Annotated in this window: 211 protein-coding genes, 9 tRNA genes, 1 other RNA gene and 2 pseudogenes (2 of these 223 only partly in view); 114 read left to right on the top strand and 109 right to left on the bottom strand. The window is 25.3% G+C overall.

Annotated features, from left to right (window positions below; genetic code table 11):
* From dnaE to H0H51_RS01555, 11 genes are all read left to right on the top strand, one after another.
* Positions 1–3,768 carry the 3' portion of a DNA polymerase III subunit alpha gene (gene dnaE / locus H0H51_RS01605; protein WP_185876600.1) on the top strand. The gene continues 552 nt to the left of window position 1, outside the view, so 3,768 of the gene's 4,320 nt are visible here — the last part of the coding sequence; its start codon lies beyond the left edge, outside the window; it ends in the stop codon at positions 3,766–3,768.
* Positions 3,769–3,924: 156 nt separating this feature from the next.
* Positions 3,925–5,709: an argininosuccinate synthase domain-containing protein gene (locus tag H0H51_RS01600; protein WP_185876599.1), complete on the top strand. Its 1,785-nt coding sequence runs from the start codon at positions 3,925–3,927 to the stop codon at positions 5,707–5,709.
* Complete coding sequence (gene argC / locus H0H51_RS01595; RefSeq protein WP_185876598.1) at positions 5,706–6,683, top strand: N-acetyl-gamma-glutamyl-phosphate reductase; 978 nt, start codon at positions 5,706–5,708, stop codon at positions 6,681–6,683. Before H0H51_RS01600 ends, argC begins: the two co-directional genes overlap by 4 nt.
* Before the next feature lie 12 nt (positions 6,684–6,695).
* On the top strand, positions 6,696–7,850 hold the full coding sequence (locus H0H51_RS01590) for an aspartate aminotransferase family protein (protein WP_185876597.1): 1,155 nt from the start codon (positions 6,696–6,698) through the stop codon (positions 7,848–7,850).
* Positions 7,840–8,940 carry a glutamine-hydrolyzing carbamoyl-phosphate synthase small subunit gene (gene carA / locus H0H51_RS01585; RefSeq protein WP_185876596.1) on the top strand — a complete coding sequence of 367 codons (1,101 nt, stop codon included), beginning with the start codon at positions 7,840–7,842 and terminating at the stop codon, positions 8,938–8,940. The genes H0H51_RS01590 and carA overlap by 11 nt, the downstream gene beginning before the upstream one ends.
* 27 nt (positions 8,941–8,967) lie before the next feature.
* Positions 8,968–12,231, top strand: coding sequence for a carbamoyl-phosphate synthase (glutamine-hydrolyzing) large subunit (gene carB / locus H0H51_RS01580; RefSeq protein ID WP_185876595.1), 3,264 nt, complete (start codon positions 8,968–8,970; stop codon positions 12,229–12,231).
* Positions 12,232–12,246: 15 nt separating this feature from the next.
* Positions 12,247–13,203, top strand: coding sequence for an N-acetylornithine carbamoyltransferase (locus H0H51_RS01575; RefSeq protein WP_185876594.1), 957 nt, complete (start codon positions 12,247–12,249; stop codon positions 13,201–13,203).
* Entirely contained in the window at positions 13,200–13,988 is a 789-nt protein-coding gene (argB, locus tag H0H51_RS01570; RefSeq protein WP_185876593.1) for an acetylglutamate kinase, read from the top strand. Before H0H51_RS01575 ends, argB begins: the two co-directional genes overlap by 4 nt.
* Positions 13,979–15,061 carry a M20 family metallo-hydrolase gene (locus H0H51_RS01565; RefSeq protein ID WP_185876592.1) on the top strand — a complete coding sequence of 361 codons (1,083 nt, stop codon included), beginning with the start codon at positions 13,979–13,981 and terminating at the stop codon, positions 15,059–15,061. The genes argB and H0H51_RS01565 overlap by 10 nt, the downstream gene beginning before the upstream one ends.
* Before the next feature lie 55 nt (positions 15,062–15,116).
* A complete protein-coding gene (trxA, locus tag H0H51_RS01560) occupies positions 15,117–15,443 on the top strand; it encodes a thioredoxin (protein ID WP_185876591.1) in 327 nt (108 codons plus the stop codon).
* An 11-nt stretch (positions 15,444–15,454) separates the two neighbouring features.
* A tRNA-Asp gene (locus H0H51_RS01555) sits at positions 15,455–15,528 on the top strand.
* Positions 15,529–15,563: 35 nt separating this feature from the next.
* Here the strand turns inward: H0H51_RS01555 and ribB are convergent.
* From ribB to H0H51_RS01540, 3 genes are read right to left on the bottom strand one after another with little or no spacing between them, the layout of a single operon-like run.
* On the bottom strand, positions 15,564–16,202 hold the full coding sequence (gene ribB / locus H0H51_RS01550) for a 3,4-dihydroxy-2-butanone-4-phosphate synthase (RefSeq protein WP_185876590.1): 639 nt from the start codon (positions 16,200–16,202) through the stop codon (positions 15,564–15,566).
* A gap of 27 nt (positions 16,203–16,229) precedes the next feature.
* Entirely contained in the window at positions 16,230–17,402 is a 1,173-nt protein-coding gene (locus H0H51_RS01545) for an LptF/LptG family permease (RefSeq protein WP_185876589.1), read from the bottom strand.
* A gap of 48 nt (positions 17,403–17,450) precedes the next feature.
* On the bottom strand, positions 17,451–19,280 hold the full coding sequence (locus H0H51_RS01540; RefSeq protein ID WP_185876588.1) for a DNA translocase FtsK 4TM domain-containing protein: 1,830 nt from the start codon (positions 19,278–19,280) through the stop codon (positions 17,451–17,453).
* A 195-nt stretch (positions 19,281–19,475) separates the two neighbouring features.
* On the opposite strand from H0H51_RS01540, the gene H0H51_RS01535 reads away from it, so the two are divergent.
* Both H0H51_RS01535 and nadD read left to right on the top strand, forming a co-directional pair.
* Complete coding sequence (locus H0H51_RS01535) at positions 19,476–20,618, top strand: porin (RefSeq protein ID WP_238784218.1); 1,143 nt, start codon at positions 19,476–19,478, stop codon at positions 20,616–20,618.
* Positions 20,619–20,702: 84 nt separating this feature from the next.
* A pseudogene (nadD, locus tag H0H51_RS01530) lies at positions 20,703–21,279 on the top strand (nicotinate (nicotinamide) nucleotide adenylyltransferase).
* A 9-nt stretch (positions 21,280–21,288) separates the two neighbouring features.
* On the opposite strand, the gene H0H51_RS01525 reads toward nadD, so the two are convergent.
* Positions 21,289–22,200 (bottom strand): 5'-3' exonuclease, encoded by a 912-nt coding sequence (locus H0H51_RS01525; protein WP_185876587.1) that lies wholly within the window; start codon positions 22,198–22,200, stop codon positions 21,289–21,291.
* Between the two features lie 75 nt (positions 22,201–22,275).
* Between H0H51_RS01525 and metG the strand changes: the two genes are divergently transcribed.
* Positions 22,276–23,964: a methionine--tRNA ligase gene (gene metG / locus H0H51_RS01520; RefSeq protein WP_185876586.1), complete on the top strand. Its 1,689-nt coding sequence runs from the start codon at positions 22,276–22,278 to the stop codon at positions 23,962–23,964.
* Positions 23,965–24,018: 54 nt separating this feature from the next.
* Here metG and H0H51_RS01515 read toward each other — a convergent pair.
* The 5 genes from H0H51_RS01515 to H0H51_RS03040 form a co-directional block, all read right to left on the bottom strand.
* Positions 24,019–24,104: transfer RNA gene (locus H0H51_RS01515), tRNA-Ser, on the bottom strand.
* Positions 24,105–24,140: 36 nt separating this feature from the next.
* A complete protein-coding gene (lysA, locus tag H0H51_RS01510; protein ID WP_185876585.1) occupies positions 24,141–25,382 on the bottom strand; it encodes a diaminopimelate decarboxylase in 1,242 nt (413 codons plus the stop codon).
* 38 nt (positions 25,383–25,420) lie between these two features.
* Positions 25,421–27,823, bottom strand: coding sequence for an endopeptidase La (lon, locus tag H0H51_RS01505; RefSeq protein WP_185877117.1), 2,403 nt, complete (start codon positions 27,821–27,823; stop codon positions 25,421–25,423).
* Positions 27,824–27,993: 170 nt separating this feature from the next.
* Positions 27,994–30,009: an NAD-dependent DNA ligase LigA gene (ligA, locus tag H0H51_RS01500; protein WP_185876584.1), complete on the bottom strand. Its 2,016-nt coding sequence runs from the start codon at positions 30,007–30,009 to the stop codon at positions 27,994–27,996.
* A gap of 446 nt (positions 30,010–30,455) precedes the next feature.
* Complete coding sequence (locus H0H51_RS03040) at positions 30,456–30,902, bottom strand: class I SAM-dependent methyltransferase (protein WP_238784217.1); 447 nt, start codon at positions 30,900–30,902, stop codon at positions 30,456–30,458.
* A gap of 121 nt (positions 30,903–31,023) precedes the next feature.
* Between H0H51_RS03040 and mnmE the strand changes: the two genes are divergently transcribed.
* The 5 genes from mnmE to rplI are packed head-to-tail and all read left to right on the top strand — an operon-like array spanning position 31,024 to position 35,164.
* Positions 31,024–32,421, top strand: a complete 1,398-nt coding sequence (gene mnmE, locus H0H51_RS01490) for a tRNA uridine-5-carboxymethylaminomethyl(34) synthesis GTPase MnmE (RefSeq protein WP_185877093.1) — start codon at positions 31,024–31,026, stop codon at positions 32,419–32,421.
* A 31-nt stretch (positions 32,422–32,452) separates the two neighbouring features.
* Positions 32,453–34,024, top strand: coding sequence for a glutamate--tRNA ligase (gltX, locus tag H0H51_RS01485; protein ID WP_185877092.1), 1,572 nt, complete (start codon positions 32,453–32,455; stop codon positions 34,022–34,024).
* 23 nt (positions 34,025–34,047) lie between these two features.
* A complete protein-coding gene (rpsF, locus tag H0H51_RS01480) occupies positions 34,048–34,395 on the top strand; it encodes a 30S ribosomal protein S6 (protein ID WP_185877091.1) in 348 nt (115 codons plus the stop codon).
* Complete coding sequence (rpsR, locus tag H0H51_RS01475) at positions 34,385–34,693, top strand: 30S ribosomal protein S18 (protein WP_185877090.1); 309 nt, start codon at positions 34,385–34,387, stop codon at positions 34,691–34,693. The genes rpsF and rpsR overlap by 11 nt, the downstream gene beginning before the upstream one ends.
* 18 nt (positions 34,694–34,711) lie before the next feature.
* The gene (rplI, locus tag H0H51_RS01470) at positions 34,712–35,164 is read left to right on the top strand and encodes a 50S ribosomal protein L9 (protein ID WP_185877089.1); all 453 of its coding nucleotides are present in this window, start codon (positions 34,712–34,714) and stop codon (positions 35,162–35,164) included.
* Here the strand turns inward: rplI and H0H51_RS01465 are convergent.
* Positions 35,150–36,502 carry an Nramp family divalent metal transporter gene (locus H0H51_RS01465; RefSeq protein ID WP_185877088.1) on the bottom strand — a complete coding sequence of 451 codons (1,353 nt, stop codon included), beginning with the start codon at positions 36,500–36,502 and terminating at the stop codon, positions 35,150–35,152. The genes rplI and H0H51_RS01465 overlap by 15 nt on opposite strands.
* 289 nt (positions 36,503–36,791) lie before the next feature.
* On the opposite strand from H0H51_RS01465, the gene H0H51_RS01460 reads away from it, so the two are divergent.
* The 10 genes from H0H51_RS01460 (at position 36,792) to mtaB (ending at position 47,592) form a co-directional block, all read left to right on the top strand.
* Positions 36,792–37,628 (top strand): prephenate dehydratase, encoded by an 837-nt coding sequence (locus H0H51_RS01460; protein WP_185877087.1) that lies wholly within the window; start codon positions 36,792–36,794, stop codon positions 37,626–37,628.
* Positions 37,629–37,665: 37 nt separating this feature from the next.
* Complete coding sequence (locus tag H0H51_RS01455; protein WP_185877086.1) at positions 37,666–38,826, top strand: pyridoxal phosphate-dependent aminotransferase; 1,161 nt, start codon at positions 37,666–37,668, stop codon at positions 38,824–38,826.
* A complete protein-coding gene (locus H0H51_RS01450; RefSeq protein ID WP_185877085.1) occupies positions 38,823–39,677 on the top strand; it encodes a prephenate dehydrogenase in 855 nt (284 codons plus the stop codon). Before H0H51_RS01455 ends, H0H51_RS01450 begins: the two co-directional genes overlap by 4 nt.
* Positions 39,678–39,679: 2 nt before the next feature.
* On the top strand, positions 39,680–40,756 hold the full coding sequence (locus H0H51_RS01445) for a bifunctional 3-deoxy-7-phosphoheptulonate synthase/chorismate mutase type II (protein WP_185877084.1): 1,077 nt from the start codon (positions 39,680–39,682) through the stop codon (positions 40,754–40,756).
* 54 nt (positions 40,757–40,810) lie between these two features.
* Positions 40,811–42,073, top strand: coding sequence for a methionine adenosyltransferase (gene metK, locus H0H51_RS01440; RefSeq protein WP_185877083.1), 1,263 nt, complete (start codon positions 40,811–40,813; stop codon positions 42,071–42,073).
* An 11-nt stretch (positions 42,074–42,084) separates the two neighbouring features.
* On the top strand, positions 42,085–42,897 hold the full coding sequence (locus tag H0H51_RS01435) for an enoyl-ACP reductase FabI (RefSeq protein ID WP_185877082.1): 813 nt from the start codon (positions 42,085–42,087) through the stop codon (positions 42,895–42,897).
* A 59-nt stretch (positions 42,898–42,956) separates the two neighbouring features.
* Complete coding sequence (rpe, locus tag H0H51_RS01430; RefSeq protein WP_185877081.1) at positions 42,957–43,616, top strand: ribulose-phosphate 3-epimerase; 660 nt, start codon at positions 42,957–42,959, stop codon at positions 43,614–43,616.
* A complete protein-coding gene (gene dnaG, locus H0H51_RS01425) occupies positions 43,606–45,471 on the top strand; it encodes a DNA primase (protein WP_185877080.1) in 1,866 nt (621 codons plus the stop codon). Before rpe ends, dnaG begins: the two co-directional genes overlap by 11 nt.
* A gap of 60 nt (positions 45,472–45,531) precedes the next feature.
* The gene (locus tag H0H51_RS01420; protein WP_185877079.1) at positions 45,532–46,161 is read left to right on the top strand and encodes a peroxiredoxin; all 630 of its coding nucleotides are present in this window, start codon (positions 45,532–45,534) and stop codon (positions 46,159–46,161) included.
* Between the two features lie 90 nt (positions 46,162–46,251).
* Entirely contained in the window at positions 46,252–47,592 is a 1,341-nt protein-coding gene (gene mtaB / locus H0H51_RS01415) for a tRNA (N(6)-L-threonylcarbamoyladenosine(37)-C(2))-methylthiotransferase MtaB (RefSeq protein WP_185877078.1), read from the top strand.
* A 13-nt stretch (positions 47,593–47,605) separates the two neighbouring features.
* Here the strand turns inward: mtaB and lipB are convergent, their stop codons facing one another.
* The gene (lipB, locus tag H0H51_RS01410) at positions 47,606–48,313 is read right to left on the bottom strand and encodes a lipoyl(octanoyl) transferase LipB (protein ID WP_185877116.1); all 708 of its coding nucleotides are present in this window, start codon (positions 48,311–48,313) and stop codon (positions 47,606–47,608) included.
* Between the two features lie 79 nt (positions 48,314–48,392).
* Here lipB and lysS point away from each other — a divergent pair, with 79 nt between their 5' ends.
* Positions 48,393–49,898: a lysine--tRNA ligase gene (gene lysS, locus H0H51_RS01405; RefSeq protein WP_185877077.1), complete on the top strand. Its 1,506-nt coding sequence runs from the start codon at positions 48,393–48,395 to the stop codon at positions 49,896–49,898.
* Between the two features lie 5 nt (positions 49,899–49,903).
* Here the strand turns inward: lysS and H0H51_RS01400 are convergent, their stop codons facing one another.
* Positions 49,904–50,872, bottom strand: coding sequence for an amidohydrolase family protein (locus H0H51_RS01400; RefSeq protein ID WP_185877076.1), 969 nt, complete (start codon positions 50,870–50,872; stop codon positions 49,904–49,906).
* Positions 50,873–50,896: 24 nt separating this feature from the next.
* Positions 50,897–51,517 (bottom strand): 16S rRNA (guanine(527)-N(7))-methyltransferase RsmG, encoded by a 621-nt coding sequence (rsmG, locus tag H0H51_RS01395; RefSeq protein WP_185877075.1) that lies wholly within the window; start codon positions 51,515–51,517, stop codon positions 50,897–50,899.
* A gap of 70 nt (positions 51,518–51,587) precedes the next feature.
* On the opposite strand from rsmG, the gene H0H51_RS01390 reads away from it, so the two are divergent.
* Positions 51,588–52,790: a pyridoxal phosphate-dependent aminotransferase gene (locus tag H0H51_RS01390; protein ID WP_185877074.1), complete on the top strand. Its 1,203-nt coding sequence runs from the start codon at positions 51,588–51,590 to the stop codon at positions 52,788–52,790.
* Positions 52,791–52,823: 33 nt separating this feature from the next.
* On the opposite strand, the gene H0H51_RS01385 is transcribed toward H0H51_RS01390, so the two are convergent.
* The 4 genes from H0H51_RS01385 to H0H51_RS01370 all read right to left on the bottom strand — a co-directional run bounded on the left by H0H51_RS01385 (position 52,824) and on the right by H0H51_RS01370 (position 55,579).
* Positions 52,824–52,898 (bottom strand) — tRNA-His (locus H0H51_RS01385).
* A 56-nt stretch (positions 52,899–52,954) separates the two neighbouring features.
* Positions 52,955–54,016 carry a diphosphomevalonate/mevalonate 3,5-bisphosphate decarboxylase family protein gene (locus tag H0H51_RS01380; protein WP_185877073.1) on the bottom strand — a complete coding sequence of 354 codons (1,062 nt, stop codon included), beginning with the start codon at positions 54,014–54,016 and terminating at the stop codon, positions 52,955–52,957.
* 16 nt (positions 54,017–54,032) lie between these two features.
* The gene (locus tag H0H51_RS01375) at positions 54,033–55,418 is read right to left on the bottom strand and encodes a dicarboxylate/amino acid:cation symporter (RefSeq protein WP_185877072.1); all 1,386 of its coding nucleotides are present in this window, start codon (positions 55,416–55,418) and stop codon (positions 54,033–54,035) included.
* Between the two features lie 90 nt (positions 55,419–55,508).
* Positions 55,509–55,579: transfer RNA gene (locus H0H51_RS01370), tRNA-Gln, on the bottom strand.
* 85 nt (positions 55,580–55,664) lie between these two features.
* Here H0H51_RS01370 and rpsP point away from each other — a divergent pair.
* Positions 55,665–56,003 carry a 30S ribosomal protein S16 gene (gene rpsP / locus H0H51_RS01365; protein WP_185877071.1) on the top strand — a complete coding sequence of 113 codons (339 nt, stop codon included), beginning with the start codon at positions 55,665–55,667 and terminating at the stop codon, positions 56,001–56,003.
* Positions 56,004–56,007: 4 nt separating this feature from the next.
* On the opposite strand, the gene truB is transcribed toward rpsP, so the two are convergent.
* From truB to trmD, 4 genes are all read right to left on the bottom strand, one after another.
* Positions 56,008–56,760: a tRNA pseudouridine(55) synthase TruB gene (truB, locus tag H0H51_RS01360; RefSeq protein WP_185877070.1), complete on the bottom strand. Its 753-nt coding sequence runs from the start codon at positions 56,758–56,760 to the stop codon at positions 56,008–56,010.
* Between the two features lie 11 nt (positions 56,761–56,771).
* Positions 56,772–57,569: an undecaprenyl-diphosphate phosphatase gene (locus tag H0H51_RS01355; RefSeq protein ID WP_185877069.1), complete on the bottom strand. Its 798-nt coding sequence runs from the start codon at positions 57,567–57,569 to the stop codon at positions 56,772–56,774.
* Between the two features lie 3 nt (positions 57,570–57,572).
* Positions 57,573–59,504 (bottom strand): DNA topoisomerase (ATP-hydrolyzing) subunit B, encoded by a 1,932-nt coding sequence (gene gyrB / locus H0H51_RS01350; RefSeq protein WP_185877068.1) that lies wholly within the window; start codon positions 59,502–59,504, stop codon positions 57,573–57,575.
* 399 nt (positions 59,505–59,903) lie between these two features.
* Complete coding sequence (gene trmD, locus H0H51_RS01345) at positions 59,904–60,575, bottom strand: tRNA (guanosine(37)-N1)-methyltransferase TrmD (protein WP_185877067.1); 672 nt, start codon at positions 60,573–60,575, stop codon at positions 59,904–59,906.
* A 90-nt stretch (positions 60,576–60,665) separates the two neighbouring features.
* Between trmD and der the strand changes: the two genes are divergently transcribed.
* The 3 genes from der to H0H51_RS01330 all read left to right on the top strand — a co-directional run bounded on the left by der (position 60,666) and on the right by H0H51_RS01330 (position 65,024).
* Positions 60,666–62,009 (top strand): ribosome biogenesis GTPase Der, encoded by a 1,344-nt coding sequence (gene der, locus H0H51_RS01340; protein WP_185877066.1) that lies wholly within the window; start codon positions 60,666–60,668, stop codon positions 62,007–62,009.
* Positions 62,010–62,047: 38 nt separating this feature from the next.
* Positions 62,048–62,656: a Holliday junction branch migration protein RuvA gene (ruvA, locus tag H0H51_RS01335; RefSeq protein WP_185877065.1), complete on the top strand. Its 609-nt coding sequence runs from the start codon at positions 62,048–62,050 to the stop codon at positions 62,654–62,656.
* A 91-nt stretch (positions 62,657–62,747) separates the two neighbouring features.
* The gene (locus tag H0H51_RS01330) at positions 62,748–65,024 is read left to right on the top strand and encodes an inorganic phosphate transporter (protein ID WP_185877064.1); all 2,277 of its coding nucleotides are present in this window, start codon (positions 62,748–62,750) and stop codon (positions 65,022–65,024) included.
* A gap of 67 nt (positions 65,025–65,091) precedes the next feature.
* On the opposite strand, the gene H0H51_RS01325 is transcribed toward H0H51_RS01330, so the two are convergent.
* Entirely contained in the window at positions 65,092–66,069 is a 978-nt protein-coding gene (locus H0H51_RS01325; protein ID WP_185877063.1) for a LuxE/PaaK family acyltransferase, read from the bottom strand.
* Positions 66,066–66,578 carry a CvpA family protein gene (locus H0H51_RS01320; RefSeq protein WP_185877062.1) on the bottom strand — a complete coding sequence of 171 codons (513 nt, stop codon included), beginning with the start codon at positions 66,576–66,578 and terminating at the stop codon, positions 66,066–66,068. Before H0H51_RS01320 ends, H0H51_RS01325 begins: the two co-directional genes overlap by 4 nt.
* Before the next feature lie 17 nt (positions 66,579–66,595).
* Here H0H51_RS01320 and H0H51_RS01315 point away from each other — a divergent pair, with 17 nt between their 5' ends.
* Together H0H51_RS01315 and pheS are read left to right on the top strand one after the other, a co-directional pair.
* Complete coding sequence (locus H0H51_RS01315; RefSeq protein ID WP_185877061.1) at positions 66,596–66,961, top strand: hypothetical protein; 366 nt, start codon at positions 66,596–66,598, stop codon at positions 66,959–66,961.
* 13 nt (positions 66,962–66,974) lie between these two features.
* Positions 66,975–67,970, top strand: a complete 996-nt coding sequence (gene pheS, locus H0H51_RS01310; RefSeq protein WP_185877060.1) for a phenylalanine--tRNA ligase subunit alpha — start codon at positions 66,975–66,977, stop codon at positions 67,968–67,970.
* Here pheS and rlmB read toward each other — a convergent pair.
* Both rlmB and H0H51_RS01300 read right to left on the bottom strand, forming a co-directional pair.
* A complete protein-coding gene (gene rlmB, locus H0H51_RS01305) occupies positions 67,954–68,715 on the bottom strand; it encodes a 23S rRNA (guanosine(2251)-2'-O)-methyltransferase RlmB (RefSeq protein ID WP_185877059.1) in 762 nt (253 codons plus the stop codon). The genes pheS and rlmB overlap by 17 nt on opposite strands.
* Before the next feature lie 368 nt (positions 68,716–69,083).
* Positions 69,084–69,368 carry a YtxH domain-containing protein gene (locus tag H0H51_RS01300; protein ID WP_185877058.1) on the bottom strand — a complete coding sequence of 95 codons (285 nt, stop codon included), beginning with the start codon at positions 69,366–69,368 and terminating at the stop codon, positions 69,084–69,086.
* 94 nt (positions 69,369–69,462) lie between these two features.
* Between H0H51_RS01300 and murB the strand changes: the two genes are divergently transcribed.
* Both murB and H0H51_RS01290 read left to right on the top strand, forming a co-directional pair.
* A complete protein-coding gene (gene murB / locus H0H51_RS01295; RefSeq protein WP_185877057.1) occupies positions 69,463–70,485 on the top strand; it encodes a UDP-N-acetylmuramate dehydrogenase in 1,023 nt (340 codons plus the stop codon).
* 96 nt (positions 70,486–70,581) lie between these two features.
* Positions 70,582–71,397, top strand: coding sequence for a purine-nucleoside phosphorylase (locus H0H51_RS01290; RefSeq protein ID WP_238784239.1), 816 nt, complete (start codon positions 70,582–70,584; stop codon positions 71,395–71,397).
* A 19-nt stretch (positions 71,398–71,416) separates the two neighbouring features.
* Here the strand turns inward: H0H51_RS01290 and H0H51_RS01285 are convergent, their stop codons facing one another.
* Positions 71,417–72,427, bottom strand: a complete 1,011-nt coding sequence (locus tag H0H51_RS01285) for an Mrp/NBP35 family ATP-binding protein (RefSeq protein ID WP_185877055.1) — start codon at positions 72,425–72,427, stop codon at positions 71,417–71,419.
* A gap of 196 nt (positions 72,428–72,623) precedes the next feature.
* On the opposite strand from H0H51_RS01285, the gene H0H51_RS01280 reads away from it, so the two are divergent.
* Together H0H51_RS01280 and pnuC are read left to right on the top strand one after the other, a co-directional pair.
* Positions 72,624–73,175: a 4'-phosphopantetheinyl transferase family protein gene (locus H0H51_RS01280; RefSeq protein ID WP_317168668.1), complete on the top strand. Its 552-nt coding sequence runs from the start codon at positions 72,624–72,626 to the stop codon at positions 73,173–73,175.
* A gap of 2 nt (positions 73,176–73,177) precedes the next feature.
* Entirely contained in the window at positions 73,178–73,819 is a 642-nt protein-coding gene (gene pnuC, locus H0H51_RS01275; RefSeq protein WP_317168667.1) for a nicotinamide riboside transporter PnuC, read from the top strand.
* A 7-nt stretch (positions 73,820–73,826) separates the two neighbouring features.
* Here the strand turns inward: pnuC and hisS are convergent, their stop codons facing one another.
* The 14 genes and pseudogenes from hisS to rsmH form a co-directional block, all read right to left on the bottom strand.
* On the bottom strand, positions 73,827–75,260 hold the full coding sequence (gene hisS / locus H0H51_RS01270; protein ID WP_185877053.1) for a histidine--tRNA ligase: 1,434 nt from the start codon (positions 75,258–75,260) through the stop codon (positions 73,827–73,829).
* Between the two features lie 20 nt (positions 75,261–75,280).
* On the bottom strand, positions 75,281–76,663 hold the full coding sequence (gene ftsZ, locus H0H51_RS01265; RefSeq protein WP_185877052.1) for a cell division protein FtsZ: 1,383 nt from the start codon (positions 76,661–76,663) through the stop codon (positions 75,281–75,283).
* Positions 76,664–76,675: 12 nt separating this feature from the next.
* Positions 76,676–78,055: a cell division protein FtsA gene (ftsA, locus tag H0H51_RS01260; RefSeq protein ID WP_185877051.1), complete on the bottom strand. Its 1,380-nt coding sequence runs from the start codon at positions 78,053–78,055 to the stop codon at positions 76,676–76,678.
* A gap of 4 nt (positions 78,056–78,059) precedes the next feature.
* On the bottom strand, positions 78,060–78,782 hold the full coding sequence (locus H0H51_RS01255; RefSeq protein WP_185877050.1) for a cell division protein FtsQ/DivIB: 723 nt from the start codon (positions 78,780–78,782) through the stop codon (positions 78,060–78,062).
* Positions 78,782–80,161 (bottom strand): UDP-N-acetylmuramate--L-alanine ligase, encoded by a 1,380-nt coding sequence (murC, locus tag H0H51_RS01250; RefSeq protein WP_185877049.1) that lies wholly within the window; start codon positions 80,159–80,161, stop codon positions 78,782–78,784. Before murC ends, H0H51_RS01255 begins: the two co-directional genes overlap by 1 nt.
* Positions 80,158–81,273: an undecaprenyldiphospho-muramoylpentapeptide beta-N-acetylglucosaminyltransferase gene (murG, locus tag H0H51_RS01245; protein WP_238784238.1), complete on the bottom strand. Its 1,116-nt coding sequence runs from the start codon at positions 81,271–81,273 to the stop codon at positions 80,158–80,160. The genes murC and murG overlap by 4 nt, the downstream gene beginning before the upstream one ends.
* Entirely contained in the window at positions 81,270–82,466 is a 1,197-nt protein-coding gene (locus tag H0H51_RS01240; RefSeq protein ID WP_185877048.1) for an FtsW/RodA/SpoVE family cell cycle protein, read from the bottom strand. Before H0H51_RS01240 ends, murG begins: the two co-directional genes overlap by 4 nt.
* Positions 82,450–83,313: pseudogene (gene murD / locus H0H51_RS03050) on the bottom strand (UDP-N-acetylmuramoyl-L-alanine--D-glutamate ligase); the annotation flags it as partial. The gene H0H51_RS01240 and the pseudogene murD, both read right to left, overlap by 17 nt.
* Positions 83,314–83,348: 35 nt before the next feature.
* Complete coding sequence (locus H0H51_RS03045; protein WP_262887183.1) at positions 83,349–83,825, bottom strand: Mur ligase family protein; 477 nt, start codon at positions 83,823–83,825, stop codon at positions 83,349–83,351.
* 2 nt (positions 83,826–83,827) lie between these two features.
* The gene (gene mraY / locus H0H51_RS01230) at positions 83,828–85,033 is read right to left on the bottom strand and encodes a phospho-N-acetylmuramoyl-pentapeptide-transferase (protein WP_238784237.1); all 1,206 of its coding nucleotides are present in this window, start codon (positions 85,031–85,033) and stop codon (positions 83,828–83,830) included.
* Positions 85,023–86,525 carry a UDP-N-acetylmuramoyl-L-alanyl-D-glutamate--2,6-diaminopimelate ligase gene (locus H0H51_RS01225; protein WP_185877047.1) on the bottom strand — a complete coding sequence of 501 codons (1,503 nt, stop codon included), beginning with the start codon at positions 86,523–86,525 and terminating at the stop codon, positions 85,023–85,025. The genes mraY and H0H51_RS01225 overlap by 11 nt, the downstream gene beginning before the upstream one ends.
* Positions 86,526–86,527: 2 nt before the next feature.
* Positions 86,528–88,504 carry a penicillin-binding protein gene (locus H0H51_RS01220; RefSeq protein WP_185877112.1) on the bottom strand — a complete coding sequence of 659 codons (1,977 nt, stop codon included), beginning with the start codon at positions 88,502–88,504 and terminating at the stop codon, positions 86,528–86,530.
* Between the two features lie 68 nt (positions 88,505–88,572).
* Entirely contained in the window at positions 88,573–88,902 is a 330-nt protein-coding gene (locus H0H51_RS01215) for an FtsL-like putative cell division protein (protein WP_185877046.1), read from the bottom strand.
* A gap of 27 nt (positions 88,903–88,929) precedes the next feature.
* Positions 88,930–89,835, bottom strand: coding sequence for a 16S rRNA (cytosine(1402)-N(4))-methyltransferase RsmH (rsmH, locus tag H0H51_RS01210; RefSeq protein ID WP_394798406.1), 906 nt, complete (start codon positions 89,833–89,835; stop codon positions 88,930–88,932).
* An 83-nt stretch (positions 89,836–89,918) separates the two neighbouring features.
* Here rsmH and tgt point away from each other — a divergent pair, with 83 nt between their 5' ends.
* Together tgt and H0H51_RS01200 are read left to right on the top strand one after the other, a co-directional pair.
* Positions 89,919–91,046, top strand: coding sequence for a tRNA guanosine(34) transglycosylase Tgt (gene tgt, locus H0H51_RS01205; protein WP_185877045.1), 1,128 nt, complete (start codon positions 89,919–89,921; stop codon positions 91,044–91,046).
* A 1-nt stretch (position 91,047) separates the two neighbouring features.
* On the top strand, positions 91,048–92,127 hold the full coding sequence (locus tag H0H51_RS01200) for an LptF/LptG family permease (protein ID WP_185877044.1): 1,080 nt from the start codon (positions 91,048–91,050) through the stop codon (positions 92,125–92,127).
* Between the two features lie 28 nt (positions 92,128–92,155).
* Here the strand turns inward: H0H51_RS01200 and H0H51_RS01195 are convergent, their stop codons facing one another.
* On the bottom strand, positions 92,156–93,703 hold the full coding sequence (locus H0H51_RS01195; RefSeq protein WP_185877043.1) for a Do family serine endopeptidase: 1,548 nt from the start codon (positions 93,701–93,703) through the stop codon (positions 92,156–92,158).
* A gap of 292 nt (positions 93,704–93,995) precedes the next feature.
* On the opposite strand from H0H51_RS01195, the gene dapF reads away from it, so the two are divergent.
* Together dapF and H0H51_RS01185 are read left to right on the top strand one after the other, a co-directional pair.
* The gene (dapF, locus tag H0H51_RS01190) at positions 93,996–94,811 is read left to right on the top strand and encodes a diaminopimelate epimerase (RefSeq protein ID WP_185877042.1); all 816 of its coding nucleotides are present in this window, start codon (positions 93,996–93,998) and stop codon (positions 94,809–94,811) included.
* A gap of 11 nt (positions 94,812–94,822) precedes the next feature.
* Positions 94,823–95,911 (top strand): zinc-binding metallopeptidase family protein, encoded by a 1,089-nt coding sequence (locus H0H51_RS01185; protein ID WP_185877041.1) that lies wholly within the window; start codon positions 94,823–94,825, stop codon positions 95,909–95,911.
* On the opposite strand, the gene H0H51_RS01180 is transcribed toward H0H51_RS01185, so the two are convergent.
* Positions 95,901–96,914 (bottom strand): redox-regulated ATPase YchF, encoded by a 1,014-nt coding sequence (locus H0H51_RS01180; RefSeq protein ID WP_185877040.1) that lies wholly within the window; start codon positions 96,912–96,914, stop codon positions 95,901–95,903. The genes H0H51_RS01185 and H0H51_RS01180 overlap by 11 nt on opposite strands.
* An 89-nt stretch (positions 96,915–97,003) precedes the next feature.
* Here H0H51_RS01180 and tatC point away from each other — a divergent pair, with 89 nt between their 5' ends.
* Positions 97,004–97,795, top strand: a complete 792-nt coding sequence (tatC, locus tag H0H51_RS01175) for a twin-arginine translocase subunit TatC (RefSeq protein ID WP_185877039.1) — start codon at positions 97,004–97,006, stop codon at positions 97,793–97,795.
* Between the two features lie 42 nt (positions 97,796–97,837).
* Here the strand turns inward: tatC and H0H51_RS01170 are convergent, their stop codons facing one another.
* Positions 97,838–99,193 carry an OmpA family protein gene (locus tag H0H51_RS01170; RefSeq protein WP_185877038.1) on the bottom strand — a complete coding sequence of 452 codons (1,356 nt, stop codon included), beginning with the start codon at positions 99,191–99,193 and terminating at the stop codon, positions 97,838–97,840.
* An 82-nt stretch (positions 99,194–99,275) separates the two neighbouring features.
* Complete coding sequence (gene smpB, locus H0H51_RS01165) at positions 99,276–99,722, bottom strand: SsrA-binding protein SmpB (protein ID WP_185877037.1); 447 nt, start codon at positions 99,720–99,722, stop codon at positions 99,276–99,278.
* A gap of 209 nt (positions 99,723–99,931) precedes the next feature.
* Between smpB and H0H51_RS01160 the strand changes: the two genes are divergently transcribed.
* The 4 genes from H0H51_RS01160 to H0H51_RS01145 all read left to right on the top strand — a co-directional run bounded on the left by H0H51_RS01160 (position 99,932) and on the right by H0H51_RS01145 (position 103,598).
* Positions 99,932–100,798 carry a transketolase gene (locus tag H0H51_RS01160; RefSeq protein WP_185877036.1) on the top strand — a complete coding sequence of 289 codons (867 nt, stop codon included), beginning with the start codon at positions 99,932–99,934 and terminating at the stop codon, positions 100,796–100,798.
* Between the two features lie 230 nt (positions 100,799–101,028).
* The gene (locus tag H0H51_RS01155) at positions 101,029–102,003 is read left to right on the top strand and encodes a transketolase family protein (protein ID WP_185877110.1); all 975 of its coding nucleotides are present in this window, start codon (positions 101,029–101,031) and stop codon (positions 102,001–102,003) included.
* Positions 102,004–102,005: 2 nt separating this feature from the next.
* Positions 102,006–102,338, top strand: a complete 333-nt coding sequence (locus H0H51_RS01150) for a nucleotide pyrophosphohydrolase (protein WP_185877035.1) — start codon at positions 102,006–102,008, stop codon at positions 102,336–102,338.
* Positions 102,339–102,341: 3 nt separating this feature from the next.
* Positions 102,342–103,598 (top strand): 3-phosphoshikimate 1-carboxyvinyltransferase, encoded by a 1,257-nt coding sequence (locus H0H51_RS01145; protein ID WP_185877034.1) that lies wholly within the window; start codon positions 102,342–102,344, stop codon positions 103,596–103,598.
* On the opposite strand, the gene H0H51_RS01140 is transcribed toward H0H51_RS01145, so the two are convergent.
* Positions 103,540–103,947 (bottom strand): C40 family peptidase, encoded by a 408-nt coding sequence (locus H0H51_RS01140; protein ID WP_185877033.1) that lies wholly within the window; start codon positions 103,945–103,947, stop codon positions 103,540–103,542. The genes H0H51_RS01145 and H0H51_RS01140 overlap by 59 nt on opposite strands.
* Positions 103,948–104,313: 366 nt before the next feature.
* On the opposite strand from H0H51_RS01140, the gene H0H51_RS01135 reads away from it, so the two are divergent.
* From H0H51_RS01135 to murI, 3 genes are all read left to right on the top strand, one after another.
* Positions 104,314–104,385: transfer RNA gene (locus tag H0H51_RS01135), tRNA-Glu, on the top strand.
* Positions 104,386–104,403: 18 nt separating this feature from the next.
* Positions 104,404–104,655, top strand: coding sequence for a 30S ribosomal protein S20 (gene rpsT, locus H0H51_RS01130; RefSeq protein WP_185877032.1), 252 nt, complete (start codon positions 104,404–104,406; stop codon positions 104,653–104,655).
* A gap of 152 nt (positions 104,656–104,807) precedes the next feature.
* Positions 104,808–105,611 carry a glutamate racemase gene (murI, locus tag H0H51_RS01125; RefSeq protein ID WP_185877031.1) on the top strand — a complete coding sequence of 268 codons (804 nt, stop codon included), beginning with the start codon at positions 104,808–104,810 and terminating at the stop codon, positions 105,609–105,611.
* Here murI and H0H51_RS01120 read toward each other — a convergent pair.
* From H0H51_RS01120 to H0H51_RS01080, 9 genes are all read right to left on the bottom strand, one after another.
* A complete protein-coding gene (locus H0H51_RS01120; protein WP_185877030.1) occupies positions 105,608–107,896 on the bottom strand; it encodes an NADP-dependent malic enzyme in 2,289 nt (762 codons plus the stop codon). The genes murI and H0H51_RS01120 overlap by 4 nt on opposite strands.
* Positions 107,897–107,942: 46 nt before the next feature.
* Positions 107,943–108,395 (bottom strand): cytochrome C oxidase Cbb3, encoded by a 453-nt coding sequence (locus H0H51_RS01115; protein ID WP_185877029.1) that lies wholly within the window; start codon positions 108,393–108,395, stop codon positions 107,943–107,945.
* A gap of 42 nt (positions 108,396–108,437) precedes the next feature.
* Positions 108,438–109,331, bottom strand: a complete 894-nt coding sequence (locus H0H51_RS01110; RefSeq protein WP_185877028.1) for a cbb3-type cytochrome c oxidase N-terminal domain-containing protein — start codon at positions 109,329–109,331, stop codon at positions 108,438–108,440.
* Positions 109,328–109,516 carry a cytochrome oxidase gene (locus H0H51_RS01105; RefSeq protein WP_185877027.1) on the bottom strand — a complete coding sequence of 63 codons (189 nt, stop codon included), beginning with the start codon at positions 109,514–109,516 and terminating at the stop codon, positions 109,328–109,330. The genes H0H51_RS01110 and H0H51_RS01105 overlap by 4 nt, the downstream gene beginning before the upstream one ends.
* 17 nt (positions 109,517–109,533) lie before the next feature.
* A complete protein-coding gene (ccoO, locus tag H0H51_RS01100) occupies positions 109,534–111,735 on the bottom strand; it encodes a cytochrome-c oxidase, cbb3-type subunit II (RefSeq protein ID WP_185877109.1) in 2,202 nt (733 codons plus the stop codon).
* Between the two features lie 2 nt (positions 111,736–111,737).
* On the bottom strand, positions 111,738–111,878 hold the full coding sequence (gene ccoS, locus H0H51_RS01095; protein WP_238784241.1) for a cbb3-type cytochrome oxidase assembly protein CcoS: 141 nt from the start codon (positions 111,876–111,878) through the stop codon (positions 111,738–111,740).
* A gap of 57 nt (positions 111,879–111,935) precedes the next feature.
* Positions 111,936–114,155 (bottom strand): heavy metal translocating P-type ATPase, encoded by a 2,220-nt coding sequence (locus H0H51_RS01090; RefSeq protein ID WP_185877025.1) that lies wholly within the window; start codon positions 114,153–114,155, stop codon positions 111,936–111,938.
* A gap of 110 nt (positions 114,156–114,265) precedes the next feature.
* Positions 114,266–114,670, bottom strand: coding sequence for a glycine cleavage system protein GcvH (gene gcvH / locus H0H51_RS01085; RefSeq protein WP_185877024.1), 405 nt, complete (start codon positions 114,668–114,670; stop codon positions 114,266–114,268).
* A 65-nt stretch (positions 114,671–114,735) separates the two neighbouring features.
* On the bottom strand, positions 114,736–115,425 hold the full coding sequence (locus H0H51_RS01080) for a glycoside hydrolase family 73 protein (protein ID WP_238784235.1): 690 nt from the start codon (positions 115,423–115,425) through the stop codon (positions 114,736–114,738).
* Between the two features lie 514 nt (positions 115,426–115,939).
* Between H0H51_RS01080 and H0H51_RS01075 the strand changes: the two genes are divergently transcribed.
* The 7 genes from H0H51_RS01075 to trpA are packed head-to-tail and all read left to right on the top strand — an operon-like array spanning position 115,940 to position 122,369.
* The gene (locus H0H51_RS01075) at positions 115,940–117,361 is read left to right on the top strand and encodes an anthranilate synthase component I family protein (protein WP_185877022.1); all 1,422 of its coding nucleotides are present in this window, start codon (positions 115,940–115,942) and stop codon (positions 117,359–117,361) included.
* A 9-nt stretch (positions 117,362–117,370) separates the two neighbouring features.
* Entirely contained in the window at positions 117,371–117,952 is a 582-nt protein-coding gene (locus tag H0H51_RS01070) for an anthranilate synthase component II (protein WP_185877021.1), read from the top strand.
* Positions 117,953–117,954: 2 nt separating this feature from the next.
* Positions 117,955–118,959, top strand: a complete 1,005-nt coding sequence (gene trpD, locus H0H51_RS01065; RefSeq protein ID WP_185877020.1) for an anthranilate phosphoribosyltransferase — start codon at positions 117,955–117,957, stop codon at positions 118,957–118,959.
* Entirely contained in the window at positions 118,956–119,771 is an 816-nt protein-coding gene (locus H0H51_RS01060; RefSeq protein WP_185877019.1) for an indole-3-glycerol phosphate synthase TrpC, read from the top strand. The genes trpD and H0H51_RS01060 overlap by 4 nt, the downstream gene beginning before the upstream one ends.
* A complete protein-coding gene (gene trpF, locus H0H51_RS03035) occupies positions 119,772–120,404 on the top strand; it encodes a phosphoribosylanthranilate isomerase (protein WP_185877018.1) in 633 nt (210 codons plus the stop codon).
* Positions 120,401–121,603, top strand: coding sequence for a tryptophan synthase subunit beta (trpB, locus tag H0H51_RS01050; protein WP_185877017.1), 1,203 nt, complete (start codon positions 120,401–120,403; stop codon positions 121,601–121,603). Before trpF ends, trpB begins: the two co-directional genes overlap by 4 nt.
* Positions 121,596–122,369 carry a tryptophan synthase subunit alpha gene (gene trpA / locus H0H51_RS01045; protein WP_185877016.1) on the top strand — a complete coding sequence of 258 codons (774 nt, stop codon included), beginning with the start codon at positions 121,596–121,598 and terminating at the stop codon, positions 122,367–122,369. Before trpB ends, trpA begins: the two co-directional genes overlap by 8 nt.
* Here the strand turns inward: trpA and H0H51_RS01040 are convergent.
* The 4 genes from H0H51_RS01040 to H0H51_RS01025 form a co-directional block, all read right to left on the bottom strand.
* Positions 122,356–123,012, bottom strand: coding sequence for a YggS family pyridoxal phosphate-dependent enzyme (locus H0H51_RS01040; protein WP_185877015.1), 657 nt, complete (start codon positions 123,010–123,012; stop codon positions 122,356–122,358). The two genes, trpA and H0H51_RS01040, sit on opposite strands and share 14 nt — an antisense overlap.
* A complete protein-coding gene (gene serC / locus H0H51_RS01035; RefSeq protein ID WP_185877014.1) occupies positions 123,009–124,076 on the bottom strand; it encodes a 3-phosphoserine/phosphohydroxythreonine transaminase in 1,068 nt (355 codons plus the stop codon). Before serC ends, H0H51_RS01040 begins: the two co-directional genes overlap by 4 nt.
* 70 nt (positions 124,077–124,146) lie before the next feature.
* On the bottom strand, positions 124,147–125,490 hold the full coding sequence (gene tilS / locus H0H51_RS01030; RefSeq protein ID WP_185877013.1) for a tRNA lysidine(34) synthetase TilS: 1,344 nt from the start codon (positions 125,488–125,490) through the stop codon (positions 124,147–124,149).
* Complete coding sequence (locus H0H51_RS01025; RefSeq protein ID WP_185877012.1) at positions 125,477–126,001, bottom strand: shikimate kinase; 525 nt, start codon at positions 125,999–126,001, stop codon at positions 125,477–125,479. Before H0H51_RS01025 ends, tilS begins: the two co-directional genes overlap by 14 nt.
* A gap of 76 nt (positions 126,002–126,077) precedes the next feature.
* Between H0H51_RS01025 and H0H51_RS01020 the strand changes: the two genes are divergently transcribed.
* Positions 126,078–126,150 (top strand) — tRNA-Lys (locus H0H51_RS01020).
* A 51-nt stretch (positions 126,151–126,201) separates the two neighbouring features.
* Here the strand turns inward: H0H51_RS01020 and H0H51_RS01015 are convergent.
* On the bottom strand, positions 126,202–126,963 hold the full coding sequence (locus tag H0H51_RS01015) for an exodeoxyribonuclease III (RefSeq protein WP_185877011.1): 762 nt from the start codon (positions 126,961–126,963) through the stop codon (positions 126,202–126,204).
* A gap of 171 nt (positions 126,964–127,134) precedes the next feature.
* On the opposite strand from H0H51_RS01015, the gene hisG reads away from it, so the two are divergent.
* The 8 genes from hisG to hisIE all read left to right on the top strand — a co-directional run bounded on the left by hisG (position 127,135) and on the right by hisIE (position 134,455).
* Positions 127,135–127,992, top strand: a complete 858-nt coding sequence (gene hisG, locus H0H51_RS01010; protein ID WP_185877108.1) for an ATP phosphoribosyltransferase — start codon at positions 127,135–127,137, stop codon at positions 127,990–127,992.
* A 17-nt stretch (positions 127,993–128,009) separates the two neighbouring features.
* On the top strand, positions 128,010–129,317 hold the full coding sequence (hisD, locus tag H0H51_RS01005) for a histidinol dehydrogenase (protein WP_185877010.1): 1,308 nt from the start codon (positions 128,010–128,012) through the stop codon (positions 129,315–129,317).
* Between the two features lie 11 nt (positions 129,318–129,328).
* Entirely contained in the window at positions 129,329–130,459 is a 1,131-nt protein-coding gene (hisC, locus tag H0H51_RS01000; RefSeq protein ID WP_185877009.1) for a histidinol-phosphate transaminase, read from the top strand.
* A 9-nt stretch (positions 130,460–130,468) separates the two neighbouring features.
* Positions 130,469–131,635: a bifunctional histidinol-phosphatase/imidazoleglycerol-phosphate dehydratase HisB gene (gene hisB / locus H0H51_RS00995; protein ID WP_185877008.1), complete on the top strand. Its 1,167-nt coding sequence runs from the start codon at positions 130,469–130,471 to the stop codon at positions 131,633–131,635.
* A gap of 24 nt (positions 131,636–131,659) precedes the next feature.
* Positions 131,660–132,256: an imidazole glycerol phosphate synthase subunit HisH gene (gene hisH / locus H0H51_RS00990; protein ID WP_185877007.1), complete on the top strand. Its 597-nt coding sequence runs from the start codon at positions 131,660–131,662 to the stop codon at positions 132,254–132,256.
* 2 nt (positions 132,257–132,258) lie between these two features.
* The gene (gene hisA / locus H0H51_RS00985) at positions 132,259–133,008 is read left to right on the top strand and encodes a 1-(5-phosphoribosyl)-5-[(5-phosphoribosylamino)methylideneamino]imidazole-4-carboxamide isomerase (protein ID WP_185877006.1); all 750 of its coding nucleotides are present in this window, start codon (positions 132,259–132,261) and stop codon (positions 133,006–133,008) included.
* 2 nt (positions 133,009–133,010) lie between these two features.
* Positions 133,011–133,766 (top strand): imidazole glycerol phosphate synthase subunit HisF, encoded by a 756-nt coding sequence (hisF, locus tag H0H51_RS00980; protein WP_185877005.1) that lies wholly within the window; start codon positions 133,011–133,013, stop codon positions 133,764–133,766.
* A 71-nt stretch (positions 133,767–133,837) separates the two neighbouring features.
* Positions 133,838–134,455 (top strand): bifunctional phosphoribosyl-AMP cyclohydrolase/phosphoribosyl-ATP diphosphatase HisIE, encoded by a 618-nt coding sequence (hisIE, locus tag H0H51_RS00975; protein WP_185877004.1) that lies wholly within the window; start codon positions 133,838–133,840, stop codon positions 134,453–134,455.
* 16 nt (positions 134,456–134,471) lie between these two features.
* Here hisIE and H0H51_RS00970 read toward each other — a convergent pair whose 3' ends face one another.
* Genes H0H51_RS00970 through rsmA form a run of 3 tightly spaced genes read right to left on the bottom strand, consistent with a single transcriptional unit; the run spans position 134,472 to position 136,727 of the window.
* Positions 134,472–135,089, bottom strand: coding sequence for a 7-carboxy-7-deazaguanine synthase QueE (locus H0H51_RS00970; protein WP_185877003.1), 618 nt, complete (start codon positions 135,087–135,089; stop codon positions 134,472–134,474).
* Positions 135,079–135,954 (bottom strand): bifunctional 5,10-methylenetetrahydrofolate dehydrogenase/5,10-methenyltetrahydrofolate cyclohydrolase, encoded by an 876-nt coding sequence (locus tag H0H51_RS00965; protein ID WP_185877002.1) that lies wholly within the window; start codon positions 135,952–135,954, stop codon positions 135,079–135,081. Before H0H51_RS00965 ends, H0H51_RS00970 begins: the two co-directional genes overlap by 11 nt.
* The gene (gene rsmA / locus H0H51_RS00960; RefSeq protein WP_185877001.1) at positions 135,951–136,727 is read right to left on the bottom strand and encodes a 16S rRNA (adenine(1518)-N(6)/adenine(1519)-N(6))-dimethyltransferase RsmA; all 777 of its coding nucleotides are present in this window, start codon (positions 136,725–136,727) and stop codon (positions 135,951–135,953) included. Before rsmA ends, H0H51_RS00965 begins: the two co-directional genes overlap by 4 nt.
* Before the next feature lie 80 nt (positions 136,728–136,807).
* Between rsmA and serS the strand changes: the two genes are divergently transcribed.
* Positions 136,808–138,097: a serine--tRNA ligase gene (gene serS, locus H0H51_RS00955; RefSeq protein WP_185877000.1), complete on the top strand. Its 1,290-nt coding sequence runs from the start codon at positions 136,808–136,810 to the stop codon at positions 138,095–138,097.
* A 29-nt stretch (positions 138,098–138,126) separates the two neighbouring features.
* Positions 138,127–139,089 (top strand): methylenetetrahydrofolate reductase [NAD(P)H], encoded by a 963-nt coding sequence (gene metF, locus H0H51_RS00950; RefSeq protein WP_185876999.1) that lies wholly within the window; start codon positions 138,127–138,129, stop codon positions 139,087–139,089.
* A 3-nt stretch (positions 139,090–139,092) separates the two neighbouring features.
* On the opposite strand, the gene H0H51_RS00945 is transcribed toward metF, so the two are convergent.
* Together H0H51_RS00945 and H0H51_RS00940 are read right to left on the bottom strand one after the other, a co-directional pair.
* On the bottom strand, positions 139,093–140,076 hold the full coding sequence (locus tag H0H51_RS00945) for a pyruvate dehydrogenase complex E1 component subunit beta (protein WP_185876998.1): 984 nt from the start codon (positions 140,074–140,076) through the stop codon (positions 139,093–139,095).
* Between the two features lie 91 nt (positions 140,077–140,167).
* A complete protein-coding gene (locus H0H51_RS00940; protein WP_185876997.1) occupies positions 140,168–140,875 on the bottom strand; it encodes a hypothetical protein in 708 nt (235 codons plus the stop codon).
* A 138-nt stretch (positions 140,876–141,013) separates the two neighbouring features.
* Between H0H51_RS00940 and H0H51_RS00935 the strand changes: the two genes are divergently transcribed.
* Positions 141,014–141,670, top strand: a complete 657-nt coding sequence (locus tag H0H51_RS00935) for a bifunctional nuclease family protein (protein ID WP_185876996.1) — start codon at positions 141,014–141,016, stop codon at positions 141,668–141,670.
* A 5-nt stretch (positions 141,671–141,675) separates the two neighbouring features.
* Here H0H51_RS00935 and H0H51_RS00930 read toward each other — a convergent pair whose 3' ends face one another.
* Positions 141,676–142,185, bottom strand: a complete 510-nt coding sequence (locus H0H51_RS00930; protein WP_185876995.1) for a dihydrofolate reductase — start codon at positions 142,183–142,185, stop codon at positions 141,676–141,678.
* Positions 142,186–142,214: 29 nt separating this feature from the next.
* Here H0H51_RS00930 and H0H51_RS00925 point away from each other — a divergent pair, with 29 nt between their 5' ends.
* Positions 142,215–144,878, top strand: coding sequence for a valine--tRNA ligase (locus H0H51_RS00925; RefSeq protein ID WP_185876994.1), 2,664 nt, complete (start codon positions 142,215–142,217; stop codon positions 144,876–144,878).
* On the opposite strand, the gene H0H51_RS00920 is transcribed toward H0H51_RS00925, so the two are convergent.
* From H0H51_RS00920 to ndk, 3 genes are read right to left on the bottom strand one after another with little or no spacing between them, the layout of a single operon-like run.
* Positions 144,879–145,631 carry a TPM domain-containing protein gene (locus tag H0H51_RS00920; protein WP_185876993.1) on the bottom strand — a complete coding sequence of 251 codons (753 nt, stop codon included), beginning with the start codon at positions 145,629–145,631 and terminating at the stop codon, positions 144,879–144,881.
* 23 nt (positions 145,632–145,654) lie between these two features.
* The gene (locus H0H51_RS00915; protein WP_185876992.1) at positions 145,655–146,251 is read right to left on the bottom strand and encodes a LemA family protein; all 597 of its coding nucleotides are present in this window, start codon (positions 146,249–146,251) and stop codon (positions 145,655–145,657) included.
* Positions 146,252–146,257: 6 nt separating this feature from the next.
* Entirely contained in the window at positions 146,258–146,698 is a 441-nt protein-coding gene (gene ndk, locus H0H51_RS00910) for a nucleoside-diphosphate kinase (RefSeq protein ID WP_185876991.1), read from the bottom strand.
* Between the two features lie 114 nt (positions 146,699–146,812).
* Here ndk and H0H51_RS00905 point away from each other — a divergent pair, with 114 nt between their 5' ends.
* The 11 genes from H0H51_RS00905 to rplT all read left to right on the top strand — a co-directional run bounded on the left by H0H51_RS00905 (position 146,813) and on the right by rplT (position 159,959).
* Positions 146,813–149,242, top strand: coding sequence for an alpha-ketoacid dehydrogenase subunit alpha/beta (locus H0H51_RS00905; protein ID WP_185876990.1), 2,430 nt, complete (start codon positions 146,813–146,815; stop codon positions 149,240–149,242).
* A 98-nt stretch (positions 149,243–149,340) separates the two neighbouring features.
* Complete coding sequence (locus tag H0H51_RS00900; RefSeq protein WP_185876989.1) at positions 149,341–150,402, top strand: branched-chain amino acid aminotransferase; 1,062 nt, start codon at positions 149,341–149,343, stop codon at positions 150,400–150,402.
* Positions 150,399–152,174 (top strand): arginine--tRNA ligase, encoded by a 1,776-nt coding sequence (gene argS, locus H0H51_RS00895; RefSeq protein WP_238784234.1) that lies wholly within the window; start codon positions 150,399–150,401, stop codon positions 152,172–152,174. Before H0H51_RS00900 ends, argS begins: the two co-directional genes overlap by 4 nt.
* A 10-nt stretch (positions 152,175–152,184) precedes the next feature.
* Entirely contained in the window at positions 152,185–153,540 is a 1,356-nt protein-coding gene (ffh, locus tag H0H51_RS00890; RefSeq protein ID WP_185876988.1) for a signal recognition particle protein, read from the top strand.
* A 120-nt stretch (positions 153,541–153,660) separates the two neighbouring features.
* Positions 153,661–155,265, top strand: a complete 1,605-nt coding sequence (locus H0H51_RS00885) for a glycerol-3-phosphate dehydrogenase/oxidase (RefSeq protein ID WP_185876987.1) — start codon at positions 153,661–153,663, stop codon at positions 155,263–155,265.
* A gap of 27 nt (positions 155,266–155,292) precedes the next feature.
* Positions 155,293–156,789, top strand: a complete 1,497-nt coding sequence (gene glpK / locus H0H51_RS00880) for a glycerol kinase GlpK (protein ID WP_185876986.1) — start codon at positions 155,293–155,295, stop codon at positions 156,787–156,789.
* A gap of 20 nt (positions 156,790–156,809) precedes the next feature.
* Entirely contained in the window at positions 156,810–157,553 is a 744-nt protein-coding gene (locus H0H51_RS00875) for an MIP/aquaporin family protein (RefSeq protein WP_185876985.1), read from the top strand.
* A gap of 25 nt (positions 157,554–157,578) precedes the next feature.
* On the top strand, positions 157,579–158,835 hold the full coding sequence (gene thrS, locus H0H51_RS00870) for a threonine--tRNA ligase (protein ID WP_185876984.1): 1,257 nt from the start codon (positions 157,579–157,581) through the stop codon (positions 158,833–158,835).
* Entirely contained in the window at positions 158,829–159,407 is a 579-nt protein-coding gene (infC, locus tag H0H51_RS00865) for a translation initiation factor IF-3 (RefSeq protein ID WP_185877106.1), read from the top strand. Before thrS ends, infC begins: the two co-directional genes overlap by 7 nt.
* Before the next feature lie 2 nt (positions 159,408–159,409).
* Positions 159,410–159,598 carry a 50S ribosomal protein L35 gene (rpmI, locus tag H0H51_RS00860; RefSeq protein ID WP_185876983.1) on the top strand — a complete coding sequence of 63 codons (189 nt, stop codon included), beginning with the start codon at positions 159,410–159,412 and terminating at the stop codon, positions 159,596–159,598.
* A 13-nt stretch (positions 159,599–159,611) separates the two neighbouring features.
* On the top strand, positions 159,612–159,959 hold the full coding sequence (gene rplT / locus H0H51_RS00855) for a 50S ribosomal protein L20 (protein ID WP_185876982.1): 348 nt from the start codon (positions 159,612–159,614) through the stop codon (positions 159,957–159,959).
* A 10-nt stretch (positions 159,960–159,969) separates the two neighbouring features.
* Here rplT and def read toward each other — a convergent pair whose 3' ends face one another.
* Together def and ruvX are read right to left on the bottom strand one after the other, a co-directional pair.
* Positions 159,970–160,494 carry a peptide deformylase gene (gene def / locus H0H51_RS00850; RefSeq protein ID WP_185876981.1) on the bottom strand — a complete coding sequence of 175 codons (525 nt, stop codon included), beginning with the start codon at positions 160,492–160,494 and terminating at the stop codon, positions 159,970–159,972.
* A 7-nt stretch (positions 160,495–160,501) separates the two neighbouring features.
* A complete protein-coding gene (ruvX, locus tag H0H51_RS00845; protein WP_185877105.1) occupies positions 160,502–160,918 on the bottom strand; it encodes a Holliday junction resolvase RuvX in 417 nt (138 codons plus the stop codon).
* A gap of 99 nt (positions 160,919–161,017) precedes the next feature.
* Between ruvX and H0H51_RS00840 the strand changes: the two genes are divergently transcribed.
* From H0H51_RS00840 to H0H51_RS00825, 4 genes are read left to right on the top strand one after another with little or no spacing between them, the layout of a single operon-like run.
* Entirely contained in the window at positions 161,018–161,845 is an 828-nt protein-coding gene (locus H0H51_RS00840) for a 2,3,4,5-tetrahydropyridine-2,6-dicarboxylate N-succinyltransferase (protein WP_185876980.1), read from the top strand.
* Between the two features lie 5 nt (positions 161,846–161,850).
* Entirely contained in the window at positions 161,851–162,423 is a 573-nt protein-coding gene (locus tag H0H51_RS00835; protein WP_185876979.1) for an L-threonylcarbamoyladenylate synthase, read from the top strand.
* Between the two features lie 8 nt (positions 162,424–162,431).
* Positions 162,432–163,856 carry a CCA tRNA nucleotidyltransferase gene (locus H0H51_RS00830; protein ID WP_185876978.1) on the top strand — a complete coding sequence of 475 codons (1,425 nt, stop codon included), beginning with the start codon at positions 162,432–162,434 and terminating at the stop codon, positions 163,854–163,856.
* 7 nt (positions 163,857–163,863) lie between these two features.
* On the top strand, positions 163,864–164,874 hold the full coding sequence (locus tag H0H51_RS00825) for a DHH family phosphoesterase (protein ID WP_185877104.1): 1,011 nt from the start codon (positions 163,864–163,866) through the stop codon (positions 164,872–164,874).
* Here H0H51_RS00825 and H0H51_RS00820 read toward each other — a convergent pair.
* Genes H0H51_RS00820 through H0H51_RS00810 form a run of 3 tightly spaced genes read right to left on the bottom strand, consistent with a single transcriptional unit; the run spans position 164,858 to position 167,353 of the window.
* Positions 164,858–165,418, bottom strand: coding sequence for a thioredoxin family protein (locus tag H0H51_RS00820; RefSeq protein ID WP_185876977.1), 561 nt, complete (start codon positions 165,416–165,418; stop codon positions 164,858–164,860). The two genes, H0H51_RS00825 and H0H51_RS00820, sit on opposite strands and share 17 nt — an antisense overlap.
* A 12-nt stretch (positions 165,419–165,430) precedes the next feature.
* The gene (locus H0H51_RS00815) at positions 165,431–166,234 is read right to left on the bottom strand and encodes a zinc ribbon domain-containing protein (RefSeq protein ID WP_185876976.1); all 804 of its coding nucleotides are present in this window, start codon (positions 166,232–166,234) and stop codon (positions 165,431–165,433) included.
* A 15-nt stretch (positions 166,235–166,249) separates the two neighbouring features.
* Positions 166,250–167,353 carry a Nif3-like dinuclear metal center hexameric protein gene (locus H0H51_RS00810; RefSeq protein WP_185876975.1) on the bottom strand — a complete coding sequence of 368 codons (1,104 nt, stop codon included), beginning with the start codon at positions 167,351–167,353 and terminating at the stop codon, positions 166,250–166,252.
* Between the two features lie 77 nt (positions 167,354–167,430).
* Between H0H51_RS00810 and lipA the strand changes: the two genes are divergently transcribed.
* On the top strand, positions 167,431–168,285 hold the full coding sequence (lipA, locus tag H0H51_RS00805; protein ID WP_185876974.1) for a lipoyl synthase: 855 nt from the start codon (positions 167,431–167,433) through the stop codon (positions 168,283–168,285).
* 4 nt (positions 168,286–168,289) lie between these two features.
* On the opposite strand, the gene H0H51_RS00800 is transcribed toward lipA, so the two are convergent.
* Positions 168,290–170,884: a UvrD-helicase domain-containing protein gene (locus tag H0H51_RS00800; protein WP_185876973.1), complete on the bottom strand. Its 2,595-nt coding sequence runs from the start codon at positions 170,882–170,884 to the stop codon at positions 168,290–168,292.
* 135 nt (positions 170,885–171,019) lie between these two features.
* On the opposite strand from H0H51_RS00800, the gene fbaA reads away from it, so the two are divergent.
* Together fbaA and accD are read left to right on the top strand one after the other, a co-directional pair.
* Positions 171,020–172,087, top strand: coding sequence for a class II fructose-bisphosphate aldolase (fbaA, locus tag H0H51_RS00795; RefSeq protein ID WP_185876972.1), 1,068 nt, complete (start codon positions 171,020–171,022; stop codon positions 172,085–172,087).
* Positions 172,088–172,096: 9 nt separating this feature from the next.
* Positions 172,097–172,936, top strand: coding sequence for an acetyl-CoA carboxylase, carboxyltransferase subunit beta (gene accD, locus H0H51_RS00790; RefSeq protein ID WP_185876971.1), 840 nt, complete (start codon positions 172,097–172,099; stop codon positions 172,934–172,936).
* Positions 172,937–172,942: 6 nt separating this feature from the next.
* On the opposite strand, the gene guaA is transcribed toward accD, so the two are convergent.
* From guaA to surE, 13 genes are all read right to left on the bottom strand, one after another.
* Positions 172,943–174,505 (bottom strand): glutamine-hydrolyzing GMP synthase, encoded by a 1,563-nt coding sequence (gene guaA / locus H0H51_RS00785; protein WP_185877103.1) that lies wholly within the window; start codon positions 174,503–174,505, stop codon positions 172,943–172,945.
* 20 nt (positions 174,506–174,525) lie between these two features.
* Positions 174,526–175,770, bottom strand: a complete 1,245-nt coding sequence (purD, locus tag H0H51_RS00780; protein ID WP_185876970.1) for a phosphoribosylamine--glycine ligase — start codon at positions 175,768–175,770, stop codon at positions 174,526–174,528.
* Positions 175,771–175,792: 22 nt separating this feature from the next.
* Entirely contained in the window at positions 175,793–177,325 is a 1,533-nt protein-coding gene (gene purH, locus H0H51_RS00775; RefSeq protein ID WP_185876969.1) for a bifunctional phosphoribosylaminoimidazolecarboxamide formyltransferase/IMP cyclohydrolase, read from the bottom strand.
* A gap of 45 nt (positions 177,326–177,370) precedes the next feature.
* Positions 177,371–177,937 (bottom strand): formyltransferase family protein, encoded by a 567-nt coding sequence (locus tag H0H51_RS00770; RefSeq protein WP_185876968.1) that lies wholly within the window; start codon positions 177,935–177,937, stop codon positions 177,371–177,373.
* A 16-nt stretch (positions 177,938–177,953) separates the two neighbouring features.
* Positions 177,954–178,934 (bottom strand): phosphoribosylformylglycinamidine cyclo-ligase, encoded by a 981-nt coding sequence (gene purM / locus H0H51_RS00765; protein ID WP_185876967.1) that lies wholly within the window; start codon positions 178,932–178,934, stop codon positions 177,954–177,956.
* Positions 178,931–180,376 carry an amidophosphoribosyltransferase gene (gene purF / locus H0H51_RS00760; protein ID WP_185877102.1) on the bottom strand — a complete coding sequence of 482 codons (1,446 nt, stop codon included), beginning with the start codon at positions 180,374–180,376 and terminating at the stop codon, positions 178,931–178,933. Before purF ends, purM begins: the two co-directional genes overlap by 4 nt.
* Positions 180,377–180,417: 41 nt before the next feature.
* Positions 180,418–181,161: a phosphoribosylaminoimidazolesuccinocarboxamide synthase gene (gene purC, locus H0H51_RS00755; protein WP_185876966.1), complete on the bottom strand. Its 744-nt coding sequence runs from the start codon at positions 181,159–181,161 to the stop codon at positions 180,418–180,420.
* A 9-nt stretch (positions 181,162–181,170) separates the two neighbouring features.
* The gene (gene purE, locus H0H51_RS00750; protein ID WP_185876965.1) at positions 181,171–181,653 is read right to left on the bottom strand and encodes a 5-(carboxyamino)imidazole ribonucleotide mutase; all 483 of its coding nucleotides are present in this window, start codon (positions 181,651–181,653) and stop codon (positions 181,171–181,173) included.
* A gap of 24 nt (positions 181,654–181,677) precedes the next feature.
* Positions 181,678–185,385 carry a phosphoribosylformylglycinamidine synthase gene (locus H0H51_RS00745; protein ID WP_185876964.1) on the bottom strand — a complete coding sequence of 1,236 codons (3,708 nt, stop codon included), beginning with the start codon at positions 185,383–185,385 and terminating at the stop codon, positions 181,678–181,680.
* 8 nt (positions 185,386–185,393) lie between these two features.
* Positions 185,394–186,830 (bottom strand): adenylosuccinate lyase, encoded by a 1,437-nt coding sequence (gene purB, locus H0H51_RS00740; protein WP_185876963.1) that lies wholly within the window; start codon positions 186,828–186,830, stop codon positions 185,394–185,396.
* A gap of 12 nt (positions 186,831–186,842) precedes the next feature.
* Positions 186,843–188,138, bottom strand: a complete 1,296-nt coding sequence (locus tag H0H51_RS00735; RefSeq protein ID WP_185876962.1) for an adenylosuccinate synthase — start codon at positions 188,136–188,138, stop codon at positions 186,843–186,845.
* Between the two features lie 77 nt (positions 188,139–188,215).
* Positions 188,216–189,193, bottom strand: a complete 978-nt coding sequence (gene ruvB / locus H0H51_RS00730; protein ID WP_185876961.1) for a Holliday junction branch migration DNA helicase RuvB — start codon at positions 189,191–189,193, stop codon at positions 188,216–188,218.
* Between the two features lie 10 nt (positions 189,194–189,203).
* Complete coding sequence (gene surE / locus H0H51_RS00725) at positions 189,204–190,022, bottom strand: 5'/3'-nucleotidase SurE (protein WP_185877101.1); 819 nt, start codon at positions 190,020–190,022, stop codon at positions 189,204–189,206.
* A 90-nt stretch (positions 190,023–190,112) separates the two neighbouring features.
* On the opposite strand from surE, the gene H0H51_RS00720 reads away from it, so the two are divergent.
* Positions 190,113–192,224, top strand: a complete 2,112-nt coding sequence (locus H0H51_RS00720) for a carboxy terminal-processing peptidase (protein ID WP_185876960.1) — start codon at positions 190,113–190,115, stop codon at positions 192,222–192,224.
* Here H0H51_RS00720 and gyrA read toward each other — a convergent pair.
* Positions 192,219–194,681 carry a DNA gyrase subunit A gene (gene gyrA / locus H0H51_RS00715; RefSeq protein ID WP_185876959.1) on the bottom strand — a complete coding sequence of 821 codons (2,463 nt, stop codon included), beginning with the start codon at positions 194,679–194,681 and terminating at the stop codon, positions 192,219–192,221. The two genes, H0H51_RS00720 and gyrA, sit on opposite strands and share 6 nt — an antisense overlap.
* A 57-nt stretch (positions 194,682–194,738) precedes the next feature.
* The gene (aroB, locus tag H0H51_RS00710; protein ID WP_185876958.1) at positions 194,739–195,818 is read right to left on the bottom strand and encodes a 3-dehydroquinate synthase; all 1,080 of its coding nucleotides are present in this window, start codon (positions 195,816–195,818) and stop codon (positions 194,739–194,741) included.
* Between the two features lie 293 nt (positions 195,819–196,111).
* Between aroB and H0H51_RS00705 the strand changes: the two genes are divergently transcribed.
* On the top strand, positions 196,112–196,759 hold the full coding sequence (locus tag H0H51_RS00705; protein WP_185877100.1) for a DedA family protein: 648 nt from the start codon (positions 196,112–196,114) through the stop codon (positions 196,757–196,759).
* Here the strand turns inward: H0H51_RS00705 and H0H51_RS00700 are convergent.
* Genes H0H51_RS00700 through H0H51_RS00690 form a run of 3 tightly spaced genes read right to left on the bottom strand, consistent with a single transcriptional unit; the run spans position 196,751 to position 198,799 of the window.
* The gene (locus H0H51_RS00700; RefSeq protein ID WP_185876957.1) at positions 196,751–197,197 is read right to left on the bottom strand and encodes a nucleoside deaminase; all 447 of its coding nucleotides are present in this window, start codon (positions 197,195–197,197) and stop codon (positions 196,751–196,753) included. The genes H0H51_RS00705 and H0H51_RS00700 overlap by 9 nt on opposite strands.
* Before the next feature lie 30 nt (positions 197,198–197,227).
* Positions 197,228–197,854, bottom strand: a complete 627-nt coding sequence (locus tag H0H51_RS00695) for a 50S ribosomal protein L25 (RefSeq protein ID WP_185876956.1) — start codon at positions 197,852–197,854, stop codon at positions 197,228–197,230.
* 6 nt (positions 197,855–197,860) lie between these two features.
* Positions 197,861–198,799, bottom strand: coding sequence for a ribose-phosphate diphosphokinase (locus H0H51_RS00690; RefSeq protein ID WP_185876955.1), 939 nt, complete (start codon positions 198,797–198,799; stop codon positions 197,861–197,863).
* An 81-nt stretch (positions 198,800–198,880) separates the two neighbouring features.
* Here H0H51_RS00690 and H0H51_RS00685 point away from each other — a divergent pair, with 81 nt between their 5' ends.
* The gene (locus H0H51_RS00685; RefSeq protein WP_185876954.1) at positions 198,881–199,675 is read left to right on the top strand and encodes a thymidylate synthase; all 795 of its coding nucleotides are present in this window, start codon (positions 198,881–198,883) and stop codon (positions 199,673–199,675) included.
* Between the two features lie 4 nt (positions 199,676–199,679).
* Here H0H51_RS00685 and thrC read toward each other — a convergent pair whose 3' ends face one another.
* Genes thrC through thrA form a run of 3 tightly spaced genes read right to left on the bottom strand, consistent with a single transcriptional unit; the run spans position 199,680 to position 204,414 of the window.
* Positions 199,680–201,008 carry a threonine synthase gene (thrC, locus tag H0H51_RS00680; RefSeq protein WP_185876953.1) on the bottom strand — a complete coding sequence of 443 codons (1,329 nt, stop codon included), beginning with the start codon at positions 201,006–201,008 and terminating at the stop codon, positions 199,680–199,682.
* Positions 201,009–201,014: 6 nt separating this feature from the next.
* On the bottom strand, positions 201,015–201,959 hold the full coding sequence (locus H0H51_RS00675; protein ID WP_185876952.1) for a homoserine kinase: 945 nt from the start codon (positions 201,957–201,959) through the stop codon (positions 201,015–201,017).
* Between the two features lie 4 nt (positions 201,960–201,963).
* Complete coding sequence (gene thrA / locus H0H51_RS00670; RefSeq protein WP_185876951.1) at positions 201,964–204,414, bottom strand: bifunctional aspartate kinase/homoserine dehydrogenase I; 2,451 nt, start codon at positions 204,412–204,414, stop codon at positions 201,964–201,966.
* A 370-nt stretch (positions 204,415–204,784) separates the two neighbouring features.
* Between thrA and H0H51_RS00665 the strand changes: the two genes are divergently transcribed.
* The gene (locus H0H51_RS00665) at positions 204,785–205,417 is read left to right on the top strand and encodes an urease subunit gamma (protein ID WP_185876950.1); all 633 of its coding nucleotides are present in this window, start codon (positions 204,785–204,787) and stop codon (positions 205,415–205,417) included.
* A complete protein-coding gene (ureC, locus tag H0H51_RS00660; protein ID WP_185876949.1) occupies positions 205,414–207,114 on the top strand; it encodes an urease subunit alpha in 1,701 nt (566 codons plus the stop codon). The genes H0H51_RS00665 and ureC overlap by 4 nt, the downstream gene beginning before the upstream one ends.
* Positions 207,115–207,162: 48 nt before the next feature.
* Here ureC and H0H51_RS00655 read toward each other — a convergent pair.
* Both H0H51_RS00655 and H0H51_RS00650 read right to left on the bottom strand, forming a co-directional pair.
* Positions 207,163–207,243: transfer RNA gene (locus H0H51_RS00655), tRNA-Leu, on the bottom strand.
* Complete coding sequence (locus H0H51_RS00650) at positions 207,197–207,550, bottom strand: deaminase (protein ID WP_238784240.1); 354 nt, start codon at positions 207,548–207,550, stop codon at positions 207,197–207,199. Before H0H51_RS00650 ends, H0H51_RS00655 begins: the two co-directional genes overlap by 47 nt.
* 131 nt (positions 207,551–207,681) lie before the next feature.
* Here H0H51_RS00650 and H0H51_RS00645 point away from each other — a divergent pair, with 131 nt between their 5' ends.
* A complete protein-coding gene (locus H0H51_RS00645) occupies positions 207,682–208,470 on the top strand; it encodes a TrmH family RNA methyltransferase (RefSeq protein WP_185876948.1) in 789 nt (262 codons plus the stop codon).
* Here H0H51_RS00645 and H0H51_RS00640 read toward each other — a convergent pair.
* Together H0H51_RS00640 and H0H51_RS00635 are read right to left on the bottom strand one after the other, a co-directional pair.
* On the bottom strand, positions 208,464–208,958 hold the full coding sequence (locus H0H51_RS00640) for a ribonuclease HI (RefSeq protein ID WP_185876947.1): 495 nt from the start codon (positions 208,956–208,958) through the stop codon (positions 208,464–208,466). The genes H0H51_RS00645 and H0H51_RS00640 overlap by 7 nt on opposite strands.
* Positions 208,959–208,983: 25 nt before the next feature.
* Positions 208,984–209,736: a lysophospholipid acyltransferase family protein gene (locus H0H51_RS00635; RefSeq protein WP_185876946.1), complete on the bottom strand. Its 753-nt coding sequence runs from the start codon at positions 209,734–209,736 to the stop codon at positions 208,984–208,986.
* 170 nt (positions 209,737–209,906) lie between these two features.
* Between H0H51_RS00635 and fbp the strand changes: the two genes are divergently transcribed.
* Genes fbp through H0H51_RS03060 form a run of 3 tightly spaced genes read left to right on the top strand, consistent with a single transcriptional unit; the run spans position 209,907 to position 211,326 of the window.
* Positions 209,907–210,920, top strand: a complete 1,014-nt coding sequence (fbp, locus tag H0H51_RS00630) for a class 1 fructose-bisphosphatase (protein ID WP_185876945.1) — start codon at positions 209,907–209,909, stop codon at positions 210,918–210,920.
* Positions 210,921–210,955: 35 nt separating this feature from the next.
* Complete coding sequence (locus tag H0H51_RS00625) at positions 210,956–211,144, top strand: hypothetical protein (RefSeq protein WP_185876944.1); 189 nt, start codon at positions 210,956–210,958, stop codon at positions 211,142–211,144.
* An 8-nt stretch (positions 211,145–211,152) separates the two neighbouring features.
* Positions 211,153–211,326, top strand: coding sequence for a hypothetical protein (locus tag H0H51_RS03060; RefSeq protein ID WP_394798405.1), 174 nt, complete (start codon positions 211,153–211,155; stop codon positions 211,324–211,326).
* Here H0H51_RS03060 and H0H51_RS00615 read toward each other — a convergent pair.
* Together H0H51_RS00615 and pyrF are read right to left on the bottom strand one after the other, a co-directional pair.
* Positions 211,317–211,892 (bottom strand): MarC family protein, encoded by a 576-nt coding sequence (locus H0H51_RS00615; RefSeq protein WP_185876943.1) that lies wholly within the window; start codon positions 211,890–211,892, stop codon positions 211,317–211,319. The two genes, H0H51_RS03060 and H0H51_RS00615, sit on opposite strands and share 10 nt — an antisense overlap.
* Before the next feature lie 205 nt (positions 211,893–212,097).
* Positions 212,098–213,459: an orotidine-5'-phosphate decarboxylase gene (pyrF, locus tag H0H51_RS00610; protein WP_185876942.1), complete on the bottom strand. Its 1,362-nt coding sequence runs from the start codon at positions 213,457–213,459 to the stop codon at positions 212,098–212,100.
* A 63-nt stretch (positions 213,460–213,522) separates the two neighbouring features.
* Here pyrF and H0H51_RS00605 point away from each other — a divergent pair, with 63 nt between their 5' ends.
* Positions 213,523–214,470, top strand: coding sequence for a dihydroorotate oxidase (locus H0H51_RS00605; RefSeq protein ID WP_185876941.1), 948 nt, complete (start codon positions 213,523–213,525; stop codon positions 214,468–214,470).
* Here H0H51_RS00605 and proS read toward each other — a convergent pair whose 3' ends face one another.
* Positions 214,471–215,943 carry a proline--tRNA ligase gene (gene proS / locus H0H51_RS00600; protein ID WP_185876940.1) on the bottom strand — a complete coding sequence of 491 codons (1,473 nt, stop codon included), beginning with the start codon at positions 215,941–215,943 and terminating at the stop codon, positions 214,471–214,473.
* A gap of 81 nt (positions 215,944–216,024) precedes the next feature.
* Between proS and rpmF the strand changes: the two genes are divergently transcribed.
* Genes rpmF through accC form a run of 3 tightly spaced genes read left to right on the top strand, consistent with a single transcriptional unit; the run spans position 216,025 to position 218,057 of the window.
* A complete protein-coding gene (rpmF, locus tag H0H51_RS00595; protein WP_185876939.1) occupies positions 216,025–216,216 on the top strand; it encodes a 50S ribosomal protein L32 in 192 nt (63 codons plus the stop codon).
* Positions 216,217–216,234: 18 nt separating this feature from the next.
* Positions 216,235–216,708 carry an acetyl-CoA carboxylase biotin carboxyl carrier protein gene (gene accB / locus H0H51_RS00590; RefSeq protein ID WP_185876938.1) on the top strand — a complete coding sequence of 158 codons (474 nt, stop codon included), beginning with the start codon at positions 216,235–216,237 and terminating at the stop codon, positions 216,706–216,708.
* A 5-nt stretch (positions 216,709–216,713) separates the two neighbouring features.
* On the top strand, positions 216,714–218,057 hold the full coding sequence (gene accC / locus H0H51_RS00585; RefSeq protein WP_185876937.1) for an acetyl-CoA carboxylase biotin carboxylase subunit: 1,344 nt from the start codon (positions 216,714–216,716) through the stop codon (positions 218,055–218,057).
* On the opposite strand, the gene prfA is transcribed toward accC, so the two are convergent.
* Both prfA and H0H51_RS00575 read right to left on the bottom strand, forming a co-directional pair.
* Positions 218,054–219,172, bottom strand: a complete 1,119-nt coding sequence (gene prfA, locus H0H51_RS00580) for a peptide chain release factor 1 (protein ID WP_185876936.1) — start codon at positions 219,170–219,172, stop codon at positions 218,054–218,056. The genes accC and prfA overlap by 4 nt on opposite strands.
* Before the next feature lie 47 nt (positions 219,173–219,219).
* Positions 219,220–219,615 (bottom strand): DUF4293 family protein, encoded by a 396-nt coding sequence (locus tag H0H51_RS00575; protein WP_185876935.1) that lies wholly within the window; start codon positions 219,613–219,615, stop codon positions 219,220–219,222.
* 169 nt (positions 219,616–219,784) lie between these two features.
* On the opposite strand from H0H51_RS00575, the gene rho reads away from it, so the two are divergent.
* The 3 genes from rho to H0H51_RS00560 all read left to right on the top strand — a co-directional run bounded on the left by rho (position 219,785) and on the right by H0H51_RS00560 (position 222,774).
* Entirely contained in the window at positions 219,785–221,371 is a 1,587-nt protein-coding gene (gene rho, locus H0H51_RS00570) for a transcription termination factor Rho (protein ID WP_185876934.1), read from the top strand.
* Between the two features lie 115 nt (positions 221,372–221,486).
* A tRNA-Met gene (locus tag H0H51_RS00565) sits at positions 221,487–221,559 on the top strand.
* Positions 221,560–221,676: 117 nt separating this feature from the next.
* Positions 221,677–222,774: a DNA recombination protein RmuC gene (locus tag H0H51_RS00560; RefSeq protein ID WP_238784233.1), complete on the top strand. Its 1,098-nt coding sequence runs from the start codon at positions 221,677–221,679 to the stop codon at positions 222,772–222,774.
* Between the two features lie 23 nt (positions 222,775–222,797).
* Here the strand turns inward: H0H51_RS00560 and H0H51_RS00555 are convergent.
* The 3 genes from H0H51_RS00555 to H0H51_RS00545 form a co-directional block, all read right to left on the bottom strand.
* Positions 222,798–222,884 (bottom strand) — tRNA-Ser (locus H0H51_RS00555).
* A 6-nt stretch (positions 222,885–222,890) separates the two neighbouring features.
* An RNA gene (gene rnpB / locus H0H51_RS00550) (RNase P RNA component class A) lies at positions 222,891–223,240 on the bottom strand.
* Positions 223,239–223,946 carry a YebC/PmpR family DNA-binding transcriptional regulator gene (locus H0H51_RS00545; RefSeq protein ID WP_185876932.1) on the bottom strand — a complete coding sequence of 236 codons (708 nt, stop codon included), beginning with the start codon at positions 223,944–223,946 and terminating at the stop codon, positions 223,239–223,241. Before H0H51_RS00545 ends, rnpB begins: the two co-directional genes overlap by 2 nt.
* Before the next feature lie 75 nt (positions 223,947–224,021).
* On the opposite strand from H0H51_RS00545, the gene rpmB reads away from it, so the two are divergent.
* The 5 genes from rpmB (at position 224,022) to htpG (ending at position 227,494) form a co-directional block, all read left to right on the top strand.
* Complete coding sequence (gene rpmB, locus H0H51_RS00540) at positions 224,022–224,261, top strand: 50S ribosomal protein L28 (protein WP_185876931.1); 240 nt, start codon at positions 224,022–224,024, stop codon at positions 224,259–224,261.
* Positions 224,254–224,436 (top strand): 50S ribosomal protein L33, encoded by a 183-nt coding sequence (gene rpmG, locus H0H51_RS00535; RefSeq protein WP_185876930.1) that lies wholly within the window; start codon positions 224,254–224,256, stop codon positions 224,434–224,436. Before rpmB ends, rpmG begins: the two co-directional genes overlap by 8 nt.
* A gap of 2 nt (positions 224,437–224,438) precedes the next feature.
* Positions 224,439–224,594: a DUF4295 family protein gene (locus H0H51_RS00530; RefSeq protein WP_185876929.1), complete on the top strand. Its 156-nt coding sequence runs from the start codon at positions 224,439–224,441 to the stop codon at positions 224,592–224,594.
* A 1-nt stretch (position 224,595) separates the two neighbouring features.
* The gene (ftsY, locus tag H0H51_RS00525) at positions 224,596–225,543 is read left to right on the top strand and encodes a signal recognition particle-docking protein FtsY (protein WP_394798404.1); all 948 of its coding nucleotides are present in this window, start codon (positions 224,596–224,598) and stop codon (positions 225,541–225,543) included.
* Between the two features lie 82 nt (positions 225,544–225,625).
* Positions 225,626–227,494: a molecular chaperone HtpG gene (htpG, locus tag H0H51_RS00520; protein WP_185876927.1), complete on the top strand. Its 1,869-nt coding sequence runs from the start codon at positions 225,626–225,628 to the stop codon at positions 227,492–227,494.
* A gap of 11 nt (positions 227,495–227,505) precedes the next feature.
* On the opposite strand, the gene H0H51_RS00515 is transcribed toward htpG, so the two are convergent.
* Together H0H51_RS00515 and H0H51_RS00510 are read right to left on the bottom strand one after the other, a co-directional pair.
* Entirely contained in the window at positions 227,506–228,279 is a 774-nt protein-coding gene (locus H0H51_RS00515) for a 3'-5' exonuclease (protein WP_185876926.1), read from the bottom strand.
* A gap of 9 nt (positions 228,280–228,288) precedes the next feature.
* Positions 228,289–228,990 (bottom strand): CDP-alcohol phosphatidyltransferase family protein, encoded by a 702-nt coding sequence (locus H0H51_RS00510; protein WP_185876925.1) that lies wholly within the window; start codon positions 228,988–228,990, stop codon positions 228,289–228,291.
* Between the two features lie 40 nt (positions 228,991–229,030).
* On the opposite strand from H0H51_RS00510, the gene ybeY reads away from it, so the two are divergent.
* Positions 229,031–229,447: an rRNA maturation RNase YbeY gene (ybeY, locus tag H0H51_RS00505; protein ID WP_185876924.1), complete on the top strand. Its 417-nt coding sequence runs from the start codon at positions 229,031–229,033 to the stop codon at positions 229,445–229,447.
* A gap of 11 nt (positions 229,448–229,458) precedes the next feature.
* A protein-coding gene (gene mnmG, locus H0H51_RS00500; protein ID WP_185876923.1) for a tRNA uridine-5-carboxymethylaminomethyl(34) synthesis enzyme MnmG crosses the window boundary here: on the top strand, positions 229,459–230,686 show its 5' portion. The gene runs 647 nt beyond the window's last position; the window shows 1,228 of its 1,875 coding nt (coding positions 1–1,228); the start codon lies at positions 229,459–229,461; its stop codon lies beyond the right edge, outside the window.

The raw sequence follows: 230,686 nt of genomic DNA, 5'->3' as shown, positions 1-230,686 counted from the left end.
TTATTACGAATTGGAGTTATTTCACATCGAGAAATAGGAGTTAAAGAAGACGTAATTTTAAAATTCAGAAATAAATTTCCTAAAAAAATTTCTTATTCTATAGTGGATTTTAAAATTACTGATCTTTTTTCTTTTCCTGAAAAAAAGAAGAGAATAAATTATAATTTTAAAAAAAAATATGAAGAATTAAAAGGAGAATTAAAAGAAAAATTGAAAAAAAAAAGATATTCTCATATTCATAATCATACCCATTTCTCTATTCTTTATTCTACTATTGATATACAATCAATGATTGATAGAGCTATTCTTTTTAATATGCCATCTGTAGGTATAACGGATTATGGAAATATGATGGGATCTTTTCATTTTTTAAATGCTATTCACTCTACCAATAAAAAATATTATCCTAAAAAATCAATTAAAGGAATCGTCGGTTGTGAAATTTTTATTTCAGAAAATTATTTACAGAATAAATTTACAAAAGACGAACCAGATAAACGATATCTACAAGTTCTTTTATCTAAAAATAAAAAAGGATATTATAATTTATCTAAGCTTTGTTCTCTTGGTTTTACAGAAGGTTTTTATGCTGGATTTCCTAGAATTGGTAAAAAATTAATCGAAAAATACAAAGAAAATTTAATTGCTCTTACTGGCGACCTTAATGCAGAAATTCCATATACTATTCTTAATCATGGAGAAAGAAAAGCAGAAAAAATTTTTTTATGGTGGAAAGATCTTTTTGGAGATGATTTTTATATAGAGTTATTACGTCATGGATTGGAAGAAGAAGATTATGTTAATAAAATTTTATTGAAATTTTCTCAAAGGTATCATGTGAAATATATAATACAAAATAATACTTTTTATTTAGATCAAAGAGAAGCAAATGCACATGATATTTTACTTTGTGTAAAAAAAGGAGCAAAGCAATCAACTCCTATAGGAAAAGGAATAGGGTATAGATTAGGTTTTCCTAACCATGAATTTTACTTTAAAGATTCAGAAAAAATGAAGGTAATATTTTCTGATGTTCCAGAAGCTTTTGATTTTTTAGAAGAATTAGTTAATAAAGTAGAATCTTATAATATATCGAATGAAATATTACTTCCTAAATTTCAAATTCCAAAATCTTTTGAAAATCCTATAGATAAAATAGATGGTGGAAATAGAGGAGAAAATCATTTTTTGAAAACTCTTACTTATGAAGGAGCTAAAAAACGTTATAAGAATCTTACTGAAGAAATTAAGGATAGAATTTCTTTTGAATTAAAAACAATAGAAAAAATTGGATATCCGGGTTATTTTCTTATCGTTCAAAATTTTATTCATCAGGCCAAAAAAATGAATATTTCAGTTGGACCTGGAAGAGGATCAGTAGCAGGATCCGTTGTTGCTTATTGTATAGGAATCACAAGTATAGATCCAATAAAATATAATCTTCTTTTCGAACGATTTTTAAATCCTGATAGGATTTCTTTACCAGATATTGATATTGATTTTGATGATAAAGGACGTGAAAAGATTATTGAATGGGTTGTTCAAAAATATGGAAAAAATCAAGTTGCACAAATTATAACATATTCTACTATGGGAGCTAAATCAGCTATTAGGGATACTGGACGTGTCTTGAATTTACCTTTAAGAGAAACAGATACTTTAGCAAAAATGGTTCCGAATATGTTTTCTTTAAAAACTATTTTATCAGAAAATTATTCCATAGATAAAACTAATGTTAACAAAGGAGATAAAAATAATATCTTAAAATTAAGAAGTATAGCGAGAAATAAAAACGATTTGAAAGGAAAAGTATTGCATCAAGCAAAGATTTTGGAAGGTACTATAAGGAGCACAGGAGTACATGCTTGTGGACTTATTATAAGTCCGTACAATATTAAAGAGTATATTCCCGTTTCTGTATCCAAAGAATCCGATTTATTACTTACACAATTTGATAATCATGTTGTAGAACATGTTGGATTACTAAAAATGGACTTTTTAGGTTTAAAAACTCTTACTATCATTAAAAATGCTATTAATCTTATAAAAAAAAGACACAAAAATATTAAAGATTTTTCTTTTTCTTTGAAAGACGAAAAAACTTATTCTCTTTTCCAAGAAGGAAAAACCGTAGCAATTTTTCAATATGAGTCTCCAGGAATGCAAAAATATTTGCGTCAATTAAAACCTGATAAGTTTAATGATTTAATAGCAATGAATGCATTATATAGGCCTGGACCTATGCAATACATTCCTAATTTTATATCTAGAAAACATGGAAAAGAAGCTATTACCTATGATTTACCAGAAATGGAAGAATTTTTAAAAGAAACTTATGGAATAACCGTATATCAAGAACAGGTAATGTTAATTGCTCAAAAAATAGCTAATTTTAGTAGAGGAGATGCGGATTTTCTTAGAATAGCTATGGGGAAAAAACAGAAAAAACTTCTGAATAAAATGAGGAACCAGTTTATTGAAACTGCTTTGAAAAAAGGGTATTCTCAAAAAATATTAGAAAAAATATGGAAAGATTGGGAATATTTTTCTTGTTATGCTTTCAATAAATCTCATGCTACATGTTATGCTTATATAGCTTTTCAAACTGCTTATTTAAAAGCTCATTTTCCACATGAATATATGGCTTCTGTGTTAAGCAGTAATATGCATGATATAAAACAGCTTACTTTTTTCATAGAAGAATGTAAAAAAAATAATATATCTGTTATTAATCCAGATATTAATGAAAGTGATTCTTTTTTTGAAGTTACAAATTCTAACCAAATTCGTTTTGGCCTTACAGGAATTAAAGGAGTTGGAAAAAATGCTGTAAGAGTTATTCTTAATGAAAGGAATAAAAATGGACCATACACTTCTATTTTTGATCTTGTAAAAAGAATTGATTTGCGTGTTGTGAATAAAAAAACTATGGAAAGTTTGATTTTATCTGGTTCATTAGATTGTTTTAATATAAATAAAAAACAATATTTTTATGTTAAGTCTAATGATAAATTAAGTATTTTAGAAAAAATTATTCGATTTGGATCAAAATTTCAAAAAGAAAAAAAAAATAATAGTATTAATAAAATAAATCAATCTATTATTAAAAAATGTAATAATAAAAAATTATCTGATAATAAAGAAATGTTAGGTATTTATACTACTTCTACACATTATCTAGATGATTATAGTCATGAAATAAAATATTTCACTAATCTACCTTTATTAGACAAGGCAAATAAAGAATTTACTAGTTTTGGAAATAGAATTCGTATATGTGGAATTCTATCTAGAATGGAAAAAAAAACATATATAAAAAGTGGAATAAAATATGGTATTTTTTTATTAGAAGATTATAATTCTTATAAAGATTTTTTAAGTTGTGGAAAAAAATATTTAAAATATGAACCTCTTCTATCAAAAAAAAGATTATTATATTTAATTGTCTTTATTAAAAATTTGAAATATAAAGAACAAAAAATAAATGTTCTACATATAGAAAATGTGAACAACGTACTCACTAAGTTAGTGCATCAATTGATAATAAACATTAATATTAATGATTTAAACAGTAGAATTATTAACAGTGTCGAAAAATTAATTTCTAGAAAAAATGGATATAAAAAATTGAGTGTTATTCTTTCTGATAAAGAAAGTAAAATCTTTCTAGATTTTGAATCTATAAAGTATGGGGTGAATATTAATTCTAATTTTTTAAAAAAGTTAGAAAAAATTAATGGATTACATTTTTTTTTAAACATCAATTAATGATAATCTATATAAAGACTTGTTTAAATTAAAAAGACTTTGTTAAATTTGTATGTTTGTTTTAAAAAGTTTAAGGTACATGTATGTATAACTTGTGTTTTTAAAACTTTAAATGAAAGTAATTTATTTTTTTCTTAGGCGTGGTTTCATAAAAAAATGAAAATTAAAGTTAGAGTATCTCATGAAAAAGATACGAAGTATGCATCCTTAATCTGTAAAAAAATTAAGGAATCTGCAAAAATAAGAGGGACTGGAATTGCGAAAAAAGATCCAGAATACATTAAATTAAAAATGATTCATGGAAATGCCGTAGTTGCTTTTTGTGATGAAAAATTAGCAGGATTTGGTTACCTGGAAACTTTTCAAAACGAAGAGTTTGTGGTTAATTCTGGTTTAATTGTTTTTCCTGAATTCAGAAAACAAGGATTAGCAAAGATTATTAAAATTGAAATATTCAAACTATCTAAAAAAAAATTCCCAAAATCTAAAATTTTTAGTATTACAACAAGTAATACGGTCATTAAAATAAATACTGAATTAGGATTCAAGCCTGTTTCTTTTAGCGAACTAACTCAGTCTGAAAAATTTTGGAAAGGATGTAAAAGTTGTGCAAATTTTGATGTATTAACCAGAAATAAAAGAAAAATGTGTTTATGCACAGGTCTTTTATATAATCCAAATGTTATTGTAAATAAGTATAAAAATGAAAAAAATAAAAATAAAGTAAATCATTATTTATCTTCAGGAGATAAAATTGTTTTAGCTTACAGTGGAGGTTTAGACACCTCTTATTGTTTAAAGTATCTCATTCAAAAAAAATACGAAGTTCATACAGTTATTATTAACACAGGAGGATTCAGAAAAAATGAATTAAAAAAAATTGAAGAAAGAGCTATAAGTATTGGAGCTCAATCACATAAAACAATAGACGCTATAGAAGAATATTATCAAAATTGCATAAAGTATCTTATATTCGGAAATATTCTTAAGAATAATACTTATCCTCTTTCTGTGAGTTCAGAAAGGATTTTTCAAGCCATTAAAATAGCACAATATGCAACTTTTATTCAAGCAAAAGCAATTGCACATGGAAGTACAGGAGCTGGAAATGATCAAATTAGATTTGATATTGCTTTCCAAATTATTTGTCCAGAAAAAATAACTCTTTCTCCTATAAGAGACAGAAAAGTTTCTAGAGAAGAAGAGATTGAATATTTGAAAACTCAAGGTGTATCTATTTCTTGGAATCAAGCGAAATACTCTATTAACAAGGGAATTTGGGGAACTAGTATAGGAGGAAAAGAAACACTCATATCTTCTAATGATTTTCCAGAAGATGCTTATCCAACAAAATTGAGAAGAAAAAAAAGTGAAACCTTAGAATTAGAATTTGAGAAGGGAGAATTAGTAAGTGTTAATAAACAAAAAGAAAAAGCTATAGAAAATATAATAAAAATAGAGAAAATAGCCTCAAAATTTGCGATAGGGAGAGGAATTCATATAGGAGATACAATTCTAGGAATTAAGGGAAGAGTTGCATTCGAAGCTTCAGCTGCAATTATTATTATAAAAGCTCATCATCTTTTAGAAAAACACATTCTTACAAAATGGCAACTTTATTGGAAAGAACAACTATCTAATTGGTATGGAATGTTACTTCATGAAGCTCAGTATTTAGATCCGGTGATGCGTGATATAGAAAAATTTTTAAAAAGTACACAAGAAAGATTGACGGGAACTGTGGATATAATTCTTTATCCTTATAGATTCCATTTAGCAGGGATAAAATCAAAATTTGATCTAATGAAATCGTCTTCCAAAATGGCTCAATATGGAGAAATGAATTATGCTTGGACAGCAGAAGATGTAAAAGGGTTTACAAAAATTTTGAGTAATCAAATGAAAATGTATCATAATTTAAATAAAAATAAAGAAGAATGATTGAAATAGGTATTATTGGAGGATCTGGATATACTGCAGGAGAATTAATTAGATTAATGATTCATCATCCAAAAGTTATAATAAAAAGCGTAGTTAGCAAAAGATATTTTGAAAAACCAATTCATTTCGTTCATCATGATTTATTAGGAGAAATAGGAAATATGAAATTTGATCGTGATTTGAATAAGGAAATTGATGTTGTATTTCTTTGTTCTGGGCATGGAAAATCTAGAAAAGAATTAAGTAATATATCGGAAAAAACAAAAGTTATTGATTTAAGTGAAGATTTCAGAATTATAAATAAATCCTCTTTTGGAAAGAGAAAATTTTTATATGGTCTTCCAGAACTACAAAAAGAAAAAATAAAAAAATCTGATAATATAGCCAATCCTGGATGTTTTTCCACAGCTATTATCCTATCTATTCTTCCATTAGCAAAAAATAAATTATTAAAAAGTAATATTCATATCAGTGCCATCACTGGTTCTACAGGATCCGGAATAAAGAAAAGCGATACAAATCATTTTAGTTGGAGAAATAATAATATTTCTGCTTATAAAATATTTCAACATCAACATTTACAGGAAGTAGAACAAACTATTCATCAAATTCAAAATAATTTTTGTTATCAAGTTTATTTTGTCCCTTATAGAGGGAATTTTTCAAGAGGAATTATAACTACTTTATATACTTTATCTACCCTTTCTTTAGAAGAAAATAAAGCTCTATACGAAGAGTATTATAAAACACATCCATTTGTAAATATTTCTGATATTAATATTGATCTTAAACAAGTAATCAATACTAATAAATGTATTTTGTTCCTTCTTAAGGAAAAAAATCAACTAATCGTTGTAGCTATTATAGATAATTTAATAAAGGGAGCTTCTGGTCAAGCTATACAAAATATGAATCTTATGTTTAATTTTAATGAAGTTTATGGTTTGAAAACGTTAAAGTCTATTCGTTTCTAAATAAAAATTAATATGAACTTATTTGAGGTTTATTCTCTTTTAAATATAGAATTGAACAAAGGAAAAGGTCCTTATTTATTTGATTCTTATGGAAATAAGTATTTAGATTTTTATGGGGGACATGCTGTTATTTCCATTGGACATTCACATCCACATTATGTGAAAACTCTAACTGATCAAATTCATAAAATCTCTTATTATTCTAATAGTGTTCATATTTCTCAAAAAAACAGGTTAGCTAACCTTCTTGGAGATATTTCAGGATATAAAAATTATTCTTTATTTATATGTAATTCAGGAACAGAATCCAATGAAAATGCATTAAAAATAGCTTCTTTTCATACAGGGAAAAAAAAGATAATAGCTTTTAAAGGTGCTTTTCATGGGAGAACAAGTGGAAGTGTATCGATTACAGATAATTATAAAATAACATCCCCTTTCGATTCTCAACATGAAACGATATTTATAGACTATAAAGATCTTAATTCTTTAGAAGAAAAATTAAAAAACAAAGATGTTTGTGCTTTAATTACTGAAGGTATACAAGGAATATCTGGAATTATAGATCCAGGTTTTAATTTTTTTTGTAAGGTTACAGATCTTTGTAAAAGATATGATACAATATTAATTATTGATGAAATTCAAAGTGGATATGGTAGAACAGGGAATTTTTTTTCTCATCAATTATATCCTATTATACAACCAGACTTAATTACCGTAGCTAAAGGAATGGGTAATGGTTTTCCCATAGGAGGTGTACTCATTCATCCTAAATTTAAACCATATTATGGAATGTTAGGATCTACTTTTGGAGGAAATCATTTAGCTTGTACAGCAGGAATTGCTGTGTTAGAAATTATTAAAAAAGAGAATTTAATTGAAAATGCAAAAAAAATGGGTAAAATATTATCAGAAAAATTGCATCTTATTCCCGAAATTAAAAAAATAAGGGGTAGAGGGCTTATGATTGGACTAGAATTTAACTTTCCTATTCATTATTTAAGAGATATTTTAATTTTAAAAGAAAAAGTATTTGTTGGAACATCAAATAATCCATATGTTTTACGATTATTACCTCCGTTAAATATTAACACAAATCATATCATGTTATTCCTTAAAAAATTAAGAAATTCCTTAGCATATTTAAATAAAAAAAATGGAAAATAATAAGATAAAAAAAGGAATTCTCATGCTAGAAGATGGAACAAAATATAAAGCTTATCATTTTGGAGCTCCACTATCCACTTCTGGAGAAGTGGTGTTTAATACTGCTATGACAGGTTATACAGAAAGTATAACGGATCCTTCTTATAAAGGACAAATTCTTACTTACACTTATCCTATAATAGGAAATTATGGTATTCCATCTTCTTCTTGTAAAGAATCCATTTGTAAATTCTATGAATCTGATAAAATTCAAATATCTGGACTTATTATTTCTTATTATTCAAATCGTCCTTATCATTGGAATATGAATTCATCGCTATCTGATTGGTTATTCAAAAATGGAGTTCCCGGATTATTTGGAGTAGATACTAGATTTATCGCAAAAAAAATTAGAAAAAAAGGAGGATCTATGTTAGGGAAAATTTTGATGGAAAATGAGGATATACCTTTTTATGATCCTAATCAAGAAAATTTATCTAAAAAAGTATCTGTTAACAAAAAAATAATATATGGTAATGGAAAATATAAAATATTACTCGTTGATTTCGGTTTAAAAAATAATATTTTACGTTGTCTGTTACGAAGAGATTGCACTATTATAAGAGTTCCATGGGATTATGATTTTACAAATGAGGAATATGATGGATTAATTCTTTCTAATGGACCTGGAAATCCTAAAATCTATAAAAAACCTATACATTATATCCGTTTAGCTATGAAAAAAGAACGTCCTATATTCGGAATATGTCTAGGAAATCAACTTTTAGGAATTGCATCAGGAGGAGATACTCATAAACTAAAATATTCACATAGAGGACATAATCATCCAGTTGTATTATTAAAAACAGGAAAAAGTTTTATTACATCACAAAATCATGGATACGTTCTAAACACTGATAATCTTTCAAAAGAATGGAAAATATTTTTTAAAAACCTGAATGATAATACTTGTGAAGGAATAATTCATGACCATAAACCTTTTTTTTCTGTACAATTTCATCCAGAAGCTTCAGGTGGGCCTATGGATACCGAATTTTTATTCGATTTTTTTATAAATTCAATTGTTAATAGCATAAAAAACAATAAATAATTATTGAAAGAATCTTCAAAAATTAGTATGAAAATAGACAAAGTACTTATCCTGGGATCAGGTGCATTAAAAATAGGAGAAGCTGGTGAATTTGATTATTCTGGGACCCAAGCATTAAAAGCCTTAAAAGAAGAAGGGGTATATACCATATTGATTAATCCAAATATTGCCACAGTTCAAACTTCAAAAGAAATTGTTGATAAAGTTTATTTTCTTCCTCTAACTTTTTTTTTCATTAAAAGTGTTATAGAAAAAGAAAAACCGAAAGGAATATTATTATCTTTTGGTGGTCAAACTGCATTAAATTGTGGAATTCATCTTTTTAGAGAAGGAATTATAAATAAGTATAAAATTAAAGTTTTAGGAACTCCTATTGAATCTATTATTCATAGTGAAGATAGAAATCTATTTAGAAATAGGTTAACCAAAATGAACATAAAAACAGCAAAAAGTTTTGTAGTCCATTCTGTAAATGATGCTGTATCCTGTTCTTTAGAAATAGGATTTCCTATTATTATTAGATCTGACTATGCACTTGGAGGTTTAGGGAGTATTTTTGCAAGAGATGCTAGTAATTTAAAAAAAATAGTAAGTAAAATTTTTTCTCATTCTTCCCAAATATTAATAGAAGAATCTTTGGAAGGATGGAAAGAAATAGAATACGAAATTGTTAGAGACAAATACGATAATTGTATTTCTGTATGCAATATGGAAAATTTTGATCCTATAGGAATTCATACAGGAGAAAGCATTGTGGTGGCTCCATCGCAAACATTAACAAATTCTGAATATTATAATCTAAGAAAATTGGCAATACGTATTGCTAAAAATTTTAATATAATTGGTGAGTGTAACGTTCAATTTGCATTGAATCCTAATTCAGAAGATTATCGTGTTATTGAAATCAATGCACGTCTTTCTCGTTCAAGTGCCCTTGCTTCAAAAGCAACTGGATATCCTCTAGCTTTTGTGGCTGCGAAATTATCCTTAGGATACGGGTTACATGAATTAAAAAATTCTGTAACCAAAAATACTTCTGCTTTTTTTGAACCTGCTTTGGATTATGTGGTATGTAAAATTCCCAGGTGGGATCTGAAAAAATTTTATGGTGTATCCAATAAAATTGGAAGTAGTATGAAAAGTGTAGGAGAAGTAATGTCTATTGGAGGATCCTTTGAAGAAGCTTTTCAAAAAGGAATTAGAATGTTAGATATAGGAAAGCAAGGATTTATTAATAATATAAATAAAAAAAAGTTAAGATCACATCTTTTTATAAAAGAATCTATAAAAGAACCTACAGATCAAAGAATTTTCTTTTTAGAGGAAGCTTTAGAAAGTGGTTTTTCTGTAAAAGAGATACATGAATTAACTAAAATAGACCCATGGTTTTTATACCAACTCGATAATATTTTCCAAACAAAAAAAAAGATAGATAGTTTTGATACTTGGAAGGATGTTCCATATGAATTATTACAAAAAGCTAAAAAAGATGGTTTTTCAGACATGCAGATAGCTAGTATCTTTTTTAACAAAAAAAATAATAATGATGAACTTAATAAAAATGATCAATATAAAAATCTTTTTGATTTAGAACAAAAAATAAGAGAATATAGAAAAGGAAAAAATATAGTTCCATATGTAAGACAGATTGATACTTTAGCTTCTGAATATCCTGCTTATACAAATTATTTATATTTGACATATCATGCTATTCAACATGATATTATTTATGAAAGAGATGATAAATCTGTGATTACATTAGGATCTGGAGTTTATAGAATTGGAAGTAGTGTAGAATTTGATTGGTGTTGCGTAAATGCATTAAATACAATTAAAAAAGAATCTTATAGATCAATAATGATCAATTATAATCCTGAAACAGTAAGCACAGATTTTGATATCTGTGATAGATTATATTTTGAAGAACTTACTTTAGAACGTGTATTAGATATTATTGAATTAGAAAAACCAAAAGGAACAATTGTATCAATGGGAGGACAAATACCAAATAATTTAGTTTTGAAACTTTATGAAAAAAAAGTAAAAATTCTAGGAACCTCTCCTATTTCTATAGATAAAGTAGAAGATAGATACAAATTTTCTAATTCTATGGATTATTTGAAAGTTGAACAGCCTAGATGGAAAGAATTATCAGATTTTGATACTATTTATCAGTTTGTTAAAGAAGTTGGTTTTCCAATTTTAGTAAGACCTTCATATGTTCTTTCTGGTGCAAATATGAATGTTATTTCTAATCAAGAAGAATTGAAAAATTATCTTAATGAGGAGATGTCTACAATATCTCCTGAACATCCATTGATTATTACAGAATTTATTAAAGAAGCAAAAGAGATTGAATTAGATGCTATTTCTCAAAATGGAGAAATTTTATATTATGCTATATCGGAACATGTAGAATTTGCAGGAGTTCATTCAGGAGATGCTACTTTGGTTTATCCTCCACATAACCTATATTTATCAACATTAAAAGAAATTATTTTCATATCAAAAAAAATATCTAAATATTTAAATATATCCGGTCCTTTTAATATTCAATTTTTATCTAAAGATAATAAAATAAAAGTCATTGAATGTAATTTAAGGGTTTCTAGAAGTTTTCCTTTTGTATCAAAAGTATCTCATTTTAATATGATTGAGTTAGCAACTCAAGTTATTCTCGGAAAGAAAAAAAGTAAAATAGAATCGGATTTTATGATCAAAAATTTCGTAGGAGTAAAAGCTTCTCAATTTTCTTTTTCTCGTTTACAAAATGCGGATCCTATTTTGGGAGTAGATATGACTTCTACGGGAGAAGTAGGATGCTTAGGGGATTCTTTTGATGAAGCACTTCTTAAGTCTATGATTTCTGTTGGTTATACTATTCCAAAAAAAAATATATTAATATCTGGAGGACCTATAGGATCAAAATTAGATCTTCTAGAAGCTATCAAGCTATTACATAAAAAAGGATATATATTATTTGCAACAAAAGGAACTAATAGTTTTTTATCTAATAATGGAGTTCCCTCTATAAAAGTTTATTGGCCAAATGTAAAAAAATATTCAAATGTTATTGAATTAATAAAAGATAGGAAATTAGATCTTATTATTAATATTCCTAAAAATTTAAGTAAATCAGAATTAGATAATGATTATACTATAAGACGTTATGCTGTAGATTTTAATATTCCTCTTTTAACTAATACCCGTTTGGCAAAAGCTTTTATACAAGCATTTTGTAATCTGTCAATGAAACAACTACTTATAAAAGATTGGAATGAATATAAATGAATAAAGAAAAAGTTTATGAAAAAATTTTTTAGTGTAGATGATGTTGTTAATGTATATGATCTTATTGAAAAAGCTCTTTTTTTAAAAAAAAAACCATATAATTTTCAAAATGTTGGAAAAAATAAAACTATTGGATTAGTTTTTTTTAATCCTAGTTTAAGAACTAGAATCAGTTGTCAAAAAGCTGCTTTTCACTTAGGATGCAATGTATGGGTATTAGATATTAATAAAGATTCTTGGAAAATTGAGATGAATGATGGAAATGTAATGAAAATAACACAAGAACATTTAAAAGAGGCTATTTCCGTTATGAGTATTTATTGTGATATTCTTGCAGTTAGAACTTTTCCTAGTTTATATGATAAAGAATCAGATTATAAAGAAGTTATTTTTAATAAAATACTAAACTATTCTAAAGTTCCAGTGGTAAATATGGAAAGTTCTACACTTCATCCTTTACAATCTTTGGCTGATATGATGACTATTGCGGAATATAGTTCCTTTTTTAAAAAGAAATGTAAAGTTGTATTAAGCTGGGCTCCTCATATTAAATCATTACCCCATTCTGTGGCTAATTCTTTTTCTCAATGGATATCCAAAATAGATCAAATTGATTTTACTATTGCATGTCCCGATAAATACGATCTTAATAAACAATTTTCTAAAGGAGCTTGTATTACACATCATCAAAATACGGCGTTTATAAATGCAGATTTCATCTATGCAAAAAATTGGAGTAGCTATTCAAATTATGGAAAAATACTATGTGAAAATAGTGATTGGATGATTACTGAAAATAAAATGAAATTAACTAATAATGCTAAGTTTATGCACTGTTTACCTGTGAGAAGAAATATTGTGGTAGAAGATGCTGTTTTAGACAGTGAATATTCTATTGTATTACAGCAAGCAGAGAATAGAATTTATGCTGCACAAGTAATTTTTTTGGAACTTATACAATCTCTATCATGAAAATTAACATAGTTAAAATTGGAGGAAATTTAATTAATGATAGAAATAATCTTCATACATCCTTAAAATATTTTTGCCAGTTAAAAGGAAATAAAGTTTTAATTCATGGAGGTGGAAAAAAAGCAGATTTTTTTTCAAGTAAATTGGGAATTCCTCAAAAATTGATACAAGGAAGAAGAGTAACAAATAAAGAGACTTTGGAGATAGTTATTATGACTTATGCAGGAATAATTAATAAAGATATCGTTGCTATATTGCAATCTTATCATTGTAATGCTTTTGGTTTATGTGGTGCAGATGGAAATTGTATTAAATCGTATCTGCGAGATAAAAAAAATATCGATTATGGATATGTGGGAGATATTAATAGAAAAAGTGTGAATACACATTTAATAAAATTTTTATTGGAAAATAATATTGTTCCTGTATTTTGTTCTATTACTCATGATGGAAATGGAAATTTACTTAATACAAATGCAGATACAATAGCATCTCATATAGCTATATCATTAGCAATGGAAAAAAATTGTAAAACTGAATTGCATTTTTGTTTTGAAAAAAAAGGGGTTTTACAAAACATGCAAGATTCTGAATCTTTTTTTCAAGAAATAAATTTTTCTTTATTTCAAAAAATGAAAAAAAATCATACCATAAAGAATGGTATGGTACCTAAACTAGAAAATGCTTTCTTTGCATTAAAGAATGGAGTTTCTAAGGTTAGCATAGGTTTACCCGATTATTTGAATGATGTGAATAATAAGAATAAGACTATTTTATGTCCATAGTTAATTTAAATTTTCTTAAAAAAGAAGCAGTAAATCTTCTTATAAAAATGGTAAATACACCTTCTATATCTAAAAAAGAAAATAAAGTTTCATTTATTATAGAAGATTATCTTAAAAAATATGGATTTAATGTAAAAAGGAAATTCAATAATATATGGGCTGAAAATAATAATTATTTAAAAAAAGAAAATACAAAAACTATACTATTAAATTCTCACCAAGATACTGTAAAACCAGGAAAGGGTTGGACAACAAATCCTTTTTCTGCTGTTTTAACTGATAATAAAAAATTGATAGGTTTAGGAAGTAATGATGCTGGAGCTTCTGTTGTTTCATTAATATCTACTTTTATATATTTAAGTAACTTATCTGAGTTACCTTATAGATTAATAATTGCAATTACTGCAGAGGAAGAAATATCCGGAATTTTAGGGGTTCGATCAGTTCTATCAAAATTTGGGAAAATAGATTTAGGAATTGTAGGTGAACCGACAAAAATGCAAATAGCTATTGCTGAGAAAGGACTAATGATATTAGAATGTATCGCTGAAGGAAAAACTGCACATTCTGCAAGGAATATAGGAATCAATGCTATTTATGTAGCGACAAAAGACGTGGAAACTTTACGAAAGTTATCTTTTGATAAAAAATCAGAATTATTAGGAAATACTACTTTAAATGTTACTCAGATACAAGGGGGAATACAACATAATATAATTCCTGATTTCTGTTCTTTTATTCTAGATATCAGAACTAACGAGTTATATAAAAATGAGGAGTTAATTGAGATTATACAAAAAAAAATTCGTTCTAAAATAAAACCTATTTCTCGTCATTTAAATTCTTCTTTTATAAATCCAATGCATCCCATTGTTTTAAAAGCAAAAAAAATGGGAATAAAAACTTATGGATCTCCTACTCTTTCTGATCAAAGTATTATGCCTTTTCCTACTATTAAAATGGGAGTTGGAGACAGTATTCGTTCTCATACTTCTGATGAGTATATTTTTATTTCGGAAATAATTAATGGAATAGATATTTACATATCTTTATTAAAAGATTTTTCCTTTTGAATTTAAAACAAAAAAGTTAAATTTGTTTTGTCCAAAAAAATAAGAGAATAAGAGTATGTTACAAGAAATAAACGATGAAAACTTTGAAAAGTTGGTTATTAATGAATCTGATAAACCTGTATTGGTAGATTTTTGGGCTCCATGGTGTGCTCCATGTCGATCGCTATCTGTTTTATTGGAAAACATATTTTCTGAATATCGAAATAAAGCATTTATATTTAAATTAAATGTAGATAATAATCCAAAATCTTCTTCAAAGTATGGGATACGAAGTATTCCTACCATGATTTTTTTCAAGAATGGAGAAAAAAAAAATATTCACGTTGGAATTTCCTCTGAAAAGGAAATAAAAAAAGAATTAGATTCTTTAATAAAAGAATAAATAGTTATTTAGGTCTGGTAGTTCAGTTGGTTAGAATACATGCCTGTCACGCATGGGGTCGCGGGTTCAAATCCCGTCCAGACCGTGTTTATATTTTTTATCATCATACACAAACGATCTTTATAATCTTTTTTTTATTCTGTATTGAATAAGATCTTTTATGGATATTATTTTCATATGAAATTTTTTGGAAATTTGTATGAGTTGAGGAAGTCGTGCCATAGATCCATTTTTATTTAGTATTTCTATCACTACACCTCCAGGTGGGGTATACCCAGCCATTCTGGTTATATCAATAGCCGCTTCTGTATGTCCAGGTCTTTCTAAAACTCCTCCTTTTTTTGCACGAAGAGGAAAAATATGGCCTGGTTTATTAAATTCTTCTGGAGTTACTTTTTTTACTAAAGCAAGAATGGTTTTTGCTCTATCTGAAACAGAAATACCAGTACTAACACCGTTTCCTCGTAAATCAACTGACACTGTAAAAGCAGTTTTTCTAGGATCCGTATTATTTTTGACCATCATTTGAAGTTTAAGTTGATCACATTTTTCTTCTGTTAAGGAAACACAAACAAGTCCTCTTCCATAAGTAAGAAGAAAGTTTACAATTTTAGGGGTTATTTTTTCAGCAGCTATTACAAAATCTCCTTCATTTTCACGATGTTTATCATCAACTATAATAATAATTTTTCCATTTTTAATATCTAGTATGGCTTCTTCAACACTATCTAAATTTTGATTTGAATCAACAAAAACCATATTTTATTGTAATTTTATTTGTTTTTTTTATTGAAAAAAAAAATCATCTCTCACAGTTTTATAAGTTATCCATATACCTATTGGAAGAAAAATAAAATTTGGAATCCATGCTCCTATCCATGGACATAGTTCATTTTTATAAACCTGATTCTGAGTAATAGTTAATAAAGTATAATAAAAAATAAATATAACTATCGCTATAAGAGTAGGATACCATATTCCTCCTTTCCTACTACTAATAATAGATCCTAACGGGGCTCCAATCAGAAACATAATAATGCATGCTACCGGAAATACAAATCTTTTTTGTAATTCTAATTCTAATTTTATTAGAGTATGAATATTTTTTTTCCATAATTTAGAATTATTTCTATTTTTTTTAAAATAATTAATTTTATTAATCAATGTCTTAATATTATAATAAGAAAAATCATCTAAATCTTTTATATTTTCATAATCATATGAAGGAATTTTATAATCTTGAATTACAGTCCCAAATTTTATAATTTTATAATAAGATTTTTCTTCATTTTTGTGAAAATCTTCACTATACAAAATTCCATTAATTAATTTAATTTGAATAAAACCAGGTTTTTTTTTATTTGGAATGAAAAAACCTTTGTTAGAAATAATAGTATGATTCAATAGATTTTTATCATAAAAAAAAATGAATATATTATTCAGTTGTTGATTATCTTCTAAATTTTCTACTTTTATGAATAGGTTTGGCAATAAATTTACGAAAATTCCTTCTCTTAATTTGAAAGAAGAAGAATGAGTTAATAATATTTTATAAGCTAACTTCTTAGTTTTATTTCTTACTTTTGGAATGACTAAATCTGAAAAAAAATATAATCCTGCTGATAAAATACATGTTATCCATAAAATAGGTTTCATAACTCTAAAAAAAGATATTCCTGAAGATTTTATAGCAAAAAGTTCTTGATTTTCTGAAAATTTACCGTATATTATGATGGAAGTTAATAATAATGAAACAGGTATAATTAATGGAATTATAGATATTCCAAAATAAAATATAAATTTTATTATTATAAAAATACTAATATTTTTTCCAATTAATTCATCCATTTGACTCCAAAAAAATTGGATTAAAAAAATAATAAATGTTATAAAAAAAACAATTAAAAAAGTAACTATAAACAAACGAATCATGTACTGATCAAGTTTTTTTATTAGCATGAATAATTAGTTTTTATAAAAATTTGATTGAATTATTGTTTTTATTAATCAATCAGGTTTCGGTAAAAAAAAGTATTCATTTTTTTTATATTTTTTATAAAAATTAACTATTTTTTCAATATCTGATAAGTCTATAAAAGGACATTGTAACCGTATCAATTCATTTTTATTAGAAAATAAAAAATCTCCTTTTCCTATTAATTGTTCTGCTCCAGAACAATCTAATATAGTTTTAGAATCTATCTTGGAGCTTACACGAAATGCAATTCTTGCAGTAAAATTGGATTTTATTAATCCTGTAATAACATCAACTGATGGACGTTGCGTTGCTATAATCATATGGATACCAACAGCACGAGCAATCTGTGCTAAACGGACTATATAGGTTTCTATTATTTTATTTTTACGGAAATAAAAATTTAAGTCTGCAAATTCATCTATAACTAATATTATATAAGGTATATGATATTTTTTATTGTGTTTTATATTGTATTCTTGAATATTCCTAACTTTATTTTTTTCTAATATAGAATATCTTTTATCCATTTCTTTACATAAAGAATTTAATATATCTTTTGCTTTTTCAAAATCTGTAATAATAGGGTCTATAGAATTAGGAATAGTAGCAAAATAAGATTTTGAGATTTTTCTATATATGGATAATTCTACTTTTTTTGGATCAATTAAAATAAATTTGATATTTTCTGGATTTTTTTTATATAATAAAAAAATAATCATCACATTTAATCCAACAGATTTTCCTTGTCCAGTAGCCCCTGCTATAAGTAAATGTGGCATTTGAGCTAAATCAATAAAAAAATTTTTATTAAACACGGTTTTTCCTAAAAGGATAGGAAGTTCCATTTTATGAATTTTTTTATTATTTTCTTCTGAAAATAGAATATCCTTCATATAAATGTAATCACGATTATGATTTGGAATTTCTATTCCGATAGATCCTTTTCCTGGAATAGGAGCTATAATTCTTATAGATCTAGCAGATATGTTTAATGCTATTTCATTTTTTAAATTCTTTATTTTTGATATTCGCGTTCCTACTTTAGGATAGACTTCATATAAAATGATAGTAGGACTTATAATGGCTTTTATTTTACATATTTCTATTTTATAATAGTTCAATATTTGTACTATTTTTTTTTTTTTAGAATCTATTTCTATATTATTTACAGGAGTAAAATCATTTTTTTTTTCAGCAGAAAAAAGAATAGAATGTAAAATTTTATTTTTTTTTTCATTATCACTACTAGAGTGAGTGATTTTATCATTATTGTGACTTTTTTTTTTAAATTTCAATAAAAATTTATTGTTGATTATGTTTTTAACAAAAAATTTGAAAAATTTTAGTATTAAACACTTACTTTTATTTTCATAAATTTGTATTTTTTTTATTATTTCATCTTTATTTTTAGTGCGAAAAATAATAAAAATGTAAAAAATAATACTCGTAAAAATAAGTATATATAATCCTATTTTTCCAAAAAAATGAATTAGTAAGTTTCCGATTTCAAATCCAAAAATTCCACTCAATATTCCTTGATTAGGAATAAAAAGATAAAAATTTACTGGTATCCATATACTAAAAAATATAAACTTGTATATTATTGATTTGTAGAAATTATTTAATAATCTTTTATTTAAAATAATTCTCAATCCAGTAATAAATAATATTATTGGAATAAATAAAGCACTAATTCCTATTCCACGATGAATGAAAAAATGAGATAGAATTGCTCCTGTTTTTCCAAGTAAATTTTCTGCTATTATTTCTTTATCAAAAAATTTTGATAATTGACTTTGATCATTTTTCCAATGAAAAAAAAAAGATAAAAAACTTAAAAACAAAAAAATTCCACTCATTAATAAAAAAAATCCGAAAAAAGTTTTACCTAATCTAGTTTCGTTTTTTCTTTTTTTTTTATCACTTTCTTTTTTGTAACTTCTTTGTACATTTTTATTTTATTAATTTGGTTATTTAGCATTCAATTTCTCTAGGTAAATTAAATCTTTTTGCTTACTTTATATGGATTTTCATACTAAAAAATTGATTATATTATGTATAAATTTAAAAAAATGAAAAAAACAAAAATAATTTCTTTTATTATTTTTTTAATGATTTTTTCATCTACTTACGCTGATGAACAAAATAATCAAAAGGAAAATAATCATCAATTGTTTGTAAATTTTAGGAGTGGAATTAATGCTACAGTGAAAAACGGAGTTTCTGATGGTTCTATTTTTTCGAACCACTTAAGTTTAGAACTTTCAGGAAAAGTAAATGATAAAGTATCTTATCATTTTTCCAACAGATTAAACAATTTCAAAGGAAAACCGAATAATTTAAATCTTGATTTAGCTTATTTGAAGTATAAATGGAATAAAAAAATATACTTGTTGTTTGGAAAGCAACCATTTTCTTTTGGAGGTATGGAATATTCCAACAATAGTATCTATGATCGTCCTTATAATTCCATAGATAAAATTGTATATAAAAATAATGATAATCCTATTGGACTTAATTTGATTTATCTTCCAATAAAAAATCATGAATTTCAACTACAAATTGTGAATGGAATTAAAAATCCCCATAATCCTAGGACAGAAGATCCAAATCAAAGAATAGATAGTCCAGCAGGATATTCTTTAAATTGGAATTGGAATTTATTTAAAGATAAAATGATTCAAAATAGGTGGTCATATTCTTTTTTCCAAGAAAATGAAAGAGAAAAATACTGGAAATATCTAGCTTTAGGTAGCAAATTCAATTTAAGTCCTTTTTCCATAGAAACTGATTATATATTAAGTGATGAAGATGTAGACAGAAATGGAAAAATGATAAATATTTTACGTTCAAATAATGCTGAATACAGTGACACAGCTCCAATTATATATGAAACTTATTTAGTGAAATTAAAATATAATTTTCTTCCAAAATGGAATATTGTTGCTAAAGGAACATATGAAATAGGAAGTTCTAAAAAAGATATAAATGGTATTTTAAAGGAAAATCAAATCTTTAAAAGAGAATCCAATTATTATGGAGGTATAGAGTTTGTTCCTATAAAAAATGATAATGTAAGTTTTCATTTATTGTGTAAAAATCAAGTCGTTGACTACGATTTAGGAAAAATAAAAATAGAAAAAGATAATAAATATTCTGTTATTTTAGGATTAATTTATCGAATCAAGATAATTTAATAAAATAAATAGAACTTCTTATTAAGTAAAGAAATAATGAAATAATAAATAGTGTGAAAATATCTGATTGTATTATTAGAACATATGATGAAAATAGGACTTTATTTTGGATCATTTAATCCAATACATTTGGGACATATAATTGTTGTTAATTATATAACAGAGTTTTTAGATGTAGATTCTATATGGTTTATTGTTTCTCCCCAAAATCCATTAAAAAAAAAATCTTTTAGATTATGAACACCGTATCGAAATGGTTAAAATAGCAATTCGAGGGTATAAAAAAATGGATGTTCTAGATATAGAAAGAGGAAATTATCCTTCTTATACAATTAATACATTATCTAATATAGAAAAAAAATATCCTAAAAATAAATTTTATATTGTATTAGGACAGGATACATTTTCCTCTTTGAGGAAGTGGAAAAACTATAAAACTATTTTGGATAAATATAATATTTTTGTTTATCCTAGATTAGGAAATTTTCGAAATCCGTTTTTAAAACGAAGTAACATAATTTTTTTGAAGACTGCTCCTATTATTGAGATATCTTCTTCTTTTATTAGAGGATCTATTCAAAAAGGAAAAAATATGGATCCTATGCTTAATAAAGAAGTTTTGAATTATATAATAAAATATAAGTTTTATGAGAGAAAATAAAATTATCCATTATAAAGTTTTATATTTATTATGGTAATACTTACGAACTACTTCTAGTAATCTTTTAAATTCAAGTTCTATAAATATTTTTTTAATGGAATTCCAATTTGGTCTTTTAATATAAAATTTTTTTTCATGAAAAGAAAAAAATGGGATATCAGTTATGATGGTAATTATTTTTTTAAATAAAAAACCTAAATCTTTATTTTTTTCAACGTTAATTTTAATCTTTCCACTAAGATCATGAGTAGAATTTAAAAATTTTTCAATACTTCCATATTTTTGAAGAAATTTTGTAGCGTTTTTTTGACCTATTCCTGGTAATCCAGGTATATTATCGGAAGGATCTCCCATCATACTCCACAAATCTATAATTTGTCTTGGATATATTAATCCATATTTCTTTTTAATTTCTTTTATTCCAAATATTTTCCTTTTCTTCCCTTTGAAAGGGGGAATATAAACTTTAATGTTTTTCGTAATTAGCTGAAAAAAATCTTTGTCTAAAGTAATTATATAGATTATATATCCTTTACTCTCTGCTTTTTTAGCTATTGTTCCGATAAAATCATCAGCTTCATACCCATTAGATGAATGAAAATAAGCAATTTGAAAAGTTTTTAAAATTTTTATAATATAAGGAATTGCTATATAAATTTCTTTTGGAGTTTTTTTTCTATGTGCTTTATACTTAAAGTATTCTTTTTTCCGAAAATAAATTTCTTTATTGTTATCAAAAATGATAGCCATATGAGATGGATTTTCATTATTTAATATTCTTATTAATAATGATATAAAATTTATAATGGGAGAAGTATTAATCCCTTTAGAAGTAAAAAGTGGTTTTTTTATATAAGTATAATAACTTTGATAAATAAGGGGATATGCATCTATTAAAAATAATTTTTTATTATTGTTCATATTTTATTTTGTTAAAGACTAAATGTTAATATTACACTATCTATCTTACTTATCTACTTATACAATAATAATAACATGAAAAAATCAAATAAATATTATACAGTTACTGCTGCTTTACCATATGCTAATGGACCAATTCATATAGGGCATTTATCGGGAGTTTATTTCCCTGCAGATATTTTTGTTCGTTATTTAAGAAGAAATGAAAAAAATGTGATCTTTATTTGTGGTTCAGATGAACATGGAGTTCCTATTGCAATACAAGCTAAAAAAGAAAAAAAAAAACCTCAAGAAATAGTTAATAAGTATCATAAAATGATTAAAGATTGTTTTATTGATTTTGGAATAATATTTGACAATTATTCGAGGACTTCATCAAAAATTCATTACAGAATCTCTACTTCTTTTTTTAAGAAACTTCATGTAAAAAAAAAAATATTTGAAAAAATATCAAATCAATATTATGATGAAAAAGCTAAACAATTTTTAGCGGATAGGTACATATCTGGAACATGTCCAAATTGTCAAGTTTTGGAAGCTTATGGAGATCAATGTGAGAATTGTGGAACTTCATTAAATCCTGAAGATTTAATAAATCCAAAATCTACACTAAGTGGTTGTATTCCAATTTTAAAAAAAACAAAACATTGGTATTTCCCTTTAGATAAATATCAAAAATTTTTAGAAAAATGGATTTTAACTGACCATAAAAAAGATTGGAAAATAAACGTATATGGACAAGTAAAATCTTGGTTAGATCAAGGATTACAACCACGTGCTATCACACGGGATTTAAATTGGGGGATTCCTATTCCTTATTCTTTGATGAAAGAAAGGGGAAAAGTTCTTTATGTATGGTTTGAAGCACCTATAGGATATATTTCATCGACCATAGAATGGGCAAAACAAAAAAAGGTGGATTGGAAACTTTACTGGAAATATAAAAAAACTAAGTTAATTCAGTTTATTGGTAAAGATAATATTGTTTTTCACTGCATTATTTTTCCAGCTATACTTAAAGCACATAATAGTGGATATATTTTACCAGATAAAGTATTAGCTAACGAATTTCTTCATTTAGAAAACAAAAAAATATCTACTTCCAAAAATTGGGCCGTATGGGGACATGAATATTTGAAAGATTTTCCGAATCAACAGGATTCACTTCGTTATATTCTTATTGCTAATATGCCAGAAAAAAAAGACAATAATTTTAACTGGAAAGATTTTCAAAGAAGAAATAATACAGAATTAGTTTCTATATTCGGAAATTTTGTAAATAGAAGTCTAACTCTAGTTAAAAAATATAATAATGGAATTGTTCCTAATCCAGGAATTTTCTCTACAAGAGAGAAAAAAATTTTAGATAAAATAAAAAATTATCCTCAATATATAGGAGATTTAATAGAGTCCTATAAATTTAAAGAATCTTTATCATGTTTTATGAGTTTAGCTAAACTAGGAAATAAATACTTAACAGAAGAAGAACCCTGGAAAAAAAAAGAAAAAAAACGTGTAGATACTATTATTTATATTTCTTTACAAATTGTTGGAATGTTAGCTCAATTAGCAGAACCTTTCCTTCCATACACTTCAGAAAAATTATTAAATATACTTCGTTTAAAAACTGTTTTTTGGAATCAGATAAAAGAAAAAACTTTATGCCCAGGACATTTATTGGGAGATTCTAAATTTTTATTTGAAAAAATAACTAATGAAAGTATTGAAAAACAATTCAAAAAGTTAAAAAAAATACAAAATTAAAAAATTTATAACTTTTATATCTAGATAGTAAATTAATTACAAATCATCAATCAGCGGAGAGAGAGGGATTCGAACCCCCGGAAGGAATAACCCTCAACGGTTTTCAAGACCGCCGCAATTAACCACTCTGCCATCTCTCCATTGTTGATATTTAGATTTCTTAAAAGTAAAATACTTTATATGTGTATTTCCACTATATTCCTTATAAGATCTTGCATTGTTTCTCTTTTTCTAATAAGAAAATCTTTTTCCTGAAAAATTAAAACTTCAGAAGGTCTATAACGAGAATTATAATTAGAGGACATAGAAAAACAGTAAGCTCCCGCATTTTTCATACATAAAATATCACCTTCACGAATTTCTTGAATTTTTCTATTTAATCCGAAAGTATCCGATTCACAAATATACCCTACTACTGTGTAAAATCGAAAACGACCATTTGGATTAGAAATATTTTCAATATAATGATAAGCATTATAAAACATAGGACGAAGAAAATGATTAAATCCTGAATCTACTCCAGCAAAAACGGTAGAAGTAGTATGTTTAATAACATTGACATTAACTAAAAAATATCCAGATTCACTAACCAGAAATTTACCTGGTTCAAAAATTAAATTAATTGGCTGTCTGCTCCCATAAGATTTACAAAAATCTTTAAATTCTTCCGTAAGATAATGATTTAAAACAGTAAGATCCGTTATTACATCATTTTTTTTATATGAAACTTTAAATCCACTTCCAAAATTAATATAGCTAATATCTGGAAAATCAATAGCTACTCGAAATAATATTTTTGCTCCTTCTAAAAAAGATTTGATATCTGATATATCAGAGCCAGTATGCATATGAAATCCTTCTATTTTAATGCCTGTATTTTTTAATATTCTTTTTATATGAGGAATTTGACAATAAGAAATTCCAAATTTAGAATCAATATGACCTACTGAAATTTTTGAATTTCCTCCTGCCATAATATGCGGATTAATTCTTATTCCTATAGAATAATTTGGATGACATTCTCCAAATTGTTCTAAAACTGATAGATTATCTAAGTTAATTCTAACTCCAAAATCAACAGCTTTTGTGATTTCTTGAAAAGAAACACAATTAGGAGTAAATATAATTTTTTTAGGATGAAATCCTGCTTTTAATCCTAATTCTACTTCTTGTATAGACACTGCATCCAATCCACTTCCTAACTTTTGAAAAAATTTTAATATATTTAGATTTGTATTAGCTTTACAAGCATAATTAATTATTAAATTTTCAATTCCACTGAAAGAATTTTTCATTTTTATATATTGTTTCTTCATTTTATATGAATCGTATATATAAAGTGGAGTTCCATATTTTTTTGTTAATTTAATTAAATATTCTTTATGAAATTGAAAATTTTTATCTCTTAATTCATTCATATACAATAAAATAAACAAAATTTATTCAAATAATTTATTTATAATAAAGACAGATGAATCACATCATTCATATTTCTAACATAATCAAATGTTAATCCTTTTAAATGTTCTGATTTAATATCATCTACATCTTTTTTATTTTCCTGTGAAAGAACGATTTCTTTAATATTTGCACGTTTAGCTGCTAAAATTTTTTCTTTGATTCCACCCACAGGAAGAACCTTTCCTCTTAAGGTTATTTCTCCTGTCATAGCCAAATGAGGTTTTAATTTTCTTTTTGTAAAAATTGAAACTAAAGAAGTTAACATTGTAATTCCTGCAGATGGTCCGTCTTTTGGAACAGCTCCTTCAGGAACATGAACATGTATATTTTTTTCATCAAACATGATAGGATCTATATTAAATTCTTTATAATTAGATTTAATATACTGTAAAGCAATCGTTGCAGATTCTTTCATTACTTCTCCTAAATTTCCAGTGATGCTTAAATTACCTTTTCCTTTAGATAAACTAGATTCAATATATAAAATATCTCCTCCAAAATTAGTCCATGCTAAACCTGTAACTACTCCCGGAACATTATTTCCTTCATAACGATCCGGATCATTTGGTATTCCGAGAATATTTTCTATTTTTTCAATACTTAAACGTTTCACATATTTTTTATTCATAGCAATATGTTTAGCTACATAACGTGCTAATTTTGCAATATGTTTTTCCAGTGTTCTTAAACCAGATTCTCTGGTATAACTTTCAATTATTTTTTCTATTTGTTTCGTTCCAAGTATTAAATCTGATTTTCTTAATCCATTTTCTTTTAGTTGTTTATTAAGTATATGTTTTTTTACGATTTGTGTTTTTTCTTCTACTGTATATCCATTCATTTCTATAACTTCCATTCTATCTACTAGAGCCGGTTGTATATGAGAAAGAGAATTTGCTGTAGCAAGAAATAGTACTTTTGATAAATCATAACCCATTTCCAAAAAATTATCATAAAAAGAAGTATTTTGTTCAGGATCTAAAACTTCTAACATAGCTGAAGAAGGATCTCCATTTGTTCCTAAACCTATTTTATCTATTTCGTCTATTACAAAAACAGGATTAGAAGTTCCTACTTTTCGTATAGACTGTAAAAGACGACCAGGCATCGCTCCTATATAAGTTCTTCTATGTCCGCGTATTTCAGATTCATCGTGTAATCCTCCTAAAGAAATACGTACATATTTTCTTTTCAATGCGGTAGCTATAGATCTTCCTAAGGAAGTTTTACCTACTCCAGGTGGTCCATAAAAACATAAAATAGGAGAACGCATATCGCCTCTTAGTTTTAAAACGGCTAAATATTCTATAATACGTTCTTTAACTTTTTCTAGTCCATAATGATCTCTATCTAATATTTTTTGTGCATATTCTAAATCAAAACTATCTTTTGAATACTTTCCCCAAGGGAGGTCGATCATTAATTCTAAATAATTTCTCTGTACTGTATATTCAGGCATTTGAGGATTAATTCTCTGCATTTTAAGTAATTCTCTATCAAATTGTTTTTTTGCTTCTTTTGGCCATTTTTTTCTAGATGCTTTCACGCGCATTTCATCAATTTCTTTTTCATAAGAAATATCTCCTAATTCTTCTTGTATAGCTTTAATTTGTTGATGTAAAAAATATTCTCTTTGTTGTTGATCCATATCACTTCGAACACGAGATTGAATATCATTTTTTAATTTAATTTGTTGATGTTCTACGTTTAAAAAACGTAATGTTTCCATAGCCCTCTTTTTTAAATCATCGTATTCCAATAACTTTTGCTTATCTCTAGTAGATAAATTCATATTTGCCGCTACAAAATTTATTAAAAAAGAAGGACTTTCTATATTTCTAATAGCAATACTCGCTTCTGATGGAATATTAGGATTGTCCTGAATAATTTTTATAGCAATTTCCTTTATTGATTCTACTAATGCAAGATATTCCTTATCCTTGCAGGAAGGTTTGTTTTCTTCTAATGCTATAATTTCTGCTTTGAAATATGGATCATTTTGAATAAATCGATTAACTCTAAATCTTCTTTTTCCCTGTAAAATAACAGTAGTGTTCCCATCAGGCATTTTTAATAGTTTCAATATTTTAGCAACTGTACCAACAGAATATAGGTCTTTTTCACTGAGGTTTTCTATCCCAGAATTTTTTTGTGTTAATACTCCAACTGTTTTATCAAATCCATAAGCATCTTGCAATAATTGAATAGAGCCACTTTTTCCTGCTATAATTGGAAAAACAATTCCGGAATACAAAACCATGTTTTTGACTGTTAAAATACATAATTGTTCAGGAACTTCGTCTTTAAGCAATTGATCCTCTTCGTCTTGACTCATTAGGGGGATAAACTCAGCTTCAGATTCGAATCCAGATTCTGTAAATATATTTTTTAATAACATAAAAAGAATAGATTTCTTACTTAAATGATGTATGAATATATGAATCCTGTGATGCATGAATTCATATCAAAATTACTCTCATCACTTAAGAACTTAAGAATTAAATATACTGTTTTCTATATGAAAAACAAAACCATCTTCATGGATAAGAGAATCATCTAAAATTTGATTTATTTCTTTTTTCTTTCTTCTTTTAAAAGGTTTAAAAAAACATTTTCTTCTAATATTTTTATATTATCATTTTCCATACTTTTTTTAAGCTTGGATCCAAAGTTTTTTCCAACTATTATAAAATTAATTTTACTGTTAACAGTATTGTAGACATTCCCTCCTAGTTCTTCTACTATTTTTTTTGCTCTATAACGAGTCATTGAATATATTTTTCCTGTAAAAACAAAAGATTTTCCTTTAAAAAAAGAAGAGGATTGATTATTTTTGTTAGTATCTTTAGAAAAAGACAATCCATATTTCATTAAAGTCATAATTTCATGTTTATTTTCATCATCTGAAAAATAAGAAATTATACTTTCTGCAATTTCCTTTCCCACTCCTGGAATGGAAATCAAATATTGATAATTTGCATGCATTAAAGAATTAATATCTAAAAAATGTTCGGATAATTTATTTGAAATAAATTCTCCTACATGAGGAATTCCTAGAGCATAAAGAACTTTATTAAAATGATTATCATATTTTGATTTTTTAATATTTCCAATAATATTATCAGCTAATTTAGCTTGAATTCTATTTATTTGAATAAGTTCCTCTTTTTTCAATTCGTATAAATTATAAAAATTATATAGTAACCCCTTTTTATATAATTTTTCTATCATTTCATGTCCAATTTTTTGAATGTTCATAGCCTTTTCACTAACAAAGTGTTTTATCTTTTCTATTCTTTGAGAAGAGCAATTTTTATTTATACAGTATAATAATTCTTTTCTTCTTCTTAAAGAAGAGTTACATGATGGACAATTTTTTAAAAAAAAAACAGGAAATGATTGATTCGATCTTTTTTCCTTATTTATGTCTGTTATTTTAGGAATAACATTACCTGCTTTTTCTAATAGAAGTGAATCTCCATGATGGAGATCTATTTTTTGGATAAATTTTCTATTATAGAGAGATACTCTTTTAATTGTACTTCCAGAAATAAGTATAGGATTTACATTAGCCACAGGAGTAACAATTCCAGTTCTTCCAACTTGGAATGTTACACTTAATAATTTTGTTTCAGATAATTTTTCTGGTCTAAATTTGTAAGCAATAGCCCACCGTGGATATTTACTAGTAAATCCTAAAATGGATTGTTTTTTATATTCATTGACTTTAATGACTATTCCATCTATATGATATGGGAATTTTTCATTTTTAAGATCATTTATCGAATGAAAAACTTCTTCTATATTTTTACAAAAACGTGCTTCTGGAATTCGAAATCCCCATTCTTTTATATATTTTAGAGATTCATATTGCGTATCAAAAGGGAATTTTTTTCCTTCAACATTGAATGCAATACAGAACAAATTTCTTTGACGTACTTCCTCTTTGTTGTGAATCTTAAGTGTTCCACTAGCCGTATTTCTTGGATTATTATAAGGAGGTTTTCCATTTATCACTCGTTTTTTATTTATTTCTAAAAAATTCTTTTTGGTAAGAAAAATTTCTCCGCGTATTTCAAGATATGAAGGATAATTATTCCCTATTAGTTTTAAAGGAATATATTTTATGGTTTTGATATTTTCCGTGACATTTTCTCCCTTTTTTCCATTACCGCGAGTAATTGCTTTTATTAAAAAACCGTTTTTATAAATTAAGTTAATAGATACTCCATCATATTTAGGTTCACATACGAAGGATAAAGGATGGGTTAATTTCCTAATTTTTTTCCACCAATTTATTAACTCTTCTTTAGAATAAGTATTTTGAAGAGAATACATTCTATATTTATGATAAGATGAATCTATAGAAAAATGTTTATGGATTTCTGTTCCAACTTTTAATGTTGGAGAATCTGGACTATAAAATTCAGGATACTTTTTTTCCAAAAAAAATAATTTCTCTAATTTTTTATCAAAATGATAATCGGATATATCAGAAATATCCGAATTATAATATTTATGATTAAAATAAGATAATTCTTTTCTTAGATTGGATATTTTTTTTTCTATTTCTTTTTTATTCATTTAATTTTATATTGCGTAATATACTGCACGAATCATTCTAAAAAAACCTCGAAAATCTTTTCTGATTTCTATATTTAAAAATCCTATTTTTTTTAGAAATTTTACAATATCTAGATAGATAAATTGGTTTATTTCGAAATAAACATAAATTATTCCAGTCAATTTTTTTTTTATCCAAAAAGAAATTTTTCTGTAGAAAATTAGTGGATCATCATCTGGTACAAATAAAGCTTGAAAAGGTTCATATTGAATAATGTTTGGATGTAGTAATTTTTTTTCAGATAGTCTAATATAAGGAGGATTGCTTATGACTATATTAATAGGATATTTATTTTTTCTTGAAACAGAAATAGAGTCTTCTAAAATATTAATTTTTTGAAATGTAATTTTTACATTATGTAGTTTTGCATTATTACTGGCTATATCAATAGATTTTTGACAAAAATCTATTGCGTGAATTTGTCCAATATCAGGATTTTTTTTTTTAAGGCAATACTAATACATCCACTTCCTGTTCCAATATCGAATATTTGAACATTTTTTGTATTTTTGTTGTTTTGCAAAACCCAATATACAAGTTCTTCTGTTTCTGGTCTTGGAATAAATACTTTCTCGTTAACTAAAAATTCCATATTAAAAAAATATGATTTTCCAATAACATATTGGATTGGCCTATTTTTTTTTAATTCCCACAATTTTTTTATCAAAGTTTCGTAAACTAAAAAATTAATTTTTTCCTTTCTACTTAATTGTAATAAAATAGTTGTTTTGTCACATTTAAAAATATGGGTCATTAGTAAAAAAAAAATGCTTTCTATTTCTTTTGGATCATCATATGAATTTTTAAGAGTTTTTTTAAAAAAAAAATAAAACTTATCAAAACTTCTTTTCATAACTTGGATTAGTTGAAATTATTTTGAATAAAAAATACTTTTATTTTTAATAAAAATTACTATACTAACTAATGATCTAGTTTATATTTTTAAGTGTTGTTTTTTATTTTTATTCTATAAAATGTTAGATTTAAACGACGATACCATTGTTGCTTTAGCAACTCCTATTGGTACTAGTGCAATTTCTGTTATTCGAATTTCCGGAAAAAATTCCATATCGATTGTTGAAAATATATTTATTCCTGTTAAACAGGGAAAAAAATTGAAAAATCAATCTACACATACTATCCATTTAGGATATCTTGTAGAAGAAGATAAAGATTTATTAGATCAAGTATTAATTTCCATTTTTAAATCTCCTTTTTCTTATACAGGAGAAAATATGATAGAAATTTCTTGTCATGGATCTTATTATATCCAACAAAAAATTTTACAATTATTAATTAGAAAAGGAACACGTTTAGCTCGTCCTGGAGAATTTACATTTCGTGCTTTCTTAAATAATAAAATAGATTTATCACAAGCCGAAGCTATAGCTGATTTAATTTTATCTGAAAATAAAGTACACCATGGAATTTCTTTACAACAAATAAAAGGAAAATTATCTGATAATATTAAAAATTTAAGTAAAGAATTATTAAACTTCGTTTCTTTGTTGGAACTTGAATTAGATTTTTCTGAAGATAATTTAATGTTTTCCAATCGAAAAGAACTTATTTTATTTTTAAAAAAATTGGGAAATACTTTAAAAGATTTAATTGAATCTTTTTCATTAGGTAATGCTATTAAAAAAGGGATAAACGTAGTGATCGTTGGAGAATCCAATGTAGGAAAATCTACTTTTTTTAATCAAGTAATTCAAGAGGATCGTTCTATAATATCCCATATGAAAGGAACAACTAGAGATTGTATAGAAGGAGAGATTGTTTTAAATGGAATTCTTTTTCATTTTTTTGATACAGCAGGGATGAGGAATACATTAAATCCAATAGAAGTTATTGGAATTAAAAAGGCAATTAAAAAAATGAAAGAATCTCAAGTAATATTATATATTTTTGATTCTTCAAAAAAGAAGAAAAATAAAAAAATCGTTAATGATATTAAAAATATTAAAAAAAAATACCCATTAAAAGATCTATTTGTGATAGCGAATAAATCAGATTTATCATGTTGTTTACATAATTTTGATAAAATTAAATCAAAAACTGATTTTTTATTTGAAATTTCTGCAAAAAATCAGAAAGAAGTAAAAAAAATATTGGATACTTTGAGTAAGTTATTCTTTGATAGGTTAAAAAAGAAAAAAATAATTATTACCCAAAATAGGCATTATGAATCTTTAAAACTTTCGTTAAAAGAAGTTTTGTTGGCTTATGATGCTTTAAAAAAAGAATTATCAGAAGATTTAGTTTCAATCCATATTAGAGAAGCATTACGTTATTTAGGAGAAATAACGGGAGAAATAACAAATGAAGATATATTAAAAAATATTTTTTCTAAATTTTGCATTGGTAAATAATATATTTAGATTCAATAATTATTTTTATTCTATGTTAAATAATTTTGTAAGAGTTCGTTTTGCCCCTAGTCCTACAGGTCCACTTCATTTAGGTGGAGTTAGAACTGCATTATATAATTATCTCTTTGCTAAGAAACATGGAGGAACATTTATTCTTAGAATAGAAGATACTGATCAAAAAAGATTTATTCCCAATTCTGAATCATATATTATTGAAACATTGAAATGGTGTAAAATAGAACCTGATGAAGGTGTAGGATATGGAGGAGATTATTTTCCTTATTATCAATCTAAAAGACATAATATTTATCATTATTATATTGATAAATTATTAAAAAATGGAGATGCTTATTATGCTTTTGATACAGATTCAGATCTTAATAAAAAAAGGAAAGAATATAACGATCGTGGACTAACTTTTTCTTATAATTATCAAAATAGAATGAGCTTGAAAAATTCTTTAAATATGACGGAAAAAGAGTTGTATGATCAGTTAAAACATTCTTCTTATGTTGTCAGATTTAAAGTAAAACCTGGAGAAAAATTCAATATATATGATCTTATTCATGGAAATATTATTGTAAACACAGACTATTTAGATGATAAAATTTTGTTAAAATCAGATGGAATAGCTACTTATCATTTAGCTAATACAATAGATGATCATTTAATGAAAATCACTCATGTTTTGAGAGGAGAAGAATGGCTTTCATCTATGTCTTTTCATATATTGTTGTATAAATCTTTTGGTTGGATACCTCCTAATTTTGCACATTTACCTTTAATTTTAAGAAAAGATGGGAAAGGAAAAATAAGCAAAAGAAACGTAGATAATAAAATTTCAGATTTTCCTATATTTCCTATTCAATGGAAGGTTCCAAATACTAAAACTATTATTCCAGGATATAGAGAGTTAGGTTATTTTCCGGAAGCATTTGTGAATATGTTAGCTTTTTTAGGATGGAACCCCGGAACGAAAAATGAAATTTTTTCTTTACAAGAATTAATAAATTCTTTTTCTTTAGAAAAAGTTACTAAGTCTAGTGCTTATTTTGATATAAAGAAAGCGAATTGGTTTAATAAAAAATATTTGAATAAAAATAAAGAAAAAATTTTTTTAGCTCTTTTAAAAGAATTAAATAAACGTTCACTGAAATACAAAAAAAACTTTATATGGAAGATTATTGATATGATAATTGATCGAATAAATTTTATTCATGAAATATGGGAACATTCCTTTTATTTTTTCATTTCTCCTAGTTATTATGATATTAATTTTTTCAAAAAAATATGTAATGAAAAATCTCTTTTACAATTAGAGAGGTTAAAAATATTATTAACTAATATAAGTCCATTTACATATAAAAATTTGAAATATTTTTTCTTTAAAAAACAAGAAACAAATAAAAATAAATATGAAGTTATGCAACTACTTCGTTTTTCTTTAGTTGGTATTTTAAAAGGAATTGATGTTTTCATTATTATTGAGATTTTAGGAAAAAAAGAAAGTAAACAACGTATAGATAACTTAATATCTAAAATTAAAGAAAAAATCAGAACGTTTTTTTTGAAAAAAGAACATAAAAATATAGATTTACATTAGTTTAATTAGTTAAATTAATTAATGTGCTTAAACATTACGAAAATATCATGATAATCACACCTATATTATCTGATGATCAAGCAAAGGAAACAGCAAAAGAATATGAAGATTATCTGATTAAAAAAAAAGGAAAAATTATTTATCAGGAACACTGGGGGCTGAAAAAACTGGCTTATCCTATTCAAAAAAAACAAAGTGGTTGTTATCATTTGTTTGAATTTTTATTAAAATCTGATTTGGTATCTGATTTAGAATTGAGATTAAGACAAGATGAACGCATATTACGTTTCTTAACTGTTAAATTAAATAAATTTGGAATAAAATATGCAGAAAGAAGAAGAAATAAATTTTCGAAAAAAAATGAAAAGTAATCAACTAGAGGAATATAATCAAAATACAAAAAAACAAGATAGCGATTTAAGATATTTATCTCCTATTAAAATAGAAACAAAAGTAGATAAAAAATATTGTTATTTTGAAAAAAGAAATATCAAATATATAGATTATAAAGATCCTACATTCTTAATTAAATTTTTGAATGCGCAAGGAAAAATATTACCAAGACGCATTACAGGTTCTTTGCAAAAGAATCAAAATAAATTAAATGCAGCTATTAAAAGATGTAGACAAATCGGACTTTTACCTTTTGTAACAGATGATCTAAGATAAAATAAAGGATAGGATAAAATGAAAATAATTTTAAAAAAAGATATAGAAAATTTAGGTTTTCAATATGATGAATTAGATGTTAAACCTGGTTATGCTAGAAATTATTTAATCCCTAAAGGATATGCTATTTTAGCATTACCTGGAATTGTAAAAAATACGCTCGAAATATTGAAACAAAGATCTAGAAAAAAAAGTTTTTTAATTGAAAAATCGAAAGAAATAGAAAATAAATTAAAAAAATTAACTGTTAAAATACCGGTTAAAGTTGGAAAAGGTGGAAAAATATTTGGTTCTATTAATAGTCAAAAACTTGTGAATATATTGAATGAAAAGGGAATTTCTATAGATAAGAAATTTATTAGAATCCCTGGGAATAAATCTATTAAAACAATAGGAAAACATCAAGTAAGTATAAGATTACATCATCAACGTGTATTTATGTTTACTTTTGAAGTATTAGCCTCTTCCTAAAAAAAAATTATTGAAAATATCATATAATAATAACAAATTTAGAAAAATAATTATAATTGTAATTAACCAAGACGATATTTTCAAAATTGGACCATTTACAAATATTCCCATTTTATCTAAATCTCCTGTAAAACATACTAATGGAATAATAGCAAAAATTAGTTGTATTGATAAAATTATTTGACTTATTATTAATAATTCTGCTGTTCCTTTTTCTCCATAAATAATAGATGCTATCATAGCTGGAACAATAGCAATTAGTCTTGTTATTAGTCTTCTTATCCAAGGTTTTAATCTAATATTTAAAAAACCTTCCATAACTATTTGTCCAGCTAAGGTTCCAGTTAATGTAGAATTTTGTCCAGAGGCAAGCAAGGCTAGAGCAAAAAAAACTCCAGCAAGACTAGATCCTAATATGGGAGTTAAAAGTTTGTGTGCTTGCATAATATCTGCTACCTCTGTATGTCCAGATTTATGAAAAGTGGCTGCAGATATAATTAATATAGCTGCGTTAATAAAAAACGCTAAAGATAAAGATAAAGTACTATCTATGGTTGCATATTTTATAGCCATTTTTTTTCCTTCATCAGTACGTGGATAATCTCTAGTTTGTATAATACTTGAATGAAGGTATAGATTATGAGGCATAACTGTAGCACCTAATATTCCGATAGATATATAAAAAGAATGTGAATTTTTAATGATTTCTAAATCAGGAATAATTCCTCTTAATATAGGTAAAATATCTGGTTTTGAACTAATTATTTCGAAAGTAAAACAAATTAAAATTGTAAATATCAAAGCAGCCACCACACCTTCAATATATCTAAATCCTTTGGATTGAAAAAACAAAATTATTAAAACATCAATAACTGTGATTAACACTCCCCATGTGATAGGTAGTCCAAAAAGTAGTTTTAATGCTAACACTGATCCAATTATCTCGGCTAAATCACAAGCAGATATGGCTATTTCACATAAAATCCATAATACAAAATTAATAAAAGGTGGATAATGATCTCTGCATGCTTGGGCTAAATCCCTTTCACAAACAATTCCTAATTTTAAAGCTAAATGTTGTAATATAATAGCGAAAAAATTGGATATAAAAATAACGGATAAAAGCATATAACCAAATTTTGAACCTCCAGCTATATCTGTAGCCCAATTTCCTGGATCCATATATCCTACAGCAATTAATAATCCTGGTCCAGTGAAAGCAAAAACTTTTTTCCATATTCCTTTTTTTTGAGGAACAGAAACGGAAGAAAAAACCTCTGAAAGGGAAGCTTTGTTGTTATTATTCCTCCATCCTGTAGATGATTTATTTTTTATCATATAAAATAATAGAATATGAAAATAAAAATATAAAGTTAACCGTTTTAATCTTTTTTTTTTGATTCATAATTTTAACCTATTTTTTATTTTTACTTTAGTCATTTCACCTAATCTAAATATAACTAATGCAATATTGTAACTATGAAATTTATAAATTTTTATTTTTTCATAGAAAAAAAGATATAAATTGCATTAAATAGAATAATATATTATATTTGTTCTAATTTTTCCGCATAATCAATAATGAAACTTTCTGATTTCACAAGTGATTCAAATTTTCTTTAGTTTCATGAAAAAAATAGCGATACAAGGAGTTAAAGGATGTTTTCATCATGAGGCTGTTTCTAGATATTTCAAAGGATGTAATTATAAGTTGATAGAATGTTCTTCTTTTAGGAAATTAGCTTCTTACGTTGCGAAATCTAGTGTAGACATTGGAGTTATGGCTATAGAAAATAGTATAGCGGGGACAATATTAACCAATTATAGTCTTTTGTCTGAATATGATTTAAAGATAGTAGGAGAGATTTATATTCCTATAAAACATCATTTAATGGCTTATCCAGGACAAAATATAGAAGGTATTAAAGAAATTTATTCTCATCCTATGGCTATTTTGCAATGTGAATTATTTATAGATGCACATCCTTATATAAGAATATTTGAATATTCAGATACAGCTGCTGCTGCCAAATATATTTCTAAATGTAAGAAAAAGGGGATAGCAGCTATAGCATCTGAAAATGCTGCTAAAGAATATGGATTAGAAATTCTTTCTAAGAATATACAGACTATAAAAAGTAATTTTACGAGATTTTTTATTATTAAAAATTATTGTAAACAAAAAAATATTTCTTTTAATAAAGCTTCATTAAGATTAAAAATTCTACATGCTACTGGAAGTTTGTCTCAAATATTGAAATTTATATCTAGTCTTGGAATAAATATGACAAAAATACAGTCTATTCCTATAATACAAAGACCTTGGGAATATTCCTTTTATGTGGATATTATATTTAACAATATAAAATCTTATGAAAAGATGAAAAAACATATTCAAAAAATACCTTGTCTTCATAAATTATCTATTATGGGAGAATACAAAAATGGTAGAATTAAATCTTGAATAATTATTCATTGTATAATAAATAATCAATAATCTAATGATTGTAGTTTCAAAAAAAATGCATAAAATATCGGAATACTTTTTTTCAGAAAAAATGAAGGAGATTAACCACCTTAAAGAAAAAGGAATAGAAATTATTAATTTGGGAATTGGAAATCCAGACTTACTTCCTCCAAAAAAAGTTATAAGTAAAATGAAAAAAGCATCAGAGCTGAATTATGCAAATACTTATCAAAGTTATATTGGAATAGAGAAGCTTCGTAAAGCTATTTCTGATTGGTATGAAAAAAAATATCGAGTTAATGTAAATCCGAAAAATGAAATTTTGCCATTAATGGGTTCTAAAGAAGGAATTATGCATATAAGCATGTCTTATTTAAATAAAGGAGATAAAGTATTAATACCAAATCCTGGATATCCTACTTATTCATCTATATCAAATCTTTTAGAAGTAGGAATTATTTATTATAATCTTTATGAAAATGAAAATTGGGTTCCTAACATTCATTTATTGGAAAAAATAAATGATCTTAAAAAGATCAAAATTATGTGGATTAATTATCCTCATATGCCAACTGGAGCAAAAATCACTTTGGAGAAGTTAGAAGAAATTGTTTTTTTTGCAAAAAAAAATTGTATTTTACTTGTTCATGATAATCCTTATAGTTTTATATTAAACAATGAACGTCCATTAAGTATTTTTAATGTAAAAGGTTCTAAAGATATAGCTCTAGAATTAAACTCGTTAAGTAAAAGTTACAATATGCCAGGGTGGCGTGTAGGAATGGTCATAGGAAAAAAGGAATTTATTAAAAACATATTAAAAGTAAAAAGTCAAATGGACTCTGGAATGTATTATCCCATTCAAATTGGAGCTATAGAGGCTATGAACCACAATTCAGAATGGTTTAATGAAATTAATATAAAATATTCCAAACGAAGAAAAATAGTATGGGAAATATGTGATTATCTAAATTTGAAATATACAAAAAAAAATTCTGGAATATTTGTTTGGTCAAAAATAACTGGATTAGAAAAAGATGATTCTGTATGGTCGGATAATTTTCTGAAAAAATATCACATATTTGTTACTCCAGGAAGAGTTTTTGGAAATAATGGAAAAGGATATTTAAGATTTTCTATTTGTTGTCCAACAGAATTATTAGAACAAGCAAAAAATAGAGTTTTTTCATCATGAATATTGGAATTATAGGATTAGGATTAATTGGAGGATCTATTGGTTTAGGTTTGAGAAAATCAAACTTTGTAAAGAAATTTTTTGGAGCAGATTTAAATCAAAATAATGCTTCATATGCGATTAAAACCGGAATAGTAGACGAAGTAATCTCTTTGAAAGATTTAATTGTTAAATCTTCAGTAATTATTTTATCTATACCGGTAGACGAAATAAAAAAAATACTTCCAACAATCTTGGATAAAGCTAATGAGGATACAGTAATTTTAGATACTGGATCTACTAAATATGATATTTGCAATAAAGTCTCTTCTCATCCAAAAAGAAATCGATTTGTAGCAACACATCCTATTGCAGGAATTGAACATTCTGGCCCTACTTCAGCATATCCTAATCTTTTTTATAAAAAAAATTGCGTTATTTGTGATTATGAATTGAGCGATACAGATGCAATCTCTGTTGTAAAACGAATTTATTCTATTATGAAAATGCGAATTATTTTTATGAACTCTAAAAAACATGATTTATATATTTCTTATATTTCTCATTTACCTCATGTTGTTTCCTTTACTTTAGCTAATACAGTTTTAAAAAAATTTCAAAATGAAGAAAAAATATTTGATAATATGATGGGGAGTGGATTGAGTTCTACTACACGTTTAGCAAAAAGTAAATCTGAAACGTGGTTGCCTATTTTTATTTCTAATAGAGAAAATATAATTAAATCTATGGAATTTTATATTGATTATTTAGAAAGATTTCGTAATTATTTAATAAATAAAAAATTTCATAAAATAGATCAGTATATAAAAAAGGCTAACAAAATAAAAAATATGTGTAAAATAAATGTATAGTAATGGAAAAAATCAATAATAGCATAGATAGATCCTGGATTGATAAATTTAAAAAACCTTTAATTATATCTGGTCCTTGTAGTGCAGAAAGCGAAAAACAAATAATAGAAACAGCTAAAAGATTAGATACTTCTTCTGTTCAAATATTTAGAGCGGGAATTTGGAAGCCTAGAACAAAACCCAATAATTTTGAAGGAATTGGTGAAAAAGGGCTTGAATGGCTTCGTAAAGTTAAAAAAAATACTGGATTAATGATAGCTACGGAAGTAGCTAATGAAGAACATGTTAAGCTAGCTATATCTTTTGAAGTTGATGTCCTTTGGATAGGCGCTAGAAGTACTGCTAGTCCTTTCACTATTCAGAATATAGCAGATGCTTTGGAAAAAGCAAATGATAAAATTGTTTTAGTAAAAAATCCAATTCATCCTGATGTAGAATTATGGATAGGAGCCTTAGAACGACTTTTGGGTAGAGGGATTAAAAAACTGGGCGTAATACATCGTGGATTTTATACTTACAAAAATTCTAAATACCGTAATCAACCTAATTGGAGCACTTTATTAAGTTTCAGAAATATTCTTCCCAGAATACCTATTATATGTGATCCTTCACATATTTGTGGAAATAAAGAAGGAATTTTTGATATAGCAAAGAAAGCTTATTATTTTCAACATGAAGGATTAATGATAGAAAGCCATTACGATCCTGATAACGCTTGGAGTGATTCTCAACAACAAATAACACCAGAAGAGCTTTTAATAATGTTAAGTAAATTAACAAATATTAAAGATAAATTTTCTAAAAAAAGTCAAATAAATTTAGACTATTTCAGAATTATCATTGATGAAATAGACGAAAATATTATTTCTCTTTTATCAGAAAGAATGAATACTTCAAAGAAATTAGGGGCTCTAAAAAAATCTTTAGATATAGATATTATTCAACCAAACAGATGGAATTCTATTATGAATAAATCTATTTTTTTAGGAAAAAAATTAGGACTCGATGAAAAGTTTCTTAAAGAACTTTTTAAAGTTTTACATCAGGAATCTATTAAAATTCAAAATCAAATCAGATAAAATAATTTATTTAATAAATTAACTTAAACTTAAATAACTCAGTCACTAAAAAAAATGGCTTATTTATTTACCAGTGAATCTGTTTCGGAAGGACATCCTGACAAAATTTCAGATCAAATATCTGACTCTATATTAGATCATTTCTTGGCTTATGATCCAAATGCAAAAGTAGCCATAGAAACCTTAGTAACCACAGGTCAGATTATTATAACTGGAGAAGTTAATTCTAAAACTTGGGTGAATGTTCAAAGAATATCACGTGATGTTCTTAGAAAAATAGGATATACCAAAAATGAATATAGATTTAATGCGGATTCTTGTGGAATTATCTCTTCTATTCAAGAACAGTCTTTAGATTTATTAGAAGGAATTGTTAGATCAAAAAAAGAAGATCAAGGATCTGGTGATCAAGGAATTGTTTTTGGATATGCAGTAAAAGAAACTGAGAATTATATGCCTTTAACATTGGAAATTTCACATCATATCTTAAAAGAACTTTCATTCATTCGAAATGAAGGGGAAAAAATGACTTACTTACGTCCAGATGCAAAATCACAAGTAACTTTAGAATATTCTGAAAATAACGTTCCGTTACATGTTCACACTATTGTAATTTCAACTCAACATGATGAATTTGACACAAAAGAAAAAATGCAAAAGCGTATTATACAAGATGTTATTAATATTCTGATTCCAAGAGTAAAAAAAAATATGAAATTTAAAAATATAAAGGATTTATTCACAAATAGAACAAAATATTACATTAATCCTACAGGAAAATTTGTTACTGGAGGTCCCCATGGGGATACTGGATTGACTGGAAGAAAAATTATCGTAGATACTTATGGAGGAAGAGGATCTCATGGAGGAGGCGCGTTTTCTGGAAAAGATCCATCCAAAATGGATAGATCTGGAGCTTATGCAGCTAGACATATAGCTAAAAATCTTGTTGCAGCAGGAGTTTCAGATGAATTGTTGATACAGATATCTTATGCAGCAGGAATTTCCGAACCAATTGGTATTTTTGTTAATACTTACGGAAAGTCCAAAATAAATAATAAAATAATAGTATCTAATATTAATAAAATTTTTGATTTACGTCCTTATGCTATAGAAAAAAGATTAAAATTACGTAAACCAATATATATAGAAACATCTGTATATGGACATATGGGAAAAGATCCAAAAAAAGTATACAAATCTTTTTTAGATATGAAAGGAAATAAAAAAAAACATAAAGTGGAACTTTTTACTTGGGAAAAGTTAGATTATTTATCTTTAATAAAGGAAATTTTTAATATAAAATTAAAAAAATAAGTATTTTATTTATGTCTTATGACAAATCTTACAATTTATTAAAAGGAAAAAAAGGAATTATTTTTGGAGCTTTTGATGAAAATTCTATTGCATGGAAAGTTGCAGAACGTGCTTATAAAGAAAAAGCTTCTTTTGTATTAACCAACACACCAGCTTCTTTAAGAGTTGGTAAAATCCAAGAATTATCTAAAAAGACAAATTCTATAGTTATTTCAGCAGATGCTACCTCAATATGCGATCTTAATATTTTATTTGAAAAAACATTAGATCATTTTGGAGGTAAAATAGATTTTTTATTGCATTCTATAGCCATGTCTATTAATATACGAAAAAAATTAGCATATCCTTCTTTAAATTATGAATTTTTAAGAAAAGGATGGGAAATATCTGCTGTATCTTATCATAAGATAATGCAAACTGCTTGGAATAAAAAGGCGATGAATAGGTGGGGGTCTATTGTAGCTATAACGTATATTGCTTCTCAACGAAGTTTTCCATTTTATGGAGATATGTCTGACTATAAGTCTTATTTAGAAAGTATTACACGAAATTTTGGATATTATTGGGGAGTCAAAGAAAAAGTTAGAGTTAATACAGTATCACAATCTCCTAGTGTCACTAGATCAGCAAAATCTATAGAAGGATTTGATAAATTTCTAGTTTTTTCAGAAAAAATGTCTCCACTAGGAAATGCTACTGCGGAAGATTGCGCTAATTATATAATTACGTTATTTTCAGATCTAACAAGAAAAGTAACCATGCAAAATCTTTATCATGACGGAGGTTTTTCAAATACTGGAATTCATGAATCCACACTAATATGATTTCATAAAATCACTAAAATTTACTAATATTATTTTTTTTGAATTGAAATATTTTTAGTATGAGAAAAATTTTAGCTCCATCTTTACTTTCAGCTGATTTAGCTTTTTTACATCGTGATATAAAAATGTTAAACGAAAGTGAATCAGATTGGTTTCATATTGATATCATGGATTCCTCTTTTGTTCCTAATATTTCTTTTGGATCCTTATTTGTTAAACATGTAAAAAAATATGCAAAAAAACCTCTTGATGTTCATTTAATGATACTACAACCAGAAAAATATATTGAACAATATAAAAATTCTGGAGCAGATCATTTACATATTCATTATGAGGCTTGTATTCATCTTAATAGGACTATTTCTGCTATTAAAAAATGTGATATGAAAGTAGGTGTAGCTATTAATCCACATACTCCAATATTTCTTTTGAAAGATGTTATTAAAGACATAGATTTTGTTTTATTAATGAGTGTTAATCCTGGTTATAGTGGACAAAAATTTATTAGACAAACATATCAAAAATTAGAAGAGACTAAGGATTTAATTTTAAAAAAAAATTCTTCCACTCTTATAGAAGTAGATGGTGGAATTAATTTAGAGAATGCTTCTGTTTTATTTAATAATGGAGCAGATATATTAGTATCTGGGACCACTATTTTTTCTAGTTCTTTTCCAAAAAAAATTATTCACAAAATGAAGTTTTGTAATGATTTCTAAAGAAACTATCAATAAAATACTTTCTGTTTCTTGCATAGAAGATATTATTGGAAATTTCATAGAACTAAAAAAAAGTGGAGTAAATTATAGAGGACTTAGTCCATTTTCTAATGAAAAAACTCCTTCTTTTATAGTTTCTCCAAAAAAAAAAATATGGAAAGATTTCAGTTCTGGAAAAGGTGGAAACATTATTACTTTCCTGATGGAACATGAACATTTCACTTACGTAGAATCATTATTTTATCTTGCTAAAAGATATTCCATTAAAATAAATTATAATAGTTCAATAAAGAAAATTTTCAAAATAAATCATGAAGAACATGAAAAATTGTATACAATACAGGATTATGCGAAACGTTTTTTTATAAATCAACTCTTTTTTACTAGAGAAGGGATGAAAAATGGACTGAATTACTTGATTAAAAAAAGAGGGTTTAACATAAAAGTAATTCATAGGTTTGAATTAGGATACGCTTCTTTTTCTTGGGGATCGTTTACGAAAAAAGCTTTAGAAAAAGGATTTAAAATTAGAGATTTGAAAAAATCAGGGCTAACTATTTATAAAAAATATTCAAATAATTTTTTTGATTGTTTTCGTAAACGCGTTATGTTTCCAATACATAATTTGTCAGGAAAAGTGATAGGTTTTGGTGGTAGAAATATTGAATTTTCAATTTCTACAAAATATAAATATATCAATTCGTCAGAAAGCGACCTATTTCAAAAGAGCAAAATTTTATATGGTTTATTTCAAGCTAAAAGAAACATACTAAAAGAAGATCTTTGTTATTTAGTAGAAGGATATACAGATGTTATTTCTTTACATCAATCTGGGATAAAAAATGTAGTTTCTTCTTCTGGAATTTCACTAACTGTCGAACAGATATTGTTAATTAAAAAATTTACAAAAAACATAGTACTTTTTTATGATGGAGATAGTTCAGGAATTAAAGCCTCTTTAAAAGGAATAAATTTGATTCTAGAACAGGATATGAATCTTCGTATATTGTTTATTTCTGACGGAGAAGATCCAGATTCTATATCTAAAAAATACTCTATTTCTCAACTAAAAAATTTTATAGCAAAAAGAAGTTATAATTTTATTTCTTTTAAAGAAAAAATATATTCTAAATTATATAAAAATGATCCTATTAAAAAATCATATTTTATTTTAAATATTTTGAACAGTATTTCGAAAATATCTAATCTTCTTCAAAGAGAACTCTATTTACAAGAAGCATCGAATATTTTAGATATTCGTCAAGAAATTCTAATTCATGAATTGGAAAAAATAAATAAAAGAAATAAATTAAAAATCATTAGTTTTCAGAGAACTAAGAAAAGTGTAATAGAAAATAAAAAAATTCAAAACCCTCTTTTTATTATTGAAGAAAAATTGATTCAATTAATTTTAAATCATGGGAATAAAATAATAAAAAAAGAAAAACATAATACAACTGTGTTCAAAGAGATATTACATGTTTTCAAACATTGGAATATACGTTTTTCTTTGAATAAAAATCAAGAGATTTTTGATGGAATCTGTTCACAAAAAAATGAAAATAAAACGGATTATTTATTATCAAATAATAAAAAAAATATTTATTCATTGTCTAAATTGTCTAAATGGGATAAAAAAGGAATAAAAGTTACTGATCCAGAGGATAAAATGAATCAATATATAATTGATCTTTTATTAAGATATAAATCTTTATATATTTCAAAATTAATTAGAAAAGAAATTTCTAATTACCGGTTAAATAAAAATAATGATAGAGAATATTTTCTCAAAAAAATTATATATTTAACAAATATAAAAAATAAACTTTACAAAAAGTTACATAGAAATGTGTAATTTCTATCTTTAACAAGATCCCAAAATTTTATTTTGGTAAATAAAAAAAATTTTGAATAAATGAAAACATTAATTTCAAAAAAAGCACCTGACTTTAATTCCAGTGCGGTATTAAATGGGAAAAATATTGTACAAAATTTTTCTTTAGAACAATTTTTTGGTAAAAAATATGTTTTACTTTTTTTTTATCCTAAAGATTTCACTTTTGTCTGTCCAACAGAAATTTATGCATTTCAAGAGAAAATTAAGGAATTTGAGAATAGAAATGTGCAAATTATTGCTGTATCTACAGATACAGAACAATCTCATTGGGCTTGGTTACAAATTCCAAAAGAAAAAGGAGGGATAAATGGAGTGACCTATCCTATCGTTTCCGATATTAATAAAACTATATCATATGATTATGGAGTTTTATCTGGAGATTTCGTTTTCGATAAAAATGAAGGATTGAAAGTTAATGGAGAATTAATTGCTTATAGAGGATTATTTTTAATAGATAAAAAAGGAATCATACGGCATCTTTTAATTAATGATTTTCCTTTAGGTAGAAATATAAATGAATCTATTCGTATGGTAGATGCTATCCAACATTATGAAAAAAGTGGAGAGGTATGTCCAGCAAATTGGAAAAAAGGGAAAAAAGCTATGAAAGCTAATCATAGTGGAATTATCGATTATTTTTCATCTTGATAAAATTGAAAATCGTAAAATGTAAATTTTCTTGAATTGAGATATAATATTCTATTTTTTAAAAAAATTAATGGAAATTAAAGAAATAAAATGGCAAAAAAAAAAGTTGCATTTTATACGATGGGGTGTAAACTTAATTACGCAGAAACCTCTACTATAGCAAGAATGTTTTCTAACTCATATTATCAACATGTTTCTTTCAAAAGTTATGCAGATATTTATATAATTAACAGTTGTTCTGTTACAAAAAAGGCAGAACTTGAATTCAAGTATCTTGTCCGTTCTGCTATGAATAAAAATGCAAAATCTTTTATTATAGCAATAGGGTGTTATGCTCAATTAAATTCTAAGAAAGTTTCTTCTATTTTTGGAGTAGATCTTGTTTTAGGTTCTAAAGAAAAATTTAAAATCATAGATTATATTAATAATGAAAAATTAATATCTAAAAAACATTATCCTAAAATTATTTCAGATACAGAAAAAAAAGATTTTTATTTTCCATCATTTTCTTTTGGAGATAGGACTCGTTCTTTCTTTAAAATCCAAGATGGATGTGATTATAAATGTAGTTATTGTGTTATTCCTATGTCAAGAGGGGTATCTCGTTCTGAGAGTATGGAAAATGTATTAAAAAATATTAAATCCCTTTTTAAAAAAGGTGTAAAAGAAATCGTGTTAACAGGTGTTAATATTGGAGATTATGGAAAAATATATGGAAAAAATAACCGTTTATATACGTTTTTTGACTTAATACAAGCTATAGACAAAATCGAAGAAAAAGGAAGAATACGATTATCTTCTATTGAACCTAATTTATTGAAAAATGAATATATCGAATTTTTTTCCAAAAGCAAACATTTTGTTCCTCATTTTCATATCCCTTTACAATCTGGTAGTAATGAAATTTTGAGAAAAATGCGTAGACGTTATAATCGAGAAATTTATCAAGAAAAAGTTAAAAAAATACAATGTCTTATTCCAGATGCTTATATAGGTTCAGATGTTATTGTTGGTTTTCCTGGAGAAACATACAAGCATTTTTTAGAAACTTATAATTTTTTGAAAAAATTAGAAATTTCATCTTTGCATATATTTACTTATTCTCCTCGTCCAAATACAAGATCCATTATAATGCAAGAACATGTATCTAAAACAATACAATGGAAACGAAATAAAATTTTAAGAAATCTTTCGCAAAAAAAATATCGTTTTTTTTGCGAAAGTCAGATTAACAAAAAAAAAACCGTTTTATTCGAAAACAGTTCTGTAAATAAAGAATATTTGTATGGATACACAGAAAATTATATTAGAACTAAAATTCCGATAAATTCATATAATTTATTGTTGTATAGAAATACATTACAAAATGTTTTAATCAAAGAAATAGATAAAGATGGAGTTCTAATAGTAGAACCCATAAATAAACTATAAATAATTTTTTTGTTTATGTAACAGAAACAAATTCTACATTAAATATTTCTTGAAAAGATTTTTTTACCATTTTTTTTACTTCTTTTAAAGAAAGATCTCTTTTTTTCAATTCTTTTTTAAGAGAAGTAACTTCCTGATTAGAAATTCCACAAGGAATAATATAATCAAAATATCGTAAGTCTGTATTTACATTTAAAGAAAATCCATGCATGGTAACCCAACGACTTATTCTAATTCCTATTGAACATATTTTTCTTGATTTTCCATTTTTGTTATGAAACCATACTCCTGTTTTTCCTTTTTTTCGTTCTCCCTTAATTTCATAATTTTTCCATAAAAAATGAATAATAACTTCCTCTAAAAGACGAAGGTATTTATGTATATCTGTGAAAAAACAGTCCATATTTAAAATGGGATATCCTACCAATTGTCCAGGACCATGATAAGTTATATCACCACCTCTATCTGTTTGATAAAACGTGGCATTTATTTTTTTTAAGAAATCCAATGTTACTAATAAATGTTTATCTTTTTTTCCATTTTTTCCTATAGTATATACATGAGGATGTTCTACAAACAAAAAATAACCAGCTTTTTTAAAAGAAAAATTATTCATTTTTTTTTGATAAATAATATTATCAAATAATCTTTTTTGATATTTCCAAGTCTCTCCATATTCTTTTTTTCCTAAATCTTCAAAAAAAAGTACTTTTTTTTTCATATGTTTCTTATTTTTATTAAAAAAAACAAATGTACCTTCCTTTTTTTTCATTTTTGGTACTTTTGACATAAATTATTTTATGCTTCATTTATCAGAACAACAAATCATACGCAGGAAAAAATTAGATAAACTTAAATTATTAGGAATCAATCCTTATCCATCAGAAGAATACATTATTACTGGTTCTATTTTGGATATAAAAAAAAATTTTTTAGAAAAAGAAATTATTAGCATAGCAGGACGTTTAATGCGTTTTCGTTTTTTAGGAAAAGCTTCTTTCGGAGAAATTAAAGATCATACAGATTGTATACAAATATACTTTTCTGAAAAGAACTTATTTTCGGAAAAAATGGGAATAAAGGATACTTATAATATTTTTTTAAAAAAACTCATAGATATAGGAGATATTATTGGAATAACAGGTTTTTTATTTAAAACAAAAATGAATGAAATTACTATACGTGCTCATAAATTAACTTTATTATCCAAATCTATACGACCGTTACCCCAAGTGAAAGTAGATAAAAAAAATAATAAAATATATGACGCTTTTTCCAATACAGAACAACGTTACCGTATGCGTTACGTAGATCTTATAGTTAATGATCATGTAAAAAATATTTTTCTAACAAGAACTCGTATTATACAAAAAATAAGGAACTATTTAGATGATAAAGGTTACTTAGAAGTAGATACTCCTGTTTTACAATCTATACCTGGAGGTGCTATAGCTCGTCCTTTTGAAACTTATCACAATACGTTAGGAATCCCATTATATTTACGTATAGCTAATGAACTTTATTTAAAAAGACTTATTATTGGAGGATTTCACGGAGTTTATGAATTCTCTAAAAATTTTAGAAATGAGGGAATGGATAGAATCCATAATCCAGAATTTACTGTTTTAGAACTTTATATCGCTTATAAAGACTATTATTGGATGATGGATTTCACAGAAAAATTGATGAAGTGTATTTGGAAAGAATTTCAAAAAGAAGAAGAACATAATATTAATTTTAAAACTCCTTTTCCCCGTATCCCTATATTAGATTCTATTAAAAAATATACAGGATTTGATTTAGAAAAAATTAAGGAAGAAGATTTAAGAAAAGTATGTCATAAATTAAACATAGAAGAAAATAGAAATATGAGTAAAGCTAAATTGATTGAACATATTTTTGAAGTAAAATGCGAAAAAAATTATAATGATCCCACATTCATTATTGATTATCCAATAGAAATGAGTCCTTTAACTAAAAGACATCGTCATAAAAAAGATTTATCAGAACGTTTTGAACTCATTATTAATGGACAGGAAATTGCTAACGCTTATTCAGAATTGAATGATCCTATAGATCAACTTAGTCGTTTACGAGAACAAATGAGACTATCTGGAAATAATGAAAAAAATGAATCACTATCAATTGACCAAGATTTTATACGTGCTTTAGAGTTCGGAATGCCTCCTACTGCAGGAATTGGAATTGGAATAGATCGTTTAGTAATGTTGTTAACGAAAAAATCTTCTATTCAAGAAGTTTTGTTTTTTCCACAAATGCGTCCGGAGAAAAATGGTAAGAAATAATTAATTTAAATATTTTTATCTAATCCTAATACTTTTAACCCATTTGTTGTAGCAATTTTTACCAAATGATCTATATTATAGTAATGACAAGCTTCTAACATAACACGTAATTCTATCCATAAGTCACCGTCAGAAAAAGGTTTATAAATGTCACATATGTTATCCGTTCCAAACGCTACTATAATCCCTTCAGGAACCATTTCGTCCACTGGAGTGATAGAATTATGACTAATTGTTAAATGTTCACGTCTTGGATGGTCAATCCAAGCAATAGGACAAGAAATTACCATTAAATCAGCTTTCTTCATTAATTGATATGTTTTATAACGATAATCTCTAGAATGTGCGGCTAAAGAAACACTATGTATGGCAACCACTTTTCCTTGCATTCCATGCTCAATTGTTTTTCTTGCTAATTTTTCGGTTTCTTTTTCTTCGTAAGTATTCAATTGATCAACATGTACATGTACTATTTTTCCTTTTTTTTTAGCTGTTCTTAATAAGAAATCTAAATGTTCATCTTCTTTTCCATAATCTTTAGCAGGTAATCCTCCTATAATATCTACAAATTCTAACGATTTATCGAACCAATATTTTGACTTATCGTTAAGAACTCCTTTTAGGACTTGATTAGCAAAAAGAATATAAATGGAATTTCCATAATTATTTTTCAATTTTTGTGCTGCTTTCAAAGCACGATCTTCAATGATTTCATCTACGTCAATGAAAGTACACAACGCTTGTGTTCCCTGAATTAAAAAATATTCTAAAGCTTTTTCCATTCTCATATAAATATCTTCTTTTGTAGCTAAACGTTTCATTTCATCTATCAGATACCATTTTTTTTTTAGTGGAGAATAAGAATATTTAAAATTTTTTTTTGTTAAAGTATAAGCTCTATCTAAATGAGCATGAGCATTTACCCATCCTCCTTTTTCTTGTATTTTTTCTATGAAAATTTTTTTAGGATTCATAATCTTTTTATTTTTATTTTTATCTTAGATATTGGAAATCCAAATCACTTTTTTAGTAAAAAAAAATGGTTCTTGAAAATAATGATTTAAAGAATATACTATTGCATGAGGAAATTTTTTTATTTCTTCAGAAATATCTCCTCCTTTTAGATAAAAAGATCCATTTTTAATTTTTGAGTTAGATTTGTATTTAAATTTATTTTTTATCCAATTGTGGATATTATCTATTTTAGATACTGCTCTAGTAACTACAAAATCAAATTTACTTTCTAGTTTTTCTGCACGAATACAAATAGGATATGCATTTTTTATATCAAGACAATGTATAATTGTTTTTAAAATTTGAATCTTTTTTTGAATAGAATCAACTAATATAAATTTTGTATGAGGAAAAATTATGGATAAAGGAATTCCCGGAAATCCTCCACCTGTACCTAAATCCATTACATATGATCCAGGAAAAAAAGAAAATACTTTAGCTATTCCTAAACAAAAAAGAACATGTTGTTGATAAAAATCATAGAATGTATTTCTAGAAATTAGATTTACATATGTATTCCAATATGCATATAAGTCTTTTAAGGAAGATAATTTATGGATTTGTTCACTTAACAGATTTGGAAAATATTTTTCAACTAATTTCATAATTATTATGGATAAATAAATTTATAACCAAATTTATTTAGATTTGTGATCATTTCAAATTCTAATATCTATGGAAAATAGATTACTATCTCAACGTTTACAAAATATATCTTTTTCGCAAACCATAGCTATGGCAGCTAAAGCTAGAGAATTAAAAAAAAGAGGTTACGATATTATTAATTTAAGTTTAGGTGAACCTGATTTTTCTCCTCCTAACTTTATTTTAAATGCCGCTAAAAAAGCTATAGATGAAGGTTATCATTACTATACTCCTGTATCTGGATACCTGGACCTTAGAAAGGTAATATGTGAAAAGTTTTACCGTGATAACCATTTAAAATATACACCTTCTCAAATTGTAGTTTCTACTGGAGCGAAACAAGCTATTATGAACCTTCTTTTATCTTTATTAAATAAAAATGATGAAGTTATTATTCCTGCTCCTTATTGGGTCAGTTATTATCAAATGGTAAGACTTTGTGAATCTTATCCTGTAGTAATTCCGACAACTATGGAAAATAATTTTAAGATTCATCCAGAACAATTAGAAAGAGCAATAACATCTAAAACTAAACTATTTATTTTCAGTACTCCTTGCAATCCTACAGGAAGTATTTATTCTTATCAAGAATTAAAAGATTTATCAAATATCTTTAAAAAACATCCAGAGGTTATGATTCTTTCTGATGAGATTTATGAGTACATTTCTTATTCTAAAGAACCTGTCACTAGCATTGCTATATTTCCTGATATTTATAATCAAGTTATTACATTAAATGGTATTTCTAAAGCATTTTCAATGACTGGATGGAGAATTGGATATATAGGTGCTCCAGAATGGATTTCTAAATCTTGTGATAAAATACAGGGACAAATGACCTCTTGTGCTAATTCTATTGCACAGAGGGCAGCTATTTGTGCATTAAAATCTAATCCAAGTGAAATAGAATATATGATTAAAAAGTTTAAGAAAAGAAGAGATTTGGTTTTAAATATGATTAAAAAAATTGATGGATTCCAATTAAATAATAAACCAGATGGTGCTTTTTACGTTTTTCCAAAAATTTCATTTTTTTTTGGGAAAAAATTACACGGAAAAATTATTAAAAATGCAGATGATTTTTCTGAATTATTGCTGAATAAAGCTAGGGTTGCCACTGTAAGTGGAAGTGCTTTTGGAAATGATGAATGTTTGCGAATTTCTTACGCTTCTTCCGAAGATAAAATTATAGAAGCCTTTAAAAGAATAAAAAAGACCTTAACCTTGATCTAGATAAAAAAGTTCATAAAACAACAAAACAATAAGGGTGGGCGACCGGATTCGAACCGGCGACCCTCAGAACCACAATCTGATGCTCTAAACCAACTGAGCTACGTCCACCATTAATGTTATTAAATAATTAAACTTAAAAAGTTAAAAAACCAAATATAACTAAATTAATAACAAAAACTTTCTATAATTTTTTTACAAAAAGAAAAAAGATCACTGTATATCCATTTTTTAATGAATTTTTTTTCTTCAAAAGGGTATAAAAGATGTATATTCGCACCTGCGTCTAGTGTAAAATAGATATTTTTTTTATTTTGCATTCTAAAATCCCATACAGAATGAATAATCTTAATAGTGTTTGGTTTCATCAACAAAAAATAAGGATTAGATGTCATAATCATAGCATGAAGAGTTAAAGCTTCATGTTCTACTAATTCTCCAAATTCTTGGAAATCTCCTATTTTTAATATAGATATAAGACGATCCATATTTTTATTGGCACATTTAAACCTTTCTCTAGAATATGGGTTTTCATTCATTAACTGATGTCCTTTTGAACTTAAAATACTTTTAGGTTTTTCATCTACTATTAAAATAGTATCTTCTATTTTTCTAAAAATAGAATGTACCATATATGGATATGGTATAGCATAAAAATTATTGCTACCTTTTATAGATTTATGATACCCCCAAACAACAAGTCCAGAATAAATAGATCTACAAGCACTTCCAGAACCCAACCTGGCTAAAAAAGAAGCTTTTTTGAAGAAAAAATCTTTTTTTATTAAAGAAGAAACTAATCTTTTTTCCATTTCCATAATACATAATGCTAAAGAACTCATAGAAGATGCAGAAGAAGCTATTCCACTGCTATGTGGAAAAGTATTATAGGTTTCTATAATAAAGTTATAGTCCTTCAAAAAAGAGCAATAAAATAAAATATTACGAAAAAATTCAACAGTTTTTGGGAGGAAACTAGTTTTTTCCTTTCCAGAAAAAAAAATTCTTATTGATAAGTTTCCTTTTTTTTTTTTTATATAATAAATCAATCGTGTTACAGTATATACACCTTTCAAAGAAAGGCTAATAGAAGAATTCAATGGGATTTGAATTTTTTTTTTATGTTTTCCCCAATATTTAATTAAAGCAATATTAGAATGACTTCTTTTCGTAATTATTCCATTTGAAATAACTGCAGAACACTTATTTTTTTTTCTATAAAAAAACAATTTATTTTACTTTGTTTTACTTTGATTGATTATTATTAATATAATCTAACATTTTTTTATCATCTAATTCTCCTTCAGAACGAGCAATAACGCAACTGGCTAATCCATTTCCTATTACATTTACAGTTGTTCTAGCCATATCCATTAATTCATCTATACCTACAATAGCTAATATTGGCCAGGTTGGCAATCCAAAAGAAGCAACAGTCGCTAAAAGAATAACTAAAGAAGCTCTAGGTACTCCTGCAACTCCTTTACTAGTTAAAATTAAAGTTAAACCTATAAAGATTTGTTGACTAAAGCTTAAAGGAATACCAGATGCTTGTGCCACAAAAACAGTAGCCAAAGATAAATAAAGAGTAGTTCCATCTAGATTGAAACTATAACCTGTAGGAATTACAAAAGCAACAATTTTTCTTGGAACTCCTAATTTTTCTAAATTTTCCATAAGAAGAGGTAAAGCCGATTCTGAACTTGTAGTAGCAAACGCTAATGATACAGGTTCTGTCAATGCTCTTACAAAACCTTTTAAAGGAACTTTTATCCATAACAAAATAGGAAATAAAACAACCATTAAAAATACAATCAAAGCAATATAAAGGGTTAATAACAATTGAAGTAAATTATATAAAATATCCAACCCCATATGTCCTACTGTATAAGCTATGGCAGAACCTACTCCTATAGGAGCAAAATACATGATAATTTTAGTGAATTTAAACATAATATCCGAAAGACTCTCTGCAAATAGTAATACAGGTGCCCTCTTTTTTTCTTCTAAAAATACCATTGCTACTCCAAAAACAACGGAAAATACTACTATAGGCAACACATCTCCATGATATATAGATTTTATAAAATTTTCTGGAAATACATGAAGAATTGTCTCTTGCCAAGATTTACTTTCTACTTTCGGTAATTGTTGTACTGTAATTCCAGAAGGAATCACAATTCCTACTCCTGCTTGGGATACATTAATAGCAATAAGTCCAATAAATAAAGCTAAAGTTGTAACTACTTCGAAATATAGTAATGATTTCCACCCCATACTTCCTAACTGTTTAATGTTAGAATGACTTGCTATTCCGACTACTAAAGTCGAAAATAATATGGGAGCAATAATGGTTTTTATCAATCTCAAAAATATTTGGGATAAAAATCTTAGTTCTACAGCAATTTTAGGTAGATCTAATCCCATTTCTATTCCTATGATTATGGATAATAAAATCCAAGTAGTTAAATCTTTTTTCAAGAAAGCGTATAATACAAAAATAGATATAACAAAGCATCTCAGTATGCAAAGTGTAAATTTATCTAACCCAAAAAAAGATTTGGATAAATGGACTAATACATAAGCCAATGTACTTAAAAAAGCTATTAATAAAACTTTTTCTTTTTTCATAACTTATTTTGTAAAATTCAATACATCTATAATGTAGATATCTGTAGATATCAAAAATACGATTAAAAAAACTATTGAATTGGCAAGTAACAGACCCGTAGGGACTCGAACCCCAACTAACAGAACCAAAATCTGCTGTGCTACCGTTACACAACGGGTCTATATCATTTGTAAATATATACCATTTTTTTCAAAAACATTAACAATTAATTATTAAATTAAGGTTTTTTATAAAATCATAAAATTATGTCTGTGAAAATACGTTTAAAAAGAATAGGAAGAAAACATAAACCTATTTACCATATAGTTGTATCTGATTCTCGTTCTCCTAGAGATGGAAAGTTTATTGAAAAATTAGGAACTTATAATCCTCACATAGATCCTCCTTCAATTGTGTTGAAAATGGAGAATTCTGTTTCATGGTTAATGAGAGGAGCTCAACCCACTGATACAGTAAGATCTATTTTTTCTAAAAACGGTGTATTACTTAAAAAACATTTGTTAGAAGGAGTAAAAAAAGGTGCTTTAACTATTGAAGAATGTCAAAAAAAATTTGATACATGGTACAAAAAATATAAAATTTAACTTTTTATTTGGTGCAATAACATGGAAATCCCAGTTCTTTTGAAGAAAAGAATTTGAAAATAGAATTAGAACTTTCTTTTATAGAAAAATTTCCTATACTTTCTCTCCTTAAAGAAAGAAGATAAGCTCCAGTTTTTAATTTTTTACCAAAATCATTAGCAACGGATCTAATGTAAGTGCCTCTTCCACATTCTATAAAAAATTTTATGTATGGTATTCCTATTTTTAGGATATGAAAATTATAAATTGTAACACACCTTGGTTTTATTGAAATTATTTTTTTCCCTTTTCTAGCATATTCATAATATTTTTTTCCTTTTTTTTTTAATGCAGAAAAATAAGGAGGAAACTGATTAATTTTTCCTATAAATTTTTCAGATGTTTTTTTAATAATTCTAGGGGTAATATGGTGCAAAGTGGAAGAAAAATTATACTCCCTTGTTTCTGAATCAAAGGATGAAGTTTCACAGCCTAATTTGATTATACCCGTATAGGTTTTTTTATAATCTTGAATTTCATATGCCTTTTTAGTATATTCTCCTGTGAGAATAATTAATAAACCTGTAGCAAGAGGATCTAACGTTCCTGCATGTCCTATTTTTAAATTTATTTTTTTCTTCTTCTTATAATAATAAGAATTTGTATTCATAAGAATAGAAATTTTCATTTTTTTTACAACGTCAAAAGACGTCCATCCCCATGGTTTATCTATTAAAAAAATTTTTCCGTTTTGATATTGAAATAAGTCTTTAATCAAAATACAAAATATTATATAATTTTAGTTGGTTTAATTAAATAATGAATAACAAGAAAAAAAATCCCCGTGATAATTCTATAATATCCGAATAGTTTGAAACTATTGTTTTTTAAGTATCCCATAAATCGTTTAATAATTATTATACTGGTAAAAAAAGAGGCTATATTTCCTAATAATAATAATTCTATTTCTTTAAATGTGAAAGAATCTAACTGAAAATAATAATCAAACAATTTTTTACATGTAGCAACTATAATAATTGGTATAGATAAAAAAAAAGAGAACTCTATAGCTTCTTTTCTATTAATATTTTGCAACATACAAGAAATAATAGTTGTCGCACTCCTAGATACCCCTGGTATTAAAGCTATACATTGAAATAATCCAATAATAAAAGCTTCATAGTAAGTAATTTTACTCTTTTTATCAGAGTTATTTTTTTTATAAAAATTTTCTGATTCCAAAATAATTAATCCTCCTATAAAAAGAGATAAATAAACAAAAATTGGATTTCCTAATAAAAAATTTATTTTTTTTGAACAAAAAAAACCTAAAATTCCTATAGGAAAACTAGATATGAAAATTTTACGGTAAAAATTCCATTTTTGGAAAAAAATCTTTTTTTTATACAAAAAAATAATGGATAATACTGCTCCAAACTGAACAGATACAAGAAATAAATTCATTATTTTATCTTCTAATATTCCCATAACGGAAGCTGCAATAATCATATGTCCTGTGGAAGAAACAGGAAAAAATTCTGTCATTCCTTCAATAATCCCTAACATAATTGATTGAATATAATTCATGATTTATATATTAACTTTTGCATATATTGCATTTTTTTCTATGAAATCTCTACGTGGAGGGACTTCATCTCCCATAAGTATGGAGAATATTTTGTCTGCTTCTAAATAATTTTCAATATTAATTTTTCGTAAAGTTCTTTTTTTTGGATTCATAGTAGTATCCCAAAGTTGTTCTGCATTCATTTCTCCTAACCCTTTGTAACGTTGTATCATTACAGATTTTCTTCCTCCTAATTGATTTAAAATTTTTTCTCTTTCTTGATCACTCCAAGCATATTGATAATGATTTCCTTTTCGTATTAAATAAAGTGGAGGCGTCGCAATGTAAATATATCCTTTTTCTATTAAGAGTCTCATATAACGAAAGAATAGTGTTAAAATTAAAGTAGAAATATGACTTCCATCTGTATCTGCATCTGTCATAATAATAATTTTATTGTATCTCAATTTATTTATATTTAAAATTTCTTTATTTTCTTCTGTTTCTATGAAAACTCCTAAAGAAGTAAAAATATTTTTTATTTCTTCATTTTCAAATATTTTGTATTGTATAGCTTTTTCAACATTTAGTATTTTTCCTCGCAAAGGTAAAATAGCTTGAAAATTTCTATCTCTCCCTTGTTTAGCAGTTCCTCCCGCCGAATCTCCTTCAACTAAGTAAATTTCACAATGTTCTGGATTATTTAAAGAACAATCAGCTAATTTTCCCGGTAAGATACTATTATTATTAATTGGAGTCTTTTTTTGTATTAATTCACGAGCTTTTTTAGCAGCTTGACGTGCTTTAGCTGATAATATGATTTTATCAATAATTTTTTTTCTGTCAATAGGATGTTCTTCTAAATAACTGTCCAACGTTTCTCCTACAATTTTATCTACAACTCCTCCTACCTCATGATTACTCAATTTTGTTTTTGTTTGTCCTTCAAATTGAGGTTCCATTACTCTAACTGATAAAATAGCTGTAATTCCTTCTCTAAAATCGTCTCCAGTTAACTCTAATTTATCTTTAGATAATAAAGTTCCATAACTATCTATATATTTTTTCAGTGTTCTTGTTATTGCTCTTCTAAATCCAGAAATATGAGTACCTCCTTCATAAGTATTAATATTATTTACGTAAGAATAAATTCTCTCTTTGAAAGATGTATTATATTGCATTGCAACTTCCACAATGGTAGTGTCTTTTTCCCCTTCAATGAAAATAATATTCTTTATCAAAGATTCTTGATTTTTATCTAAAATAGGAAGATATTCTTTCAATCCATTTTCAGAAAAAAAATATTCTTCAATATTCTTTCTTTCGTCTTTTAAAAATAAATGCAAACCTTTATTTAAAAAGGATAACTCTTTTAAACGATTAGCTATAATTTCATAATTATATGTAATAGAATGAAAAATAGAAGAATCAGCGAGGTAATAAATTTTTGTTCCTTGCATATCAGTTTTACCTAAAAATTTTACAGGAGAAATAGCCTTTCCTTTAAAATATTCTTGTTGATAAATTTTTTTATCACGATAAATTGTAACTATAAGTTTTTGAGATAAAGCATTGACACAAGAAATTCCTACACCATGTAGTCCTCCTGAAACTTTATAAGAATTTTTATCAAATTTTCCTCCTGCTCCAATTTTAGTCATAACAACTTCAAGAGCAGATTTTCCTTCTTTTTTGTGAATATCTATCGGAATTCCACGACCATTATCAAATACAGTGATAAATCCATTTTTATGAATTGTTACCCATATTTTATTGCAAAATCCGGCTAAAGATTCATCTACTGAGTTATCTACTACCTCATAGACTAAATGATGTAAACCTCTATTTCCTACATCTCCAATATACATTGAGGGTCTAACCCGGATATGTTCTATTCCTTCAAGAGACTGAATACTATCTGCTGTATAATTATTTTCAATATTTTTTGTACTCATATGTTATGATAACATTAATCATTAATGTTGTGTAATTTTTTAGTTTAGTATAGTTTTAATTTTAATCTTTATTTTATCAATCATGAAATAAATATAAAATAAAAAAAATGTTTTTTTATTGAAAATTTTGGATAAAAATTAATTATAGTTGTTAAAAAAAAGTGATAAATTTGCTTATTCTTCTTCGTAGTATTTGTTACAAGTGTTACAAGATTGTATTATTGTTAGATTGTTAATAAATGCAATGAAACTTAAACATAAAAATTCGTTTATGTCCGGAATTTAGCTCTATGCTATTCTATCATAAATTAAAAACTATTCAAAAAATTTAATTTAAATAAAAAATCTCTATTGAGATTACGTTATTTAAGCAAATAAAATTTTTTAATAATTTTGTTCTTAAAAATTTGTATTTCTCTTATTAAGTTCCATAGTTTTTTTATAAAACCAATCTTTTATTTTTTTGTGATGTCCAGATAAAAGAACTTCTGGAACAGCCCATCCTTTATACAAAGATGGACGTGTATAAATAGGTGGTGCTATTAAAGATTCTTTTTGATAAAAAGAATCCGTAATAATGGAATTTTGATTTTTTATAACTCCAGGCAATAATCTAACTACAGATTCTACTACTACAGCAGCAGCTAATTCTCCTCCAGATAAAATATATTTTCCAATAGAAATTTCTTTAGAAATCAAATGATCTCTTATTCTCTGATCGATTCCTTTGTATCGGCCACAAAGAATAATGATATTTTTTTTTTCAGACAGAATTTTTGCATATTCTTGTGAAAAAATATTTCCTTCAGGAGTCATAAAAATTATTTCATCATAATGTCGTTTTGATAATAATTTCGAAAAACACTGATAAACGGGCTCTATTCGAATAACCATTCCCGATCCACCTCCATAAGGATAATCATCTATTTTCTTTTTTTTTCCTAAACCATATTGACGTAAGTCGTGAACATGAATATCAACCAATTTTTTATTAATCGCATTTCTAATTATGGAATTAGAAAAAGGACTATGTAGAATTTCAGGAACTACACTAACAATATCTATATGCATAATATTTTTGGTAATATACACTTTGACTAATAATCTAGGAATGAATCCTAATGAAAAAATTTTACCTTTGTGAATAATTTATGTTAAAAAATGAATTGTACTGTATCTATAGTAGGACGTCCAAATGTAGGAAAATCGACTTTGTTTAATCGTCTTGTGGGAAAGAGAAAAGCTATTGTTCATACTACAAGCGGAGTAACAAGAGATCGGATTATTGGAAATTCAGAATGGAACGGATTTAAATTCTCTGTAGTGGATACAGGTGGTTTTAATTTTTCAAAATTAAAAAATGACATTCTTGAAAGAGAAATAAACAACCAAATTTTAATAGCTATAAAAGAATCTGATGTTGTTTTATTTTTAGTAGATATAACAATAGGTCTTTTGGAAGAAGAGAGAGAAATTGCTAAGATACTAAAAAAATTTCACAAAACAATTTTATTAGTAGTTAATAAAGTAGATAATTTAAAAAAGTCTATATATTACAATAATATTGATTTTTTTCATTTAGGATTTGGATATTATCATTATATATCAGCTATAAATGGTAGTGGAACTGGAGAGTTATTAGATAAACTAATAGAAATATTAAAAAATAAATTTTCTATAAAAAACGAAAATACCAAAAAAAAAGAATTTCTTCCTCGTTTTTCGGTAATAGGACGTCCAAATGTAGGAAAATCGACTTTAATTAACTCTTTTTTAGAGAAGAATCATCATATAGTAACTACTATTTCCGGAACTACTAGAGATAGTCTAGATGTTTTTTATAAAAAATTAGGATATGAATGTATTTTAGTCGATACTCCTGGAGTAAGAAAAAAGTCAAAAATAAAAGAAAACGTTGAGTTTTATTCTTCCATGAGAACAATGAAAACAATAAGAAATACTGATATATGTCTTCTAATGGTGGATGCGTCCAGGGGATGGGAAAAACAGGATATGAATATTTTTAGATTGGTAAAAAAAAATAATAAGGGAATTATAATTCTTATTAATAAATGGGATTTATTTTATGATAACAATTCTTGTGCTCATATTCAAAAAAACTACGAATTATTAATTCGAAAGAAAATATCTCCATTTAATAATGTTCCTATTCTTTTTATATCCGCTAAAAACAAATATGGAATACATCATATTATTTCTATGGCTGATCATATTTTTAAATCACGTAAGAATAGATTAAAAACAAATGTTTTAAACAAAATTATGTTACCAATCTTTAAAAAAAATCCTCCTCATTCTAAAAAAAAATTAATAACAATAAAATATTGCACTCAACTTCCATCATCATATACACCCATATTTATTTTTTTCTCTAATTTTCCTCAATATATAAAAGAATCTTATAAAAGATTTGTTGAAAATAAAATACGTTATCATTTTGATTTTAAAGGAATACCAATACAAATTTTCTTTAGAAAAAAATAATTTTTCGGAATTTATTATTTATTTGTTTTGATGAGATCGTGATAACGCATTTAAAAGGAAAATTAGTAGAGAAAAATAAATCCTATTTAATAATAGATTGCCATGGTGTAGGATATTATATTAATATTTCATTATATACTTACTTTTCATTAGAAAATAAAGGAAAATATATATGTATATACACCTATCTTTTTATAAAAGAAAATCAACATGTTTTATATGGATTTTTTGAAAAAAAAGAAAGAGAAATATTTTCTTATTTGATATCTGTAAATGGAATAGGTCCAAGTTCTGCTATTACTTTATTATCTCACCTTACTCCATCTGAAATAGAAGAGTCCATATATAAAGAGAACATAAAAGCATTTAATGATGTAAAAGGAATTGGAAAAAAAATATCTCAAAGAATTGTTATTGAATTGAAAGATAAATTCACTAAAAAAATAGGTGATAATAAAAATAAAAATGTAATTTTTTTAGGAAAAACACCTTCTTTCATCAAGAAAGAGGCTCTAAATGCTTTAAATGTACTCGGGTTTTCATCTATAGAATCTGAAAAAGTATTGGATGATATTTTAAATAAACATCCAAAATCAGAAGAACTCACCGTAGAAAATCTCATTAAAGAATCTTTAAAAAAATTGTGAAATTATAACTTACTTATACTAATAAAATAAATCTAATACCAAATTATACTCTTTTATTTGTGAATTCAATAATACTTCAACACTTCTTATTATGAAATTTTTTTATTCATCAATTATAGCGGTTATTTTTCTTTTATCCATATTTGATTTAATTGTTGGATTAATTAATGATGCAGTTAATTTTCTAAATTCTGCTATTGGATCTAAAGTGGCTTCTAGAAAAACAATAATGATTTTTGCTAGTTTAGGAATTTTATTAGGAGCTTTCTTATCCAGTGGAATGATGGAAGTAGCAAGAAAAGGTGTTTTTGATCCTTCTTATTTTTATTTTTCAGATATCATTTTCATATTTTTATCGGTTATGATATCAGATATTATTTTACTAGATATTTTTAATACTTTAGGATTACCTACTTCTACTACAGTATCTATGGTTTTCTGTTTATTGGGTGGAGCTTTCAGTATAGCTATGATTAAAATTAGTTCTCCATCAAGTAATGAACCTTTTCATCATTTAAATTTATATATCAAAACAGAAAAAACATTAACAATTAGTATTGGTATTTTCTTATCTATTATAATTTCTTTTATTTCTGGAGCTTTTATTCACTATTTTATTCGTTTTTTATTGAGCTTTGACTATAAAGATAAATTAAAATATGCAGGAATAATATGGACGGCTATTTCGTTGAGTTGTATGACCTATTTTCTGATTGTAAAAGGATTGTATAGTACTTTTGAAGGCTCTACTAATGATCATTTAACAGTGTTTTCTCTATTTATTATAAATTTTATAAAATGGATTCATAATAATTTTTTTATTTTTTTTATTACGTTATTTTTAATATGGCTAATTTTAGCGAAAATATTTGTTTTTTTAGGATACAATATTCTAAAATTTGTTGTATTATATGGAACTTTTTCTTTAGCTATGGCTTTTGCTGGAAATGATTTAGTAAACTTTATAGGCGTTCCTATAGCTGGTATACAATCATATAAAATATGGAAAGAAGCAGGGAGTCCTCCTGCTGAAAAATTCAATATGAAAAGTTTATCTGGAAATGTACAAGTTCCATCATTAATCTTAGTTTTCTCAGGAATTATTATGATATTAACTCTTTGGTTTTCCAAAAAAACAAAAAATATTACTAGTACAGAAATTAACTTAAGTAGACAAAATGAAGGACCTGAAAAGTTTTTATCCAATTCTTTTTCTAGAGGAATTGTGAGATTTTTTTTACTTTTTGGTAATTATTTTTTTCAATTTATTCCAAAAAGGATTTTAGTTAAAATAGAAAAAAATTTTAAGCAAAAAAAAGAAAAAAATGTAGCTTTTGATTTAGTGAGAGCTTCTGCTAATTTGACTATATCTAGCATATTAATCTCTATAGCAACAGTTCAAAAGTTACCATTATCTACTACTTTTGTCACTTTTATGGTATCAATGGGAACTTCTCTTTCAGATAGAGCATGGGATAGAGAAAGTGCTGTTTATCGAATTTCAGGAGTTTTGAAAGTCATAAGAGGATGGTTTCTAACAGGATTAATGGCTTTTACAATAGCGGGAATAACAGCTTCATTTTTATACTTTTTTAAAGCATGGGCTTTATATTCTTTTTTATTTTTAATTATATTTGTTTTTTATAAAAGTTATAAAACTTATCATAAAAAAATAAAAGAAGAAAAACCATTTTTAGATATTATAGAAAATCTTACTTTAGAAAATACATTAAATAAATCTTTTGATATTATCAACCAAATATTTGAATATATAGAGGAAATTTATAAAAACAGCATAGAAGGAATTACTCAAGAAAATTTAAAAACTCTTCAACACAGTAGAAGCACTTTTTTAAAAGTAAAAAAAAAATTTTTAAACATACAAAGTACTTTAATACAAGTAATTAAAAAAACAAAGAACAGTAATTCTACTGTTGGAATCTTTTATTTACATATATACAACAAAACTAAAGAGATTATAGAATCTTCTGATATTATTACTAATCATACATTATTTCATGTAAAAAATAGCCACAAACCTTTAAAATATCAGCAAAAAAAGAATTTAATAACTCTAGAAAATTTAATGATTGAACATTTTTATATTGTCAGAAAAATAACAACAGATAGAAATTATAAAAAAATTCAATTTCCTTGTGAAGTACAAAATAAAATATTAAAGAAAATAGAGGAACAAATGAATCAACAAGTCATGGGAATTACTTATAAAAAATATGGGGAAAAAAATACATTTTTAATGATGGATCTTCTTTTACAGTCAAAAAAAATAGCAGAAAGTGTAGAAGAAATTATTTTATTGTTGTATAATAAGAATAATAAATCATTGAAAATGATACATCATTTGTAGATTTTTAGAATATTTAATTCTATTACAATAGAATATAAAAAAATATTTTTTTGTATTTATTATTTTATTACATAATAGTCATTACGTTACATCCTCGTATGTCTGAAAAATCCATTCTTCCTAATACTTCAAATTCTTTATCATTAATTTTTTTTCCTAAATCTTCAGTAGCAATAAAAGGACAAGATAAATAATTAGACAAATTTATAATATCAATACCTCCAATTTTATTGTTATCTATATGAATAAAAGGATCTTTCGTATCTCTGATATATATTTTCATCCAAGGAGGACATCGAAAAATTCCATCTTTTTTTGAATATGCTTGAGAAAGTAATTCTGTCATTCCATATTCCGAATGAATTTCATTAACAATGAATGATTTTTTCAATATATCATGTAATTCTTCTCTAATTATTTCTTTTTTTACTCCTTTCATCCCTCCTGTTTCCATAATAATTACGTTTTTTTTATATTCATTTTTCTCCTCCATTTTTTCTATAAAATCTAATAGACAAGAACTAAGTCCAAAAAGTAAAATATTTTTTTTGTCAGGAAAAATAATGTTTTTTTCCTTACAGTGGGAAGACAAAAAACGGCTTCCATTTTGAACGGTTTTATGTATCAAATATTTTATCATATAAATCAAAGAAGAATCTTTTCTATCATAGGGGAATAATCCTATGAATTTAAATTTTTTTATAGAACCATAGAAAAATTCAAATCCATTTATAATGCTTTCATTATAAATACTTAAATCTGATATATAATGCTTACTTTTAATTCCTGTTGTTCCACTGCTAGTAAAAATAATGTTTGGAATAATTTTATTTCTATTACTTAAAATACGGTGCGTTTTAAAAAAAGAGATAGGTAAATAGGGAATTTCAGTAATATCTTTTATTTTCGTTGGATCAATTTTCAATAATTGAAGATAATTTCTATAAATCTGATTATTTATTACCTGATAGTGAAATATATCTAATGTTAGATTTTTAAATTCATTGTTTGATCTTATAGAGAAAATTTTTTTTTTAAAATTCATTTTGAAAATGAACTTTGAAAATAAAAATATAATTCTTTTAATTTATTTAATAGATGTCCTTTTTTAGAAAAAAAAAATTGAAACTCTTTTTCAAACGAATTTTGAAAAAAACTAAAAGGAATTATATTTATTTTTTTATTTGTTTCTTTTAGAAAGAAAAGAAACATTGAAATTACGAAAAGATATTTAATTATGCCTAGTATTCCTCCAAAAAAATTATTAACAGGCGTCATCCATGTAATTGTTATAATATATTCTATAATTTTTTTAATCAAAAAAGATAAAAAAATTATGGAAAAAAAAGAAATAATTAAAGAAGAAAATTCAAAAAAATTTGAATTTTTATTTATCATATTAATTTTTTTAACAAAGTTAAATATAAAAATTCCTCTGTAAATAAAAATAAAAAATATCATAAATATAAATAATTGAGATATTAAACCTTTTTTATAACCATGATATCCTCCATATAATACTAAAATAATGATAATTATATCTAATGTTAACATAATAATTAATTAAAAAAATGAAAAAAAAATCTTTGCATCAATTTCATACTGATTGGAATAAAGTAATTCTATACATAAAAAACAATTTTTACATAAAAGAAAAAATCGATATCATTGGAATTATTTATTTAATAGGAGTTCAAGAATTAGGTAAAGGTAAGAATGGATTTTTAAATAGAGAAGATAAAATAAATATTCTACATATCGCAATATGTAGAATATTAGAACCTTTTGGTTATTATTCTTATCTTGGAAAAGACAAAGAAGGATGGCCTCATTATATATTAAAATCAAAAATTCCATTTTTTAATAGAAATGAACAATTATTTTTAATTAAAAAAGCAATTATTCGTTATATGAATGAAGAAAATATTATTGAATGAATAGATTACTAATATGGATCAAAAAGAAATAATTAAGATAAAAAAATATATAAAATGTTTTCATATCAAAAAAAATGAGGATTTAGAAACATTTAAAATAAAATTTTTAGGAAAAAAAAAAGGAATTATAACAGTATTATTTAAAAATTTAAAAAAAATATCCATTCATGAAAGAAAAAATTATGGAAAAATCATTAATGAATTAAAAAAAGAAGTTCAAAATAAAATTTCTCATTATAAATCAATAAATGATATTAATAAAAATAAAAAGGTACTGAATTCTGATTATGATCCTACTTTTCCTGGAAAATCTATAGAAATAGGATCCATTCATCCATTATCCATAATAATAAATAGAATAATAGAAATCTTTATAAGAATTGGATTTATTCATGTAGACGGTCCTGAAATAGAAGATGACTGGCATAATTTTACGGCTTTAAACATTCCGGTTTCTCATCCATCTAGAGATATGCAGGATACTTTTTTTTTATGTAAAAGTCTAGATGTTTTATTGAGGACACATACCTCGTCTATACAAATACGATATATGAAAAATCATTGTCCACCTTTTCGTATTTTATCCATAGGTAAAGTGTATAGAAACGAAACTATTTCATCACATTCAAATTTTATGTTTCATCAAGCAGAAGGATTTTCTATAGATAGAAAAATTTCTTTTTCCGATTTAAAGCAAACTATTCATTATTTAATAACTTCTCTTTTCGGAAAAGAAAAAATTAGATTCCGTCCTTCTTATTTCCCTTTTACAGAGCCCAGTGCGGAAGTAGATATTCATTGCAACAATGAATGGTTAGAAATTATGGGTTGTGGAATGATAGATCCCGAAGTTTTAAAAAATGTAGGAATTGACCCGGAAATTTATTCTGGATTTGCTTTTGGAGTGGGAATAGAACGTTTGGCTTTGATAATTTATCAAATGAAAGATATTAGAACTTATTTCGATAATGATATTCGTTTTTTAAAACAATTTAAAAGCGAGTTTTAGATCGAAATTTCCTTTGTCGAAAAATTTCATATAAAATTATTCCACAAGCTACAGACACGTTTAAAGAAGAAATTTTTTTTATTACTGGAATTTTTACCTTTTCGCAAGAAATTTCCAAATAATTTTTGGAAATTCCTTTTTCTTCATTTCCTAATATTAAAGCTATTGGTCCTGAAAAATCAATATTATACCAATCTATATTGGATTTTTCCGTAGCGGAAACAATTTTTAATCCATAATTTTTTAGAAAAAGAAGAGTATTTTTAATATTTTTTTCTTGACAAATTGGAATCTTAAATAGAGCTCCTGAAGACGTTTTTAACGAATCAGATCCAATCATTGCTGTGGATTTTTTTGGAACAATAATAGCATTCGCTCCAACACATACAGAAGTACGTATTATAGATCCAAAATTTCTTACATCTGTAATTCTATCCAAAACTACTAGAAGTGGATTTATACCTTTTTCATAAAACATAGGTAACAAATCTTTTATATGATAAGTTTCTATGGGAGAAATAATAGCAAAAACACCTTGATGATTTTTATTTCTCAATTGAAAAAATTCTTGTTTTGTAACAGTTTGAATTGGAATATTTTTTTCTTTAGAAAGATGTCTTAATTTTTTGTAAGCATTTGATTCTTGAATCAAACCTTTCTGAAAAAATATTTTTTTAATACTTAGATTAGATCTAATAGCCTCTATTAACGGACGTATTCCATAAACAACTTCCAATTGTTTCATAATTAATGATTATTTCTAGTTTTATTTTTTCTTATTAAAAATTTTAAAAATAGATCTACTCAATAAACTTTTAATGAAAGATCTAGAAATATTTCTTGAGAAAAAGAAAACAAAAATAAAAATAAAAAAATATAAAACAGTTAGAATACTAAATCCTATAATATAATTTCCGAAATAAAAGGAAAGAAAGAAACATAAAGAAAGACTTCCCAAAAAAAAAATAATGATAGAAAATATTAACAAAAAAAAATTGAAAAAAACCTCTCCAATAATAGTGATAAAAAATTGAATAAATTCATTTTTTAAAACACACCATTTTTTATGAATAAAATTTTTAATGAAAATGAACATGAAAAAATAGATACCTTTTAAGTTCCTAATTCATCTTCTACTTTATCTTGTTTATCTTGATTTATTTTTTCTTTTTCGATTTTGTATTTTTTCCATTTATATCCAAAATTGGATTTAATCTGATCTACTTTTTCACCAAATTTTTTACTAATTTCCTGTAAATTATCTCTTAACTCTTCTGTTTTTTTTTCCAATATATTTTTTATTTTTTCCTCTTTTCTTGGAGTTAAAAGAATTCCCATGAATAAACCGGCTATAGTTCCTAAAATAACCCCCCAAAAAAAACTTCCCCCTTTTTTCATAAAAAAACAATTTTATATTTTTTGTATAGAATAAATTTAATCAATTTACAAACAAAATTATATTTTGTATACCTCGTAATGAAATATTTTTCTAATGTTAATCAACAAGAATTTTTCTCTTAAAAAATTTAATACATTTGGAATAAATGTCTATGCTCGTTATTTTGTAGAAGTAAAAAGCATGGAAGAAATTATAAAAGTTATTAATAGATATCCAAATATTCCAAAAGTTTTTTTAGGAAATGGGAGTAACATTCTTTTTTTAAAAAAATACTATCCAGGTATGGTAATAAAAATAGGAATAAAAGGAAAAAAAATAATACAGGAAAATGACCTTCAAGTTATTGTCCAAGCTTATTCTGGAGAAAATTGGAATGAATTTGTCATGTGGACCATAAAAAAAGGATTTCTAGGTTTAGAAAATTTATCATTTATTCCAGGTACAGTTGGAGCTGCTTCTATTCAAAATATAGGAGCATATGGATCAGAAATTAAAGATACTTTATTAAAAATACAAGCATACGAAATATATAACCAAAAAATAATAGAACTCACAAATAAAGAATGTCAATTAGGATATCGTTGTTCTCTTTTCAAAAATTATAATTACAAAAATAAATTTATAATTTTATCTGTTTTCTTTATCCTAAGAAAAAAATGTCAAAGATTGAATCTTTCTTATGTAGAAGTTAAAAAAGAATTAGAAAATATGAAAGTTAACAAACCTACTGTTAACGATTTAATAAATGCACTTTTTCATATAAGAAATCGAAAACTTCCTAATTTAAAAAAATTAGGAAATGCTGGTAGTTTTTTTTTAAATCCCATAGTAGATATTTCTTATTTTAAGAAAGTAAAATTCAAATATCCCACTATTGTCGGTTATAGTGTTTCTAATAGAAAAATAAAGTTATCTGCCAATTCATTAATTGAAAATACAGGATGGAAAGGTAAGAAAATTGGGAATGCAGGGGTGTATGAAAAACATCCTATAATTTTAGTAAACTATGGAGAAGCTAGTGGAATGGACATATTTTGTTTATCAAAACAAATAAGAAAAGACATAAAAGAAAAATTTAACATTCTATTATCAATAGAAGTAAATATTATACAATAATATTAATAAAATTAATTAATTGTCAATTTTAATAGAAAAAATAAAAAAGGAAAAATTATAAAAATATAATTTGATAAAAATTTTATGTCAATAATTATGACTTTAGAAAAATCAAAACAATACATACAAAATAAAATAAAAGAAAAACCTGATTTCGGAATATTATTATTAGAAAATCAGTTTGATAAACTAATAGAAGAAATTAAAAATCCTATATGCATTTTGTATGAAGAAATTCCAATTTTTTCAAAAAAGAAATTATACGGAAGATTCTTATTTGGAAAAATAGAAGATAAAAATGTAGTATTTCTAATAGAAAACTTTCATGAAAAAAAAAAGACAAATTATTTTCCTATTATTTTATGTAAAAAAATAGGAATCGAAAAATTAATATTAATTAATATTTCTGGAGGCGTTAATCAAAATTATAAAATGGGAGATGTCATGTTAATTAAAGACCATATAAATTTATTTCCAGAAACCCGTAATATAAATAATATTATAAAAAATAAATTTTTTGAAATTACAGAACCATATGATAAAAAAATGTTAGAAATTGCAGAAAATATAGCGATGAATCATAATATAATTATTCAAAAAGGAATTTTTGTTGCTTTTCCTTATTTCAATTATAAAACTTATTCAGAATATGCCATGATACGATCCATGGGAGGGGATAGTATTGGTGGAATGAATATAGTGACAGATGTAATCGCTGCCAGATGTATGAATCTACGAGTATTCTCTATATCTATTATTGTCATGATGGGATTATCTACTAATAAAAGTTCTGATAAAATTATTATCAATAACGATTATTCAAATTATAAAAATCAATTTTTTCAAGAATCAGAAAAATCTATACCTCTTATAATATTAATAATTAAAGAGTTTATAAAATTTTGTTCATAGTTCATTAAAACGTAAAGTTTTATAATTGATTAATAATGTTTTTAGTGATATTCATAAAAATATTTTCTATTTTTTTATTTTTTAAAACTACAGGAATTCCATAATCTGAATATTCTCGTATTTCTTGTAACATAGGAACTTCTCCAAGAAAAAAAAGATTCATTTTTTCAGAAAAATTCTTGACTCCATCTTTACCAAAAAAATAATATTTTTTTTCCCCTAATATATAAGACATATTTTCAATAATTCCAATAATTGGAACATTTATAGGTTTCATACGAAACATTTCCACAGATCTATTCACATCAGATAATGCTATTTTTTGAGATGTACTAACTATAACAATTCCTTTTAACGAAATTTCTTGTAAAAGAGATAAATGGATATCACCTGTTCCTGGAGGTAAATCCACTATTAAAAAATCTAATTCTCCCCAATCAGTTTCATGAATAAATTGCCTCAAAACTTTAGTAACCATAGGACCTCTCCAAACAATAGCTTGTTCATCTTTCAAAAAAAAGCTTATAGACAAAATTTTAACTCCAAAACTAATGATAGGATTAATCATCTTATTTTCATTATTATAGATTTTTTCACTAAAATCTTTTTTATTAAGATTAAACATTAATGGAATAGAAGGACCATATATATCAGCATCCAATAATCCAACATGAAACCCCATTTTTTCTAAGGAAACGGTTAAATTAGTTGCTATTGTAGATTTACCAACACCTCCTTTTCCAGAAGCAACAGCTATTATATTTTTTATCATAGGTTTCCTATTGAAATTTTCTTTTAATTTTCTTTCTATTTTTATATATACTGGATTTAGTACATTTTCTTTTTTCATAGAAAGATTAATTTCTCTGATTAATTTGTTTTTAAAATGCATAGAAGGATGATCTAATCTTAAATAGATTATTATTTTATGACTAAAAATGTCTATTTTTTTTAGAATACCAGATTCAATAATATTATTATTACCGAAAGCAATAACGTTTTTTAATGCATTTTCAATTTTTTTTTTCACACTAATATTAGATGTTTGTACGGTTAAGAATAAATAAAAATAACCTATCACAATAATAGTACAAAAAAAAATAACTAGATTTGAAAATATATTCTAAAATAAGAACATGAATTTATATTCCTATTATAAGTTCAATAAAATTCATACAAAAATTCTAATATTTAAATACAATAAATGGAAATTTCTTTTAGAAAATATGGAGAATATAATTCTTTCTAAGAAAGAAAGAATGTTTTTTTTATCTTTATCTATAAAAAGAAAAAAAGAATTTTTAGGGATTCGTTATGCATTAAGATATATAGGAATGAATATAAGAATTTTTTACAATGAAAAAAGAAAACCCTTCCTTTTTCCTGAAAAAAAACATATCTCCTTAAGTCATTCTTTCGGAAAAATTGCTATAGCAATAAGCTCTTATCAGATAGGAATAGACATAGAAAAATTAAGAAAAGATAATAAAATAGTTAAAGTAAAAAATAAATTTCTTAGAAAAGATGAATCTATTTTTATTAAAAAAAATTATGAAAAAGATTATTTACATGTTATATGGGGAATTAAAGAAAGTTTATATAAATTAGAAGGAGGAATTCACCACAGTTTTTTAAATCGTTATAAAGTTTCTCCTTTTATACTTGAAAAGAAATCTTGCATATCATGTTGGATAATGAAAAAAACCTGTAGTCAAAGGTTTTACGCTTTTTATAGAAAAATAGAAAATTTTTACTTAGTTTATATCATAGATAAATGAACATGATAATGATAAATGAGAACATCAATATTCTTTTATCCCCTTATCATCATAATAAGGGAAATATTATTCTCATTTTAGAATCTACTGCTGTAATACTTACAATATTAAGTATTTTTTTTGCCCAAAGAAATAATATATTGGTATATCCAATAGGAATAGTAAGTACTATAATATATAGTTATTTAACCTTTGTTTCTTCTCTTTATGGAGATTTTATTATTAATCTATATTATACAATAATGAGTTTTTATGGATGGTTTATTTGGTTGTATAAAAAAGATCAAAAAAATAAAAAAATGCCCATTTCTATCACTTTTTGTAGTAAAAAAGATTATTTTCGTACATTTTTTTTATTATTTTTTACATGTATTTTCAGTATGATACTTTATTTTTTTTATGGAAAACTTAAAAACTATTCCGATTGGATGGATATATTAACAACGGGAATTTTTTTTTCTGGTATGTATCAAATGTCTATGAAAAAGGTAGAGAATTGGATATTTTGGATTATTGGAAATATGATTTCTGTTCCCCTTTATTTTTTTAAAGGTTTTATATTGACAGGAATTTTATTTATCATTTTAGTTATATTAGCTATAATGGGTTTTTTTATTTGGAAAAAAAAAGCACTAAAATTATAATTTTTTATTACATTAATTGATTTATAACATCATTGATATTATCGTATTCCTTTTCTGTTTTTTCTCTAAGATTTTTAACTTTTATTTTTCTTCTTTTTATTTCATTTTTTCCTATTATAATAGCAAATGGAATATTATTATCACTAGCATATTTAAATTGCTTCCCTATTTTAACAGCATGAGGATATAATTGAGTAGAAATTCCTTTTTCTCTTAAAAAATTTATCATTTGATATGCGTACAAAACTTCTTCATCTCCGAAATTAATAAACAAAATTTTTGATGGATAATTAGAGAAAAAAATAGTATCTAATAAACTTTCCTTTTCCATAGCTAAATAAACCCTATCTAAACCTAAAGAAATTCCCACTCCATAAATGTTTTTCATTCCAAACAAATTAGATAATTTATCATATCTTCCTCCACCACCAATAGAAATAGACCTTAAAGAAGTATTATTATTATGTAATGGAACAATTTCTAATATTGTTCCTGTATAATAATTCATTCCTCTAACTAAAGAAATATCCCATTCCAATTTTGTCTTTTTTAAAGAAATATCATTTATTTTATTGTAAATAAAACTAAGATCCTCGATTCCTTTTTTCCCTTTTTTGGAATCTTTAAAAGCCATAGTTAAATATTTTTTTTTTTCATAGAAATTTTTTTTCATGTCTAAAAAAAACTCTATTTTATCAAATGATTGAGAAGAAATTCCTTTACACAACATTTCTTTTTTAACCAAGTCTCGTCCAATTTTATTCCATTTGTCTAAAGATGTAATAAAATTTTTCCACAAATCATTTTTAATCCCTGAAATTTCGACTAGTCCTCCCAATATATCTCTATGATTAATATAAATAATAACAGGAAAATTAAGTTTTGAAAAAATTTTGTCACAAAGTTGAATTAATTCTATTTCTTCCCATAGAGAAGAGTTATAAGATGAAATTATATCTGCATCACATTGATAAAATTCTCTAAATCTTCCTTTTTGAGGTTTATCAGCACGCCATACAGGTTGTATTTGATATCTTTTAAAAGGAAATATTATTTCGTTCTTATGCATTACTACATAGCGCATAAAGGGAACTGTTAAGTCATATCGAAGTGCTTTATTAGTTACTTTTTGGAAAAAAATTTTTTTTATTAAATTATCATCAACTTCATCTAGAATTTTTTTATTATTGGTTTTTATTAAAAATTCTGAAATTTTTTTTTTTAAAACATTACCAGAATGAAGTAATTTAAATATCAAACAATCTCCTTCCTCTCCATATTTTCCTACAAGGGTAGAAATGTTTTCAAAAGAAGGAGTTTCTATTGAGTAGAATCCAAAAATTTCAAATATTTCCCGAATAGTTTTAATTAAATAATTTCTTTTATTCATCTCAATAAATGAAAAATCTCTGGTTCCTTTAGGAATATAAGGTGATTCCATTATTAATGATATTTTAAATGTTAAAAGTCATTGAATTTTTTACCTTTATTATTTTCTTTTTTATGAATACTTTTTTTTAACGTTTTTTCACTATCATTATTATATGAAATAGGAAAATCAAAGCTATCTTCTAGCATTAGATATTTTTTATTATTTTGTTTAGATTCTACAAAATTTGAATTAATAGATTGTTCAAAAACGTTTTCTTTTTGATTTAATGAAAAATTCTCTTTCTTATCAAAAGTTTTTTCTGAATATCTCAAATTATTTTTTTTCATAGGATAAAGATTTATTTCTTTTTTAGAAAAAGAACTAATTTCTTCCATTTTTTTTAATCTTTGTTCATAAGGTTCTTCTAGTTTATGAAAAATTTTTTTTTCCTCATGATTGATTGCTCTTTGAATTTCTGTAGGAAATCCTGTAGCTACTATAGTGACTGAAATACTTTCTTCTAAATTTTCGTCTTCTCCTATCCCCATAATAATATTAGCATTATTTCCTGCTTCAGCTTGTATATAATCACTGATAATTCCTATCTCATCTATAGTAATCTCTATTCTACCTGAAACAATTAATAATAGAACATTTTTCGCTCCAGTAATTTTATTGTCATTTAACAATGGAGAGTCTAAAGCTTGTATAACAGCTTCTTTTGCTCTATTTTCACCAACAGAAATAGCAGACCCCATAACAGCAGTTCCACTTTCTTTAAGTACGGTTCTAGTATCTCTTAAATCTATATTTTGTTTATAATGATGAGTAATAACCTCTGCAATCCCTTTAGCGGCAGTAGTTAAAACTTCGTCTGCTTTTGCAAATCCAGCTTTGAACCCTAAATTTCCATATAACTCTCTTAATTTGTCATTATTAATTACAATTAAAGAATCCACGTTTTTTCTTAACGATTCTATTCCTTTTTGAGCTTGTTGTAATCTCATTTTTCCCTCAAAATGAAATGGAATAGTAACAATTCCTACAGTTAGGATTCCTTTTTCTTTGGAAATTCCAGCAATAATTGGTGCAGCTCCTGTTCCTGTTCCTCCCCCCATTCCTGCTGTAATAAATGTCATTTTAGTATTAGAATCTAGAACACTTTTTATCTCTTCCAAACTTTCTAAAGCAGCTTTTTCTCCCACATCAGGATCGGCTCCAGCACCTAATCCTTCAGTGGTAGAAACTCCTAATTGAATTTTTACAGGAACTGGATTATTTTTTAAAGCTTGTGAATCTGTATTGCATGCTATAAAATCAACTCCAGTAATACCTTGTTCAAACATGTGACTTAAAGCATTACTACCTCCACCTCCGACTCCAATAACTTTTATCGCAGCTGATCGACTTTTCGTAAATCCAAATTGGATATTTTCTTTTTTTTTATTTTGTATAAAATCTTCTTTTTTCATTGTCATGATTTATTATTCTGTATCATTCAATATTTGACGAAATTTATCTGCCCAAATTTCAAGAAAAGATTTTGATTTTGTTTTATTTTTTTTATCAGAATGATCTGTATTATTATCTTCTGAATTTAATTTTTTATTTTTTTCATAAAATTTTTTAGAAATAAATTTTGATGAATAGGTTTCATCATAATATCTACGTCCCATATTTGTTGTTGTACAAATATATTTCTTTTTATCATCAATACCTTTAATAACTAAACCTATAGATGTTGCATATTCTGGATTACTTATTAAACCATTTTCTCCACCTGCAATATGTTCATTAGAATAACCTATGCGAACATCCATTCCAGTAATATATTCAGTTAAAGGACGAATATGTTTCAATTGAGATCCTCCACCTGTCATAACTAATCCAGCGATTAATCTTTTCTTTTGTTCTTCATTTCCATAATTTTTAATTTCTATATTAACTTTTTCTAAAATCTCGCATACTCTTTTATGTATAATCTTAGAAAGATGTTTTAAAGAAATTTCTTTAGGATCACGTCCTCTTAATCCAGGTATACAAACAATTTCTGTTTCTTTATTCTCTCCAGGCCATGCAGATCCAAATTTTATTTTTAATAATTCAGCTTGTCGTTCAATAATTAAACAATCTGTTTTAATATTATCAGTAATAACATTTCCTCCAAAAGGTATTACAGCCGTATGACGAATAACATTATCTTTAAATATGGCAATATCAGTGGTCCCTCCACCTATATCCACTAAAGCTACACCAGCTTCTCTTTCTTCTTTACTCAAAACAGCTTCAGCAGAAGCTAAAGGTTCTAATGTCATTCCGGATAAATTTAATCCTGCAGCTTTAACACATCTTCCAATATTACGAATAGAAGAAACTTGTCCTACAACTACATGAAAATTAGCTTCTAAACGACTTCCATACATTCCTATTGGTTCTTCTATTTCTGTTTGACTGTCTACTTTATATTCTTGTGGAAGAACATGAATAATTTCTTCCCCTGGCAACATCACTAGTTTATGAACTTGATCTATCAGTTTTTGTATATCTTTCTGATTAATTACATTTTCAAATCCTAATCTAGTAATATAATCATTATGTTGTAGACTTCTAATATGTTGTCCTGCTATTCCAACAATGACTTCTTTTATTTTTAAACCAGAACTATGTTCTGCTTCAGAAACTGCTTCTCGAATAGCTTCAATTGTTTGAGTTATATTGTTTACAACCCCCCTATGTACACCTATACTTTTAGATCTACCTATGCCTAGGATTTCAATTTTATTATATTCATTTCTCCTTCCTACCATAGCTACAATCTTTGTGGTTCCCACATCAAGACCTATAGCTATATCTTGATATTCCATAGATTCATCTTTTTTTTGCGACTATTTGTCCTTTATATTGCAAATCAATACTTTGATATTGATTAATATTCATATTATTTAAATACTGTTTATAAAATGCTTTTAATTTATTCAATTTATTTTTAAAATCTTTTACGTTTCCAAATATAATATAATGATCTCCTATTTTGGGAATTAAAAAAAATAAGTTATCGTCATTTTTTTTAATGCTAATAATCTGGTTTTTTAGAAGATCATCAGAATTTATAGCTTCTATTAAACAAACTAGGTACTTTTTTTCTTCTTTAGAAAAGAATCCTTTTGCTAAAATAACTTTTGAAGAATAAAAAGGAGAAAGCTCCAAATCTTCTGCATCTTTTGTCAAATAATATTCTTTATTTCTATTTTTTATTCTTAAAATGGGTTCCTTCTGAGAAATAAGAATATTTATAGTTCCATCTACGCTAATAAATACTTCAGATTTTTTTATAAAAGGATAATTGTCTAATTGTTTTTCCATTTTCAATATACATAATTGACCGATTTTTTTTTCATTTTTTTTCATTTTAGAAAATAAAATATTTTTAACAATTTCTTCATTTATAAAATAATTATTTGATGAAGGATCAACAATAATATTAAATTTTTTAATTTTTCTATTCTTATGTATTTTTTGAGAAAAATAAAAAAGAGGAATCATAAAAATTATATATAATAATAAAACAAGGATAAATGATTTATTTTTCATTACTTTTCCAAATCGTTTTTATATAACCATTTTTTTATAGGTGTGATTAAGGTATCTATATCACCAGCTCCTATTGTAAGAATAATATCAAAATGTTTTTTTTCTATTATTTTCAAAACATTTGATAAAGTAGATAACTCTTTTTTATTAGAGTCCATTTTTACTTTTTTTAATAAACTATTGGAATTAATTATTTCATTTAATAAAAACTCCCTAGCAGGATAAATATCTAATAGTATTAAAATATCAAGTTTCTCTAAACTTTTTGCAAAAGATTCTTCAAAAAATTTAGTTCTGCTAAATAAATGAGGTTGAAAAATTCCTAGTATCTTTTTACCTGGAAAACAATCTCTGACGGTTTTAATAAGAAAATTAATTTCTGTAGGATGATGAGCATAATCATCTATATATACTTTTCTTTTAGATTGATAATGAATATAATATCTTCTTTTTATTCCTTGAAATGAAAGTAGAGATTCTCTGACTTTTTCTTGATTGATTTTTAGATAATCAGATATAGATAATGCCGCTGTAACATTTTTTAGATTATGTATTCCAGGAATAGGTAATGGTAAAGATTTCCATGTTTCTGTAGGAGTATGAAAATCAAAATACCATTTATTCTCTTTTGTAAGAATATTATTTGAATAATAATTTGCTTTTTTTGTTATAGAATAATATATAGCATTTTTTAGTATTAAAGATTCTTCCTGTAAAAGAAAAACCTTTCTGTATGGTTTTTTTATCTTTTTTAAAAAAGATAAATAAGCTTTTCTTAAAACATACTTTTTTGGATAAATATCTACATGATCTTGATCAAAAGATGTAACACATGCAATATTAGGTGATAAGTGCAAAAAAGAACGATCAAATTCATCCGCTTCTACCAAAAAAAATTTGGATCCATTTAATATAATATTAGATTGATAATTTTCAGATATTCCTCCTAAAAAAGCAGTAATGCTAAATCCTGAATTATATAAAATATGTCCTAGTAAAGCACAAGTAGTTGTCTTTCCATGTGTCCCTCCTATAGCTATACAAATTCCATTTTTTGCAATTGAAGATAAAACTTTAGAACGTTTTTTTATATTTTTTCCATATTTTTTTAAATAAATCCATTGTTTATTATCATTTGGAATAGCTGGAGTATATACAATTAAACATTCCTTAGAATGAATCCATTCAGGCAACATTTTTATACAATCACGATAATTAATTGAAATTCCCTCTTCTTCTAACTTTTGGGTCAAATAAGTTTTATTCTTGTCATGTCCACAAACTTTTTTACCCATAAAATGGAAATATCTAGCAATGGAACTCATTCCTATTCCTCCTATTCCTAGGAAATAAAAAAAATTAATTTTATTAAAATTCATAAAATAATTTGTAAAATTTCATTAACAATATCATTTGTAGCTTTAGGTTTTCCCAATTGAAGGAGATTTTCACTCATTTTTTTTTTTATTATAGAATTATTAATCAACTTAATAGTTGAATTCACTAATTTTTTCTCTATTTCCTCATTTTTAATAATTAAAGCAGCTTTTTGTTCCTCCAATATTCTAGCATTTTTATTTTGATGATCATTTGAAGCCCAAGGATAAGGGATTAATATATGAGGTTTTCCTATTAAACACATTTCTGATATAGTTAAAGCACCAGCTCTAGATACAATAATATCCGCTGCAGAATAACATTCTGATATATTTTCAATAAAATCCATTAAAACAAAATTAGAATGATGAGATGCTTTATTCTTTTTGATTCTAAAAATATCAAGTTTTCCAACTTGCCAAATAAGCTGAATATCTAATTTTATTAATTTATTTAGTCCTTTTATCCAAGCATTATTCATACTGACAGAACCTTGACTACCTCCTATAGATAAAATAATAGGTCTTTCTATTCTTAACCCCAAATGTATACAAGATTTTTCCTTACTAGGCATCTTTTGTAAGATTTCAGATCTAACTGGATTTCCAGTGACTACGGTTTTTTCTTTTGGAAAAAACTTTTTTGTTTGTTCATAAGCAACACATATTTTATGAGCATAACGTGAAAATATTCTATTAGTTAACCCGGGAAATGAATTCTGTTCTTGAATAAGAATAGGTATTTTATTTTTTTTCGCAGCATATAAAGTGGGAAAGCTTACAAATCCACCTGTCCCAATAACTATATCTGGAGAAAACTCTTTAATTATTTTATTTGCTAAAAATAAACTATATATTAATTTTAAAGAAAATATAAAACCTTTTATGGAAAAAAAATTATTTTTTCCTCCTGAAGTACAAATTCCTTCAACGGAATATCCAAACTTAGGAAGTTCTCTCATTTCCATATGGTTTTTTGATCCAATAAACAAAATACTAGTTTTTGGAATCTGTTTTTTTAGTTCATCTGCTATAGCTATTCCAGGATAGATATGTCCACAAGTTCCTCCACATCCAATAATTATTCTAGGTAAAACATTATTATTGTTCATCATGAGTTAGTTACAATTTTATCAGTTGAATTTTTTTTTTCATATATAATTCGACTAACACTTAATATAATTCCAAAACTAAAAAAAGTAACCCACATAGAGGTTCCTCCAGCACTAATAAGTGGTAAAGTTTGTCCTGTTACTGGAAACAATCCTACAGCTATTCCCATATTAATTAATGCTTGATTAATAATAGGGAGTCCTACAGCAAGTACCAATAATGAACAAAAATGATTCTTTACTTTTGTAGCTATTATCATAATTCTGAGTAAAATTAAAAGATAAATGAATAAAAGAATCATTCCTCCAAAGGATCCATATTCTTCTATTATAATAGAATAAATAAAATCTGAAGAAGATTGTGGAAGAAAAGCTTTTAAAACGCTTTTACCAGGACCTCTTCCAAATTTATTTCCTAAAACAATAGCATTTTTAGATTGTTTCATTTGATAACTTTCTTCAGATCCATGATTAAAAAATTTTTCTATACGACTTTTCCATGTATAAACTCTGTTTGCAGGATTTTTATCCCCCCATTTTATAACGGAAAAAACATAAATTCCTGAAAATAAAATTCCCATTAATGAAATCATAATAATCCCTTTTAATGGATATCCTCCTATAAAAAGGAGGATTAAAACAGAAATAAAAACAATAATTGCAGTAGAACCATTGGCAGGAAAAATAAGTCCTACAATGAAAAATATTGGAAATAATAAAGGAAAAAAAGAATTAATGATACTGATATTTTCTTTATTTTTTTTAGCTAAATATCTAGCACAATAGATAAAAAGGACTAGTCCAGCAATACTAGAAGTTTGAAAAGATATATTAATAAAAGGAATATGCAACCAACGAGAAGCATTTACTCCGTCCAATTCTTTTTCCTGAATAATAGTAAATATTAATAATATAAATACTATAGGAATAGAAAATACAGACATACGGTAAAAGTATTTATAATCTATAAATTGAGTGAAAAAAAGAATACAAAAACCAACTAACAAAAAGAGAGCGTGTTTTAATAAATAACTAAAGGCTGTTGTATTCGTCTCTCCATATGTACTAACCAGGTTAGTACTAGCGGAATATACTGGTAGAAAAGAAAATACAGCTAGCAAGGATATAAAAGCCCATAAATATTTATCTCCTTTCAAATATTTGAAATATCTATTTCTTTCATCCTTTTTTTTCATAGAAAAGTTTTCTTACTTCTTTTTTAAATTTGTTTCCTTTTTCTTTATAATTTTTAAAAAGATCTAAACTGGAACAAGCAGGAGATAATAAAATGTTATCTCCAGAAGTAGACAATATATGAGCCATATATACAGCTTCTTGAATATTTTTTGTTTCCAGAATAATATCAATAATTTCTTTGAAAAAAGAAACAATTTTTTCATTTTGTTCACCTAAACAAATTATAGCCTTAACTTTTTTTTTAACTAAATGAACTAATTCTACATAGTTATTACCTTTATCTTTTCCGCCTGCTATCCATATAATGGGTTTATTTATATGTTTTAATGCATAAAAAACGGCATTAACATTTGTAGCTTTAGAATCATCAAAAAATTTAACTCCATTTATATGGAATATATTTTCCATACGATGTTTTATAGGTTTCAATTTTAAAATAATAGGTATTACCGATTTTTTATTTATATTAAATATTTCGGATATAATTAATGAAGCCATAATATTATAAATATTATGATCTCCCAATAGTGGAATATCTTTTATATTTAAAAAACATATTTCTTCGTTTTTTTGGTTTCTAATAAATATTTTGCTATTTTTTACATAAGCTCCAGCTCCATTTTTCAACTCTTTTTTTATAGAAAAAGGAATACATTTAGAGGAAATAATATATTTTTTTAATCCCTTTCTTATGATAGGATCATCATAGTTATAAATGAAAATATCTTCTTTTTTTTGTAAAGTTGCTATTCTAAATTTAGAATGCATATAATTTTCAATATTATTGTCATATCTATCTAAATGATCTCTTGTAATATTTAATAAAACTGCAATATTAGATCTAAAATTAGAACAATCATCTAGTTGAAAACTGCTTACTTCTAATACATAATTTTTTTTTTTTTTATAACTTCTCTAGAAAAACTACGTCCAATATTACCACCTATTCCTACATTAATTTTATTTTCTTTAAGAATTTTATAAATTATCGAACAAACGGTTGTTTTACCGTTGCTTCCTGTTATACTGATAATATAAGAAGATTGATCTAGATAACTTTTTCCAAACTCTAATTCAGATTGAACAGGAATATTCAAAAGATTAATTTTCTCTATAAAAGAGTTATTTCTAGTAATTCCAGGACTTTTTATTATTTTTGCAGCTTTTTTAGTTATTATATTTTTTGAATGACCTTTTTCTTCAAAAGGAATTTTATTTTTTATTAAAATTTTTTTGTATTTATTTAAAATAACTCCTGAATCGGATAAAAATATTTTTAATCCATTTTTTTTAGCTAGTAAAGCTGCTCCAATTCCACTTTCTCCTCCTCCTAATATTACCAATAGTTTTTTTTTCATTATTATTTTATTAATAAAATTACCGTTAATATGGAAAGAATTATTTGGATAATAATAAAACGAATGAAAATTTTATTCTCGTGATATCCTAATTTTTGAAAATGATGATGCAAAGGAGCCATAAGAAAAATTCTTTTACCTATTCCATATTTTTTTTTAGAAAATTTAAAATATAATACTTGTATTATTACAGAAATATTTTCCATAAAAAAAATTCCACATAAAATAGGTAATATTAATTCTTTTCTATTTATAATAGTTATAGTTGCTATAGCTCCACCTATAGTTAAACTACCAGTATCTCCCATAAAAATTTGGGCTGGATAAGTATTATACCAAAGAAAACTTATTAAGGAACCTATAAAAGCAAAAGAAAATATAATTATTTCCTCTAAATGAGGAATGTATATCAAATTGAAATTTGATGAAAATATTTTATTACTGGAAATAATAGAGATTAAAGATAAAGTAAAGAAAATAATAGAAGATATTCCTGCTGTCAATCCATCTATACCATCAGTTAAATTAGCTCCGTTAGATAAAAATGTAATAGTAAAAATTACCATAGGAATAAAAATAATCCATATATATTTTTTCCATTTTTTATTATATCGGTTTAAAATACAAGAATAGTCAAACTCATTTCCTTGATTAGATAAGGAAAACGGAAAAGTTGTTTTAATACTGTATTCTTTTTTCCTAAAAAATTTCGAATTTACTTTTTTAATAGATTCATTAGAATTTATATTCAGAAAATAAATATTATTTCCAATTAAAATACCTACTAAAATTTGTCCTAACACTTTTCCTGTTACACTAAGTCCTTTTTTATTATATTTTATTTTAATATAATCATCTAAGAATCCGATACAACCCATGCAAAATGTTGTCAAGACTAATATAAAAACATACTTATTCTTCAAAGAAGAAAATAGCATAGTAGAAATTAATGTGGATAATATCATTATAACTCCTCCCATTGTTGGAGTCCCTTCTTTTTCTCTTTGCCCAATAAGCCCGAGATCACGTATATGTTCTCTTATATTATTTTTTGCATTATTCCAATATATAAATTTTTTGTAAAAAATTAATGCTATGAAAAATGATAAAAAAAAGGAAACTACAGCTCTGAAAAAAACATAATTAATATTGATTAAAAGAAAACAAGAATTCAATGATTCAAATAAAAAATTATCATTATTTTTCACAAACTTTAGGTGATTTAGTTTTTAATAACTCTCTAACTATTTCCATGTCATTAAAAGGAAAACGTACTCCTTTTATTTCTTGATAAGTTTCATGTCCTTTTCCAAATAAAAGAATAATATCTTTTTTTTTTGCAATTTCAATTGCCATTTTAATAGCCTCTTTTCTATTTGAAATAGTTAAAATAGATTTTTTTCTCACATTAGAATATGATTTAAAATTTTTCATATCAACTAGTATTTTTTCTATTTCTTCATCTCTAGGATTATCAGACGTAAAAATAGGTACATCACACATATCATAAACAATTTTTCCCATTAAAGAACGTTTTTTTACATCTCTATTTCCTCCACAACCTATAACGCATATTAATTTTACATTATTATCTTTTATTTCTTGAATAGTATTTAAAACAGTTTTTAATCCATTTGGATTATGAGCATAATCTACAATAACACGGATTCCTGAATCTGATACAAATTGTTCAAATCTTCCTTTAATAGGTTTTATATTCTTAATGTTTTTCAGAATATCATTTTTTTTCTTACCTAATAAAATAGCTGTCGCATAACTTGCTAACAAGTTATAAACATTAAATGTTCCAATTAGATTAGTAAAAATTTTATTTCCATCAATAAGTATTAAACTTCCAAAAATATTTTTTTTTAATATTTTACACCTAAAATTTGCGGTTTTTCTAAATCCGTAAAAATAAATTTTTGACAAAATATTTTTTACAATTTTACATGAATTTTTATCGTCTGAATTGATTAATACAAAAGAATTATTATTAGTATTAGATAAATTGTCAAAAAAAAGTTTTTTAGTGTTTAAATAATGATTAAAAGATTTATGATAATCTAAATGATCATGTGTAATATTAGTAAAAATACCTCCTTGAAATAATAATCCTGAAATTCTTTTTTGATGAATTCCATGTGAACTTACTTCCATAAAAGCGTATTTACACCCTTTACGGATTGATAGATTTAAATATTTATTAATTTCAATAATATTCGGAGTGGTATGTTCTGTAGGATATATATTGGATAATATTTTTATTCCCATGGTGGAAATAAGAATATTTTTTTCCCCCATTTTAGAAAATAACTGATGAAGTATTGTTGCTATTGATGTTTTCCCATTTGTTCCCGTAATTCCTACTAGTTTAATATTTTTCGTAGGATTATCATAAAAATTGGAAGATATAATTCCTAAAGCATTGAGGGAATCTTTTACAAGAATATAAACAACATTTTTATGAAGATAGGAAGGTATTTTTTCACAAACAATACTGATTGCTCCATTTTTAATAGCTTTTGTTATGAATTTATGTCCATCTGTTATTTTTCCTTTTTTAGCGACGAAAATCATATTATTGATAATAACATTAGACCATATAGAAATTCCTTCTACATTTCGTCTAGAAATATCTTTTCCTATTATTTTTAAAATATTTACATTTTTCAATATATCTTCTAATTTCTTTACCATTCTTATTCTTCCAGTTTAAGAAATATAGTTTGATTCTTTTTTAATTTATTTCCCGGTTTAACAGATTGGTGAATAACTTTTCCTATTCCTTCATATTTAACGTTAAATCCCATATTTTCTAATGTAGGTATAACTTCCTTTCCAGGAATAGATATTACGTTAGGCATTGTCCATTTGTTAAAAAATAAATTTTTTGATTCTCTAACTTTTTTAAGCAAATCATTTTTATTTTTTCCTTTTTTAGGAAATTTTTTTTTCCCTATTTTTGGATAAAGATATTTTGCAATTTTATCAAATATAGGAGCTGCTACTTCAATTCCATAAAATCCTTTTTTTGGTTTAGAAATAACTACGATACAAGAATACTTTGGATTCTTAGCAGGAAAATACCCCACAAAAGAACTATTATAAGTAATAGATTCCTTTTTCAACCAATAATTTAATTGCGTCGTTCCAGTTTTTCCTGCATAAGGATATTCTGGATTATAAAATTTTTTTGCTGTTCCATTTTTTACAACGCCTTCTAACATTTTTCTAATTTCTATAATAGATGATTTTTCCGCTATAGAAGGATTTATTATAATAGGTTTAGTATATTTTTTTATACTTTTTCCATTTTTTTTTATCTCTCTTATAAATAAAGGTTTAATCATCTTTCCTTTGTTAGCTATAGCATTATAAAATGTAAGTATCTGTAAAGGAGTTAATTTAATATTATATCCGAAAGTCATCCATGGTAATGTTATACCATTCCAATTTTTTTTACTATTAGGTTTCGGAATGAAAGGAACGCTTTCTCCTGGAATATCTATTCCTATTTTTTTATCTAATTTCCATTTTTTTAAGTGTTTTATAAATTTTTCTGGATACTCTTTATAATTATCATAAACAATTCTTGCTATTCCTACATTAGAAGAAACTTCTAAAATTTTTTTTGGACTCATTTTTTCATATCCACTATAATGACTATCTCGTATTTCTTTACCTTTTAATTTCATCACACCACCTTTTGTATTAACCATCATATTATCTTCTATTTTTTTATCTTCTATAGCGGCAAGAATAGACACTGTTTTAAATGTAGAACCTGGTTCGCTTCCCTCCCACACTGCAAAATTTCTTACATCTTCATAAGTATTTTTCTTTGTTTTTTCTAAATTAATTATAGCAGGTATTTCTCCACTTTCAACATCCATAAGAATAACACATCCATGGTCCGCTTTGGATATATGTAATCCTTGAAGCAAAGCTTGATAAGCTATATCTTGTAAAGAGATATCTATAGTTGAATAAACATCTTTTCCATCTTCTGGATCTACTTCATTTTCTAATTTTAAAGGTTTCCATATTTTAGAACTTATTCGTTGTTCTAATCTTTTTCCGTTTTTTCCTTTTAAATATTCACTAAAAGCTCCTTCTAACCCTGCTTTACCTCTATGATCATCATATCCTAATGTTCTTCTTCCAATATTTCCTAATGTATGAATTCTACGTATTTTTTTTTCTACAATAAAACCTCCTTTAATTTGTCCTTCTTTGAAAATTGGAAAATTTCTTAATACTTTAAAGTGTGGATAATCTAAATTTTTAACCAATGAAAAATATCTATTTCCCTTATTTTTTTCTTCTTGAAATTTTTTATAAAAGAAATTTTTTGATTTTTTGAATAGTGATTCCAATGAATTACATAAAGAATGAATATTTTCTTGAAATAATTTTTCAGGTATGGATTTAAAATCAATATGAATATCATATTTTGTAACGGACATAACCAAAAGACTATTATCCGATGCATAAATGTTTCCACGTTTAGCTTCAATTAAATTAGTTCTAATTGTTTGCTCTATAACAGATTTCTTGTATTCTTCTGAAGAATTTTGAATGTAGAATAAATTGAAAGTTATTAATGTTGCAATAAAAATGAATAAAAAACCAATTAAGTAAGATTTATATAATAAAATATACCTTCTCCTTTTCATATTCATCATATTTTATTTTTTATTAAGTTTATTTTATTAGCACTCATAATTCATAACTTAATTGGATTTCATTTTTTTTTCTTTTCCAAAATTAATTTGTATGGTGGTTCTTCTAAATATTTTAATCTATTAACTAATTTTTTCTTTAGAAAAGAAGCTAACTGCATTTTCATACATTTACTGTGCAAATCTGCATATTCGGATTTTAACTCCTTAATTTCTTCACTAATTTTAGAAATTTTCCTGATTCTTCTATCCATTATATGTGAACTGGTAATACTTATCAAAGATAAAATAGTCATAAGAAAAATAAAATTCCAATTTCTATATGCGTTTTCTTTAATTAGAAATTCTCCTTTTAAGAAATCTTTGATTTGTTTTTTAAAATTTTTTTTCATTTTTATTCTATATTTTTAATTTCAATCTTAAGATTTTTCTGCTATTCTTAGTCTGGCACTTCTAGATCTTGGATTTTTTATAATTTCTTTAAACCTAGGTTTAATAACTTTTTTATGTATCATTTTAAATGGAGGAGTTTTAAAATTTATTTTATTTATTATAATTCCCTTCTTAAAAAAAGACTTAGTAATTCTATCTTCAATAGAATGATACGAAATTATAGCTATCCTTCCTCCTGGAAGGATAATTTTAGAAGATTCTAATAAAAAATCTTTTAAAATATTTATTTCATCATTCACTTCTATTCGTATTGATTGAAAAAGTCTGGAAAAAAATCTTTTCTTTTTCCTAAAAGATCCTCGAATAAAAAAAACATTATTTAAATCAAAAGTATTAAAAAATTTTTCTTGAAAACGTCTCTTAAGTATTTTTTCTACAATTTTTTTGGAATTTTTAAATTCTCCATACTCACGAAATATATGAAATAATTGCTTTTTTGAACATTCGTTAATAACATTTTTAGCAGAATAAGAAGACTCTTGATTCATTCTCATGTCTAAAGGACAGTTTAGTTGATTGGAAAATCCTCTTTTAGGATTATCCATTTGTAAAGATGAAATTCCTAAATCGACTAATATTCCTGATACTTTTTCAATATTTTTTTTATTTAAAATATCACGTATATAAACAAAATTATTATGAAATAAATGAAATCTTTTATCTTTGATAAGATTTCTTTTTATAGATTCTTTATCTTGATCTACAGCTATCAAAGTTCCATTTTTATTTAATTTTTTTAGAATTTCATAAGAATGTCCTCCTCCACCAAATGTTGCATCTATATAAATTCCGTTTTTATCTACTATTAAATTTTCTACACTTTCTTTTAAAAGAACTGGTTTATGATGATAAAAAATATCTTTATAATTCATTTTTTAAAAAATCTATTATAAAACATATATATAATGAAATTATTTACATCATAAAATATATTGCATATAATAAAATTTTTACAATGAAATTTCATTTAATTAAAACGGATACTTTTTCTAAAGCTAGATATGGAGTTTTAGAAACAGATCATGGAAAAATAGAGACACCGGTTTTTATGCCAGTTGCATCAAAAGGATATGTAAAAACAGTTCCTATTCATGATCTAGATAAAATATCAAAAATAATTCTTGGAAACACTTATCATTTATATTTTCGTCCTGGAATTAAAATATTTCAAAAAGTAGGAGGAATTCATTCTTTTATGAACTGGAAAAAACCTGTATTAACAGATAGTGGTGGTTTTCAAGTTTTTTCTATGAGAAAATTGAATAAGATTACAGAAAATGGAGTAAGATTTAAATCTATTACAAATGGATCCTACCATTTTTTCTCTCCTGAAAAATCCATGGAAATTCAACGTTTTATAGGAGGAGATATTATTACGGCTTTTGATGATTGTCCTCCTTTTCCTTGTAGTTATGAAGAAGCTAGAAAATCTGTAAATCGAACGTATTCTTGGCTTAAGAAATGTTTTTTTTATTTAAAAAATAATCCAGAAATATATAATTATAAGCAAAGTTTTTTTCCAATTATTCAAGGAAGTATTTATCCAGATTTAAGAAAATATTCTACGGAAAAAATATTTTCTTTATTAGAAGCTGAAGGATATGCTATAGGAGGACTAAGCTTAGGAGAAACAAAAGAAAATACACACAATATAATTAATTTACTAACAGATCTTCTGCCTAAAGAAAGACCTAGATATTTAATGGGAGTAGGAGATCCTGTTGATATTTTGGAAAGTATATCTCTTGGAATAGATATGTTCGATTGTGTTCTTCCCACAAGGAATGGACGTCATGGAATGTTATTTACATGGAAAGGTATTATAAATATAAGAAATAAAAAATGGGAAAAAGATTTTTCATCATTAGATGAATTTGGAAATTCTTATGTAGATCAATTATATAGTAAATCTTATTTGAGACATCTTTTTTTATCTAAAGAAAATTTAGCAAAAGAAATAATTTCCATACATAACTTATCTTTTTACTATAGTTTAATTAAAAAAGCAAAAATGAATATTATGAATAATAAATTTCTTTCTTGGAAAGAATCTATTATTCCTTTTTTAAAAAAACGTTTATGATATGAAAATTCTTGATCGTTATATTATTCGTAATCTTTTTCTTACTTTTATATTTATTACTGTTTCTATGCAATTTTTATCTGTAGTAATAGACGTATCTCAACGTATGTCTAGGTTGGAAGATAACCATGGATCTATCAAAGATGCTTTGATTTTTTATTATCCTTTTTGGGCTATATGGTTATCTAATACATTCTCTCCTATTTCTATTTTTTTATCTGTTATTTTTTTTACATCTAGATTAGAAAAAAATTTAGAAATCACAGCTATTATTTCAAATGGAATAAGCTTCAATAGATTGAGTTTTCCTTATTTAATATCAGCTTTAATAATAGGGATTATATCATTGATAATAAATTATTATTTTCTTCCTATTGCTAACAAGAAAAAAAATGAGTTTTATTATCAATATTTACTAAGTCCAAGATATAAAGAAAAATATGAAAATAATCAATCTGTAAGTATTCAAATATCAAAAAATGGATATATTTTCATGAAAAAATTTTTTAAAAAAAAAAATCTAGGAAAATATTTTGTCTATCAAAAATTTGATGATAACAATAAATTAATTTTTGTATTAAAATCTAAGTATATCTTTTGGGATAAAAAAAATAAAATATATATTCTATTTGATTATATAGAAACCACATTAAAAAATAATAATAATTTTAGGGGTGATTATAAAATCATTAAATTACCGATTGCTCCTAAAGAATTTTTACCGGAAGAATATGCGGCAGAAAATATGAATATTTCCGAACTAAGAAAATTTTTAAGTGTAGAAAAAAAAAATAAAAATATTAATATTTATTTAAATGAATATTATCAAAGAACAAGTTTACCTTTTTCTACTTTTATATTCACTATTTTAGGATTATCTTTATCTTCGAAAAGAAAAAAAAATGATATAGGAATTTTTATAGGAATTATGTTATCTATTTTTTATATTTTTTTTATAGAATTTTCAAAAATGTTTTCTATAAAAAATTTGATTCCTTCTTTTTTATCTATATGGATTCCGAATATCATTTTAGGAATAATTACTTTATTTTTTTACTTGTTTTGGGGGAATAATAAATAACAATTAGTAAATTTAAAATTAGTAAAAATTAAATTATTTCGAATTCTGACATAAATATTTGTCTGTTGTTTCTAATAAATTTTAGAACAACCCTTCCTGTATATTTATTTAGAATATGATCTACATCATCAGGTTTTTTTATTTTATTCCCATTTATGAATAAAATAATATCTCCTGCTTTTATTCCTATGGAATTTAAATATCCATTATCAATTTCTGTTATTAAAATACCGTAATCAATTCCGAAATTTTTTTTATATTTTTTATTCAGTTCTTTAAACGTTGCACCTAATAATTCAGATGGTTTAACTTCTTCTCTATTTCTTATTCTCGCTCTACCTTTAAGGTCTCTTAAAGTAACATCGAAGCTTTTTTCGTAACCATTTCTAATAATATTTATTTTTATTTTATCACCCGGATGTTTTACTCCCACAACAAATGATAAATCAGCAATATTTTGTATTTGTCTTCCATCTACTTTTTTTATGATATCTCCTTTTTTTAAACCTGCATCTCCAGCTCCACTTTTTTGAAAAACTTCTCCTATTAAAAAACCTTGTTGGGATTTTATTTTTTGATTTGTTTCTTTATTGTAATCCTTTAAATATTCTGCTTTAGAAAGATCCATTCCTCTAACTCCTAAATAAGCACGTTGTACTGATCCATATTTTCTTATATCTTGAATAACTTTTGCTACTAAATTAGAAGGAGCAGCAAAACTATATCCTATAAAATTTCCCGAGGATGAAGAAATAGCTGTATTAATTCCAATTAATTCTCCGTTAGTATTAATTAACGCTCCTCCACTATTTCCAGGATTCACAGCTGCATCTGTTTGAAAGAAAGATTCAATAGCTGATTGTGTTTCTTCTCTTAAGATCCCCAAACTTCTATTTTTTGCACTAATAATTCCTGCAGTAACAGTAGAATTTAAATCAAAAGGATTTCCTATTGCAAGAACCCACTCTCCTACCCGAACTTTATCGGAATCTGAAAAATATATAAAAGGTAAATTTCTATCATTTATTTTTAATAACGCAATATCAGTACTAGAATCTGCTCCTATTAATCTTGCTTTATAAGTTCTTTGATCATTTAGAGTTACTTCGATTTTTTCCGCGTCTTTTATAACATGATTGTTAGTTACAATATATCCATCAGGAGATATAATAACTCCTGAACCATGAATTCCGGGTAAATCATCATCATTATTGTTATCATTTTTTTGATGTTGATGATTTCTTCCTCTTCTAATTCCAGAACTATCTGGTCCAAAAAAGAAATCAAATGGATCCAATTGATTTTGGAAATTATATTTTCTAGAATAGTTCTTTACATTAACTACTGCATATATTGTTTTTTCTACAACTCTTGTAAAATCTGGTAATCCTGAAGAACTAACTATAGAAGCAGGATCTGATGAAGCCGATTTTGTTTTAACTAAAAAAGGCGCACTACTACCATGTTGAAAATTTAAATTATTCCTTTTGTTAATGTTGTATTGCTTGTAAGCAGCAACAGTTATAATTGAACTCATTATACTGCTAAGTACAATATAAAAAACTATTCTATTCATGTTCATAATTCTTTAAGTATAATAGTTTGAGTTTTTTGAGTATATTAAATATAATCAAAATAATTAAACAATAAAGTGATAATTTTAAAAGAAAAACAAATAATAAATATTTTTTTTTTCAATTATATGGAAACAGAATAAAATGTTTAGGAAATAAAAATGTAAAATTTATAAATTATTAATAAATAATGTTAACTTCGTTTTATTCATGTTGTTCACGTAAAATATATCTCTGATATCTCTGTATTAGAGTTTTATAACTGTAAACAATGAAAACGAATGAATAATGAATATGAAATTGAATTTTTTTAAGTACCAAGGAACAGGAAATGATTTTATACTCATAGACTCTAGATTTGAGAATAAAGAAATAGAAAAAAAACATTTTACTTTAAAAAAATTATGTGATAGAAATTTTGGTGTCGGAGCAGATGGAATTATTTTTATCAAAAATGATGAAAATAATTTTAGTGATTTTTATATGAAATATCATAATTCTGATGGAAAAGAAAGTACAATGTGTGGGAATGGAGGGAGATGTGCTGTATTTTTTGCTTATAGAAAACTAAAACTAGGAGGGGAGAGAAAAAAAGAAGAAGTTCATTATAGAGCAATAGATGGATTTCATCATGGAATAATAAATGATGATAACTTGATTTCAATTAGTTTAATTGATATTAAAAAAAACGAAATAGAAATACATCAAAAACATGTTTTTTTGAATACTGGATCTCCTCATCATATTTTGTTTGTGAAAAACATAAAAAAAATAGATGTATATCAAGAGGGAAAAAAAATAAGATTTCAAAATTCATATTTAAAAAATGGAGGAGTAAATGTTAATTTTGTAGAAATAGTTGAAAATGATACTGTCTTTGTAAGAACTTACGAAAGAGGAGTAGAAAACGAAACGTTATCTTGTGGAACAGGTGCAGTGGCTTCTGTTATTGCAGGATATGAAACCAATAGAATTTCTTCTAATAAAATTATGGTTAATACTATGGGAGGGAAATTATGGGTTTCATTAAAGGAAACAAAAAATGAATATAAAAATATTTACTTGACTGGACCCGTTCAATTTATATTTGAAGGATATGTTAAAATATAAAATAATTGAGAATGAAAAATAATTATTCAATTAGCAATGATTCCTTAAAATTTCTTAAGAAATATTTAAATGGAAGTTCTCCAACAGGAAATGAAAATGAAGGACAAAAAATATGGATAGATTATATAAATCCTTATGTGGAAAAAATTCAAACAGATTTATATGGAACAGCAGTAGGAATCATTAATCCTTCTTCTCCATATAAATTGGTTATTGAAGCTCATGTAGATGAAATATCTTGGTATGTGAATTATATAACAGATGATGGAATTATATATGTTTCTCGTAATGGAGGAGCTGATCATCAAATAGCTCCATCTAAAAAAGTATTAATACATACACAAAAAGGATTTGTTAATGGAATATTTGGATGGCCAGCTATTCATACAAGAAGATCTTCAGACGAAAAATCGCCCAATATGGATAACATATTTGTAGATATTGGTGTTTCTAGTAAAGCTGAAGCAATTAATTTAGGAGTTCATGTAGGTTGTATTATTACTTATCCAGATGATTTTTTTATCATGAATAATAATTATTTCGTAGCTAGAGCATTAGATAATAAAATAGGAGGATTTATAATAGCAGAAATAGCAAAATTAATAATGAATAATAATCTTCATTTTAAATTTGGATTATACATAGTGAATTCCGTACAAGAAGAAGTAGGATTAAGGGGGGCTAAAATGATTTCACAAACTATACGACCAAATATAGCTATTGTTACAGATGTTACACATGATACATCTAGTCCTATGATTGATAAAAAAATACAAGGAGATATTAAATGTGGATTAGGTCCTGTTGTTGGATATGCTCCTTCAATAAAAGAAAACATTAGAAATTTGATTATTAATACTTCCGAAAGGAATAAAATACCATTTCAACGTTTAGTTTCATCTAGATACACAGGAACGGATACAGATGCTTTTGCCTATTCAAATAAGGGGGTATCATCTGCTCTAATATCCGTGCCTTTACGGTATATGCATACTACAGTAGAAATGGTTCATAGAAAAGATGTGGAAAATACTATATCATTAATATTTTTTTCTTTGAAAGAAATTAACAATCATTATAAAAAACTTTTTATAAATTGAATCGAAAATGAATTATATCCCCATCTTGAATTAAAGAATTTTTTCCTGCTAAAAAAATTTTTCCTGCTTTTTTCGCTTTTTCTTCCGATTTATATTTTATAAAATCATTATAATGAATTATTTCTGCTCTTATAAATCCTTTTTTAAAATCTGTATGAATAACTGAAGATGCTTCATAAGCAGTACACAGACTAGGAATAGTCCAGGATCGGATTTCTTTTTTACTAACGGTGAAAAAACTTTGCAAGTTCAATAATTGATAGGCTTTTTTCAAAATTTGATCAATTTTATCTGAAGAACGATTTTTGATCAATGATAAAATAATCAAAATAGAACCTTCTGTTTTTACAATTTTTTTCAATTCTTTTATATATGTATTGATTTTTTCATTTGTAACCTCATCAGTATTACATACATAAAGAACAGGTTTAATAGTTAAAAGTTGTAAATCTTTTATATATTTTTTTTCATCTTTTACAAATGGATATGTCCTAATATTTTTTCCACTTCTTAGAAAAGAAAGAACACTTTCTAATGTATTTGTTATAGATTTATTTTTTTTTGTTTTAACATTTTTTAATCTATTTTCTATTGTTTCCAGATCTTTTAATTGTAATTCCATATCAATTATTTCTTTATCTCTGATAGGATTTATAGATCCTTCTACATGTGAAACGCTAACATCTTGAAATAAACGTATCATATGAATTATGACATTTGTTTCACGAATATGAGATAAAAATTTATTTCCTAACCCATCTCCTTTATGAGAACCTTTAATAATTCCAGCTATATCTACTATTTTTATTTCAGATGGAATAATTTTTATTGGATTAATGATTTTTTCCAATTCATATAATCTTTGGTCTGGAACCCTTGTCATTCCATAATTTGGTTCTATAGTACAAAAAGGAAAATTTTCTGATAAAACGTTTGAATTAGAAATAAAATTAAAAAATGTAGATTTTCCTGTGTTAGGAAGACCTATAATTCCACATTTCATTGAATTTATATTTTTATTTTTTTATTAAATAATGTTTAACGAATATTATAAAAAATTTAATTATCTATTTTAATTAATTTCAATTATGAATGAAAGAAAATAAAATTTCGTTTTTAGAGCATATTGAAGAATTAAGAAATCGTTTAATTCATTGTATCATTGCAATAATCATTGCAACGGTTGTATTAATGAATAATAAAAAAATCGTGTATGATTATATTATTTTTGCTCCGTCTAAAAAAGATTTTATTACTTATCGTATTCTTCATAAATTTACAAATCCTTTTTTTAAAGTTCATTCTATTTCTTTTTTACAAAAAAATTTAGAAATACAAAATAGACAAATATTTGGACAATTCAATGTTTATATATGGACCTGTTTTATAGGAGGAATTATTTTATCTTTTCCTTATACATTCTATGAGTTTTGGAAGTTTATCAAACCAGCTCTTTCAGATAAAGAAAAAAAATTTTCTATAAAAATATTTATAATAGTTCCTATTTTATTTATGTTAGGTATTCTTTTTGGTTATTTCGTATTATTTCCATTCTTAATTAATTTTGGATATTATTTCAGAATAAGTAATGTTCCTAAAAATATATTCGATTTGTCGGATTATATTTCTTTGATTGTTCATTCTTCTTTATCTATGGGAATAATGTTTTTATTTCCATTTTTTATATTTTTTCTTACTAAATTGGAATTAGTATCTCACCTTTTTTTAAAAAGATATAGAAAACATGCATTTCTAATAATGTTAGTGATCGCTTCTGCTATTACTCCTGGAGATATTCTTAGTACAATAATTGTTTTAATTCCATTATTAATTCTTTATCAAATTAGCATATGTGTTTCTTTTTCTATTTCTATAAAAAAATAAAAAAACCTCTTAAGATTGAGGTTTTTTTATTTTTTTGTTAATTTAATATTTCTTCATTACTATTTCAACAACACGTTTTCCTTTTTTATTTTTACTATTTTTTCCTCCATCCGTTAACCCTCTAGCTTCTAATTTATTAGGATCTATCCCTTTTTCAATTAGAGCTTTTAATACTGCATTTGCTCTTCTCATAGCCAGCATTTTATTATAACGAGGTTTACCATTAGAATCTGTATATCCATCTACATAAAATTTAGATTTAGGAAAATAATTGGTTATTACATCAGCAATGTCACCAATAATTCTCAGGTGAAGAGGTGTTAATGTAAATTTTTTTATTCCAAATGAAATAGGTCTAAAAAATATATCGGGGCATCCTTTGTTTTCTTTTTTCCCGAATTTTTTTGGGCAATCATCTTCATTATCTGGAATATTATCTTGATCTGTATCAGGACATCCTTTAAATTTTCTTAATCCTGTTTGATTTGGACATAAATCTTCTTGATCTAATACTTCATCATTATCGGAATCTTTATTAAGACTCTTATTATTATCATCGGAGTCTTTTTTATTATTATTTTTATTATCTTTTTTTTCTTTTTCTTTCTGGGTTTGACAACAAATTTTTTCTTCTACTCTTCCTCTTTTTTCTATTATTGGAAAGTAAGAATGGTCTTGAATTCCATAATACTCTTGACTTCTATCTATTTCTTCCTCCTGATTTTCGTTATTAATTTGTTCGTTTCCAAAACGGAAAACAAAACCTAAATTATGTTTCCAAAAATTAAGATAATCTTCTGCTCTACTTTCAAAAATATGATTGTAAGTAGTATTAAAATTTATTCCAAAATTGGGAGCCATCCATATATTCATTCCTACACCTCCATCTAATAATAGAAAATAATCTCTAGATGTTTGTAAATATTTTCCATCTTCAATTTTTAGTTCTCTCTCTATATATCCCTTAAATTTATGATAACCTGCTCCTACTCGTAAATAGGGATCAAATTTGTGATGAGGTAAAATGTAGTAGGTTACTCCATTACTTATCTTTACAAAAAGATCATTTTCTGATTTCCATCTTTTATTGTTTATCATTCCTAATGACGCATCAAAGTACAATCCCATATTTCTTTTAATACTATATTCTAGTTCTAAATTAGAAACAACAGGACTAATACTATTATGATCTTTTTCAAAAATCCCTTTAAAAGGAGATCTTATGGGATAATAATTAATGTCATATAATCCTAATTTAAGAAGCCATTTTCCTTTCTCTTCTTCTTCCTTCAAATTCTGGAAATAAGCAGAGGGATAATAGGAATAATAAGCATGAAGAGAAAAAAACGAAAAAAGAGTAAAAAATAGAGTAATAATAAAAAAGTTTGCGTTTTTCATAAAACTATAAATTTCATTTGTGTCATTATTGTTAATTTAATAAATAATATTTGATTTTGAAAATAAAAAAATACAATTTTTCTTAGGTTGGAGGTATTGTTTTGCTTCTCTCAATTTCTCTTATTGAATCCCTTTTTCTTAAAGATTCACGTTTATCGTATATTTTTTTTCCTTTAGCCAAAACTATTTTTAGTTTTGCATATCCTTTATTATTAATAAATAATTCAACAGGAATAATGGTTAATCCTTTATTTTTCAATTTTTTATTAATTTTTTTTAATTCTTTTTTTTTCAACAATAATTTTCTTTGTCTTCTACTTGAATGATTACAATTAGTCCCGAATTTATATTCGGATATATACATATTAATAGAGTATAATTCCCCATTAGTCATTTGACAAAAACTTTCCGAAAGACTAACTTTGTGTTGCCTAATAGATTTCATTTCTGTTCCAAGAAGTTGGATTCCAGCTATATAATACTCTAAAAAATGATACTGAAACTTAGCCTTCCTATTTAAAATGCTCATAAACATAAATAATTAATCATTACTTTTGTAATTGTAATTATAATTGTATAAATCAAAAACAATTAAATAAATAGTGCATTGGCATTTATAACAACTTAAATAATTAAAAAAACAAAAATAAATATAAAATATTACACTACACTTAATAAATACACTTCACAATTAATGATTAATGTTTTAATGAGTCTTTAATTAAAAGATAAAGAATAATGAATATACAATATTTAAAGAATTTATGTTCTCAGGTAAGAAGAGATATTTTACGTATGGTTCATAATGCAAAATCTGGGCATCCCGGAGGATCTTTAGGATGTACAGAATATTTTGTAGCATTATATCATGAAATAATGCATTATAATGCTACAAAATTTACTATGAATGGGAAAAATGAAGATTTATTTTTTTTATCTAATGGACATATTTCTCCTGTTTATTATAGTATATTGTCCCGTTCTGGATTTTTTCCAGTTAAAGAGTTATCTACTTTCAGAAAACTAAATTCACGTTTACAAGGACATCCTTCTGTTCATGATGGACTTCCAGGAATCCGTATTTCTTCTGGTTCTTTAGGACAAGGAATGTCTGTAGCTATTGGTGCTGCTTTATCCAAAAAATTAAATAAAGAATTTGATAGGATTATTTACAGTCTACATGGAGATGGGGAGTTAAATGAGGGACAAATTTGGGAATCAATATTATATGCAGGATCAAAAAATATAGATAACTACATAGCAACTGTTGATTACAATAGACAACAAATAGATGGAACAACAGACGAGGTTTTATCTCTCGGAAACTTAAGAAAAAAATTCGAATCTTTTAATTGGAAAGTTTTAGAGGAATTAGAAGGAAACAATATAGAAAAAGTTATTAATATTTTAAAAAACGCGAAAAATGAAATTGGTAAAGGAAAACCTATTTTAATTATTCTATATACCCAAATGGGGTATGGAGTAGATTTTATGGTAGGAGATAATACCTGGCATGGTAAATATCCTAACAAAAAAGAATTAGAAAAAGCTTTACTTCAACTTAAATTAAGTGAAAGTTCATTAGAAGATTATCCCATATCATAAATTTAGAACACAATATATTTTTCAATAAAATATGATTAAGAATATTATTGCAAAATTTTTGTTTGCATACATAATAATAGCATGTGTATTATGTTTATGTTTCATTCAAAAATAAGTTGTTATTATGATCACAATTATGATATAAACCACACAAAAATCGTAACGTGAATGATTATAAAAAAATTATAAATAAAAATTGAAAAATTAAAAAAGAATTATATGATATGAATATGAAACAGTATGAAAACAAAGGATTAAAAGAAACCAGAGCTGGATTTGGAGAAGCTTTAACTTTTTTGGGAGAAAAAAATACCAAAATAGTAGCCTTGTGTGCAGACCTGACTAGTTCTTTATTTATGAATCAATTTTCTAAAAAATTTCCCGAAAGATTTTTCCAAATCGGAATAGCAGAAGCTAATATGATGGGAATAGCAGCTGGACTGACCATTGGTGAATATATTCCATTCGCTGGAACATTTGCTAATTTTGCAACTTCTCGTGTATATGATCAAATACGCCAATCTATTGCTTATTCTCATAAAAATGTAAAAATATGCGCTTCTCATTCTGGACTTACTTTAGGTGAAGATGGTGCGACACATCAAAGTTTAGAAGATATTGGTATGATGAAGATGTTGCCTGGAATGACTGTTATTAATACGTGTGATTATAATCAAACTTATTCTGCAACTTTAGCCATAGCTGATTATTTTGGACCAGTATATTTACGTTTTGGACGTCCTGCCGTAGCTAATTTTACAGATAAAAATCAAGTTTTTGAAATTGGAAAAGCTGTTTTACTAACAAAAGGAAAAGATATTACTGTTGTCTGCACAGGACATTTAGTATGGGAAGTTTTAGAAGCCTCTAAAGTTTTGTATCAAAAAGAAGGAATAGAATGTGAAATCATTAATATTCACACAATAAAACCATTAGATGAAAAATCTATTATTAGATCTGTAAATAAAACAAAATGTATTTTAACTGCGGAAGAGCATAATTATTGGGGAGGGTTAGGAGAAAGTGTAGCAAGAATACTAACTACTAATAGATGTTTTGTTCAACAAAGCTTTATAGCTGTAGATGACATTTTTGGGGAAAGTGGGAAACCTATGGAACTTTTAAAAAAATATAATATTGATCGTAATGCTATTATTAAGAAAATAAAACTTTTAATAGGAAAAAAAGGAAAAAAGAAAAATTGAAATTGGAAATTAAAAATATACAAAAATTGGTTCATGATTGGATTTTAACTCATGGAGTTCGTTATTTTGATGTGTTAACCAATACCATTCTCTTATCAGAGGAAGTTGGTGAGGTTTCTAGAATTATTGCTAGACGTTATGGAGAACAATCTAGAAAAAATAATTTTCAGGAAAAAAATGAAGATCTTGGAGAAGAATTATCAGATGTATTATTTGTTGTAATTTGTTTAGCAAATCAAAATGGAATCAATTTAGAAGAATGTTTTCATAAGAAATTAAAGAAAAAAGAAATAAGGGACCATAAAAGACACCATAAAAATGAAAAATTAAAATAAAATATGTCTTCTTATATTAATCTTTATAAAAAAAATAATTCATTATCCGGTTTTATATCTATAACAGGATCAAAAAGTTTATCTAATCGTCTTTTAATTTTAAAAGCTATTTATAATGACAATATTCAGATTAAAAATCTTTCGAATTGTGAAGATACAAAAATATTAAAAAAAAGTTTAGAAAGTACATCTAATATAATAAACGTTCATCACGCAGGAACTGCTATGCGTTTTTTAACTTCTTATTTTGCTATACAAGAAGGAAAAGAAATCATATTAACAGGGTCAAATAGAATGAAAGAAAGACCTATACTTGGACTTGTAGAAGCTCTAAGAAAGTTGGGATCTAAAATCAATTTTTTAGAAAACAATGGATATCCACCAATAAAAATTTTTGGGAAAAAAATTTTAGGAGGAAATGTAGATATAAATGCAAAAATTAGTAGTCAATATATTACATCTTTAATGTTAGTAGCCAATAAATTCAAGACAGGACTTAGAATTTATTTAAAGGGACATATAACATCTATTCCATACATAAAAATGACTTTTGATTTGCTAACTATGATTGGAATAAAAGTTTCTTGGGAAAAAAATTTTATCCATATTTATCCAACTATAAATAAAGGAAAAAAAACTTTTTATATAGAATCAGATTGGAGTTCTGCATCTTATTATTACTCTATATCTGCAATCGCAAAAAATAGTAATATTACTTTATCCTCATATAATGAAGAAAGTTTACAAGGAGATAAAGAAATTGTCTCTATATATAAAAACAATTTTGGAGTATGCACTTCTTTTAATAAGAAAGGAGTAATTACTCTAAGAAAAAATTCTAATTTTTTTTATAAAAAATTTATTAATCTAAAATTAGATAAAACCCCAGATATTGCACAAACTATTGTTGTTACTTGTGCAATTCTTGGAATAAAATGCAGTTTAAAAGGATTGGAAACATTAAAAATTAAAGAAACAGATAGATTATTTGCATTAAGAGAAGAATTATTAAAATTTGGTATAATCACCAAGATTACAGATTCATGCTTAGAAATTATAGATTTTTACAAAAAAAAAATCAATACTTTTGTAAGGATAAAAACTTATCAAGATCATAGAATGGCAATGTCATTTTCTCCATTTGGATTATGTTCTCCTTTTTTACAAATAGAAGAACCAAATGTTGTAGAAAAATCATATCCTAATTTCTGGAACGATTTGAAATCATTGGGATTTTTGGTTGATTATTATGAGAAATAAATAAAATTCTTCTTGCCATAACAAATCTTTTATCCCAATATTTTTGATGTAAATGAGATATAATTACTCCATGAGATGTGGAAGCATGAATAAAAAATATTTGATTATAATTTACACCAATCACTAATCCTACATGGTTTATTTTATTTGAAATACTTCTTGTTCTTGTAGAAAAAAATAAAAGATCTCCTTTTTCTATTTTATTTTTTGGAATAAAAAAACCTATTTTAGATTGATGATAAGAAATTCTAGGTAAAGAGATTTTATAATGGGAAAAAATATTTTTTATTAGAGCAGAACAATCAATTCCCATTTTTGTTCTTCCTCCATATCTATATGGAGTAAACATGTAGTTTTTAGCTTTTTCCACGATACGTTCTTTTGTATTATGCCTAAATAATTTTTTCTTAACTATTTTAAAATAATCTTTTGAGGGAGCATAATCTTTATTGTATATTATTTTCTGTTTTCTTTTTCTGATAAATATTCTTTCATATTTTTTTCCCGAATTTCCATATAATGAAAAAAAAACAGAAAAAAAAACTATAAAAAAAGTGATTATAAAATTTATAATAAAAATTTTTTATAAAAAGAAACCAACAATTTATCAAATATAAACAAAATATTTACATTAAAAAAAATAAATTTAATTTGTATATTTTAATTATTAATTTCATCTGATTCTGAAATAACAGAGAAATAAAATCGTTATAAAGGCCCATTCGTCTATTGGTTAGGACGTCAGGTTTTCATCCTGGAAAGAGGGGTTCGATTCCCCTATGGGCTACTAAAATTTATTAATTTTATGGCCAATCATTTATCTTCCTTAAAGAGAATTAGGCAAAATTATACTAGACGATTACGTAATAAATACGTATATAAAAGCACAAAAACAGCCATTAAAAAATGGCTAAAAGAAAGAAAAAAAGAAAAATATCCCATGATAATTTCTATGATAGACAAATTATCTAAAAAAAATATTATACATGTAAATAAAGCATCCAGATTTAAGAAAAAATTAAGTAAAAAATTTAATTCTATAATTAATGATATGTAAAAATTTATGTATATTATTTTTTAATGTTTTTACGTGAAAAAATTGTTAAAACAATAATTATTTTAGTTTTTATCCTGATTTTTATTATTTAAGTTTTCATTAGTAATCTGTTGTGATTTTTAATGAATGTATTATGACTGTTATTACATAAAATGAAAATGAATTTATTATCTCCAATAGGAGTATTTGATTCCGGAATTGGAGGACTTCTTATAGCAAAAGAAATTGAAATACAAATGCCTAATGAAAATTTAATTTATTTTGGAGATACGATTAATATGCCTTATGGTGAAAAATCTAAAGATTTTATCGAAAAAAATTCTTTAAGGATAGCTTCTTTTCTTTACAAAAAGAAATGTAAAGCTTTGGTTATTGCGTGTAATTCAATAACGTCTAATGCATTAGATGTTATTGAAAAAAAATTCAATAAAAAAATATTAATATTCAATGTCATAGATCCCGTAGTAAAAAGTAAAATTTTTCTTTCTTCCAAAAGAATAGGAATAATTGCTACATCTGCTACTATACGTTCCAATTTTTATATAAAAAAAATAAAACAGAATTATAAGCATTTAGAAATAAATCAGATATCGACTTCTTTATTAGCTCCAATGATTGAAAAAGGATTGAAAATAAAAAAAAATATTATTCAAAATTACTTGAATAATTTTAAATCAATAGATACTTTATTATTGGCTTGTACTCATTATTTTTTTCTTAAAAAAGAAATAGAAAATTTTTATCATGGAAAAGTACATCTTATTGATGTACAAAAAATAGTAGTAAAAGAAATTAAAAAAAAATTATATAAAGAAAAATTATTACGGATTTTTCCTAACTGTAAGAAAATTAACCATATTTTTTATACATCTAATTTAAAAAAATCCACTTTTTTTGAAAAAAAAACTAGAACTCTTTTTGGAAAAAAAGCATTTATTAAGAAACATATTTTTTAATATTTTCTGATTTGCGCATCAATTACCGATAAAGTTGTTAAATTAACTATATCTTCTATACTAGATTGTATTGGTATAATTTGTGTGGGTTTTTTTATTCCTACCATTATAGGACCAATAGTTTGAATATTTCCTAATCCTTTGATAAATTTATAGGTTATACTACCTGATTCCAGATTCGGAAAAATAAAAATATTTGCTTTTTTTCTAACAAGCTTAGAAAGAGGAAATTTGCTAGCTAATAAAAATTCATTTAAAGCAAAATCTGGTTGTAATTCCCCATCTACTATTAGATTTGGATGATTTTTATGTAAAAAACTTACAGTTTTAAATATTTTAGAAGATATTTTTGAATTAGATGAAAAATTTTGGAGAGACAACATTGCTATATGCGGTTCAATATTGAATTTTTTAACTAAATGAGATACCATTAATACTATTTTAGTTAATTCTTCACTTGTTGGATTTTGGATAACTGCTATATCTGCTAAAAATAAGGGGCCACGTTTTGTCAATAAAAGCATCATTCCTGCTATTATTTGATTTTTTATAGAATTTTTTTTTCCAAAAATTTCTAACATAGGACGTAGACTTAATGAAAAATTTTTTGAGTATCCTGTAATGACTACATCAGCTTCTTTTTGGTCAACAATCATAGATCCAAAATAATCATTAGTATGCATATCCATTATAGAATTATATAAAGTTAAACCTTTTCTATTTCTTTTTTTCCAAAGAATTTTAGCAAAGTTTTTTACCTTATTTTCATTTTCTTTACTTTTTGGATCTATAATTATTGATTTAATATCAAGTTTATTTTCATTTATTAAATGTTTTATTTTATCTTTATTTCCTAAAACAATAGAATTTTCAATTATACCTTCTTCATAAAGAATTTGAATAGATTTCAGTACATTATATTCTTCTCCATTGCAGAAAACGACTCTTTTAGGATTTGTACGGGCTCTATTTTTAATCATTCTTAACATTTTGTCTTCATATTCCATTCTATCAAGTAGTTGTTCCTGATAAATATCCCAATCTAAAATTGGATTCCTTGCTACTCCAGAATCTATGGCAGCTTTGGCTACGGCTGGTGCAACACGAACAATTAAACGATTATCAAAAGGTTTCGGTATAATGTATTCCTTCCCAAAAGAAATATTTTTTTTATTATAAATAATATTTACTTGTTCCGGAACAGGTTCCTTTGCTAAGGAAGCGATAGCATATACAGCGGCTAATTTCATTTGATCATTAATAACACTAGCATGTACATCTAGTGCTCCTCTAAAAATATAAGGAAATCCTAGAACATTATTAACTTGATTTGGATAATCACTTCTTCCTGTAGCCATAATAACATCTGGACGTATTTTAACTGCTAAATTATAATCTATTTCTGGATCAGGATTAGCCATAGCAAATACAATAGGATCTCTAGCCATATTTTTCAACATATCAGAAGTTAATATTCCCCCTATAGATAATCCAATAAAAACATCTGCATTTTTAATTGCTTGGTCCAATTTTTGTATTGGATTACGAATACTAATAGCAAATTCTTTTTTTTCTTTATTTAAATCATTTCTTGAAAAATGCAACAATCCTTTGCTATCAAACATGAAAATATTTTCAGGATTAACCCCAAGTTTTTTATAAATTCTTGTGCAAGAAATAGCAGCAGCACCAGCTCCGTTTACTATCATTTTTATTTTAGAAATTTCTTTTTTAACATAAGTAATAGCATTTAATAATGCTGCTCCTGATATAATAGCAGTTCCATGTTGATCATCATGCATAACAGGAATATTTAATTCTTTTTTAAGTTTTTTTTCTATTTCAAAAGCTTCTGGAGATTTAATATCTTCTAAATTAATTCCTCCGAAAGTAGGAGAAATAGCTTTTACTATTTCTACAAATTTTTTAGGATCAGATTCATTTATTTCTATATCAAAAACGTCAATTCCAGAAAAAATTTTAAATAAAAAGGCTTTTCCTTCCATAACAGGTTTAGAAGCCAATGCTCCAATATTTCCAAGACCTAATACAGCTGATCCATTTGTAATAACTGCAACAAGATTTCCTTTGGACGTGTATTTATATACTTCTTGAGAAGAACGGGCTATTTCTTTACAAGGTTCTGCTACTCCAGGAGAGTATGCAAGAGATAAGTCTTTTTGACTTCTATATTTCTTTGTTGGAGTTATTTGTATTTTTCCAGAAGGAAATTTACTATGGTAATTTAAAGATTCTTCACGAAAAGAATTTATTTTTTTTTTCATTTTCTCATGCATATTAAATATAGTTAGTTAATTTATTGAAAATACATTATTTCCAATAAAAATCTTTTTCCAAAAAGTATTTTCTATCTGATTTCCACCTAATTATAAGCTTGTAATGTCCTTTTTTTAAAAATTTTTTTGGAATGAATAATATTTTTTTTGAATATTTAGATTTTTGGAAATATTTTGTAATATCCAAATTTTTAGAAGAAAATCTTAATAAAGTAAAAAATCCATAAATATCTTTACTGAAATACGGAAATACAATTCCAATTCCAGAGGATAAGATTATAATTTTTGTTCTTTTATTTTCAGGAAGCATTAATACATTTTTCTTTTCATTTATAATTTCTTGATATTTTATTTCTTCTTCATAATATTTATCTGATATAAGTTCACTTTTTGGATGAGGGAAAAAAAAAGTTATATAAATGACAAATCCCATAAAAAAAATCAACGATAAAATAATTCCAAAGCTCCAGTTGAATTTTAATTTCATAATTTCATATTATTTCTATAAATAAGTAATAAATTTGGAATATTATTCTTGTGTTTTTCTACTCCATTCTATTATCTTTTTTCCTTGAGGAGCTTTTCCTATTAAAGGTTTTTTAACCTTTTGATTAATAAAATAAACGTAACTGGAAATTTTTTCAATATCATTTCCTTTAATTTCTCCTGATTTTCCAAAATCACGCATAGTAGGATTGTTATTACTACCATTCCATATTATAGAAAAAATATTCTTAAATAAAGATTTTTCATATTTATTAATCCAATATTCATCCGTTAAATTAGGTCCTATATTTCCACTTCCATCCGACTTATGGCAAGTCGAACAATTTTCATTAAAAAGGATTTTTCCACTATTAATCAAGTTTTTTTTAAAATAAGAATTTTCTATAGTTGCTTGGGGGGAATTTTTTTCAAATATTTCTATTTCCTTTATTTGTTTTTTATAAGCTATATTATATTCTTTATAAGGATTTGAAAAATCTATAAATAAATAAGAAAGGAAATAAATCATTGAAAAAGCAATTGTAAAATAGAAAAGATGAATCCACCACATTGGTAATTTATTATCTAATTCTATAATTCCATCAAATCCATGATCTATTTTTTTAACCTCATTTTTTGAATTTTTAAAATCATGAAATATAAATTTGTAAAATCTATAAAAGTAATTTCCTTCATTTTCTTCAAGAATTTTTAATCTTTCCTTTTCTGTAAGAAATTGAATCTTTCTTTTAAAAATTAAGTGATTAATAGATTCTAAAATCCATAATAATACTGTAATTATAATAAAAAAAGAAATAATTATAGGATGAAAAAAATAAGACATGTAATTATAGCTTTTAAAAAAAACGTAAAACATGAATATTATAATAGATAAAAAAGAAGGAATTATAATAAAAGACGAAATTTTAGATCTCATAAATCTTTTTGTTTTTTTCTGTCATTCAATGGGAGAAAACTTATTTCTTCATAATATTTTTTTGGTTTTGAAAAAATAAAAAATAAAATCAAAGAAAAAAATAAAAAGAATAGAATCAACATAATAGACTGGAAAATTCCAATGTTTTTTTCTCCTTTAAAATAATGTTTTAAAAAACTAATCATATTTTTGAATCTTTTTTTTAAGATTTAATATCTGTTCCTAAACGTTGTAAATAAGCAATTATGGCTATAATTTCTCTTTTTTCTAAAGGAATAAATTTGTCTTTTTCTTTTTTTCTCTGCTGATCAATTCCAAATTTTAAATTTGGATATTCTTTGTAAATATCAGACACAATTTTATTTGCTTGACGATCCATATCTTTTTCTATATTTTTGACATATTCTAAAGTATATGGAACTCCTAATTTTATCATTGCTTTTATTTTTTTTTCTGTATTAGATCTATCTAATTTATTGAATATTAACCAAGGATATCTCGGCATAATAGATCCAGGTGAAGTTGATCTAGGATTATACATATGATTATAATGCCAAGAATTAGGATTTTTTCCTCCTTCTCTAGCTAAATCAGGACCTGTTCTTTTAGATCCCCAAAGAAATGGATGATCATACACAAATTCTCCAGCTTTAGAATATTCTCCATAACGAACCACTTCATCTCTAAATGGACGGACTTGTGCACTATGACAAGAATTACATCCTTCTCTAACAAATAAATCTCTTCCTTCCAATTCAAGAGCTTTGTAGGGTTTAACATTATGGATTGTGGGAACATTTGATTTAATAACTAAAGTAGGAATTATTTCTATCACTCCTCCAATAGCTACTACTATAAAAGCAAAAATTGTCAATTGTATTGGTTTTTTTTCCAACCAATTATGAAATGTTTCATTTTCATCTTTTTTATTTTCATAAAATGGATCACATTTAAATTTTTCATTATTAATTGAATTTCCTATTTGAATTGTTTTTAAAACATTAAAAATCATTAAAATAAAACCAATAAAATAAATTAATCCTCCTATAAATCTTATTTTATAAAATGGAATAATAGATATTACTGTATCTAAAAAATTTTTATAAACTAAAGTTCCATCCGGATAAAATTTTTTCCACATTGTGGATTGTAATATAGATCCAAAATACATTGGAAAAATGTAAAATATAATCCCTAAAACACCTAGCCAAAAATGGATATTGGCTAATAATTTAGAATATAATTTCGTATTCCATATTTTTTTGGTTAACCAGTATATAATTCCAAAAGCCATAAATCCATTCCATCCTAAAGTTCCTAGGTGAACATGGGCTATAATCCAATCAGTGAAATGTCCAATAGAATTTAAAGTTTTAGTAGCTAACATTGGTCCTTCAAATGTTGCCATTCCATAACAAGTAATTCCAACTACAAAGAATTTCAAAATAGGATCTTTTTTGACTTTGTTCCAATCCCCTCTTAATGTTAACAATCCATTTAACATTCCACCCCAAGAAGGAGCAATTAACATAATAGAAAAAATAGTTCCTAACATTTGAGCCCAATTAGGAAGAGATGTGTACATTAGATGATGAGGTCCTGCCCATATATATACAAAAATTAAAGACCAAAAATGTATAATAGAAAGTTTATAAGAAAATATAGGTTGATTAGAAGATTTTGGTACAAAATAATACATTAATCCTAATATTGGAGTTGTTAAGATAAATGCTACAGCATTATGTCCGTACCACCACTGCATCAAAGCATCTTGAACACCAGCATATATGGAATAACTTTTAAAAGACAAAAGAGATATAGGTAATTCAAGATTATTAAATAAATGTAACATAGCTACAGCAACCCATGTCCCTAATAAAAACCAAATACTAACATACAAATGTTTTATTCTTCTGTTTAAAATAGTCCCTATTACATTAATTCCATAAATAATCCATATAAGAAGGATCCATATATCTATTGGCCATTCATGTTCGGAATATTCTTTACTAGTATTTATTCCTAATAAAAAAGTAATCCAAGTAGAAAAAATAAATATTTGCCATCCCCAAAAATGAATCCAACTAAGAACATCACTAAAAATTCTTGTTTTTAGTAATCGTTGTAAAGCATAATAATAACCAGTAAAAATTATATTACCAACAAAAGCAAAAACAGTGGTATTAGTGTGTAACATTCTCCATCTTCCAAACCCCATGATTCCTTGAGAATCCTTAAGTTTATTACCAAAAATAAAATCAGGAATTTCTGGATGAAATAATAATAAAGCTATAAACAATCCAGCTATAAATCCAAAAAAAGCCCAAAAAATTGTAGCATATAAAAAAGCTTTTACAATTTTATTGTTATAATAATATAATGTATTTTCTAATTTTATTTTCATCATTAATCAGTTATATTTTCAATATCATTATCAATTAAAATCCTTATTTTTGGGGATTCTAAATCATCAAATTGTCCATTATAAAGGCTAATTAAAAAGATAATAAGGAAAAGTGCTCCTAAAAAAACACTAGATAATATCATAATAATTAATATACCCATAAAAACATAAAATTTTTGATAATTAGTTTATCAAGAAAACTAAAATATAAATTTTCTCGAAACTAAAAAAGTAGATATAATAGAAAAAAAAATAACAGAAAAAGAGCTCAAGGGCATTAAAATAGAAGCAATTAAAGGTTCTAAATTACCGGTAACAGCAAAATAAATTCCTATAACATTATAAAATAAACTAATTATAAAATTAATAACCACTAATTTTCTAGAAAATTTAGATATCTTCAGAAAGATAAAAATTTTATCTAAACAATCAGATTGCAAAAAAGCGTCACAATTAGGAAAAAATCCAATTGTATTTTCAGAAACAGAAACTCCTACTTCGCTTTGATTAAGGGCAGCACAATCATTGATTCCATCTCCAAACATCATTATTTTTTCTCCTTTATTTTGCAATTTTTTAACATAATTTAATTTATCCTCTGGGCTTTGATTAAAAAAGATCTTTCCAGTTTTAGGTAAAATAGATTTTAAATAATTTTTTTCTAATTCGTTTTGATCCCCTGAAAGGATAACAATTTTGTATTCATTCAGCATTTTAAATATTTTTTTTATATTTTTTCTGTAATAATTTCTAAATAAAAAATAGCCTATCAATTTTTTATTGATAGAAATAAATACTGCTGTTTTTTGATTATCATTTATTGTAACTCCCAAGTATTTTTTAGATCCAATTTTAACCGATTTATTTTTTATATTTCCTTCTAATCCTTTACCTTTAATTTCTTTAAAATTTTTCACAGTATAAAAATCATTTACAAATAATTCTGATAATATTTTTTGACTTAGAGGATGATTAGAATTCCTTAATAAGGATGCTATTATTTTTTTTTCTTCATATTTAATATTCCCTACAAAGAATATCTTTTCTTTATTAGGATCAGTTATGGTACCTGTTTTATCAAAAATTAAAGTTTCTATTGTAGAAATTCTTTCCATTGTAAATATATCTTTTATATAAAATTTTTTTTTGGAAAAAAATCGTATGATATTTCCAAATATCAACGGAGTAGAAAGAACTAAAGCACAAGGACAAGTAATAATTAATACTGAAAAAGTAGTTTGAAACATTTTCTGAATATCATCATTTAAATACCAGTATATTCCAGTTATTATTGAAATAGTTAAAATAATAGGAGTAAAAAATTGACTAAATTTAGTAGATATTGAATTTAGATAAAATAATTTTTTACGATAGTGAGAAGAATAATTGCTTTTTTTCCATAGTAAGCTTAGGTAACTGTGATCTACATTTTTAATTATTTTCAAAAGAATAGCTTCTCCTTTTTGTTTAGATCCAGCATAAATTTTATCCCCTATTTTTTTATTTATTAAATAAGACTCTCCCGTAATAAAACTATTATCTAGTACTGCCTCTCCCTTTATAAGAATAGAGTCAGAAGGGATAATATCTTCATTTCTAATTAAGATGATATCTCCTTTTTTCAAAGAAGAAAGAAAAACTTTTTTTTCTTTTTTATTATGAACTTTTGTTACCATAATTGGATAAAAAGATTTATAATTCTTATTGAAAGAAAGAATTTTGTTATGAGTATGAATTTGAAGTATTCTACTTATGATTATGAATAAAGAAAAACTGGAAATGCTATCAAAATAACCATAACCCAAATCAAAAAAAATTTCATAAAAACTCCATAAAAAAAGAACTAACATTCCAATAGAAATAGGAACATCTATATTTATGATATGTTTTTTCAGTCCAAGAAAAGCATATTTAACATGATCCAGAAGAGAAAATATTACAACTGGAAAAGATAAGATTAACATTAGATAACGAAAAAAATTTCTATTTTCTAAAAACCATGGTTCTTTATAAGCTCCGACATAGCCAGGAATAGCTAAAAGCATTATATTTCCGAAACAGAAAAAGGAAATAGCAAGTTTTCCTATTAACTTTTTGTCAAAAATATTTTTTTTTCCTTGTTTTTCTATTGATTCAAAGTTAATGGAAGGACAATACCCCATTTTATTGAGTAATTCAGCTAATTCACTTAGTTTTATATTAGAATTGTTAAATGTTATACAAATTTGTTTTCTAGAAAAATCAACAGTAGATTCTAAAATACTTTTGTGATATTTGGAGATGTTTTCTAATGTCAAAATGCAAGAACTACAATAAATAGAAGGAATTGTAAAACGAACAGTTGTGATATTATTATGATTAAAATCAATTATTTTTTCTGCAATTTCTTTTTTATCAAGAAAATGAAAATCATTTTTCATAATTATGATGAATCATTATTATAATAAATAAAATTTCAGTTAGAATTAATCTTTGAATTACAGAGAGAGAAATGTAATTTCTATTTAATTGGATATTTTAATAAGTTAAACTATATAGAATTTTGTGTGTACTGATTATATTCTTCTAAAGACATTAATTTATCATACTCTTCAATGAATAAAATTTCTATTTTTATCATCCAATTTTTTTCATAAGAATAATTATTAATAATTTCTGGTTTAGAGATTAGTTTTTCATTTATTTTAATAATAATCCCTGAAACAGGCATAAATAAATCGGAAACGGTTTTCACTGCTTCTATTGTTCCAAAAACAGCTTCTTTCTGAATTTTCTTTCCTATTATATTACTATCTATATCTAAGTAAACAATATCTCCTAATTCTTTCTGTGCAAAAGAAGTGATTCCAACATAAGCCATTTTACTTTTTTTATTTTGGACTTCAAACCCAACCCATTCATGATTTTTACTATACTTCAAATTATCTAGGCTCATAATAAAACTGATATTAATTACTTAATTTATTAATTTATTATATTACTTAAACTTAATTAATTAGTTTAATATATAATATTAATTTTTTTTCTGTATAGTTCTATTTTTTTCTTAATCATTAAAAAAATTTTGTAAAAAAAACGCATTTTTTTCATAAAAAATGATTCATTTTTTTTATCTTTTTTTTGCATCATAGATTCTAAGTATAAATTTATTTTTTCTTCTGTTCCATTAGGATTTTCCTCATCAAATTTCCATAACAAATATTTTTCTATTTGATTTATTAATAAATCTGCATAATTTAATGATGTAGCATAACCTGCTTGTTTAAGTCCTACAGCCCAAGATTGGTAATCATTTTTATGGAAATTAAATAATTTGGAATAACGTGGTTTTTGCAATAATTTTGAATGATCTTGAAAAGATTCTTTAACAGAACTATATTTTCTAAAACATTCTTTTGGAAGGTCATCATCATGATAGTAAACATCACCAATCCAACTTTTTCCACACTTTATTCCAAAGTGATTATTAGTAGCTTTAGACAATTGACTAGTTCCACTAGAAGATTCTACAATTCCTTGTCCTAATTTAATACTAGCTGGTATTCCAAATTTTTTCATTTCTTCAATAGCGAAAGGAGCATATTTTTTTACATATTCAATAACATTTTCCATTTCTTTTTCTTTTTTCATTTCTTTTAAATCTAAATTTTTTGATAGTAAAAAATATGGATTTATCAAAAACAATAACATGAAATAGAAATAATTTTTCATTATTTATTTTTTGTTTTTTGTTTGTTTATGTGGATAAAATTACATTTTTATTCTAAAAATTCAAAAATTAAAATTTTATTGCAATTTTAAGTAAAAATATATTATGAAAAATGTATTTTTTTCAAAAAAATCTTTCAATACGTAATTTTTTAAAATTCAAATCTAATTTTATTATCAATAGATTTTTAAGTTTAAAAAAACTGAAATATTGTAATTCAAAATTTTTCAATTTAAAGAATACAAGAAAAAATATTTTTTGTATTTTTTATTGTAACGTGTAACACATAATAATCTAAATTTTACATTTATTCCATATATACTGGATAATTAAAAATTTTATATATCTTTGCAATTTAAGGTAAATGTCATTTCTGAAATAAAGTAAATGGTATTAATTAATTGAGTAATAATTATTATAAATTTTATCTCAAAATATTTGCTAAGGCTTGTCTTTAGGACGGCCTTTTTTCATCATATTAAAATACCATAAACCATGTTTAAATTTAATTTTAGAACTATCCACAAAGAAATTTTATCTGATAGTACTACACCTATAGAATTATATTTAAAACTGAGAGATACTTTTCCAAATACAATGTTATTAGAATATTCTGACTATCAGAATAACAATAAGAATTACTATTCTATTCTTTGCATTAATCCAGTTTCTGAATTTATTCTGAACGAAAATAGATTGCAAATATTATATCCAAACTGTGTTTATAAACATATTTCTATATCCAACCAATTAGATGTAAAAATTCTTATTGAAGATTTTTTCAAAAAATTTGAGAATGATAATGATTTTAGTCCTTATTCTTCCTATTCCGGATTATATGGATACATTTCTTATGATAGCATTCAATACTTTGAAAATATTCAATTTTATGCTCCAATTAAAAAGATATATAATCTTCCCAAAATACGGTTTAGTTTTTATAGAAATTTGATTGTGTTCCATCATAATAAAAACAATATTCAATTAATTGAACATCGATTTGTTAATATTAAAAGAAAAACTAATATTAATAAGTTATTAAAACTTGTAAGAAAAAAGAACTTTTCCTTTTTTCCATTCAATCCTATAGGAGATCATTTTTCAAATGTAACAGATTTAGAATATAAAAAAATGGTTTCTAAAGGGATAAAAGCTTGTTTACGAGGTGATGTATTTCAAATAGTATTATCTCGTCAATATCAACAAAAATTTTTAGGAGATGAATTTAATGTATATCGTGCTTTACGTTTTATAAATCCTTCTCCATATCTTTTTTATTTTGACTATGGAAATTATAAATTATTTGGCGCTTCTCCGGAATCACAATTAATTATCAATAATCAAGTAGCTTATATTAATCCAATAGCAGGAACTATACGAAGATCAAAAAATGAGAAGAAAGATAAAAAATTATCTGAAAATCTTTCAAATAATCCTAAAGAAAATGCGGAACATATTATGTTAGTAGATTTAGCAAGAAATGATTTAAGTAAAAATTCTTATGACGTAAAAGTAGAAAAATTCAAAGAAATTCAGGTTTTTTCTCATGTACTTCATATGGTTTCTAAAGTATCAGGAAAACTGGAAAATAATACATCCGTTATAAAAGTATTTGGAGATACTTTTCCTGCAGGAACTTTATCAGGAGCTCCGAAATATAAAGCAATGGAATTGATAGATAAAATAGAAAATCAACATAGAGGAATATATGGTGGATCTATTGGATTTTTTGGATTAAATAATTCATGTATTAATACAGCCATAATTATCCGTTCTTTTATAAGTAAAAATAATAATCTTTTTTTTCAAGCCGGAGCAGGAGTTGTTTCTGATTCTAAAGAAAAAAAAGAATTAGAAGAAGTAAACAATAAACTTATGGCTTTATTTAAAGCTATAAATTTAGCTAAAAGTATATGATGTAATTTTATGAATAAAGAACAAATACTAATTTTAGATAATTATGATTCTTTTACTTATAATCTTGTTTATGTCGTAAAAAAATTAACAAAAACTTCCGTACGAGTATCCAGAAACAATGAAATAAAACTTTCTGAAATAGAACAATATAATAAAATTATTCTTTCTCCAGGTCCAGGAATTCCCGATGAAGCGAACATTTTGAAACCTTTGGTAAAAACTTTTGCTTCTACTAAAAACATTTTTGGAGTTTGTTTAGGTCAACAGGCTATAGGAGAAGTGTTTGGAGCTACTCTTCTAAATACAAAAAAAGTTTATCATGGAATATCTAGCTTTATTAAAATCATAGATCCAAAAGAAATTCTTTTTCATAAGTTACCTAAAAAAATTCAAGTTGGTCGTTATCATTCATGGATTATATCTCCGGATAACTTTCCTAAAGAACTCAAAATTACAGCTATTGGAGACAATGGAGAAATCATGGCTCTACGTCATAAATTTTATAATGTTCGAGGCGTACAATTTCACCCAGAATCTATTTTAACTCCATATGGAGAAAAAATTATAAGTAATTGGTTGAAAATAGAATAAAGATGAAAAGAATATTAGAAAATCTTTTTTTAGAAAAAACATTAACAAGAAAAGAAGCTAAAAATATTATTATAGAATTATCAAAAGGAAAAATTAACAAAACTCAAGCTATAGCTATAATAACTGTATATAACATGAGAAATCCTACTCTAGAAGAATTGATTGGATTTAGACAAGCTTTTATGGAATTATGTATAAAAATAAATTTTTCAGAATTTAATGCTATTGACATAGTAGGAACAGGTGGTGATAAAAAAAATACATTTAATATTTCAACTTTAGCATGTTTTATAGTAGCAGGAACTGGAGAAAAAGTAATTAAGCATGGAAGTTTTGGTTCATCATCAATAACTGGATCTTCTAATTTATTAAAAGGATTAGGATATCATTTTACAAATAATGAAGAAAAATTAAGAAATCAATTAGAAAAAGTTGGAATCTGTTACTTACACGCTCCTATGTTTCATCCAGTTTTAAACAGTTTTACTGAAGAAAGAAAAAGGTTAGGAATTAAAACTATTTTTAATATTTTAGGTCCAATTATAAATCCAGCTAATCCAAAAAATCAATTTTTAGGAGTAAATAACTTGGAAACTTCCAGAATATATTATTATATGTATCAAAATACAGATAATAACTATTCTATAGTTCATAGTTTAGATGGTTATGATGAAGTAACACTTACTAATGATACAAAATTTTATTCTTCAAGAGGTGAGCAATATTTTTCTGTTGAAAAATTATTAAGAATTTCAGGTAAATTTAAAAAAAAAATAAATCCTAATGAATTAAAAGGAGGAAAAAATACAGAAGAAAATATCCGTATCTTTATTAAGATTTTATCAGGAGAAGGAAGCTCAGTTCAAAACGAAGTTTCATTGATTAATGCTACATTTGCATTAAGCTTAATGAATAAAGATAGTCTTGAAAACAATTATGATAAAGCAAAACAATCTTTAAAAAGTGGAAAAGCAAAAAATATTCTTAAAAAATTATTGAGTTTATGAATCTTCTTGAAAGAATAGTTTTTTTCAAAAAAAAAGAAGTATATGAAAGAAAATTTTTAAATCCTGTAAATAAACTTGAAAAAACATTTTTCTTTGAAAGAAATCCTTTTTCATTAGTTAAAAAACTAAAGGAAAAAAAAAGTGGAATTATTTCAGAGTTTAAATTACGATCTCCATCTAAAGGAATTATAAATAAGTCATTATCATCAAAAATAATAGATAATCCAATTGTAATGGAAACAATAATAAAAGATTATGAATTATCAGGAGTAAGTGGAATATCTATACTTACAGATCAAAAATTTTTTTCTGGAAAAAATGAATTTATAAAAAAAGTACGTTCTTCAATATCTATTCCAATAATAAGAAAAGAATTTATCATAGATGAATATCAAATTTTAGAATCTAAAGCTATAGGAGCAGATGTTATTTTATTAATTGCTAATATTCTTACTAAAAATCAAATAAAAAATTTTTCTAGACTTGCAAAGAGTATTGGTTTAGAAATCATTTTAGAAATACATGATGAAGTTGAAACAGATAAAATAACTGAAAATTTAGATATCATAGGAATCAATAATCGAAACCTAAAAACTTTTAATTTAGATTTCAAAAATTGTTTAAAATTATCCAAAAAAATTCCTGAAGGATATACAAAAATTGCAGAAAGTGGAATTGATAATATTAATTATATTATTGAATTAAAAAAACAAGGATTTAAAGGTTTTTTAATAGGAGAATATTTTATGAAAAAGGAAAATCCTGGAAAAGCTTGCGAAATATTTGTGAAATCTTTATTATCATTTTCTTAAATGGAAAAAAAATTATTAAAAATAAAAATATGTGGAATGAAATTCCACATACAAAAAATTTCTGACTTGTATCCCGATTTTATGGGATTTATATTTTATCCTAAATCTCTTAGATTTGTTGGATATAATTTTTCTATACCCAAAAACATAATAGATAAAAAAATATTAAGGGTTGGAGTTTTTGTGAATGAATCAGAAGAAAATGTGCTGAGAATAAGTAAAAATAATGAATTAGATTTTATTCAATTACATGGAACAGAAAATTCTGTTTATTGTAAACAATTATTCAAAAAAAAATTAAGGATAATTAAATCTTTTAGAATAGATAATTTTTTCTCTTTTAAAAATACCATAGATTATATTCCTTTTTGTACTTATTTTTTATTTGATAGTAATACAATTAATTATGGGGGAAGTGGAAAAAAGTTTTGTTGGAAAAAACTTGAAGAGTATAATTTTAAAACTCCATTTTTTTTAAGTGGAGGAATTGGAATTAATGATTTTGAAAAAATTAAAAAATTCTTACATCCAAAAATATTTGGGATTGATCTAAACAGTAAATTTGAAATTTTTCCAGGAAGAAAAGATAATTTTTTACTTAATAAATTTATTAAAAAAATAAGAGAATCATGAAAAATAAATTTTTTGTCGATGATAATGGATATTATGGAGAATTCGGAGGTTCTTTTATTCCTGAAATGTTATATAACAATATAAAAGAATTACAGAAAAATTATAAAAATTTTATTAGAAGTGTTCAATTTCAAACATTATACAAAAAAATATTAAAAAATTATGTAGGTAGACCGACCCCTCTATTTTTTTGTAAAAAATATTCTAAAAAATATAAAACCAAAATTTTTTTTAAAAGAGAAGACTTAAATTATACAGGATCCCATAAAATTAATAATGCTATAGGTCAATCATTATTAGCAAAACAATTAAATAAAAAAACAATTATTGCAGAAACAGGTGCGGGACAACATGGAGTTGCTACAGCTACTGTTTGTGCATTAATGGATTTAAAATGTGTTATTTTCATGGGAGAAACAGATATAAATCGTCAATATACTAATGTTCTGAGAATGAAATCTCTTGGAGCTAAAGTTATTCCAGTCTGTAGTGGAGATAAGACATTAAAAGACGCAGTAAATGAAGCTATTCGTTACTGGATTAATCATCCAGAAAGTTATTATTTAATAGGATCTACAGTTGGTCCACATCCTTATCCTCAAATGGTTGCTGATATTCAATCTGTTATCAGTGAAGAAATTAAAATACAATTAAAAGAAATGTATGGATCTTGTTATCCTAATTATGTAATCGCTTGCATAGGAGGAGGTAGTAATGCTGCAGGATCTTTTTATCATTTCTTAGATAATGATTCTGTTAATCTTATAGCAGTAGAAGCTGCAGGACATGGAATAAAAACAAAAAAAACTGCCGCATCTATCCATTGTGGATCAAAAGGAATATTACATGGAAGTATGACTTTTTTATTGCAAAACGAAGATGGGCAAGTTATTCCTGCTTATTCTATATCTCCTGGATTAGACTATCCTGGAATAGGACCTATGTTTGCTAATCTTTTTATTAAAAAACGTGTTAAATTTTTATACTCTACAGATAAAGAAGCTTTAAGAGAAGGATATGAATTGATAAGATCTGAAGGAATTATTCCAGCTTTAGAAAGTGCTCATGCATTAGCTTCATTAAAAAAAATTTCTTTTAAAAAAGAAGATACTGTTGTTGTGATTTTATCAGGGAGAGGAGACAAGGATATTAATGTTTATGAAAAATTTTTAACAAAAAATCTATCTTACGATGAATAAAATAAATGATTTATTTAAAAGAAAGAATAGTAGAATATTATGCATTTATTTTACAGCTGGATTTCCAAAAATAAATAGTACAACAAAAATAATTAATACCTTACAAAATCTTCCTGTGGATTTAATAGAAGTAGGAATTCCTTATTCTGATCCTTTAGCAGATGGCACAGTCATTCAAAATAGTAATAAAATATCATTAAAAAATGGAATGAATCTTTCACTTTTATTTTCTCAAATAAAAGAATTAAAAAATAAAATGACGGTTCCTATTATTGTAATGGGATATTATAACCAACTTTACAAGTTTGGAGAAAAAAATTTCTTGGAAAATTGTAAAAAATCAGGAGTATCAGGATTAATTATTCCAGATCTTCCTGTTAACTTATTCATAAATAAATATCAAAATTTGTTTAAAAAATATTCATTATCAATGATATTCCTAGTTACTCCACAAACGGATTCTTCTAGAATCCTTTTTTTAAGTCAAATAACTAATGGATTTTTATATTTAGTCTCTTCTAATTCAACAACAGGAAAAATTGTCGATTTCTTTGGAAAAGAACAAATTTCTTTTTTTGAAAAAATTAAAAAATTACCTATAAGTACTCCGAAATTAATTGGTTTTGGAATAAAAGATAAGGAAACTTTTAATTTTTCATGTCAATATGCGAATGGAGGAATTATTGGAAGTTCTTTTATTCAATCATTAAATAAAAATAATTTAGAAGAAAGTATTAAAAAATACATAAAATCTATTGTAGATTAAATCTTTTTCCAAATAAAATAGTACCTAACCTTACAAGATTACTTCCATATTTTATTGCAATTTTATAATCTTGACTCATTCCCATAGAAAGTATATAATGGCCATATTTTTTCTTGTACTTTTTATATAAAGTATGTAAATACGAAAATTCATTATGTATTTTTAATAATTCTTTTTGAAAAGAAGCCATTCCCATTAATCCTACTATTTTAACATTATGCATTGAATTATAAGTTTCACTTTCTAATATTTTTTGAGACTCTTGATAATTCATTCCAGTCTTACTTTGTTCATTACAAATTTTTATTTGCAAAAGACAATTAACAATTTTATTATATTTAGAGGCAATATGATTTATTCTTTTAATTTGTTCTATTTTTTTAATACTATGAATTAAATGAATAAAAGGAATTATATATTTTAATTTATTATTTTGAATATTTCCTATCATATGCCAACGAATATCTTTCGGTAACGTTTCATATTTTTTAACCATTTCTTGAACATAATTTTCTCCGAAATCTCTATGTCCTAATTTATATAATTCTTCTATAGAAGAATTATCTTGATTTTTAGAAACTGCTACAATTTTTACATTTTTCGGAATCAATTTTTTTATATAAAAAAATCTTTTTTTTATCATGATGAAAATTTTCTTTCAAATTCTTTCATAACTTCAATCAAAAATTTAACACTCTTCAATGGAAGAGCGTTGTATATACTAGCTCTATAACCACCCAAGAATCTATGACCATCTAATCCTATAATATTTTCTTTTTTCCACATTTTATTAAATTCGTTTTTTAAATTCATATCTTTTAAAAAAAAGGATACATTCATATTAGAACGATCATCTTGATGTATTTTATTTTCAAAACAATTATTTTTATCAATTTCATTATACAATAACTTAGCTTTATACTCATTTTTTTTTTCTAAAACAGAAATACCTCCTTTTTTTTCTATCCATTCTAAAGTTAACATAGAAGTATAAATAGAAAAAACATTTGGAGTATTTAAAATACTTCCATTTTTAATATGAATTTTATAATTCATGTAAGAAGGAATTTTTCTTTTCATCTTTCCTAAGATATTTTTTTTAACTATAACAATAGTCATTCCAGCAGTACTGATATTTTTTTGAGCAGAAGCATAAATTAGACCAAACTGTTTAAAATCTAAATTTCTACTAAAAATATCAGAAGACATATCACAAACTATTGGAACAGATGTTTTAGGAAATATTTTCATTTGTGTTCCAATAATTGTATTGTTGGATGTACAATGAAAATAGTCTACATTATATGGAACTTCATAATTTTTTGATATGTATGTGTATTTTTTCTCTTTTCCAGAAAATAATATTTTAACCTTTCCAAATTTTTTTGCTTCTTTAATAGCATTATTAGCCCAAAATCCTGTATCCAAATAAGCTGCTACTTTTTTCATTAAATTATATGGTACCATTGAAAATTGTAATGTCGCTCCTCCTTGGAGAAACAAAATAGAATAATCGTCATTTAAATTCATCACACGTTTCACTAAATAAGTAGTTTTTTCAATTATTTCTAAAAAATCTATACTTCTATGAGAAATTTCAAGTAAAGATAATCCGGAATTATTGAAATCAATTATAGATTGAACTGATTTTCTAATAACTTCTTTTGGTAACACAGAAGGACCTGCATTGAAATTATGTACTTTCATAAATAGAATAACTAATTCTTTCCAAAATTAAAAAAAATACTAATTGGAATTATTAAGACTGGTTATGTAATTATATTTTTATTCCTAGTATTTTTTTTGTTTTTTCTGATATTTTAAATCTATTATCTAAACGATCTTTTATGACTAAAATGATATTTCCATCTCCATTGACTAATAACCATGTTTGTTCCTTTTCTAAAATAGAAAATTTTTTATCTTTATAATGTTTGCTTAATTTTTTTTTCCCATTCATGTTTAATGGGAAAAAAAAATCTCCATTTCTCCAAGTTCTTAATAATAATGGAAATATTATTTTATTAAAATCAACAAGAAACATTTTTTTTGCATCTTTTTTGTTAGGATTCAAAAAAAAACTTATACCAAATGGTAAGGAAGTTTGATCAATATTTTTGATGTCATAAATAAAAAATGATTTATTTTTATTTTCTAATAAAAATTTGTTATAAATTAAAATACAATCATTTCTATTTTTAATAATCTGATACTTTTTTGATAAAAGGTGTTTTCCTGATTGTGCATTAATTATATATTTTAAATTATCAACATTATTAAATCCATATGGAGAAAATAATTTAAATAAATAAAAAGATAAAGGATGTAACTTTTTTATTTTATCACATTTCATTTTCCATAAAAATGGATTTTCTTTTTTTATTATTGTAATTTCATGACATATTTTTTTTATTTTTTCTTCCAATAAATAATTTTCATCACAAAGGTGATTTATAGTTTTTTTAAATCCTTTATAGAATAAAGATGAAAAAGAAGAAAATTTAGATAAAAAAAAACGTATTTCATTTCTTAAATATTTAGTTTCTTTATTACTTTTGTCGGGTCTCCATTTTATATTTTTTGTTTTAGCGTAATGCATAATCTCTTTTTTTGTAAAATTAGAAAGAGGACGTAAAAATATTCCATTTTTTTCAGGAATCCCCAATAATCCTTTAATTCCGGTTCCTCTGCAAATATTTATGAAAAAAGTTTCTATAGAATCATTAAGATGATGTCCTAAAATAATATATTTATAAAAATTTTTTTTTGATAATTCAAAAAACCAATCATATCTAAGTTTTCTAGCAGCCATTTGAATAGATAATTTCTTTTTTTTAGAAAATTTTAAAGTGTCAAATTGTTTAATATGACATATGATATTTTTTTCTACACAAAAATTTTTCACAAAAAATTCATCTTTATAAGATTCTTCATTTCTTAATAAAAAATTACAATGAGCTGCTTCTAACTCAATAGAAGAAAAAACTTTAGAAAAACTAAGTAATAAATTAATTAAGACCATACTATCTAACCCTCCACTTAGAGCAACACATATCTTTGCTTTTTCATGCAGTAGAAAATGTTTTTTAAGTGTAAGAAAAAAATGATTACATGTTATCATTTTTTACAAAATTTATAATTTCTTTAGCTATATCATTTTTAGATTTTCCATTTATATTAATATTTTTATAAGATTTTTCATAAAAAAAAATTCTTTGTGATAAATGTTTCATGATAAACTGAAACAATTCATTTTTAGATAAATGGGCAATTAAAGGTCTCTTATTTTTTTCTAAGAACAATCTTTTGAATAAAGTATGACTATTTGCTTTTAAATAAAATGTCATTGAATACTTATTCAATAAATAAATATTATTATAAAAACAGGGAGTCCCTCCTCCAATAGATAAAATATACTGATCTTTATTTTTCAATAGATTTTCTAAAATAAGACGTTCTATATTCCTGAAGTAGAGTTCTCCTTTTTCCTTAAAAATGTTAAAAATGGAATTTTTTTCTTTTTTAACAATAATAAAATCTAAATCATAAAAATTCAAATTCATTTTTTCAGAAACTATTTTTCCTATAGTAGTTTTTCCACAACCCATATATCCTATCAAAGTGATTTTCATAAAAAAAAATTTTTTACGTATATATATAGTATATTTGATATTATGATTATTATGATATAAAGATTTTTTATAAAAAGACCTGGTAGCTCAGCTGGTAGAGCATTACACTTTTAATGTAAGGGTCCTGGGTTCGAATCCCAGTCAGGTCATTATAAATATATATTTTGAAATGTTATTTTTTATTAAATTAACCAATATTATTAATCAATCTCTAATACAGCAGGACAATGATCGGAAAATGTAACGTTTGGAAGTAAATAAGCATTTTTCATTTTTTTTTTTAAAGAAGAACTAACCATAATATAATCGATTCTCCAACCTTTATTATTTATTTTAGAATTATATCGATAACTCCACCAACTATAATTATGTGCTTCTCTAACGTAGTTTCTAAAACTATCTATAAATCCTAAATTTATAAAACAAGTCATCCATTTTCTCTCTTCTGGTAAGAATCCAGAAATTTTTTGATGTTTAACAGGGTCATAAATATCTATTTCATGATGACAAATATTATAATCTCCACAAATAATAAGATGGTTTAATTTTTTAAAAATTTTTTTTACGTATAAAAAAAATTTATTCATAAATAAAAATTTAAAATTTAATCTTTTTTCCATATTATTACCTGATGGTAAATAAAGATTAATTATTGATAAATTTTTTAAATCAATACGTAAAACTCTTCCTTCTTGATCAATAGAATTAAATCCTATTCCATATTCTACAAAAAGAGGTTTCCTCTTACATAGAATTCCTACACCACTATATCCTTTTCTTTTTGAAGAAAACCAATAATGATTATATCCTAGTTTATCTAGATGACTAGTATTTATTTGTTCTGGAAAAGCTTTTATTTCTTGCAAACATAAAATGTCAGGATTTTTTTTTTCAATCCAATCAAATAATCCTTTATTGATTCCAGATCTAATTCCATTTATATTATAACTAATAATTTTCATATTTTTTTAATTATGTTTTAATTATGTTGGTATTGTATTATTTAACATTGTAAAATATAAAATATTCAAAATAGTTTTTATATTTGTCGTAATGCATTAATTTAATCTTAATCTACAATGATAAAAGCTTACAAAAGTAAGCTTTTATCATTTTTTCCCTATAATGTTCTTATGGATAAACTGAAAATAGCTATTCAAAAGTCAGGTCGTCTTTATGAAGACTCTATAAAATTACTGAAAGATTGCAGTATTGAAGTTAATATTGGTATAGATAAATTGAAAACAACGGCTCTTAATTTTCCATTAGAAATTCTCTTTTTAAGAGATGATGATATCCCTCAATATTTAGAAGATGGAGTTGCTGATATCGGAATTATAGGAAAAAATGTTCTTTTGGAAAAGAGAAAAAAAATAAAAATTAAAGAAACTTTAGGATTTGGAAAATGTAGACTTTCTATAGCAGTTCCTAAATCTCTAGTTTATAATGATATAAAAGATTTAAATGGAAAAAGAATTGCAACAAGTTATCCTTTCCTAGTTAAGGAATTTTTCGAAAAAAGATATATCAATGCAGAAATTCATGAAATTTCTGGAGCAGTAGAAATCGCACCTGGAATAGGATTAGCTGATTGTATTTGCGATTTAGTTAGTAGTGGATCTACGCTATTTATGAATGGATTAAAAGAGGTAGAAACAGTTCTTCAATCTGAAGCAATTTTAGCCTCCCATTTATATTTAGGAATGCCCCAAAATTTAATTATGGATAAATTATTATTTAGAATTAGAGCTGTTAAAAAAGCAAAAAATAATAAATATATTCTATTAAATGTTCCTAATAATCGATTAAAAAAAATAATATCTTATCTTCCAGGAGTTAAAAGTACAGTTATTCTTCCTTTAGCTAATTCAGAATGGAGTTCTGTTCATTCAGTTGTTAACGAAAATAATTTTTGGGGAATTATAGAAAATTTAAAAGCGCTTGGAGTTCAAGATATATTGGTATTGCCAATAGAAAAAATTATACTATAAAAATTAAATAATTAAATATGGATAATATGATTCAAGTGTATATTCACCCAACATATAAAACATGTCAATCTTTTTTAAAAAGAACGTCCTATAAAGAGGATTCTAAATTAACAGATTCAATTTTCTCTATTATTAATGATGTAAAAAACTTTGGAAATGAAGCTGTAAGAAAATACACTAGAATATATGACCATGTTGATATAGATATTAAAAATATTCAAGTAACAGAAAAAGATTTCCAAAAAGCAAACACCAAAATTTCAAACGAATTAAAAAAATCCATAGAAATTGCATATAAGAATATAGAATGTTTTCATCGGAATCAAATTCATAAAGAATCAAAAATAGAAGTAATAAAAGGTGTTTCTTGTTGGAGAAAATCTATTCCGATAGAAAAAATCGGATTTTACATTCCTGGAGGATCTTCTCCTTTATTATCTACTGTATTGATGTTGGGAATACCTGGAAAATTAGCAGGATGCAAAAATATTATTTTATGTAGTCCTCCTAATAAAAATGGTGATATTCATCCATCTATTTTATATACTGCTAAATATATTGGGATATCACGTATTTATAAAATAGGAGGAGTTCAAGCTATCGCTGCTATGGCTTATGGAACAGACAGTATTCCTTCAGTGTATAAAATATTTGGACCTGGAAACTCTTATGTAACAATAGCTAAACAAATTGTATCCCAAAAAGGAATTGTATCTATAGACATGCCTGCTGGACCATCAGAAATTGTTATTATGGCTGATGATCAAGCTAATCCAGAATATGTTGCTTCCGATTTATTATCTCAATCTGAGCATGATCCAGAAAGTTATATTCTATTAGTTACAATAGATAATAAATCTTGGATAAGATCTGTAAAAAAAGAATTGAAAAAACAGTTTTTCCATATAAATGAAAAGAAAAATATTGTTAAAAAATCTTTAAAAAAAAGTAAAATAATTGTTTTATCATCTTTAAAAGAATGTATGAATTTAATAAACCAAATAGCTCCAGAACATTTAATTATCAATTGTCATAATTTATCCTATTGGAGTAAAAAAGTAATTAATGCTGGATCTGTGTTTCTGGGAAATTATTCTCCAGTTAGTGTTGGAGACTATGCTTCTGGAACAAATCATGTATTACCTACATATGGTTATGCTAAATCCTATAGTGGACTATCTATAGATAGTTTTATTAAAAAAGTAACTTTTCAAAAAATATCTAGAAAAGGATTACAAAATTTATCAGAATGTGTAAATATATTATCCTCTGAGGAAGGTTTAATAGCACATAAAAAATCTGTTAATATTCGATTAAATAAATGAACTATAAATCTATGAATGCTCATAATAATCGTTATAATAATGAAAAAAAAAAACGTTCTAACTTTGATTTAAACTCTTTAATAAGAAAAAATATTTTAAATATAGATCCTTATCTTTCCGCAAGAGGAGAACATAATAAAGATAAAGATTCTATTTTTTTAGATGCTAATGAAAATTCTTTTGGATCTCCTTTATCTTTTTTAAATTCTTATAATAGATATCCAGATCCTTTTCAAAAGGAATTGAAAAAAAAAATATCTGATTTAAAAAATATTTCGATATCAAAAATTTTCTTAGGAAATGGTAGCGACGAAATTATTGATTTAATTTACAGAATTTTTTCTCGTCCAGAAGTGGATCATGCTATTATTTTTCCTCCTACCTATGGAATGTATGAAGTAAGTGGAAAAACTCATGGAATAGATATAATTAAAATTCTTCTTACAGAAAAGTATCAATTGAATTTAAGAAAAATAGAAAATTCAATGAATGATAAATATAGTAAGATTATATTTATTTGTTCTCCAAATAATCCTACAGGAAATGATATAAAAAGAAAAGATATTAAATTTATTATAAAAAAATTTTCAGGAATTGTTGTTCTAGATGAAGCTTATATTGATTTTTCAAGTCAGAAATCCTTTTCAGATGAAATTGAAGATTTTCCAAATCTAATTATTTTACAAACACTGTCTAAATCTTGGGGATTAGCGGGATTAAGAATTGGAATAGCTATTGCTTCTGAAGAAATTATTAAATGGATGAATAAAATAAAACATCCATATAATATCAGCCTTAATTCTCAAAAAATAGCTATTAAAGCTCTTGAAAATAAAGATTTATTTTTTTATCATTTAAAAAATATTCTTTTAGAGAGAAAATATATGGAAGAATCATTAAAAAAAATTCCTATTGTAAAAAAAGTATATCCTAGTTCCGCTAATTTTTTGTTAATAAAAACAAAAACTAATATTTCATCATACAACCTATACCAATATTTAATGAAACAAAAAATTCTTGTTAGAGATCGTTCAAAAATTGTTTTATGCAATAATTGTTTAAGAATCACAATAGGAACCCATAAAGAAAATAAATATTTAATAAATAAAATTAACAAGTATCCTCAATTCAATCAAAAATAAAATACAATAATGAAAAAAGTATTATTCATTGATAGAGACGGAACTATAATACGAGAAATTCCTCCTACATATCAAATTGATACTATTGAAAAAATTTTTTTTTATCCAAAAGTAATATTCTATTTATCAAAAATAGTACAAGAGTTGAATTACAATTTAGTGATGGTTACCAACCAAGATGGTTTAGGTACAGATGCATTTCCTGAAAAAAAATTTTGGCCTATTCATAATCATATTTTAAATATTTTAAAAACAGAGGGAATTAACTTTTCTTCTGTTCATATAGATAAAACTTTTCCAGAAGAAAAAACTTCTACTAGAAAACCTGGAATAGGAATGTTAATTCCTTATTTAAAATCGGATTTATACAATATTTCTGAATCTTTTGTTATAGGGGATCGTTTAACTGATGTTCTTCTTGCTAAGAATATGGGATGTAAATCCATATGGATTAAAGAGAACAACAATTTTAAAAAGTTGACAAAAGAAGAAAATGATTATTTTATTACTTTAAAAAGTAAAGATTTGAAAGAAGTCATATCTTTAAAAACAAATAAATGGGAAAGAATTTATGATTATTTATCATCTTTACCTAATAAAAAATTAGTACATAGTCGTACTACTTTAGAAACAAAAGTTAAAATATCCATTTTTTTAAATGGAAAAGGACGGTCCAATATAAAAACAGGATTAGGATTTTTTGATCATCTTTTACAACAAATAGCATTTCACAGTTCTATAGATTTAAATATTCAAACAAAGGGAGACCTTTATATAGATGAACATCATACTATAGAAGATACTGGAATTGCTTTAGGTGAAATTTTTTCCCAATTATTAGAAAATAAAAAAGGAATAGAAAGATATGGATTTTATTTAATTCCTATGGATGATAGTTTATCTACAGTTGCATTAGATCTTGGAGGAAGAAGTCAATTAATTTGGAAAGTAAAATTTTTTAGAGAAAAAATAGGAAAAGTTCCTACGGAGATGTTTTATCATTTTTTCAAATCTTTTTCCCTATCTGCAAAATGCAATTTATATATTCATTCTAAAGGAAAAAATGAACATCATAAAATAGAATCTATTTTTAAGTGTTTTGCAAAATCTATTAAAATGGCGATGAAAAAAAATTATTCTAATAATAGAATACCTAGTTCTAAAGGTTTATTGTAGAGATAAAATTTTGAGTGAAAAATTATGAAGACAATTATTATAAAATATCCTGCTGGAAATGTTCAATCAGTTCTTTTTTCTTTGGAAAGAATAGGAATAAAAGCGAAAGTAACGGATTCTAAAGAATCTATTAAAAATGCGGAAAAAATTATTTTACCAGGAGTAGGAGAAGCTCATTTTGCTATGAAGTATTTAAAAGAAAGAAAATTAGATATACTTTTGTCCGAATTAGAGCAACCAGTGTTAGGAATATGTTTGGGAATGCAATTATTATGTAAACACTCAGAAGAAAGTGATACTACATGTATAGGAATTTTTGATTTATTGGTAAAAAAATTTCAATCGAAAGATAAAAAAAATAAGATTCCTCAAATAGGTTGGAATAATATCCATAATTTGAAGGGACCATTATTTAAAAATATTCCAGATGGAAGTTATCAATATTTTGTTCATAGTTATTACGCCCCTTTGGGGCAATACACAACTGCAAAAACAGAATATATACTTTCTTATAGTGCGGCTTTACAAAAGAAAAATTTTTATGCTGTTCAGTTTCATCCAGAAAAATCTTCTTATGTAGGACATAAAATATTAGAAAACTTTATAAAATTAAATGATTAGTAATGAGTAATGATATTATAATAGCCATAGATTTAATTGATGGAAAATGCGTTCGTTTAACGAGAGGTGATTTTAAAGAAAAAAAAATTTATAATAATGATCCATTAGAAGTCGCCTTTTTATTAGAGAATAATGGAATATCTAGGCTTCATTTAGTAGATTTAGATGGAGCAAGAAAAGGGAAAGTAGTACATTGGAAAATTTTAGAGAAAATAGCTAAACGAACTAATCTAGTTATAGATTTTGGGGGAGGTATTCATACTAAAGATGATGTTCGTTCTGTATTTGAAAGTGGAGGACATATAGCAACTGTAGGAAGTATTGCTGTTAAAAAACCAATTTTTTTAAAAGAATTGGTTCATATTTATGGAAAAGAAAAAATTTTATTAGGAGTGGATGTTAAAGATAATAAAATTGCGACTAACGGATGGACCCAATTTTTTGATATTCCATTTTTTGATTTTTTAGAAGAAAAAAAAAATCATGGGATAAAAAAAATTTTTTGTACAGATATATCTAAAGATGGAGTTTTAAATGGACCTTCTTTTTCTTTATATAAAGAAACTATTCAATATTTTCCAAGTATTGAATTTATAGCAAGTGGAGGAATTAGAAATATAGAAGATGTAGATAAGTTGTTTAAATTAGGTTGCAGGGGGGTTATCATTGGAAAAGCAATATATGAAAATAAAATATCATTATCAGAACTTAGTAATTGGATATTAAAAAAAAAGAATAATAACAATAATTAAATATGTTAACCAAACGTATTATTCCTTGTTTAGATATAAAAAATGGAAGAACAGTAAAAGGTATTAATTTTAAAAATCTAAAAGATGCTGGAGATCCAATTAAATTAGTTTGTTGGTATACGAAGCAAGGAGCGGATGAATTAATATTTTTAGATATTACAGCTACCAATGAAAAACGTAAAACATTAATTAGTTTGGTAAAAAGTATTTCTAGTCATATTAATATCCCTTTTACAGTTGGAGGTGGTATTCAAAAAGAAAAAGATGTTGAGCTATTATTAAATGCAGGTGCAGATAAAATATCTATTAACACTGCAGCTGTTAAAAAACCTAATCTTTTAGAAAGGTTATCAAAAAGATTTGGAAGTCAATGTATTGTATTAGCTATTGACACTAAATACGAAAATAATGAATGGTGGGTATATTTGAATGGAGGAAGAATCTCTACAAACATTAAAACTTTAGATTGGGCTAGAGAAGCTTCCAGTAGAGGAGTGGGAGAAATACTATTAACTTCAATGAATCATGATGGAACAAAAAGTGGATTTGCTTTAGATATTACTAGAAATATATCAGAAAATGTTTCTATTCCAGTTATTGCTTCTGGAGGTGCTGGAAAATTAGAAGATTTCTATAAAATTTTCCAAATTGGAAAGGCAGACGCAGCGTTAGCTGCAAGTATATTTCATTATAGGGAAATAGAAATTCCAAAATTGAAAAATTATTTAAACAATTTTCATATTCCAATGAGAAAATAAATATTAAGTATTAACGAATGAATGTAACGAATGTTTGGAAAACATAATATAATTATAATATTGAATTGTTAATGAAAAAAGAATGTTCTCTAGAAAAATCAGGAATCAATTTTTTAAGGAAAAAATTGATTCCTGCAATTATTCAAGATGAAAAAACAGGTAAAGTTTTAATGTTAGGCTATATGAATAAAGAAGCTTATCAGAAAAGTATTTCTGAAAAAAAAGTGACCTTTTATAGTAGATCCAAAAAAAGATTGTGGACTAAAGGTGAAATTAGTAATAATTATCTTTTTATTAAAAAAGTTTTAATAGATTGTGATAAAGATACTTTATTAATTAAAGTAGATCCAGTGGGTTCTGTTTGTCATACTGGATCAGATACTTGTTGGAAAGAAATTAATAGAAAAAATTTTTTATTCTTTTTAGAAGAAATAATTTTTGATAGAAAAATCCAAAAAAAAGAAAATTCTTATATATATCAATTATCAAAAAAAGGAATTAATAAAATATCTCAAAAATTAGGAGAAGAAGCTGTAGAATTAATTATAGAATCCAAAGATAATAATAAAAATTTATTTTTAAACGAATCTGCAGACTTACTTTTTCATTATCTTATTCTTTTACAAGAAAAAGGTTTTTTTATACGAGATGTTATTAAAATCCTAAAAAATAGACATATAACAATTTAATAAGTTGATTTTTAAATTAAGGAATATTTAGCATTTTATGAACTTGGAGCGATATTCTCCATTTTGGATTTTTTTTTATATATGAAATTATTTTTGGGAAAATTTTGGAGAAATTATTCCATTCAGGTTGTAAAAATAGAAAACATCTAGTTTTTTTAACATAAATAGATTGTTCTTCTGCAAAAAGAAAGTCTTTTTCATCGGAAATTACAATTTTTAATTCATTTATTTTTTTATAGTTTTCTTTTAAAGGAGGTTTTATTTTTTTTGGAGAAACGGTAATCCAATCTATATATTTTTTATCTATTGGATAAACTCCTGATGTTTCTATATGAGTATGATAACCTCTTTCTTTAAGAGTTTTTATTAAAGGATTTAAATTCCACATCATAGGTTCTCCTCCAGTAATGACAATATTTTTTACTGAAGAATCATTAATATCGTTAACGATTTTATTAATTGAAATAAAATCATTTTTTTTTATTTTCCAACTTTCTTTTGTGTCACACCAATTACATTTTACATTACAGCCTTCAAAACGAATAAAATATGCAGACATTCCATGATAAAAACCTTCTCCTTGAATAGAATAAAAAGATTCCTTTATAGGAAAATTAATTTCTTTAGTTTTCATTATTATTTAATGCAGCTATTAAAGTATTTTTTAATAACATAACTCTAGTCATAGGTCCGACTCCACCTGGAACAGGTGTTAAGTAAGATGCTTTTCCATAAACACTATGAAAATCAACATCTCCTAATATTTTATTTTCATCAATTTTACTAGTATTTATTCCTACATCTATAATAACTGATCCTTTTTTTATCATTTTTCCTTTAATAAATTTTGGAATTCCAACTGAAACTATGATTATGTCAGCGTTTTTTGTATAATTCTCTATATTAGGAGTATAACTATGAGTCAATGTAACTGTACTATTTCCAAAATTCATTTTTCTGCCCATTAGAATACTAATAGGAAATCCTACTATTCTACTTCTTCCAATTACTACGGTGTGTTTTCCAGAAATTTCAATTCTATTTCTTTCTAGAAGAGTTAATATTCCTAATGCAGTTGCAGGAAAAAATGATTTCATATTTAAAGACATTTTACCAAAATTTTCAGGATGAAATCCGTCTACATCTTTTTTTGGATTTATAGATAAAATTATTTTATCTTGATTGATATGTTTTTCAAGAGGCAACTGGACAATAAAACCATCTATTAATGGATTATTATTCATATTATGAATTTCTTTTAATAATCTATCTTCTAAACATTTTTCCGGTAAATGAACTAAAGAAGATTTTATCCCAATATTTTTGCATTCTTTAAGTTTATTATTTACATATCTTATGCTAGATTTATTAGTTCCTGTTAATATAATTCCAAGATGTGGAACTTTTCTATTTTTTTTTATAAAATTTTTCTCTATCTCGTTAGAAATTTCTTTTCTAATTTCTGTTGCTAATTGATTTCCATTTAATAACTTAGTCATATTTTAATTTCTATTTCTTTTGTTAATTGAAGGAATTCTTTTGCAGAAAGTTCTTCAGCTCTTTTATTCAAAAATGGTATTTTATAAAAATTGGGATTATGATTAAATAACTGTAAAGAATTTTTTAATTTCTTTCTTCTTTGATTAAAAGCTGTTTTTACACATTTAAATAATAAATTTTTGTTACAGGAAATAATATCTTTTTTTTTTCTTAAAATAAGAACTGCTGACTGTACATTTGGTACAGGAGTAAAAACTTTATTAGTAACAGTAAAAAGATATTTTATATCATAAAATGCTTGCATTAAAACTGATAAAATTCCGTAATTTTTTTCTTTTTTATTAGAAATAATTCGTTTTACAACTTCTTTTTGAAACATTCCAACACATTCTATTATGTGTTGATTATATTTTAATATATGAAACAATATTTTAGAAGAAATGCTATAAGGAAAATTGCCAATAATTGCGAACTTATGCAAGTTAAGTTCTTTTGGATTCCATTCTAAAAAATTTTTGTGAATAATTTTTTTATTAGAAATGGAGAATTTATTTTTCAAATAAAAAATTAATTCTTTGTCAATTTCTATTAAAAAAGTTTGATTGTGGCGATTTAATAGATATTGAGTTAACATTCCTAATCCAGGACCTATTTCTACTACTGTGGTATAGTCTTGAAAAGAAAGATTTTTTACAATTTTCTTAGCTACATTTTTATCTTTTAAGAAATATTGATCAAATTTTTTACAATCTTTAAAAAAAAACTTACACATTTTGTATGCAAATATAGAAAATTTTATTTGTATCTTGTATTATAAAAATTATTGCAATAATAAATATTTTACATTTTTTTATGCTTAGAACTTCTTTCATAAGAAAAAATAAAGAAAAAGTTTTGTTGGGGTTAAAAAAAAGAAATTTTGAGGAAATAAATCTTATAGATGAGATATTAATTTTAGATAAAAAAAAAAAAATAGTTCAAAAAGTATTGAACAAAATTTTAGAAAAAGAAAATAATCTTTCTAAAAAGATTGGTGAACTTATAAGTTATGATAGAAATGATAATAGAAATGATAGAAAAGTTTCTGCAGAAATAGAATTCTTAAAAGAAAGATCTATCCTTTTAAAAGGAGAAAAAAAAAATGTTAATGATAAATTAAAAAAAGTTACTCTTCTTTTAGAAGAAAAGTTAAAAAAAGTTCCTAATATTCCTGATGAGAAAGTAAAAAATAAATCTGAAAAAAATGATATTCTTTTTCAAGATGGAAATATTGATTGTAATATTAAAAATCCTCTTCCACATTGGGAACTATCCAAAAAATTTTCTTTATTTGATTCAAATTTGGGAACAAAAATCTGCGGAACAGGTTTTTCAGTTTTTATAGGAAAAGGTGCAAAATTACAAAGAAGTTTAATTCAATATTTTTTAGATAAAAATATACAAGCTTCCTACAAGGAATATAGTTTACCTTATTTAATAAATGAAAAATCTGGATATTATACAGGACAAATTCCGGATAAAGAAGATCAAATGTATTTTATAGAAAAAGATAATCTTTATTTAATTCCTACAGGGGAAATTCCTATTATGAATTGTTACAGAGATAAAATTTTTACATATAAAGATTTGCCTATTAGGGCGACGACTTATACTTCTTGTTTTCGAAGAGAAGCTGGTTCTTATGGATCAAAAGTGAGAGGATTAAATAGATTACATCAGTTTGAAAAAGTAGAAATTATTCAAATTTCTTCACGGAATTCATCTCCATTTTTGGATGAAATGATTTTACATGTCAAAAATATTTTAAAATCTTTAAATTTACCTTTTCGTATTATTCGTTTAAATGGATCTGATCTTGGATTTTCTTCTTCTATAACTTATGATTTTGAAGTTTATTCTATGGCACAAAAAAAATGGTTAGAAGTTAGTTCTGTTTCTAATTGCTCTGATTTTCAATCAAATAGATTAAATTTGAGGTATAGAGAAATTACAGGTGATGTGAAGTTTTGTCATACTCTTAATGGAAGTTCTTTATCTTTGCCAAGAATAATGGCTGCTTTATTAGAAAATAATCAAACTGAAGATAAGATTAATATTCCTAGAGTTTTAGTTCCTTATACTGAATTTGATCATATTAATTGAATAATCTTTATTTTTTATATTTTTTTTATATGAAAGTGATTGATCATATACTTCAGGCAAAAAAAACTTTATTTTCCTTTGAAATTTTGCCTCCTTTAAGAGGACATGATATCAAAGATATTTTTTCTACATTGGATCCTTTAATGGAATTTAATCCACCATTCATTGATGTAACCTATCACAGAGAAGAATTTATTTATGTAGAAAAAGATAATGGATTACTGCAAAGAAAAAAAATTTCAAGACGTCCAGGTACTGTAGGAATTTGTGCTGCTATTATGAATAAGTATGGAGTGGATGCAGTTCCACATCTTATTTGTGGAGGTTTTAATAAACAAATGACAGAAAATGCTTTAATAGACCTAAATTTTCTAGGAATAGATAATGTATTAGTTCTTAGGGGAGATCCTTTAAAATCTGAAAGTAATTTTTTTCCAAAAAAAGATGGACATCAGTATGCAGTAGACCTTGTTAAGCAGATTAAAGATTTGAATAGAGGAAAATATCTTGATAAAACTTTTATTGAACAACAAGAATTTCCATTATTTGATTTTTGTATTGGGGTAGCAGGATATCCTGAAAAACATTTAGAAGCTCCAAACATTGAAAGTGATTTATTTTTTTTAAAAAAAAAAGTGGAAAATGGTGCTGATTATATTGTGACTCAAATGTTTTTTGACAATAAAAAATATTTTTCTTTTGTTAAAAAATGTAGATCAGAAGGAATTTCCATTCCGATTATACCTGGAATAAAACCTATTTCTTCAAAAAAACAATTAAACAGTTTACCTTCTCGTTTTTATTTAAATATCCCTAATGAATTAGTGAAAGAGATTGAAAAAGCAAAAGATAAAAAAATTGTATCCGATATTGGAATTGATTGGGCAATCCATCAATCTAAAGAATTGAAGGATTCTGGAATAGAAATTATTCATTATTATACTATGGACAAACCAAAGGCTATAACGAAGATTGTTCAGGCTGTTTACTAATTATTAAATTAAATAAAGTGTTTCTTTTATAGCGGAAATTACTTTTTCTTCATTTGGATACCAATGTTTTATTAAATTTTGAGCATAAGGAGCAGGAGTATCTAATAATGTTATCCTATTAATAGGTGCATCAAGATAATCAAACGCTTTTTTTTGTATAACATATGAAATTTCGGAAGCAATAGAAGAAAAAGGCCATGATTCTTCTAAAATAACTAATCGATTTGTTTTTTTTACAGAAATAAGTATAGATTCATAATCTAATGGACGTAAAGTCCGTATGTCTATAACTTCCACACTAATATTTTCTTCATCCTCTAGTTTTTTTGCTATTTTCAAAGCTATTTTCATAATCTTTCCAAAAGAAACTAAACTAATATCGTTCCCTCTTTTTTTTATATCAGCCTTCCCAATAGGAATAATATATTCTTTTTCTGGAATCATCATTTTATCTCCATACATTTGTTCAGATTCCATAAAAATTACTGGATTATTGTCTCTTATTGCAGACTTTAAAAGTCCTTTAGCGTCATAAGGATTGCATGGTATTATTACTTTTAATCCAGGACAACTTGCATACCAACTTTCAAAAGATTGGGAATGTGTAGCTCCTAATTGTCCAGCTGATCCAGTAGGACCTCTGAAAACAATAGGAATATTCCATTGTCCTCCACTCATATAACGTATTTTTGATGCATTATTAACAATTTGATCCATAGCAACTAAAGAAAAGTTGAAAGTCATAAATTCAACAATGGGTCTACATCCATTCATTGCAGAACCTATTCCTATTCCAGAAAATCCTAGTTCCGATATAGGAGTATCAATAATTCTTTCCGGACCAAATTCATCTAACATTCCTTTAGAAGCTTTATAGGCTCCATTATATTGAGCAACTTCTTCTCCCATTAGGTAAACAGTATGATCTTTTCTCATTTCTTCACTCATAGCTTCTGCTATAACCTCACGAAAAGTTTTTTCTTTCATTTCATATGTTATTATGTGTATGTATTTATTTAGAAAAATAAAATTCTCGGAAAAGAGAGGATCCTCTCTTTTCCGAGAAAACTATAAGAAATTAATTATTTATTTTAGATTTAGATTTTTCTTCTTGTCTTTTCAAGTAAATCTCTTGTTTCAATTTCAATAAATTATTTTTATTTCTAATTTTTGATATTGTGCTTATTACTACTCCTAAAGAAGTTCCTTTATTTCTTATCTTTTCTGCTCTTTCCAATGCTAATTCTCTTTGGATATCTAGATTTTTCCTAGCTTCTAATTCTCCTTCCGTGCCAGGCATTTGTACTCTCATGAGTTTTTTGTTTTCCGCTATCTTATCCAAGATTTTATTTTGATCGCTCACAATTTCATGATATTCATCAAAAAATTCTTTATAACTATCTTGAATATTTTTTATTTGATTTTCAGTTATTTTGATTTCATTAGATAATTCTTCAGGATTTATTTTGTCTAAATCTTGATCTGATAAATTATTTTCCGCATAGAATTCTAGAGAATAATATGGAGAAAAATTAGAAGCAGTATGGAAAGTTTTTTCGGAATTATTAGTATTATCAGAATTATTAGAGGTATTATCTACAGAAGATACAAAAGTAGCTCTTGTAGCAGAGGGTGTATTGGAAATACCTCTAATAGCTCTCATAGAAACACTAGCGGGAAGGCTATATTCCTTGTTTTCAGCAGAAAAGATATCATCATTACAGGATAAAATAAATCCTGAGATAATAAAAATAGTTGGAATTAGGGCTTTTGCAGAAATATTCATAAATAAAAAAATTTAAATTTTCTAATAAATATATAAAAAAAATTATTACGTAGAACAAGAATTTTATATATATTATTAACCAAAAATTTATCATATTTGTTTTATGATAGTAACATTTATTTTATAATAAAATTTCCTATGGATCAATTTATTAGATTATCTATACGGGGGATATCCTTGAGCCAAATACAATCTGGAATATATGTTTTATTACTTGAAGAAGAATCTGGAAAAATAAAACTTCCAATTATCATAGAAAGTTTACAAGCTCAATCTATTGCTTCTGTTTTAGGTAAAAGGGAATCCTCTAGATCTTTTACTCATGATTTATTTCTTTCTCTTGCGAAAGGATTCCATATTAAATTAAAAGCAGTTGTAATATACAAGTTAGTTAATGGAATTTTTTTTTCTTATCTTATGTTTGAAAAAGAAAATTGTTTCGATTCTGAAGAAAAAGAAATAAGTAAAAAAGAAAGAATAGAGCATAAAATAAATTCTAAAACATCAGATGCTGTTGCTTTAGCCGTAAGGTTTAATGCTCCTATTTACACAACAAAAGAAGTTTTTGATAAAGCAGGTATTTACTTTGAAAATGGTTTTCCTCTTGAGAAAGATAATGATACCTATGAATTAGAAACAGAAAATGGAGGATTTTTTTTATTTAAAGAAAAGAGCGAAAAGGATTTAGAGGAAATGACGGAAAAAGATTTAAATGCTTTACTAAATCATGCAGTTATTAATGAATGTTACGAACTAGCTGCAAAAATTAAAAAAGAATTGGATAGAAGAGAATAAAAATATTATTTTCTCACAAATCTAATAAAACTATAACCATACAAATGTTGTTTGTTATTTTCGTAAATAAATTCATGTATTTTTTTCCATTTTTTAGAATCTATTTTTGGAAATTTTGCATCTCCAAAGAATTTTTTATGAACTAATGTTAACTCTATTATATGTGCTTTATCAATTATGGAAGTATATATTTTTTCCCCTCCTATGACGAAAATTCTTTTAAATTGTAATTTCTCTATTTGTTGAATAGACGAAAAAATTTTTATATTGTTTTTGTTTTTTACATTGTGTAATGATTTCATCAATTTTTTTTTATTTTTAGTTAATATGATGTTTGTCCTTCCAGGAAGTATTTTTCCAATAGATTCAAAAGTTTTTCTTCCCATCAATATTATCTCTCCCATAGTTAAATTTTTAAAACGTTTTAAATCATTAGGTAACTTCCACATAAGTTGGTTTTTGTTTCCTATAAATCCATTTTTTGAAACAGAAGCAATCAAAATAATTTTTGTCATTATTTCAATTTTTTTATAATTTTAAATTTATGGATATTCCGATAAAATATGATCCCCAATCTGTAGAAAAGAAAATATATCATTATTGGATGAAAGGAGATTACTTTTCATCATTTTGTCCAGATAATAGAATTCCTTACACTATAATTATGCCACCTCCAAACATCACTGGTATTCTGCATATAGGACACATGTTGAATAATACTATACAAGATGTTTTGATTAGATATGCTAGAATGAAAGGATATAATGCCTGTTGGATTCCAGGAACTGATCATGCATCTATTGCAACAGAAGCTAAAGTTGTACAACAATTAAAAAAACAAGGACTATCAAAATCTTCTTTGGGAAGAAAGAAGTTTCTATTTTATGTTTTGAAATGGGCAAAAAAACATAATAATATCATTTTTGATCAACTTAAAAAACTAGGATGTTCATGCGATTGGAATCGAACTCAATTTACAATGAACCAAAATTTATCTAAATCTGTATCAAAAATTTTTATAGAGTTATACGAAAATGGATATATATATAGAGATTATCATGTTGTAAATTGGGATCCAGAAGCTAAAACTACTCTATCAGATGAGGAAGTTATCTATAAAGAATGTGATGGTAAACTTTATTATTTGAAATATAAGGTAAAAGGAGAAAAAAATTACGTAACTGTAGCTACTACTCGTCCTGAAACTATATTTGGTGATGTAGCTATTTGTTTTCATCCACATGATTCACGTTTTTTTCATTTAAAAGGAAAATTTGCAAAAATTCCGATAATCAATAAATATATTCCCATTATACAGGATTCATATGTAGATCCAAATTTTGGAACAGGATGTTTAAAAATCACTCCAGCTCATGATGAAAATGATAAAAACATAGCGGATAAACATAAATTAAACATAATTAATATTCTTAACGAAGATGGTACTTTAAATAAAAATGGAGTTCATTATAAAGGTATTGACCGTTTTGAAGTAAGAAAAAAAATAATTAAAGAACTAAAACAATTAAAATCTTTGGTTAAGATAGAAAAATATAATCATAAAATAGGATTTTCAGAGAGAACATCTTCAATAGTGGAACAAAGATTATCTCTTCAATGGTTTTTAAAAATGAAAGAAATATCTATTCCTGCTATAGAAGCAGTTAAAAATGGAGAAATTAAATTTTATCCAAAAAAAATTAATAAAATTTATTTTAAATGGATGAATGAAATTCATGATTGGAATATATCTAGACAATTATGGTGGGGGCATCGTATACCTGCTTATTATTATGGGAAAAATCTTAATGATTTTGTTGTTGCAGAGAATTTAGAAAAAGCTTTAAAAAAAGCAAAAAAAAAGAGTTCTAATTCATGTTTAACTTATAATGATCTTTGGCAAGATGTAGATGTTTTAGATACTTGGTTTTCTTCTTGGATTTTTCCGATATCTGTTTTTGATGGAATTTGTCATCCCAATAACAAAGAAATTTGTTATTATTATCCAACTGAAAATATTGTTACAGGATCGGACATATTATTTTTTTGGGTGGCACGTATGATTATAGCTGGTTTTTTATTCCAAAAAAAGAAACCATTCAAAAGAGTTTTTTTTACAGGAATTATTAGGGATTCTAATAATCAAAAAATATCAAAATCATTGAATAATTCTCCAAATGCAATAGATTTAATTAATAAATATGGAGCGGATTCTGTTCGTATGGGGCTTTTATTAAAAGCTAGTGCGGGAAAAGATTTTAATTTTGAAGAAAAAACATGTTTACAAGGGAGAAATTTTTCTAATAAAGTTTGGAACGCTTTTCGTTTAATAAAAAGTTGGAAAATATATAAGAATCGAAAAACACCTAATTCTTCTTTACTTGCAATCAAATGGTTGAAAAATCGTTTTAATTATGTTTTTATGGTTTTCGAAAAAAACTTTCAAGAATATAAATTTGATGAATCATTAATGATTTTATATAAGTTTATTTGGTATGATTTTTGTTCTTTTTTTCTTGAAATTATCAAACCCATTAATAATAAATTTATTTCGAAAATAGAATATTCAAGTACTATTAAATATTTTGAAAATATATTAAAACTATTACATCCTTATATGCCTTTTTTATCAGAAAAAATTTGGAATTCTATTGAAAAGAGGAAAAAAGAGGAAGCTTTAATTATTTCTTCTTGGCCTAAGAAAAAATCTTATGACTCTACAATTTTGAATTCTTTTGAAAGAGTTACTAAAATAGTATCTAAAATACGTAGTATTAGAAATCAAAATAATATTCCTTATAAAAAAAGTCTCATATTATTTTCAGATGAAAAAGAAAAAAAATATAATTACAATTCTATTTTATTGAAATTAGCTAATCTAGAAAAAATAATTTCTGTTTTAAAAAAACCAAAAGAAATTTTTTCATTTTCTTTTTTTTTAGAAGAAAGTAAATTTTTCTTATCTGAGGGAAATGAAAGTTTTTATTCTAATTTGAATTTTTCAAACAATAGGATAATTATTGCTAATATTGAAAAAAAAATTAAACATTTTTATAATTCATTATCTATAATAAGAAAAAATCTATCTAATGAAAAATATATAACATCTGTTTCTAATACTATTCTTTTAAAGGAAAGAAAAAAAGAAAATGATACCTTAAAAAAAATAGAACAACTTGAAAAATATTTGAAAGATTTAAAAAATTGATTACCAATTTCCACTACTCCCCCCCCCTCCAAAATTTCCACCTCCTCCAAATCCATCAAAACTATCATCATCATTATCATCAAAATCATGATAATTTTTATTTCGGAATAATAAATTTGTTAAAAATAATGTATTTAATAGTGAAATATCCATTTTATTTCTTTTCATTTCTAAAAATGAAAAAATAAATAAGATACTTATAACTAAAAAAGTGAAAAAAATTCTCCAAATAGAAATATTTTTTCTTTTCTTTTTTTGTTGAAAATTATGATTCTTGACAGTTTGAAATATTTTTTGAATACAAGAATCTATAGCTTGATAATAAAGATTATCTTTTAACATAGGAGTTATTTCTTGAATAATTTTAGAGGAAGTAAAATCAGTTATGTAAGGTTCTATTCCATATCCATTTTGAATAGATATTTTTTTGTCATTGATAGATAATAATATAACTATCCCATTATGTTTTCCAGAATTTCCAATCTTCCATTTTTCCCCCCACTTAGAAGCTAAAAAATTGGGTGATTCGCCTTTAAGATCTTGAACTATAGGAATTATAATTTCTATTGATGTTTTTTTATAGTGATAAATAAGTTTTTCATTCAATTTTTCTATTTGTGTTTTGGATAACACTCCTGCATAATCTTGAACGGGATATATTTTTTTTGGTGCATCAGGTATATAAAATTGGCCTTTTACAAGACTTATATTATAAAAAGTAATCAGGATAATTAATTGAATAATCTTTCTCATTATTTTTGAATTTTCTGAAATTCTTATTTAGAAAAATCTATCAAAGGAGATTTCTCTGATTCTATTTGAGATTGAAAATATCCTTTTTCTTTAAATTTAGAAAAAAAGTTTGCTATAATAACTTTTGGAAACTGATTTCTATAAGAATTAAAAGAATTTACTTGATCATTAAACCTATTTCTTTCTACATTAATACGATTTTCTGTTCCCTCTAATTGATTTTGTAATTCATAAAAGTTTTTGGTAGATTTTAAGTCTGGATAATTTTCTACAATTAGAAGTAACCTTCTGACAGAACTATTTAAATTTTCTTGTGACTTTTGAAATTTATCAATTTGATTTTGATTTAAGTCATTTGGATCAATATGAACAGAAGTTGCTTTTGATCTAGCTTCTATTACTTGCATTAGTGTATTTCTTTCGAAATTGGCAGAACCTTTTACTGTGTTTACTAAATTTGGAATTAAATCTGCTCTTCGTTGATAAACGCTTTCTATTTGTCCCCATTGAGATTTAATATTTTCATTTAATTTTACTAAATTATTGTAAATATTGGTTATCCAAAATCCAATTGTAAATATTACAACAATAAAAGAGGTTATTAAATAACTTTTTTTCATAAATTTCTATAATTTTTTATGAAAAGAAAATTTTTTTAGCGGAAAAAAAAATTGACTTTCTCTAAAAGCGTTTTGATTACTATCAGATCCATGTATAGCATTCTCTTCCAAAGAAGAAGCATATAAATTTCGTATAGTTCCTTTTTTAGCATTAATTGGATTTGTATCTCCTATTAAAATTCTGAAATCTTTTACTGCATTTTCTTTTTTTAAAATCATAGATATAATTGGTCCAGAAGACATGAATTTTACTAAAGAATCAAAAAAATATTTTCCTTTATGCTCTTCATAGAAGAGATAAGTAGATTCCTTAGAAAGTTCTGTCATTTTAAATGCTATAATATAAAACCCTGCTTCTACTATTTTTGATAAAATAGACATACTATATCCCTTTTTAACTGCATCTGGTTTTATGATAGAAAGGGTAATTGTTCCAATTATACACATAATACATATATACAGAAAATATATGAAAAATTATAGATTTTTTTTGCCAAAAACAAATATAAAATTTAAAATTAAACAAAGAAATCAAACAAATATCAAAATTATAATTAATTTATGAAATACAATAATAATGATGATGAAGAAAATTCTTTTAATTCATTTGAAAGAATGGTTTTAAATGATTATAAATTAGCTATAATTAGTCGAGAAACCAGTCTTTTAGGAAGAAAAGAAGTTTTAAGCGGGAAAGCTAAGTTTGGTATATTTGGTGATGGTAAAGAGATTCCTCAATTGGCTATGGCAAAAGTTTTTAAAGCTGGAGATTTTAGGTCTGGATATTATAGAGATCAAACTTTTATGATGGCCATTGGAGTATTGACTGTAAGAAGTTTTTTTTCTCAATTATATGCTAATCCAAATTTAAAATATGAACCTGTTTCTTCTGGAAGAATGATGACATCTCATTTTGGGACAAGATTACTTAATTACGATGGAACTTGGAAAAATCTTATTAAAGAAAAAAATTCTATTGCAGACATTTCTTCTACTGCTGCACAAATGCCTAGATTATTGGGATTAGCTCAGGCGTCAAAAATTTATAAAAATTTAAAGAATCTAAAAAAAACACATAAAATATTTTCCAATAATGGAAATGAGGTTGCATTTGGAACTATTGGAAATGCAAGTGTTTCCGAAGGATTATTTTGGGAAACTTTAAATGCAGCATCTGTTTTGCAGATACCTATTATATTATCTATTTGGGATGATGAATATGGAATTTCCGTTCCTAATAAATATCAATTTTCAAAAAAAAATATTAGTGACCTTTTATGTGGTTTTCAAAGAAATAAAAAAGAGAAAGGAATAGAAATTATTCGTGTAGATGGATCCAATTATATAAATCTTACAAAAGCATATGTTTATGCTGATAAAATTGCTCGTTATGAACATATACCAGTAATTATACATGTGGTGAATTTAACACAACCACAAGGCCATTCAACATCTTCTTCACATGAGAGATATAAATCAAAAAAACGTTTAGAATGGGAAATCGATAATGATGGAATAAAAAAATTTAGGAATTGGATTTTGAATTTTAAATTTCAAAATAAAATCAAAAATTTAACCGATGTTTTATCTAAAATAGATATAGAGGCCAAAGAATATGTAAAAAATGAACAAGAAAAAGCTTGGAATTTATTTATAAAACCGATTTTCAACATTAAAAATGATGCTATAAATATTTTAAAAAAAATTCAAGAAAATATTTTTTATAGTTCTAATTCTAAAAAATGGATGAATGAATATATTGGAAAATATATTCAAGAATTACATGAAAAAACCCAAAACTATCCAACAAAAAAATTTGTTTTTAGTACAATACGAAAAATTTTGTATTTACTTCCTAAAGAAGAATCTAACTCTTTGAGAAAATGGTTTAAAAGTAAATATAATCAAGAACAAGAAAATTATTCTTCCCACTTATATAGTATTTCCGACAAATCCTCTGTAAGGATAACAGAAGTTTTTCCAGTATACAAAAATAATAATTCTGAAGTAGTAGATGGAAGAATTGTTTTAAGAGAAAACTTTGATAAGTTATTAGAACTATATCCTGATCTTTTAATCTTTGGAGAAGATGTAGGAAAAATAGGAGATGTTAACCAAGGATTAGAAGGATTACAAAAAAAATATGGAAATATTCGTATTTTTGATACTGGAATACGTGAATCTACTATTATTGGTCAAGGTATTGGTTTAGCGATGAGAGGTCTTCGACCCATAGTTGAAATTCAATATATAGATTACATCTTATATGCTTTACAAATTATGAGTGATGATCTTGCTTGTTTACAATATAGAACAAAAGGAGGACAAAAGTCTCCTGTAATTATTAGGAGTAGAGGACATCGATTAGAGGGAATGTGGCATTCAGGATCCCCAATGGGAGGAATTATTAATTATTTGAGAGGAATCTTAGTTTTAGTTCCGAGAAATATGGTAAAAGCTGCTGGCTTTTATAATACTTTGTTATATGGAGATGATCCTGCTTTGGTCATTGAGTGTTTAAATGGATATAGAATAAAAGAAAGATTACCTGATAATTTAGGTTTTTTTAGAACTCCTATTGGAATAGTGGATAAAACAAGGAATGGAAATGATATTACTATAGTTACTTATGGTTCTACATGGAGGATTGTAAATGAAGCAGCAGAAGAACTATCTAAAATTAATATAGATTCAGAAATAATTGATATTCAATCTTTATTACCTTTTGATTTACAAAAAGATATTGTTAAAAGTTTACAAAAAACTAACAGATTATTAATCATAGATGAAGATGTTCCAGGTGGTGCCTCCGCTTACATTTTACAAAAAATATTAGAAGAACAGAATGGATACTATTATTTAGAAACTCCTCCTGTTACGATTACAGCTAAAGAACATAGACCTCCTTACGGATCTGATGGAGATTATTTTTCTAAACCTTCTGTTGAAAATATTGTAGAGAAAGTATTGAAAATAATGGATAATGTTTAGAAACTCTTATTTTCATTGAAAATTTTATTAAAATAAAACAATCATTTATTTATTATATTTGTTTTATGCTAAAACTAAACTAATTCTTACTTTGTTTTATGAGAATAGAAAAAACCTTACAATCAAGAATTGGAGATATGGATTTTGATAATATTTCTTTTGGAAACCAATATTCAGATCATATGTTTTGTTCTGAATATAAAAATGGAGAATGGAAAAATTCTGTTATTAAACCTTTTGGAAATATAGTTTTTTCCCCAATTTGTCCGGTATTTCATTATGGACAAGCTGTTTTTGAAGGAATGAAAGCTTATAAAGATAAAAATGAAGAAGTTTTTTTTTTCCGTCCAAAAGAAAATTTTAAAAGAATAAATAAATCTGCTATTCGATTAGAAATGCCTCCCATTCCAAAGGACATTTTTATCAATGGACTTAGAGAGTTAATAGAAATAGATAAAAATTGGATTCCAAAAAATTATGGACAATCATTATATATTCGTCCTTTTTTAATTGCAAAAGATGGTGTTTTATCAGCTAGACCTTCTCAAGATTATATGTTTATAATAATATCGACCCCCGCAGATGCTTATTATAAACGTCCATTAAAAATTAAAATAGAAGAAAAATATAGTCGTTCTGCAATAGGAGGAGTTGGATTTACTAAAGCAGCTGGAAACTACGCTTCTTCTTTTTATCCTACTAGATTGGCTAATGAAGAAGGGTTTGATCAAATATTATGGACTGATTCTTCTACTCATACTATGATAGAAGAATCCGGAACAATGAATGTTTTTTTTTGGTTAAAAAATAAACTTTTAACTCCAAAAGCTAATGACAATATATTAAGTGGAATTACTTGTGATAGCATTATTTCTTTAGCTAAAAAACTAGGATTTCATGTGGAAAAAAGGGGTTTAAGTGTTTCAGAAATTGTAAAAGGATTAAAAACAGGAGAATTAAAAGAAGCTTTTGGTTGTGGGACAGCAGCTGTTATAAACTATTTTAAAATGATTAGCTATAAAGGGGACAATTTTTTTCTACCAGATATTCCAGAAAAGAAAAGGATATCCGTTTTTTTAAAAAAAGAATTGTTAAATATACAACATAATTTGTCGGAAGATCCTTTTGGGTGGAGAGTTAAACTAAAAAATTTTTCATGAAAAATGATTTCATGAAAAATTGTATGAATAACAATGACAATTTTCAATCTATAGAGGAGATAACAAAAAAATCTATACATTTTTTGTATAAAACGAAGTCTTGTCCTGAATTATGTTTTCAATACACTAAAAAAGAACATCCAGGAGATCTTACCCTTATTTTATTTTCTTTATCTAAAAAATTAAAAAAACCTACAGAAAAAATAGGAAATGATATAGGAAAATATGTTAAAAATCAGTTAGGAGAATTTGTTGAATTTTCTATTATTAAAGGATTTTTAAATTTTACTTTTAAAGATCGTTATTATATATATCTTCTAAAAAGGATGTTGAATACAAATTTTTATAATTTTAAACTTCCATCCAAAAAAATTATGGTTGAATATTCTTCTCCCAATACTAATAAACCTCTTCATTTAGGACATGTTAGAAATTGTTTGATTGGATCTTCTATATCTAAAATATTGAAGATGGTAGGACATGAAATAATAAGAATTCAAATGATTAACGATAGAGGGATTCATATATGTAAATCAATGGTTGCATGGAAAAAATATGGAAAAGGGGAAACCCCAGATAATACAAAAATGAAGGGAGATCACTTTGTAGGAAAATATTACAATTTATTTTACAAAATATATCGTGAAGATATTTATAAAAATTCTTCTAAAAAGGATCAAATTTCAATTTTAAGAGATGCTAGAAATTTATTGAAAAAATGGGAATCTGGAGATTTAACTACTGTAAATATTTGGAAGAAAATGAATCAATGGGTTTATAATGGATTTAAAGAAACTTATAAAAAGTTAGGAATAAATTTTGATGAAATAGAATATGAAAGTAATATATATCAAATTGGAAAAAAAATTATAAAGGAGGGACTCGAAAAAGGAATTTTTTTTCAGGAAAAAGATGGATCAATTTGGATTGATTTAGTTAAAGAAGGTTTTGATCAAAAACTTTTGTTACGATCTGATCAAACTTCAGTATATATAACTCAAGATATTGGAACTGCTGTGGAACGTTTTAGAAAATATAATATAGACCAATTAATTTATATTGTTGGAAAAGAGCAGGATTATCATTTTCAAATTCTTTTTAGAATATTAAAACGTTTAGGGTATAAATGGGTAAATAAACTTTCTCATTTATCTTATGAAATGGTATGCTTACCAAGTGGTAAAATGAAATCTAGAGAAGGAAATGTAGTAGATGCAGATAGTCTTATTCTAGAAATGTATTCTATTGCAAAAAAAAATTTTTTAAAAAAATCTCCAAAATTTGAAAAAAAATCTGCTGAAATCATAGGATTAGGAGCTATGAAATATTATTTTTTAAAAATAGATCCTAAAAAAAAAATTATTTTTTATCCTGAAAAATCTATAGATTTTAAGGGGAAAACAGGAACATACATTCAATATACTTATTCTAGAATTCGTTCTTTAGAACGAAATTTTTTGAATTTTTGTTTATTATTAAATTATCACTGGGATAATATTAAATTTAATATATATGAAAAAAATATGATTAAAATTCTTCAAAGATATCCATTGATTTTAAAAAAATCAGCAATGGAATTGAATCCTTCATTAATAGCAAATTATGTTTATGAAGTATCTAAAACTTTTAATCTTCTTTATCAAAATAAAAAATTAATAGATCCTTTTAATCTTATTCATAGTAATATTTGCATGAATATTATTCATATTACAGGAAATATTCTAAAATCAGGAATGAATTTACTAGGAATAGAGATGATTGATCGTATGTAAAATATATTTTATGTTCGAAAATTTACAGAATAAATTTCAAAAAGCTATTCAAATATTGAAAGGACACAATGCAATTACAGAAACTAACATTGCATACTCCATGAAAGAAATTGGAAAAGCATTAATTGATGCTGATGTAAATTATAAAATTGCTAAAGACTTTATTAAAAGGGTCAAAGAAAAATCTATCGGAAAAAAAGTAATTGGCTCATTAAATCCAAAGCAAGTTATTATAAAAATAGTATATGATGAATTAGTCGAACTTATGGAAAAAGGGAGTACAGAAATCAATTTATCTAAAAATCCTTCTGTTATTTTAGTTTGTGGATTACAAGGAAGTGGAAAAACTTCCTTTTCTTCTAAGCTTGCTTTTTTTTTAAGTAAAAAAAATAAAAAACCTTTATTAGTGGCTGCTGATATTCATAGGCCTGCAGCTGTGGATCAATTAGAATTGATTGGGAAGAAATCAAATATTCCTGTTTTTTCTATAAAAAAAAGTAAAGATGTTTTGTTTATAATAGATCAATCTTTTATTTATGCTTTAGAAAATAAAAAAGATGTAATTATTATTGATACAGCTGGTAGGTTATCTATTGATAATATTATGATGGAGGAAATAGTGAAAATTAATCAACATTCTAATCCAAGTGAGGTCTTGTTTGTTGTTGATTCTATGACAGGTCAAGATGCTATAAACACCGCAAAATCTTTTTCTAGTAAACTAAATTTAGACGGAATTGTAATAACTAAATTAGATGGAGATAGTAGAGGTGGAGTTGCTATTACAATGTCTAGCGTAGTTGGAAAACCTATTAAATTTATTAGTAATGGTGAAAAAATAGAAGATTTGGAAGTTTTTTATCCGGATAGAATAGCTAATCGAATTTTAGGGATGGGTGATATAGTATCCTTAGTTGAAAAAGTACAGGAACAGTTTGATGAAAAAACAACTAAAAAAATTTATCATAAAATTTCAAAGAATCGTTTTAATTTTAACGATTTTCTAGAGCAAATTCAACATATTAAAAAAATAGGAAATTTAAAAAATATTATTTCAATGATTCCTGGAATCAACAAATATATTAATGTTAATAATAACATTGATCAAAAATATTCATTTCAAAAAATGGAAGCAATTATTCAATCTATGACACCTTATGAAAGAGAAAATCCAAAGGTTCTTTCTAACATTAGAAGAAAAAAGAGGATATCTGAAGGATCTGGAATAACGTTAAATTATGTAAATATTTTTTTTAAACAATTTTATGAAATAAGTAAAATGATAAAAAAAATTAACACAAATTCAGAACAGGATATGGTGAAGAATTTTATATATAATATGATGAACAAAAAAAATAATACTTAATTTCAATTAAAATTTTCTTTTTTTGAAAATATTTTTATTTTTGTTCGTTAAAATATATTCAAAATTATACATTAAGAAATAATATTTTATCAGTTGGGATATTTGATTTATGATTAAAAAATGATGGAAGGTTTTTTAAATAGAAAAAATTTTTTAAATACATTAAAAAATGTAAACATTTGGGATATTATTATTATTGGAGGAGGATCTACAGGATTAGGAATTGCTTTAGATTCCTCTTCAAGAGGATATAAAACTCTTCTTTTAGAACAATCCGATTTTTCTAAAGGAACTTCAAGTAGAAGTACTAAATTAGTTCATGGAGGAATACGATATTTAGCCCAAGGAAATATTAAGTTAGTTTATGAAGCTTTGCAAGAAAGAGGATTTTTATTCAAAAATGCTCCTCATCTAGTTAAAAAACAAAAATTTATTATCCCAATTTTTAATTGGAGATTGGGAATTTTATATTGGATGGGATTAAAGATATACGAATGGATGTCTGGATCTCTAAGTTTTGGAAAATCTAAGTTCTTGTCCAAAAAAGAAGTAATTAATAATTTTCCTGAAATTGAAAATAAAAAACTAAAAGGAGGAATTTTATATTATGATGGACAATTTGATGATTCACGTTTAGCAATTAATTTAGCACAAACTTGTGTTAAAAAAGGAGGAATATTATTAAATTATTTTCAAGTAAAAAATCTTATTAAAAAAATTGGAAATAAAATATCTGGAGTTGTAGCTTATGATATTGAAACAAAAAAAGAATATTCGATTTATTCAAAAACTGTTATAAATGCTACTGGAGTTTTTTCTGATTCTATTTTAAAAATGGATGAATCGAAATGTCCAATTTTTATAAAGCCTAGTCAGGGGACACATATTGTATTAAATAAATCATTTTTTAGTAGTACAAATGCTATTGTAATTCCAAAAACTACGGATGGTAGAATTTTATTTTGTGTTCCATGGTATAATCATGTTTTGATAGGAACTACAGACACTTTTATAAAAAGAAGTGTTCTTGAACCAAAACCTTTAGAAGAAGAAATAGATTTTATTTTACAAACTTTTAGAAAATATTTTATTTCTAATCCAAAAAAAACTGATATACTCAGTGCTTTCTCCGGATTACGGCCTTTATTCGTAGAGCATTCATCATCTATTAAAACAAAAGATATTTCTAGATCTCATAAACTTATAATTAGTTCTTCCGGATTAATAAGCATTATAGGAGGAAAATGGACCACATATAGAAAAATGGCTGAAGATGCTGTTAATCAAGCTATTAAAGTAGGTAATTTAATTAAAATTCCTTCTTTTACAAAGAATATTAAAATTTATGGATCCAATTATCCATATGAAAGAAAAAATACTTTTTGGGAAAAATATGGAGAAGATGAATTTCATATAAAAAAATTAATTGAGGAAAATCCATTACTAAGTGCTCCTCTAATATCGAATTCTAATTCTAATAATAATTACTATTGTACGGAAGCGGAAGTTGTATGGATGGTTCGTTATGAAATGGCTAGAACAATTGAAGATGTTTTAGCGAGAAGGTTTCGTTTATTATTCTTGAACGCAAGGAAAGCTATAGATATAGCCCCAAGAGTAGCAGAATTAATGGCTAAAGAACTTTCTAGAGATGAAAAATGGAAAAAAACACAAATAGCTTCATTTAAAGAATTAGCTATGAGGTACTATTATTCGATTTTTTAATATTTTGTGTAACACCTTATCCACCATATGTTTATGAAAAAATATGTTCTGTCATTAGATCAGGGAACTACTAGTTCTAGAGCTATTGTTTTTGATAAGATTGGAAATATTATTTCTGTAGCCCAAAGAGAATTTACACAAATTTATCCTTACCCCGGATGGGTAGAACATAATGCAGAAGAAATATGGACTACACAAGCTTCTGTTGCTTTAGAAGCAATATTAAAAGCAAATTTAGAAGGTGAAAATATTATTTCAATAGGAATAACAAATCAACGAGAAACTACTGTAATTTGGGAAAGAAAAACAGGAGAACCTATTTTTAATGCTATTGTTTGGCAAGATAGACGTACATCTGGATATTGTGATTTTCTTAAAAAAGAAGGATTAACTGAAATAATCAGAAAAAAAACAGGATTAATCATAGATCCTTATTTTTCAGCAACAAAAATAAAATGGATATTGGACAATGTTCCTGGAGCTAGAAAAAAGGCAAATTCTGGACATTTAGCTTTTGGAACTATAGATTCGTGGTTAATATGGAATTTAACGGGTAAAAAAATTCATGTTACAGATGTTACCAATGCATCTAGAACTATGCTTTTTAATATTCATACTTTAACTTGGGACAAGGAATTAATTAATTTATTTAATATTCCGATAACAATGCTTCCGGAAGTTAAATCTTCAAGTGAAATTTTTGGTTATACTACAGGACATATCCTTTCTCATAAAATACCTATATCAGGTATTGCCGGAGATCAACAAGCATCACTTTTTGGTCAAATGTGCACTAAAATAGGAATGGTTAAAAATACATATGGAACAGGTTGTTTTATGTTAATGAATGTAGGAGAAAAACCTGTTGTTTCTCAAAATAACTTGATAACTACCATTGCTTGGAAGATTAAACATGAAGTTCGATATGCATTAGAAGGAAGTGTTTTCATTGCAGGAGCCGTTATTCAATGGTTGAGAGATGGATTAGGATTACTTTTATCTTCAAGTGAAGCAGAAACTTTAGCATCTTCAGTAGAAAATACAGAAGGAGTATATCTTGTTCCAGCTTTTTCCGGTTTAGGAGCTCCTCACTGGGATCAAAAAGCAAGAGGAACTATTGTTGGAATAACAAGAGGAACATCTTCGGCTCATTTTGTTCGTGCAGCCTTAGAAAGTATAGCATTTCAAAATATGGATGTTTTAAAAGCGATGGAAGCGGATTCAGGAATTTCTATAAAAGAATTACGTGTAGATGGAGGGGCAACAGTAAATAAGTTATTAATGCAATTTCAATCTGATATTTTAAATGTTAAAGTAGTTAAATCTAAAATATCTGAATTAACAGCTGCTGGAGCAGCTTATTTAGCTGGTTTAGCTGTAAATTATTGGACTGGTCTTGAAGATATTCAAAAAAAGTGGCAATTAGAACAAATTTTTGAACCTCAAGGAATGTCTAGTCGTTTAGAAAGAATTGAAGAGTGGAAAAAAGCCATTAGGACAACTCGTTCATGGTCTAATCAATAAAATTTAAAGTAAAAATAAAAATGACAAAAATATGTGCAGAAATTATAGGGACAATGATCCTGATATTTTTAGGAAATGGAGTAGTAGCAAATGTAATTTTATCGAAAACAAAAGGTCATAATAAAAATGGAGAATGGATAACTATTGCTATGGGATGGGCGTTAGCTGTTTTCATGGGAATAATTGTCTCTTCTCCTTACAGTGGCTCTCATTTAAATCCATGTGTTACAATAAGCTTCGCTATAGTTGGAAGATTTGATTGGAATATGGTTCCGTTTTATATTTTTTCTCAACTTATTGGAGCAATGCTAGGTTCTATATTGGTTTGGATTTTGTATAGAGATTATTTATTTGAAACTAAAGAAGAACATAAAATATTATCTGTTTTCGTTACAACTCCTTCCATAAAAAATTTTTTTTCTAATTTTTTAAGTGAAGTATTATCTACTTTTATTTTTATATTCGTTTCTTTATATCTTACTATGGAAGGAAATTTTTTTTTGAATGGAAAAAGCCATCCTATAGGATTAGGATCATTAGGAGCATTAATACCTTCCTTAGTCGTATTAGGGATTATTTTATCATTAGGAGGAAATACTGGTTCAGCAATTAATCCTGCACGTGATATAGGTCCAAGAATTATACATTCTATTCTTCCAATTCCTGGAAAAGGAAAAAGTAATTGGGATTATGCATTTATTCCTGTATTAGGTCCTATTTTTGGAAGCGTTATGGCTTCAGTATTATATTTATTTTTATCATGATAAAAAAACTTGTAACTTTTTTTTCATGGAGAAATCAGAAAAAGAAGATCCTAATATTTCAGACCATAGAAAAATAGGAAAAAAATTAAAATTTTTTGTTTTTTCGGATAGGGTAGGGAGTGGATTACCTTTATGGTTACCTAGAGGAGCTATTTTTAGAAAAAACTTAGAAGAATTTTTAACCAAAATTCAAAAAGAGTCTGGTTATGAAATGGTAATAACTCCTCATATTGGACACAAAAAACTATATATTAAAAGCGGACATTGGAAAAAATATGGAAAAGATAATTTTAAGCCTATTCAAACGCCTCGTAAAGAGGAAGAATTTTTATTAAAACCAATGAATTGTCCTCATCATTGTGAAATATATCGATCTCAAGAATGGTCTTACCGAGATCTTCCAAAACGTTTTTCTGAATTTGGAACGGTTTATCGTTATGAACAAAGTGGAGAACTTCATGGATTAAATAGAGTTAGATGTTTTACTCAAGATGATGCACATATTTTTTGTACTTATGATCAATTATTAGAAGAATTTAAAAAAGTTATTAATTTAATTTTTTATGTTTTTCGTTGTTTAGGATTTTTTGAATACTCGGTTAGAATATCTTTAAGAGATACAAAAAAAATAGATAGTTATATCGGATCAAAAAATAATTGGAATAAGGCAGAAGAAGCCATACTAAAAGTAGTTAAAGAAGAAAAAATAAAAGCTTTTATAAATTATGGAGAAGCGGCTTTTTATGGCCCGAAATTAGATTTTCTTATTAAGGATTCTTTGGGAAGAAATTGGCAATTAGGAACCATTCAGGTAGATTACAATCTACCTGATAGATTCGATTTGTATTACAAAGGAAAAAAAAATGAAAAATTACGTCCAGTTATAATTCATAGAGCTCCTTTTGGATCATTGGAACGAATTATTGCTATTATGATAGAACATACAAAAGGAAACATTCCTTCTTGGTTAGCTCCTGATCAAGCAATCATACTTCCTATAAGCAATAAATATATAATTTATTCAAAAAAAATTTTAAATTTGATGTTAGATAAAAATATTCGTGTTATTCTTGACGAAAGAGATGAAAAAGTTAATAAAAAAATTAAGGATTCTGAAGAAAATAAAATTCCTTATATGGTTATATTGGGAGAAAAAGAAGAGAAAAATAAGATGATATCATTAAGACGTCATGGATTAGGACATATAGGAACTTTTTATGTTTCTAAAGGAATAAAAGTTATTTTTGATGAAATAAATTTAAAAACTAAAAAACTATCATAAAAAAAAAATTTTCAAGAGGAAATAAAAAAAAGAGAACTTTTAGAACATTACCACAAAGAAAATCGGAACATCGAATTAATGAAAATATCGATTCAAAAAAAGTACGTTTAGTAGGTAATTATTCTTCTATAGAAAATGGTATTTACTCTATCCAAGAAGCTATTCAGTTTTCTAAAGAAAAAGGGTTAGATTTGGTTGAGATTAACCCAAAATTACATCCACCAGTTTGTAAAATATTGGACTATAAAAAGTTTTTATATGAACAGAAAAAAAGAAAAAAACAATTTAAATCAAAACAAATTAAAGTTAATACCAAAGAAATAAGATTTGGTCCTCAAATAGGAGATCATGATGGAAAAGTTAAAATAAAAAGTGCTGAGAAATTTTTAATGCGAGGCGACAAAGTAAAGGTTTTCGTTTTTTTTAAAGGTCGTTCTATAGTATATAAAAACCAAGGTAAAATAAAATTATTGAAATTTGCAGAACAAATTGGAGAATATGGAAAAGTAGAACAAATGCCGGTTATGGAAGGAAAAAGGATGTATATGATTTTAGCTCCAAAAAAAATATAATTATGCCAAAATTGAAAACCAAATCAGGGTCAAAAAAAAGATTTAAAAAAACAGCAAATGGATATATAAAAAAAAAACATGCATTTAAAAGTCATTTATTAACTAAAAAATCTAAAAAAAGAAAAAGAAATCTTTCTAAATTTATTATGTTAAATAAATCAGACCAAAAAAATATAAATAAACAAATATAGTGAATCAATTATTATGCCAAGATCCACAAATTCAGTTTCTTCCAGAAGAAGACGAAAAAAAATTCTAAAATCGGCAAAAGGTTTTTACGGGGCAAGAAGTAAAGTTTACACAGTTGCTAAAAATGCAGTAGAAAAGTCCTTTGTTTATGCTTATTCAGGGAGAAAAAAAAAGAAGAGAGATTTTAGATCTCTTTGGATTCAACGTATAAATGCTGGAGCACGTAAGTTTGGAAAGTCTTATTCTAGATTCATGAAAGAGCTATCCAATAAAAAAATTAGTATAAATAGAAAAATACTTTCAGATTTATCAATGAACGAACCTGAAACATTCAAAAAAATAATAAATCATATTTTTTCATGAACAATTTTATTTATAATAAATCGATTAATTTTTTTTCTATTTTTTTTCTTTCTTTGTAAGGAAAATAATCTATAAAAAGTTTTCCATTTAGATGATCATATTCATGAAGAATAACCCTAGCACATAGACCTGTTATATTTTTCCTCTTTTTTTTCAGGTTATGATCATAATATTCAATTAGTATATTGGACCTTCTTTTAATATCTCCCATTATTCCAGGAATACTAAGACATCCCTCATTAAACTTATATTCTTTTCCATAAGTATTCAATATTTTAGAATTAATGAAAACTTCTTCATAATAGTTGTTATTACCATTTGAATTTTTCTTATTTAAATTTGGAATTTTTACTATAAAAATCCGTATATTTTTTCCAATTTGGGGAGCGGCTAGTCCTATTCCTTTCGATTGGTTTACAGTATCAAACATATCTTTTATTAATTGATTAATTTCCTTTTTATAAGAAAATAAATCTATATCTAAACATTTTTTTCTCAAAATAGGATTTCCATAAAGAATTATAGGCAATACCATAGATTAATTATTTATTATTTTTTTTTAGATAAGATTGTAAAATAATAGTAGCACTAATTTTATCTAAGATGACTTTTTTTCTCCTTTTTTTTCTCAATCCCGATTCTATCATAACATTAAAAGCTATTTTAGATGTAAATCTTTCATCTAATCTTTCTATTATGATTCTAGGATATTTTATACTAAATTTATTTATAAATATTTGAATATCTTTTTCTATTAATGTTTCTTCTTTATCATTTAATTTTTTTGGTAATCCTATAACGATTTTATCTATTTTTTCATAATCTAAAAAAGATTCTAAAAAGTTCATCAATTTTTTAGTCCGAATAGAATCTAATCCAAATGCGAATATTTGTTTGTTATCTGTTATAGATAAACCTGTTATTACCTTTCCATAGTCAATTCCTAATATTTTAGACATCATTATTTTTATTATTAACAAATGTATACATGATTTTTATTATACTGATGTTTGTTTTTTTATTTTATTTTACTACTTTTGTTTTAATCAAAGCTTTATATGGAAATAGGAAAACTAAAATCAGAGATAGAAAAGTCTTGGAATAAAAAAAATTCATGGAATACTGATAACAACATTAAAAATGTTATTTCTCAAGTAATTGATTATTTAGAAAATGGATTGATAAAAGTGTCCGATTCAATAAATGGAAAATGGGTAGTAAACGAATGGATAAAAAAATCGATCATCATGTATTTTTCTATTAAAAAAATGAATATCCTAAAATTAGGACCATTGGAATTTTATGATAAAATACCTTTAAAAAACAACTTTAAAGAAAAAAATATTCGTGTTGTTCCTCATGCTGTTGCACGATATGGTTCTTACATATCGAAAGGAGTTATTCTTATGCCTTCTTATATTAATATAGGAGCATATATAGGAGAAGGTACAATGATAGATACATGGGCTACAGTTGGTAGCTGTGCTCAAATTGGATCTCGTGTTCATATAAGTGGTGGTGTTGGAATAGGAGGGGTTTTAGAACCTATACAGTCTAATCCTGTAATTATAGAGGATGATGTTTTTGTTGGATCTAGATGTATCTTAGTAGAAGGGGTATTGATACGAAAGTGTGCTGTTTTAGGAGCAAATGTTGTTTTAACTTCTTCTACCAAAATCTTTGATGTTACTAATAATGGAAAACCTATTGAACTTAATAGGGTTATCCCCGAATATTCCGTTGTTATTCCTGGATCTTATCCAAAAAAATTTCCTTCAGGAATATATTATGTTCCATGTGCAATGATTATAGGAAAAAGAAAAGAAAGTACAAATAAGAAGACCACTTTGAATGAGGCATTGAGAAGTCACAATTTATCAGTATAATTCAAATGTGTTTTTATAAAGAAATAGAAAAAAGTGTGGATATATTAAAAAAAGGAAAAATACTATTGTATCCCACAGATACTATATGGGGATTAGGGTGTGATGCATTTAATATTCAAGCTATAAAAAAATTATATCAAATTAAAAATAGAAGTCTATCTAAACCTATGATTATTCTAGTAGAAAACATGGATAGATTATGTAATCTAGTAGGAAAAATTTCTAATTTTGTTGGAAAAATTATTATTAATAATAAAAAAAGAAAACCTATTACTATAATATATGATAATGTTAGCAATGTTATATTTAATTTATTAAATGGAGTTAATACCTTGGCTGTTCGTTTAACATATGATCCATTTTGTGTTTGTTTAATAAAAAATTTAAATAAACCCATTATTTCAACTTCTGCTAATTTATCAGGATTTCCTTCTCCTAAATCATTTTCCGATATTAGTTCTTTTATTTTAAAAAAAATAGATTACGCTGTAGAATTTAGAAGAGAAGAAATATCTAATTATAGTAATTCAAGAATTATCAAAATTGTCTCAGATAAAATAAAAATATTACGGGTGTAGTTTAATACATGAATTTATCATCAGCTCTTCAGAAAAAAATATTTCACATTGTCAGAATTTCTTCTCAAAGAATAAAACAAGATAGTTATGTAATAGGAGGATATGTAAGAGATTTTTTATTAGGGAAGAAAGAATCAGAAGATTTAGATATTTTAACAATAGGAGAAGGGATTAGATTAGCTAAAGAAGTTTCTAAATATATTAAACCTTATCCTAAAATCAGGATATTTAAACGTTTTGGAACTGCTATGTTAAAATATAACAATCAAAAAATAGAATTCGTTGGGGCTAGAAAAGAATCATATTGTTTTTCTAGTAGAAATCCCTTTGTAGAATTAGGATCATTACAAGATGATCAAAACAGAAGAGATTTTACTATCAATGCTTTAGCTATTAGTTTAAACCATAATAATTATGGAAAATTGATTGATCCGTTTGGAGGACTATCAGATTTAAAAAAAAAAATATTAAGAACTCCATTAGATTCAAATGTTACTTATTCTGATGATCCATTACGTATGATGCGAGCAATTCGATTTTCTACTCAGCTTCAATTTTCTATTGAAAAATCTTCATTCAAATCTATCAAAAAAAATAAAAATAGGATAAATATTGTATCTTCAGAAAGAATTATAGAAGAATTTAATAAAATTTTATTATCTAAAAAACCTTCTATAGGTTTATTGTTATTATATGAATCTGGATTATTATCAATTATATTACCAGAATTAACCTTGTTAAAGGGAATAGAAGAAAAAAATGGATATAAACACAAAGATAATTTTTATCATACTTTACAAGTAGTAGATAATATTAGTAAAATAAAAGAAAATTCTCTTTGGTTGAGATGGGCCGCTTTACTTCACGATATAGGAAAAATTCATACAAAAAAATTTTTACCAAAAATAGGATGGTCCTTTCATTCTCATGAATTTGTAGGATCAAAAATGATATTTCATATATTCAAACGATTGAAACTACCTATCGGAAATCCTATGAAATATGTAAAAAAAATTATTCAAAATAGTTATAAACCTATAGCGTTGATAGGGGATAAAACTAGAGATTCTTCTATACGTAGATTATTATTTGAAATTGGAGATGATGTAGAAGATTTGATGAAATTGTGTCTTGCTGATATTACTACTAGTAATATGGAAAAAAAGAAAAAATACCAAGAAAATATTTATTTCCTTATGGAAAGGATTGAAAAATTGGAAAAAAAAGATAAAATAAAAAATTGGAAATCGCCTATATCAGGAAATGATATTATGAAGGTTTTTAATATTAATCCATGTAAAAAAATAGGAATTATAAAAAATTTTATCAAAGATTCTATTTTAGAAGGAAAGATATCTAATGAATTTCAATCTGCTTATTTTCTTATGTTAAAAAAAGGAGAAGAACTAGGATTAAAAAAAAATAATGAATAAGAAATATATGCTTATTTCTAGCATTTTTAATGGAAAAAATAAAAAAAGAATTATTTTATTACCTCATAATAATCCAGATGGAGATGCTTTGGGATCCTCATTGGCTCTTTTATTCTATCTTAGAGAATTAAAACATAATGTAGATTTAATATCTCCAACAAAATATTCTGAATTTTTCCAATGGCTTCCAGGAATTGAAGAAGTTATTGTTCTTTCAGAAGAAACTCAATTTTTAATAAAAAAAAAATTTATAAATTCTGATTATATTTTTCTTATAGATTTCAATAATTTATCAAGGGTAAAAAAACTAAAAGATTTTTTATCCTATTCAAAAGCAAAAAAAATACTAATAGATCACCATCCTTTTCCATTTAATTTCGATTTTATGCTTTCTGACTCCACAGTATCAGCTACAAGTATATTAGTTTTTAGACTTATATCTAAAATGAATCATTTAAATAAGATAGATAAAAAAATAGCCACATGTTTATATGTTGGATTAATGACTGATACAGGATTTTTTCGTTTTCCTTCTGTAACTTCAGAAACTCATTTTATTGCAGGAAAATTGATAGAAAAGGGGATTAATATAGTTGAAATATATGACCGTTTACAAGAAAAATATAATAAGAATAAATTAAAATTATTATCTAAAGCATTGAAAAGATTAAAAATAATAAAAAAATATCGAACAGTTTATACAAGCATTAATTCCAACGATATTAGAAATTATTCCTATAATTCAGGAGATACGGAAGGAATTATTACTTATGGATTAGGGATAAAAAATATTGTATTTTCTGTTTTCTTTTTTGAAGAAAAAGAAAAATATCCAATTAAAGTTTCTTTTCGTTCTAAAGGAAATTTTGATGTGGGTCTATTTTCCAAAAAACATTTTGAAGGAGGAGGTCATAAAAATGCTGCAGGAGGAACTTTAGAAAAAAATCTTAATGAAACTATTAAATATTTTCTGAAAATTATTCCTAATTATTATATGGATCTTATGTTTTCCATTTAATATTACATCCGTAACTTAATTTATTATGATTTGTTGGACTGATACTTTCTCCTTTTAAAATATTTTTCAATATATTTCTTACATCTGATCCTGTTATTGGTATATTGTTATTAGGTCTGGAATTATCTAATTGACCGTGATAACATAAATTTCCATTTCCATAAAAAATAAAAAATTCAGGAGTACATTTCGCACAATAGTATCTTGCTACATCTTGTGTTTCGTCGAAGAAATAAGGAAAAGGATAATTTAACTGATCATGTATTATTTTCATATTTTCCGGAGAATCTTCCGGATATTTGTTTACATCGTTAGAATTAATAGCTAAAAAGGAAATTCCTTTTGGAATAAAATCATTGGATAAACGAATTAATTCATTGTTAATATGTTGTACATAAGGACAATGATTACAAATAAACATGATTACAGTTGCTATATTTGAAAAATAGTCTTTCATAGATTTTTTCTTTCCTGAAGAAACTTCTAGTAAGTTAAAACTCTTTATTTTAATAATAATTTTACTGGAAGAATAAGTTAATACCATAATTAATTAATTTTAATCTTTTTTATTTTTTTTATATCTATATAAAAAAATATTTTGTTTTTTTTCTTCTTCTTCAGCTAATTCAGAATCTATTAATATTCTTCCACTATGTTCATCTATTAAAAGTTGATTTCTTTGTATTAGTTCTGAATATTTTTGAGGTGTAATTGCTAAATAAGATCCTAATGGAGCTCCTCTTTGGACAGGAGCAATTGCTACTCCGTTTTTAACTCCATTTCTTATTTTTTTATAAGTTTGTAATAAACGATTATCAACCTTTTTTGAAAAGAATAAAGATTTTTCTAATAGCATTTTTTCTTTTTTTTCGTTTTCTATAATAATTTTATTTAATTCTTTTTTTTTATGAAAAATATGTTCTTTTTTATTTTTTAACGTTTCCTCTTTTTTTTCTATAAAATCTTTTTTTTCATTAATTTTTGCATTCAATTCTTTAATTTTCTTTTTTGATAACTGAATGTCTAATTTTTGATAATCAATTTCTTTATTAAGAGATAATAATTCTTTTTGATTTTTTATATTATTTTTTTGTTTTTCATATTTTTTAATCAATTTTTCTGAGTATCTAATATTTTTATTTTGTTTGTCTATATTTTCTTTTATTAAAGAGATATCTTCGTAAATACTTTCTAAATTTTTTTTTACTTGAGATAGTTCTTCCTCTAATGTTTTTATTTCCATTGGAACATTCAAACGGAACTTTCGTATTTCATCTATACGAGAGTCTATTAACTGAAGATTATATAATACTCTTAATTTATCCACCACTGTGGTAGCTTCTTGCATTTTATGTACCATAAAAAATAAATAGTTTCAATAAAAATATCTAATTGGATTAGTATAAACTTCTGATTTATAAATAGAAATAAAAGTAAAACTTTTATCTAAAAAATATTTTAATAGATTTTTAGAAATTTTTTCTGATTCATAATGATCTATATCCACAATAAATATCTTTTTTTCAGATTTAAAAAAATCATGATATTTTAAGTCGGATGATATAAATACATCAGCTTTTTCTTTAACAGCAGTTTCTATTCCAAAACGACCTGAACCTGTTATAAAAGCTATTCTTTTTATTTTTTTTCCTGTAAAATAAGAATGACGAATACAAGATAGATTCATTTTTTTTTTTATAAATAATAAAAAATTAGATTCATTCATATCTTTTTCTATTTCTCCTATAAAACCTATTCCTGTATAAGGATTAATATTTTCAATATTATAAATTTCATAAGCTACTTCTTCATAGGGATGGCTTTTAAAAAGAGAATTTTTAATCATTTCTTCTTTGTGAGAAGGAAAAATAACACCAATACAAGTTTCCTTCTCCATATGAAAAGATTCCTTTTTACCAGAAAATGGTTTACTACTTTTATTTCCCATATAGCTTCCTATTCCATCAAAATTATAACTACAATGACTATAATTGGAAATATTTCCAGCTCCAGCTTCAAATAAAGAGTTTCTCACTTTTTCTGCATAATTAACTGGAACATAAGTAATCATTTTTTTTATGGTATATTTTTTAGGAAAAAGAACTTTTTCTTTATTTATTTTCAATAATTTCGATATATAATCGGAAGTTCCTTTCCATATAGAATCTAAATTTGTATGAATAACATAAATAGAAATATCATTTTTCAATGCAGAAATTATAACTCTTTCTGAAAATGTTTTTCCAGTTATATTTTTTATAGGCTTAAAAATTATAGGATGAAAGGAAATTATTAAGTTGCATTTTTTATTTATAGATTCATTAAATACTTCTTCAGTTAGATCTAAAGTTATTAAAATATTTTTTATTTCTTGGTCATAATTTCCAATTATTAACCCCACATTATCATAAGATTCTGCATATTCTATAGGTGCTAATTCTTCTAATTTTTTAACTATATCTCTAACAAAGATTTTCATTTTGTTAACTATAACAAAAAAACAAATTTATCAAAAAAAATTGATTTTTGTATAAATGATAAAATGAAATAAAAATTATGAATTTTCTTCGAAAAAAGCCAAAATGGATAAAAGTAAAACTACCAATAAATAAAAATTATTATAAATTACAAAAATTGGTTTCTTTACATAAATTGAATACGATTTGTCAAAGTGGAAGTTGTCCTAATATAGGAGAATGTTGGGAAAAAGGTGTAGCTACTTTTATGATATTAGGAAATATTTGTACAAGATCTTGTAAATTTTGTGGAGTTAAAACTGGAAAGCCTCAAAAGGTAAATTTAGAAGAACCCAAAAAAGTAGCAGAGTCTATAAAAATTTTAAAAATAAAACATGCAGTATTAACTTCTGTTAATAGAGATGATTTAACGGATATGGGGGTTTCTATCTGGGTAAAAACTATACAAAAAGTAAGATATTTAAATCCGGATATAACAATAGAAGCTTTAATTCCTGATTTTAAAGGAGAAAATAAAATAATAGATAAAATAATTAATATTCGTCCAGAAATAATTTCTCATAATTTAGAAACAGTTTCTAGATTAACAAAAGAAATACGTGTTCAAGCTAAATATGATAGAAGTCTTAAAGTATTACAATATATTAAAGAACAAAATAATAATATTAGAACAAAAACAGGGATTATGTTAGGACTAGGAGAGACAAAAAGTGAAATAATAGGAACAATGGAAGATATTAAGAACTCTAAAGTAGACATTCTAACAATAGGACAATATTTACAACCTTCTTTAAAACATTATCCTGTTCGTTTTTTTATATCTCCAGAAGAATTCAAAGAATTAAAAAAAATTGGATTAAAAATGGGATTTAAATATGTAGAAAGTGGACCATTAGTTAGATCTTCTTATCATGCAGAAAAACATGTCAAATAAATTATTAAAAATATTTTCCTTCCTTCCCGAAGGAATATTGATATTTTTTATCGTTCCATATTTTTTTTTCTTGGAGAAAATTTTTAATATAAAATGATATAGTTTTTTCATTTTCTAATTTAGAAAAAAATATTAATTGTTCTATAGGACGAGTAGTAGCTACGTATAATAAATTGATATTATCATTCATTGTATTTGAAATATAATTTTTATAAAAATTATGTATTTCCTTATTATGTTTTATTTGTTTTAAATATGGTTCTATTTCCAAATAAATAGTATTCAATCCATTATATAAATGAGGATTTACATCTATCCATCCTCCCTCTTTCTTTCTTTTATTATTAGAATGAGAATTCCAATCAGCAAAAGGAAGAATAACTATAGGAAATTGTAATCCTTTAGATTTATGAATAGTCATTACATGAATAGAATTTTTATTATTATCAGAGATAATGACACTTTCTTTTTCTTTTTTAGATTCCCAATAGTTCAGAAAATCAATAATAGAATTACCCTTTTTTTTCATAAACCTATAAACAAAATCTAAAAAAGAATAAATAGATGCAGTACTATTTTTATTTAATAATTCAAAAGAATTAATTATTTCTTCTGAAATACTATATATTGTTTTGTTATATATTTTTTTTACAAAAAATTTATTTTTTAACGAAATTTTTTTTAGAAAAATGTCTAATGGAAAAAAGATTATTTCCATTATAAAATCATGATATTTTTTCTTAGTAAGAAGAAATTTTTTTCTCAACAATAAAAAAATTAAAACAACTCTTTTTTGATAACAATATGGATTAGAAATAATATAAAATAAATTTATGATTATTTGTATTTCTAACTGATTTTTTATTAATAGAGAAACAGATGTATTAACTTTAAAACCATCTTCAATAAGTCTTTCAGACAAAAAATGTCCTTCTTTATTATTTCTAACTAATAAAGATATATCTGATAAAAGATATTTTTTTCTCAAAAGTTTTTCTATTTTATTTTTCACCTGGAAATAAATATGTTCTTTATAATTAGAAACTAATAAACTTTTTATAAAGTTTATCTCCACATATCCTCCAGATTTTTTAAATACTTTCTGTTTTGAATTTAGATATATATTTTTATAATCATGAGAACGAAAAATTTTAGATATAGATTTATAAAGAGAGTTATTAAATTTTACAATCTCCTTATAACTTCTAAAATTTTTTTCCAGAGTTTTTAACTCCTTTTTATAATTTATAGATTTATAATTTATTAATTTAATAAATTGTTTGGAATCTCCCCCTCTCCATCTATATATAGATTGTTTTGGATCTCCTACTATCATGGCGGATCCATTTTCAGATAATGCATTTTCAATTAATATTTTAATATTATTCCATTGTAAAAATGAAATATCTTGAAATTCATCTATAAAATAATGTTTATATTTCGTTCCTATTTTTTCATAAATTTTAGGAAATGTCTCTTTGGTAATTTTTTCATAAATAATTTTATTTAATTCTATATTTAGAATAATTCTTTTTTCATTTTTTATAAAATTTAATTCTTTTTCAATTTCATGTATTATTGACAGTATATTAATATTTCTTAAAAATATTTTATCCAAAAGATAACATGATATATTATTATTGTAAATAGATTTCGTTTTATTATATAATGAAATAATTTTATTTTGATTTTTTTCTATCAATATTCTTTGACTTTTTTTAGAATTTTTAGAATAAAAAATTTTTTTTTGAATATTATTTTCAAGATTTTCATGAAAAGGATTAAGAAGTATATTTTTAGTTTTAAATTTTTGGAAAAATTTTGGAAATTCCGAATTGAGAAATGATTTTTCTGAAATATAATTTTCCCTTAAAAAAACAAAAAATTTTCTTCCTTGTGTTTCACATTTTTCCTCAAATTTTCGAGTTCTTTTGATTAAAACGTTTTTTAATTGTACGAAATTTTCCAAAGAATAACTTTTTATTTTTTTTACTGGTAAAAAATTATTTTCATCCATTATAATACGAGCCATCTTAAATAATTCTTTTCTTAAATCCCAGTTTTTTCCTTCCCTTAATTTTTCTATGGAAAATTGAACTAAAATATCTGACCATTTTTCTGAATTATTTAATCTACATAATAAATTATCTACAACTTTAAATAGAATTTTTTCTGTATCCATTTCTAAATCAATCTTTTTAGTTGAATAAAAAGATCTAACAATATTGTAATTAAATTTATCTATCGTACTTATGTTTTTAGAAAAAGAATGAAAATCATGAAAAATAGAAGATAATATTTTTTTAGATCGTCTATGTAATTGTTGTTTTGTCAAATTCAAATCTTTTATAAGATTATTCAATAAATAAGAATATTCTTTTTTAATTCTTATTGGATTTGAAAATTCTTTAAGACATTGAAGAATACGTTTTTTCATTTCTTCAGAAGCTTTTTTAGTAAAAGTCAAAGCTAAAATTTTTTTAAACTCATCAGAATTCCTATTTTTTAATAGGATATAAAGATAATTTTTAACCAAAAAAAAAGTTTTTCCAGAACCAGCTGAAGCGTTATATATTTTTAATGTAGATGGAATAATCATAACTTATTAAAAATTTTTCATTTTTTTCAAATAAATTTAGTTATATAAAACATGAAAAATGTACACAATATAATAATCTACGAATACTTTTATATTTGTTGTTTATCTTGACTTTAAATTAAAAAATTAAAATACATGTCTAGAAAATTTCCTTTTGGAGTAGCAACTGGTAATCTCGTTTTGGAAATATTTGAATATGCTAAGGAAGAGGTTTTTGCTATCCCTGCTGTAAATGTTATTGGATCTAATACTATAAATTCAGTAATGGAAACTGCTGCAGAAGTAAATTCTCCTGTTATTATTCAATTATCTAATGGAGGTGCTATTTTCAATGCAGGAAAGGGGTTGAATAATTATAAACAACAAGCAGCAATAAAGGGGTCTATAGCTTGTGCTATGCATATTCATGAACTAGCTTCATTTTACAAATCAACAGTTATTTTACATACAGATCATTGCTCTAAATATTTTTTACCATGGATAGATGGATTGATTGAAGCAAATGAACAATATTTTAACCGTTTTGGAAAAACTCTGTTCAGTTCACATATGCTAGATTTATCTCAAGAACCATTGAAAGAAAATATTAGAATTTGTGAAAAATATTTTGAAAAAATGAATAAAAAAAACATGACCATTGAGATAGAATTAGGTGTAACAGGTGGAGAGGAAGATGGTATAGATAATTCTCATATAGAAAACAATAAGTTGTATACTCAACCTAAAGATGTTAGTTACGCTTATGAAAAATTGATGAAAATAAGCAAAAATTTTATTATAGCTGCTTCATTCGGAAATGTACATGGAGTTTATAAACCGGGTAATGTAGTACTTCGTCCTAAAATACTGAAAGAAACACAAAAATACATACAAAAAAAACTTATTACAAAGAATAAACCGGTTTCTTTTGTTTTTCATGGTGGATCTGGATCTTCTAGGAAAGAAATAGAAGAATCTATTAGTTATGGAGTTGTTAAAATGAATGTAGATACTGATTTACAGTACGCTTTCACTTGTGGAGTAAGGGATTATATGAAAAATAATGAAGAGTATTTAAGAAAACAAGTAGGAAATCCAGAAGGAAAAAATATTCCAAATAAAAAATATTATGACCCTAGAGTTTGGTTAAGAAAAGGAGAAGAGTCCTTTAAAACTCTTTTAAAAAAATATTTTGAATTTATGAATAATATTAATACTTTATAAGAAAAAAATATGGCTTGGTTTTTGAGAAAAAAAAAAAATATTTTAACTCCTGTAGACAAAAAAAAAGATTTACCAAAGGGATTATGGCATAGAACTCCTAGTGGAAAAATTGTAGATATAGAAGTTTTAAGAAAAAATTCTTACGTTAGTCCAGAAGATGGATATCATGTAAGAATTCATAGTAAAGAATATTTTGAAATTCTTTTTGATAACGGAAATTTTTTCGAAATTGATAAAAAAGTAATTAGTAAAGATCCCATAAAATGGGAAGACTATAAGAAATATACAGATAGAATTAAAGAAGCTAAAAAAAAAACAAATTTATATGATGCTATTAGAACAGGAATTGGAAAAATAAAAGGACTTGATGTAGTAATATCTTGCATGGATTTTTCTTTTATAGGTGGGTCTATGGGATCTGTAGTAGGAGAAAAAATTTCTAGAGCAGTAAAATACTGTATAGAAAAGAGATTTCCTTATATATTAATCTCTAAATCTGGTGGTGCTAGAATAATGGAATCTTCTTTTTCACTAATGCAAATGGCTAAAACAATTGCTAGGTTAACTCAATTGCGTGATTCTAAAATTCCTTATATATCCGTTTTAACGGATCCTACTACTGGAGGAGTTACGGCTTCTTACGCTTTACTTGGAGATATTAATATAGCAGAACCTGGAGCTCTTATTGGATTTGCTGGACCTAGAGTGATTAAAGAAACCATTGGTAAAAGTCTTCCAGAAGGATTTCAAACATCAGAATTTCTTATGGATCATGGTTTTATAGATTTAATTTCTTCTAGAACTGAATTGAAAAAAAATATATATAATTTAGTTTCTATGATGATGTAATTCAATTTATTCCCATTCGATAGTTGCCGGAGGTTTAGAAGTTATATCATAAACAATTCTATTGATTCCATCAACTTCACTGGTAATTCTATTTGAAATTTTTTCTAAAAAATCGTAAGATAAATGTGAAAAAGTTGCAGTCATAAAATCTTCTGTGTTTATAATACGTAATACTGCTGCATATTCATAAGTTCTTTTATCTCCCATAACTCCAACAGATTTAATAGGTAATAAAATGATAAAAGCTTGACTAACAGAGTCATAAATATCATGAATTTTTAATTCCTCCATAAGAATATTTTCTGCTTTTTTTAAGATATTAATTTTTTTTTCATTTATCCTTCCAATAATTCTAATGCCTAATCCAGGTCCGGGAAATGGATGTTTACGTAAAATTTCTTTTGGAATTCCTATTTCTTCCCCTAGTTTTCTAACTTCATCTTTAAATAATTCTTTTAATGGTTCAATAATTTTCAAATTCCTAAATTTAGAATCGGGTAATCCTCCTACATTATGATGAGATTTTATAGAACAACTTAATTGGCTTTTTTTAGAAGAAGATTCAATAATGTCCGAATAAATGGTTCCTTGTGCTAAAAATTCAACATCTTTAATTTTTTCAGCTTCTTCTTGGAAGATATAAAAAAATTCTTTACCTATTATTTTTCTTTTTATTTCTGGATCAATGACTCTAGATAATCTACTTAAAAAACGATTTTTAGCATCTATTATTTTAATAGATAAATTCATTTTATTGCATAATGCAAATATTCTTTCTTTTTCTTTAGAAAGAAGTAATCCTGTATCCACAAAAACACAAATTAAATAATTTTTACCAATAGCGTTATGAATAATATAAGCTGTAACAAAAGAATCAATCCCTCCAGAAAATCCTAACAATACTTTTTTTTTATTATTTATACGTTTTTTTATATTTTTTATTGCATTTTTTAAAAAATTTTTCAATTTCCAACTTTTTTCACATTTGCAAATGTGAAAAACAAAATTTTTTAACATATATATTCCATATTCTGTATTTTTCACTTCTGGATGAAATTGCACAGCATAAATTTCTTTGTTTATATGTTTAAAAGCTGCAATAGAGCAAGAAGGAGTATAACCTATAGTTTTATAGTTTTTGGGAAGTATTTTAATTTCATCAAAATGACTCATCCAAACAATAGATTTTTTCGGAATTTTATAAAACAATTTATTGTTGGAATTATTAATAGTAAAAGAAGTTTTTCCATATTCTTGATATTTAGATTTTTCAATTTTTCCTTGAAAAAGAAAGGAAATCAATTGCATTCCATAACAAATTCCAAATATTGGTATATTTAAATTGAATATATCTTTAGATATTAATGGAGGATTATTTTCATTAACGGAGAAAGGCCCTCCTGACAAAATAATTCCTTTGGATTTTTTTGATAATAGATTGGATATAGAATTTTCATAATCTCTATATTGCAATAGAATTGTATATACCCCTATATCCCTAATTCTTCTTGCAATCATATGACTATATTGAGATCCAAAATCTAATATTAGAATTAAATCTTTTTGCATTTTTGATTTATTTATAATAGTCATACAAATAAACCTATATCTTTTCGATAATATAAATTTTCGAACTGTATTTTTTTTGCTTTATCATAAGCTATATCTCTCGCTTCTTTAATTGTATTTCCAATTCCCACTATATTTATAATACGTCCACCTGAAGTGACCCATTTTCCATTTTTTTTATTTGCTCCAGCAATATAAAAAGGTTCTTGTATTAAATTTAGTCCTATTATCATTTTTCCTCCTTTATATTCATCTGGATATCCTTCAGAAGACAAAACAACACAACAAGAATATAATTTTTTCCAAATGATGAAAATTTCTTTTTTTGAAAAAAAAGACTTAATAATATTTAAAAAATTACTTTTCATTAATGGTAATAAAGTTTGAGCTTCAGGATCTCCAATTCTAGTATTATACTCTAATAAATAAACTTTATTTGAAGTAATCATCAATCCAAAATATATAAATCCATAAAAAGTTAATTTTTCTGAAATTAATCCTTCTAAAGTTGGTTCTAACACACTTTTTTGAAAATCTTCCCAAACAGATTTTGTCACATATGGATTTGGAGCTATAGATCCCATTCCTCCTGTATTTTTTCCTATTTCATTTTCTCCAATTTTTTTATAATCTAAAGCAGATAAAAAAGGAATAATTTTTTTACCATTAAAAATGGATATAATAGAAGCTTCTTTTCCCTGAATAAAATCCTCAATGATAACTTGATTTCCAGATTTTCCAAACTTTTTTTCTATCATAATATCTTTTAAAGCTTTTTTCGCTTCATTCTTATTGTGAGCAATAATTACACCTTTTCCTGAAGAAATTCCATTTCTTTTGATAGCAAAAGAAACAGTATTACATTTATCTATAAAAGTAGCAGATTCTCGGTAGGAAGAAAAAACATTGTATTTAGGAGTACTAATTCCATATTTTTTCATGAAAGATTTAGCAAATATACGATCTCCTTCAAGTTTAGCTGCTAAATAATTTGGTCCTATTATTTTTAATCCAAAATTTTGGAAAATATCTACAATTCCTTCCATCAAGAAAATTTCAGATCCCACAATGGTTAAATCTATATGATGTTTTTTTGCAAAATCTCCTAACTCATAAAGAGTTCTTTTATTATCAATGTTTTTTCCAATTGTATTTGTACCTCCATTTCCTGGGTAAAAATAAAGATTTAATAAACAATTATCTTCTAATAATTTTTTTCCGATAGCATGCTCACGTCCTCCTCCTCCAATAATTAAAATATTCATACTTTACTTATTAATAATATTTCTAATGTTTAAAATATCTTTTACCAGTAAAAACCATAGCCATTCCATAATCATTACAAGCTTTTATAGATTCTTCATCTCGTATAGATCCTCCTGGTTGTAAAATAACATGTATTCCTCCTGAACGAAAAGCTTCATCTACAACATCACGAAAAGGGAAAAAAGCATCTGATACAAGAACTAATCCTTTTTTATTTTTTTCTAAAGCTCTTTCTATAGCTTGTCGAGCAGCCCAAATTCTATTAGTCTGTCCTCCAGAAATTCCTAGAGTTTGTGTATTTTTGGCAACAACAATTGCATTAGATTTTACATATTTTACTACTTTTTGAGCAAAAATCAAAGATTTCATCTCTTGATCGCTAATTTTTCTTTTGGTAACTATTTGAAATTTTTCTTTATTGTTTAATAAATAATCAGTTTCTTGTACTAAAATTCCTCCGTCTATTTGAACACATTCTAATTTATCTGAAACTGGATTATTTATTTTTATAATTCTAATATTTTTTTTTCTTTTTAATATATTTAATATTTTTTTTTCATATTTTGTGGATATAATAACTTCCAAAAAAATTTTATTAATTTCTTCCGATAATTTTTCCGTTATTGAAACATTAACAGCCATTACTCCTCCAAAAGATGAAACCGTATCAGAATAATAAGCTTTTTGAAATGCTTCCATAATATTGGTTCCTAATGCGACTCCACAAGGAGTAGAATGTTTCACAATACAACAAGCAGGCTCTGAAAATTGAGAGATAATTTTCCAAGCTATATCTATATCTCTTAGATTATTAAATGATAATTCTTTTCCATGTAATTGATGAAAATTTTTCATAGATCCATTGTGAAAAGTATTGATATAATAAGCTGCTTTTTGGTGAGGATTTTCTCCGTAACGAAGATTCATTTTTTTCTTATAAGGAGAATTCAAATAAATAGGGAAATTATCATTTTCAAATTCCAAAAAATATTTAGAAATAGTGGAATCATAATAAGAAGTAAAATTAAATACTTTTCCCGCTAGTTTTTTCCTCAATCCTAAAGAAGGTTCCCCATTATTTTCAATTTCATTTTTTACCAATTCACAATCATTTTCATCTACAATAGAGGTAACATAGTGAAAATTTTTAGCAGCTGCACGAAGAATAGAAGGACCACCTATATCAATAAATTCAACTAAAGAATGACAAGTTTTTTTATGATTTAATTTATCAGAAAATGGATAAAAATTAATCAATATAATATCAATTAAATGAATATTATGATAACGAATAGATTGAATATGCTTTTCAATTGATCGATTTGCTAAAATTCCACCATATATATTAGGATGAATAGTTTTTACTCTTCCATCGAGTATTTCAGGAAAAGAAGTTACTTTTGAAACTTCTATTACATTAGTCAAACCTTTTTTTATCAAAAATTGATAAGTACCATCAGTGGATATTATTTGATATCCTTTTTTAGATAAAAAACTAGCAAACTGAAATAGATTTTCGTTTTTTTTATAAACACTAATCAATGCTCTTTTCATGTTACTTGTTTTTATTTTATAATGGATTTTAAATAAAATATTTTTTCATAAAAAATTTTTAATAGATTGAATTAATATTTCTTTTTCTATAAGAGAAACTTTTTTTGATAATGATTTTGGAGTTTCTTTTGAATCAATTTTGCATGATTTTTTCAAAATTATGCTTCCTGCATCTACGTCTTTTGTTACATAATGAACTGTAGCTCCTGATAATTTTTCTTTATTTTTAATAACTTCTTTATGAACCTTCATTCCGTACATTCCTTTTCCTCCATATTTTGGTAAAAGAGAAGGATGAATATTAATAATTTTTCCATGCCACTTTTCACAAAATTCCGCGTCTAGTATAAAAAGAAATCCTGACAAAACTATAATGTTTGGAACATCTTGTATAAGAAGATTATTTATTTCCTGTGAAATAAATTTTTTTTTTCTTTTTTCTAAAGAAAAAGACATTATATTTTTTTTTAGTGCTACTTGAATTGCATGACAACGTCTGTCGGAAATAACCATATTAATTCTGAAATTAGAAAGAATACCATTTTCAATGGCTAATAAAATATGCATCATATTACTTCCTTTTCCAGAAACTAAAACAGCTATTTTTTTCATAAAATAAAAATATTTATTATCTCAAAAATACTTTTTTATTTCCTTTTACAATTTTTCCGAAAATAAAAGGATTTTCTCCTAAAAAACGAAGTCTTTCCAAAATAGGATCCTTATCCTTGTAAGATACTATTATAATCATACCTACGCCCATATTGAAAGTACTCCACATTTCTTTATCAAATAAATTTCCTTTTTTTTGAATAAAGTCAAAAATAGGTTGAATGGGGATTTTTTCTTTTTTTACTATGACATCCAAATTTTCTGGAATAATTCTAAACAAATTATCTGAAATACCTCCTCCAGTAATATGAGCTAATCCATGAATCATAAATTCCTTTAATAAAATATGAATAGGAAAATGATAAATTTTAGTAGGGGTCAAAAGAGTCTCAAAAACTGGTTTTTGCTGAAAATCTTTCATAAGGTCTTTTGTAGAAAAAATATTTCTAATTATAGAAAATCCATTACTATGGACTCCAGATGATGGAAGACCTATTAAAACATCTCCATCTCGAATCAGTTTTTTCCCATCTATAAGATGATCTTCCTCTACTACACCAACACAAAAACCAACAATATCGTAATCATTTTTTTGATAAATTCCAGGCATTTCTGCAGTTTCTCCTCCAATAAGGCAGGTATTAGTTTTTTTACAAGAAAAAGCCATTCCTTCCATTATTTTTTCCATGATGCTAGAATCGAGTTTTTCGCAAGCTAAATAATCTAAAAAAAATAAAGGAGTAGCTCCATGACATAAAACGTCGTTAGCACACATAGCAAAACAATCTTCTCCAATCAAAGAATATTTTTTATAATGAATAGCTAAACGTAATTTAGTACCAACTCCATCAACGCCAGAAACTAAAATAGGTTTCTTGTATCCACATTCATATATTTTATAAAATCCAGAAAAATGATCTAATGTACTAATAACTTTCTCATTATAAGTTTTTTCTAAAATTTTATTAATCTTAAATATGGTATTATTTTCTTTCATAATTTATTATTATATTTTTTAACTGGATAATTTCCTGTAAAACAACCAAAACAATAGTGAATGCTTCCAAGGATAGAAATAAGATTATCCATACTTAAAAATTCTAGACTATCTACGTTTAGGATTTCCGCAATTTTTTTTTTATTAACATGATTATATGAAATTAAATCTTTTTTACTTGGGGTATCTACACCTAGATAACATGGAGCTATAATAGGAGGTGAAGCACTTCTAAAATGAATTTCCTTTGCCCCAGCTTTTCTTAACACGTATACCAACCTTCGACTGGTAGTTCCACGAACTATAGAATCATCAATAATAACAATACGTTTTTTTCTTATTTCATCTAAAATAGGGTTTAATTTTAAGTTTACCATTTTTTCACGAATTTCTTGTTTAGGAAGGATAAAAGATCTACCAATGTATTTATTTTTGATTAGAATAGGTTTGAAAGGAATTCCAGAAGCTTTTGAATAACCAATAGCAGCTGGAACCCCTGAATCTGGAACTCCAATAACTACATCTGCTTCTACTGGATGTTGTTCGTAAAGCTTTACTCCACTTTTTTCACGAATTTCGTATACATTTATATTTTCAATTAAAGAATCAGGACGAGAAAAATAAATATATTCGAAAGAACATATTCTTTTTTTTGTATGTCTTTTTTCTTTTAGCATAGAAAATTGAATTGAATCTTTATCTACTATAATAATTTCTCCTGGGAATAAATCTCTTATAAAAATTCCTCCTACAGAATCTATTCCACAAGTTTCTGAACTAAATATGTAAGTTTTTTCATTCAACATTCCATAACATAAAGGACGTATCCCATTTGGATCTCTAAATGCAGCTATTTTATTATTTACAAGCACTATTACGGAATAAGCTCCTGTAATATCTATTGTTGTTTTTTGAATAGATTTTTCTAAATTATTATTAAATTCTAATAAATACTTTTGGATTAAACGTAATATTACTTCAGAATCAGAATATTCTGATATGAAATTTATTCCTTCTAATTCTAATCTTTTTCGAATATGGTGAGCATTAATTAAATTTCCATTATGGACTATAGATATAGTAGTTCTTCCATCAATATTTTCTCCAAAAAAGGGTTGAATATTTTTTTTACTTTGTCCTCCTTCTGTAGAATATCTAGTATGGCCAATAACAGAGTTTCCGTGATAACATGCAGAATTAGAAATTTTTTTAAAGAAATCTAAAACAAGTCCTTCATTTTTATGAGTAATAATATATCCATCTCGTAAAACGGAAAATCCACAAGCTTCTTGCCCCCTGTGTTGTAATGCAAATAAGCCAAATTGGATTAAAGAAAGAGTATCCACTTTTTGAGGTGAAAAAATACCAAAAATTCCACATTCATCGTGAAATTTATCATTAAAATAATTTTTAAGATTTGAAATATCTAGTTTAGATATCATTTTTTTAGAAAAAGAATATCTTTTATCCATTATTTAATGGATTATCTTATATTTAATCTTTTTAATATTTCCATATAAATATCAAATACTTTTTCTTTGACTGTATCTTTTTCCTTTTTTAATCCAATTCTAAATGAATCTTTATCTAGTTTTTTCATTGTTTTTTTATCCCAAAAACGACAAGTATCTGGAGTAATTTCATCGGAAAGCAAAATGTCATTATCACAATTTTTACCAAATTCTACTTTAAAATCTACTAAAAAAATATTTTTAGATAAGAAATATTTTTTTAGTAGATTATTTATATCTGATATTATTAAGTAAATGAAATTTAGTTCTTCATGAGAAATAATTTTTAAGAATACAGCATGATGATCATTAATTAATGGATCTTTTAATTTATCATTTTTATAAAAAATTTCAAATATCGGATTAGATAAACGAATTCCTTCTTGAACATTTAAACGTTTCGACATACTTCCAGATACAATATTACGAACAACAAATTCTAAAGGAATTATATTTACTTTTTGGCATAACTGTTCTCTATTATTTATTTTTCGTATAAAATGAGTTTTAATTCCATAAGAATTAATTAATTCAAATATTAATGTGCTAATTTCATTATTTAATATTCCTTTATCTTGTATAAACTCATTTTTTAATCCATCAAAAGCAGTTATAGTATCTTTATAATGAATCAATACTTCAGATGGATTGCTAGTTCTATATATTTTTTTAGTTTTTCCTTCTGATAAAAGATTTTTTTTAATTATACAATTCATAAATTATAATTATAAATATTGCTCTATTTCATTTTCCAATTTTTTCCTTATTTCCATCCTGAATTTTAACAATAATTTTTTCAAATCTTTATTTTTTATAGATAAAATACGAACAGCTAATAAAGCAGCATTATAAGAATTATTTATTCCTACTGTAGCAACAGGAACATCTTTTGGCATTTGTACTATGGAAAAAAGAGCATCTACACCTCCTAATAATCCATTATTATTGAAAATAGGAACTCCTATAACGGGTAATATAGTTTTTGAAGATATAATTCCAGGTAAATGGGCAGATAATCCAGCTCCTGCAATAATTAAATCTACTCCTTCAGACTCTATTTTTTTTATAGTTTCTGATAAAATATCAGGTAGTCTATGTGCAGAAATTACATAAGATTTATAGTCTATTTTAAATCTACTAAGTATTTCAGATGCTGCTTTCATATTTTTTTTATCGGAAACACTTCCAATAAATATAGCGACTTTCATAATATTATATGATTATTTTAATTTTCATAAGAAATATTGTACTGCATTTTTAAATATAGAATGTTTACGAATATTAGGAATATTTTTTAGTAATCCATAATCATAACGTTCTGGATGAGTCATTCTTCCATAAATTTTTCCATCTTCACTTAATAATCCTTCTATAGCATCTATAGATCCATTAGGATTATATAATCTTTCTAAACTAGGATTTCCTTCTAAGTCTACATATTGTGCAGCAATTTGTTTTTTCTGAAAAAGTATATTTGTTATTTCTTTTTTAGCATAAAATCTTCCTTCACTATGAGATATAGGGAGAGTATATATTTTATTTTTCATTCCATTCAACCATGGAGATTTATCTGAAATTATCTTGATATGGACACATTGTGAAATATGTTTTCCTATTTTATTATAAGTTAGTGTAGGAGATTTATAATTTCTTAGACAAATATTTCCATAAGGTAACAATCCAGATTTTATTAATCCTTGAAATCCATTACAAATACCTAATATTAATCCACCTTTATCCAGAAAAAGTTTAATGGAATCCATAATATATGGATTATGTAATATAGATACAATAAATTTTCCAGCTCCATCAGGTTCATCTCCAGCACTAAATCCCCCACATAGCATAAATATTTGTGAGGATTCTATATATTTTTTAATATGAAGTATTGATTCTATAATATTTTTGTCATCTAAATTTCTAAAAACAAAAGTATTTATTATTGATCCTTCTTTTTCAAATGCACGAATAGATTCAAATTCACTATTTGTTCCAGGAAATATAGGAATAAATACACGTGGGATTCCATTTTTTTTAAGCGTGAATTTCAATTTTACAGAATGATCATTTTTTTCAGTTTTAATTTTATTTTCTATTTTTTTAACATTATTTTTGATTTTGTTATTGTAAAATATAGAGTTAAAAGTATTCAACCACTTTTTTTCAGATTCATCTATATCAATAGATATTCCATTGAAATTTAATGATTTATCAGAAACTATTTCTCCTATTAGAAAAAAACTATCGGAAATAGGAGATGATGATTCTATAATTAAAGACCCAATACTTATTTCAAATAAACTTTTTTTACAATTTATGATTGCTCCTAAACGATTACCAAATGACATTTGAGCAATAGCAACGGAAATACCTCCATCTTTTACTGTTTTTACGGAAACTATTTTTCCAGAACAAATTCCTTTATAAATTTGATCATAAGCATTTTTAATGGATTTAAAATCTGGCATTTCATTTTTTAATGAATGATGATAATATAAATAAATCTTATTTCCTACTTTCTTAAATTCGGGAGAAATAATATTTGAACATGAACCAGTAGAAACTCCAAAAGAAATAAACGTTGGGGGTACATGTATGTTTTTATATGTTCCAGACATAGAATCTTTTCCTCCAATAGAAACTAATCCTAAAGACATTTGAGCTTGGTAAGCTCCTAGCAATGCAGAAAAAGGTTTTCCCCAATTTTTGGGGTCATTTCCTAATTTTTGATAGTACTCTTGGAAACTAAAATAAGTTTTTCTATAGTTTCCACCCATAGAAACTATTTTAGAAATGCATTCTACAATTGCATAAGCTCCTCCATGAAAAGGACTCCATGAAGAGATATCAGGATGAAATCCCCAAGACGCTAAACTAACCGTATTTGTGTTTCCTTTTAAAATAGGAATTTTATGGACGCTACCTTCAGACGGTGTCATTTGATATTTTCCACCAAAAGGCATTAAAACTGTAGTAGCTCCTACAGTACTATCAAACATTTCTACCAATTTTTTTTGAGAAGCTACATTTACTTTTGAAAGAGTATCTAAAAATTTTATTTTGCTAAATAAAATTTTTTTTGACTTCTTAAAAGGAGAAATTGAAACAGGAGATTCAACACAAACAGATTGTTCTTTACTATATCCTCTTGTATTCATAAAAGAACTTTTTACATTAAAAATTTCTTTTCCTTTATAATGAAAAATAATACGCTTATTATCAGTTACTTCAGCTATAGGAGTAGACATTATATTTTCTTGATTAGCTAAATGAATAAATTTTTTTACATCTTTAGAATCTAATACTACTGCCATACGTTCTTGAGATTCTGAAAGAGCAATTTCAAATGCTTCCATTTTTTCATTTTTTTTTGTAGGAATTTTGTCTAAATAAAGAATTAAACTATCACATAATTCTCCTATAGCAACGGAAGCTCCCCCAGCACCAAAATCATTACATCTTTTAATTAAAGAGATAACTTCTTTTTTTCTAAAAAATCTTTGAATTTTTCTTTCTATTATTGGATCTCCATTTTGTCCTTTTTGTATTATATTTTGTTTTTTATTTTCTTCATATTCCTTGGAAGAATTAGCAGCTTCTCCTATACCTTCTTTTTTTGTCAATCCTCCAATCAATAAAATTATATCCCCTTTTTTTGGTTTTTTTTGTCGAATAAAATTTACAGGAACAGCTCCAATAACCATTCCAATCTCCATTTTTTTTGCTCTATATCCTTTATGATAAATTTCATTTACATGAGTTGTTGCCAATCCAACTTTATTTCCATAAGAACTAGCTCCCATAGCTGATTCTAAACATATTTTATGTTGCGGTAATTTTCCATTGATAATTTTTTCGTTTTTTTTTGTGGGATCAGAAATTCCACTTAACCGTATAGACTGATAAACAAAAGCTCTCCCAGCTAAGGGATCTCTAATTACACCTCCTATACAAGTAGCAGCTCCACCAAATGGGTCAATTTCAGTAGGATGATTATGTGTTTCATTTTTGAATAATAAATACCACTTTTCTTTTTTTTTAGATTCCAAAACATCTACATTTATCATAATAATAGAAGCATTATGTTCTTTAGATAAAATAAAATTTTTTAATTTTCCTTTTTTATGAAAAATTGTAGAAGGAAGAACAGATAATTCCATCATACTAATTGGATCTTTTGATTTTCCTACCAAACTTTTATGCTTTAAATATTTTCTAAATATTTTTTGGTATGTTTTTTTCAAAAAACCATTAAAAGATATATTAACAAGTTTTGTATGAAATGTTTTATGTCTGCAATGATCTGACCAATAAGTGTCTAGTATCATTAATTCTTCTTTTGTTGGATTTCTTTTCTCTTTAATAAAATACTTCTGGATAAATAATAAATCGTTTTTATCCATGCATAAATTATTTATTTTTTTATGAAAATTTTTTATTTCATTAGTAGATAAATCAATAAAATTTTTTACAATTTTTACATTATTTATTTTTTTTTCTTTCTTTGATTTTGATAAAGAAATATATTCTGAATTTGTACAATATTTTTTAACTTTATGAAAAGTATTACTATTCTTATTAATTCCAATTAATTCAATTAATTTTCCACTTTTTACATAAACATTATTTGACGATTTAGGATCTATGATTTTTATGCATTGTATAGCTGCGGTTGAACGGTTTTCATCACACTTTTCAATAATGTTTTCTATATATGGATTTTTCAATTTTATTTTTTTATGTAAGATATCTGTTACAGGATCTACAAAAATTGTATACAAACTTTTTGAAAAAATTTCTTCTCTTATATTAAAAATATCATATATGTAATAAATGATTACATTAGATAATGGGATTTCCATTTTTTTAAATTCATAAAATAGTCTCCTAGATTCAATATTGAAAGGTTTTTTTTTTTGTATATAAATTTTGATATTCATCGATGTTATCAAATTTTGATATCTATGTTAGATTCATCAGAATCAATTAAATAATGGAATTTATTTAAAATTGGATTAATTTTTTTTTCAATAAATTCTAAAGTTTGATCTGAAGAGAATCCTATAAAATTTTTAGGATTCATCATTTTTTTTATTTCTTTTTCTTGAATTGGGATTCTTTTGTCATTTAAGATTCGTTGAATAAAATCATTTTTTTTACCTTCTAATTTCATAGAAGAATATGTTTCCATAGAATGGATTCGTATTCTTTCATGAATTTCTTGTCTATCTATTCCATTTTTTACACATTCTATAATTATAGATTCAGTAATTAAAAAAGGAAGTTCTTCTTGAATATGCTTTTCTATTATTTTAGGATATACTATAATATTTTCCATTATATTATTCCAAATCATTAAAATAGCGTCTACAGCTAAAAATGATTGTCCTATAACTAATCTTCTGTTAGCAGAATCATCTAAAGTTCTTTCTAACCATTGAGTAGCTGCTACTAAAGCTGAACTATTAGATAAAGAAATAACATATTTTGCTAAAGAAGCAATACGTTCACTACGTATAGGGTTTCGTTTATAAGCCATTGCACTGGATCCAATTTGATTTTCTTCAAAAGGTTCTTCCATTTCTTTTAAATTTTGTAGTAAACGTAAATCGTTGCTAAATTTATGAGATGACTGAGAAATGTTAGATAATAAGTTTAATATTTGAGAATCAACTTTTCTATCATATGTTTGTCCAGTAACCGAAAAAATGTTTTGAAATCCAAACTTATCCGATATTTTTTTTTCTAAATATTTTAATTTTTGTAAATCTCCATTAAATAATTTTTTAAAACTATCAGCTGATCCTACAGTTCCTTTTACTCCTCTAAAATGAATATTTTCTAATCTAAATTTTAATTCTTCTATATCTAGAAGTACACTTTGCATCCATAATGATGAACGTTTCCCCACAGTGGTTAGTTGAGCAGGTTGATAATGTGTAAAAGATAAAGTAGGAGTTTTATGGTATTCTAAAGAAAAATTTCTGATACGAAAAATTAAGTTAATTAATTTTTTAAATAGAATATTTAAACCATCTCGAATTAAAATAATATCTGTATTATCTCCTAAAAATGCGCTTGTAGCACCTAAATGAATAATAGGTCTTGCTTTATGTGCTTTTTCCCCAAAAGCATATAAATGTGCCATTACATCATGACGAAATTTTTTTTCAAAAAAAGAAACTCTGTTCCAATCAATATCACATAAATGATTTTTCAAGTCATTGATTTGTTCATCACTGATGTTGAACCCTAATTCTTTTTGTGTTTCTGCCAAAGATAACCATAGTTTTCTCCAAGTAGTGAATTTTTTCTCTGGAGAAAAATTATATAGCATCTCCTTGCTACTATATCTATCAACCAAAGGATTTTTATATTCTTTCACAAGAAAAATTTTTTAAGAAAAAATTTTAGAAAATAAATGTTTATTTTTAATAATGTTATGGTTTCTTTCAGAACCTACGGAAATTAAAAGTATTTCTAAATTTAGATAATTTTCAATGAATTTAATATAATTTTTACAATTAATCGGTAAATATTCATATTTACGAATATGAGATATATTTTTTCTCCAACCAGGAAAATCTATATAAACACTTTGTATTTCTTTTTCTATATTTGCTGGAAAATATTTAATAACTTTTCCATTATATTTGTATCCAACACATACTTTAATAAGTTTCAATTCGCTTAATACATCTAATTTTGTGATAATTAAACAATTAATCCCATTAATCATACAAGAATATTTAAGAGCTGTTAAATCCAGCCATCCACATCGTCTTGGACGTTTTGTTGTTGCTCCATATTCATTTCCTTTCTCACGTATAATATCACCAATATCATTCTTTATTTCTGTAGGAAAAGGTCCGTGACCTACTCGTGTACAATATGCTTTTGCCACTCCTATAAAATTTTCTAAAAAATTTGGGGGAATCCCTGCTCCTATACAAGCACCTCCAGTAGAGGTAGAAGAAGTTGTTACATATGGATATGTTCCATAATTAATATCCAATAACATAGCTTGAGCTCCTTCAAATAAAATTTTTTTTTTATTATGAAAAGCTTTATGAATTTCATAAACAACATCTATTATTCTATTAGAGATAATTTTTGCATATTCTACATATTCCTCATAAATAGATTTAAATTCTAGAGGTTTCATTTTATAAACTTTTGTAAAAAGTTCATTTTTTAAATTTATATTATATTTTAATTTTTTATAAAAATTTTCAAGATTTAGAAAATCTAACAAACGTATTCCCATACGTGCGATTTTATCTTCATAAGTTGGACCTATTCCTCGGTGTGTAGTTCCAATAGATTGATTTCCTAATATTTTTTCTTTATATCGATCTAATAAACGATGATAAGGCATGGTTATATGTGCTCTTTTTGATAGAAAAATGTTAGATGTATTAACTTTTATTAATTCTAGATTTTTTATTTCTTTAATAAAAAATTTAGGATCAACGACCACCCCAGGTCCAATAAGACATTTTACATGAGAATATATTACTCCGGATGGAATCAAATGAAGAATAAAACGACGTTCTTTGATGTGAACAGAATGTCCAGAATTGTTCCCTCCTTGATAACGGATCACATAATCTGAATTTTTAGAAAGAAGATCTGTTATTTTTCCTTTTCCCTCGTCACCCCATTGGAGACCGACAATAACATTTGAAGGCATTTGTTTACGTTTTAGATGATTCTTTAAAAACAAAGTTACAAAGTAAATCGTTATAATAGATAATAAAAAATTTCAGACTATTTTTTTAAATTTTGTTTATTTTTATATTTTCTTATATGTTTATAAGCTAATTCCGTAACTTTTCTTCCTCTAGGAGTTCTAACTAAGTATCCTTCTTTTATAAGAAAAGGTTCATAAACTTCTTCTATAGTATCTGAATTTTCACTAACAGCTGTTGCTATAGTATTAATTCCCACGGGACCACCTTTAAAATAATCTATAATATATAAAAGTATTTTATTATCCATTTCATCTAATCCGTTTTTGTCTATATTAAGAGCTTCTAATCCTAAATTACATATGTTTAAATCAATAATTCCATTTCCTTTTATTTGTGCGAAATCTCTAATCCTACGAAGTATAGAATTAGCCTGACGTGGAGTCCCTCGACTTCTATTAGCTATTTCATATGATGCTTCTTCTGTAATTGGAATATTTAAAAATTTTGCATTTCTACTCACAATATTTTTTAGAAAATCAATTTCATAATAGTTTAGTCGGAACTTAATTCCGAATCTAGAACGCATTGGTGCTGTTAATAGTCCTGACCTTGTAGTTGCACCTATTAACGTGAAAGGAGACAAATCTATTTGTACTGATCTTGCGTTAGATCCGGAATCTATAATAATATCTATTTTATAATTTTCCATAGCAGAATATAAATATTCCTCAATTATTGGAGATAGACGATGAATTTCATCAATAAAAAGAACATCATTTAATTTTAAATGAATTAATAAACCGGCTAAGTCTCCTGGTTTATCTAAAATAGATCCTGAAGTAACTGTGATATTAGAACATAATTCATTAGAAACTATATGAGCAAGAGTTGTTTTTCCTAATCCTGGAGGTCCATGAAATAAAATATGATCTAAAGAATCTTTTCTTTTTTTAGCAGCTTGAATAAAAATTTTTAAATTTTCCAATATATCGTATTGTCCAATAAAATCCTTAATAGTCTTTGGATTTAAAGATTCTTCCAATAAAGATGACATTAATTAGTTATTATATATATAAAATCAAAAAAATAATTAATAATTCAAAATTCCATGATTTTAGAACATTGATTATAGAATAATTAGTTAAATCAAATTGAATAGGTACAATAGAAATATATCCATTTTTCAATGCCCATTCATCTGTATCTATATCTATTCTTTTATCTAAATTAATAAATTCACCAAGTAACCAATAATAAGACCTTCCTCTTGGATTTAATCGTTTATCAAAATTTTCCTTCCATTTAGATTTTGCTTGTTTGCATATTTTAATTCCCTTTATTTGTTTTTGTTTTAATTTTGGAATATTTACATTTAAACTGATTACATGTTTTGAAATAGGAACAGGATGGTAAAGAACTTTTTTTGTAATTTGATAAATGTACTCTTTTGACGGTCCAAAATCAGCGTTCCAACCAAAATCTAATAGAGAAAACCCTATAGAAGGAATTCCTTCGATGCTAGCTTCAATAACCGCAGAAATTGTTCCAGAATATATAATGTTTATAGAAGAATTTGATCCATGATTAATTCCTGATACACAAATATCAGGTTTTCTTGGAAGAATTTCACTAATGGCTAATTTCACACAATCAACTGGAGTTCCTGAACATTCCCATTCTTTTTGATTTCCATTATCTATTTTCACAGAATCACAATACAAAATAGCATCCATGCTAATAGAATGCCCAACTCCAGATTGTGGTTTATTTGGAGCAACAACATATACATTTCCTAAATGATTCATAATATGAATAAGCGTTCTAATACCTGGAGCTATAATTCCATCATCATTTGTGACTAAAATAATTGGTTTCCTATTCATTATTTTCATTTTTTTTGTAAAAAAAAGCTATTTATATTAAATTTAATGCATTAATATAAGCTAATGTGATAAACGTAAAAACATAAAATCGTGATTACTAAAATCATAAAATCTAATAAAGTTAAATGCATCATAATAATTGGCTTTATTTTAATTATTTTATTGAGTTTTTTTTCTTTCAGTGGAGAAAAAGAAGAAAAAAAACATCATTTAATTTTAGAAAAAATATATCAAAAAATTTGTTCTTTACATCCGAATCCTATTCCCATAGATAATAATTTTTCACAAAATGTATATAATGAATATTTTGAAAAAATAGATAATCAAAAAATTTTTTTTCTTCAAAAAGATATGAAAGATTTTTCTTTTTATAAAAATAAAATAGATGATTTTTGGATTAATGGAGATACCACGTTTTTTAATATCACTGCTAAACGTTTTTTTAAAAGAATAAAAAAATCAGAATCCATATGTTCTAAAATATTAAAAAAACCTTTCTCTTTTGAGAAAGAAGAAATATTTTTTGTTGATTCTGGAAAACATCTTTCTTATCCAAGAAATGATTCTGAATGGATTAAGAAATGGGAAAAATATTTAAAATATTTGACTTTATTAGAAATAATGACTTCTATTGATCAAAATGCATCAGTATTAAAAAATAGAATATATAAAAATTCATTTATTAGTAGAGAAAAAATTGCAAGAGAAAAGGTGAAAAAATATATTCAGGAATCTTTAAGAAGAAAAAAGAAACTTGATTTATTTTCTATATATGTAAACGTTATCACATCTCAATATGATCCACATACTAATTATTTGTCTCCTAAAGAAGAAAAAACATTTGATTTATATATGTCTGGACAAACAGAAGGAATAGGGATTGAATTACAAGATCACAAAGGATATGCTACAATAGTTAAAATTATTAGTGGGGGACCAGCATGGAAAAGTAAGAAAATAGAAGTAGGAGATAAAATTATAAAAGTAGCAAAATATCCTCATTTAAAATATAAAAATATTGTTGGAATGTTGTTAGAGGATTCAATTAATCTAATAAGAGGAAAAAGGGGAAGTCAAGTGAAATTGATTATTCAAAAGAAAAATGGATCTCTTAAAGAAATCTCTCTTACCAGAGATCTTATAGACAAAAAAGAAGTATTTGCAAAAAGTGTTATTTTATTGGATATTAAAAATAGAAATAAATATGGATTAATTAGTTTACCTGAATTTTATTTTAATCCTGAAAATAAATATGGGAGAAATGCATCGGAAGATGTAAAAAACATTATCCTTCAATTAAAGAAAAAAAATATAAAAGGATTAATTCTAGATATAAGAAATAATGGAGGAGGATATTTGTCTACAGTTATAGAGATTGCTGGTTTTTTCCTAGGAAAAGGACCGATTTTACAAATCGGAAATAAATATAAAAAAAAAATATTAGAAAATAATAATAATTCTCTATTATGGAAGGGACCACTTGTTATTCTTGTTAATGAATTGTCAGCATCTGCTTCTGAAATTCTTGCTTCTTCTATTTCTGATTATAAAAGAGGAATTATTGTAGGAAGTTCTCAAACGTATGGAAAAGGAACTATACAAACTGTCTACTCATTAAATTCTTTTTTATTTTCAGATGAAAATAATCTAGGATCATTAAAACTTACTACAAGTAAATTTTACAGAGTAAATGGAAATTCTACTCAATTAAAAGGAGTTCAACCAGATATAATTATTCCTAGAAGCATAAATAATTTTTATTTGAAATTTATGGAAAAGAATCAAAAAAATCCTATGAAATGGGATAGTATTGATTCTGTTCCTTCTTATCCTTATTATCATGATGATATTAACAATAAAATATTAGAAAATGTCAAAAATAAAAGTATTTATCGTTTAAATAGAGGAAAAAATTTATCAGATGTTTACCAAGACATACAATTATTAGAAAATGATTTTTCAAATATCAAAAAGATTTCTTTAAATTGGAAAAAATTCTATTGTCAATATAAAAAAATAAAAATAAGAAACAAAAATTTTCAAAATTTAAAAGATTATTTAAATAGATATGAATTGAAAAATTCACCACTTTCTTATGAATTTCTTAAAAACGAAGAACAAAAAGAATGGAAGGTAAATTTAATAAAAGATTCTTATATCTCAGAATGTGTTAATATTTTACATGATTTTAATGGCCTATAGGATAGGATCTCCTGTCGGTTTATAAATTTTTTCTACATCAGCTATAGCGTCATTTTTTTTCAAGTTAATTAATCTTACACCTTGAGTGGTTCTTCCCATTACTCTTATGTCTGATACAGAAATACGTATAATAATTCCTGATTTTTTTATAATCATCAAATCATCTTGATCTGTCACATATTTAATGGCAATTAAATTACCTGTTTTTTTAGTGACATTTATTGTTTTTATCCCTTTTCCTCCACGATTAGTAAAACGGTAATCTTTTAAATAGGATCTTTTCCCAAATCCTTTTTCAGAAACTACTAATAAATGTCCTTTTTCCTTTACGTTCACATTTACGCATATCATTCCAATTACTATATCATTTTTATCTGATAAATGAATTCCTATTACTCCAGAAGAAGCTCTTCCTGTTGAACGAACATTTTTTTCTGAAAAACGAATTATCTTTCCACTTTTTGCAGCAATAAATACATGACTGTCGCCTTTAGTTTTAATAGCTTCTAATAATGAATCTCCTTTACGTATCACGATGGCATTAATTCCATATTTCCTAGGACGAGAATAATTTTCTAAAGGCGTTTTTTTTATGATTCCTTTTTGAGTAACCATCATAACATAATAATTTCTAACGTATTCTTTATTAGTAAGATCTCCCGTTAATATATAAGCATTTACTTTATCATCTTGTTGAAGATGAATAATATTTTGTATAGCTCTTCCTTTAGAAATTTTTGATCCTTCTGGTATTTCATATACCCTTAACCAAAAACATTTTCCCTTTTCTGTAAAAAGTAATAAATACTGATGATTTCTTGCTATAAGTAAATGTTTAAAAAAATCATATTCTCTAGCTGTAGCTCCTCTATTTCCTATTCCCCCTCTTCCCTGACGTTTGTATTCTGATAAAGATGTTCTTTTAATATAACCAGCATGAGAAATAGTCAAAACTACTTGTTCATTTTCAATTAAATCTTCTATATTAAATTTATTTCCTGAATAATCAATTTGTGTTCTTCTTGAATCTTGATATTTTTTCTTAATCTCTAAAAGTTCTTCTTTAATAATTTTTGTTCTTATATGGTATTGATCCAATACCTTTTTAAAAAAATCTATTTTTTTTATTAATTCGTCATGTTCTTTTTTTAATTTTTCTAATTCTAAAGAAGTAAGATTTTGCAGGCGAATATCTAAAATAGATTTAGATTGTATTTCTGACACTTTAAATTCCTTAATCAAGGTTTTACAAGCATCACCATGATTTTTAGATTTTTTAATCATTTGAATCAAAATATCCAAATGATCTAATATTTTTAAAAATCCTACTAATACGTGAACACGATTTTTACATTTTGTTAATTGATATTTACTACGGCGAATAATAACATCATGTCTGTGATCAATAAAATGTTGTATAAGATCTTTGATATTTAATTTAACTGGTTTACCATTAACTAATGCTATGTTGTTAACGTTAAAATAAGTTTGTAGAGAAGTATATTTAAATAATTTATTTAATAGAATTTTGGGATGTGTATTCTGCTTAAGAATATAAACAATTCGTAATCCATTTCTGTCTGATTCATCACGAATTTGATAAATTCCTTCCATTTTTCCTTCTTTCATTAATTCTACCGTTCTAGTTATCAGATCTGATTTGTTTACCTGATAAGGAATTTCATCTACTATAATGCATTGTCTTCCCTGAATTTCTTCTAGATGAGCTTTTGCACGTAAAATAATACGCCCTCGTCCAGTGTGAAAAGCATTTTTCACCCCTTCATATCCATAAATAATTCCTCCTGTTGGAAAATCTGGAGCTTTAATATATTTCATGATTTGTTCTATAGATAAATTATTGCCATTATCGATATAAGCACAAATAGCATTAATTGTTTCTTTTATATTATGAGGTGGAATATTAGTAGCCATTCCAACCGCAATTCCAGAAGATCCATTAATCAAAAGATTAGGAATTCGTGTTGGAAGAACCACTGGTTCTTCTAAAGAATCATCAAAATTTAATTGAATATCGACCGTATTTTTTTTTAGATCCAATAACATCTCTTCAGATATTTTTTTCATTCTAACTTCTGTATAACGCATAGCTGCAGGAGGGTCTGCATCTAATGAACCAAAATTTCCTTGTCCATCAATTAATGGATAACGTAAAGTCCATTCTTGAGCCATACGAACCATAGTATCATAAACAGAAATATCTCCATGTGGATGATATTTTCCTAAAACTTCTCCAACAATACGAGCTGATTTTTTATAGGAACTATTAGAAAAAATGCCTAATTTATACATTCCATAAAGAACCCTTCTATGAACAGGTTTTAATCCATCTCTAACATCAGGAAGAGCTCTAGATATGATAACAGACATGGAATAATCTATATAAGATGATTTCATTTCATCTTCTATAGAAACTAATTTTTCTCCTTCGCTCATTTTGATATAAAAATTATTTAGGTAATATAAAGAATATTAGTAAATTAAGAAAAATATTTAGTTACATTTCCGTAAACTTTCCTTAATTAAGGAATATGGGACATGACAATTATAGGAGCAATTTCCTATTTCTCTAAGTAAAGAAAATTGAATTTTATTTTTTTCGTTTTTTTTATCATGATCCATAATCATTATTATGTTTTCTATTTCTGAATTGGATAAATTAGAAATTTTTTTTTCTATTGGATAGAATTTAGAAAGTGTTGATTTAATGTTTTTATAATCATTAATGGGTAATCCATTTATTTTTGATGAAATCCAAGATTCACAGATTATTCCCATAATAATAGCTTCTCCATGTGAAATTTTTTCTGTTTTTTTTAGAAAAAAACTTTCTAAAGCGTGTCCAATAGTATGTCCAAAATTTAATATTTTTCTAAATCCTTTTTCTTTAGGATCTTTATCTACAATTTTCTGTTTTATTAAAATAGATGTGTTCACTAAATCATACCATTGATTATGATGATTATTGATTCTTATTTGATTAAGACTTATCCAAAAATCTTTATTTGCTATTAACCCATGTTTAAACATTTCAGCCATTCCAGAAATAATTTCTTTTTTAGGGAGTGTTTTTAAAAAATTTGTATCAATAATTAATAATTCTGGAATATAAAAAGATCCTATTTCATTTTTGATAGAATCTAAATTAACACCTGTTTTATATCCTATGGAAGCATCTACCATCCCTAATAAAGAGGTAGGTATATTTATAAAACGTATTCCTCTTTTAAAAATAGAAGCAACGAATCCACCAATATCTGTTATAACCCCTCCTCCTAAATTTAGGATTAAACTTTTTCTAGTTGCTTTAAATTTTTCTAAATTTTTACATATTCGAATACATGTGTTTATATTTTTTTCTTTTTCTCCTGACTTAATTTGAATTAAATTAGATTTTTTCAAAAAATCTATTTGATTGAAAAGAATAGGAAGACAGTATTTATGAATTTTTTCATCTACCAAAATAAATGTATTTTTTATGGAATCTACTTGATTAGTAATATAATTTTTTAGAATTTTATAACCATTTTCATGAAAAAAAATATTTTTTCCTTTTCTATTATTATTTTCCATTTATATTTGGGATTTAATATTTTTTTGATTCAGTTATACGCAAAATTAACATTAATTTTCAGTTTTATTTAGTCAGTAATATGAAATATCTGGTATAACCAAAAAATTATAAAAACAATACCTGCTGTTAAAAATAGTATATTAGGAATCCACCCTAAGATATCAATAAATTTAAATATATTTTCCATAATTAAGTTAACAAAGCTTGATAATTAATAATAATGTGTATCAAAATAAGTATTTTTTCATTTTTAGTGGAAATATTAAATCATGTTTCTCATATTTATAATAATATGTCGGACATTTGGGATTTATTTCAACATTTGTTCAATCCTAAATGGATATTTTTATATTTCGGAAATACGGCATTTCTTATTTTACTAATAATAGTTTTTGCAGAAACAGGATTTTTTATTGGATTTTTTCTTCCAGGAGATTCTCTGTTGTTCACTGCTGGAATATTTGGAGAGAATTTGTGTAAGAATTTCTATAATGTTCCTTTTTTTGTAATTATTTTAATTGTATCAATAGTGGCTATCCTTGGAAACATTCAAGGATATTGGTTAGGATATAAATCCGGAAAATTATTATACAAAAAAAATGATTCCTTTTTTTTTAAAAAAAAACATCTTATTTTAGCAAAATTATTTTATAATAAATATAAAACTACTGCATTGATTATGAGCCGTTTCCTTCCAATATTCCGTTCTTTTGCTCCTATTGTAGCAGGAGCAATCCGTGTTGATTTTAAAAAATTTATGGTATACAATATTGTTGGAGCACTCGTTTGGACTTTTTCTATTATGCTAGCTGGACATTACCTAGATAAAAGTTTCCCTGAATTAAAAAATCATCTTGAATGGATAATCCTGTTAATAGTATTGACTACAACTCTTCCTATTATTTTTAGACTGAAAAAAAAGAAAAAAGCATTAATTTGATGATAATCTTATGTTTGTTGATTTATAAATTCTTTTAAAGAAGAAAAACTTTCTAATTAAATCTTCACATTGATTTCTCATAATTCCGGATACAAATTTAGTTCTTGGATGAAGCTTGATTCCAGAATATAAAAATCCTCTTTTATTATTGGAAGCTCCACAAACTACTCTTCCTATTTGAGACCAAAATAAAGCTCCTGCACACATAACACACGGTTCTATAGTAACATACAAAGTACATTCTCTTATGTATTTTTCTTTTAAAAACTTAGAAGCTAGATTAATAGCTAATATTTCTGCATGTGCAGTAATTCTACTAAAACTTTCAGTTAAGTTATGAGATTTTGCTATAACCGAATCCTTATATGTTATTGCAGCTCCTATAGGAACTTCATTTTTATGAAATGCAATAAAAGCTTCTTTCAAAGCTATTTTCATAAAATGAAAATCTTTTATAAAAAACATTACTTATTTTTTCATTTTTTTATCTTTACTCTCTTCTTTTTCCTTATTACTCTCTTGGTTTTCCTCTTGAGTACTTTTGACATTCAAACGAGAATTTTTTACGCTTGCTATAAGCGTATTAGATGGATGTAATATAACATACTTATCATTATATAAATTTTCAACAGTGATCCTATCACCTATATCTAAAGTACTAATATTTAATTTTATATATTTTGGAATGTTAGATGGAAAAGCTTTTATTTTCAATTTTTTAATTGCAGAATAATATTCTCCACCTTTATAAACCCCAATAGGTCTTCCTGAAAATTTTATAAAAACTTCTAATACAATAATTTTCGATTCATCAATTTGAAAAAAATCTGCATGTAATATTTTTTCACTAACAGGATCAAATTGTATTTCTTTTTTAATCGCAGTTATCTTTTCACTATATTCCTCTAATTGAATAATTACTCCACATACTTCTCTTGTATATACTATTTTTTTCAAACTTTCTAATGAAGTAGAAAATGGAATATTTATATTTTTCCCATATAAAATACATGGTATTTCTTTAGAAAGTCGAATAGAACGAACTGCTTTTTTCCCTATACTTCTTTTTTTTCCGTATATATTTAAATATTTCATATTAAATTAAACTATAAATTTATTACTTATAGATTCATCATTATGAACTGATAGCATTACTTCAGCAAAAAGAGAAGCACAAGATAAAACTTTTATTTTTTTGCTTGATTTAATTTTATTTACTGGAATAGTATCTGTAACTACTAATTCTTCAAGTGCAGAATTATTTATTTTTTCATATGAATTTCCTGATAAAACTGGATGGGTAGCAATAGCACGAACACTTTTAGCTCCTTGTTTTTTTATCAAATTAGCTGCTTCTGTTAAGGTCCCCCCAGTATCTACCATATCGTCTATAAGTATAATATTTTTTTCTTTGACACTACCTATGAGATTTATAAATTCAATTTCATTTGCTTTTTTTCTTTCTTTATAACAGATGACAACATCTGTACCTAGGTAACCAGCATAGCTTCTAGCTCTTTTAGCTCCTCCCATATCTGGAGAAGCAATAGTTAACTGATCTATATTTAATTTATTAATATAATCAATAAATATCCTAGATGCATATAAATGATCTACAGGTATATCAAAAAATCCCTGAATTTGGTCTGCATGTAAATCCATGGTCATAACTCTAGTCGCCCCTGCAGCTACCATCAAGTTTGCTATAAGTTTTGCAGCAATAGGGGTTCTTGGTTGATCTTTGTGATCTTGTCTAGCCCATCCGAAATATGGAATAACAAGTGTTATATTGTAAGCGGAAGCTCTACGAGCAGCATCACACATTAATAATAATTCCATTAAATTATCTACTGGAGGAAAGGTAGATCCAATTAAAAAAACTTTAGATCCACGAACAGATTGTTCAAAACGAGGAGTATATTCTCCATCACTAAATTCTAAAAATCGAACTTTTCCAAGAAAAGTTCCATAAAAAGAAGCTATATCTTCTGATAGTTTTAACCCACTTCTTGTAGAAAAGAAGAGAACCTTTTGATTCATAGTTATATTTTTTATATGCAAAAATACTTTTAAATTAAATTAATGAAAAAATAAATATTTCACTTATATCATATTTTCTAAATGAAACAATATTTAAACCTATTGAAAAAAGTTCTAAAAAATGGAATCAAAAGAAAAGATCGTACTGGAATAGGTACAATTAGTATATTCGGATATCAGATGAGGTTTAATTTAGAGAAAGGATTTCCTCTTTTAACTACAAAAAAATTAAATGTCCGATCTATTATTTACGAGCTTTTATGGTTTTTAAAAGGAGATACAAATATTCAATATTTAAAGGATAATAAAGTTACTATATGGAATGAATGGGCGGATAAAAATGGAGAATTAGGTCCAATATATGGATTTCAATGGAGAAAATGGCCAACATATAATGGATCTTTTATTGATCAAATAACTAATGTTATAGAAGAAATGAAATTGAATCCCTATTCAAGACGTTTAATTGTTTCTTCTTGGAATGTAGGAATGATTCAAAAAATGTCTATTCCTCCCTGTCATTTGTTATTTCAATTTTATATATCTAAAAAAAAATTATCTCTTTCACTTTATCAAAGAAGTGCAGATATTTTCTTAGGATTACCTTTTAATATAGCTTCTTATGCGTTGTTACTTATTATGCTAGCTAAAACTCTTAATTTAAAAGAAAAAGAATTAATCCATACTATTGGTGATGCTCATGTTTATAATAATCATATTAAACAAATAAAATTACAAATGGAAAGAACCCCAAGACCTCTTCCAAAAATAATTTTGAATCCATTAGTAAAAAACATTTTTGAATTTTCTTTTGAAGATTTTCAATTAAAAGATTACAATCCTTTTCCTCATATTAAAGGAGATGTTGCTATTTAAATTTTTATTTTCTTTCTAATAACCAACTTTTAAAAATTTTAAATTTATTGGACAAAAATATTTTTTCTTTTTTTTCTGCTAAATTCGAAAATGTTTTTAATTTTTTAGGAAATAAAATTTCTTTTCTTAAAGAAAAAGGAATTTTATTTATAAATTTAATTGGATGAGCAGTTTCTAAGAAAACAGCTATGGGAGCCGATGATGAATTATTTTTAGTTTTTTGAAAAAATTTTCTAATTCCTAAATATCCAATTGCTCCATGTGGATCTAACATGTACTTGTACTTTTCCCATACCATGTTTATGGCCTCTATAGTTTCCTCATCTGTAAATTTATAGGACAAAAGTTTTTCTTTTAATTGAAAAATATTTTTTTTGTATAAATGCCATATTCTAGAAAAATTGCTTGGATCAGATATATCCATTGCATTTGATATAGTTTTTTTCACTGGTAGTGGATGATATTTTTCAGATTTTAAAAATCTAGGAATAGTATCATTAATATTTGTTGAGGCAATAAAAAGATTTATTGGTAATCCCATTTTCTCGGCCATTATTCCTGCACAAACATTTCCAAAATTTCCGCTAGGAACTGAAAAAATTAATTTTTTTAAATTATTTGAAATTTTAATTTGTTTATAAGACAAGAAATAATAAAACATTTGAGAAAGCCATCTAGCTATATTAATGGAATTAGCAGAAGTTAATATATATTTTTCTTTTATTTCTTTATCCAAAAAAGATTTTTTCACTATTTTTTGACAATCATCAAAATTTCCATTGATTTCTACGGAAAATATATTATCTCCTAAACAAGTGATTTGTTCTTCTTGTAAAGAACTAATTCCATTATGTGGATATAAAATAATTACTTCTATCCCAGGTTTTTTATGAAATCCTTTAGCAACAGCTCCACCAGTATCTCCAGAAGTAGCTACTAAAACTGTTACAGTTCTTTCTTTTTTTTTGGAAAAAAAGCTTAAACATCCTGCCATAAATTGAGCTCCTACATCTTTAAAAGCTAAAGTAGGTCCATGAAAAAGTTCTAATACATGAATATTGTCATGAATTTTTTTCAATGGAAAAGGAAAATTTAAAGTATCATGAATAATTTCATAAAGAAATTCTTCCGATATAGATTTCCCAATATAAGGTTTTATAATAGTCATTGCTATTGTATAAATATCATAATTGGAAATATTATGAATAAACTGGGATTCTAATTTAGGAATATATTTAGGTACATATAATCCACCATCTGGTGATAATCCTCTTAAAACAGCATCTTCAAATGAAACTAATTTTTTTTTATTTTTTAAACTATGGTACAACATATTATTTTATTCTATTTCAGACCATTTAACTCCTTGTTGATTTATAGGAGAGGTATAAGTTTTATAATCAACTTTCAGTGTTGAATAAATACGATTCATCATTTCAGTTACTTTTTGGGCAACATATGTTCCTCTACTTAACATGAAAACAGAAGGACCTGAACCTGAAATACCTCCTCCTAGAGCTCCTATTTCTTTACATTTAATTTTTAGTTCATAAAAAGCAGGAATTAACACTGCTCGTATAGGTTCTACTATGACATCTTCTAAAGATCTGCTTATTAATCTATAATTTTCTTGATATAATCCTGCAACTAGTGCACCTATATTACCCCATTGTTGAATAGCATCTGTCATTAATATTTTTTTTTTTAAAATTTCTCTTGCATCTGATGTTTTAATTTCAATTTGTGGATGTATAATACTCACCCATAATTCTTTTGGAGTATGTAGTTTAGTAATATCTAAAGGTTTATAACTTCTAACTAATGTCATTCCTCCCATAATAGCAGGAGCTACATTATCAGCGTGAGCGGTTCCACTAGCAACACGTTCTCCCTCCATAGCAAAACGAATTAATTGCATAGTATTAAAGGGGTTTCCCAGTAAAACATTAGCTCCATAAACCACCCCAGCGGAACTAGCAGCACTAGATCCTATTCCACTTCCAGGATGGATATTTTTAATTAATTCTATTTCAAATCCTATATTATTCTTTTCTTTTTTTTGTTGATATTTCCTTAACAAGGATTGCAAAGCATTGAATACTACATTTTTCTTTGGATCATTAGGTAATGATGTTCCATAAATTTTGTTAATTCGTATTCCAGGTCTATTAGATTTAGATAAAAAAATTTCATCTTTTGGAAAATCTAAAGCCAATCCAATTACATCAAAACCACAAACTAGATTAGCAACAGTAGCCGGTGAAAATATTTTAATACTATTCATGGTTTTATTTAGTAGCTTTAATAATATCAGAAAAAACTCCGGATGCAGTAACTTCTGCTCCAGCTCCTGCTCCTTTTATAATAAGAGGTTGTTCATAATAGCGAGAAGTATTATATAAAACCATATTGTCTTTTCCTTCTAATTGAAAAAATGGATGGTTTTGGTTAATTGATTCTAATCCTACAGAAGCTATTCCATTTTTGTAACGAGCAATAAAACGCAAACGTTTATTATCTTTTTCTACTTTTTTTCTCATTTTAAAAAAATAATCTTTGTATTTATCTAATTTCTGATAAAAAGAATCTACTGAAGTAGAGTCTGAACAATTATCAGGAAGAAAGGATTTTTGATGAATATCACTTAATTCTAATGGAGAACCACATTCTCTAGCTAAAATTAATATCTTTCTCATAACATCTAATCCACTTAAGTCGATGCGAGGATCAGGTTCTGTATATCCTTTAAGTTGTGCTTCTTTAACAACATCCAAAAAAGATTTTTTCCCTATAAAATGATTGAAAATGAAATTCAGACTTCCTGACAAAACAGCTTCTATTTTATTAATTTTATCTCCACTATTGATAAGGTCATTTAGTGTACTAATAACGGGAAGACTAGCTCCTACATTAGTTTCAAATAAAAATGGAGCTTTAAAATGTCTAGAAAGCGTTTTTAATTTTTTGTAATGATTATAATCAGAAGAACAAGCTATTTTATTACAGGTTATAACACCAATTCCATTTTTTAAAAATTTATCATAGGTCATTGCCATTTCTTCACTAGCAGTGTTATCAACAAATAAACTATTTCTTAAATTAAATTTCCATACCTTTTCCATAAAAAAATATATAGTCATTTTATGACCATGTTGATTCAAGTTTTCTTTCCAATGATTTAAATTTATTCCACAATTATTGAAATACATTTTTTTACTATTAGATAATCCTATTACTCTAACTTGAAGTTTTAATTCTTTTAACAAATAATTTTTTTGTTGGTGAATTTGTTCAAGTAATTTGCTACCTACTTTTCCTACTCCACAAATAAAAAGATTTATTTGTTTCGGAGGACTTTCAAAAAAAACTTCATGTAAAGTATTCAATGCTTTTTTGAAATCATGTTTTTTAATAACAGCTGATATATTTTTTTCAGTGGAACCTTGTGCTATAGCTCTAACATTAATACTATTTCTTCCTAAAGAAGAAAACATTTTTCCACTAGTTCCATGAAGATTTTTCATGTTATCTCCAACAACAGCAATAATGCAGAGGTTTTTTTCTATTCTTAATGGATCAATACGTTTTTGATGTATTTCTTGAGAAAATTCACTATCTATTACAGTTTTTGCCTTAATCACGTCCATTTCATGAATCCCCGTGGTAATAGAATGTTCTGATGAACTTTGAGTTATGAATATGACATTTATTTTTTCACGTGATAATGCTTCAAACAATCGCTTTGAATATCCAGGGATTCCAACCATTCCACTTCCTTCTAGAGTGAGTAAAGCTGTATTTTGTATTCCAGATATTCCCGTAACGGGTTGACTAATATTTTTTGTTTTCTTACTAATATAAATTAAAGTTCCAGGATCTAAAGGAGAAAAAGTATTTTTAATTTGTATAGGAATATGCTTTTTCATTGCAGGTTGTATTGTTGGAGGATAAATCACTTTTGCTCCAAAATGCGACAATTCCATTGCTTCTTCATAAGAAATTTTTTTTATAGGAAAAGCTTGATTAACAATTTTTGGATTAGCAGTCATCATTCCACTTACATCAGTCCATATTTCAAGTAAACTAGCTGACATAGCTGCAGCTAAAATAGATGCAGTATAATCAGATCCTCCTCTTCCAAGAGTGGTAGTTTCATTTTCTAACGTAGAACCTATAAAACCTGGTAAAACAATATATTCTGACTTTTTTTCTTTAAAAAATTTAATTATGTGGTTATTACTTTTGATAAAATCTACTTGTGCACATCCAAATTGAGAATCAGTTATTATTAAATCACGACTATCCTTACTAATTGCATCTAATCCAAATTGCTTTAGTTTTTCCGCAATAAGAAATGAGGAACTTAATTCTCCAAAACTCATTATTTTATCTAAAGAACGTTTTGAAAGTTCTTCTACTTGAAAAATTCCATCACATAAATTTTCTAAATCATTTATATTTTTTTTAATCCAACTCATTAAATGACTTTGATAAGTAATTGGAAATAATTCTCTGATAATTTTTAGATGTCGGATTTCTATTTCTTCTAATATTTTTTTATATAAATTTCTTCTTTCGGAAGCTAATTCTCCACATTGGATTAATTGATCAGTAATATTTCCTAGTGCAGATACAACAATTGCATATCTTCCTTTTGGCTTCTTTTCTAATAAATAACAAATACGTTTGATCGCGTCAGAATGAGCCACGGAACTTCCTCCAAATTTTAAAACTTGCATTTCTTAATTATTTGTTTAAAACAATTCTCCCATTTAAAAACGATAACAAAAATAATGATAATTTGTAGAGACTAAATTTTATATCTTATCCCTATATCCTTATTTGTAAGGTTATATAACTCCTTTAAAATCAGTATGATAATTATAAAATTTATGTATAAAAAGTAACTTATGAAAAAAATCATTTATGATATTTCTTCATAAGTTCTATTAAAATTAAACTGAATATTAGGGTGAAAGTAAAAAAGGCAAAAGTAAAAAATTATTATAATATTTCATAACTTTAATGCTTATAAGATTAGTGTTTTTTACCAAGGATATTATGTATTATGTTTTGTATGTTATATGAAAAAAAACTTAAAGAAAGTATATGCATTTAACTTCTTATGAAAAGGAAAAAATTCTTCTGCATATGGCTGGAGAATTGGCAAAAAAACGTTTAAAAAGAGGATTAAAATTAAATTATCCAGAATCTTTAGCTTTAATTACTCATTATGTTATGGAAGGAGCTCGTGATGGAAAAACGGTAAAAGAACTTATGTATGAAGCCGGTAATATTTTAAACAATGAACAAGTTATGGATGGAGTATATGAATTGCTTAATAATGTTCAAATAGAAGCAACTTTTCCTGATGGAACAAAATTGGTTACTGTACATAATCCTATAAAAAAGAAAAATAAAGAAATAACTTCTAAAACAATACCAGGACAATATAATCTTCTTGAAGAGGATATAATTTTATTATCTGGAAGACCTCGAATAAAAAGAATAGTGTCTAATACTGGAAGTCGTCCTATTCAAGTAGGATCTCATTTTCATTTTTATGAAGTGAATTCTTCTCTTACTTTTGATAGAGAGGGAACTAAAGGATATAGACTGGATATACCTTCTGGGAGATCTATTCGTTTTGAACCTGGTGAAACTAAAGAAATTTTATTGGTAGAGATAGGAGGAATGAAAAAAATTTATGGATTTTCAGGAAAAGAAAATACAACAATATGAAAAAAATAGACAGGGAATCTTATGCAAATATGTATGGTCCTACAAAAGGAGATAGAATTCGTTTAGGAGATACATCGTTATGGATTGAAATAGAAAAAGATTATACTATTTATGGAGATGAATGCGTTTTTGGAGGAGGTAAAGTTATTAGAGATGGAATGGGGCAACATCCATATGCTACAAGAAATGAAGGTGTTTTAGATTTAGTATTAACCAATGCAATTATTATTGATTATTGGGGAATTATAAAAGCAGATATTGGAATTAAAAATGGAATTATAGTTGGAATAGGAAAAGCGGGAAATCCATACTTTATGGATGGTGTTACTGAGAATATGTATATTGGAGTGGGGACAGAAGTTATTTCTTCAGAAAATTTGATCATAACCGCTGGAAGCGTAGATAGTCATGTACATTATATATGTCCTCAATTATTCGAAGTTGCATTAGAAAATGGAACGACCACTATTATTGGAGGAGGTTCAGGTCCTGCCACTGGAACTATCGCTACAAATTGCACTTCTGGTGTATGGAACATTCAAAGAATGTTAAAAAGTACAGATCATGTTCCTATTAACTTTATATTTCTTGCTAGTGGAAATAGTTCTAATTCTAAAGCTTTAATCGAACAAATAGAAGCAGGAGCAGGAGGTCTTAAAATCCACGAAGATTGGGGAAGTACTCCTTATGTTATAGATCAATGTTTGGATGTTGCTGAGAAATTAGACGTACAAGTAAATATTCATACCGATTCATTGAATGAATCAGGATATATTGAAGATACGTTGAAAACATTTAAGAATAGAACTATTCATACCTATCATACAGAAGGAGCTGGAGGGGGACATTCTCCTGATTTATTAAAAGTTATAACATTTCCTAATGTTTTACCCTCATCTACAAGTCCTACCATGCCTTATACTTGTAATACTATTGACGAACATTTAGATATGTTAATGATTTGCCATCATTTAGATTCTTCTTTACCAGAAGATATTTCTTTTGCTAAATCTCGTATTAGATCTGAAACTATCAGTGCAGAAGGAATTTTACATGATATGGGAGCTATTAGCATGACCAGTTCCGATTCACAAGCTATGGGTAGAATAGGAGAAATAGTGAAACGAACTTGGCAAACGGCAGATAAAATGAAAAAAGAGAGAGGAAATCTTAGAAATCAAGAAAATGATAATTTTAGAATAAAAAGATATATATCTAAATATACTATAAATCCTTCTATTGTTCATGGTATATCAGAATATGTAGGATCTATTAGTATTGGTAAAATGGCTGATTTAGTATTATGGAAACCATCTTTTTTTGGAGTTAAACCAGAACTGGTTATAAAAAGTGGGATGATTGTGTATGCTAGTATGGGTGATCCTAATGCTACTATTCCTACACCTCAACCTTTCATGTATCGAAAAATGTTTGGATATTTTGAACCAAAATTAAGCAGCATTTTTGTTTCTTTATCTTCTATCAATAATGGATTTTTTGAAAAAAATGAAATAAAAAAACAAATAAAAATAGTAAAGGGATGTCGCAATCTGTCTAAAAAAAATATGATATTAAATGGAGAAACCCCAAATTTGGAAGTGGATCCGAAAACTTATAATGTTTATATAAATGGAGAAAAGATCATTTCTAATCCTTCTAATATTTTACCTCTTTCTCAAAGATATTTTTTATTCTAAGAAAAATACAGTTTTTTTTCTTTAAAGTAGTAGTATTACTTAAATAAGTACCCAGAGCGGGATTCGAACCCGCATGATGTAATCACTGGATTTTGAATCCAGCGCGTATACCAATTTCGCCATCTGGGTTTATTATATTTAGTTTTTCTATTTTTATTCTTAATTTTTTGAAAAAAATTAATTCTTTCTCAATTTTCATAGACTCTTGTAGATATACAACTCGTCTAATTCCAGATTGGTAAATTAATTTACAACATCTTTGACATGGAAAATGCGTAATATATATAGAGCTACCTTTACAAGATAAAGGTGATAACGAAAGTTTTAATATTGCATTTTCTTCTGCATGTATCACATACCATTTAGTTTCTCCATTTTTTTCCTCGCATACTTCATTAAAACCATTTGGTGTTTTATTATATCCATAAGATAATATTCGATTATTATTAACAATTAAAGCTCCTACTTTTTTTTTTACAAAAAGATAATTTAGATTGTTTAATAGCTAATTTCATATATCCTATATCTATTTTTTTTAAAAGTTTCATAGATTAATAATTATAAAAAATGAGAAAAATATATAGTTTACAAAATACAAAAATTAAGAATTTAATAAGAATTAACAAAAAAAATTATGCAAATGAATTTATCGTTGAAGGTGTAAAAGAATTCAAAATGGCTATAAAAGGCAATTTTTTTCCAAGAAAAATATTTATATGCGAAAATATATTTCATAACTACAATATGATTAAAACATATTATTCTATTACTTTTTTTATTAGTTTAATGATATTTAAAAAATTAGCATACAGAGAAAATTCAGGTGGAATTATAGCTTTATTCAGAGAAAAAAAAATTAAAAACCAATTAAGATACGAGAAAATAATTAATAATTCTTTAATACTTATATTAGATGGAATTGAGAAACCTGGTAATATAGGTTCTATGCTAAGAATAGCTGATGCTGCAGGAATCCATTTTGTTATATTATGTAATATGAAAACTCATATTTATAACCCTAATGTTATTCGATGTAGTCTGGGAAGTATTTTTACAAGAAAAATTTTTATAGAAAAAATGGAATCAGTTTTTTTTTGGTTAAAAAAAAATGAAGTAAAAATTGTATCTACAGGATTTTATAATCATAAAAATGCAAAAAATTTATATAAAACTCAACTAAAATATTCAAAACTAGCTATTGTTTTTGGATCAGAAAATAAAGGAATTTCTGATTTTTGGTTGGAAAGATCTAAAAAAATTATAACTATTCCTATGTTTGGAAAAGTAGATTCGTTAAATGTTAGTCATGCTATGACTATAATTATATATGAAATTATTAGGCAAAAAAATTATTGAATTAATTTATTTCTATTATAATACCTTTCGTAAATATGATCTATTTTAAGAGTATTACTTTTAGAAGCTTCAACAGATAATCTATCACAATAATCATTAACATAATGATTATTATGAGATTTTATCCATTGAAAAATAATAAATTGTTTTTGAAATATATATAAAAATCTTTTCCATAAATCTATATTTTTTTTGCTAAAAAAATTATTTTTTTCCCATTTATAAATCCAATTTTTTTGAATTGGATTTATTATATATTTAGAATCAGTAAAAACAATAATATTTTGTTTTATTTTTTCTATTTCTTCTAATCCTATAATAACTGCTAATAATTCCATTCGATTATTAGTTGTGTAACGAAATCCTTCGGAAAGAATTTTTTTTTTATAAGAGTTTCCGATAATTGTTTCTATAAAAATTCCATATCCTCCTGGACCTGGATTTCCTTTTGAAGAACCATCAGTGTATATATATATTTTTTTGTTCACTGGTACATATTAAAATTTTTAATTATTATTTTTCACGTTCAAATTTCTCTAATTGAGATTTTATTAAATTAAAACATTTTTTTTTCAGATTATCTTTATCTTTTAAAGATAAATTTTTAGTAGAAATCGAATGATGTTGTTTTATTCTTATTTTTCCTGGTTTTCCTTTCAGGATATAAAAACTAGGAAATTTTGTTTTTATATCAGCTATGGTAAATGGGATTATAGATATATTTTTAATTATAGCAATAAAAAAAGCTCCATTTTTAAAATTATCCAAAAAAATAGATTGTTTAGGAACTCCTCCTTCTGGAAAAATGCAAATACTTTTTCCAGAATCTACTTGATCTTGTACTTTTTTAAATACTTGCATACAACTAAACAAATTTTTCCTATCTATGAGAATATTACTTCTTTTATAAACAAAACCAAAAAATGGAAGTTTAGCTAATTCCGCTTTTCCTACAAAAACTAAAGGATGATTTTTCATTAAAGAATAAATTAACATAACATCCATTATAGAAGAATGATTACTAATAATCATATATTGTTTATCTTTTTCTAAAATTTCTTGATCTTTCTCTAAAACATACCAAAATCCCATTAAAAATAAATTACTTCTAGCCCACATTTGATGAAACCAATATGCAATTGGATAATGTTTGTCTTTAAAAAGAAATGGTATTGAGGCTCCTGCCCATATTGGTATTAAAAATAAATTGATAATAAAAAACCATAAACGCCATAATAATACAAATAGTATTTGTAAAATTCTCATGTTTATTAGACAATAATAAATTAAATAAAAATAAAACAATTATTAATAAATTGAATGAAAACTTGATTTAAAATTTATTATTTTATTGTAAGTAATATTTTTTATATTATTTATTCTTTTTCTTAAAAAAAATCTGATCTTTATAAAAAAGTATTGTATTTCCTTAATACATGTATACATTAGGAGAATTTATTATAGAAAATAGAGATTCTTTTTCGACTCATTCGATTGAGGCGTTATTGCGATTGTTTAGTTCCATAAAATTAGCTTCTAAAGCCATTCACAAAGAAGTTAATAAAGCTGGATTAACCAAAAAAATTATAGGAAGCTCTGGAATAACTAATATCCAAGGAGAAAAACAAAAAAAATTAGATGATTTTGCTCATAGAACTTTTATTGAGTCTTTTAAGAATAGAAATATAGTTTGTGGAATAGCTTCTGAAGAAAGTAAAGATTATATAATTATAAATAATAAAAAAAATAAAAAAGAAGATCTACTGAAAAATCAATACATAGTTTTAATAGATCCACTTGATGGATCATCTAACATAGATGTTAATGTATCTATTGGAACTATATTTTCAGTTTATTTAAGAAAATCTACTCATCAAATCGATGTAACAGACTTCTTACAAAAAGGAAATCATCAAATACTTGCAGGATATATTATTTATGGATCTTCTACTATATTAGTATACAGCACTGGAAATGGTGTGCATGGATTTACTTTAGATCCTTCAGTTGGAACTTTTTATTTATCTCATTATAATCTTAGTTTTCCTAAAAATAAAAGAGAGCAAATTTATTCTATTAATGAAGGAAATTATGAAAAATTTCCTGATGGAATTAAAAAATTTATAAAATATTGTCAGAAAAAGAAAGGAAATTACTCATATACAGCAAGATATATTGGATCTTTAGTAGGGGATTTTCATAGAAATTTAATTCAAGGAGGTATATATATATATCCTAAAACAGCTTATCATCCAAAAGGAAAATTAAGATTACTTTATGAGTGTAATCCTATGGCTTTTTTAGCAGAACAAGCCGGAGGGATAGCCTCTGATGGAAGAAGAAGAATTCTGGATATAAAACCAAAAAAATTGCATCAAAGGACTCCATTTGTATGTGGACCTATTGATATAGTGTCTAAATTAGAAGAATTTATGAAAAATTCTGTATAAAATAAACAAATAACAGGTTTTAATACATAATTATAATGGTGAAAATAAAAAAGAAAAAAAAATTTGAAATAATTATAAAAACTGGAAATTATCTATTAATAAAACCTATCCGTTGTGTTTTCTTACTTGATAAAATGAATTCTTCAAAAGAATCATTTATAAACCTAGTTGGAACTTTGGTAAAAAAAAAAGATTTAGAAAATCAGTCCATCGTAATAGAATAAAACGTTTATTGAGAGTTAGTTTTTCATTAAATAAATATATTTTAGGAAAAAAAATTGATCAAAAAAATTATTATATAATTTTCATTTATGACGATTTTTATTTACCTAATTTTCAGGATATAAATCAATCTATAATAAAAATTTTTTATAAAATAAAAAAATATTATGAATATTATGATTGAAATAATTGTCCTGCATTTGCTCCAAAAATTTTAACAGCAAAAGCTATTAAAACAATTCCAAATATTTTTTTAAGAATATCTAATCCACTATTTCCTATTTTTTCAGCTATAAAATCACACCTATCTATTACAAAATAGACAACTATCATATTGAGTATTAAGGATAAAAGAATGATTTTTACATCATAAGTTGTCCTTAGTGAAATTAAGGTAGTTAAAGATCCAGGTCCAGCTATTAGAGGAAAAGCTATTGGAACAATGGAAGTTTGAGCATTTTCCGTAACCTTATGAAAGTCTACTCCTAATATCATTTCTAAACCAATTAGAAATAGAACTATAGATCCGGCTACAGAAAAAGAGTGAACATCTACTCCAATGATTTTTAACATAGGTTGTCCCAAAAATAGGAAAGATAAGAATATAATAAGAGAGGTAATTATAACTTTCTTAGTATCTATTATATTTCCTTTTGATTTGAACCCCATAATAATAGGAGCATTTCCTAATATATCTATAATACTGAAAAGTATCATAAAACAACTGATTAATGAGTTTATCCATTCCATATTCAAAATTGATTCTTAAAGAATTTTTACTTTTTTTACGAAATTACGAGTTCTAATTTTTAGAATATACTATTTTCAGCAAGTTTTTTATTGTTATTTTAATGAAAACAAAATATTAATGTTTAATAACATACACAAATTAAATAAAAAAATGTAATCATTATCATTAATTCTTTTTAAGAATCGATAAAATTTTTATTTTTATTCAAAGTTTATTCTCATATGCTTTCCATCCTGCATTTCTATATTCTTCTGCTACTGTCTTTGGATTTTTAGATTGATAAATAGCTTTTCCTACAATAATGAAATCACTTCCATTTTTTTCAAAAGCTTGATTTGGATGAATATAAGTATTTCCAAATTTTTTTGTTTTAGAAAAATGAATTCCTGGTGTAAATAATAATAATCTATCATCTACTTTTCTTTGTGCAACAGTTCCAATAATTTTTGGATTTTTTAAAGAAATATTCAACGCTTTTCTTACATAATCATCATCAGATAACCTTCCGCAAGAAGACATTTCAGATATTGTAATTAATCCCATTCTAGATGGAATATCTAAGTTCTGTATACTTTCACTTCCAGAAAGTACATGTACAGTAACAATATCAGCCCAGGAAGAAATTTTATATATTCCATAATGTAATTGTAGATAATTAGTATTTCTTACGTCACATAATTTCCTATCTTCAAATAATAAAAATTGTTTTTCTATAGCAATTCTTTTAAGAGAATTTATAAATGAAGATGAAAAATCGTTAATAATATCTACATGAAGTTTTAATCCACAAATTATATCTCCAATTAAATTGACTAGTTTTAATATATTTTTAGAGTATACTAAATCAGCTGAAACTATTAAATTGGTTTTTTTCTTTAATGTAATATCGATAAGTTTTTTTCCTATAGGATGAGAAATTATTTTTTTCTTTTCTTCATAAGAAAGACGTTTATTGTGAATATTTTCTTTATTTTTTTTCAAAAAAAATTGAATCATATGTATTTCTTTTTTTTTTAAAAAATTTTTACTTTCTAACATGCTTAAAACATCTCTTATACGAAATAAAGTTTGTATATTATATCCTCTTTTTTTTATATTGTCTGTTCCCCCTTGTTCTCTATCAAGAATAGACATGATGTCTTTTATGATCAGTCCTTCTTTCTCTAAATCTATTGCAGTTTTTAATAAACTATATCCACTTGTAATCACATCTTCTATAAGAAGACAATTTTGTCCTTTTTTATAAATTCCTTCAATCATTCTTTTGGTTCCGTAACCTTTGTTTTCTTTTCTTTTAATAATCAAAGGAATATTTGATCTTAAAGATAAAGCAGTAGCTATAGGTAAAGCAGCATAAGGAACCCCACAAATTAATTCAATTTTATCATCAGATAATACTTCACTAAGTAGTAAGTCTGATAATTTTATTAATAAGTCAGGTCTAGAAGCTATTGGACGAAAATCTATGTATATAGGGGAATTCATACCGCTTTTTAAAGTAAATTTTCCAAATTTTATAATTCCTAAATTGTAGATTTTCAAAAAGAATTGTTCTTTTTCTTTCATAGAAAAAACTGTTTTAATAAAGTTAAAAAATTTATACTTTGGATGTTGTTATAATTAATATGTGTGATTATGAAAAAAATAGATATTTCTTCTTGTATAAATGAAATTTATCTTTCATTATGTATTATGAACGCTTCAGGAGCTATTTGTACTACAGATAAGGAATTAAATAATCTTTTGAAAAGTTCTTCAGGAGCTGTTGTTACAAAAAGTTGTACAAGAAATTTTAGAAATGGAAATAAAAAACCAAGATATTTTGAGTGGAAAATGGGGAGTATTAATTCCATGGGATTACCGAATTTAGGAATAGATTTTTATTTAAAATTTTTAGAAAATCAAGAAATAAAAAAACCTATTTTTCTTTCTGTATCCGGATTATCGATGGAAGAAAATTTTTTTCTTATTAAAAAAGCTAATCTATCAAAAAAAATTTCAGCTATAGAATTGAATTTGTCTTGTCCAAATATTAAAGAAGAAATTTTAGGAAATGATTTATGTAAGATTTCTAATTTTTTGGGAAAAATATTTAAGTTTAATAAGAAACCTTTAGGAATCAAACTTCCTCCTTTTTTTAAGGAAAAAAGTGTAGAAAATATATCATTGATTTTGAATGAATTTCCTATTACTTTTATTACTTGTATCAATAGTTTACCTAATGGAATTTTTGTTGACACAAATAATGAAACTACGGTAATACAACCAAATAATGGATTTGGAGGAATAGGAGGAGCTGTTATAAAACCATTCGCATTAGCCAATATTCGTAAATTTTATTCTTTTCTAAGAAGAGATATTTCTATTATAGGATGTGGGGGGATTTCTTCTGGAAAAGATGTTTTTGAACACATATTATGTGGAGCTTCGGCAGTTCAAATTGGGACACAATTAATAAAAGAAGGAGTTTCAGTTTTTGATAGATTAAGAAAAGAATTAATTCTTCTCTTACGGGAGAAAAATTATTCATCCATTAGAAATTTTCAAGGAAAATTAAAAATTTTTAAAAAATTTTAATTAATAAGATTTGGAAAAAATCACTCTTTGAAAAGAAGGTTTTCCGGAATAAATACATTTTCCTTTTTCTCTTTCAAAAGCAAATGGAATACAACGTATAGTAGCTTCTGTTTCTTCTTGAATTTTTTTTACCGTATTTTTTGTTCCATCCCAATGTGCAAGAACAAATCCTCCATGATTATTTATAATTTTTTTAAAATCTTGATAAGAATCCGATTTAATCAGAAATTTTTGAGTTCTATCTAACGCTTTTTTATAAATATTTTTTTGTATATTATCAAGTAATTCAATAATTGAACTTTTTAAATCTATCCAAGATAGATACATTTTTTCACGTGTATCTCTCCTAAACACTTCTACTTTTTTATTTTCAACTTCATCCTCTCCTATATTGATCCGTATAGGAACACCTTTCATTTCATATTCATGAAACTTCCATCCAGGAGTAAGTGTTTTTATATTATCGTATTTTACCCGTATTTTTTCTTTTTCGAAAATTTTGACGATTTTTTTAACCATATCATCTATGATATCAAATTTTTCTTTATTTTGATATATGGGAATAATAACAATTTGTATTGGAGCTACTTTTGGAGGTAAGATTAAACCTTTATCATCAGAATGAGTCATAATTAATCCTCCTATTAATCTAGTAGAAACTCCCCAAGAAGTTGACCAAACATATTCCTTTTTTCCATTTTTATTGGTAAATTGAACATCAAAAGCCTTGGAAAAATTCTGTCCTAAAAAATGCGAAGTTCCAATTTGTAAGGATTTTCCATCTTGCATAATAGCTTCTATACAATATGTTTTTTCCGATCCATAAAATTTATCTGTGTGGGGTTTAATTCCCTGTAGTACAGGTATTCCCAATATTTTCTCAGAAAAATTAGTATAAATATTTAATATTTTTTCTGCCTCTTCTATAGCTTCTTCTTGTGTAGAATGGGCAGTATGTCCTTCTTGCCATAAGAATTCATTTGTTCTTAAAAACAAACGTGTACGCATTTCCCATCTTAATACATTTCCCCATTGGTTTAACAAAATGGGTAGATCTCTATAAGATTGAATCCAATTTTTATAAGTTTTCCATATAATACTTTCGGATGTTGGTCTAATTACTAATTCTTCTTCTAATCTTGATTCTTTATCAATAATAAATTCTTTCTTTTTATTTTTTATTAATTTATAATGTGTAACTACAGCACATCCTTCGGAAAGAATTTTTGTATGTTTTTTTTCTTTTGAAAAAATAGATTTAGGAATTAATAAAGGAAAATAAACGTTTTCATGCCCCGATTTTTTTAACATTTGGTCTAGCTTTTCTTTCATTATTTCCCATAAAGAATAACCATATGGCTTTATAATCATAAATCCACGTATTCCAGAAAATTCTGCTAGACCAGATTTGATAACTATTTCATTATACCATTTAGAATAATCCTGACTTCGTTTAGTTAATTGGTTTGTCATAATACAATATATGAAAATTATTTTTTTTATATTAAAACATTTAATTTTATTCTAAAAATTATTAGTGAAAAAACTAATTTTATGGCACATCCTAAAAGAAGACAATCCAAATCTAGAAAAAATAAAAGAAGAAATCATTTAAAAATTAGAGAACCTTTATTAACTGAATGTCCTATAACAAATCAAAAACATGTATATCATCACGCTTATTGGCATGGAAAAAAACTTTATTATAGAGGGAAAATTATATATAGTAAAAATAAAGAAGAATAAAGATCCTTATTTATTATTATGGATTTAAAGAAAATTAAGTCAATCATTAAATTCGTTTCAGAATCAAATATTAGTGAAATAAGTATTAAAATAGGAAACATCAAGATTTACATAAAAAATAAACAATTTTTAATAAAAAAAAACGATAAAAATTTATGTAATTATCCTAAAAAATCCTCTTTTATTTCTGATATTCCTGATAGATTTTCTAATAAAAAAGAAAAAGAAAGTAAAAATAATAACGTCCAATACTTAACAATAAAATCTCCTATGATCGGAACATTTTATAGAAAACCTCATCCAGATCAAGAACCGTTTGTTAAAATAGGAGATAAAATAAAAATAGGAACAAAAGTTTGTGTGATAGAAACAATGAAATTATTTAATGATATTGAATCAGAAATTAATGGAAAATTAATTAAGATTCTTGTAGAAGATTCTACTCCAGTTGATTATGATCAACCCCTATTTCTTTTAGATCCAAATTACTAATTTATATGTTTAAAAAAATATTAATAGCTAATCGTGGAGAAATTGCATTAAGAATTATACGAACAGCTAAAGAAATGGGAATTAAAACGGTTGCTGTTTATTCTACAGTAGATAAATATAGTCTTCATGTTTATTTTGCAGATGAAGCTGTATGTATAGGGCCTCCTCCTTCATATCAATCATATTTAAATATTCCAAACTTAATTGCTGCAGCAGAAATTACTAATGCAGATGCTATTCACCCTGGATATGGATTTTTATCTGAAAACGCATATTTTTCATCTATGTGTCATAAACATGGGATTAAATTTATAGGTGCAAGGCCAAGTCATATGATTCAGATGGGAAACAAAATTTCGGCAAAAAAAACAATGGAAAAAGCTGGAATTTCTTGTTTACCTGGATCTAGTTGTTTTTCAAATGCTTCTTCATATAGAGAGATAGAATACGTTGCAGATAAAATAGGATATCCTATCATTATAAAAGCTGTATCTGGAGGAGGGGGAAAAGGAATTAGATCTGTTTTTGATAAAAAAAGCCTTAAAAACTCTTGGGAAGAAGCTAAAAAAGAGGCTTGGTTATGTTTTGGAAAAAAAGATATGTATATAGAAAAATTAATCTTAAATCCAAGACATATAGAAATCCAAATTCTAGGAGATAAATATGGAGGAGCATATCATTTATCCGAAAGAGATTGTTCTATTCAAAGAAGAAATCAAAAATTAATAGAGGAAACACCATCTCCATTTTTAAATTCATCTCTTAGAAAAAAAATGGGAGATGAAGCAGTAAAAGCGGTTGAATTTCTTCATTATGAAGGAATAGGAACTATAGAATTTTTGGTAGACCAAAACAAAAATTTTTTTTTCATGGAAATGAATCCGAGAATACAAGTAGAACATCCTATAACCGAAGAAGTTACTGGAGTAGATTTAATTCAAGAACAAATATTTTTAGCTTATGGGAAAAAAATTTCTAGAAAAAAAAATTTTTATCCAAAAATGTATTCGATAGAATGTAGAATTAATGCAGAAGAACCATATCATCATTTTAAACCAATTCCTGGAAAAATAACCCAAATGCATTTACCAGGTGGTAAGGGAGTCCGCGTTGATACACATATTTATGCAGGATATTTTGTTACACATTATTATGACTCAATGATTGCCAAAGTTATTACTACAGCAAGAGATAGAAAATCAACCATTGAAAAAATGCGTCGTTCTTTAGAAGAATTTGTAATAGAAGGAATTAAAACTACTATTCCTTTTCATAGGAAAATTATGAAAAATAATGATTTTTTAAAAGGAAATTATAACACTAATTTTTTAGAAAAAAAAAATTTTTAACTTATGTTATCAGATAATCCCGTTTTTTTTTCTAAATCTTTTAAAAGATTAATTATTTCATGAATATCTCCATTCATAAATCCTGTAAGATTATAAATAGATTTATTAATTCTGTGATCCGTTACTCTATTTCTTGGATAATTATAAGTTCGTATTTTTACAGATCGATCTCCTGTAGAAACTAAAGATTTTCTTTTTAAAGAAATTTTCTTTAATTTTTTTTCTTTCTCAATTTGATAAATTTTTGAACGTAAAATACTCATAGCTTTTTCAAAATTTTTATGTTGCGACCGTTCTTCTTGGCATTCTACTGTTATTTTACTTGGTTTATGAGTTAAACGTACAGCAGATTCTGTTTTATTAACATGTTGTCCTCCGGATCCACTAGATCTAAAAGTATCCTTTTTTATATCAGAAAAATTAATTTTTACTTCTACCTCTTTTATTTGGGGAAATACAGCGACTGTTATAGCAGATGTATGTACTCTTCCTTGAGATTCTGTTTTTGGGATTCTTTGAACTCTATGTACCCCAGATTCAAATTTTAAATTTCCATAGACACCTCCTTTTTCATTATTAACATCTAAAACTATTTCTTTAAATCCTTTTATTCCTCCTTTTTGAGCATGTATAATTTTATATTTCCAATTTAATTTTCTAAAATACATTACATACATTCTTAATATATCTTCTACAAAAAGACAAGCTTCATTTCCTCCTGTACCAGAACGTAGTTCAACAATAGCATTTCTTTGATCTTCTTTTTTTGTTTCCTCTTTCATTCCATCATCAGATAATGAAAATAAAAAACTGTAAGATTTTTTTTCGATAGAAGAAAGTGTTTCTAAAATTTTCTCTTTTTCTAAAAGAGCTAATTCTTTTAATTCTGTATCTGAATCATTTTTCAGTATATAATTTACTTCTTGAAGTAAAAGAATATTTTTGTTGTATTTCTCGTATAAAAAAACTATTTCTTCTAATTTAATGTATTGATTTAATAATATTTTATATTTTTTCCTATTAGATATAATATTAGGTTGAATAATAGATTTTGAAATTTCATGAAATTTTTTTTTAAATTCTTCAAATTTTTCAACTAATGGAGATCTTTTCATTTTTAATAAATTTTAAGTTCCAGATTGTTTCATGAAACGATAGAAATTTATCGTATTCTATTTATGGAATCAATTAACATGATATCTTCTTTTATTTTTTTATTAGCTGTATATAAAACTAATATGTTACAAATACAAATAAATAATAATATAAAAAAAGGCTTTTTTTGAATAGAATTAAATTGATTTAATTGGAAAAATAATTGATAAAAAATGAGAATTAAATTAATGTTAGTTACAAGTAAATTTATTTTATTAATGAATATTTGAATTTTTTTCTTCTTGAAAAAAAGAAGACTTAAAATAGATAAAATTAAAGATAAAATAACAAAAATTATTGAATAATTAATTGTATTAATTGTAGTGAAATGAAAATAATATAAATAAATTGAATAAATTAAAACGGAAATAAATAGATATAATGTTTGTATTCTATATAACATATAACATGTAATTTATTAAATTTATATAATTTGTTATTTTATAAGTTCAAATTTATTTTCTGTATAATTGTATTTATCTCTAATCATAAATTATACTAATATATACTAATAAAAGTATATTGTTTACTAAGCAAATTACATAATTATATAAATTTAACCCAATTACTTTATGTTTGATATTACTGAGTTAAAAAGTAAGAAGCTTTTTGAGTTACAGGAGATTGCTCGTTCTTCAGGATTGAAAAAGTGTACACAATTACGAAAAAATGAACTCCTAGAGAAAATTATATCTACTGTTAATAATAAAAATGTTTCTCAAAATTCCTCTTTTAGGAAAGAAAATTATTTAAAAAAAGGATTTAAAATTAGAAAAAAATCAGAATTAAAAAATTCGTTTTTAGAAAAGAAAAATAACAATGGGAAAAAAAAATTAGTCTTTCAAGAACATTCAAAAAATTCTAATTCTAATTTATCAGATAATACAAAATTTCAAAAAAAATATAAAAATTTTACTAATTGGAAAAAAAATGACAGATCTGAATCCAATTTATCAACACATCGTCATGGTAACGTGGGCGTTGGTAGTGGAGTAATTCCTCAAAAAATTTCTTCTAATAAGTATCGTACTCCTGAATATGAATTCGAAGGAATTATAATCAGTGAAGGTGTATTGGAAATTATGCCAGAAAATTATGGATTTTTAAGATCTTCTGATTTTAATTATTTATCATCACCTGATGATATTTATGTTTCTCAATCTCAAATTAGACTTTTCGGGATGAAGACAGGAGATACGATAAGAGGAGAAGTTCGTCCTCCTAAAGACGGAGAAAAGTATTTTCCGTTAATTAAAATTCTTGAAGTTAATGGAAGATCCCCTTCTTTTGTTAGAGGAAGAGATTCATTTGAACATTTAACTCCATTATTTCCAAACGAAAAATTTAAATTAGCCGAAAAAAACGCAACGTTATCCACTAGAATAGTGGATCTTTTTACACCTATAGGAAAAGGGCAAAGAGGAATGATAGTCGCTCCTCCTAAAACAGGAAAAACTACTTTATTAAAAGAAATAGCAAACGCTATTGCTGCCAATCATCCTGAAGTTTATTTAATTATTTTATTAATTGATGAACGTCCAGAAGAAGTTACAGATATGCAAAGAAATGTAAAAGGAGAAGTTATTGCATCTACTTTCGATGAACCAGCAGATAGGCATGTAAAAGTAGCTAATATTGTATTGCAAAAAGCAAAAAGAATGGTTGAATGTTCTCATGATGTAATTATATTATTGGACTCTATCACACGTTTAGCCCGTGCCTATAACACTGTAGCTCCTGCATCTGGAAAAGTATTATCAGGAGGGGTAGATGCAAATGCATTACATAGACCTAAAAGATTTTTTGGAGCTGCTAGAAATATAGAAAATGGAGGATCTTTATCAATTATTGCTACAGCTATGATTGATACTGGATCAAAAATGGATGAAGTTATTTTTGAAGAATTTAAGGGAACAGGAAATAAAGAACTTCAATTAGATAGGAAAATAGCTAACAGACGAATTTATCCAGCTATTGATTTAGTTTCTTCTAGCACAAGAAAAGACGATCTTTTATTAGACCAAAATACATTACAAAGAATGTGGATTTTAAGAAAACATCTTTCTGACATGAATCCAGTGGAAGCTATGGAATTTTTAAGATCTAGGATGTCTAGAACTCAAAATAATGAAGAATTTTTAGTATCAATGAATGGATAGATAAATAAATTTAAACTAAAAAAATAGTTGATTAATATTCAATTTTTATATGTGTATTGATTAATATTTGATTTTTTAGATGAAAAACGTTATATTGTTGATTTTACCATATAAACGCGGGATGGAGCAGTTGGTAGCTCGTCGGGCTCATAACCCGAAGGTCATAGGTTCGAGTCCTATTCCCGCTATTATTGTTTTTTCTTTCTTCTTTCCCAAAATCAATAATTTCTTCCATGTATTATCTTTTCATTTGTTTTTGTTTCCTTGTTGCTTTTATATTTTCATGTATATATTTTTTTAGAAAATTGGAATTATTTTTTAGAAAAGAATTTAAAGATCAGAAAAATGAAATTCAAAAATTGTATCAATATGGTAAAATAGATTTGGACAATTCTTTAACAGGAATCAAAAGTATACTATCACGGTCTATAAAAGATTCTCAAGATTATATTGATAAAAAAATTCAATTTTACATTGTTGATTACCAATCTAAAAAATTGGATTTCATTTGCAATGAACAAGAAAAACTATTTAAATTTTTAGAAAAAAAAATTGAAGAAATAAAATATAATATTAATGAAAAACTCCAGACTTCTTTAAATATTCATCTTGAAAAATCATTTGAAATAATTGGAAATCAACTACTTTTTTTACAAAAAGGTTTGGGAGAAATGAAGATTCTAGCAAGAGATGTAGGTTCCTTAAAAAGGACTTTAAATCATGTGAAAATATGTGGAAGTTTTAGTGAAATGCAGCTTTCAATGCTTTTGCAACAAATTTTATCTCCAGAACAATATGCTTCTAATGTTGTTACAAAATCCAATACGAATTTTGTAGTAGAATTTGCAATAAAACTTCCAGGGATTGGAGATGGAAATATTGTATGGTTGCCTATTGATGTTAAATTTCCAAAAGAAACTTATGAAAAGGTTCAAAAAGCATATCATAAAGGAGAAAAAAAAGGTATAGAGATAGCTATAAAAAATATGGAATCTGTACTAAAAAAAATGTCACGAGATATTAAAGATAAATACATAGATCCTCCTAATACTACTGATTTTGCTATTATTTTTCTTCCTTTTGAAGGAATATATGCCGAAATAGCAAGGAATTCTTCGTTATTGGAAGAACTTCTAAGAAAACATAAAATCGTTATAACGGGCCCCTCTACATTAGCAGCTGTATTAAATAGTTTGCAAATAGGGTTTAGAACTTTAGCTATTCAAAAAAGAACTTCTGAGGTTTGGAAAACTTTAGAGATTGTAAAACAGGAATTTAAAAAATTTGGAATTTTGCTTCATCAAGCTCAAGATAAACTTCAAGGTGCATCAGAAGATATAGACAAATTATTAGGTGTTAGAAGCAATTTAATTGAAAAAAAGTTAAAGGATATAGAATCTTAAACTAGAATTTTTTTTAAAGAAAACGGAGAGAAAGGGATTCGAACCCTTGTCACTTTATTTAGTGAACACGCTTTCCAGACGTGCGCCTTAATCCTCTCGGCCATCTCTCCTAAAAAAAATAAAGTAGGACTATAAGCCGGATTCTGTAATAATACCTATCATTTATCTAGGATTTAGGTTACCCGAAATCTCTATCTGCCTACCCCCCGTTATTAAACCGAGCAAGTTTTCCGGTATACATGGCATTTCACCACACAGAGTTTACATGATTTCACTACAGCAAATAAAAATATTATTATAATATTATTATAATATTTTATAAATTTTTCTCCTGTACTTCCTTTCTGTTGTACTATTCCTCATCTTACGATGGATGGGAATTACCCATTGTGTTGCTCTATGGTGTCCGGACTTTCCTCATTATTTATTAATTAATAATGAATAATGCGATAGGTTGTCCTACTTTATCTTAAATTTGAATAAATTTTTTCAACATCATCATGTTTTTTAATTTTTTCAATTGAATCTAAAATTTTTTCCTTTTTTTCTTTTGAAATATTTTTTATTATTTGTTTCGGAATACGAATTATTTTACACTCATGGAATATTTCTAATTTTTCTAAATTATTCTTCATAGATCCAAAAGATTCGAAATCAGTATAAATAGAAATTATGTTTTTGTTTTTTACGAAATCATTAGCGCCAAAATCGATTGTCATTAACTCAAACTCTTCTATTGAAGAATGAATGTTTTTTCTTTTCACATGAAAAATTCCTATTTTAGGAAATAAATGAATTAATTCTCCATTATTACATAATCTTCCTCCATTTTTATTAAACAAAGCTCTAATATTAGAAATTGTACGAGTAGTATTATTTGTTCTACATTCTATAATTAGACTAACTCCAAGCAATTTTCCTTCTAAATTTATATTTTTATAATCATCTGTTTTTAATTGAACAGTTTTTTTTATGGCTTTTTCTATAGTACTTTTAGGTATGTTTACTGATTTTGCATTCAAAATTGCGTTTTTGAAACGGAAACTATTCCTTCCCGATTCCTTTAAAGCGATTGTTATTTCCTTTATTATTTTAGAGAACTTCTTCGACTTTATAAAATCTTGATTAGATTTTCTATGTTGTATATTTGACCACTTACTATGTCCTGACATGAAGTGTTTTCCTTTTTAATTTTTAAAAATGATAAATTAGCAATTTAAAAAAGAAATTTATAAAAAAACTATAATATGTCAAAAATTTGTGAGCTAACTGGAAAAAAAGCAATGATAGGAAATAAAGTATCTCATGCTAATAATAAAAAAAAACGTCGATTCAACATTAATTTATGTAAGAAACGTTTTTTTTTAACAGAAAAAAAAAAATGGATTACTTTAAAAGTATGTGTTAATACTATTAAGATTATTAATAAAATAGGAATTGAAAATGTGTTAAAACGATACAAATATAAAAATTTAAAAAATGTCTAAAAAAGGGAATAGAATACAGGTGATATTAGAATGTGTTGAACAAAAAAAAAGTGGTATTCCTGGTTGTTCTAGATATATTACAACAAAAAATAAAAAAAATACTCCTAATAGGATAGAGTTAAAAAAATATAATCCAATTTTAAAAAAATATACAATTCATAAAGAAATAAAATAGATATGCCTAAAAAAATCAAAGAAAATAAAAAAAAAAAAAAGTCAAGAAAAATGACTTTAGCAGTAAAAATAGTTAAATCTAAGAAATCTGATTCTTACACTTTTGAAAGTAAGATTATTTCTTATGAAGAAATAAATAGTTTTTTTAAAAAAAAATAATTTGATGTTTTTAAAAAAAGAATCCGAAAAAAATATAACATTTGATAATGAATTAAAAAAAACTAGAGAATCCTTTTTTTCTAAAATAAAAAATTTTTTTCTAAAAAAATCAAAAATAGAAGAAAATATTATTGATTATATAGAAAATATATTATTGTCCGCAGACATAGGGGTAAAAACTACCTTGAAAATAATTAGTAATTTAGAAAAACGAGTTAAAAAAGAAAAATATAAAGATTCAAAGGAATTATTTTTTTTTCTTAAAGAAGAAATAAAGAGTCTTTTAAAGATTAAAAAAGAAAAAGAATGCTTGGAAAAAAAAATAAAAAATCATAAAAAAAAACCATATGTAATCATGATGGTAGGAGTTAATGGATCAGGAAAAACAACTACAATTGGAAAATTAGCTTTTCTTTTAAAGAAAAAAGGACTTGATTTAGTTATAGGAGCTTCTGATACATTTAGAGCAGCAGCTATTGATCAAATTGAAATTTTAGCAAGGGAAGCTAAAGTGTCTTTAATAAAACAACATATGTATTCGGATCCAGCATCTGTTGCATATGATACTTTACAATCAGCTAAATCTAAGAAAAAAGATGTAGTATTAATTGATACTGCTGGGAGATTACAAAACCGTATAGATTTAATGAAAGAACTTTCTAAAATTAGTAGGGTCATGAAAAAAATTATACCTGAATCTCCACATGAGATTATTCTAGTTTTAGATGCAAGTACAGGACAAAATGCATTTGAACAGGTAAGAAAATTTTCTTCTTTTGTTAAAATTTCTTCTATTATTTTAACTAAAATAGAGGGAACAGCTAAAGGTGGAGTGATAATAGGAATTATTGATCAATTTAAAATTCCTATACAATATTTAGGTATAGGTGAAAAAATGAAGGATTTAAAAAAATTTAATGAAAAAAAGTTTATAGATTCTTTGTTTTGAAAACAATAAAAATTAATATTATTTATTTTGTTTTATGATATAATATTTGTTTTAATTATTTTCATTCAAAAATTTTATTTTTATGGATAAAAACAAAAAAAAAATTAACGTTACTTCAGACAATATTTTTCCTATAATTAAAAGGTTTCTATATTCTGATCAAGAGGTTTTTTTACGTGAACTTGTTTCTAATGCTACCGATGCTATTTTAAAATTAAAAACCTTAGTTAATTCGAAATCAGAGGGTGAATATTTGGATAATTACTTAGAAAATGATTTAAAAATTATTATTCAAATTGATAAAAAAAATAAAACTATTCATATCATTGATAATGGTATTGGAATGACAAAAAAAGAAGTAGAAAAATATATTAATCAAATAGCTTTTTCTGGAGCAGAAGAATTTGTTAAAAAATATAATACATCTAAAAACTATATTATTGGACATTTTGGATTAGGATTTTATTCTTCTTTTATGGTAGCTAATAAAGTTATGATATTCACTCAATCGTATCGAAAAGATGAATCATCCATATTTTGGTCTTGTGAAGGTTCTCCTAATTTTCTTATGAAAGAAATTGAAAAAAGAGATAGAGGAACAGAAATTGTTTTACTTATTAATGAAGAATCCAAAGAATTTTTAGAATATAATTGTATTTTAAAATTATTAAAAAAATATTGCAAATTTCTTCCTATAAAAATTTATTTATCTTCCAAAGATAAAAATAATGACAATGAAAAAGATGTTCTTGTAAATAACGTTAATCCTACTTGGAAAAAGTCTCCACTTCAATTAAATGATAAAAATTATTTAGATTTTTATCATGAATTATATCCTAATCAATTAGATGATCCTTTATTTTGGGTTCATCTAAATATAGATCACCCTTTTCATTTAACAGGAATTCTATTTTTTCCAAAAATAGAAAAAAGAATTGATCTTCAAAAAGATAAGATTCATTTATACCAAAATCAAGTTTACATTACAGATAACTTAGAGGGAGTAGTACCAGATTTTCTTAGTTTATTAAGAGGAGTTATAGATTCTCCAGATATTCCTCTTAATGTATCACGTTCTCATTTACAATCTGATAGATCTGTAAAAAATATATCAAAATATATAACAAGAAAAGTTTCTGACAAACTAGATTCTATGTTTAAGAATAACAGAGAAAATTTTCAAAAAAAGTGGGAAAATATAAAAATTATAGTAGAATACGGAATGATTAGTTCGCAAAATTTTTTTAACAAAGCTATAAATTTTTTTATTTTTTCTACTGTAGAAAATAATTATTTTACTTTAGAAGAATTCAAAGAAAAAATAAAAGAAACACAAAAAAATAAAGATGGAAATCTTGTCTTTCTTTATTCTTCTGATAAGGAAAAACAAGATAGTTATATTGAAAATGCAAAAAGTAGAAATTTTGAAGTTTTAATTTTAGATAGTCCTCTTTCGGTTCATTTGATCCAAAAGCTAGAATTTCATGATAAAGGAATTTCTTTCGTTAGAGTAGATTCAGATCATATTGATAAATTAATCAATAAAGAAAAAAAATTTGATTCGATTCTTTCCAAAGAAGAAAAATTAAATTTAAAAAGTATTATTAATACTTATTTAATAGAAAATTATAAATTTTCCATAAAATTAGAGAATTTGTCCGAAAAAGATTCTCCTTTTTTAATTATTTTTCCAGAATTTTTAAGAAGGATTAAAGAAATGAACGATGTAGGAAAAGATGTTTTAGAAGAAAAAAATCAACAAAAGTATTATCAATTAATAGTAAATACAAATCATATCTTAATGAAAAAAATATTGCGAGAAACATCTGAAGAAAAAAGAAAAGAAATTATTCAAGAAACTTTGAATTTGACACTTTTATTAAATAATTTACTTACCGGAAAAAATCTTACTACTTTTGTCTCAAAAAAAATAAATGATTTGGTAAAATAAAAATTATCTTTTTAAGATTTTTTATTAAATTTTCTTAATTTTATTCCTGTAAGTATTTTTTTTGTGTATAATGGAAAATCTGAATTTTGTATCCATCCATAATAATTAGGATCTTTTTCAAAAATATCGAAAACCTTTTCTCCTTTATATTTACCAAAATTAAATATTTCGTTTCCGTTTTCATCTATTTTTATGAATCCAGCGAGATCCGCTATATTCTTTTGATGAGAAAATTGGTTTAGACCTTTAACATCTTTTTTTAAATTTTTATATTTTTCTAATTGTGCAAGTAATATTTCATACGTAGCAAATGCATCTGATTTTGAGCTATGAGCTCTCATAAGATTTTTATTGCAATAATATTTATAAGCTGCAGAAAGTGTTCTAGGTTCCATTTTGTGGAAAATAACTTGAACATCTATAGTTTTATATTTTTTGATATCGAAAGAAATTCCTGAACGAAGCATTTCTTCTGCTAATATTGGTATATCAAATCTATTGGAATTGTATCCTGCTAAATCAGAATTTTCAATCATTTTAAAAATAGATGAAGAAAAATCTTTGAACTTAAGTTTTCCTATAACATCTTCATCCCTAATTCCATGAATCGCTGTTGATTGTGGAGGTATAGGAATTCCAGGATTTATCATCCAAGTTTTATTTTCCTGATTTCCATCAGGAAATATTTTCAATATAGATATTTCTATAATTCTATCTTTCCCAATATTTATTCCTGTTGCTTCTATGTCAAAAAAACAAATAGGACGATAAAGTTTTAATTTCATATTTCAAGATTAATTACCAATTTTTTCCTTGTGAAAGAAAATTGAAATTATTATATAACAAATGATAATGGATAATAAAGCCACCATTATATGTAAAGTTAATAAAAGAAATATACTAATCAACAAAAAAATATAAAGAATTTTATTTTTTTTCCAGGAAATACCTTTTAATTTGAATGAAATCATTGGTATTCTTGATACTAATAAATAACAAGAAAAAAATATAAGAATAAGCATTGTAATAGGATGAATAATAATATTTTTTATATAAGTAGGAACCAAAGAATAAGTTATTATAATAGATAAAGAAGAAAAAAATAAAGTATTGATTGTTGTTGTTAATCCTTTATAACTAGAATCAATATTAAATCGAGCTAAACGGTACGCAGAAAAAATAGAAATAGAAAAAGAAATCCATTCAATAAATGGGATTTTATTTTTCATAGCTTTAAATAAATTAAAAACTATTATTGATGGAACAACCCCAAAAGAAACCATATCAGAAAGAGAATCTAATTCTTTTCCGAATTTATTCTCATTTTTTATAAATCTAGAAAAAAATCCATCCAGAAAATCAAAAATTACTGAAAATAAAGTAGCAGTTGCAGAAATATCAAATTTTTTTAGTTGTAGAAAAATTATAGATATGCATCCAAAAAATAAATTTAATAAACTTAAAACATTCGGTACTGTTTTTTTAATTTTTGTCAAAATATTTAAAATTTGTTTAAGAATTTAAAAATAATAAATAATGATTAAATTATTTTATAATTATTCTGATTTTCAGGTTAAAGAAAAATCCTTCTTTATTAAAGAAATTTGTACTTTATTAAATAATGAGGGAATGTATATTGGGAATATTAATTACATTTTTTGTAATGATAATTATCTTTTAGATATGAATGAAAAATACTTAAAAAAAAGTTTTTATACGGATGTTATTTCATTTAATTATTCTGTTAATAAATGGATATCCGGAGATACATTCATTAGTATAGATCGTGTGTTGGATAATTCTAAAATATGGAATCAACCTTTTATTATTGAATTAAAACGTGTTATGATACATTCGATATTACATTTTTTGGGATATAATGATCAAAAAAAACTTGATAAAAAAATAATGAAAAAAAAGGAAGAGTTTTATTTAAATTTATTTCAATATTGAATTGAAAAATCATGTTTTTAAATATATATGATATTATAGTGGTTGGTGGTGGACATTCTGGGATGGAAGCTTCTTTAGCATCTTCCAATATGGGGTCTAGAACCTTACTTATTACTACTAATCTACAAACTATAGGTCAAATGTCATGTAATCCAGCAGTAGGAGGAATAGCTAAAGGTCAAATTGTAAGAGAAATAGATGCTTTGGGAGGTTATTCTGGATTTGTCTCTGATTATAGTACGATTCAATTTAGGATGCTTAATAAATCTAAAGGACCTGCAATGTGGAGCCCTAGGGCTCAATGTGATAGAAAATTATTTTCTTATTATTGGCGATTTTTATTAGAAAAAAATATTAGGTTAGATTTATATCAAGATACAGTTACATCTTTAATAATAGAAAAAAATAGAATAAAAGGTGTGAAAACTTTTCTTGGATTAGAAATTAAGGGGAAATCAGTTATATTGACAAATGGAACTTTTTTAAATGGAAAAATACATATTGGTGGAAAAAAAATCAATGGAGGAAGAATAGCGGAACAGGAAGTTCGCGGAATAACGGAACAATTAACTAAAAATTTTGGTATAAAATCTGGTAGAATGAAAACAGGGACATCTCCAAGAGTAGATGGTCGTTCTTTAAATTATAAAAAAATGAAACCTCAATATGGAGATGAACATCCAAGAAAATTTTCTTTTTTTCATAAAACAAAAAAATTGACAAAACAAAAAAAATGTTATATTACTTATACAAATCAAGAAGTACATAATTTAATACATAATAATTTAGATATATCTCCTATTTTTTCAGGATCTATTCAAGGAATAAGTCCTAGATACTGTCCTTCTATAGAAGAAAAAGTTTATAAATTCCCAGATAGAGAACAACATCCTATTTTTGTAGAACCTGAAGGTTGGAATACTGTAGAAGTTTATATAAATGGGTTTTCTACTTCCTTTTCAGAAAAAATACAATATCAATCATTGAAAAAAATTTCTGGATTTGAAAAAGTAAAAATATTAAGACCTGGATATGCGATCGAGTATGATTATTTTCCTCCAGATCAATTAAAACCAAATTTAGAAAGCAAGTTTATAGAAAATCTTTTTTTTGCTGGACAAATTAATGGAACCACTGGATATGAAGAAGCCGCTGCTCAAGGATTATTAGCGGGAATAAATGCTCATTTAAAAATTTTTGAAAAAGATCCTTTTATTCTTAAAAGAAATCAAGCTTATA

It is taken from the genome of Blattabacterium cuenoti, assembly GCF_014251995.1.
Taxonomy (GTDB): Bacteria; Bacteroidota; Bacteroidia; order Flavobacteriales; family Blattabacteriaceae; genus Blattabacterium; species Blattabacterium cuenoti_AE.
This window is presented reverse-complemented; position numbering and strand designations above follow the sequence as displayed.

Bases quoted from the DNA above. Each gene is read 5' to 3' on its own strand.
- H0H51_RS01600 (WP_185876599.1), top strand. From the start codon at position 3,925: ATGAAAATTAAAGTTAGAGTATCTCATGAAAAAGATACGAAGTATGCA.
- argC (WP_185876598.1), top strand. From the start codon at position 5,706: ATGATTGAAATAGGTATTATTGGAGGATCTGGATATACTGCAGGAGAA.
- H0H51_RS01590 (WP_185876597.1), top strand. From the start codon at position 6,696: ATGAACTTATTTGAGGTTTATTCTCTTTTAAATATAGAATTGAACAAA.
- carA (WP_185876596.1), top strand. From the start codon at position 7,840: ATGGAAAATAATAAGATAAAAAAAGGAATTCTCATGCTAGAAGATGGA.
- carB (WP_185876595.1), top strand. From the start codon at position 8,968: ATGAAAATAGACAAAGTACTTATCCTGGGATCAGGTGCATTAAAAATA.
- H0H51_RS01575 (WP_185876594.1), top strand. From the start codon at position 12,247: ATGAAAAAATTTTTTAGTGTAGATGATGTTGTTAATGTATATGATCTT.
- argB (WP_185876593.1), top strand. From the start codon at position 13,200: ATGAAAATTAACATAGTTAAAATTGGAGGAAATTTAATTAATGATAGA.
- H0H51_RS01565 (WP_185876592.1), top strand. From the start codon at position 13,979: ATGTCCATAGTTAATTTAAATTTTCTTAAAAAAGAAGCAGTAAATCTT.
- trxA (WP_185876591.1), top strand. From the start codon at position 15,117: ATGTTACAAGAAATAAACGATGAAAACTTTGAAAAGTTGGTTATTAAT.
- ribB (WP_185876590.1), bottom strand. From the start codon at position 16,202: ATGGTTTTTGTTGATTCAAATCAAAATTTAGATAGTGTTGAAGAAGCC.
- H0H51_RS01545 (WP_185876589.1), bottom strand. From the start codon at position 17,402: ATGCTAATAAAAAAACTTGATCAGTACATGATTCGTTTGTTTATAGTT.
- H0H51_RS01540 (WP_185876588.1), bottom strand. From the start codon at position 19,280: ATGAGTGGAATTTTTTTGTTTTTAAGTTTTTTATCTTTTTTTTTTCAT.
- H0H51_RS01535 (WP_238784218.1), top strand. From the start codon at position 19,476: ATGTATAAATTTAAAAAAATGAAAAAAACAAAAATAATTTCTTTTATT.
- H0H51_RS01525 (WP_185876587.1), bottom strand. From the start codon at position 22,200: ATGAACAATAATAAAAAATTATTTTTAATAGATGCATATCCCCTTATT.
- metG (WP_185876586.1), top strand. From the start codon at position 22,276: ATGAAAAAATCAAATAAATATTATACAGTTACTGCTGCTTTACCATAT.
- lysA (WP_185876585.1), bottom strand. From the start codon at position 25,382: ATGAATGAATTAAGAGATAAAAATTTTCAATTTCATAAAGAATATTTA.
- lon (WP_185877117.1), bottom strand. From the start codon at position 27,823: ATGTTATTAAAAAATATATTTACAGAATCTGGATTCGAATCTGAAGCT.
- ligA (WP_185876584.1), bottom strand. From the start codon at position 30,009: ATGAATAAAAAAGAAATAGAAAAAAAAATATCCAATCTAAGAAAAGAA.
- H0H51_RS03040 (WP_238784217.1), bottom strand. From the start codon at position 30,902: ATGAAAAGAAGTTTTGATAAGTTTTATTTTTTTTTTAAAAAAACTCTT.
- mnmE (WP_185877093.1), top strand. From the start codon at position 31,024: ATGTTAGATTTAAACGACGATACCATTGTTGCTTTAGCAACTCCTATT.
- gltX (WP_185877092.1), top strand. From the start codon at position 32,453: ATGTTAAATAATTTTGTAAGAGTTCGTTTTGCCCCTAGTCCTACAGGT.
- rpsR (WP_185877090.1), top strand. From the start codon at position 34,385: ATGAAAAGTAATCAACTAGAGGAATATAATCAAAATACAAAAAAACAA.
- rplI (WP_185877089.1), top strand. From the start codon at position 34,712: ATGAAAATAATTTTAAAAAAAGATATAGAAAATTTAGGTTTTCAATAT.
- H0H51_RS01465 (WP_185877088.1), bottom strand. From the start codon at position 36,502: ATGATAAAAAATAAATCATCTACAGGATGGAGGAATAATAACAACAAA.
- H0H51_RS01460 (WP_185877087.1), top strand. From the start codon at position 36,792: ATGAAAAAAATAGCGATACAAGGAGTTAAAGGATGTTTTCATCATGAG.
- H0H51_RS01455 (WP_185877086.1), top strand. From the start codon at position 37,666: ATGATTGTAGTTTCAAAAAAAATGCATAAAATATCGGAATACTTTTTT.
- H0H51_RS01450 (WP_185877085.1), top strand. From the start codon at position 38,823: ATGAATATTGGAATTATAGGATTAGGATTAATTGGAGGATCTATTGGT.
- H0H51_RS01445 (WP_185877084.1), top strand. From the start codon at position 39,680: ATGGAAAAAATCAATAATAGCATAGATAGATCCTGGATTGATAAATTT.
- metK (WP_185877083.1), top strand. From the start codon at position 40,811: ATGGCTTATTTATTTACCAGTGAATCTGTTTCGGAAGGACATCCTGAC.
- H0H51_RS01435 (WP_185877082.1), top strand. From the start codon at position 42,085: ATGTCTTATGACAAATCTTACAATTTATTAAAAGGAAAAAAAGGAATT.
- rpe (WP_185877081.1), top strand. From the start codon at position 42,957: ATGAGAAAAATTTTAGCTCCATCTTTACTTTCAGCTGATTTAGCTTTT.
- dnaG (WP_185877080.1), top strand. From the start codon at position 43,606: ATGATTTCTAAAGAAACTATCAATAAAATACTTTCTGTTTCTTGCATA.
- H0H51_RS01420 (WP_185877079.1), top strand. From the start codon at position 45,532: ATGAAAACATTAATTTCAAAAAAAGCACCTGACTTTAATTCCAGTGCG.
- mtaB (WP_185877078.1), top strand. From the start codon at position 46,252: ATGGCAAAAAAAAAAGTTGCATTTTATACGATGGGGTGTAAACTTAAT.
- lipB (WP_185877116.1), bottom strand. From the start codon at position 48,313: ATGAAAAAAAAAGTACTTTTTTTTGAAGATTTAGGAAAAAAAGAATAT.
- lysS (WP_185877077.1), top strand. From the start codon at position 48,393: ATGCTTCATTTATCAGAACAACAAATCATACGCAGGAAAAAATTAGAT.
- H0H51_RS01400 (WP_185877076.1), bottom strand. From the start codon at position 50,872: ATGAATCCTAAAAAAATTTTCATAGAAAAAATACAAGAAAAAGGAGGA.
- rsmG (WP_185877075.1), bottom strand. From the start codon at position 51,517: ATGAAATTAGTTGAAAAATATTTTCCAAATCTGTTAAGTGAACAAATC.
- H0H51_RS01390 (WP_185877074.1), top strand. From the start codon at position 51,588: ATGGAAAATAGATTACTATCTCAACGTTTACAAAATATATCTTTTTCG.
- H0H51_RS01375 (WP_185877072.1), bottom strand. From the start codon at position 55,418: ATGAAAAAAGAAAAAGTTTTATTAATAGCTTTTTTAAGTACATTGGCT.
- rpsP (WP_185877071.1), top strand. From the start codon at position 55,665: ATGTCTGTGAAAATACGTTTAAAAAGAATAGGAAGAAAACATAAACCT.
- H0H51_RS01355 (WP_185877069.1), bottom strand. From the start codon at position 57,569: ATGAATTATATTCAATCAATTATGTTAGGGATTATTGAAGGAATGACA.
- gyrB (WP_185877068.1), bottom strand. From the start codon at position 59,504: ATGAGTACAAAAAATATTGAAAATAATTATACAGCAGATAGTATTCAG.
- trmD (WP_185877067.1), bottom strand. From the start codon at position 60,575: ATGCATATAGATATTGTTAGTGTAGTTCCTGAAATTCTACATAGTCCT.
- der (WP_185877066.1), top strand. From the start codon at position 60,666: ATGAATTGTACTGTATCTATAGTAGGACGTCCAAATGTAGGAAAATCG.
- H0H51_RS01330 (WP_185877064.1), top strand. From the start codon at position 62,748: ATGAAATTTTTTTATTCATCAATTATAGCGGTTATTTTTCTTTTATCC.
- H0H51_RS01325 (WP_185877063.1), bottom strand. From the start codon at position 66,069: ATGAATTTTAAAAAAAAAATTTTCTCTATAAGATCAAACAATGAATTT.
- H0H51_RS01320 (WP_185877062.1), bottom strand. From the start codon at position 66,578: ATGTTAACATTAGATATAATTATCATTATTTTAGTATTATATGGAGGA.
- H0H51_RS01315 (WP_185877061.1), top strand. From the start codon at position 66,596: ATGAAAAAAAAATCTTTGCATCAATTTCATACTGATTGGAATAAAGTA.
- pheS (WP_185877060.1), top strand. From the start codon at position 66,975: ATGGATCAAAAAGAAATAATTAAGATAAAAAAATATATAAAATGTTTT.
- rlmB (WP_185877059.1), bottom strand. From the start codon at position 68,715: ATGAAACAATTGGAAGTTGTTTATGGAATACGTCCGTTAATAGAGGCT.
- H0H51_RS01300 (WP_185877058.1), bottom strand. From the start codon at position 69,368: ATGAAAAAAGGGGGAAGTTTTTTTTGGGGGGTTATTTTAGGAACTATA.
- murB (WP_185877057.1), top strand. From the start codon at position 69,463: ATGTTAATCAACAAGAATTTTTCTCTTAAAAAATTTAATACATTTGGA.
- H0H51_RS01290 (WP_238784239.1), top strand. From the start codon at position 70,582: ATGACTTTAGAAAAATCAAAACAATACATACAAAATAAAATAAAAGAA.
- H0H51_RS01280 (WP_317168668.1), top strand. From the start codon at position 72,624: ATGGAGAATATAATTCTTTCTAAGAAAGAAAGAATGTTTTTTTTATCT.
- pnuC (WP_317168667.1), top strand. From the start codon at position 73,178: ATGATAATGATAAATGAGAACATCAATATTCTTTTATCCCCTTATCAT.
- hisS (WP_185877053.1), bottom strand. From the start codon at position 75,260: ATGGAATCACCTTATATTCCTAAAGGAACCAGAGATTTTTCATTTATT.
- ftsZ (WP_185877052.1), bottom strand. From the start codon at position 76,663: ATGAAAAAAGAAGATTTTATACAAAATAAAAAAAAAGAAAATATCCAA.
- ftsA (WP_185877051.1), bottom strand. From the start codon at position 78,055: ATGGAATATCAAGATATAGCTATAGGTCTTGATGTGGGAACCACAAAG.
- H0H51_RS01255 (WP_185877050.1), bottom strand. From the start codon at position 78,782: ATGAAAAATAAATCATTTATCCTTGTTTTATTATTATATATAATTTTT.
- murC (WP_185877049.1), bottom strand. From the start codon at position 80,161: ATGAATTTTAATAAAATTAATTTTTTTTATTTCCTAGGAATAGGAGGA.
- murG (WP_238784238.1), bottom strand. From the start codon at position 81,273: ATGATGAACAATAATAATGTTTTACCTAGAATAATTATTGGATGTGGA.
- H0H51_RS01240 (WP_185877048.1), bottom strand. From the start codon at position 82,466: ATGAAAAAAAAGGATGAAAGAAATAGATATTTCAAATATTTGAAAGGA.
- H0H51_RS03045 (WP_262887183.1), bottom strand. From the start codon at position 83,825: ATGAAAAAAAAACTATTGGTAATATTAGGAGGAGGAGAAAGTGGAATT.
- H0H51_RS01225 (WP_185877047.1), bottom strand. From the start codon at position 86,525: ATGGTAAAGAAATTAGAAGATATATTGAAAAATGTAAATATTTTAAAA.
- H0H51_RS01220 (WP_185877112.1), bottom strand. From the start codon at position 88,504: ATGAAAAGGAGAAGGTATATTTTATTATATAAATCTTACTTAATTGGT.
- H0H51_RS01215 (WP_185877046.1), bottom strand. From the start codon at position 88,902: ATGAAAAAAAATTTTAAAAAACAAATCAAAGATTTCTTAAAAGGAGAA.
- rsmH (WP_394798406.1), bottom strand. From the start codon at position 89,835: ATGAATTATAAAGATATTTTTTATCATCATAAACCAGTTCTTTTAAAA.
- tgt (WP_185877045.1), top strand. From the start codon at position 89,919: ATGAAATTTCATTTAATTAAAACGGATACTTTTTCTAAAGCTAGATAT.
- H0H51_RS01200 (WP_185877044.1), top strand. From the start codon at position 91,048: ATGAAAATTCTTGATCGTTATATTATTCGTAATCTTTTTCTTACTTTT.
- H0H51_RS01195 (WP_185877043.1), bottom strand. From the start codon at position 93,703: ATGAATAGAATAGTTTTTTATATTGTACTTAGCAGTATAATGAGTTCA.
- dapF (WP_185877042.1), top strand. From the start codon at position 93,996: ATGAAATTGAATTTTTTTAAGTACCAAGGAACAGGAAATGATTTTATA.
- H0H51_RS01185 (WP_185877041.1), top strand. From the start codon at position 94,823: ATGAAAAATAATTATTCAATTAGCAATGATTCCTTAAAATTTCTTAAG.
- H0H51_RS01180 (WP_185877040.1), bottom strand. From the start codon at position 96,914: ATGAAATGTGGAATTATAGGTCTTCCTAACACAGGAAAATCTACATTT.
- tatC (WP_185877039.1), top strand. From the start codon at position 97,004: ATGAAAGAAAATAAAATTTCGTTTTTAGAGCATATTGAAGAATTAAGA.
- H0H51_RS01170 (WP_185877038.1), bottom strand. From the start codon at position 99,193: ATGAAAAACGCAAACTTTTTTATTATTACTCTATTTTTTACTCTTTTT.
- smpB (WP_185877037.1), bottom strand. From the start codon at position 99,722: ATGAGCATTTTAAATAGGAAGGCTAAGTTTCAGTATCATTTTTTAGAG.
- H0H51_RS01160 (WP_185877036.1), top strand. From the start codon at position 99,932: ATGAATATACAATATTTAAAGAATTTATGTTCTCAGGTAAGAAGAGAT.
- H0H51_RS01155 (WP_185877110.1), top strand. From the start codon at position 101,029: ATGAAACAGTATGAAAACAAAGGATTAAAAGAAACCAGAGCTGGATTT.
- H0H51_RS01145 (WP_185877034.1), top strand. From the start codon at position 102,342: ATGTCTTCTTATATTAATCTTTATAAAAAAAATAATTCATTATCCGGT.
- H0H51_RS01140 (WP_185877033.1), bottom strand. From the start codon at position 103,947: ATGTTTACTCCATATAGATATGGAGGAAGAACAAAAATGGGAATTGAT.
- rpsT (WP_185877032.1), top strand. From the start codon at position 104,404: ATGGCCAATCATTTATCTTCCTTAAAGAGAATTAGGCAAAATTATACT.
- murI (WP_185877031.1), top strand. From the start codon at position 104,808: ATGAAAATGAATTTATTATCTCCAATAGGAGTATTTGATTCCGGAATT.
- H0H51_RS01120 (WP_185877030.1), bottom strand. From the start codon at position 107,896: ATGAAAAAAAAAATAAATTCTTTTCGTGAAGAATCTTTAAATTACCAT.
- H0H51_RS01115 (WP_185877029.1), bottom strand. From the start codon at position 108,395: ATGAAATTAAAATTCAACTGGAGCTTTGGAATTATTTTATCGTTGATT.
- H0H51_RS01110 (WP_185877028.1), bottom strand. From the start codon at position 109,331: ATGAGATCTAAAATTTCGTCTTTTATTATAATTCCTTCTTTTTTATCT.
- H0H51_RS01105 (WP_185877027.1), bottom strand. From the start codon at position 109,516: ATGATTAGTTTTTTAAAACATTATTTTAAAGGAGAAAAAAACATTGGA.
- ccoO (WP_185877109.1), bottom strand. From the start codon at position 111,735: ATGAAAATAAAATTAGAAAATACATTATATTATTATAACAATAAAATT.
- ccoS (WP_238784241.1), bottom strand. From the start codon at position 111,878: ATGATATTATCTAGTGTTTTTTTAGGAGCACTTTTCCTTATTATCTTT.
- H0H51_RS01090 (WP_185877025.1), bottom strand. From the start codon at position 114,155: ATGAAAAATGATTTTCATTTTCTTGATAAAAAAGAAATTGCAGAAAAA.
- gcvH (WP_185877024.1), bottom strand. From the start codon at position 114,670: ATGAGCCTAGATAATTTGAAGTATAGTAAAAATCATGAATGGGTTGGG.
- H0H51_RS01080 (WP_238784235.1), bottom strand. From the start codon at position 115,425: ATGTTATTGTTTTTGATAAATCCATATTTTTTACTATCAAAAAATTTA.
- H0H51_RS01075 (WP_185877022.1), top strand. From the start codon at position 115,940: ATGTTTAAATTTAATTTTAGAACTATCCACAAAGAAATTTTATCTGAT.
- H0H51_RS01070 (WP_185877021.1), top strand. From the start codon at position 117,371: ATGAATAAAGAACAAATACTAATTTTAGATAATTATGATTCTTTTACT.
- trpD (WP_185877020.1), top strand. From the start codon at position 117,955: ATGAAAAGAATATTAGAAAATCTTTTTTTAGAAAAAACATTAACAAGA.
- H0H51_RS01060 (WP_185877019.1), top strand. From the start codon at position 118,956: ATGAATCTTCTTGAAAGAATAGTTTTTTTCAAAAAAAAAGAAGTATAT.
- trpF (WP_185877018.1), top strand. From the start codon at position 119,772: ATGGAAAAAAAATTATTAAAAATAAAAATATGTGGAATGAAATTCCAC.
- trpB (WP_185877017.1), top strand. From the start codon at position 120,401: ATGAAAAATAAATTTTTTGTCGATGATAATGGATATTATGGAGAATTC.
- trpA (WP_185877016.1), top strand. From the start codon at position 121,596: ATGAATAAAATAAATGATTTATTTAAAAGAAAGAATAGTAGAATATTA.
- H0H51_RS01040 (WP_185877015.1), bottom strand. From the start codon at position 123,012: ATGATAAAAAAAAGATTTTTTTATATAAAAAAATTGATTCCGAAAAAT.
- serC (WP_185877014.1), bottom strand. From the start codon at position 124,076: ATGAAAGTACATAATTTCAATGCAGGTCCTTCTGTGTTACCAAAAGAA.
- tilS (WP_185877013.1), bottom strand. From the start codon at position 125,490: ATGATAACATGTAATCATTTTTTTCTTACACTTAAAAAACATTTTCTA.
- H0H51_RS01025 (WP_185877012.1), bottom strand. From the start codon at position 126,001: ATGAAAATCACTTTGATAGGATATATGGGTTGTGGAAAAACTACTATA.
- H0H51_RS01015 (WP_185877011.1), bottom strand. From the start codon at position 126,963: ATGAAAATTATTAGTTATAATATAAATGGAATTAGATCTGGAATCAAT.
- hisG (WP_185877108.1), top strand. From the start codon at position 127,135: ATGGATAAACTGAAAATAGCTATTCAAAAGTCAGGTCGTCTTTATGAA.
- hisD (WP_185877010.1), top strand. From the start codon at position 128,010: ATGGATAATATGATTCAAGTGTATATTCACCCAACATATAAAACATGT.
- hisC (WP_185877009.1), top strand. From the start codon at position 129,329: ATGAATGCTCATAATAATCGTTATAATAATGAAAAAAAAAAACGTTCT.
- hisB (WP_185877008.1), top strand. From the start codon at position 130,469: ATGAAAAAAGTATTATTCATTGATAGAGACGGAACTATAATACGAGAA.
- hisH (WP_185877007.1), top strand. From the start codon at position 131,660: ATGAAGACAATTATTATAAAATATCCTGCTGGAAATGTTCAATCAGTT.
- hisA (WP_185877006.1), top strand. From the start codon at position 132,259: ATGAGTAATGATATTATAATAGCCATAGATTTAATTGATGGAAAATGC.
- hisF (WP_185877005.1), top strand. From the start codon at position 133,011: ATGTTAACCAAACGTATTATTCCTTGTTTAGATATAAAAAATGGAAGA.
- hisIE (WP_185877004.1), top strand. From the start codon at position 133,838: ATGAAAAAAGAATGTTCTCTAGAAAAATCAGGAATCAATTTTTTAAGG.
- H0H51_RS00970 (WP_185877003.1), bottom strand. From the start codon at position 135,089: ATGAAAACTAAAGAAATTAATTTTCCTATAAAGGAATCTTTTTATTCT.
- H0H51_RS00965 (WP_185877002.1), bottom strand. From the start codon at position 135,954: ATGACTAAGTTATTAAATGGAAATCAATTAGCAACAGAAATTAGAAAA.
- rsmA (WP_185877001.1), bottom strand. From the start codon at position 136,727: ATGTGTAAGTTTTTTTTTAAAGATTGTAAAAAATTTGATCAATATTTC.
- serS (WP_185877000.1), top strand. From the start codon at position 136,808: ATGCTTAGAACTTCTTTCATAAGAAAAAATAAAGAAAAAGTTTTGTTG.
- metF (WP_185876999.1), top strand. From the start codon at position 138,127: ATGAAAGTGATTGATCATATACTTCAGGCAAAAAAAACTTTATTTTCC.
- H0H51_RS00945 (WP_185876998.1), bottom strand. From the start codon at position 140,076: ATGAAAGAAAAAACTTTTCGTGAGGTTATAGCAGAAGCTATGAGTGAA.
- H0H51_RS00940 (WP_185876997.1), bottom strand. From the start codon at position 140,875: ATGAATATTTCTGCAAAAGCCCTAATTCCAACTATTTTTATTATCTCA.
- H0H51_RS00935 (WP_185876996.1), top strand. From the start codon at position 141,014: ATGGATCAATTTATTAGATTATCTATACGGGGGATATCCTTGAGCCAA.
- H0H51_RS00930 (WP_185876995.1), bottom strand. From the start codon at position 142,185: ATGACAAAAATTATTTTGATTGCTTCTGTTTCAAAAAATGGATTTATA.
- H0H51_RS00925 (WP_185876994.1), top strand. From the start codon at position 142,215: ATGGATATTCCGATAAAATATGATCCCCAATCTGTAGAAAAGAAAATA.
- H0H51_RS00920 (WP_185876993.1), bottom strand. From the start codon at position 145,631: ATGAGAAAGATTATTCAATTAATTATCCTGATTACTTTTTATAATATA.
- H0H51_RS00915 (WP_185876992.1), bottom strand. From the start codon at position 146,251: ATGAAAAAAAGTTATTTAATAACCTCTTTTATTGTTGTAATATTTACA.
- ndk (WP_185876991.1), bottom strand. From the start codon at position 146,698: ATGTGTATAATTGGAACAATTACCCTTTCTATCATAAAACCAGATGCA.
- H0H51_RS00905 (WP_185876990.1), top strand. From the start codon at position 146,813: ATGAAATACAATAATAATGATGATGAAGAAAATTCTTTTAATTCATTT.
- H0H51_RS00900 (WP_185876989.1), top strand. From the start codon at position 149,341: ATGAGAATAGAAAAAACCTTACAATCAAGAATTGGAGATATGGATTTT.
- argS (WP_238784234.1), top strand. From the start codon at position 150,399: ATGAAAAATGATTTCATGAAAAATTGTATGAATAACAATGACAATTTT.
- ffh (WP_185876988.1), top strand. From the start codon at position 152,185: ATGTTCGAAAATTTACAGAATAAATTTCAAAAAGCTATTCAAATATTG.
- H0H51_RS00885 (WP_185876987.1), top strand. From the start codon at position 153,661: ATGATGGAAGGTTTTTTAAATAGAAAAAATTTTTTAAATACATTAAAA.
- glpK (WP_185876986.1), top strand. From the start codon at position 155,293: ATGTTTATGAAAAAATATGTTCTGTCATTAGATCAGGGAACTACTAGT.
- H0H51_RS00875 (WP_185876985.1), top strand. From the start codon at position 156,810: ATGACAAAAATATGTGCAGAAATTATAGGGACAATGATCCTGATATTT.
- thrS (WP_185876984.1), top strand. From the start codon at position 157,579: ATGGAGAAATCAGAAAAAGAAGATCCTAATATTTCAGACCATAGAAAA.
- rpmI (WP_185876983.1), top strand. From the start codon at position 159,410: ATGCCAAAATTGAAAACCAAATCAGGGTCAAAAAAAAGATTTAAAAAA.
- rplT (WP_185876982.1), top strand. From the start codon at position 159,612: ATGCCAAGATCCACAAATTCAGTTTCTTCCAGAAGAAGACGAAAAAAA.
- def (WP_185876981.1), bottom strand. From the start codon at position 160,494: ATGGTATTGCCTATAATTCTTTATGGAAATCCTATTTTGAGAAAAAAA.
- ruvX (WP_185877105.1), bottom strand. From the start codon at position 160,918: ATGTCTAAAATATTAGGAATTGACTATGGAAAGGTAATAACAGGTTTA.
- H0H51_RS00840 (WP_185876980.1), top strand. From the start codon at position 161,018: ATGGAAATAGGAAAACTAAAATCAGAGATAGAAAAGTCTTGGAATAAA.
- H0H51_RS00835 (WP_185876979.1), top strand. From the start codon at position 161,851: ATGTGTTTTTATAAAGAAATAGAAAAAAGTGTGGATATATTAAAAAAA.
- H0H51_RS00830 (WP_185876978.1), top strand. From the start codon at position 162,432: ATGAATTTATCATCAGCTCTTCAGAAAAAAATATTTCACATTGTCAGA.
- H0H51_RS00825 (WP_185877104.1), top strand. From the start codon at position 163,864: ATGCTTATTTCTAGCATTTTTAATGGAAAAAATAAAAAAAGAATTATT.
- H0H51_RS00820 (WP_185876977.1), bottom strand. From the start codon at position 165,418: ATGGTATTAACTTATTCTTCCAGTAAAATTATTATTAAAATAAAGAGT.
- H0H51_RS00815 (WP_185876976.1), bottom strand. From the start codon at position 166,234: ATGGTACATAAAATGCAAGAAGCTACCACAGTGGTGGATAAATTAAGA.
- H0H51_RS00810 (WP_185876975.1), bottom strand. From the start codon at position 167,353: ATGAAAATCTTTGTTAGAGATATAGTTAAAAAATTAGAAGAATTAGCA.
- lipA (WP_185876974.1), top strand. From the start codon at position 167,431: ATGAATTTTCTTCGAAAAAAGCCAAAATGGATAAAAGTAAAACTACCA.
- H0H51_RS00800 (WP_185876973.1), bottom strand. From the start codon at position 170,884: ATGATTATTCCATCTACATTAAAAATATATAACGCTTCAGCTGGTTCT.
- fbaA (WP_185876972.1), top strand. From the start codon at position 171,020: ATGTCTAGAAAATTTCCTTTTGGAGTAGCAACTGGTAATCTCGTTTTG.
- accD (WP_185876971.1), top strand. From the start codon at position 172,097: ATGGCTTGGTTTTTGAGAAAAAAAAAAAATATTTTAACTCCTGTAGAC.
- guaA (WP_185877103.1), bottom strand. From the start codon at position 174,505: ATGCAAAAAGATTTAATTCTAATATTAGATTTTGGATCTCAATATAGT.
- purD (WP_185876970.1), bottom strand. From the start codon at position 175,770: ATGAATATTTTAATTATTGGAGGAGGAGGACGTGAGCATGCTATCGGA.
- purH (WP_185876969.1), bottom strand. From the start codon at position 177,325: ATGAAAAGAGCATTGATTAGTGTTTATAAAAAAAACGAAAATCTATTT.
- H0H51_RS00770 (WP_185876968.1), bottom strand. From the start codon at position 177,937: ATGAAAAAAATAGCTGTTTTAGTTTCTGGAAAAGGAAGTAATATGATG.
- purM (WP_185876967.1), bottom strand. From the start codon at position 178,934: ATGAAAGAAAATAATACCATATTTAAGATTAATAAAATTTTAGAAAAA.
- purF (WP_185877102.1), bottom strand. From the start codon at position 180,376: ATGATATCTAAACTAGATATTTCAAATCTTAAAAATTATTTTAATGAT.
- purC (WP_185876966.1), bottom strand. From the start codon at position 181,161: ATGAATTGTATAATTAAAAAAAATCTTTTATCAGAAGGAAAAACTAAA.
- purE (WP_185876965.1), bottom strand. From the start codon at position 181,653: ATGAAAGTCGCTATATTTATTGGAAGTGTTTCCGATAAAAAAAATATG.
- H0H51_RS00745 (WP_185876964.1), bottom strand. From the start codon at position 185,385: ATGAATATCAAAATTTATATACAAAAAAAAAAACCTTTCAATATTGAA.
- H0H51_RS00735 (WP_185876962.1), bottom strand. From the start codon at position 188,138: ATGCCTTCAAATGTTATTGTCGGTCTCCAATGGGGTGACGAGGGAAAA.
- ruvB (WP_185876961.1), bottom strand. From the start codon at position 189,193: ATGTCATCTTTATTGGAAGAATCTTTAAATCCAAAGACTATTAAGGAT.
- surE (WP_185877101.1), bottom strand. From the start codon at position 190,022: ATGAATAGGAAACCAATTATTTTAGTCACAAATGATGATGGAATTATA.
- gyrA (WP_185876959.1), bottom strand. From the start codon at position 194,681: ATGAGCGAAGGAGAAAAATTAGTTTCTATAGAAGATGAAATGAAATCA.
- aroB (WP_185876958.1), bottom strand. From the start codon at position 195,818: ATGGAAAATAATAATAGAAAAGGAAAAAATATTTTTTTTCATGAAAAT.
- H0H51_RS00705 (WP_185877100.1), top strand. From the start codon at position 196,112: ATGTCGGACATTTGGGATTTATTTCAACATTTGTTCAATCCTAAATGG.
- H0H51_RS00700 (WP_185876957.1), bottom strand. From the start codon at position 197,197: ATGAAAATAGCTTTGAAAGAAGCTTTTATTGCATTTCATAAAAATGAA.
- H0H51_RS00695 (WP_185876956.1), bottom strand. From the start codon at position 197,854: ATGAAATATTTAAATATATACGGAAAAAAAAGAAGTATAGGGAAAAAA.
- H0H51_RS00690 (WP_185876955.1), bottom strand. From the start codon at position 198,799: ATGAATCAAAAGGTTCTCTTCTTTTCTACAAGAAGTGGGTTAAAACTA.
- H0H51_RS00685 (WP_185876954.1), top strand. From the start codon at position 198,881: ATGAAACAATATTTAAACCTATTGAAAAAAGTTCTAAAAAATGGAATC.
- thrC (WP_185876953.1), bottom strand. From the start codon at position 201,008: ATGTTGTACCATAGTTTAAAAAATAAAAAAAAATTAGTTTCATTTGAA.
- H0H51_RS00675 (WP_185876952.1), bottom strand. From the start codon at position 201,959: ATGAATAGTATTAAAATATTTTCACCGGCTACTGTTGCTAATCTAGTT.
- thrA (WP_185876951.1), bottom strand. From the start codon at position 204,414: ATGCAAGTTTTAAAATTTGGAGGAAGTTCCGTGGCTCATTCTGACGCG.
- H0H51_RS00665 (WP_185876950.1), top strand. From the start codon at position 204,785: ATGCATTTAACTTCTTATGAAAAGGAAAAAATTCTTCTGCATATGGCT.
- ureC (WP_185876949.1), top strand. From the start codon at position 205,414: ATGAAAAAAATAGACAGGGAATCTTATGCAAATATGTATGGTCCTACA.
- H0H51_RS00645 (WP_185876948.1), top strand. From the start codon at position 207,682: ATGAGAAAAATATATAGTTTACAAAATACAAAAATTAAGAATTTAATA.
- H0H51_RS00635 (WP_185876946.1), bottom strand. From the start codon at position 209,736: ATGAGAATTTTACAAATACTATTTGTATTATTATGGCGTTTATGGTTT.
- fbp (WP_185876945.1), top strand. From the start codon at position 209,907: ATGTATACATTAGGAGAATTTATTATAGAAAATAGAGATTCTTTTTCG.
- H0H51_RS00625 (WP_185876944.1), top strand. From the start codon at position 210,956: ATGGTGAAAATAAAAAAGAAAAAAAAATTTGAAATAATTATAAAAACT.
- H0H51_RS00615 (WP_185876943.1), bottom strand. From the start codon at position 211,892: ATGGAATGGATAAACTCATTAATCAGTTGTTTTATGATACTTTTCAGT.
- pyrF (WP_185876942.1), bottom strand. From the start codon at position 213,459: ATGAAAGAAAAAGAACAATTCTTTTTGAAAATCTACAATTTAGGAATT.
- proS (WP_185876940.1), bottom strand. From the start codon at position 215,943: ATGACAAACCAATTAACTAAACGAAGTCAGGATTATTCTAAATGGTAT.
- rpmF (WP_185876939.1), top strand. From the start codon at position 216,025: ATGGCACATCCTAAAAGAAGACAATCCAAATCTAGAAAAAATAAAAGA.
- accB (WP_185876938.1), top strand. From the start codon at position 216,235: ATGGATTTAAAGAAAATTAAGTCAATCATTAAATTCGTTTCAGAATCA.
- accC (WP_185876937.1), top strand. From the start codon at position 216,714: ATGTTTAAAAAAATATTAATAGCTAATCGTGGAGAAATTGCATTAAGA.
- prfA (WP_185876936.1), bottom strand. From the start codon at position 219,172: ATGAAAAGATCTCCATTAGTTGAAAAATTTGAAGAATTTAAAAAAAAA.
- H0H51_RS00575 (WP_185876935.1), bottom strand. From the start codon at position 219,615: ATGTTATATAGAATACAAACATTATATCTATTTATTTCCGTTTTAATT.
- rho (WP_185876934.1), top strand. From the start codon at position 219,785: ATGTTTGATATTACTGAGTTAAAAAGTAAGAAGCTTTTTGAGTTACAG.
- H0H51_RS00545 (WP_185876932.1), bottom strand. From the start codon at position 223,946: ATGTCAGGACATAGTAAGTGGTCAAATATACAACATAGAAAATCTAAT.
- rpmB (WP_185876931.1), top strand. From the start codon at position 224,022: ATGTCAAAAATTTGTGAGCTAACTGGAAAAAAAGCAATGATAGGAAAT.
- rpmG (WP_185876930.1), top strand. From the start codon at position 224,254: ATGTCTAAAAAAGGGAATAGAATACAGGTGATATTAGAATGTGTTGAA.
- H0H51_RS00530 (WP_185876929.1), top strand. From the start codon at position 224,439: ATGCCTAAAAAAATCAAAGAAAATAAAAAAAAAAAAAAGTCAAGAAAA.
- htpG (WP_185876927.1), top strand. From the start codon at position 225,626: ATGGATAAAAACAAAAAAAAAATTAACGTTACTTCAGACAATATTTTT.
- H0H51_RS00515 (WP_185876926.1), bottom strand. From the start codon at position 228,279: ATGAAATTAAAACTTTATCGTCCTATTTGTTTTTTTGACATAGAAGCA.
- ybeY (WP_185876924.1), top strand. From the start codon at position 229,031: ATGATTAAATTATTTTATAATTATTCTGATTTTCAGGTTAAAGAAAAA.